This window comes from Aeromonas sp. 55A (assembly GCF_051919665.1).
GTDB lineage: Bacteria > Pseudomonadota > Gammaproteobacteria > Enterobacterales > Aeromonadaceae > Aeromonas > Aeromonas veronii.
Window position 1 is genome coordinate 2,583,632 of the sequence record NZ_JBQBEH010000008.1, and the last position, 226,254, is coordinate 2,809,885.

At 59.9% G+C, this 226,254-nt stretch carries 208 protein-coding genes and 2 pseudogenes (2 of these 210 only partly in view); 95 read left to right on the forward strand and 115 right to left on the reverse strand.

Annotation, left to right across the window (positions count from 1 at the left end; translation table 11 throughout):
* Positions 1-703, reverse strand: the 5' portion of a protein-coding gene (locus ACTG2G_RS16070; protein WP_439985622.1) for a PfkB family carbohydrate kinase. The gene continues 389 nt to the left of window position 1, outside the view; only the first 703 of its 1,092 coding nucleotides appear in the window; it begins with the start codon at positions 701-703; its stop codon lies off the left edge, out of view.
* Positions 704-907: 204 nt separating this feature from the next.
* Here ACTG2G_RS16070 and ACTG2G_RS16075 point away from each other — a divergent pair, with 204 nt between their 5' ends.
* Positions 908-1,360, forward strand: a complete 453-nt coding sequence (locus ACTG2G_RS16075; RefSeq protein ID WP_252657252.1) for an RNA methyltransferase — start codon at positions 908-910, stop codon at positions 1,358-1,360.
* 119 nt (positions 1,361-1,479) lie between these two features.
* On the opposite strand, the gene ACTG2G_RS16080 is transcribed toward ACTG2G_RS16075, so the two are convergent.
* Positions 1,480-2,223: a hypothetical protein gene (locus ACTG2G_RS16080; RefSeq protein ID WP_439985908.1), complete on the reverse strand. Its 744-nt coding sequence runs from the start codon at positions 2,221-2,223 to the stop codon at positions 1,480-1,482.
* Positions 2,224-2,412: 189 nt separating this feature from the next.
* On the opposite strand from ACTG2G_RS16080, the gene ACTG2G_RS16085 reads away from it, so the two are divergent.
* Positions 2,413-2,844 (forward strand): universal stress protein, encoded by a 432-nt coding sequence (locus ACTG2G_RS16085; protein ID WP_439985623.1) that lies wholly within the window; start codon positions 2,413-2,415, stop codon positions 2,842-2,844.
* A 77-nt stretch (positions 2,845-2,921) separates the two neighbouring features.
* Here the strand turns inward: ACTG2G_RS16085 and ACTG2G_RS16090 are convergent, their stop codons facing one another.
* From ACTG2G_RS16090 to crp, 4 genes are all read right to left on the reverse strand, one after another.
* Entirely contained in the window at positions 2,922-3,557 is a 636-nt protein-coding gene (locus ACTG2G_RS16090) for a murein L,D-transpeptidase catalytic domain family protein (protein WP_252657246.1), read from the reverse strand.
* Positions 3,558-3,731: 174 nt separating this feature from the next.
* Complete coding sequence (locus ACTG2G_RS16095) at positions 3,732-4,826, reverse strand: porin (protein WP_439985624.1); 1,095 nt, start codon at positions 4,824-4,826, stop codon at positions 3,732-3,734.
* A gap of 340 nt (positions 4,827-5,166) precedes the next feature.
* Positions 5,167-5,967, reverse strand: coding sequence for a putative RNA methyltransferase (locus ACTG2G_RS16100; protein WP_429214791.1), 801 nt, complete (start codon positions 5,965-5,967; stop codon positions 5,167-5,169).
* Positions 5,968-6,092: 125 nt separating this feature from the next.
* The gene (gene crp / locus ACTG2G_RS16105; protein WP_005335304.1) at positions 6,093-6,731 is read right to left on the reverse strand and encodes a cAMP-activated global transcriptional regulator CRP; all 639 of its coding nucleotides are present in this window, start codon (positions 6,729-6,731) and stop codon (positions 6,093-6,095) included.
* A 300-nt stretch (positions 6,732-7,031) separates the two neighbouring features.
* Here crp and ACTG2G_RS16110 point away from each other — a divergent pair, with 300 nt between their 5' ends.
* Both ACTG2G_RS16110 and ACTG2G_RS16115 read left to right on the forward strand, forming a co-directional pair.
* Entirely contained in the window at positions 7,032-7,436 is a 405-nt protein-coding gene (locus ACTG2G_RS16110; protein WP_421230648.1) for an OsmC family protein, read from the forward strand.
* A gap of 93 nt (positions 7,437-7,529) precedes the next feature.
* A complete protein-coding gene (locus tag ACTG2G_RS16115; protein ID WP_040067985.1) occupies positions 7,530-7,826 on the forward strand; it encodes an MliC family protein in 297 nt (98 codons plus the stop codon).
* 141 nt (positions 7,827-7,967) lie between these two features.
* Here ACTG2G_RS16115 and ACTG2G_RS16120 read toward each other — a convergent pair whose 3' ends face one another.
* Genes ACTG2G_RS16120 through ACTG2G_RS16130 form a run of 3 tightly spaced genes read right to left on the reverse strand, consistent with a single transcriptional unit; the run spans position 7,968 to position 9,664 of the window.
* Positions 7,968-8,501 (reverse strand): DUF4136 domain-containing protein, encoded by a 534-nt coding sequence (locus ACTG2G_RS16120; RefSeq protein WP_439985625.1) that lies wholly within the window; start codon positions 8,499-8,501, stop codon positions 7,968-7,970.
* A 16-nt stretch (positions 8,502-8,517) separates the two neighbouring features.
* On the reverse strand, positions 8,518-9,387 hold the full coding sequence (locus tag ACTG2G_RS16125; protein WP_005335299.1) for a phosphoribulokinase: 870 nt from the start codon (positions 9,385-9,387) through the stop codon (positions 8,518-8,520).
* Positions 9,388-9,439: 52 nt separating this feature from the next.
* Positions 9,440-9,664 (reverse strand): YheU family protein, encoded by a 225-nt coding sequence (locus ACTG2G_RS16130; protein WP_005335298.1) that lies wholly within the window; start codon positions 9,662-9,664, stop codon positions 9,440-9,442.
* A 97-nt stretch (positions 9,665-9,761) separates the two neighbouring features.
* Here ACTG2G_RS16130 and ACTG2G_RS16135 point away from each other — a divergent pair, with 97 nt between their 5' ends.
* Positions 9,762-10,913, forward strand: a complete 1,152-nt coding sequence (locus ACTG2G_RS16135; RefSeq protein WP_439985626.1) for a GGDEF domain-containing protein — start codon at positions 9,762-9,764, stop codon at positions 10,911-10,913.
* On the opposite strand, the gene ACTG2G_RS16140 is transcribed toward ACTG2G_RS16135, so the two are convergent.
* From ACTG2G_RS16140 to ACTG2G_RS16150, 3 genes are all read right to left on the reverse strand, one after another.
* Complete coding sequence (locus ACTG2G_RS16140; RefSeq protein ID WP_439985628.1) at positions 10,892-11,878, reverse strand: hydrolase; 987 nt, start codon at positions 11,876-11,878, stop codon at positions 10,892-10,894. The two genes, ACTG2G_RS16135 and ACTG2G_RS16140, sit on opposite strands and share 22 nt — an antisense overlap.
* Positions 11,879-11,944: 66 nt before the next feature.
* On the reverse strand, positions 11,945-12,844 hold the full coding sequence (locus tag ACTG2G_RS16145) for a chemotaxis protein (RefSeq protein ID WP_005335289.1): 900 nt from the start codon (positions 12,842-12,844) through the stop codon (positions 11,945-11,947).
* Positions 12,845-12,996: 152 nt separating this feature from the next.
* Complete coding sequence (locus tag ACTG2G_RS16150) at positions 12,997-13,656, reverse strand: hypothetical protein (protein ID WP_439985629.1); 660 nt, start codon at positions 13,654-13,656, stop codon at positions 12,997-12,999.
* A 39-nt stretch (positions 13,657-13,695) separates the two neighbouring features.
* On the opposite strand from ACTG2G_RS16150, the gene ACTG2G_RS16155 reads away from it, so the two are divergent.
* Both ACTG2G_RS16155 and slyD read left to right on the forward strand, forming a co-directional pair.
* Positions 13,696-13,899 carry a YheV family putative zinc ribbon protein gene (locus ACTG2G_RS16155; protein ID WP_421386142.1) on the forward strand — a complete coding sequence of 68 codons (204 nt, stop codon included), beginning with the start codon at positions 13,696-13,698 and terminating at the stop codon, positions 13,897-13,899.
* A 143-nt stretch (positions 13,900-14,042) separates the two neighbouring features.
* Entirely contained in the window at positions 14,043-14,645 is a 603-nt protein-coding gene (slyD, locus tag ACTG2G_RS16160; RefSeq protein WP_374870461.1) for a peptidylprolyl isomerase, read from the forward strand.
* A 101-nt stretch (positions 14,646-14,746) separates the two neighbouring features.
* Here slyD and ACTG2G_RS16165 read toward each other — a convergent pair whose 3' ends face one another.
* Together ACTG2G_RS16165 and ACTG2G_RS16170 are read right to left on the reverse strand one after the other, a co-directional pair.
* Positions 14,747-14,962 (reverse strand): SlyX family protein, encoded by a 216-nt coding sequence (locus ACTG2G_RS16165; RefSeq protein WP_005335285.1) that lies wholly within the window; start codon positions 14,960-14,962, stop codon positions 14,747-14,749.
* A 14-nt stretch (positions 14,963-14,976) separates the two neighbouring features.
* A complete protein-coding gene (locus tag ACTG2G_RS16170) occupies positions 14,977-15,945 on the reverse strand; it encodes a hypothetical protein (protein ID WP_118854657.1) in 969 nt (322 codons plus the stop codon).
* Positions 15,946-16,063: 118 nt separating this feature from the next.
* Here ACTG2G_RS16170 and fkpA point away from each other — a divergent pair, with 118 nt between their 5' ends.
* Together fkpA and ACTG2G_RS16180 are read left to right on the forward strand one after the other, a co-directional pair.
* On the forward strand, positions 16,064-16,867 hold the full coding sequence (fkpA, locus tag ACTG2G_RS16175) for an FKBP-type peptidyl-prolyl cis-trans isomerase (RefSeq protein ID WP_005335283.1): 804 nt from the start codon (positions 16,064-16,066) through the stop codon (positions 16,865-16,867).
* A 151-nt stretch (positions 16,868-17,018) separates the two neighbouring features.
* Positions 17,019-18,425, forward strand: a complete 1,407-nt coding sequence (locus ACTG2G_RS16180; protein ID WP_005348258.1) for a sigma-54-dependent transcriptional regulator — start codon at positions 17,019-17,021, stop codon at positions 18,423-18,425.
* 55 nt (positions 18,426-18,480) lie between these two features.
* Here the strand turns inward: ACTG2G_RS16180 and ACTG2G_RS16185 are convergent, their stop codons facing one another.
* From ACTG2G_RS16185 to ACTG2G_RS16195, 3 genes are all read right to left on the reverse strand, one after another.
* Positions 18,481-19,350, reverse strand: a complete 870-nt coding sequence (locus tag ACTG2G_RS16185) for a hypothetical protein (protein ID WP_439985630.1) — start codon at positions 19,348-19,350, stop codon at positions 18,481-18,483.
* A gap of 112 nt (positions 19,351-19,462) precedes the next feature.
* Positions 19,463-19,798: a hypothetical protein gene (locus ACTG2G_RS16190; protein ID WP_107684268.1), complete on the reverse strand. Its 336-nt coding sequence runs from the start codon at positions 19,796-19,798 to the stop codon at positions 19,463-19,465.
* A gap of 143 nt (positions 19,799-19,941) precedes the next feature.
* Entirely contained in the window at positions 19,942-20,286 is a 345-nt protein-coding gene (locus ACTG2G_RS16195) for a DUF2956 domain-containing protein (RefSeq protein WP_206877835.1), read from the reverse strand.
* A 268-nt stretch (positions 20,287-20,554) separates the two neighbouring features.
* Between ACTG2G_RS16195 and ushA the strand changes: the two genes are divergently transcribed.
* On the forward strand, positions 20,555-22,309 hold the full coding sequence (ushA, locus tag ACTG2G_RS16200) for a bifunctional UDP-sugar hydrolase/5'-nucleotidase UshA (RefSeq protein WP_421386145.1): 1,755 nt from the start codon (positions 20,555-20,557) through the stop codon (positions 22,307-22,309).
* A gap of 48 nt (positions 22,310-22,357) precedes the next feature.
* Here the strand turns inward: ushA and ACTG2G_RS16205 are convergent, their stop codons facing one another.
* A complete protein-coding gene (locus ACTG2G_RS16205; RefSeq protein ID WP_421386146.1) occupies positions 22,358-22,492 on the reverse strand; it encodes a hypothetical protein in 135 nt (44 codons plus the stop codon).
* A 32-nt stretch (positions 22,493-22,524) separates the two neighbouring features.
* A complete protein-coding gene (locus ACTG2G_RS16210; RefSeq protein ID WP_088868600.1) occupies positions 22,525-23,385 on the reverse strand; it encodes a Tim44 domain-containing protein in 861 nt (286 codons plus the stop codon).
* Positions 23,386-23,748: 363 nt separating this feature from the next.
* On the opposite strand from ACTG2G_RS16210, the gene dnaB reads away from it, so the two are divergent.
* From dnaB to ACTG2G_RS16225, 3 genes are all read left to right on the forward strand, one after another.
* Positions 23,749-25,143 (forward strand): replicative DNA helicase, encoded by a 1,395-nt coding sequence (dnaB, locus tag ACTG2G_RS16215; RefSeq protein ID WP_026035132.1) that lies wholly within the window; start codon positions 23,749-23,751, stop codon positions 25,141-25,143.
* 191 nt (positions 25,144-25,334) lie between these two features.
* Positions 25,335-26,408, forward strand: coding sequence for an alanine racemase (gene alr, locus ACTG2G_RS16220; RefSeq protein ID WP_042060915.1), 1,074 nt, complete (start codon positions 25,335-25,337; stop codon positions 26,406-26,408).
* On the forward strand, positions 26,408-26,827 hold the full coding sequence (locus tag ACTG2G_RS16225) for a secondary thiamine-phosphate synthase enzyme YjbQ (RefSeq protein WP_100653021.1): 420 nt from the start codon (positions 26,408-26,410) through the stop codon (positions 26,825-26,827). The genes alr and ACTG2G_RS16225 overlap by 1 nt, the downstream gene beginning before the upstream one ends.
* Positions 26,828-26,931: 104 nt before the next feature.
* Here ACTG2G_RS16225 and pepE read toward each other — a convergent pair whose 3' ends face one another.
* The 8 genes from pepE to ACTG2G_RS16265 all read right to left on the reverse strand — a co-directional run bounded on the left by pepE (position 26,932) and on the right by ACTG2G_RS16265 (position 36,895).
* Positions 26,932-27,657, reverse strand: a complete 726-nt coding sequence (gene pepE, locus ACTG2G_RS16230) for a dipeptidase PepE (protein WP_439985631.1) — start codon at positions 27,655-27,657, stop codon at positions 26,932-26,934.
* A gap of 248 nt (positions 27,658-27,905) precedes the next feature.
* Positions 27,906-29,714 carry a carbon starvation CstA family protein gene (locus ACTG2G_RS16235; RefSeq protein ID WP_033114626.1) on the reverse strand — a complete coding sequence of 603 codons (1,809 nt, stop codon included), beginning with the start codon at positions 29,712-29,714 and terminating at the stop codon, positions 27,906-27,908.
* A gap of 213 nt (positions 29,715-29,927) precedes the next feature.
* Positions 29,928-30,665, reverse strand: a complete 738-nt coding sequence (gene btsR, locus ACTG2G_RS16240) for a two-component system response regulator BtsR (RefSeq protein WP_043850340.1) — start codon at positions 30,663-30,665, stop codon at positions 29,928-29,930.
* Positions 30,659-32,353: a LytS/YhcK type 5TM receptor domain-containing protein gene (locus tag ACTG2G_RS16245; protein WP_421386150.1), complete on the reverse strand. Its 1,695-nt coding sequence runs from the start codon at positions 32,351-32,353 to the stop codon at positions 30,659-30,661. Before ACTG2G_RS16245 ends, btsR begins: the two co-directional genes overlap by 7 nt.
* A gap of 246 nt (positions 32,354-32,599) precedes the next feature.
* Positions 32,600-33,961, reverse strand: coding sequence for an endonuclease/exonuclease/phosphatase family protein (locus ACTG2G_RS16250; protein WP_439985632.1), 1,362 nt, complete (start codon positions 33,959-33,961; stop codon positions 32,600-32,602).
* Positions 33,962-34,191: 230 nt separating this feature from the next.
* A complete protein-coding gene (locus ACTG2G_RS16255) occupies positions 34,192-35,004 on the reverse strand; it encodes a heme ABC transporter ATP-binding protein (protein WP_236320799.1) in 813 nt (270 codons plus the stop codon).
* 11 nt (positions 35,005-35,015) lie between these two features.
* Positions 35,016-36,047: a FecCD family ABC transporter permease gene (locus ACTG2G_RS16260; protein WP_429204431.1), complete on the reverse strand. Its 1,032-nt coding sequence runs from the start codon at positions 36,045-36,047 to the stop codon at positions 35,016-35,018.
* On the reverse strand, positions 36,044-36,895 hold the full coding sequence (locus ACTG2G_RS16265; protein WP_429204429.1) for a heme/hemin ABC transporter substrate-binding protein: 852 nt from the start codon (positions 36,893-36,895) through the stop codon (positions 36,044-36,046). Before ACTG2G_RS16265 ends, ACTG2G_RS16260 begins: the two co-directional genes overlap by 4 nt.
* 170 nt (positions 36,896-37,065) lie before the next feature.
* Between ACTG2G_RS16265 and hutX the strand changes: the two genes are divergently transcribed.
* Positions 37,066-37,578, forward strand: coding sequence for a heme utilization cystosolic carrier protein HutX (gene hutX / locus ACTG2G_RS16270; RefSeq protein ID WP_005362516.1), 513 nt, complete (start codon positions 37,066-37,068; stop codon positions 37,576-37,578).
* Positions 37,575-38,132: a heme utilization protein HutZ gene (gene hutZ / locus ACTG2G_RS16275; protein ID WP_005335257.1), complete on the forward strand. Its 558-nt coding sequence runs from the start codon at positions 37,575-37,577 to the stop codon at positions 38,130-38,132. Before hutX ends, hutZ begins: the two co-directional genes overlap by 4 nt.
* An 87-nt stretch (positions 38,133-38,219) precedes the next feature.
* On the opposite strand, the gene ACTG2G_RS16280 is transcribed toward hutZ, so the two are convergent.
* Genes ACTG2G_RS16280 through ACTG2G_RS16290 form a run of 3 tightly spaced genes read right to left on the reverse strand, consistent with a single transcriptional unit; the run spans position 38,220 to position 40,192 of the window.
* Positions 38,220-38,603 carry a hypothetical protein gene (locus ACTG2G_RS16280; RefSeq protein ID WP_429204427.1) on the reverse strand — a complete coding sequence of 128 codons (384 nt, stop codon included), beginning with the start codon at positions 38,601-38,603 and terminating at the stop codon, positions 38,220-38,222.
* A 37-nt stretch (positions 38,604-38,640) separates the two neighbouring features.
* Complete coding sequence (locus ACTG2G_RS16285) at positions 38,641-39,195, reverse strand: cysteine hydrolase family protein (protein WP_005348211.1); 555 nt, start codon at positions 39,193-39,195, stop codon at positions 38,641-38,643.
* Positions 39,196-39,220: 25 nt separating this feature from the next.
* Positions 39,221-40,192 (reverse strand): ChaN family lipoprotein, encoded by a 972-nt coding sequence (locus ACTG2G_RS16290; RefSeq protein ID WP_429204425.1) that lies wholly within the window; start codon positions 40,190-40,192, stop codon positions 39,221-39,223.
* A gap of 193 nt (positions 40,193-40,385) precedes the next feature.
* Here ACTG2G_RS16290 and ACTG2G_RS16295 point away from each other — a divergent pair, with 193 nt between their 5' ends.
* Together ACTG2G_RS16295 and ACTG2G_RS16300 are read left to right on the forward strand one after the other, a co-directional pair.
* A complete protein-coding gene (locus ACTG2G_RS16295) occupies positions 40,386-42,491 on the forward strand; it encodes a TonB-dependent hemoglobin/transferrin/lactoferrin family receptor (protein WP_429204423.1) in 2,106 nt (701 codons plus the stop codon).
* Positions 42,492-42,780: 289 nt separating this feature from the next.
* A complete protein-coding gene (locus tag ACTG2G_RS16300; RefSeq protein WP_005362507.1) occupies positions 42,781-43,935 on the forward strand; it encodes a 3-phenylpropionate MFS transporter in 1,155 nt (384 codons plus the stop codon).
* A gap of 76 nt (positions 43,936-44,011) precedes the next feature.
* Here the strand turns inward: ACTG2G_RS16300 and ACTG2G_RS16305 are convergent, their stop codons facing one another.
* Genes ACTG2G_RS16305 through ACTG2G_RS16315 form a run of 3 tightly spaced genes read right to left on the reverse strand, consistent with a single transcriptional unit; the run spans position 44,012 to position 46,064 of the window.
* Positions 44,012-45,229, reverse strand: coding sequence for a hypothetical protein (locus tag ACTG2G_RS16305; RefSeq protein WP_439985633.1), 1,218 nt, complete (start codon positions 45,227-45,229; stop codon positions 44,012-44,014).
* Between the two features lie 6 nt (positions 45,230-45,235).
* Entirely contained in the window at positions 45,236-45,445 is a 210-nt protein-coding gene (locus ACTG2G_RS16310) for a helix-turn-helix domain-containing protein (RefSeq protein WP_201949611.1), read from the reverse strand.
* A gap of 7 nt (positions 45,446-45,452) precedes the next feature.
* Positions 45,453-46,064 (reverse strand): DUF2975 domain-containing protein, encoded by a 612-nt coding sequence (locus ACTG2G_RS16315; RefSeq protein WP_421205065.1) that lies wholly within the window; start codon positions 46,062-46,064, stop codon positions 45,453-45,455.
* A 346-nt stretch (positions 46,065-46,410) separates the two neighbouring features.
* On the opposite strand from ACTG2G_RS16315, the gene ACTG2G_RS16320 reads away from it, so the two are divergent.
* Positions 46,411-49,866: a hybrid sensor histidine kinase/response regulator gene (locus ACTG2G_RS16320; RefSeq protein ID WP_429112138.1), complete on the forward strand. Its 3,456-nt coding sequence runs from the start codon at positions 46,411-46,413 to the stop codon at positions 49,864-49,866.
* Between the two features lie 17 nt (positions 49,867-49,883).
* Here ACTG2G_RS16320 and ACTG2G_RS16325 read toward each other — a convergent pair whose 3' ends face one another.
* The gene (locus tag ACTG2G_RS16325) at positions 49,884-50,495 is read right to left on the reverse strand and encodes an arylesterase (protein WP_216952997.1); all 612 of its coding nucleotides are present in this window, start codon (positions 50,493-50,495) and stop codon (positions 49,884-49,886) included.
* A gap of 56 nt (positions 50,496-50,551) precedes the next feature.
* On the opposite strand from ACTG2G_RS16325, the gene ACTG2G_RS16330 reads away from it, so the two are divergent.
* Both ACTG2G_RS16330 and ACTG2G_RS16335 read left to right on the forward strand, forming a co-directional pair.
* Positions 50,552-51,247, forward strand: a complete 696-nt coding sequence (locus ACTG2G_RS16330) for an ABC transporter ATP-binding protein (RefSeq protein ID WP_064340783.1) — start codon at positions 50,552-50,554, stop codon at positions 51,245-51,247.
* A 36-nt stretch (positions 51,248-51,283) separates the two neighbouring features.
* On the forward strand, positions 51,284-53,731 hold the full coding sequence (locus ACTG2G_RS16335) for an ABC transporter permease (RefSeq protein ID WP_257687051.1): 2,448 nt from the start codon (positions 51,284-51,286) through the stop codon (positions 53,729-53,731).
* 127 nt (positions 53,732-53,858) lie between these two features.
* On the opposite strand, the gene ACTG2G_RS16340 is transcribed toward ACTG2G_RS16335, so the two are convergent.
* Positions 53,859-54,764, reverse strand: coding sequence for a TIGR01777 family oxidoreductase (locus ACTG2G_RS16340; protein WP_439985634.1), 906 nt, complete (start codon positions 54,762-54,764; stop codon positions 53,859-53,861).
* A gap of 252 nt (positions 54,765-55,016) precedes the next feature.
* Here ACTG2G_RS16340 and ACTG2G_RS16345 point away from each other — a divergent pair, with 252 nt between their 5' ends.
* The gene (locus ACTG2G_RS16345) at positions 55,017-56,546 is read left to right on the forward strand and encodes an EAL domain-containing protein (RefSeq protein WP_439985635.1); all 1,530 of its coding nucleotides are present in this window, start codon (positions 55,017-55,019) and stop codon (positions 56,544-56,546) included.
* Between the two features lie 73 nt (positions 56,547-56,619).
* On the opposite strand, the gene ACTG2G_RS16350 is transcribed toward ACTG2G_RS16345, so the two are convergent.
* Entirely contained in the window at positions 56,620-57,801 is a 1,182-nt protein-coding gene (locus ACTG2G_RS16350; RefSeq protein ID WP_439985636.1) for a PLP-dependent aminotransferase family protein, read from the reverse strand.
* Positions 57,802-58,149: 348 nt separating this feature from the next.
* On the opposite strand from ACTG2G_RS16350, the gene trmB reads away from it, so the two are divergent.
* The 7 genes and pseudogenes from trmB (at position 58,150) to ACTG2G_RS16385 (ending at position 63,807) form a co-directional block, all read left to right on the forward strand.
* On the forward strand, positions 58,150-58,863 hold the full coding sequence (gene trmB, locus ACTG2G_RS16355; RefSeq protein ID WP_005335228.1) for a tRNA (guanosine(46)-N7)-methyltransferase TrmB: 714 nt from the start codon (positions 58,150-58,152) through the stop codon (positions 58,861-58,863).
* A 48-nt stretch (positions 58,864-58,911) separates the two neighbouring features.
* Positions 58,912-59,244 carry a YggL family protein gene (locus tag ACTG2G_RS16360; protein WP_005348158.1) on the forward strand — a complete coding sequence of 111 codons (333 nt, stop codon included), beginning with the start codon at positions 58,912-58,914 and terminating at the stop codon, positions 59,242-59,244.
* A gap of 122 nt (positions 59,245-59,366) precedes the next feature.
* Positions 59,367-60,287, forward strand: a complete 921-nt coding sequence (glsB, locus tag ACTG2G_RS16365; RefSeq protein WP_005348151.1) for a glutaminase B — start codon at positions 59,367-59,369, stop codon at positions 60,285-60,287.
* Positions 60,288-60,316: 29 nt separating this feature from the next.
* Positions 60,317-61,612 carry a sulfurtransferase gene (locus tag ACTG2G_RS16370; RefSeq protein ID WP_421386158.1) on the forward strand — a complete coding sequence of 432 codons (1,296 nt, stop codon included), beginning with the start codon at positions 60,317-60,319 and terminating at the stop codon, positions 61,610-61,612.
* 124 nt (positions 61,613-61,736) lie between these two features.
* Positions 61,737-62,912 (forward strand): annotated as a pseudogene (locus tag ACTG2G_RS16375) (S8 family peptidase).
* A gap of 113 nt (positions 62,913-63,025) precedes the next feature.
* Positions 63,026-63,235 (forward strand): YgdI/YgdR family lipoprotein, encoded by a 210-nt coding sequence (locus ACTG2G_RS16380; protein ID WP_129503426.1) that lies wholly within the window; start codon positions 63,026-63,028, stop codon positions 63,233-63,235.
* Positions 63,236-63,405: 170 nt separating this feature from the next.
* Positions 63,406-63,807: a DUF2541 family protein gene (locus ACTG2G_RS16385; RefSeq protein ID WP_129503427.1), complete on the forward strand. Its 402-nt coding sequence runs from the start codon at positions 63,406-63,408 to the stop codon at positions 63,805-63,807.
* A gap of 83 nt (positions 63,808-63,890) precedes the next feature.
* On the opposite strand, the gene mog is transcribed toward ACTG2G_RS16385, so the two are convergent.
* Positions 63,891-64,421, reverse strand: a complete 531-nt coding sequence (mog, locus tag ACTG2G_RS16390) for a molybdopterin adenylyltransferase (RefSeq protein ID WP_005354170.1) — start codon at positions 64,419-64,421, stop codon at positions 63,891-63,893.
* 382 nt (positions 64,422-64,803) lie between these two features.
* On the opposite strand from mog, the gene ACTG2G_RS16395 reads away from it, so the two are divergent.
* The 7 genes from ACTG2G_RS16395 to proX all read left to right on the forward strand — a co-directional run bounded on the left by ACTG2G_RS16395 (position 64,804) and on the right by proX (position 71,041).
* A complete protein-coding gene (locus ACTG2G_RS16395) occupies positions 64,804-65,139 on the forward strand; it encodes a DUF3135 domain-containing protein (RefSeq protein WP_021229719.1) in 336 nt (111 codons plus the stop codon).
* A 235-nt stretch (positions 65,140-65,374) separates the two neighbouring features.
* A complete protein-coding gene (locus ACTG2G_RS16400) occupies positions 65,375-66,172 on the forward strand; it encodes a threonine/serine exporter family protein (protein ID WP_005348133.1) in 798 nt (265 codons plus the stop codon).
* The gene (locus ACTG2G_RS16405) at positions 66,169-66,636 is read left to right on the forward strand and encodes a threonine/serine exporter family protein (protein ID WP_026035076.1); all 468 of its coding nucleotides are present in this window, start codon (positions 66,169-66,171) and stop codon (positions 66,634-66,636) included. Before ACTG2G_RS16400 ends, ACTG2G_RS16405 begins: the two co-directional genes overlap by 4 nt.
* An 18-nt stretch (positions 66,637-66,654) precedes the next feature.
* Positions 66,655-67,146, forward strand: a complete 492-nt coding sequence (gene folA / locus ACTG2G_RS16410; protein ID WP_421386159.1) for a type 3 dihydrofolate reductase — start codon at positions 66,655-66,657, stop codon at positions 67,144-67,146.
* A 552-nt stretch (positions 67,147-67,698) separates the two neighbouring features.
* The gene (proV, locus tag ACTG2G_RS16415) at positions 67,699-68,895 is read left to right on the forward strand and encodes a glycine betaine/L-proline ABC transporter ATP-binding protein ProV (protein WP_216953005.1); all 1,197 of its coding nucleotides are present in this window, start codon (positions 67,699-67,701) and stop codon (positions 68,893-68,895) included.
* The gene (gene proW / locus ACTG2G_RS16420) at positions 68,892-70,046 is read left to right on the forward strand and encodes a glycine betaine/L-proline ABC transporter permease ProW (RefSeq protein WP_421386160.1); all 1,155 of its coding nucleotides are present in this window, start codon (positions 68,892-68,894) and stop codon (positions 70,044-70,046) included. The genes proV and proW overlap by 4 nt, the downstream gene beginning before the upstream one ends.
* Positions 70,043-71,041: a glycine betaine/L-proline ABC transporter substrate-binding protein ProX gene (gene proX, locus ACTG2G_RS16425; RefSeq protein WP_421323975.1), complete on the forward strand. Its 999-nt coding sequence runs from the start codon at positions 70,043-70,045 to the stop codon at positions 71,039-71,041. Before proW ends, proX begins: the two co-directional genes overlap by 4 nt.
* Before the next feature lie 93 nt (positions 71,042-71,134).
* On the opposite strand, the gene ACTG2G_RS16430 is transcribed toward proX, so the two are convergent.
* The 5 genes from ACTG2G_RS16430 to prfB all read right to left on the reverse strand — a co-directional run bounded on the left by ACTG2G_RS16430 (position 71,135) and on the right by prfB (position 78,298).
* The gene (locus ACTG2G_RS16430) at positions 71,135-71,929 is read right to left on the reverse strand and encodes a phosphoadenylyl-sulfate reductase (protein ID WP_439985637.1); all 795 of its coding nucleotides are present in this window, start codon (positions 71,927-71,929) and stop codon (positions 71,135-71,137) included.
* On the reverse strand, positions 71,919-73,643 hold the full coding sequence (gene cysI, locus ACTG2G_RS16435) for an assimilatory sulfite reductase (NADPH) hemoprotein subunit (protein WP_257687046.1): 1,725 nt from the start codon (positions 73,641-73,643) through the stop codon (positions 71,919-71,921). Before cysI ends, ACTG2G_RS16430 begins: the two co-directional genes overlap by 11 nt.
* Positions 73,643-75,436: an assimilatory sulfite reductase (NADPH) flavoprotein subunit gene (locus tag ACTG2G_RS16440; protein ID WP_421386162.1), complete on the reverse strand. Its 1,794-nt coding sequence runs from the start codon at positions 75,434-75,436 to the stop codon at positions 73,643-73,645. Before ACTG2G_RS16440 ends, cysI begins: the two co-directional genes overlap by 1 nt.
* Positions 75,437-75,647: 211 nt before the next feature.
* A complete protein-coding gene (gene lysS, locus ACTG2G_RS16445; protein WP_421205090.1) occupies positions 75,648-77,183 on the reverse strand; it encodes a lysine--tRNA ligase in 1,536 nt (511 codons plus the stop codon).
* 16 nt (positions 77,184-77,199) lie between these two features.
* Positions 77,200-78,298, reverse strand: a protein-coding gene (gene prfB, locus ACTG2G_RS16450; protein WP_100645262.1) for a peptide chain release factor 2 whose coding sequence is annotated in 2 segments (ribosomal slippage) — positions 77,200-78,222 and positions 78,224-78,298 — 1,098 coding nt in all. Because the reading frame shifts where the segments join, the coding sequence is not laid out codon by codon here.
* A 256-nt stretch (positions 78,299-78,554) separates the two neighbouring features.
* On the opposite strand from prfB, the gene ACTG2G_RS16455 reads away from it, so the two are divergent.
* Positions 78,555-80,426 (forward strand): methyl-accepting chemotaxis protein, encoded by a 1,872-nt coding sequence (locus tag ACTG2G_RS16455; RefSeq protein WP_421386213.1) that lies wholly within the window; start codon positions 78,555-78,557, stop codon positions 80,424-80,426.
* A gap of 240 nt (positions 80,427-80,666) precedes the next feature.
* Here the strand turns inward: ACTG2G_RS16455 and gltS are convergent, their stop codons facing one another.
* Positions 80,667-81,866 (reverse strand): sodium/glutamate symporter, encoded by a 1,200-nt coding sequence (gene gltS / locus ACTG2G_RS16460; RefSeq protein ID WP_005348115.1) that lies wholly within the window; start codon positions 81,864-81,866, stop codon positions 80,667-80,669.
* Positions 81,867-82,314: 448 nt separating this feature from the next.
* Here gltS and ansA point away from each other — a divergent pair, with 448 nt between their 5' ends.
* Positions 82,315-83,322 (forward strand): asparaginase, encoded by a 1,008-nt coding sequence (gene ansA, locus ACTG2G_RS16465; protein ID WP_042054747.1) that lies wholly within the window; start codon positions 82,315-82,317, stop codon positions 83,320-83,322.
* A gap of 262 nt (positions 83,323-83,584) precedes the next feature.
* On the opposite strand, the gene ACTG2G_RS16470 is transcribed toward ansA, so the two are convergent.
* Positions 83,585-83,878, reverse strand: coding sequence for a YeaC family protein (locus ACTG2G_RS16470; RefSeq protein WP_011707127.1), 294 nt, complete (start codon positions 83,876-83,878; stop codon positions 83,585-83,587).
* Between the two features lie 71 nt (positions 83,879-83,949).
* Entirely contained in the window at positions 83,950-85,383 is a 1,434-nt protein-coding gene (locus tag ACTG2G_RS16475; protein ID WP_227342059.1) for a glyceraldehyde-3-phosphate dehydrogenase, read from the reverse strand.
* A gap of 211 nt (positions 85,384-85,594) precedes the next feature.
* Here ACTG2G_RS16475 and ACTG2G_RS16480 point away from each other — a divergent pair, with 211 nt between their 5' ends.
* Both ACTG2G_RS16480 and ACTG2G_RS16485 read left to right on the forward strand, forming a co-directional pair.
* Positions 85,595-86,395, forward strand: a complete 801-nt coding sequence (locus ACTG2G_RS16480) for a DUF2989 domain-containing protein (RefSeq protein WP_005335192.1) — start codon at positions 85,595-85,597, stop codon at positions 86,393-86,395.
* Positions 86,396-86,402: 7 nt separating this feature from the next.
* Positions 86,403-86,963, forward strand: a complete 561-nt coding sequence (locus ACTG2G_RS16485; protein WP_043822183.1) for an NUDIX domain-containing protein — start codon at positions 86,403-86,405, stop codon at positions 86,961-86,963.
* Between the two features lie 107 nt (positions 86,964-87,070).
* Here the strand turns inward: ACTG2G_RS16485 and lipA are convergent, their stop codons facing one another.
* The 14 genes from lipA to leuS all read right to left on the reverse strand — a co-directional run bounded on the left by lipA (position 87,071) and on the right by leuS (position 101,631).
* Positions 87,071-88,036 carry a lipoyl synthase gene (gene lipA, locus ACTG2G_RS16490; RefSeq protein WP_005335190.1) on the reverse strand — a complete coding sequence of 322 codons (966 nt, stop codon included), beginning with the start codon at positions 88,034-88,036 and terminating at the stop codon, positions 87,071-87,073.
* Positions 88,033-88,710 carry a lipoyl(octanoyl) transferase LipB gene (lipB, locus tag ACTG2G_RS16495; protein ID WP_040066806.1) on the reverse strand — a complete coding sequence of 226 codons (678 nt, stop codon included), beginning with the start codon at positions 88,708-88,710 and terminating at the stop codon, positions 88,033-88,035. The genes lipA and lipB overlap by 4 nt, the downstream gene beginning before the upstream one ends.
* Positions 88,711-88,772: 62 nt before the next feature.
* Positions 88,773-89,036 (reverse strand): DUF493 family protein YbeD, encoded by a 264-nt coding sequence (gene ybeD / locus ACTG2G_RS16500; protein WP_005335178.1) that lies wholly within the window; start codon positions 89,034-89,036, stop codon positions 88,773-88,775.
* 292 nt (positions 89,037-89,328) lie between these two features.
* The gene (locus tag ACTG2G_RS16505; protein ID WP_368157843.1) at positions 89,329-90,525 is read right to left on the reverse strand and encodes a serine hydrolase; all 1,197 of its coding nucleotides are present in this window, start codon (positions 90,523-90,525) and stop codon (positions 89,329-89,331) included.
* 186 nt (positions 90,526-90,711) lie between these two features.
* Positions 90,712-91,692 (reverse strand): septal ring lytic transglycosylase RlpA family protein, encoded by a 981-nt coding sequence (locus ACTG2G_RS16510; RefSeq protein ID WP_335819894.1) that lies wholly within the window; start codon positions 91,690-91,692, stop codon positions 90,712-90,714.
* The gene (gene mltB / locus ACTG2G_RS16515) at positions 91,634-92,632 is read right to left on the reverse strand and encodes a lytic murein transglycosylase B (RefSeq protein WP_429077613.1); all 999 of its coding nucleotides are present in this window, start codon (positions 92,630-92,632) and stop codon (positions 91,634-91,636) included. The genes ACTG2G_RS16510 and mltB overlap by 59 nt, the downstream gene beginning before the upstream one ends.
* Positions 92,632-93,735: a rod shape-determining protein RodA gene (gene rodA / locus ACTG2G_RS16520; RefSeq protein WP_005335170.1), complete on the reverse strand. Its 1,104-nt coding sequence runs from the start codon at positions 93,733-93,735 to the stop codon at positions 92,632-92,634. The genes mltB and rodA overlap by 1 nt, the downstream gene beginning before the upstream one ends.
* Positions 93,728-95,650 (reverse strand): penicillin-binding protein 2, encoded by a 1,923-nt coding sequence (gene mrdA / locus ACTG2G_RS16525; RefSeq protein WP_103250745.1) that lies wholly within the window; start codon positions 95,648-95,650, stop codon positions 93,728-93,730. Before mrdA ends, rodA begins: the two co-directional genes overlap by 8 nt.
* A gap of 103 nt (positions 95,651-95,753) precedes the next feature.
* Complete coding sequence (gene rlmH / locus ACTG2G_RS16530; RefSeq protein ID WP_005335166.1) at positions 95,754-96,221, reverse strand: 23S rRNA (pseudouridine(1915)-N(3))-methyltransferase RlmH; 468 nt, start codon at positions 96,219-96,221, stop codon at positions 95,754-95,756.
* Positions 96,222-96,240: 19 nt separating this feature from the next.
* Positions 96,241-96,582 (reverse strand): ribosome silencing factor, encoded by a 342-nt coding sequence (gene rsfS, locus ACTG2G_RS16535; protein WP_005335165.1) that lies wholly within the window; start codon positions 96,580-96,582, stop codon positions 96,241-96,243.
* Positions 96,583-96,685: 103 nt separating this feature from the next.
* Entirely contained in the window at positions 96,686-97,336 is a 651-nt protein-coding gene (gene nadD, locus ACTG2G_RS16540; protein ID WP_439985638.1) for a nicotinate-nucleotide adenylyltransferase, read from the reverse strand.
* Complete coding sequence (gene holA / locus ACTG2G_RS16545; RefSeq protein WP_439985639.1) at positions 97,330-98,367, reverse strand: DNA polymerase III subunit delta; 1,038 nt, start codon at positions 98,365-98,367, stop codon at positions 97,330-97,332. Before holA ends, nadD begins: the two co-directional genes overlap by 7 nt.
* On the reverse strand, positions 98,367-98,849 hold the full coding sequence (locus tag ACTG2G_RS16550) for an LPS-assembly lipoprotein LptE (RefSeq protein WP_005335160.1): 483 nt from the start codon (positions 98,847-98,849) through the stop codon (positions 98,367-98,369). The genes holA and ACTG2G_RS16550 overlap by 1 nt, the downstream gene beginning before the upstream one ends.
* A 205-nt stretch (positions 98,850-99,054) precedes the next feature.
* Positions 99,055-101,631: a leucine--tRNA ligase gene (leuS, locus tag ACTG2G_RS16555; protein WP_439985640.1), complete on the reverse strand. Its 2,577-nt coding sequence runs from the start codon at positions 101,629-101,631 to the stop codon at positions 99,055-99,057.
* Positions 101,632-101,776: 145 nt separating this feature from the next.
* Between leuS and ACTG2G_RS16560 the strand changes: the two genes are divergently transcribed.
* On the forward strand, positions 101,777-102,271 hold the full coding sequence (locus ACTG2G_RS16560; RefSeq protein WP_005335155.1) for a zinc ribbon-containing protein: 495 nt from the start codon (positions 101,777-101,779) through the stop codon (positions 102,269-102,271).
* Positions 102,272-102,353: 82 nt separating this feature from the next.
* Here ACTG2G_RS16560 and ACTG2G_RS16565 read toward each other — a convergent pair whose 3' ends face one another.
* The 3 genes from ACTG2G_RS16565 to fldB all read right to left on the reverse strand — a co-directional run bounded on the left by ACTG2G_RS16565 (position 102,354) and on the right by fldB (position 105,815).
* Positions 102,354-103,694: a TldD/PmbA family protein gene (locus ACTG2G_RS16565; protein ID WP_439985641.1), complete on the reverse strand. Its 1,341-nt coding sequence runs from the start codon at positions 103,692-103,694 to the stop codon at positions 102,354-102,356.
* Positions 103,694-105,094, reverse strand: a complete 1,401-nt coding sequence (locus ACTG2G_RS16570; RefSeq protein WP_439985642.1) for a TldD/PmbA family protein — start codon at positions 105,092-105,094, stop codon at positions 103,694-103,696. The genes ACTG2G_RS16565 and ACTG2G_RS16570 overlap by 1 nt, the downstream gene beginning before the upstream one ends.
* Positions 105,095-105,296: 202 nt before the next feature.
* Complete coding sequence (gene fldB / locus ACTG2G_RS16575) at positions 105,297-105,815, reverse strand: flavodoxin FldB (RefSeq protein ID WP_005335151.1); 519 nt, start codon at positions 105,813-105,815, stop codon at positions 105,297-105,299.
* A 249-nt stretch (positions 105,816-106,064) separates the two neighbouring features.
* On the opposite strand from fldB, the gene xerD reads away from it, so the two are divergent.
* Positions 106,065-106,964 carry a site-specific tyrosine recombinase XerD gene (xerD, locus tag ACTG2G_RS16580; RefSeq protein WP_439985643.1) on the forward strand — a complete coding sequence of 300 codons (900 nt, stop codon included), beginning with the start codon at positions 106,065-106,067 and terminating at the stop codon, positions 106,962-106,964.
* 72 nt (positions 106,965-107,036) lie between these two features.
* On the opposite strand, the gene mscL is transcribed toward xerD, so the two are convergent.
* Positions 107,037-107,447, reverse strand: coding sequence for a large-conductance mechanosensitive channel protein MscL (mscL, locus tag ACTG2G_RS16585; protein WP_042054731.1), 411 nt, complete (start codon positions 107,445-107,447; stop codon positions 107,037-107,039).
* Between the two features lie 316 nt (positions 107,448-107,763).
* Here mscL and ACTG2G_RS16590 point away from each other — a divergent pair, with 316 nt between their 5' ends.
* From ACTG2G_RS16590 to nqrE, 4 genes are all read left to right on the forward strand, one after another.
* Positions 107,764-108,411, forward strand: coding sequence for a disulfide isomerase DsbC N-terminal domain-containing protein (locus tag ACTG2G_RS16590; RefSeq protein WP_005335146.1), 648 nt, complete (start codon positions 107,764-107,766; stop codon positions 108,409-108,411).
* Positions 108,377-110,107 (forward strand): single-stranded-DNA-specific exonuclease RecJ, encoded by a 1,731-nt coding sequence (gene recJ / locus ACTG2G_RS16595; protein WP_429204391.1) that lies wholly within the window; start codon positions 108,377-108,379, stop codon positions 110,105-110,107. Before ACTG2G_RS16590 ends, recJ begins: the two co-directional genes overlap by 35 nt.
* Before the next feature lie 287 nt (positions 110,108-110,394).
* Positions 110,395-110,787, forward strand: coding sequence for a hypothetical protein (locus ACTG2G_RS16600; protein WP_421386168.1), 393 nt, complete (start codon positions 110,395-110,397; stop codon positions 110,785-110,787).
* Positions 110,788-110,987: 200 nt separating this feature from the next.
* Positions 110,988-111,587, forward strand: coding sequence for an NADH:ubiquinone reductase (Na(+)-transporting) subunit E (nqrE, locus tag ACTG2G_RS16605; protein ID WP_429204389.1), 600 nt, complete (start codon positions 110,988-110,990; stop codon positions 111,585-111,587).
* A gap of 67 nt (positions 111,588-111,654) precedes the next feature.
* On the opposite strand, the gene lnt is transcribed toward nqrE, so the two are convergent.
* The 5 genes from lnt to miaB form a co-directional block, all read right to left on the reverse strand.
* Positions 111,655-113,199 carry an apolipoprotein N-acyltransferase gene (gene lnt / locus ACTG2G_RS16610; RefSeq protein WP_429204387.1) on the reverse strand — a complete coding sequence of 515 codons (1,545 nt, stop codon included), beginning with the start codon at positions 113,197-113,199 and terminating at the stop codon, positions 111,655-111,657.
* Positions 113,200-113,347: 148 nt separating this feature from the next.
* Positions 113,348-114,232 carry a CNNM family magnesium/cobalt transport protein CorC gene (gene corC, locus ACTG2G_RS16615; RefSeq protein WP_005354092.1) on the reverse strand — a complete coding sequence of 295 codons (885 nt, stop codon included), beginning with the start codon at positions 114,230-114,232 and terminating at the stop codon, positions 113,348-113,350.
* A gap of 95 nt (positions 114,233-114,327) precedes the next feature.
* Positions 114,328-114,792: an rRNA maturation RNase YbeY gene (gene ybeY / locus ACTG2G_RS16620; RefSeq protein WP_058058877.1), complete on the reverse strand. Its 465-nt coding sequence runs from the start codon at positions 114,790-114,792 to the stop codon at positions 114,328-114,330.
* Positions 114,789-115,838, reverse strand: coding sequence for a PhoH family protein (locus ACTG2G_RS16625; protein ID WP_005362369.1), 1,050 nt, complete (start codon positions 115,836-115,838; stop codon positions 114,789-114,791). Before ACTG2G_RS16625 ends, ybeY begins: the two co-directional genes overlap by 4 nt.
* Positions 115,839-115,892: 54 nt before the next feature.
* A complete protein-coding gene (miaB, locus tag ACTG2G_RS16630) occupies positions 115,893-117,326 on the reverse strand; it encodes a tRNA (N6-isopentenyl adenosine(37)-C2)-methylthiotransferase MiaB (RefSeq protein ID WP_421386169.1) in 1,434 nt (477 codons plus the stop codon).
* Between the two features lie 265 nt (positions 117,327-117,591).
* Between miaB and ACTG2G_RS16635 the strand changes: the two genes are divergently transcribed.
* The 3 genes from ACTG2G_RS16635 (at position 117,592) to ACTG2G_RS16645 (ending at position 120,199) form a co-directional block, all read left to right on the forward strand.
* On the forward strand, positions 117,592-118,755 hold the full coding sequence (locus ACTG2G_RS16635) for an FAD-dependent monooxygenase (protein WP_421386170.1): 1,164 nt from the start codon (positions 117,592-117,594) through the stop codon (positions 118,753-118,755).
* A 49-nt stretch (positions 118,756-118,804) separates the two neighbouring features.
* Complete coding sequence (locus tag ACTG2G_RS16640; RefSeq protein ID WP_421386171.1) at positions 118,805-119,371, forward strand: cysteine hydrolase family protein; 567 nt, start codon at positions 118,805-118,807, stop codon at positions 119,369-119,371.
* Between the two features lie 135 nt (positions 119,372-119,506).
* Positions 119,507-120,199: a cold shock domain-containing protein gene (locus ACTG2G_RS16645; protein WP_421386214.1), complete on the forward strand. Its 693-nt coding sequence runs from the start codon at positions 119,507-119,509 to the stop codon at positions 120,197-120,199.
* Positions 120,200-120,289: 90 nt separating this feature from the next.
* On the opposite strand, the gene ACTG2G_RS16650 is transcribed toward ACTG2G_RS16645, so the two are convergent.
* Entirely contained in the window at positions 120,290-121,198 is a 909-nt protein-coding gene (locus tag ACTG2G_RS16650) for a LysR family transcriptional regulator (RefSeq protein WP_216953030.1), read from the reverse strand.
* A 116-nt stretch (positions 121,199-121,314) separates the two neighbouring features.
* Between ACTG2G_RS16650 and ACTG2G_RS16655 the strand changes: the two genes are divergently transcribed.
* Together ACTG2G_RS16655 and ACTG2G_RS16660 are read left to right on the forward strand one after the other, a co-directional pair.
* Positions 121,315-121,560 (forward strand): hypothetical protein, encoded by a 246-nt coding sequence (locus tag ACTG2G_RS16655; protein ID WP_421386172.1) that lies wholly within the window; start codon positions 121,315-121,317, stop codon positions 121,558-121,560.
* Positions 121,561-121,580: 20 nt separating this feature from the next.
* The gene (locus ACTG2G_RS16660) at positions 121,581-122,231 is read left to right on the forward strand and encodes an HAD-IA family hydrolase (protein WP_421386173.1); all 651 of its coding nucleotides are present in this window, start codon (positions 121,581-121,583) and stop codon (positions 122,229-122,231) included.
* A gap of 112 nt (positions 122,232-122,343) precedes the next feature.
* On the opposite strand, the gene ACTG2G_RS16665 is transcribed toward ACTG2G_RS16660, so the two are convergent.
* Positions 122,344-122,946 carry a nitroreductase family protein gene (locus ACTG2G_RS16665; protein WP_216953036.1) on the reverse strand — a complete coding sequence of 201 codons (603 nt, stop codon included), beginning with the start codon at positions 122,944-122,946 and terminating at the stop codon, positions 122,344-122,346.
* Positions 122,947-123,219: 273 nt separating this feature from the next.
* Between ACTG2G_RS16665 and ACTG2G_RS16670 the strand changes: the two genes are divergently transcribed.
* Positions 123,220-124,755 carry a diguanylate cyclase domain-containing protein gene (locus ACTG2G_RS16670; protein WP_421386174.1) on the forward strand — a complete coding sequence of 512 codons (1,536 nt, stop codon included), beginning with the start codon at positions 123,220-123,222 and terminating at the stop codon, positions 124,753-124,755.
* 247 nt (positions 124,756-125,002) lie between these two features.
* On the forward strand, positions 125,003-125,425 hold the full coding sequence (locus ACTG2G_RS16675; protein WP_439985644.1) for a glycine zipper domain-containing protein: 423 nt from the start codon (positions 125,003-125,005) through the stop codon (positions 125,423-125,425).
* A gap of 96 nt (positions 125,426-125,521) precedes the next feature.
* Here the strand turns inward: ACTG2G_RS16675 and ACTG2G_RS16680 are convergent, their stop codons facing one another.
* From ACTG2G_RS16680 to ACTG2G_RS16700, 5 genes are all read right to left on the reverse strand, one after another.
* Complete coding sequence (locus tag ACTG2G_RS16680; RefSeq protein ID WP_136501335.1) at positions 125,522-126,478, reverse strand: D-2-hydroxyacid dehydrogenase; 957 nt, start codon at positions 126,476-126,478, stop codon at positions 125,522-125,524.
* Between the two features lie 145 nt (positions 126,479-126,623).
* The gene (locus ACTG2G_RS16685) at positions 126,624-127,388 is read right to left on the reverse strand and encodes a DUF3530 family protein (RefSeq protein WP_421386176.1); all 765 of its coding nucleotides are present in this window, start codon (positions 127,386-127,388) and stop codon (positions 126,624-126,626) included.
* 134 nt (positions 127,389-127,522) lie between these two features.
* On the reverse strand, positions 127,523-128,089 hold the full coding sequence (efp, locus tag ACTG2G_RS16690) for an elongation factor P (protein WP_005335100.1): 567 nt from the start codon (positions 128,087-128,089) through the stop codon (positions 127,523-127,525).
* Between the two features lie 45 nt (positions 128,090-128,134).
* Positions 128,135-129,343 (reverse strand): elongation factor P maturation arginine rhamnosyltransferase EarP, encoded by a 1,209-nt coding sequence (gene earP, locus ACTG2G_RS16695; protein ID WP_429204380.1) that lies wholly within the window; start codon positions 129,341-129,343, stop codon positions 128,135-128,137.
* A 96-nt stretch (positions 129,344-129,439) separates the two neighbouring features.
* Positions 129,440-130,483 (reverse strand): GMP reductase, encoded by a 1,044-nt coding sequence (locus ACTG2G_RS16700; protein WP_005348017.1) that lies wholly within the window; start codon positions 130,481-130,483, stop codon positions 129,440-129,442.
* 381 nt (positions 130,484-130,864) lie between these two features.
* Here ACTG2G_RS16700 and rloA3 point away from each other — a divergent pair, with 381 nt between their 5' ends.
* A complete protein-coding gene (gene rloA3, locus ACTG2G_RS16705) occupies positions 130,865-131,359 on the forward strand; it encodes a retropepsin-like aspartic peptidase RloA3 (RefSeq protein ID WP_421386178.1) in 495 nt (164 codons plus the stop codon).
* A gap of 38 nt (positions 131,360-131,397) precedes the next feature.
* Here the strand turns inward: rloA3 and ACTG2G_RS16710 are convergent, their stop codons facing one another.
* The 7 genes from ACTG2G_RS16710 to ACTG2G_RS16740 form a co-directional block, all read right to left on the reverse strand.
* Positions 131,398-132,834, reverse strand: coding sequence for an ATP-binding protein (locus tag ACTG2G_RS16710; protein ID WP_421323973.1), 1,437 nt, complete (start codon positions 132,832-132,834; stop codon positions 131,398-131,400).
* Positions 132,831-133,517, reverse strand: coding sequence for a response regulator (locus ACTG2G_RS16715; protein WP_439985909.1), 687 nt, complete (start codon positions 133,515-133,517; stop codon positions 132,831-132,833). Before ACTG2G_RS16715 ends, ACTG2G_RS16710 begins: the two co-directional genes overlap by 4 nt.
* 132 nt (positions 133,518-133,649) lie before the next feature.
* Entirely contained in the window at positions 133,650-134,282 is a 633-nt protein-coding gene (locus ACTG2G_RS16720) for a tetratricopeptide repeat protein (protein ID WP_439985645.1), read from the reverse strand.
* A 1-nt stretch (position 134,283) separates the two neighbouring features.
* Positions 134,284-135,153 carry an SDR family oxidoreductase gene (locus ACTG2G_RS16725; RefSeq protein ID WP_421311450.1) on the reverse strand — a complete coding sequence of 290 codons (870 nt, stop codon included), beginning with the start codon at positions 135,151-135,153 and terminating at the stop codon, positions 134,284-134,286.
* A gap of 42 nt (positions 135,154-135,195) precedes the next feature.
* A complete protein-coding gene (locus ACTG2G_RS16730; protein WP_005354042.1) occupies positions 135,196-135,849 on the reverse strand; it encodes a TenA family transcriptional regulator in 654 nt (217 codons plus the stop codon).
* A complete protein-coding gene (locus ACTG2G_RS16735; RefSeq protein ID WP_439985646.1) occupies positions 135,846-137,312 on the reverse strand; it encodes an AMP-dependent synthetase/ligase in 1,467 nt (488 codons plus the stop codon). Before ACTG2G_RS16735 ends, ACTG2G_RS16730 begins: the two co-directional genes overlap by 4 nt.
* The gene (locus ACTG2G_RS16740; protein ID WP_421386181.1) at positions 137,309-137,983 is read right to left on the reverse strand and encodes a thermostable hemolysin; all 675 of its coding nucleotides are present in this window, start codon (positions 137,981-137,983) and stop codon (positions 137,309-137,311) included. The genes ACTG2G_RS16735 and ACTG2G_RS16740 overlap by 4 nt, the downstream gene beginning before the upstream one ends.
* Positions 137,984-138,127: 144 nt before the next feature.
* Between ACTG2G_RS16740 and ACTG2G_RS16745 the strand changes: the two genes are divergently transcribed.
* Entirely contained in the window at positions 138,128-138,775 is a 648-nt protein-coding gene (locus tag ACTG2G_RS16745; RefSeq protein ID WP_439985647.1) for a class I SAM-dependent methyltransferase, read from the forward strand.
* A 39-nt stretch (positions 138,776-138,814) separates the two neighbouring features.
* On the opposite strand, the gene ACTG2G_RS16750 is transcribed toward ACTG2G_RS16745, so the two are convergent.
* The gene (locus ACTG2G_RS16750; protein WP_439985648.1) at positions 138,815-140,167 is read right to left on the reverse strand and encodes an NAD(P)/FAD-dependent oxidoreductase; all 1,353 of its coding nucleotides are present in this window, start codon (positions 140,165-140,167) and stop codon (positions 138,815-138,817) included.
* Between the two features lie 64 nt (positions 140,168-140,231).
* Positions 140,232-141,155, reverse strand: coding sequence for an ABC transporter six-transmembrane domain-containing protein (locus tag ACTG2G_RS16755; RefSeq protein WP_439985649.1), 924 nt, complete (start codon positions 141,153-141,155; stop codon positions 140,232-140,234).
* 201 nt (positions 141,156-141,356) lie between these two features.
* On the opposite strand from ACTG2G_RS16755, the gene ACTG2G_RS16760 reads away from it, so the two are divergent.
* The 3 genes from ACTG2G_RS16760 (at position 141,357) to ACTG2G_RS16770 (ending at position 144,027) form a co-directional block, all read left to right on the forward strand.
* Positions 141,357-141,854: a TetR family transcriptional regulator C-terminal domain-containing protein gene (locus ACTG2G_RS16760; RefSeq protein ID WP_439985650.1), complete on the forward strand. Its 498-nt coding sequence runs from the start codon at positions 141,357-141,359 to the stop codon at positions 141,852-141,854.
* A gap of 105 nt (positions 141,855-141,959) precedes the next feature.
* Positions 141,960-143,186 carry a winged helix-turn-helix domain-containing protein gene (locus tag ACTG2G_RS16765; protein ID WP_429204373.1) on the forward strand — a complete coding sequence of 409 codons (1,227 nt, stop codon included), beginning with the start codon at positions 141,960-141,962 and terminating at the stop codon, positions 143,184-143,186.
* A gap of 91 nt (positions 143,187-143,277) precedes the next feature.
* Entirely contained in the window at positions 143,278-144,027 is a 750-nt protein-coding gene (locus tag ACTG2G_RS16770; RefSeq protein WP_368214987.1) for a substrate-binding periplasmic protein, read from the forward strand.
* A gap of 88 nt (positions 144,028-144,115) precedes the next feature.
* On the opposite strand, the gene ACTG2G_RS16775 is transcribed toward ACTG2G_RS16770, so the two are convergent.
* From ACTG2G_RS16775 to mscM, 10 genes are all read right to left on the reverse strand, one after another.
* Positions 144,116-145,240 (reverse strand): M20 family metallopeptidase, encoded by a 1,125-nt coding sequence (locus ACTG2G_RS16775; protein WP_429204371.1) that lies wholly within the window; start codon positions 145,238-145,240, stop codon positions 144,116-144,118.
* Between the two features lie 25 nt (positions 145,241-145,265).
* Positions 145,266-145,733, reverse strand: a complete 468-nt coding sequence (locus ACTG2G_RS16780; protein WP_005335063.1) for a YjiG family protein — start codon at positions 145,731-145,733, stop codon at positions 145,266-145,268.
* Entirely contained in the window at positions 145,730-146,458 is a 729-nt protein-coding gene (locus ACTG2G_RS16785) for a nucleoside recognition domain-containing protein (protein ID WP_005335061.1), read from the reverse strand. The genes ACTG2G_RS16780 and ACTG2G_RS16785 overlap by 4 nt, the downstream gene beginning before the upstream one ends.
* 252 nt (positions 146,459-146,710) lie before the next feature.
* Complete coding sequence (frdD, locus tag ACTG2G_RS16790) at positions 146,711-147,067, reverse strand: fumarate reductase subunit FrdD (protein WP_005335059.1); 357 nt, start codon at positions 147,065-147,067, stop codon at positions 146,711-146,713.
* A gap of 10 nt (positions 147,068-147,077) precedes the next feature.
* Positions 147,078-147,476 (reverse strand): hypothetical protein, encoded by a 399-nt coding sequence (locus ACTG2G_RS16795; RefSeq protein WP_005335058.1) that lies wholly within the window; start codon positions 147,474-147,476, stop codon positions 147,078-147,080.
* Between the two features lie 16 nt (positions 147,477-147,492).
* Positions 147,493-148,227 carry a succinate dehydrogenase/fumarate reductase iron-sulfur subunit gene (locus tag ACTG2G_RS16800; RefSeq protein WP_005335057.1) on the reverse strand — a complete coding sequence of 245 codons (735 nt, stop codon included), beginning with the start codon at positions 148,225-148,227 and terminating at the stop codon, positions 147,493-147,495.
* The gene (frdA, locus tag ACTG2G_RS16805) at positions 148,220-150,004 is read right to left on the reverse strand and encodes a fumarate reductase (quinol) flavoprotein subunit (RefSeq protein ID WP_047437968.1); all 1,785 of its coding nucleotides are present in this window, start codon (positions 150,002-150,004) and stop codon (positions 148,220-148,222) included. The genes ACTG2G_RS16800 and frdA overlap by 8 nt, the downstream gene beginning before the upstream one ends.
* Positions 150,005-150,513: 509 nt before the next feature.
* A complete protein-coding gene (locus tag ACTG2G_RS16810; protein WP_042083552.1) occupies positions 150,514-152,391 on the reverse strand; it encodes a methyl-accepting chemotaxis protein in 1,878 nt (625 codons plus the stop codon).
* A 155-nt stretch (positions 152,392-152,546) separates the two neighbouring features.
* A complete protein-coding gene (locus tag ACTG2G_RS16815) occupies positions 152,547-153,230 on the reverse strand; it encodes a glycerophosphodiester phosphodiesterase (RefSeq protein WP_439985651.1) in 684 nt (227 codons plus the stop codon).
* Positions 153,231-153,254: 24 nt separating this feature from the next.
* The gene (gene mscM, locus ACTG2G_RS16820) at positions 153,255-156,536 is read right to left on the reverse strand and encodes a miniconductance mechanosensitive channel MscM (protein WP_139428901.1); all 3,282 of its coding nucleotides are present in this window, start codon (positions 156,534-156,536) and stop codon (positions 153,255-153,257) included.
* A gap of 155 nt (positions 156,537-156,691) precedes the next feature.
* On the opposite strand from mscM, the gene ACTG2G_RS16825 reads away from it, so the two are divergent.
* Entirely contained in the window at positions 156,692-158,029 is a 1,338-nt protein-coding gene (locus ACTG2G_RS16825; RefSeq protein ID WP_421268978.1) for an MATE family efflux transporter, read from the forward strand.
* An 88-nt stretch (positions 158,030-158,117) separates the two neighbouring features.
* Here the strand turns inward: ACTG2G_RS16825 and ACTG2G_RS16830 are convergent, their stop codons facing one another.
* Positions 158,118-158,939: a peptidoglycan DD-metalloendopeptidase family protein gene (locus ACTG2G_RS16830; RefSeq protein WP_374995454.1), complete on the reverse strand. Its 822-nt coding sequence runs from the start codon at positions 158,937-158,939 to the stop codon at positions 158,118-158,120.
* A gap of 302 nt (positions 158,940-159,241) precedes the next feature.
* On the opposite strand from ACTG2G_RS16830, the gene ACTG2G_RS16835 reads away from it, so the two are divergent.
* Positions 159,242-160,021, forward strand: coding sequence for a BPSS1780 family membrane protein (locus ACTG2G_RS16835; protein ID WP_439974882.1), 780 nt, complete (start codon positions 159,242-159,244; stop codon positions 160,019-160,021).
* A 66-nt stretch (positions 160,022-160,087) separates the two neighbouring features.
* Here the strand turns inward: ACTG2G_RS16835 and ACTG2G_RS16840 are convergent, their stop codons facing one another.
* On the reverse strand, positions 160,088-160,987 hold the full coding sequence (locus ACTG2G_RS16840) for a LysR family transcriptional regulator (RefSeq protein WP_005362277.1): 900 nt from the start codon (positions 160,985-160,987) through the stop codon (positions 160,088-160,090).
* A 126-nt stretch (positions 160,988-161,113) separates the two neighbouring features.
* On the opposite strand from ACTG2G_RS16840, the gene ACTG2G_RS16845 reads away from it, so the two are divergent.
* From ACTG2G_RS16845 to oxyR, 4 genes are all read left to right on the forward strand, one after another.
* Positions 161,114-161,974, forward strand: a complete 861-nt coding sequence (locus ACTG2G_RS16845; RefSeq protein ID WP_439985910.1) for a Vmh family MBL fold metallo-hydrolase — start codon at positions 161,114-161,116, stop codon at positions 161,972-161,974.
* Positions 161,975-162,049: 75 nt separating this feature from the next.
* The gene (locus ACTG2G_RS16850; protein ID WP_439985652.1) at positions 162,050-162,694 is read left to right on the forward strand and encodes a DsbA family protein; all 645 of its coding nucleotides are present in this window, start codon (positions 162,050-162,052) and stop codon (positions 162,692-162,694) included.
* Between the two features lie 171 nt (positions 162,695-162,865).
* Entirely contained in the window at positions 162,866-164,506 is a 1,641-nt protein-coding gene (locus ACTG2G_RS16855) for a methyl-accepting chemotaxis protein (RefSeq protein ID WP_421205182.1), read from the forward strand.
* A gap of 156 nt (positions 164,507-164,662) precedes the next feature.
* Entirely contained in the window at positions 164,663-165,562 is a 900-nt protein-coding gene (gene oxyR / locus ACTG2G_RS16860; RefSeq protein ID WP_429205212.1) for a DNA-binding transcriptional regulator OxyR, read from the forward strand.
* A 49-nt stretch (positions 165,563-165,611) separates the two neighbouring features.
* Here oxyR and ACTG2G_RS16865 read toward each other — a convergent pair whose 3' ends face one another.
* A complete protein-coding gene (locus tag ACTG2G_RS16865; protein ID WP_216953056.1) occupies positions 165,612-168,083 on the reverse strand; it encodes a penicillin-binding protein 1A in 2,472 nt (823 codons plus the stop codon).
* A gap of 299 nt (positions 168,084-168,382) precedes the next feature.
* Between ACTG2G_RS16865 and tapM the strand changes: the two genes are divergently transcribed.
* From tapM to ACTG2G_RS16955, 18 genes are all read left to right on the forward strand, one after another.
* Positions 168,383-169,444 carry a PilM family type IVa pilus assembly protein TapM gene (tapM, locus tag ACTG2G_RS16870; RefSeq protein WP_421386184.1) on the forward strand — a complete coding sequence of 354 codons (1,062 nt, stop codon included), beginning with the start codon at positions 168,383-168,385 and terminating at the stop codon, positions 169,442-169,444.
* On the forward strand, positions 169,432-170,010 hold the full coding sequence (tapN, locus tag ACTG2G_RS16875; RefSeq protein ID WP_421386185.1) for a PilN family type IV pilus biogenesis protein TapN: 579 nt from the start codon (positions 169,432-169,434) through the stop codon (positions 170,008-170,010). The genes tapM and tapN overlap by 13 nt, the downstream gene beginning before the upstream one ends.
* The gene (gene tapO, locus ACTG2G_RS16880; protein WP_216953059.1) at positions 170,007-170,606 is read left to right on the forward strand and encodes a PilO family type IV pilus biogenesis protein TapO; all 600 of its coding nucleotides are present in this window, start codon (positions 170,007-170,009) and stop codon (positions 170,604-170,606) included. Before tapN ends, tapO begins: the two co-directional genes overlap by 4 nt.
* Entirely contained in the window at positions 170,603-171,136 is a 534-nt protein-coding gene (locus ACTG2G_RS16885) for a pilus assembly protein PilP (RefSeq protein ID WP_216953060.1), read from the forward strand. Before tapO ends, ACTG2G_RS16885 begins: the two co-directional genes overlap by 4 nt.
* Before the next feature lie 16 nt (positions 171,137-171,152).
* The gene (locus tag ACTG2G_RS16890) at positions 171,153-173,366 is read left to right on the forward strand and encodes a type IV pilus secretin PilQ (protein ID WP_421386186.1); all 2,214 of its coding nucleotides are present in this window, start codon (positions 171,153-171,155) and stop codon (positions 173,364-173,366) included.
* A gap of 191 nt (positions 173,367-173,557) precedes the next feature.
* Entirely contained in the window at positions 173,558-174,076 is a 519-nt protein-coding gene (gene aroK, locus ACTG2G_RS16895; protein WP_005335014.1) for a shikimate kinase AroK, read from the forward strand.
* Positions 174,077-174,090: 14 nt separating this feature from the next.
* Entirely contained in the window at positions 174,091-175,173 is a 1,083-nt protein-coding gene (aroB, locus tag ACTG2G_RS16900; RefSeq protein ID WP_421386187.1) for a 3-dehydroquinate synthase, read from the forward strand.
* Positions 175,163-176,743, forward strand: coding sequence for an SPOR domain-containing protein (locus ACTG2G_RS16905; RefSeq protein WP_439985653.1), 1,581 nt, complete (start codon positions 175,163-175,165; stop codon positions 176,741-176,743). The genes aroB and ACTG2G_RS16905 overlap by 11 nt, the downstream gene beginning before the upstream one ends.
* Positions 176,744-176,813: 70 nt before the next feature.
* The gene (locus ACTG2G_RS16910) at positions 176,814-177,686 is read left to right on the forward strand and encodes a Dam family site-specific DNA-(adenine-N6)-methyltransferase (protein WP_064335703.1); all 873 of its coding nucleotides are present in this window, start codon (positions 176,814-176,816) and stop codon (positions 177,684-177,686) included.
* Positions 177,687-177,875: 189 nt separating this feature from the next.
* Positions 177,876-178,550 carry a ribulose-phosphate 3-epimerase gene (rpe, locus tag ACTG2G_RS16915; protein ID WP_005335006.1) on the forward strand — a complete coding sequence of 225 codons (675 nt, stop codon included), beginning with the start codon at positions 177,876-177,878 and terminating at the stop codon, positions 178,548-178,550.
* Entirely contained in the window at positions 178,537-179,205 is a 669-nt protein-coding gene (locus ACTG2G_RS16920) for a phosphoglycolate phosphatase (protein WP_206901327.1), read from the forward strand. The genes rpe and ACTG2G_RS16920 overlap by 14 nt, the downstream gene beginning before the upstream one ends.
* A 42-nt stretch (positions 179,206-179,247) precedes the next feature.
* Positions 179,248-180,252: a tryptophan--tRNA ligase gene (gene trpS / locus ACTG2G_RS16925; RefSeq protein ID WP_005334999.1), complete on the forward strand. Its 1,005-nt coding sequence runs from the start codon at positions 179,248-179,250 to the stop codon at positions 180,250-180,252.
* Between the two features lie 118 nt (positions 180,253-180,370).
* Positions 180,371-180,586 carry a hypothetical protein gene (locus ACTG2G_RS16930; protein ID WP_005334997.1) on the forward strand — a complete coding sequence of 72 codons (216 nt, stop codon included), beginning with the start codon at positions 180,371-180,373 and terminating at the stop codon, positions 180,584-180,586.
* Between the two features lie 21 nt (positions 180,587-180,607).
* Positions 180,608-181,189, forward strand: coding sequence for an aminodeoxychorismate synthase component II (locus tag ACTG2G_RS16935; protein WP_421284143.1), 582 nt, complete (start codon positions 180,608-180,610; stop codon positions 181,187-181,189).
* A gap of 276 nt (positions 181,190-181,465) precedes the next feature.
* On the forward strand, positions 181,466-182,683 hold the full coding sequence (locus ACTG2G_RS16940) for an aspartate aminotransferase family protein (RefSeq protein ID WP_005334995.1): 1,218 nt from the start codon (positions 181,466-181,468) through the stop codon (positions 182,681-182,683).
* Between the two features lie 76 nt (positions 182,684-182,759).
* Positions 182,760-183,779, forward strand: a complete 1,020-nt coding sequence (gene astA, locus ACTG2G_RS16945; protein WP_005334994.1) for an arginine N-succinyltransferase — start codon at positions 182,760-182,762, stop codon at positions 183,777-183,779.
* A gap of 72 nt (positions 183,780-183,851) precedes the next feature.
* On the forward strand, positions 183,852-185,321 hold the full coding sequence (gene astD, locus ACTG2G_RS16950; protein WP_439985654.1) for a succinylglutamate-semialdehyde dehydrogenase: 1,470 nt from the start codon (positions 183,852-183,854) through the stop codon (positions 185,319-185,321).
* A gap of 59 nt (positions 185,322-185,380) precedes the next feature.
* Positions 185,381-186,178: a DUF1338 domain-containing protein gene (locus tag ACTG2G_RS16955; RefSeq protein WP_021229798.1), complete on the forward strand. Its 798-nt coding sequence runs from the start codon at positions 185,381-185,383 to the stop codon at positions 186,176-186,178.
* A gap of 92 nt (positions 186,179-186,270) precedes the next feature.
* On the opposite strand, the gene ACTG2G_RS16960 is transcribed toward ACTG2G_RS16955, so the two are convergent.
* Entirely contained in the window at positions 186,271-187,377 is a 1,107-nt protein-coding gene (locus ACTG2G_RS16960; RefSeq protein WP_439985655.1) for an anhydro-N-acetylmuramic acid kinase, read from the reverse strand.
* Positions 187,378-187,500: 123 nt separating this feature from the next.
* Positions 187,501-188,826, reverse strand: coding sequence for a peptidoglycan DD-metalloendopeptidase family protein (locus tag ACTG2G_RS16965; RefSeq protein ID WP_439985656.1), 1,326 nt, complete (start codon positions 188,824-188,826; stop codon positions 187,501-187,503).
* Between the two features lie 109 nt (positions 188,827-188,935).
* Here ACTG2G_RS16965 and tyrS point away from each other — a divergent pair, with 109 nt between their 5' ends.
* Positions 188,936-190,135: a tyrosine--tRNA ligase gene (tyrS, locus tag ACTG2G_RS16970; protein ID WP_005347884.1), complete on the forward strand. Its 1,200-nt coding sequence runs from the start codon at positions 188,936-188,938 to the stop codon at positions 190,133-190,135.
* Between the two features lie 42 nt (positions 190,136-190,177).
* Here tyrS and ACTG2G_RS16975 read toward each other — a convergent pair whose 3' ends face one another.
* Positions 190,178-191,113, reverse strand: a complete 936-nt coding sequence (locus ACTG2G_RS16975; RefSeq protein ID WP_043818935.1) for a LysR family transcriptional regulator — start codon at positions 191,111-191,113, stop codon at positions 190,178-190,180.
* A gap of 108 nt (positions 191,114-191,221) precedes the next feature.
* Between ACTG2G_RS16975 and budA the strand changes: the two genes are divergently transcribed.
* Positions 191,222-192,016 carry an acetolactate decarboxylase gene (gene budA / locus ACTG2G_RS16980; RefSeq protein ID WP_005338506.1) on the forward strand — a complete coding sequence of 265 codons (795 nt, stop codon included), beginning with the start codon at positions 191,222-191,224 and terminating at the stop codon, positions 192,014-192,016.
* Between the two features lie 18 nt (positions 192,017-192,034).
* A pseudogene (alsS, locus tag ACTG2G_RS16985) lies at positions 192,035-193,703 on the forward strand (acetolactate synthase AlsS).
* Between the two features lie 114 nt (positions 193,704-193,817).
* On the opposite strand, the gene ACTG2G_RS16990 reads toward alsS, so the two are convergent.
* The gene (locus tag ACTG2G_RS16990) at positions 193,818-195,230 is read right to left on the reverse strand and encodes an MATE family efflux transporter (RefSeq protein ID WP_374845128.1); all 1,413 of its coding nucleotides are present in this window, start codon (positions 195,228-195,230) and stop codon (positions 193,818-193,820) included.
* A gap of 73 nt (positions 195,231-195,303) precedes the next feature.
* Positions 195,304-196,242: a LysR substrate-binding domain-containing protein gene (locus tag ACTG2G_RS16995; protein ID WP_439985911.1), complete on the reverse strand. Its 939-nt coding sequence runs from the start codon at positions 196,240-196,242 to the stop codon at positions 195,304-195,306.
* A gap of 498 nt (positions 196,243-196,740) precedes the next feature.
* Between ACTG2G_RS16995 and ACTG2G_RS17000 the strand changes: the two genes are divergently transcribed.
* Positions 196,741-198,033 carry an HAAAP family serine/threonine permease gene (locus ACTG2G_RS17000; protein ID WP_005338498.1) on the forward strand — a complete coding sequence of 431 codons (1,293 nt, stop codon included), beginning with the start codon at positions 196,741-196,743 and terminating at the stop codon, positions 198,031-198,033.
* 66 nt (positions 198,034-198,099) lie between these two features.
* Here the strand turns inward: ACTG2G_RS17000 and ACTG2G_RS17005 are convergent, their stop codons facing one another.
* Complete coding sequence (locus ACTG2G_RS17005) at positions 198,100-199,128, reverse strand: MBL fold metallo-hydrolase (RefSeq protein WP_439985657.1); 1,029 nt, start codon at positions 199,126-199,128, stop codon at positions 198,100-198,102.
* 154 nt (positions 199,129-199,282) lie between these two features.
* Between ACTG2G_RS17005 and ACTG2G_RS17010 the strand changes: the two genes are divergently transcribed.
* The 6 genes from ACTG2G_RS17010 to pdxY all read left to right on the forward strand — a co-directional run bounded on the left by ACTG2G_RS17010 (position 199,283) and on the right by pdxY (position 208,751).
* On the forward strand, positions 199,283-200,182 hold the full coding sequence (locus ACTG2G_RS17010; RefSeq protein ID WP_439985658.1) for a LysR family transcriptional regulator: 900 nt from the start codon (positions 199,283-199,285) through the stop codon (positions 200,180-200,182).
* An 88-nt stretch (positions 200,183-200,270) separates the two neighbouring features.
* A complete protein-coding gene (yjeH, locus tag ACTG2G_RS17015) occupies positions 200,271-201,551 on the forward strand; it encodes an L-methionine/branched-chain amino acid transporter (protein ID WP_439985659.1) in 1,281 nt (426 codons plus the stop codon).
* Positions 201,552-201,943: 392 nt separating this feature from the next.
* A complete protein-coding gene (gene cadC / locus ACTG2G_RS17020) occupies positions 201,944-203,497 on the forward strand; it encodes a lysine decarboxylation/transport transcriptional activator CadC (protein ID WP_439985660.1) in 1,554 nt (517 codons plus the stop codon).
* A 756-nt stretch (positions 203,498-204,253) separates the two neighbouring features.
* Complete coding sequence (gene cadB, locus ACTG2G_RS17025) at positions 204,254-205,588, forward strand: cadaverine/lysine antiporter (protein WP_439985661.1); 1,335 nt, start codon at positions 204,254-204,256, stop codon at positions 205,586-205,588.
* Positions 205,589-205,664: 76 nt separating this feature from the next.
* On the forward strand, positions 205,665-207,797 hold the full coding sequence (locus ACTG2G_RS17030) for a lysine decarboxylase CadA (RefSeq protein WP_005349824.1): 2,133 nt from the start codon (positions 205,665-205,667) through the stop codon (positions 207,795-207,797).
* A gap of 93 nt (positions 207,798-207,890) precedes the next feature.
* Positions 207,891-208,751 (forward strand): pyridoxal kinase PdxY, encoded by an 861-nt coding sequence (gene pdxY / locus ACTG2G_RS17035; protein WP_439985662.1) that lies wholly within the window; start codon positions 207,891-207,893, stop codon positions 208,749-208,751.
* A gap of 75 nt (positions 208,752-208,826) precedes the next feature.
* Here the strand turns inward: pdxY and ACTG2G_RS17040 are convergent, their stop codons facing one another.
* Both ACTG2G_RS17040 and ACTG2G_RS17045 read right to left on the reverse strand, forming a co-directional pair.
* Positions 208,827-209,270, reverse strand: a complete 444-nt coding sequence (locus tag ACTG2G_RS17040; RefSeq protein ID WP_005338483.1) for a PliI family lysozyme inhibitor of I-type lysozyme — start codon at positions 209,268-209,270, stop codon at positions 208,827-208,829.
* 58 nt (positions 209,271-209,328) lie between these two features.
* The gene (locus ACTG2G_RS17045; protein WP_439985663.1) at positions 209,329-211,362 is read right to left on the reverse strand and encodes a M13 family metallopeptidase; all 2,034 of its coding nucleotides are present in this window, start codon (positions 211,360-211,362) and stop codon (positions 209,329-209,331) included.
* A 180-nt stretch (positions 211,363-211,542) separates the two neighbouring features.
* On the opposite strand from ACTG2G_RS17045, the gene tilS reads away from it, so the two are divergent.
* A complete protein-coding gene (gene tilS / locus ACTG2G_RS17050) occupies positions 211,543-212,901 on the forward strand; it encodes a tRNA lysidine(34) synthetase TilS (protein ID WP_439985664.1) in 1,359 nt (452 codons plus the stop codon).
* An 89-nt stretch (positions 212,902-212,990) separates the two neighbouring features.
* On the opposite strand, the gene ACTG2G_RS17055 is transcribed toward tilS, so the two are convergent.
* Positions 212,991-213,893, reverse strand: coding sequence for a GGDEF domain-containing protein (locus ACTG2G_RS17055; protein WP_064337057.1), 903 nt, complete (start codon positions 213,891-213,893; stop codon positions 212,991-212,993).
* A 118-nt stretch (positions 213,894-214,011) separates the two neighbouring features.
* Between ACTG2G_RS17055 and ACTG2G_RS17060 the strand changes: the two genes are divergently transcribed.
* Complete coding sequence (locus ACTG2G_RS17060) at positions 214,012-215,964, forward strand: monovalent cation:proton antiporter family protein (RefSeq protein WP_162519638.1); 1,953 nt, start codon at positions 214,012-214,014, stop codon at positions 215,962-215,964.
* 28 nt (positions 215,965-215,992) lie between these two features.
* Here ACTG2G_RS17060 and ACTG2G_RS17065 read toward each other — a convergent pair whose 3' ends face one another.
* From ACTG2G_RS17065 to ACTG2G_RS17080, 4 genes are all read right to left on the reverse strand, one after another.
* Entirely contained in the window at positions 215,993-217,138 is a 1,146-nt protein-coding gene (locus tag ACTG2G_RS17065; protein ID WP_219296036.1) for a patatin-like phospholipase family protein, read from the reverse strand.
* Between the two features lie 112 nt (positions 217,139-217,250).
* Entirely contained in the window at positions 217,251-218,129 is an 879-nt protein-coding gene (locus tag ACTG2G_RS17070; protein WP_113738955.1) for an alpha/beta hydrolase, read from the reverse strand.
* A gap of 82 nt (positions 218,130-218,211) precedes the next feature.
* On the reverse strand, positions 218,212-218,808 hold the full coding sequence (locus ACTG2G_RS17075; protein ID WP_439985665.1) for a TetR/AcrR family transcriptional regulator: 597 nt from the start codon (positions 218,806-218,808) through the stop codon (positions 218,212-218,214).
* A gap of 113 nt (positions 218,809-218,921) precedes the next feature.
* Complete coding sequence (locus ACTG2G_RS17080) at positions 218,922-219,566, reverse strand: response regulator (protein WP_076492859.1); 645 nt, start codon at positions 219,564-219,566, stop codon at positions 218,922-218,924.
* A 171-nt stretch (positions 219,567-219,737) separates the two neighbouring features.
* Here ACTG2G_RS17080 and ACTG2G_RS17085 point away from each other — a divergent pair, with 171 nt between their 5' ends.
* Positions 219,738-220,364 carry a glutathione S-transferase gene (locus ACTG2G_RS17085; RefSeq protein WP_439985666.1) on the forward strand — a complete coding sequence of 209 codons (627 nt, stop codon included), beginning with the start codon at positions 219,738-219,740 and terminating at the stop codon, positions 220,362-220,364.
* Between the two features lie 75 nt (positions 220,365-220,439).
* Here ACTG2G_RS17085 and ACTG2G_RS17090 read toward each other — a convergent pair whose 3' ends face one another.
* The 5 genes from ACTG2G_RS17090 to ACTG2G_RS17110 form a co-directional block, all read right to left on the reverse strand.
* Positions 220,440-222,551, reverse strand: coding sequence for an alpha-amylase (locus tag ACTG2G_RS17090; RefSeq protein ID WP_439985667.1), 2,112 nt, complete (start codon positions 222,549-222,551; stop codon positions 220,440-220,442).
* A gap of 228 nt (positions 222,552-222,779) precedes the next feature.
* Positions 222,780-223,946: a hypothetical protein gene (locus ACTG2G_RS17095; RefSeq protein ID WP_005338464.1), complete on the reverse strand. Its 1,167-nt coding sequence runs from the start codon at positions 223,944-223,946 to the stop codon at positions 222,780-222,782.
* Positions 223,946-224,317 (reverse strand): GtrA family protein, encoded by a 372-nt coding sequence (locus ACTG2G_RS17100; RefSeq protein WP_005338463.1) that lies wholly within the window; start codon positions 224,315-224,317, stop codon positions 223,946-223,948. Before ACTG2G_RS17100 ends, ACTG2G_RS17095 begins: the two co-directional genes overlap by 1 nt.
* The gene (locus tag ACTG2G_RS17105; protein ID WP_115521339.1) at positions 224,314-225,333 is read right to left on the reverse strand and encodes a glycosyltransferase family 2 protein; all 1,020 of its coding nucleotides are present in this window, start codon (positions 225,331-225,333) and stop codon (positions 224,314-224,316) included. Before ACTG2G_RS17105 ends, ACTG2G_RS17100 begins: the two co-directional genes overlap by 4 nt.
* A 55-nt stretch (positions 225,334-225,388) precedes the next feature.
* Positions 225,389-225,934, reverse strand: a complete 546-nt coding sequence (locus ACTG2G_RS17110) for a hypothetical protein (RefSeq protein ID WP_041202288.1) — start codon at positions 225,932-225,934, stop codon at positions 225,389-225,391.
* 316 nt (positions 225,935-226,250) lie between these two features.
* Here ACTG2G_RS17110 and ACTG2G_RS17115 point away from each other — a divergent pair, with 316 nt between their 5' ends.
* A protein-coding gene (locus ACTG2G_RS17115) for a substrate-binding periplasmic protein (RefSeq protein WP_257687145.1) crosses the window boundary here: on the forward strand, positions 226,251-226,254 show its start. 761 nt of this gene lie beyond the right edge of the window; only the first 4 of its 765 coding nucleotides appear in the window; it begins with the start codon at positions 226,251-226,253; the stop codon falls past the right edge of the window.

Consider the following 226,254-nt stretch of genomic DNA (forward strand, 5'->3'; position numbering starts at 1 on the left):
GGATCTTGCCGAGCCAGGGGCGGATCTTCTCCACTTTGGCCACCGAAACGGTATCGACAAAGATGGCGTGCTCACCTTGCCGTTCAAACAACCAGTCGAGGGTGTGGATAGCCAGATTGGTGTCGAGCACCCAAAGCAGGGCACCGCCGAGAAAGCCTGCGAGGGGGGTCAGGCGGGCAGGGGTGAGCTGCTCTATGATGGCCATGTCGTTGATGGCGCAGCTCATTTCGCCGCTACCATCATGCAGGCTGAGATAACAGGAGGTGGCGTGACCATCGAGCACCAGAGTCTGGCGCACATCGACGCCGGCCCGCTGGCTCACCTCCAATAGATGGTGACCATACTGGTCGTTACCGACAGCAGTCAGCAGTCGGGTATCGCTGCCGAGCCGCGCCAGATTCTCGGCGATATTGCGGCCGACACCACCGGCCGAGGTGCGCACCTTGCCTGGGTTGGAGTCGCCGAGCAGAAGGTTGTCGTGGCTGGTGCCGCAAATATCCATATTGGCACCGCCGATCACCACCACGTAGGGGCCCTCTCGCAGTACATAACCTCTGCCTTGCACATATCCCTGCCGGATCAGGCTGGAGATGTGGCTGGCCAGCGCAGAGCGGCTGATGCCGAGGCGATCGGCCAGCTCCTGCTGGGCAATCATGGGATCCTGACGCAGCAGGGCGAGGATCTCTTGTTCACGCTCAGTCATAGACAAACATCCATTTACAAACGTTTGTCTATTATTGCTGGGAAACGTTTGCTGGCCATCAGCTTGTACAAAATTTGTCGGCTTGCGCACAAAAAATCGACATTCAAAGCTGGGTTGGCAAGCGGTTTAGCCGGGGAGGGGACTTTTAACGGGTCGGTGGCCCTGCAACGGCTTATAATGGCCGCCGCAAGATGAGGAGAGATGATGGAAAAGAGTGCATTCTGCTGCGTGGGGCTGGTCAATCCCAAGTCCCCGGAAAATGTCGGCTCCGTGATGCGGGCTGCGGGCTGTTACGGGGTAGACGAGGTCTACTACACCGGCAACCGCTTCGAGCTGGCGCGCCGCTTTGCCACCGATACCAAGCAGATGGTGGAGAAGATCCCGCTGCTCGGGGTGGATGATCTGATGGCGTTTGTCCCGCAGGGATGCGTGCCCGTGGTGGTCGATCTGATCGATGGCGCTACACCGCTCCCCGACTATATCCATCCGAAACGGGCTTTTTATATCTTCGGGCCGGAGGATGGCACGCTCGATCCCGCCCTCTATGGCGCGGTGAAAGATGTGGTCTATGTGCCGACTCAGGGCTGCATGAATCTGGCCGCCTCGGTCAATGTGATCCTCTATGACCGCTTGGCGAAGGGATACCGGCAACCCTGAGTTGTGGCGTGGCTACGGTGACTCAAACCACAATGGAAAGGTGTTGCTCATGGACAGGTTGCTGGCGGTGGCCGCTGTTGACGGGGCTGCGGCATCCTTCTCTTTCCCCTATGGAGGGATCAGTTTTCGCCGGCCTTGACCGCCTGCTCATCGAGAAAGTCGCGGTAGTATTCATAGAGGTGATAATGGCGATATATCTCGGCCAGCGTGCCGCGACGGATCAGATTCATCATCTCCTGATCCCACAACTGCAGTAGCCGCTCGCCCCGTTCGGTATCGGCAAAAATGGGGTAAGTCGGTATCCAGCGCAAAATGGTGCGGTACATATTGGCCGGGGTCTCATCGGCTGCATGGAGCACGCCAGCGGTCAGGTAATAGCGATAGCGCCCCTTGCCAATCAGCTGCAGGGCCATCTCATGGTTGTCGATCTCATGCCATCGCATGGTGACCGGAAGATATTTATCTAACACCCATCCTCGCCGCCAGAGGACGGTCTCGCCTTCCAGACTGCGCTCTCCCCGCCATTGCGGCTGCCACTGCTTGAGCATGAAGACGGTCAGATCATCGGCGGAGGCTGGCTGATGGGGCTGCTTGACCCCCTTGATCTCGTCCAGATAGACACTCATCGCCATATCCCCCTCTTGCCTGGCTACCATGGCGACGGCACGTTTGTAGGGCACGATATGGGGCACGATCTGATAGCCGTGGGGTTGGTAGATGGTTCGCACCAGATCGAGATAGATACCGCGGCCATCCGGTTGGCAGAAACCGGGCCAGCCATCGCAATAGACGTGAATATTGGCTGTGCGAGCGTGGGCGATCGCACACAGAGAGCAAAGCAGCAAACAACCGATGCGCAGCATGGTCAGCAATATCCTCGCAGGGGTGAGGAGAGCATTTATCACCTGATTTATACCATGCCATTGATCGCGGCGGGCGGAGAAAACATCCCGCATCTCTATTTTGCGACAGGGTCGAGGGTTATTTGCGGTCGGATCGTTATGATCGAGTAAAGATTCAATAGCACCCCAATCAGTAGAGGAGACTGCATTATGCCATCGATCAAGACTCTGCTCTGTCCAGTCGATTTTTCCCAAATGTCTCGCGCGGTACTCGACTATGCCGTTTTCATGGCACAGAGCCATCAGGCCCAGCTCAAGCTGATCCATGTCGTAGACCAACTGCACGGCTTTGACAGTTACAAAATTCTTCATATGACAGCCGTTGAGATCACTCACGAAATGGAGCGTCAGGCCAGAACCCAGCTCAAAGAGCTGGTTGCCACCCTGCCGATCCCGGCTACCTTTGATATTCGCTTTGGCCGCGCCGCCGATGAAATTGTCATTCAGGCCAAGGAGGATGAGGTTGAGCTGATCGTGATGGGCAGCCACGGTCGCTCTGGTATCAGCCATCTGCTGGTAGGCAGTGTCGCCGAGTCTGTGGTGCGTCATGCACCCTGTCCGGTACTGGTGGTGCGCCAATAACGCGCCACGTTTAGAGTGAAAAGCGTAACAAACAAGGCCAGCGATTGCTGGCCTTGCGTTTTCTGGTGTTGTGCCCGCTAGCCGTGAGCGTAGATGACACTCCCTCCCTTGATGGTATCTATGATGGCCCTGGCCTGCTCCTTGGGCAGGGCGGGGCAACCCCAGCTGCGGCCCAGCTTGTCATATTTGCGCAGATGAGTCGGGCTGGCATAGGCGGCGCCATGTACCACGATGGCACGCTTGCGGGCATTGCTGTTCTTGCCGGGGCTTAGCCCGTCCAGCCGCAGGGAGTAGCCATGCTTGCCCAGATAGGTTTCTGCGGTGCGATAGACGCCGAGGGAACTTTGGCGGGAGTTGAGCTGGTTGGAAAAGCGTTTTGCGGCCAGTTCACCTGAGTTCCGGCCATGGCTGACCCAGGTGTGATAAAGCAGCTTGTGGCGCTTCATATCGATGACAAACAGTCTGCGCTGGGTGGATGGCTTGCTGTAATCGATGATGGTGAGAATAGGTTTTCGTTTGTGGCGCACAGTTTGATAACTGTTGAGTGCCTGACGAAAGGTCTGTTTATCCAGCTTGCCGGCCAGACCCAGTTGACGATAGAGGCTCTGATCCCAGCTGGCATCTGCCGTGCTGCTCCAGATGAGCGATATCAACAGCAGTGGCAACAACTGCCACCCGCGTTGCCAGTCTATGTTACCGCGCACTTGTCTCATCCGTGAATATCTCCTTGTCACTCCCTGTCAACGGCGCGGATATTGCCATCAATCCGCTCGATAGTTATATGCAAGGTGCTGAAAAGGCGCAATAAAAAAACCGGCCGCAGAGCGGCCGGAAGTCATTCAAACAGTAGACATTGGTATCACAGGGTATAACTGACTTCCAATTACTTAGAAGTTGTACTGCAGGGCAACCGCGACTACGTCGTCGGTGTTCTTGCCCAGAGAGTTGGTGTGAGCATCCACGCCATTGTTGTCCAACAGATTGATCTTGTAGTCAACGTAGGCGTTGAAGTTGTCGGTGAAGTTGTACCAGGCACCGATAGATACGTACTCGGTGTAGGTATCATCAACACCGTGAGCTGAGTCTTTCACGTCAGTGCGCAGGTAGGCCAGAGAAGGCTTGAACTTGCCGATGGCGTACTGGGCAACAGCTTCGTAGCCATCCATCTTCTCTGCATAGCCGTTGAAGGTTTTGACATACAGGTGGTCTTCACCGTGGGAATAGGTTGCTGCCAAGTAAAGGTCACCCACTGCGTATTTGGCACCTACGCCGTATAGTTTAGCGTCGCGATCACCACCAAAAGCGGCATTGGCTGCCTGCTCATCTGTTTTACCTGCTTGGTTATAAGCAGTACCCAGACTCAGACCCATGTCGAAATCATAGTTGGCAGATACAGCAAAACCTTCTGCAGAGCCCTTCGGATTCCAAGTGCTGTGTGCACCAGAGAGGTTAGAGCGGTCAGCATTCTGCGGATCATTGTTACCGGTGAACTGGGCACCCAGAGTCAGCCCCTGATAGGTGTAGATGTACTGGGCCAGACCGTTGGTACGGCCGGTGCCGAATACTTCGGTATCTTTGCCCAGGCCGTCACCGCCCCACTCAGGCAGGACGTCGGTATAGTTGTTGACGGCCTTGGTGAACAGGCCATCCTGACGACCATAGCTGAATGCGCCGAAACGGTCGTGCTTGATGCCGGCATAGGCATAACGCAGCTCGTCGTTGTCAGAACCGGAAGTCGGCAGGTTGTACTCGGCAAAGCCGAACGCCTTCATCTCGGGAGCAATCTTGGTCTCGCCAGCAACGTGCAGACGGAAGTAGCTCTGGTCACCTTCGGAACCGTTGTCGTCAGTACCGTAGTAAGCACCTTGTGCACGGCCGCCGATCTCCAGCTTGGTATCGTTCTGGTTGTAAACGGTAGCAGCATGGGCACCGCTCGCCAGCAGCAGGCTGGAGATGGCAATAGTCAGTGCAGACTTCTTCATATGCGTTATTCCTCTGATGTAAACACTTCCGAACTTGTTGTCGGTTTTGTGAAATCGGAAATAGTCCGATAGCCACACGGTAGGCGTCCCAACCTTGACTGGGCCTGAATCCATCGTTGTTTAATTGAGGTTGCGAGGTCGTTATCAAGACTGGGTGTTACGGTTTTTGACAAGATAGAAAAAGATTAAATTCAATGAATTGTTTTCTAGTGACTTTTTTGACATCAAGGCTGTTCTGAGCAACAAAGTCGATGGCTCAGTTGTGAGCTAGATCACGCAGGGGAGAATGGGGCGGGGCGGGAAAAACGGGGCGGGAGCCTTGCAAGGCTCCCCCCAGTGATCAGATGGGCTTTTGCCACAGGGTCAGCAGCAGATCCTGTTCCAGTTCATTCGGGCCTTGTTGAGCGAAAGCGTGACGCTGCTCACCGGTTGCCCGCCAGCCAAGACGGCTGGTCTCCAGAATAAAGCTGCGCATGGCCTGATCCATGGTGAGGCTGAACTGGCAGCGCTGTTGAGCCACCGGATTGAGGCCACCGAGGGTTGGCCAGCTGAGGGGGTGTTCCATGCTCACCGGATTGAGGCTGACCCGCAATTGCCACTGATGACGGGGACCCGGCTGCAGATAGAGCAGATAGCCACCGGGGGCCAGCCAGCTGACCAGCTGTTCAGTCTTGACCTTGAGATCGTTGACCAGCAGCACCTGAGCAGAGCCCGGTTGCAACGGCGCGCGAGCGGGATCGGCAATGACAAACTGGCCGTCCGGCTGCGCTTTTTTGGCGGCAAAGATGGTGTTCTTGGCGATATCAACCCCAGCAAACTGCCAGCCGGGCAGGCGCTCTGCCAGCGCGCGGCAGTAGTAGCCTTCACCGCACCCAAGATGGATCAGCTCTTGTGGGGCCAGCGGAGCGAGCAGGCCGGCCATGGCCTCAACCAGCGGCAATTGGTGGCCGGCTTCCAGGAAATGGTGCTTGGCGCGCATCAGGGCACGGCTGTCGCTGTCTTTGGGGTTTTTCTTGCCGGGGATGAGATCCAGATAGCCTTCCGGGGCCGGATCGAAGTGATGCTTGTTGTCGCAATAGCGTCCCTGGGAGGCTTCATGAAGATGGAGCGGACTGCGGCAACGGGGACATTGAAGGTGCATAGTAACTCTCTGGGCGAATGCCGGAACAGTGAAGGGCGTTCGGGATTATAGGGGAGAGGATCAAAAAAGGCTGCCGTAGCAGCCTTTTTTATCCCAAGGCCTCAGTCAGGCCTGCGGACGGGTCATCAGCGAGTGCCAAATACCACAATGGTCTTGCCGTGAGCAGAGATGAGCTCCTGCTCTTCCAGCATCTTCAGGATGCGGCCCACGGTTTCACGGGAACAGCCGACGATCTGGCCGATCTCCTGACGGGTGATCTTGATCTGCATGCCATCCGGGTGGGTCATGGCATCTGGCTGCTTGGCCAGGTTGAGCAGGGTCTGGGCGATCCGGCCGGTCACATCCAGGAAGGCGAGATTACCCACTTTCTGGCTGGTGTGCTGCAGGCGCTTGGCCATCTGGCCAGAGAGACGCATCAGGATGTCCGGGTTGACCTGGATCAGCTGGCGGAACTTCTTGTAGGAGATCTCTGCCACTTCGCAAGAGCCTTTGGCGCGAACCCAGGCGGAGCGCTCGGGATTCTCGTTCTCCTCGAACATCCCCATCTCGCCCAGGAAGTCACCCTGGTTCAGATAGGAGAGGATCATCTCTTTGCCCTCATCGTCCTTGATCAAGACGGCCACAGTGCCCTTGACGATGTAGTAGAGGGTCTCCGCTTTTTCACCCGCATGGATCAGGGTGCTCTTCGCGGGATACTTATGAATGTGGCAGTGCGACAAGAACCATTCCAGGGTGGGATCGCTTTGCGGTTTGCCAATAACCATGAGAATTCCTCTGTAGTGTCTTTTTATGGACTTGTGCGTCCGGGCAAGCTGCCAATCTTGCCATTCCTTGTATTAGTTGCAGTAGGATAAGAGCCTTTGTCTGTGCTGACAAGGCTTTGCGCCCTTTTGCAAGAGCCCTTTGGGTAATGCCTGCTGCGCTGCTTCGGCCATTCTAGGGAAGATAGAGGTCGGAGATGTTGATTTTGATCTATTTCCATCCCAACTCCCCCTGTTCGGCAGAGATAAGCGACTGGGTTATGCTAGGGATCCATCATCACGATTAACAGGAGAGAGTGCGAGATGAAAGCCAAGGTCAGCTGGGTGGAAGGGATGAAGTTTGTGGGTGAGAGTGAATCCGGTCACAAGGTGATCCTGGATGGAGCCAACCCCGGTGAGGGGGCCAGCCCGATGGAGATGATCCTGCTGGCGGTCGGTGGCTGCAGCTCTATTGATGTGGTCTCCATCCTAGAAAAAGCGCGCCAGTCGGTGACCGCTTGTCATGTCGAGGTCAGTGGCGAACGGGTTGATAGCGTGCCCCGGGTTTTCGAGAAGATTAATCTGCACTTCGTGGTGACAGGCAAGGGATTGGCGGAGAAGCAGGTGGCCAGAGCGGTCGAGCTGTCGATGGAAAAATATTGTTCTGTTTCCCTGATGTTGGAAAAAGCGGTACAAATTACCCATAGTTATCAAATTGTTGAAGCTTGATAACGATAGTTTCGTTGGTACCCTGGCATAAGGCCGTTACGTAAGGCCACTGCACAAGGCCATGACATAAAGCCATTACATAAGGAAAGTGCAATGAAAAAATTGATCGCTCTGCTTCCCCTTTTGGGCCTGGCGGCGTGCAGCAGCCCGCAACCTACTCAGTATCAATACAGCCAATACCAGTGTGGTGAAGAGATGCTGGCCGTTACCTATGATGCCCAGGCTGACATGGTGCAGTTCCCCTATGCCGGGGTTTACCACAAGCTGGCGCGCGTTGAGTCTGAATCTGGCGCCAAATATTCCGACAGCGTCACCACTTTCTGGAATCAGGACAAACAAGCCCTCCTCACCCAGAAAGGGGTCACACTGCTGACCTGTACGCTTAAATAAGTGACCACAGATAGCTGAAGGTGTGCAGCTTTGTGCCCCGGTCTGGCCTAGGCCGGATTGGGTCAAGAGGTTGAGACCACAAAAAACGGCTTGCCGGGAGGCAAGCCGTTTTTCTATCCATCTGTTATCACTAAACAAGCACTAGTTGGTGGGGACGCGATTGAGCAGCTCGGCAGCGAGCTGCTGGCTGAGCGCCTGACGTTGGCTATCAGCAATGCTTACATCGCTGGTCAGCTGGATGATGCTGCTCCAGACTGCTTTCTGGGTTTTGCGATCGAGCAGCACTATGGCCAGCGAGCCTTTGCGCTGGTTGGCCGAGGCATAGACCCCGGGCGTCATGCCGAGGCGGGCGAAAATCTCGCCATCGCTCATATCCTTGCCGCCCGCGACGCCTATGGCGACCCACAGATCCGCCTCGTCGAGCGGCGCACTCTGCCACCCCTTGCCATTGAGCTCCCGGCTCACCGCCTGCTGCATCGGCTCCAGCCACCCTTCCGCCAGCTCACCGGCGAATTGATACTGCTCGGCCAGGGCGTAGCGCGGGGTTGCGCCATAGGTCCAGTTGCCAATCGGACGAACCAGCATGGTGCCGGACTCCAGCGTGGGGGCCGTCGGCCCGCTGCTGCAGCCGCCAAGCAGGGCGAGCAGTGCCACAGAGAGATAAGCAAGCCGCATCGTGAGCTCCTTTGAATCAGGTTATTTTGCCGGTTTCGATCAATTGCTGGATGAGCGGGCGCAGGATCAGTTCCATCGCAAAGCCCATCTTGCCACCCGGCACCACTATGGTGTTCATCCGCGACATGAATGAGCCATCGATCATCGACAGCAGGTAGGGGAAATCCACCTGCTTGATACCGCGAAACCGGATCACCAGCATACTCTCGTCCAGACTCGGGATCACCTTGGCGCTGAAGGGGTTGGAGGTATCCACCGTCGGTACTCGCTGGAAGTTGATATGGGTGCGCGAGAACTGCGGGGTGATGAAGTTGATGTAGTCATCCATGGAGCGAACGATGGAGTCGGTCACCGCCTCGCGGGAATGTCCTCGCTCCGAGGTATCGCGGATCAGCTTCTGGATCCACTCCAGGTTGACGATGGGCACTACGCCTATCAGAAAATCCACGTGGCGCGCCACATTGTGATCCTCGGTGACCACACCGCCGTGCAGCCCTTCATAAAACAGCAGATCGGTATTGCTGGGCAGATGCTGCCAGGGGGTGAAGGTACCGGGCATCTGGTTGAAGGGCACAGCCTCGTCAAAGCTGTGCAGGTAGCGGCGATACTGGCCATTGCCATCCTGCCCATAGCCCTGAAAAAAGCTCTCCAGCAGCCCGAAGTCATTGGCCTCAGGGCCAAAATAGCTGATATGACGCCCCTGTTCGCGCGCCTTGCGGATCGCTACATCCATTTCCGGTCGGGTATAGCGGTGAAAACTGTCACCTTCCACCACAGCCGCGGTATATCCCAGTTGATGGAACATGGAGCGAAAGGCGTTGGTGGAGGTGGAGGTGCCGGCACCGGACGAACCGGTAACGGCAATAATGGGGTGCTTGGCCGACATGGGATTCTCTCTTCCTTGGGAATTCCGTTATAAGGTCCGGATTGTGGTTGGGTCAAGACTGCTCGATGAAGCGGTCTTTCATCACGATATTCACCGATTCGTGCAGCTCGCTATAGACGATGACAGCTTTGCCTTGCTGTAATTGTTCTCTCACTGCATCGACTTTGACGCCAAGCGGGACATCCTGCTCTCCATATTCTGTTCCCTCCTGCAACACAAAGTGTTCGATCAGGTTGGTCAGGGTGTCGCCGTCCAGTTCTTGCCAGGGAATGATCATTTAAAGGTCTCACAGCAAAAGAGGTGATCGTCAGGCTATTGTTGTGTTGAATCCCGCGAATGCAATCACTTTTTACCTTTTCACCGGAGTCTGAGAGATGTTGTCTGAAGCGCAGCGCAGCGCGCCGTTAACCCTGACTGAGCATCTGGACAGCGCACGTCGAGAGGCGATTGCCCGAGGCATGGTGTGGTTCTGGTTGTTGAACTGGCTGGTGGTGTTGTTTCTTTCGATACGCTACGAGGTTTACAGCCAGGTCGGGCTCGCCAGTGATGACAGCTTGCCCTGGCGCTTTCAGAGTGAGCTGGCCCTGGTCATGGTGGTGCTATTGCTACTACCTGTTGTCAGCCTCTTTTGTGACCATCTGCAGGATCGCCTCTGGTTACGGATGGCTGCACTGGTGACTGTGCTATGGGGCGGACTCTGGACGCTGCACATCTATACGATTGGTCAGGTGGAGCTGCGAGGAGGGGTCAGTTATGCCAACGGGATCATGCGGCTCAACCTGCTGGCTGCGCTCATTGCATTTTATCCCGATCGCAAGGTTTTTTATGGCTATCTCTTGGGCCCGATGACGGTGGGTGTGGGGTTGGAACTCTTTTTACGCGTCGATTTTCCCCAGATCTACCTGCTTGGCGTGTTGTTTGGCGTGATTGCGCTGGAGGTCGGCCGCCGCATGCTGCACCGCTGGTTTGAATTGGCGATCATGCGGGAGCATGACAATCTGACGCTGCTGCGCCAACTTGATCAGCTCGCCAAGCAAGATCCTCTGACCGGTGTCGCCAACCGGCGGCATTTCAATATCGAGTTGGATCGCGCGTTAGCCCATAGCCAGGAGAGCGGCGCTCCGCTATCGCTCATCCTGATCGATGTGGACTATTTCAAGCGATTCAACGACCACTACGGCCATCAGGTAGGGGATATGTGCCTCAAGGAGGTGGCACAAGCGCTCAACCGTGCGGTTCGCACGCCATCTGATCTGGTGGCCCGCTATGGCGGAGAGGAGTTTGTGCTGCTGCTGCCCAATACCGACCGTCAGGCTGCGGCCAGCGTGGCGCAGCGGCTGCAAGATGGCTTGGCCAGCCTGCAGCTGGAGCATCTGGCGTCCGAGGTTGCCCCCTGGGTGACGGTGAGTCAGGGGATTGCCAGCAATGTGTCCGGTGAAGGGGCAAACCAGCTGCTGGAGCGGGCCGATCAGGCGCTCTATCGGGCCAAGGAGTCGGGACGCAATCAGTTCTGTGTTGCGGAGTGACTCTGTTCGGCAATCCAGCGACTGATCCGTTCATCCAGCCAAAACCGTGGCCGCCAGGGCGTGCCGTGCAGAAAGCCGACATGGCCGCCGCACTGGCTCAACTCATAGCGCACCGTGGGCGAGAGTTGCTCCGGCCGGGGAATGACCGCGCGTGACATAAAGGGATCGTCGGCGGCATGGATGACCAGGGTCGGGATCGGGATCTGAGCCAGCAGCGGTAGTCCCGAGCAGCTCTGGTAGTAGTGGGTGGCACTGTGAAAGCCGTGCAGCGGTGCGGTAACCAGCTCGTCAAAATCGCGCAGGGTGGCAATCTGCTCCACTTGTCGAGGTTGCCAGCGTTCACTCGCTTTCTGCTGCTGGCGGATCTTGCTGAGCAAATTGCGGCGCATGGTGCGCAGCAGATAGTTCTGATAGACCTTCGAGAAGCCCTGATTGACCCGCTCGGCACAGCTTGCCAGTTGCAGCGGGGCCGAGACCACCACCGCCGCTTTCAATGCCGCAGGACAGGCCCGCGCCAGCAGATTGACCAACATATTGCCACCCAGTGAAAAGCCGATGGCGATCAGCGGTTTGCCCGGGAAGCGCTGGCTCAGCTCGGCAATCAGCTCCTGCGCATCACCGATGGCGCCAGAGTGATAGGCCTGCAGGTGGCGATTGGGTTCGCCACTGCAACCGCGAAAGTGCATCAGCACAGCCTCTCTGCCCTCTTGCTGCAGGTGGGCGAACAATCCCTTGGCATAGTGGGAGTGAATGCTTCCCTCCAGCCCGTGAAACACCACTATCAGCGGCCGTTCATCAAGGCTGACTTCCCCGCTCCAGGCGAGGTCGACAAAGTCCCCATCCTGCAGTTCAAACCGCTCCGCCACAAAACGGGCAGGGGGGCGGCGCAGCCATTTGGGCAATATGGTCTGCAGATGAGGATAGCGTGCCCACCAGGGGGCGTGGAAGTGGCTCTCGGTCAGCATGGGGTCTGTCGGTCTGGGTCGAAGATAAGGAGGACGGGAGGCGTGTTCCTCCCGCCAGTCATTGGCTTATTTCAGCAGGCGATCGTGATGTTCGGCGCCGCGCAGCATGGCCTGGATCAGCTCATTGGCCTCGAACTTGGTCAGCGCCTCATGAGCACCCACCTGATGGGCGCGTTCCACGCTGATCTCGCTGGAGAGGGAGGTGTGCAGGATGATGTAGGCCCCCGCCAGTTTGCTGTCACTTTGCACCTCGAAGGCCAGCTCATAACCATCGAGCCCCGGCATCTCGATATCGCTCACCAGAATGTCGATCGGGGTCTTCTGGCTCGCCCGCGTCTGCATCAGGGTCAGTGCATCCTTGCCATTGGTGCAGACCTCATAGGGGATATTGATGTAGTCGAGGGCGGCCATCAGCTGACGGCGAGCGACCGAAGAGTCATCGACCAGCAGGATCCGCATCGGCTTGATCCGCTCCCGCTGCACATCGGTCAGTACCGGATAGAGGTGGCTCGGATCGTCCGGATAGACCCGGGAGAGGATCAGCTCCACATCCAGCAGCTGGATCAGCTGGTCATTGACTCGGGTCACACCGGTTACGAACACATTGTGACCGAGGGAAGCGGGGGGCGATTCGATATCGCGCCAGTTGCACTCGGTGATCTTGTCGATGCCCCGTACCAGAAAGCCCACCAGGGTACGGCGGCAGTCGGTAATGATGATGAAGCAGTGGGGCATCTCCTCCTTGCTGATGGGGCGATAGCCCACCGCCATCGCCATGTCGATCACCGGAATGGTGGAGCCGCGCATATTGGCAGCCCCCAATACGGTCGGGTGCGAGTGCGGCATTGCCGTCAGCTGGGTGTAGGGCACTATCTCCTTCACCTTGAGGGTTCCGATGGCAAAGGATTGTTTGGCTGAAAGGTGAAACAGCAACATGCCCTGGGATTGATTGGCTTTGCTCGTCATGGCAGATGTCCTGTTGGTCGAAACGTTGGCAGTCACTTCAGACCTCTAGCATAAAGGATTACGGGTGGAATGGCCCTTCCTTGTTAACGACCATCTGGCAAAAAACTGGACTCATTCAGCCAATTTCGTTGGCGTATTCCATCGGCGTCCGGTTATTGATCGCCATCCTCGCCAACGCCCCACTGCTGGCAGGCAGCTTGCAATGCGGCCTCATCGGCATAACCCAGCTTGCTGGCCACCTGCGCGGGTTTGCTGCCGCCCTTGAGCAATCTGAGCGCCTGCAGCAGTTGCCACTGTTGTTGCAATTCACTCCCTTCCACCGGCGCATCGGCTTGTTGTGCCCACTGTTGCAGAGACTCCGGTTGGCCATTGGCCAGCGCTTGCCAGCAGGCTTGCAGCTCACCGTGACCCTGCTGGCTGATGGCGCACTGTTGCAGCTCATCCAGGATCACCTGCAGTCGCTGGCCGTAGGCGCCTTGCCACTCTTTCGGACGTTGCCACCGGGCCAGCGAGTCGAGCAGGACATCGAGCAGCGGGGTGGTCTGCAGCCAGCCTGCCTGCTGCGGCTGAGCCACGCGCAAAGAGACATTCAGCTGATCGTACTCGCAACCGCTGAGGGGGCTGAAGGCCGCGAGGGCATCGGCGCAGAGCCAGAAGCTGCTGCCTGCCGGCAGCAACAGCTCATGTTGGCCCAGTCTCAGCAGCGCGGCGCCCCGGGTGATCCGCAACAGCTGCCCGACCGGAGTTCGTTTGCGGTTGCCGGCGTGCAGGCCCTGGCAGGAAAAATGGTGATACTCGATGGCGTGATGCATGTAAAAACCCTGATATGATGCTGCCTGGAGGTAACAAATATGGAAACCAGACGTAAAAAACGCTTCATTGCCGGTGCGGTCTGCCCGGCGTGCGGCAAGTTGGACAACATGATGCTGTATCTGGAGCATGGAGTCGAGAAGGTGACCTGCGTCGCCTGTGGCGATACCCAGGTACAAACGCCTGCCGAGGTCGACAAGCAAACTCGCGAGGTGGAAGAGGTGATCGGGGTGTTTCGCCCCTGATAAGGCAACGGCGGGTGGAATGTGGGCCTTCTCGCTGACGCTGTTGCCGTTTTTTTCGTCACTCCGTGGCGCTGCACGGCATATGCGCGGCCCGCTTTTTAGGGTATTCTGAGCCCGTTTTTTTCTATCCGCAGGATCCTGACATGAAAGTAGCTCCTCTGAGCGTGGTTACGCTGGAATACACAGTCACCGACGAGCACGGTGAAGTCATCGACAGCACTGTCGGCAAAGAGCCGCTGGTCTATCTGCACGGCACCCGTTACCTGGTCTCAGGCCTGGAAGCCGAGCTGGAAGGTCGCGCGGTAGGTGAAGCCTTCGAAGTGACTCTGGTACCGAGCCAGGCCTACGGCGAATATGACGAGACACTGGTACAAGAAGTACCGGGCGAGCTGTTCGACGGCATGGAAGTCTCCGAAGGGGATACTTTTGTGGCTGAAACCGACGATGGTCACCGTCCGGTGACCGTGGTTGAAGTGTCCGAAGAGTTCGTCAAAGTGGATGGCAACCATCCGCTGGCAGGCGTAACCCTGGGCTTCAAGGTCGAGATCAAGGACGTGCGTGCCGCCACTGCCGAAGAGCTGGCCCACGGCCACGTTCACGGTGCCGGTGGTTGCGGTCACGATCACGGTCATGACCACGATCACGGCGGCTGCTGTGGTGGTCATGGTCACGACCACGATGAGGATCACGGCCACGGCGGCTGCTGCGGTGGCGGCGGTTGTGGTGGCAAGGGCCATCACCACTGATCACGGCCATGCCGATGATAAAAAAACCCGCGTGAACGCGGGTTTTTTTATTGGCTGACAGCTATGCCAAGCCATGTTGCCTGACCAGAGATGGCTCCGGATCAGTAGTGCGGCGGCGGGGTCTCTTCGGCCATACTGGCAATCTGGCTGGGCTGTACGCTTTGCAGTTTGTCGATCAGCAGCTGGATCTGGTATTTGAGCCGATCGAGTTCACGGCCCTGGGTGGTTACCTCGTCGTTGAGCTGCTCTATGGTGTACTCCGCATAGGCGAGACGGGTTTCCAGGGTTTCGATGCGATCGTTAAGTTGCTGACTCATGGGCCTTCGGGTCCTTACTTGATTGTCCAGATTTCGGCCAGACCACTGGAGCTGGCACTGACAAGGTGGCTATTGTCGCGCAAAGCGACGCCGTAGACCACTGCGCTGGGCGGTTTCACCTTGGGTTGCGGCGAGACGCGCCAGCTCTGCAGCAGGGCACCATCGCTCACTTGCCACAGGGAGAGCTGACGGGAAGGGGCGCCGGTGATCAGCCACTTGCCATCGTTGGCAAAGCGGGCGCTGGTGTAGACCTCGAAGCGGTGATCATATTTCAGCTGACTCACCTCCTTGCCGGTTTTCAGATCCCAGATGCTGGCCCGGCTGCTGTCGGCGGTGAAGGCGTAGCGGCCGCTCGGCTCCAGTCTGGCCATGATCACCCGGCCACCATGGTTGAAGCGCCAGATCACCTGCCCGCTACGGGTATCCCACAGATAGGCGCTGTAGTCGTTGCCTCCGGTCAGGGCGTAGCGACCGTTAGCGGAGAGATCGACCGTATTGACCTGTTCGGTGTGCCCCAGAAACTGCAGACGACGGCCGCTTCGGGTATCGAGCCACTCCGCTTTGCCATCTTCCCGCCCGATCAGCACATAACGACCGTCGGCAGAGAGCGCGATGTCCCTCAGCCTGGATTCAGGAAGTGAGTAGTAGCCTTGTGATTGCCCATCGTTCAGCCGCCAGGTTGCAAAGGTATCGGGGGTAGCGGTGACTGCATGGCTGTTGCCTTCGGAAAAGCGGGTAATGAATACCAGGTCTTCCGCAGAGTCGGATTGCTTCCAGCGCCAGCGTTGACGGTTCTGTTCCAGATCCCAGACGATGATGCCCTGGCTGATGCTGGAGACGATGGCCTGCTTGCCATCACTGGAGAGATCTGCGGTCAGCAGGCCCGTGCTGGCGAGGGTCATTTGCTGGTTGGGTTGGGAGCTTTGCTCGCAACCGGTGAGCATTAAACAGAGGCTCACCAGATAAATGGCACTTTTTATCATTTTTGCGGTCTCACGCTTTTGTTACCTGCGATCACGGCGTTAGTATAAGGCGCTTATCACGATAAACCTCTCATTTCACGATGGAACCGAGAGCGGTATTTGGAGTTTGGAGAAACTGATGAACAAATTTCTGAAGGTGTCCCTGTTGGCGGCGGCCGTTGCCGTCGGTCTGACTGCTTGCCAAAAAGACGAGAAGCCTGCTGCGGCCAATACCGCCGAAGTGAAGGCAGAAGCCAGCAAGCCGGCAGAGGCGACCAAGGCCGAAGCCAAGAGCTTTGAAGAGCAATCTGGCTACGCAATTGGCCTCTCCATGGGTCGTTACATCGCCAATACCCTGGAGCGTCAGCAGGAACTGGGCATCAAACTGGACAACGCCGTGATCCTGAAAGGGGTGACTGACGGTCTGGGCAAAGAAGCCAAGATGACTGATGAAGAGATCCAGAAGGTACTGCAGGATTACGACGCCAAGATCAACGAGCTGACCAAGGCCAAGGCCGAGAAAGACGCCGTTGAGAATCTGAAGAAGGGCGAAGAGTTCCTGGCTGCCAACGCCAAGAAAGAGGGTGTGAAGAGCACTGAATCCGGCCTGCAGTACGTGGTCGAGAAGATGGGCACTGGCGCCAAGCCGAAATCTACCGATATCGTCAAGGTTCACTACACCGGTACCCTGACTGACGGCACCAAGTTCGACAGCTCCGTCGATCGCGGCGAGCCGGCTACCTTCCCGCTCAACCAGGTTATCCCGGGTTGGACTGAAGGTGTGCAACTGATGCCGGTTGGCTCCAAGTTCAAGTTCTTCCTGCCGTCCAAGCTGGCCTATGGCGAGCACGGTGCAGGCTCCATCCCGGCGAACGCCGTGCTGGTGTTTGACGTTGAGCTGTTGGCTATCGAGAAGCCGACTGCAGACGATGCCAAGAAGTAATCTTTTCTTGTAGTTAAAAACGGCTCCTTAAGGAGCCGTTTTTACTTGTGTATTCCCTGCAATCGCGGGATAACAGAGCTGTCTTGGCGTTGGGTTTGCGCGCGAAAATAAGGCAAAATAGATCGCAGAATCAAATACAAGGATGAGTCCAGTGGCTGAAAATAAATCGCGTGTCCTGCTGGTGGAAGATACCCGAAGTCTGGCAGTGGTCTATGAACAGTACCTGCGCCAGGAGGGGTATGAGGTGGTGCTGGCCGATTGTGGTCAGCAGGCGTTGGCGCAGTTGCTGGCAAGTCCTCCCCCCGTGGTGCTGCTGGATCTGGAGCTGCCGGATATGTCCGGTATGGATATTCTGCAGATGATCACCGAACAGCAGTTGCCTTGCTCTGTGGTAGTGATCACCGCCCATGGCTCGGTGGATGTGGCGGTGGAGGCGATGCGCCTCGGTGCCTTCGATTTTCTGACCAAGCCGTTTGACAGCAAGCGGCTCTGCGCCACCGTTCGCAATGCCTTGAAACACCAGCAGTTGAGCTCGCTGGTTGCCCACTATCGAGAAAACTTCGAGCGTAGCTCCTTCTTCGGTTTTATCGGCGCCTCCATGTCGATGCAGGCGGTCTATCGCATCATCGAGAGCGCGGCGCCCAGCAAGGCGACCGTCTTTATCACTGGTGAGAGCGGCACCGGCAAAGAGGTGTGTGCCGAGGCGATTCACCAGTGCAGTCCCCGCAGCGAACAGCCCTTTATTGCCCTCAACTGCGCCGCCATTCCCCACGATTTGATGGAGAGCGAGATCTTTGGTCATGTGAAGGGCTCCTTTACCGGCGCCCAGGGGGATCGCAAAGGGGCAGCCAGTCTGGCCGATGGCGGTACCCTGTTTCTCGACGAGATCTGCGAGATGGACCTGGATCTGCAGAGCAAGCTGCTGCGCTTCATCCAGACTGGCACAGTGCAGCGGGTCGGCAGCGGCAAGCTCGAGACGGTGGATGTGCGCTTTATCTGCGCCACCAACCGGGATCCGCTGGTGGAGGTGAAAGCGGGCCGTTTTCGCGAGGATCTCTACTATCGGCTCCACGTCATTCCGCTTACCCTGCCGCCACTGCGGGAGCGGGGTGAGGATATCCTGCTGCTGGCGCGTACCCTGTTGCAGAGCTACGCCAAGGAGGAGAACAAACGCTTCAAGGATTTCGATGTCGAGGCGGCGCGAGTGCTGCTCGACTACCCCTGGCCTGGCAACGTACGCGAGCTGCAAAACGTGGTGCGCAATATCGTGGTGCTCAATGACAAGGAGCTGGTGAGCCCGGATATTCTGCCGCCACCGCTCAATGGGGTTCGTCCCCAGTTGCCGGCTGCGATTGCGGCAGCGGTGGCATCGGCTCCGGCCGCTACCGGGGTGGCTAACGGGCCAATTCGTCCGCTCTGGCTGGTGGAAAAAGAGGTGATCGAACAGGCCATCGCCAGCTGTGACGGCAACATTCCCAAGGCGGCGGCACTGCTCGAGATCAGCCCCTCTACCATTTACCGTAAAAAGCAGGGGTGGGAGGAGTCCAATCGGGCCTGAACCATCTTGCCAGCAGAAAGGGCGGCTAGCGTGCCGCCCTTTCTATTTTGGGGGATCAGAGTTTGGCGAGGCGCTTGAGGCGGGCCAGTCGCTCCCCCTCGTTGGCGCTGAACCAGCGGTCCTGTGACAGCAGAAACCAGGCGCGGGAGAAGTATTCCGCGGCCAGCGGATCGTCCAGCACCAAGGCATTCTCCCCCAGCTCCTCGAACAGATAACCATCCTCTGGTTCGCCAGCCTCGGCCATATCGGTCTTGAGCTGGTGCAGCTCTGCCAGCGCCTGCTGGTGCTGACCCTGGGCCCGGGTCAGGCGAGCCAGACTCCAGCGAGCGATAAACGCCTTGGCCGGCTGGTTATGCTGCAGATACCAGGCCAGGCACTTCTGTTGCTGGATTTTCGCCTCATCAAAGCGGCCCAGTTCGAACAGGGTCCAGCCCTGATTGTTGTAAAGGGGGGCCAGCCAGCCACGCACCTTCTCGTCACTGCTGCGTTCCGCCAGCTCCATCGCCAGTTGATGCCAGCGGCTCTGCTCTTCCAGTGGTGCGGCGATGGCGATCATGTGAGCGGCGTCGATGGCGAGATAGGTTTCCTTCTCCTTGAGCCCCCACTGCCAGGCTTGTTCAAACAGCGGTTTGGCACTGGCTTTGTCGCCCGCCGAGTTAAAGGTGCGGCCTCGTTCCAGCAGGGCCCTGATCCGGGCTCTGGGGGTTGTATCTGTGAGGCGAGGCGCTATCTCGTCGAGCAGCTGGTGGGCTTCGGCAAACTGGCGCTGCAGTGAATGGGTGCGGGCAATTTGGGTCAGCAACTCCAGTTCGAGTTGCAGGTTGGCGGCGGCGCGCGCTTCGGGAAGAAGGGTGTGAAAACGAAGGGCACTGGCGGCGGGATCCTGATAATCCCACAGCGCCATGAAATCGGGCGGATTGTCCATTTGGCCTCCTTGCTGGTTATCCTGTCACCAAGATGCCTGCAGGCCATTGTTTGTACAAGGGCGCCCGTCACAGAGCGCCCCTTGAGTCATGTTAACGGCTGTGGCCAGTTGCTCAGTAGACCATAGCCAGGCTCATCAGCATCAGGCCGAGGGCGGCAAAGGCCCCCTCCTTGATGGCGAGCCGTGGCACCAGCGCCTTGGGCAGGGCCGGAAACAGGCTCAGGGCAAAGCCAAGCCCCGGCATCAACCAGTGGAATGCCGGATCGCGCAGGGCGGGATTGGCGGCTCCATTGATGATGATCAGCAAAATAAACAGGGTGAAGGCGGGGAGGATAAACCAGCGTACCCCGCCGGCGGCGACCGCCCGCAGCGGCGAAATGCGATAGAGCAGCATGGTCACAAGGAACAGAACAAAAGGGGCCAGCAGATAGAGCGGAGCGGGGTTCATAACATCTTTCCTGAAAACTGATCGTCAAAAAACAGGGAGTCCGGTGCAAGAGGCGCGGGATTTAACCACTCTTCGCAGGTAATCACCAGCAGCCCGGGCCCGGGCTGTGAAGAGGATCCCGGATAAAGGTTTGCTAGCGCGTCTTAGTGCGACCAGAACCAGGCTGCTGCAAATCCCAGCCAGCTCAACACTAGCAAGATCCAGGGCAGGGGATGCTGATGGCTTACTTCAACCAGCTCCAGCTGATCGTCTTGTTCTTCGGTTTGTGGCGCGCCCTGTGGCTGCCTGGCTTTGGCCTGCATTTTTTTCTGGCGGCTCGCTTCGCGGGCCCGCGCCTTCATCTGTTTCTTGTATTCGTCGATGCCTTTCTGGATCCCTTGCGCGATAAGCTGGGTCTGTTCCTTGGTCTGCCCCGGCTTCTGGTTGGCACGGGCAATTTTCATCGCCTCCTGCTGGGTCTCGGGGGAAATCTTGTCGTACTTGGCCATCAAATCATCTCCTCGGGCATGGCTGGCTGGGGAGTATGCCATAAAGGCGCGTCCGGGTGGCGTCTCCTTGGTGCGGGAGGGGAGCAAGTGAGTGACAGCTCAACAAAAAACCTGACAAATCAGCAGGAAGCCGGATGTTGGGCCGAAGATCACAATTAGCAGAATTTGTGAGTCATCGATGAAAAACGGTCATCTGTTGTTTGTTATATTGGCGCCCGACCCGCTGGACAGGGTTGATAAATAACAAAACAATCAAGGTGATATGGAAATGAATAATAACTTTATCAAAGGCGGCGTGGCACTGGCCGTGCTTGCTGCACTGACTGGCTGTAATACCTCGACCAATGACACCGTTGCACCCTGCACCGAAAATGTCTGCAAACTGACCATCCTGCACACCAACGATACTCACGGCCGTTTCTGGAACAACAAAGAAGGCGAATACGGTATGGCCGCCCAGAAGACCCTGGTCGAGCAGCTGCGTGCGGATGCCAAGGCTGCTGGCAGTGACGTACTGGTTCTTTCCGGTGGTGATGTGAATACCGGCGTGCCGGAGTCCGATCTGCAGGATGCCGAGCCTGACTTCATGGCGATGAACAACATTCGCTACGATGCCATGGCGGTGGGTAACCACGAGTTTGATAACCCGCTGGATGTGCTGGAGAAGCAGCGCAAGTGGGCCCAGTTCCCCATGCTCTCGGCCAACATCTATGACAAGGCCAGCGGCAAACACTACTTTGACCCCTACAAGGTGTTCAAGCTGGATAGCGGTCTCAAGGTCGCCGTGCTGGGTCTGACCACCGAGGATACTTCCCAGCTGGTCGATCCCAATAACGTCAAGACTCTGGAGTTCCGCGATCCGACTACGGAAGCGGCTGCATTGAGCAAGCAGATCCGTGACAAGAAAGAGGCCAATCTGGTCTTTGCCATCACCCATATGGGCCACTATGCCGATGGCCAGCACGGCAGCAATGCGCCTGGCGATGTGGAGATGGCTCGTAAGCTGCCGACCGGCACCCTGGATGCCATTATTGGTGGCCACTCCCAGAATCCAGTCTGTATGGAGCCGGGCACCACCAACAAGTACGCCAAGTTCAGTCCGGGCGATACCTGCCTGCCGGATCAGCAGAACGGTACCTGGATTATGCAGGCCCACGAGTGGGGCAAATATGTGGGGCGTGCCCAGTTTGAGTACCTGAAGGGCAAGTTGACCCTGACCAGCTATGAGCTGATCCCGGTTAACCTTATCAAGCGCAATGCCAAGAATGAACCCGTGGATGCCAAAGGTGTCGTTACTAAAGATCCGGCCCAAATGGTGCTAATTCAGGACGAGATCATCAAGGACCCAGAGCTGCTTTCTACCCTCCAGGTATTCCAAGATAAGGGAGAGGCAGAGCTCAATGTCGACATCGGTGCTACGGATGGCCTGCTTATGGGAGAGCGTAAGTACGTTCGCTATATGCAGACCAATCTGGGTCGTCTGATCACGACCGCGACTACAGAAAAGCTGAAAGCTGATTTCGGTATCGTCAACTCGGGTGGCGTACGGGCTTCGATACAGGCGGGAACTATCTCCTATCGGGATGTGCTGACCGTCCATCCGTTTGGCAACACAGTCAACAAGGCCAGCATGAAGGGGAGCGAGCTGGTTACCTATCTGGGCAAAGTTGCAACCCTGACTGGTGGTGGTTATCCCCAATTTGGCGGTATCGATATGCAGGTTAACTGTGGCGCCAAGAACGTGACCATCAACGCTATTGCAGGCAAAGCATTCGATGTCAATGGAACCTACAGTTTTGCCATCCCGAGCTTTAGCGCATCAGGTGGTGACGGTTATCCGGTGATCAACACCATCAACGCCGGTCTGGTCGATGCGGGAGTGCTCAAAGAGTATGTGGAGTCGAAACAAACTATTTTTGCTACCGAGTATCAACCGAAGGGGGAAGTGACATTTATCAACAACACTCTTAATCCATCCAATGCAAATAACTGCGGCAAAGACCCCATAGACCCAAGCAATTAATAACCACCACACAAAACCGGAACCTTGGGTTCCGGTTTAATACTATTGTCAGTCTGATTCACAGCCCGGCAGGCGATGCTTGTCGGGCTGTTTCTTTTCTACTTCAGGCGAGCCGATGGTGACTATCACACTCTCATGCATCTTCAGGGGATTAAGGAGAATATAAGAGAAGAGGCGGCCCATGGGCTGCCTCCTGCGTAGTGACAATCTAAACCTTACAGCTGCTCGATCCCGACGATATGCCAGGGGGCATTGTTCTTGGCCAGATCGCGCTCGAGGTGCCACACCTCTTTGATGTCTTCTTCGACCTGCTCCTGACGGTCCATGTAGCGGCCGCTGAAGCGCACGCTCACCTGGGCCCAGTCGCTGCCATAGTCAGCACGTACCAGCTGGGTGTCGACATACATTACTTCTGTGTGCTGGTCGCCAGTCAGTTCGGCGCGCTCGGCTTTGAGCTGTTCAAACAGCTCGGGGCTGACGTATTCGCGCACTTTTTCCAGATCGTTCTTGTTCCACGCCTCTTGCAGGGTGCGATAGTGATCGCGGGCACCGGCCAGGAAGCCGTTCATGTCAAAGCCCGGCGGCAGGCGGAACGGCACGTCGCTGTCGGCAAAGCCGGTGGCTTGCGGGGCGCTGTTGCTCTGCTCAAATTGCTGCGGGGCCGCGGATTGCGGTGGCTGATAGCCCGCATAGGCCGCCTGTTGTGGCTGTGGCGTCGCGACCTTGCCCTTGCGCAGGGTACGGATCAGGAACACGGCCCCCAGCGCCAGCAGGGCGATCAGCAGGAAGTCCATTCCTTGCAGACCTTCAAAGGCACCGCTGCCCAGCAGGTAGGCAAACAGGCCGCCAGCCAGCAGGCCGCCCAGCAGGCCACCCATCATGCCGCTCTTTTTCGGCGGAGTCTGGGCATTCAGTGTCGGATTCTTGTTGTCGACCGGTTTGGCCGCAGGCTGGGCCGGCGCAGTTTTGTAACTTTTACCAAAGGATTTGCCGCCGCCAAATTTCTTGGCTTCGGCGTGAGGTGCCCCCAGGCCAATGGCCAGGATCACGGCAAACAGGGTCAGCATCTTTTTCATTTTGACTCTTTTCACTCTCGTCTGTGGGTGGGGCATGCTCCGCTTTGGCAAGCTCAGCAAGGCGCATGGCAGGCTGCCTGTCCCTAATTGTGTCGCAGCTTGTATTCATCAATATCACCTCTGGCATGAATTATTCATGAACGAGGTTGCCGCGATGCGGCGTCAAACAAGAGGAGTAAACCGGATGAAAAGCAGAAGATTGAGTCGCAAGGAGCGCAAAATGCGAAGCAAAATCAAAATGGTCAAGGTAGAGCAGACTCTGGTTTGGCCCTTTATGATGGTATGAGCCGCCAGATAGGGCTCGCCGTAGTTGGCTTTCTTTTGTAAAATTCCCGTCCCCTTCCCGCTGCGGTTTTTATGTGTATGGCAGAGCAAGTGACGGCGAAAAAAGACGCCAAGACACAACAGCTGAAAGTTCCTCCCCACTCTTTTGAGGCCGAACAGTCCGTACTGGGCGGCCTGATGCTGGATAACGATGCCTGGGATCGGGTTGCCGAACGGGTTATCGATCAGGATTTCTACAGCCGTCCGCACCGGTTGATCTTCCAGGCCATGACCCGCCTCTCCAACGCGGGCAACCCCATCGACCTCATCACCCTGCAGGAGGAGCTGGAACGCTCCGAACAGCTGGAAGAGGCGGGTGGCTTCGCCTATCTGGTGGAGATCGCCAAGAACACCCCGAGTGCCGCCAACATCAACGCCTACGCCGAAATCGTGCGCGAGCGGGCGGTGGTGCGAGAGATGATCTCGGTCGCCAACGAGATAGTTGAAGCGGGTTACGAGCCACAGGGCCGTACCTCCGGCGATCTGCTGGATCTTGCCGAGAGCAAGGTATTCAAGATTGCCGAGCAGCGCACCAGCGCCAACGAGGGGCCCCAGCCCCTGAAGCTGATCCTCGAGCAGACCGTCGACAAGATTGAAGAGCTGTTCAAGACCCCGCACAACGGGGTGACCGGGGTATCGAGCGGTTACAACGATCTTGACAAGATGACCGCCGGTTTGCAGCGTTCGGACTTGATCATCGTGGCGGCCCGTCCCTCCATGGGCAAGACCACCTTTGCCATGAACCTTTGCGAGCATGCGGCCCTCACTGCCGACAAGCCGGTGCTTATCTTCTCGCTGGAGATGCCCTCCGAGCAGATCATCATGCGTATGCTCGCCTCGGTCGGTCGCATCGATCAGACCAAGGTGCGTACCGGTCAGCTCGACGACGAGGATTGGGCGCGCCTCTCCTCCACCATGGGATTGCTGCTCGAGAAGGGCAAGATGTATATCGATGACGCCTCCGGCCTCACCCCGACCGATGTGCGCTCCCGTGCCCGTCGGGTGGCGCGCGAGCATGGCGGCCTATCCATGATCATGGTGGACTACCTGCAGCTGATGCGGGTGCCGGCGCTCTCCGATAACCGTACCCTGGAGATCGGCGAGATCTCCCGCTCTCTCAAGGCCTTGGCGAAAGAGCTGCAGTGCCCGGTGGTGGCGCTCTCCCAGTTGAACCGAAGCTTGGAACAGCGGGCCGACAAGCGCCCGGTCAACTCGGACCTTCGTGAATCGGGCTCCATCGAGCAGGATGCGGATTTGATCATGTTTATCTATCGTGATGAGGTTTATCACGATGACAGCCCGGACAAGGGGATTGCCGAGATCATCATCGGCAAGCAGCGTAACGGCCCTATCGGAAGAGTGCGTCTCACCTTCCAGGGTCAGTTCTCCCGGTTCGACAACTATGCCGGTCCGGCGTTTGATGACGACTATTGATGTAAACCCAAGGTGATGGCGGATTAGCCATTACCACGACTGCCCTGACCGATAGCCAGTCATTGGTTGCCGCTCAGGGCCTGTTTTCCCGGTTCGACAATTATGCCGGTCCGGCCTTCGACGACGATAAGTGAGTGGCGGTCTTCTGCCCGATGAGGGGGAGACCATTTGTGCCCTCGTAAGGGAAAACCATGAAAGCGGCTACTGCCCAAATCAACACTGCGGCCTTGCGCCACAACCTCGCCGTGGTCAAGCGCCACGCCCCCGCTTGCAAGATCATTGCTGTGGTCAAGGCCAACGCCTATGGCCACGGACTGCTGCCGGTCGCCCGCACCCTGGTGGATGCGGATGCCTATGCGGTGGCCCGTATCGAAGAGGCGCTGATGCTGCGCTCCTGCGCCGTGGTCAAACCCATAGTGCTGCTGGAGGGCTTCTTCTCTGCCGATGATCTGCCGGTGCTGGCGGCCAACAACCTGCAGACGGCGGTTCACACCTGGGAGCAGCTCGAAGCGCTGGAGCAGGTCGAGCTGCCAGCGCCCGTGGTAGCCTGGCTCAAGCTCGACACCGGCATGCACCGGCTCGGGGTGCGGGCCGACGAGATGCCCGCCTTTATCGAACGACTCGGCAAGTGCAAGAACGTGGTGCAGCCGTTCAACATCATGACCCACTTCAGCCGCTCCGATGAGCTGGAGCAGCCCACTACCCGCGAGCAGATCGATCTCTTCAGCCGTCTCACGGCACCGCTGGCGGGAGAGCGTGCCATGGCCAACTCGGCGGGCATTCTGGCCTGGCCGGACTCCCACTGCGACTGGGTTCGCCCCGGCGTCATCCTCTATGGCGTGTCGCCCTTCCCCAACACGGTGGCGGCTGATTACGACCTGCAGCCGGTGATGACCTTGAAGACCCAGCTGATTGCGGTGCGGGATCACAAGGCGGGCGAGCCGGTGGGCTATGGCGCCAACTGGGTGTCGGATCGCGATACCCGACTCGGGGTGATCGCCATCGGCTACGGTGACGGTTATCCGCGCATGGCGCCCAATGGCACTTCCGTGCTGATCAACGGCCGCATCGTGCCGCTGGTGGGGCGTGTCTCCATGGATATGAGCACGGTGGATCTTGGGCCCGGCGCCACCGACAAGCCCGGCGACGAGGCGGTACTGTGGGGCGAGGGGCTGCCGGTAGAGCGGGTGGCCGACGAGATTGGCACCATCCCCTACGAACTCATCACCAAACTCACCTCCCGCGTCTTTATGGAGTACGTTTGATGTGGCAGCAGTGCCTGCTGACGTTGAAGCCCCGTTCGCGGGGCTTTCATCTGGTGACGGACGAGCTGGTGGCCAAGTTGCCGATGCTGGCGGATTACCGGATCGGCATGGCCCACCTGCTACTGCAACACACCTCCGCCTCGCTCACCCTCAACGAGAATTGCGACCCCAGCGTGCGCAGCGATATGGAGGCCCATCTGCACCGGCTGGCGCCGGAAGATGCCCCCTACTATCGCCACACCTATGAGGGGGCGGATGACATGCCCGCCCACATCAAATCCTCCCTGCTCGGGGTGAGCCTGCTGCTGCCAGTTCGCGATGGTCAGTTGGCGCTCGGCACCTGGCAGGGGATCTGGCTTGGCGAGCATCGCATCGATGGCGGTGCCCGCAAGGTGTTGGTGACCCTGCAGGGTGAGTAATCAGGCTGCAACCAGCTGAAAGATGAAGATAAAAAGAGGGATGGCGCCGAGCCATCCCTCTTTTGTTTCTACGGTGTTGTGAGTGACCCGTTTGCCGGTGGCTCTCAGCGCACCTTGAACGGCGTCAGCTCGGCCAAGGGGCTCGCGTCCATAAAGGCTTGCGGCTCCTGACCGTGTTTGAAGATCTTGAAGTCCTGCTCGCGGGCGCTCCAGTACTCCAGACGCTCGCCACTTACCTGCAGCAGGCTCGCTTCACGCAGGGCCACCACATATTCGCTCGGGTTGATGGCGCAGAACTCGGCCAGACGCTCGTCGCGGGTTTCGCCCATGTGTCCGCTGATGCTGGCATCCAGATAGTGCGGGTTGATCTGCAGCGGGAACAGGCCCAGCGCGGGCAGCACGGCGGCGTTGCAGACCGGCATGTCGTTGGTGGTGCGGATGCTCGGGGTCGCCACGTTGCAACCGGCGCTCCAGCCCACATAGGGGACGCCCCGTTCGCGCACGGCACGCTGGATCGGCACGATCAGGCCGTTTTCATGCAGCATCTGGTTGAGGCGCCAGGTGTTGCCGCCACTGATAAAGATGGCGTCGGCCTGATTGACGGCCGCGACCGGATCATCGAAGTGGTGAATGCTGATGGTCTCGATCCCGAGGCTCTCGGTAAGTTCGTTGGCGCGGGCATCCCAGTCGCTGCGGATCACCGCGTAGGGGATGAGCAGGATGCGCTTGACCTGTTTGCGGGCCAGCAGGCTTTGAACCCGAACGCGGGCCCAGCCGAGCAGACCCGGAAATTCGTTGGCTTTACCATTGCTAAGCAGAAGCAGTTCCATCAGATACGTCCTCAAAAAGTGAAAGCGGAGGAGGGAGGGCCACCGGATCCGCCGTGCGGCCGGATGGCAAGAGGAGGCATGCTACCACCATTGGCGCGGCGGTTCTGTGATCGGGGGGCCTATTCAACCGCTATGGATGGGTGATGCCATGCCAAGCGGTGGATTAATGAGCCGTGGTCAACTTGTCACCTATCGCCAATAAAAGACCCCGCCGCAGCGGGGTCATGTCGGGAAAAGCCACTCGCCCATCAGGAGGCGGTTGCCTCGACCACCTTGTAGGAGGGCTGCTGGCGCAGCTTCCACAGTTCGCTCCATTTGCGCAGGGCGGAGAGCAGGATCAGCATTCCCAGCACCAGCATGATGAGGGAGATGATGCCGTTCATCGGGTTGTAGCCCTTGGCCGCGGCGTTGAAGTAGACGTTGCTCATCATCCAGTAACCGGCGTAGTTGACGGTGACGAACAGATAGGCCAGCGGGATCAGGCAGGTCAGCATGTAGCGGCGCTTGCTGGCCAGTCGCAAGATGATGGTGGCACCGATGATCAGGCCCACCGAGGCCATCAGCTGGTTTGAGACCCCGAATAGCGCCCACACAGATCCGATATCACCGGACATCAGCAGATACCCCCACATCACACAGGCGAGCACGCTGGCCCCGATGGCGCCCGGCATCCAGTCGATGCGCTTGAGGGGCGGGTAGAACTCGCCGAAGAAGTCCTGAATGAGGTAACGGGAGACCCGGGTGCCGGAGTCGACGGCGGTTAAGATAAAGACTGCTTCGAACATCACCACGAACTGAAAGAAGTAGGAGGCGAGGTTACTGAACCAGGGCACCTTGGTGAAGATGTAGGACATGCCCACCGCCAGGGTGACGGCACCGCCGGTGCGGCCGTTCAGATCCATACCGATCTCCTGGGAGAGGAACGGCAGATCCACCACCTGCATCCCCAGTTTGGCGAAGGCCTCCGGGGTGGCGTTGATGGCGAAGTAATCCGCCGGGTGCAGGGCAGTGGCGGCGATCAGCGCCATCACGCCCACCACGCACTCGGCCAGCATGGCACCGAAGGCGACCGGCAGAATGTCATTCCACTTGTCCACCAGTTTCGGGGTGGTGCCTGAGCCGATAAAGGCGTGGAAGCCTGAGATGGCGCCACAGGCGATGGTGATAGAGATAAAGGGCCAGACCGGGCCACCCAGTACCGGGCCGCCGCCGTGGACAAACTGGGTCATGGCGGGGAACTGGATCTCCGGGTTGATGCAGATAACGCCGATCACCAGCGCGCCGAACACGCCGATCTTCATAAAGCTGGAGATGTAGCCGCGCGGGGTGAGCAGCAGCCAGACCGGCAGCGCGGTAGCGAAGAAGGCGTAGATGGGCAGCGCCAGACTGATGGTCTCAGCACGCAGGGTCAGCCAGGCACCGAAGGCGCTCTCCTGCACGTAGGGGCCAAAGAAGACGCAGGCCAGCACGGCGGCAAAGCCGACCCAGGAGGCGGCTTGCAGGTTGCCGGTCAGCTTGTGCCAAATTCCCACCACCATGGAGATGGGGATGGTCATGAATACCGCGAACACGCCCCAGGCGTTACGCTCCAGCGCGTGTACCACCACCATGGAGAGACCCGCCATGGTTATGGTGATGATGAAGAGCATCGCAAGGCCGGTACACCAGCCGGCGATAGGGCCGAGTTCGGCCTTGGCCACCTCGGAGAGGGACTTGCCCTGATGCTTCATGGAAGCGAACAGCACGACTGTGTCGTGCACCGCGCCGCCGATGACGCAGCCGATTAGCAGCCAGAGAAAGCTTGGCAGGTAGCCGTACTGGGCGGCCAGTACCGGGCCGACCAGCGGACCGGCGGCGGCGATGGCCGCAAAGTGCTGGCCGAAGTTGACCCACTTGTTGGTCGGCACATAGTTCTTGCCATCTTCCAGCTGGTGGGAGGGGGTGACCAGTTTATCGTCAGCCTGCAGCACCTTGCGCACAAAGAACACGCCGTAGAGGCGATATGCGATGGCGAGGATGCAGAGGGCCGCAATGACAAAAGTGATTGCGTGTTGCATGGGGGAGTTTCCTTTTCCTGTGGCCAATCTGGCCGGGCTCAGGCTGCACTTTACGCAGGCGACAGGGAAAGGGGAGCGCAGAAAAGGTCAGTGGCAGAGGGTCGCCCGCGAGCGGCAGAAAAGCGGCCCCGAGCGGTTTGAGGGGGGAGCCGGCGGGCGTGGCAAGCGGGTGAGTGATAACGGGCAGGGGAGCGGGGTGAGTAGCCCGCGCCATCAGGGGATCTCCAGTAGCTCCTTGAGGGGCTTGAGGTAGCGGCGACTCACCGGCACCTTGTGGCCGCCCTGAGTCACCACTTCCGCCAGCCCGCCGTCCAGCAGCAGGATTTCGCGGATCTGGCCCGGATTGAGCAGGTACTGGCGGTGACAGCGCACGAAGCCGGTCTTCTCTTCCAGGGTGCGCAGGGTCAGCTCGGTGGTGCCCTGCTGCTGGCCGCTGATCACCCGGTTACCGGTGAGATCGCTGTGGATGAACTCCACCTCGCCAAGAGGTAGCAGCAGAATCCGGTTGTGGCCGCTACAGGGGATGCTGCGCAGGGGCTGGGCGATGCGGGTTGGATCCGGCAGCGGTTGGCCAGCTAATTCACCTTTGGGCGAAAGCAACCGCTGGATGCGCTCCAGCGCCTTGTTCATCCGCTCTGCCGTGACCGGTTTGAGCAGGTAGTCGAGGGCGTTCTCCTCGAACGCGCGCAGGGCAAACTCGTCGTAGGCAGTGATGAAGACGATGTGGGGGCGCAAGTCCGGGTCCAGCATGCTCACCAGCTCCAACCCGTTGATGCGCGGCATCTGGATGTCGAGAAACAGCAGATCGGGTTTCAAGCGATGGATGGCGGGCAGCGCCTCCATGGCGTGGGCACACTCTCCCAGCAGGCGGATATTGCCCGCCTGCTCCAGCAGCAGGCGCAGCTCCTCGCGGGCGAGGGGTTCATCGTCAACGATCAGGGCGGTCAGCATGGGCTCTCCTGCAGGGGAAGGGTGATCCTCACCCGGGTTGATTGATGGGGGACACAGTCGATGGCGACCCCGTACTCGGCGCCGTAACGGGCCTTGATGCGCCGATCCACTATGTTCATGCCAAGGCCGCTTCCTTCCTGTTTCGTCTGATAGAGCCCGGCGTTGTCGCACACCTCCAGCACCACCCGCTGTGCTTCGACCCGGGCAGTCAGGGTCAGCAGGCCGGGTTCGAGCATCTGGGAGATGCCGTGCTTGACCGCGTTCTCGACGATGGGTTGCAGGGAGAAGGTGGGCAGCCGGTACTCCAACAGCGGCTCGGGAATATGGCTCTGCACGCTCAGGTGCTCGGCGAAACGGGCCTGTTCGATGTGCAGGTAGGCGTTCACATGCTCCAGCTCATCGGCTAGGGTCACCTCGTCCCCCTGCCGCTTGAGGTTCTTGCGAAAGAAGGTGGAGAGGTTGTGCACCAGGGTGCGGGCGCTTTCGGGATCGCGCCGGATCACCGCCGACAGGGTGTTGAGGGCGTTGAACAGGAAGTGCGGGTTGATCTGCGCCTGCAACAGCTTGATCTCCGACTGGGCCAGCAGTCGCTTCTGCTCGTTGTATTTGCCCGCCAGGATCTGGCCGGAGAGCAGCCGGGCAATCCCCTCTCCCAGGGTGCGGTTGATGGAGGAGAAGAACTTGCGCTTGGGCTCGTAGAGCTTGATGGTGCCCACCACTGAGCCCTCTTCCCCCCGCAGCGGAATGACCAGCGAGGAGCCGAGTTTGCAGCAGGGATGGATAGTGCAGCTGTAGGGGATGAGGTTGCCATCGGCATAGACCACCTCGTTGTGCTGGATCGCCTTGAAGGTGTGCCGGGAGTTGATGGCGGTGCCCGGCAGGTGGTGATCCTCGCCGATGCCGATAAAGGCGAGCAGCTTCTCCCGATCGGTGATGGCCACCGCGCCCACCCCGGTCTCCTCGTAGAGAATGCGCGCCATCTGCTGGCACGCCTCCTGAGTGAAGCCCTTGTCCAGCACCCGCATCGCCCGTTCGGCGATCTTGAGGGCGCGGGCGGAGAAGGCGACCGAATACTTCTCCAGCATGGCGCGGTGATCGAGGATCATCCGCATGAACATGGCGGCCCCCAGGGTATTGGCCACCAGCATGGGGGCGATGATGTTCTCGATAAGGTGGATGGCATCATCGAGGGGGCGGGCCACCAGCAGGATGATCCCCATCTGCATCAGCTCGGCGACCAGCGCCACCGAGCCCACCACCCAGGGGCTGAACAGCAGATCGAGCCGGTGGCGGGCGACGAAGTGGCGGTGCACCAGACCGCCGAGCAGTCCCTCGGCGATGGTGGAGAAGGTGCAGGCCAGCGCGGTAAAGCCTCCCAGCGAGTAGCGATGGATGCCGCCGGTGAGCCCCACCAGCAGTCCCACGGCCGGGCCGCCGACGATGCCCCCCAGCACGGCGCCAATGGCGCGGGTATTGGCGATGGAGTCTTCGATCCGCAAGCCAAAGTAGGTGCCCATGACGCAGAAGCCGGAGAAGATGAGGTAGCAGAGGATCTTGTGGGGCCAGCTCAGGGTCACCTGAGTGAGCGGCATGAACAGCGGCGTCTTGGAGAGCAGCCAGGCGATCACCAGATAGACGCAGAGCTGCTGGAACAGCGAGATCACAAGAGTGAATTGTTCAAACGCCACGGCTCGTTGCCCCGGTAATGGTTGGTCATTTAATGGACGCGGAGTATTAGCAAACCCCATACCCCCTTGCAAGGCAGGGGTATCGGAATGGTGGCGTAGCGCACGATTTGCCGAATCGTCTGCCGTAGTGGCGGGCGGTAACTGTCAGGTTACTCAGCATGGAGCTTGAAGCAGTAGCAGACGTGGCGATATTGCGGTTACAAAAAGGGGGCCAGAAGGCCCCCGAACTGGCTGTCAGTGGGTGGCTCAATCGAGTTTGAGATCGACCCATACCATGCGGTGATCCGAGCTGACCCCTTTGGCGATGCCGAGTTTCGCATCATAGACCAGGTGATAACCGGCCTCGAAGCTGGCAGGCCAGAAGACGCCGCTCTTGACCGCGTTGAGGTTGGCGGAGGGGATAACGTGATCCAGCTGCAGCACGCTGGAGTTGGTGATGCGTTCCGGGTTGGGGCGAGTGAGGTTGCGTTTGCAGTCGGTCCCCTTGCTGACACACTCCGGGCCCCCTTCGCTGACCGGGATCAGGGTGCCATTGGTGATGGCCTGATTCATCAGCGGGTTGTTAAGGAGATCCTGAATGGCGGTCAGGTCGCCGTCACCGGTGAGCGGATCGGCGTTGAGATCACCCGCGATAACAAACTTGGCGTTTTTGGCCAGCCCACCCTTGGTGCCCTTGTCATCGGTCATGTAGTTGAGACCCTTGACGTAGTCATTCCAGAAGGCGATCTCGGCGCGGTTGTGTTTGACGGTGTGGCGCGCCGCATTGGCAAAGATTGGCGGGGTCGGGTGGGAGATCAGGAAGTGGATCACCTCTTCCCCCTTCTCGGTCTTGATCCGTACCGGCACATCGGCATGGTTCTTGGAGGAGAGCGGGTACTGCTGCCAGGCTGCGTCTGAATACCAGGCATCACCACACTGGCGGCCGGCCGGGATCTTGACCTTGGGATTGTTGCAGTCATCGATGATGGGGTTCTGCTCGCCCGGCATATCCTTCCACTTGAAGTTCTGGAAGGTACGGATCTGCTTGGTGTCGATGGGGTATTTGGACATCACCGCAAAGGCATACTGGCCGTGATAGTTGCCAAAGCCCCAGGCATCGTCGGGGCCGCTGTTCACCTTGCCATCCAGATTGAGGTCATAACCGCTCATCAGGCCGGTGTTGGTGGCGAAGTTCTGCATCACCGGATAGCTGATGGCCGTCACCTCTGCGTGCTGGGCGTGAGCCAGATAGTTGTCGTTGAAGGCTTTCAGGTCGGCGGTGCTCTCGCCTTTGCCGTCGTTGTCGAACTCGTTGAGCAGGAACACATCCGGGCGGGTGCGCTGGATGATCTCCGCCACGTTGCGGATCTGCTGCACGTTCTTGGCTTTGGTTTCAGTGGCGCCGCTCAGGCTCCCTTCGGCGAGGCGGGCCAGCAGGCCATCCTGCTCGGTGCGGGTCAGCGCCAGCTCACCGGTCAGCATACCGGCGGCAGTGCGGTCAAAAGAGAGGTTGAAGGTGGCAAAACGAACCATGGGATCAGCTGCCTTTGAGTCGTTGTCGCTGTTGCAGCCAGCCAGCATCCCGAGGGAGATGGCGGCAGCCAGTAGGGTCTTGTTGATATTCTTCATTGTAATTATTCCGTAGCATCAATGAGTTATGCCTTCTGTGAGGCGGCGCCATTATAAGTAGACGGAGATGCTGCGGGGATTTTGCCTGAGCAAAGTGTGAGGATATTCACACCACATATCTGGCGATGATGAATGTTAGCAGGGCGATATGGGGTGTGAAAAACCGGTTTATACGCTGCAGTTTTCGGGATGAATGGCGTATTTCCTGCCGTTACCGCACTCTGAATTTGTCACACCACCATCGGCAGGCCGCTCTCGGGGTGGTGGATCACCTGTGCCGGATAGTCATAGAGACGGGCGATCAGCTCAGGGGTCAGCACTTCGGCAGGTGTGCCATCGGCCATCAGCTTGCCCCGCTCCAGCATCACCAGCCGGTCGGCATAGCGCGCCGCCAGATTGAGGTCGTGCAGCACCACCAGCACCGCAGTATTGCGGCTGGCGAGGGCGCGTGCCATGGTGAGCAGCTGATGCTGGTATTTCAGATCCAGCGCCGAGGTGGGCTCGTCGAGCAGCAGCAGGCGGGGTTGCTCGGCCTGCTCGGTCGGGGAGGGGGCTTGCCAGATCTGCGCCAGCACCCGGGCAAACTGCACCCGCTGCCGCTCGCCGCCAGAGAGCCCGGGATAGAGCCGCTTGGCCAGATGCTCGACCCCGGCATGGGTCATGGCCGCCGCCACAATTTCGTCACGCCGCGCCGCCGGTTCACTGTGGGGCAAGCGCCCCATGGCGACCACTTCCTCGCAGAGAAAGGGGAAGTTGAGTGAGGAGCTTTGCGGCAATACCCCGAGTCGGTGGGCCAGCTGGCTGCTGTCCCACTGCTGGCGATCTGCGCCAAACAGGGTGATGGAACCCTCATATTCCAGCTCGCCGGTCAGACACTTGAGCAGCGAGCTCTTGCCCGCCCCGTTGGGGCCTAGCAGCGCGGTGAGGGTGCCGCTCTCGAGACTAAGATCGAGCCCATCCAGGATCTGGCGCTGGCCACGGCGCAGGCTGAGTCGGCTGCAGCTTAACAGGGGAGAGGAGAGTGAGGATGAGAGTGGTTGCATAACAGTCCGTATCACAGGGCGCGGCGGCCTTTTACCAGCAGCCAGATGAAGAAGGGGGCGCCGAGCAGGGCGGTGATGATGCCCACCGGCAGCTCGGCCGGGGCCAGCAGGGTGCGAGCCAGCATGTCGGCCGCCAGCAGCAGGGCGGAGCCAAGCAGGGCCGAGAGCGGCAGCAACCTGACATGGTTGGGGCCTGCCAGCAGGCGCACCAGATGGGGCACTACCAGCCCGACGAAGCCGATCATCCCCGATACCACCACCGCCACCCCGACGCCTGCTGCGGTGAGCAGAATAAGGCGACGTTTGAGGGATTGCACATTGACCCCCAGATGACGGGCCTCTCCTTCACCCAGCAGCAGGGCGTTGAGGGGATTGGCATCGCGCATAAAGAGCCACAGCAGGGCCGCCAGGGTGAGCAGGGCCAGCGCCACATCTGCCGGTTTGCCTGCAGCCAGCGTTCCCATCTGCCACAGGCTCAGGTTGCGCAGCATCTGATCGTCCGCCAGATAGGTGAGCAGGCCGATCACTGCACCGGAGAGCGCCGTGATGGCGACCCCGGCCAGTAGCATGACGGTGACCGAGGTGCCCCCCTCACGGGTGCCGAGCAGATAGACCAAGGTGGTGGTGAGCGCGCCGCCGAGAAAGGCGAGCAGCGGTAGCAGGCCAACCCCGATGGTGGCTTGCAGCTGCTGGCCGAGGGGGGCCAGCAGCACGATGGCGAGCGCCGCGCCGAGCGCCGCACCGCCGGAGACACCTATGATGCCGGGGTCAGCCAGGGGATTGCGAAACAGCCCCTGCATCACGGCGCCACAGAGCCCGAGAATCCCCCCCACTGCAATGCAAAGCAGGGTTCGCGGCAGGCGAATTTCCTGCACGATCAGCAGCTTGTGTGACTCTATCCCGCTCTCCTGCCCGGCAAACAGCGCCCGCAGACTCTCGCCCAGGGTGAGGGTCATGGGGCCGGTTGCCAGCGAACCGAGCAGCAACAGCGCCAGTGCGGCCGTGGTAAAGGCCAGCAGCCAGGAGAGGGGTAACCGCATCATGACCCCTGCTTGATCCACTGGGCGATCTGGTTCGCCTGTTGCAGGGAGTTGAGGCTCAGGCCCCCTTGCAGGGCGTGACCGTCGATGGCGTGAATGGCGTTGCGCTTGCCTGCCGGGGTAGCCGCCAGGGCGGGCACTTCTGCCAGCACCTTGGCCGGATCGGCATACTGCTGCCAGTCACGACCGCTGACCAGCACCAGATCGGGCTGCATCTCGATGAGGGATTCGGCGGATACCGGCTTGTAGTTGCGCAACTCGGCGACCGGATTGATGCCGCCTGCCAGCGAGATCAGCGCGCTGGCGGTGGTGTCACCTCCGGCGATGCTGGTGGGTTGCCCCTTGTGCAGCAGCAGGAAGGCGACCTTGAGCGGTTTGTTCTGTTTGGCTTGCGCCGCCAGCTGAGCGGTCTGGGCCTGGATCTCTGCCTTCAGGCGATCGCCTGCGGCTTTGTCGCCCAGCAGGCTGGCGAGGGTGTCGATACGCTGGTTGAGGTTGGCGAGAGTCGGCGCGGTATCCAGCACCTCCACCTTGACCCCGGCACGGCGCAGCTGATCCAGGGTCGGGGCCGGGCCCATCTCGTCGCTGCCCACCAGTCGGGTGGGGGAGAGGCTCAGGATCCCTTCGGCGGCCAGCGCCCGGTGATAGCCCACCTTGGGCAACCCTTTTGGCAAGGGGCTGCTGACATCGGTGGCGATCAGGCTCGATTCACCGCCAAGGGCCAGAATGAGTTCTGTGGTGGCCGGGCCGATACTGACGATACGCTCTTTCTGGCCGTCGGCGGCAACGGCAGAGAAGGAAGAGAGTGAACTGCAGAGCAGGGTGATGGCGAGGGCAAGACGACGGCCCATGCTAACCTCCGAAGGGGTGAATGAAACGGGTGTGCCGCCGAGAATATCAAGGCTTTGGAAAAAATGCACTGATAATGATAGCAATTATCAATTGCATTGATTCCAGTGCTTTATTAGAGTAGCCGCCATGATAAACAGCGGGACGATCTGGTCCCGCAGAGGGAGAAAACATGAGCATTGCACAACGCATTCACGCGCTGCTGGAGCAGGATCCCGGCGCTCATCCGTCCACCCTGGCGGCCCAGCTTGCCATCAGCGAATGGGAGGTGGTTCGCCATCTGCCCGCCGAGCTGGTGACCCTGCTGCCCGCCGATCGCGCACAAGGTCTGCTGGAAGATCTGGCCGACTGGGGCCCGGTGACCACCATCGTCGAATCAGAAGGTTCCATCTTCGAGGTAAAAGCCCCCTTCCCGAAAGGCAAGGACGCACGCGGTTACTACAACCTGATGGGCCGCGACGGTGAGCTGCATGGTCACCTCAAGCTCGACAACGTGGCGGGGATTGCGCTGGTCAGCAAGCTGTTCATGGGCAAGGAGGGGCACTCCTTCCAGTTCTTCGGTCACTCCGGCCGCTGCATTTTCAAGGTCTATCTGGGTCGCGACGAGAAACGCCAGCTGCTGGCCGATCAGGTCACCCGTTTCATGGCGCTGCGCCACAACTCTCAAGAGGAAGTCAAAGCATGAGTGAACGTCAGGAGCGTCTGCAGAACCGCCTGCAACCGGAGATCCGCGAGTTTCGTGACAGCTGCCGCACCCTGCAGCTCGCCACCGTCGATGGCGAAGGCAATCCCAACGCCAGCTATGCCCCGTTTGTGCTGCAGGAAGATGGCTACTATGTGCTGATCTCCGAGATCGCCCGCCACGCCCGTAACCTGCAACAGGTGCCCCGGGTATCCCTGATGCTGATCGAGGATGAGAGCGGTGCCCGCGAGCTGTTTGCCCGCAAGCGCTTGACCTTCGATGCGGTGGCTGAAGTGGTAGCCCGTGACGACGCCCGCTGGAGCAAGGCGGTCGCTGCGCTGGAGGGACGTTTTGGCGAGATCATCAAGGGTCTCTCCAACCTCAAGGATTTCAAACTGTTCCGCCTCAAGCCGGAGCAGGGGCTGTTCGTCAAGGGCTTCGGCCAGGCGTTCGCGGTCTCCGGTGACGAGCTGGTGGATTTCGTCCATCTGGTGGAAGGGCACAAGCGCATCGACAACGGTGCCGAGCTCACCAGCCCGGCCGATGCGCCGGTCTGACGATCCCTGTCGACCACGACAGCCGTCATAACAAAACGGGCAGCCACTGGGCTGCCCGTTTTTATTGCGTTATCTCATCCGGCCTTTTCAATCCTGCCAGTTGGCCTTGTTGGGAAAGGCGCGACGATCGGCGTCGGTGGCCGTTTCGTTGCATTCTCCCCGCACCTTCCAGGAGGTCTGGCTCAGCACTATGTAGCCCTGGCGGCAATACTGCTTGGCCGCCAGGGTCTCGGTCAGCAGGTTCTCCTGCAACGCCTCCCGCTGCTCCAGCAACCGTTGACTCTGGGCCGCTGAGAGGCCGCGCGGCAAGGTTTCGTTGGGCGCGGCTTCAAAGGTGAACCGCTTGCTCCCCTCCTCGTTGATGTGGGTCAGAAACAGGGGTTCCGGCCCGTCATACTTCTGGCCGGGCAAGCTGGAGCAGGCCGACAGCAGGGGAACAATCAACAGCAGGGTGGCAGACAACAGGCGCACGACAGACTCCAGTGAGAAACGAGGCGAGGCTCGCAGATTAGCATGGCTGGAGGGCGGGTGTTACTGCCAGCAGCTCGTCGGTGGTGAGCAGGGTCACACTGCGTCCCTCCGGCAGGCTGAGGTGGCGCCACATCCAGTGATGGTGCTCGGTGATCTGGGCCGCGCTCAGGTGGGGGCGATCGGCGGTGGTGTGACCATCGCTCAACACCAGCACCTCGTACCCATGGGAGGCCGCACTGCGCACCGTGGTATCGACGCAAAAATCGGTGGCGCAGCCACAGAGAATGAGTCGATCGACCGGCTGCTCGGCCAGCAGGAAGGCAAGCTCGGTATCGAGAAAGCTGTCACAGGCTGTCTTGCGCACCCGGCTCTCCCCCTTGGCCGGTTGCAGCGCACTGTGCAACTGCCAACCCGGGGTGCCCGGTTCCAGTTCGGTACCGGGGGGCGAGTCATGCTGGATATAGATGACCCGTCCCTGTTGCTGCCTGACATGGGCCGCAGCCCGGTTGATATTGGCCAGCACCTGCTCCTGGCGGTAACGGGGCTCGTTGAACAAGCCTTGCTGCACATCGATGATCAGTAACACATCCATATTTTACCCGCCGTTTCCTTGAAGATTAGGGTTGCAGCCACTGGCTGCAGTCACGACTGCGGGATTGATGCAGCGCGCCCATATCTTGCTTCATCTCGTCACTGTTTTGCCAGCGCTTAGGCAGCGGCATGATGGTTACCTGCACATCGGCTGCGGGATCTGCAACAGAGGTCTCATCTGTACGGGGCACGACCAGCGCCACCTTGAGGGCAGGATTGCGGCTGGCGATGCGACTGGCGAGCCCAAGCCCCCCCTCGACGTGGAAATTGCCGGCGATATGCATGATCTGCTGGCCCGGGTGCTTGGCGAGATAATCCACCATGCTCTCGGCCATGGTGTCATCCCAGCTGGTCTGGGCGGCGAAGCGGCGGGCGTTGCTGTCGGCATCGCCGTGGTGCATGGAGGCCATAAATTTCAGGCGATAGGGATCATCCCCCAGTGTCAGCTGGCGGGCCAGCTGGCTGCGGCGCGACGCGGGCAGTTTGTCGAGCCACTCAGCCCCCTCCTGACCGACACAGCTCACCAGCGGTTTGGGGGCGTTGGCGGCGATCACCGGCATCTGGTGAGCTTTGGCAAACTCCACCAGCGGGCGGTAGTCGCTCGGATAGTTGGGCCAGGCGTTGCCTTCGCGGATCAAGGCCGCTTCACCAATCTGGTTCGCCAGATAGGCATCCAGCGTCTTCTGATCGGCGCGGCTGAACTGCTCCATGGAGAGGGCCAATGGCCGCCCGTGCTGCTGACCTGCGGTGTAGAGCCCGCTCAGCAGGCGCGCTTGCAACAGATGCACGGCGGGATGGCTGTGCAGCTCGCCCACCAGAATGATGTCGGCGTCGGCAATGCGCGCGATCGCCTGCTCCAGCGTCAGGTCTGCGTCTCCTTCGCTGCTTAGCCGGTAGTCATAGAGCGTCTGCAACTGTGATGACTGGGTCGGTTGGGTGGGGGTGGCACAGGCTGCCAGCAGCAGCGGCAGGGCGAGCAGGGGAAGTCGTCTAATCATGGGATCTCACGGCTGATATGCCCGGATGCCGGTGCATCTCGGGGGGCTAATAGAGAATAAGGGCAACACAGGGCGACAGTGTAAAACCAATTTGGCTCAAAACAAATGAGAATGATTTCGTTTCTTGTTGATCTTTGTCGAGAGCCGGGTAATATGCGGCCTGTTTGATAACAGTTCTCAATAAGGATTCGCTGTGACCCATCATAACGCACTCTCTCTGGTTGCCCTCGCCGTGGCGGCCGGTCTCTCCTCCCAGGTCTTTGCTGCCACCCAGAAGGCGGATGAAGTCGTGGTCGTCAGCGGCTCACGGATGGAGCAAAAACTGGAAGATGTCTCCGGCCCCATCTCGGTGATCACCGCCAAGCAGATTGAAGAGCAGGTCGTCACCAACATCGCCGACCTGTTCCGCTACGAACCCGGTGTGACCGTGCTCGGCGGTCAGGGGGATGCGCAGACCTTTATCATCCGCGGCATGGGTGAAAACCGGGTCAAGGTGGTGCGCGACGGTGTGCGCCAGAACGATGCCTACAGCAAGGGCGGGGTTGGTCAGAGCTACTTTGATACCGACATGATCAAGCAGGTGGAAGTGGCCAAGGGGCCCGCTTCTGCCGCCTACGGCTCCGATGCGCTGGGTGGCGTGATTGCCATCACCACCAAGGATGCCAGCGATTTCCTCAAGGGCAAGGACAGCTATCTGGATGTGACCAGCGGTTACGCCTCCAGCAGCCACCAGAAGATGGCGGGCTTTACCGGCGCCTTGCGCACTGGTGAAGTGGAGAACCTGCTGCGCTACACCTGGCGCGATGGCGGTGTGACCCAGAATTTCGACTCCACCAAGAACGACTTCGATATCGGTACCCACGCCCTGCTGCTCAAGAGCAAGTGGAACCTCTCCGATGAGCAGTTCCTCAAGCTGACCGTTGACTACCTGACCGATGGCGAGGAGCCGGATGCGGTTAAGCTCAACAAGGTCGGTACCGGTACTGCCCGTGTCTTTGATCAGCCCATCACCGACAAGCAGACCGACAACATCTCAGTGGTGCTGGATCACGGCATCGCGCTGAATCAAGGCTGGGCCGATCGGATGGATAGCAAGGTCTATTTCGCCCGCACCAAGCAGACGCTGGATCAGTACGCCTCATCCAAGTATCCGGTTAACCCGCGCAACCCCTATGTGACCAAAAACTCGCTGGATCACAACGTGTTCGATCAGAAGAACATCGGCGCCCAGCTGCAGTTCCACAAGGCGGTCGCCAACCACCGCCTGGCCTGGGGGGCTGAATACGAGCACACCGACAACGAACGTACCCGTTACAAGGGGCCGACGACTCCCGGTGATTTTGTCGGCTACAACGAGCTGAGTTTCCCGGCTACCACCAGCGAGCGCAGCGCCCTGTGGGCCTTTGACGAGATCAAGTTTGGCGAGCGCTGGGTACTGACCCCGGGTGCCCGTTATGACTACTACCGGATGACCCCGGACAACGATCCTGCCTACACAGGCGACAAGCTGCACAAGTTCTCCGAAGGGGAGTTGTCACCCAAGCTGGGTCTGGTGTTCAAGGCCCACGAGGCGGCCAACCTGTTCGCCCAGTACAGCCACGGTTTCAAGGCCCCCATGTATGACAGCGCCTTCTCCACCCTGAACCATCAGGCTTACGGCTATCGCATCGAGCCCAACCCGAACCTCAATCCGGAGAGCAGCGACGGCATCGATCTTGGTGTGCGTGGCAGCAGCAACGGCTTCAGCTATGAAGTAGCCAGCTTCTACAACAAGTTTGAAGACTTCATCGAGATGGTGGAAGTGGGCAAAGAGGGGCGCACCGCCGTCTATCAGTACCAGAACCTGAGCAAGGCGACCACCAAAGGGGTCGAAGCCAAGGCGGATTACTGGCTCAACGACATCGTCAATGTCTGGGGCAACCTCGCCTACATCGAAGGCAAGGATGGGGATGGCAACTACATCAACAGCCTGAGCCCGCTCAACGGCTCGATCGGTGTGCGTCTGGAACAGTCCCAATGGAACTTCAACACAGCGCTGCGCTTTGCTGACGACATGGACAAAGTCCGTAAAGACAGCAAAGGCAACGATTACGTGAAGAGCGCCGGTTGGGGTGTGGTTGATATGTACGCCCAGTTCAACCCGATGACCGACCTGCAGCTCAACGTCGGGGTCTTCAACCTGTTTGACAAGGAGTACACCAGCTACGAGCGCATCGCCGGTCGTGATGCAGGTTCCGACAACAGCCTGATGACCGAGCCGGGCCGCAACCTGAGTGCACGGGTCAAATACGTATTCTAAAGAGCAAACAACAGACGCAGATGATCAAAGGGGCTTCGGCCCCTTTTTTGTCGCCGCCATGTTGTGACGATGGCGCAGAGCAGATGTTTGACTAAAAAAGAAACCCGCCATGGGCGGGTGGAAGGATTGCAACACTAACCAGGAGGAGGTGTTACCAGGTAGACCCCACCTCTTCGGTAATAGTTCAATTTTATTGAATTTTTTTCGTTTTCTGCGCAGGGTTTCCATCGGGATCTGCGGGGGAGGATGGGTTATCATTCTGCTCCCGTCATCCGGTTGCAGAGGATCTATGCCCGCGTTTTCCTGGTTAGCGCTCTTTTTCGGCGCCTTCTATTTTGTCTACGGTGCTTACTTGCCGTTCTGGTCGCTCTGGCTGGAGGGGGTGGGCGTCAGCGCCGAGATGATTGGTCTCCTGCTGGGGGCGGGGATGGCGATCCGCTTTGCCGGCAACCTGATGGTAATGGGGCAGATCAAGGGGGCAGGGCATCTGCTGCCAGTTACCCGGTTGCTCTCCCTGCTCAGTCTGCTGGCGTTTCTCGGCTTCTACCTCAGTCATAACCTCTGGTGGCTGGTGGGCTTGACCTTGCTGGCGAACTTTATCTATCCGACCCTGATGCCGGTGGGGGAGGCGCTGGCGACCCGCATGGTGGTGCAGGCCCATCTCGATTACGGCAAGGTGCGGCTGTGCGGTTCGTTTGCCTTTATTGTCGCCTCTACCCTGGTGGGGGCGCTGGTGGGCAACTTCGGTAGTGACTGGATTTTGCACACCATGGTGGCGGGGCTGGTGCTGATGCTGCTGCTCAGCTGGCTGCCGCTCTATCCGGCGCCACAGGATAGTCAGGGGGAGCGGGCCAAGGCCTCTTTGCTGGCGACTCTGCGCAGTGCACCGGTACGTCGCTTCTTGCTGCTGACCGCTTTGCTGCAGGGGAGCCACGCCGCTTATTACGGTTTCAGCGCCATCTACTGGAAGGCGCAAGGATATAGCGGCACCATCATCGGCTATCTCTGGGCGCTCGGGGTGGTGGCCGAGATCTGCATGTTTGCCGCCGACAAGCGCTTCTTGCAACGCTTTGGCGCCCAGAGTCTCTTTATTGCCGGTGCCATCGGTTGTGTGGTGCGCTGGGTATTGCTGGGTGCCTCGACCGAGTTGTGGGTACTGGTGCTGGGGCAATTGCTCCACTCGGTGACGTTTGGCATGAGCCATCTGGGGGCGGTGCGCTTCATGACTCGCCAGCTGCCCGCCGAGCAGTTGATCCCGACCCAGGCGCTCTATGCGGCCCTTGGCCTCGGCATGACGGTGGCGGCCCTGATGGCACTTTGCGGCGTGCTGTTCGAGCCTCTCGGCGGCGGCATCTTCTTCCTGATGGTGCTGGTGGTGTTGCCGGTGTTCTTCCTGCGGCTGCGCCCCTTTGCGCCCTCTGCGCAGGAGAGTGCTCCAGCCTGATATTTGTCTATTTGAATCATCACCTAACAAAAGGGAGAGCCACGGCTCTCCCTTTTTCGTTGTCGCGGTTGCGCTGTTACTGCTGCTCGCCCAGATAGAGGCGGCTGAGGCGGCGCCAGGTATCCGAGCCGATGGTGCCGGCAAGCAGCTCATTGGATGCAGCATCAAAGCGGCCATCCGGCAGCCAGCCCAGTTGGGGCAGCAGTTGCGCCATCGTCACGTCATTGTGCTGCAGCTCCCGCTCCAGCGCTTCCCAGAAGGCGCTCCCCTTGACGTAAAAGAGCGGGTAGTAGGAGCGATCGCCCGCCAGCACCTCGCGAGCCGCCCGATAGAGGCCACTCTCGCGATGGGGCAGCTGTTTGCCCCGCTCGGCCAGCTCGTTGACTGCCGTGACCTGATGCAGCCGAAAGCGGCGCAACGCCTTGATGGCGAGGTACTCTGCGAGGCTCTCGTTGACCCAGGTGGGTTGTGGAGCAGAGTGGCGAGCGCTGAGGATATGCACCGCCTCATGGGCCGAGGTGCGCAGCAGGCGCAAGGGGGCCTGTGGCGTCGGCTTGCCAGCCTCGGTGGGGTAGTTGGCGACAAACACTTGATCTCCGGCGGCGCCGCCAAGGGAGCGGGTCGCCACATCCCGACCCAGCCACACCAGTTGCCATGGCTGAGTGGGCGGATCCACATCAAGCTGGAAGGCCAGATAGTCGATGATCTCATTCAGTTGCTGCTGCAAGGGAGGCAGATCGAGCTGGTTGGCGGTCTCGTCATGGCTCAGCACCAGCCGCGGATCTGGCTTGGTGACGGGCACAGTGTTCAGACCAAACGGCAGGATCAGCGGTGGCTGGTTGACATCCGGCAGCGGTTGGCAGCTGCCATCCGGCAGACAGACCTCCCCTCGGTGGTTCCCCATCTGCCGCACAAAGTTACCCCATTCGGTCAATAGCCACTGGTTGGGAGCGAACAGCAGCGACTGTTGGGCCGAGGCATCCGCACCCACTGTCGGAGCCGGTGTGAGCGTGATCTGCCAGCCAACCTCTTTGCAGGAGAAGGGCTGGTTGAGGGCAACCGGCTGGTTGTCTGCAAGGCAGACCAGCGCGGGGGAAACCGGCGTGGCACTGCCCGGCAACTGACGAGCGGGGAGCAGGGTAAAAGGGGGCTTGCCCTGCATGGTGAGGCGCACTTGCAGCACATTGGCGCTGGCGCCCCGCTCGATAAGATAGCGGGGGCCGCTCGCGTCATTGCCAGCGCAGGCCCACAGCGGCAGCAGCCACAGGGCAAACAGGGTGATATGACGACTCATAAGGGGTTAGTGCTCCTGCTCGTAGCCCAGCAGATCGCCGGGCTGGCAATTGAGTTCACGGCAGATGGCCTCCAGAGTGGAGAAGCGCACCGCCTTGGCGTGGCCATTCTTGAGGATCGAGAGATTGGCCTCGGTGATGTCGATGCGCTGGGCCAGCTCGCGGGCGGTCATTTTGCGCTCGGCCAGCAGGGCATCGAGGCGGATGATAATGGGCATAGGATCCTCACACCGTCAGTTGCTGTTCATCGGCCAGCAGTTTGGCCTCGCGCATGACCAGTGCCAGCGCCGAGACGATCAATCCGGCCAGCAGCAACTGAAAGTTTGAGGAGCTGATATTGATGGTGCCGTGCAGTTCAGGGCCTTGCAGAGTGAGCGCTATATCCAGCAGTGGCGTGGTGATGATCTCGGCGATGAAACTGGCACACAGCAGCAGTCCGATCATTTTGTAACGACGGATCTGGTCGAAGGTGAACAGCATGGCGCATCGATAGCCACGAAACAGCTGGAGCAGTTGCCACAGGATGAGCATGAAAACTACATCAGGCAGCAGCATGACCAAGGTCGCCAGCAGGCGGGTACCCATATTGAGGGGGTAGTCGGCAATCGAGGGGGCCGTAGTGGTCACTACTGGTGAGGGCATGTTCAGTGGGACATTACTGAGTGTGGAACCGTCATTCACTGCCAGGGCATCGACCAGCTCCTGATGCAGATAGTCGTTGCCACCCAACAGGTGTGACCAGGCTCCCATGACGGTCATAAGTGGGGTGGCCACCAGTGCAAATAGCAGAACCCACTCGATTAGGCCGCTCATTCGTTCGAGCTTGTTGTGTTTCATCGTTTATCTCCAGATGGAATGTGACAGAAAGATTAGGGCCATGAACGGTGCTGCCAGCAGGGTCAGCAGCAGGCACCATTCGATAAGGTCGCTGATGTGTCCGAGCGTATGGTGTTTCATCGTTTCACCTCTTGCTTGAAAGAGAAAAAAGATGGAGCGTGCGCGCATGAAATTATTGTTTATCAATAAACAGACGCTAGTGTTTATCGTTTTGCGATATAGAGTCAAGGCTAAACTTATTGAAAAACGATAATTTCAATCTGTCCGAAGGGGATGACTTTTGGCAGCAGCCTCTCTAGACTGGCGAGGTTGTATACAAAAACTCAACATGGACAAGGAGTTATCGATGCACCAGGGATGGCTGCTGATCGGATTGTCGCTCACCTATCTGGGGCTGCTGTTTCTGATCGCCTTCGTGGCAGACAAGCACAAACGGCACCGTCTCAAGGGGCAACCGCTGCTCTACAGCCTGTCGCTGGCAGTCTATTGCACCTCCTGGACCTTCTTCGGCACCGTGGGGCAGGCGAGTGAATCGCCCTGGTCGCCGGTGCCCATCTACCTTGGCCCCATGCTGGTCTTCCTTTTTGGCTGGCGGCTGCTGGCCCGCCTTATTCTGGTGGCCAAGCGCGAGCACATCACCTCCATCGCCGACTTTATCGCCGCCCGTTACGGCAAATCCCAGCGGCTCGCCATGGTGATCGCCCTCATCGCCATCATGGGGATCCTCCCTTATCTGGTGTTGCAGCTCAAAGCCATCGTCACCGGGCTGGATCTGCTGATGGTCAACAGCGGCGGCATCAGCCCGACCAGCAATACCAGCGAGCTGGCGCTCGGGGTCACTCTGCTGCTGGCGCTGTTCAGCATCCTGTTTGGCACCCGCCATCTCGATGCCACCGAGCACCACAGGGGGATGGTGGTGGCCATTGCTTTCGAGTCGGTGGTCAAGTTGCTGGCCTTTATCGCGGTGGGGGGCTTTGCCCTCTGGCTGATCCTGAGCAAACCGGGCGAGGCTCACGAACAGGTGACCCGCGACTTTTTTGCGCAGGTGGTGGCGGTGAGCCCCAGCAACCTGCTGGAGCTTGCCATCTATACGGTGCTGGCGATGTGCGCCGTTATCTGCCTGCCGCGCCAGTTTCATGTGACTGTGGTGGAGAACAATCAGGGGCAGGATCTGCACTGGGCGCGCTGGATCTTCCCGCTCTACCTGTTCGTGATGGGGCTCTTTATCTGGCCGCTGGCACTGGCGGGCAAACAGTGGGTGGGGGCTGACATGGCCTCCGACACCTATGTGATCAGCCTGCCGATGGCCCTCGGTTTCGATGGCATGGCGATGCTGGCGTTTCTCGGCGGCACCTCGGCGGCCACCGGCATGGTGATCGTCTGCACCATCGCACTGGCGATCATGGTGAGCAATGATCTGGTGCTGCCGGTGCTGCTGCGCCGCTTCTGGCGGCAGGGGCGTGACGAGCGGCTGGTGCGGCTGCTGTTGCAGGTGCGCCGTGGCGCCATCCTGCTGATCTTGCTGGCGGCCTGGGGGCTTTACCTCTGGCTCGGCGATCTCACCAGCTTGTCGCGCATCGGTTACCTCTCCTTTGGCGCGGTGGCCCAGTTTGCGCCGGCCCTGCTGCTCGGCCTCTACTGGCGTCACGGCAATCGCAAGGGGGTCTATCTTGGGTTGAGCCTCGGGGTGAGCCTCTGGTTCGTGACCCTGCTGGTGGAGAGCGGGCTGCTGGCCGGTTCACCGCTGGCTGAACTGTTGGCGCCGCCGGACTGGCCCGCGTTTCGCGAGCTGAGTCTCGGGGCCTGGTGCATCTTCCTGAGCCTGCTCTTCAACCTGCTCGGCTATGTGGCAGGCTCGCTTCTGTCGCGCCCTGCGGTGAGCGAGCGGCTGCAGGCGGCCAACTTTGTCGGCAAGCCGAGCCGCGATACCGCCGCCCTCTATCAGGCGCGGGTCTCGGTCAAGGAGCTGGAGATGCTGGCGGCTCGTTTTGTCGGCTCAAGCCGGGTCAAGCGCGCCTTTGGTCGCTTCGCCGGTGAGCGGGGCGGCACCCTGGCGCCCCAGATGCAGGCCTCGGCCGAGCTGATTGCCCACACCGAACGGCTGCTGGCGGGGGTGTTTGGCACCTCGTCGGCACGGCTGGTGCTTGCCTCTGCCCTGCAGGGGCGCAACATGCAGCTCGAGGAGATCGCCACCATAGTCGATGAGGCCTCCGACGTGTTTCGCTTCAACCGAGGCTTGTTGCAGGGGGCGATCGAGCATATCGGGCAGGGGATCTCGGTGGTGGATAGGGAGCTTCGGCTGGTGGCCTGGAACCGCCGCTACATCGAGCTGTTCCACTATCCGCCGGGGCTTATTCAGGCTGGGCGCCCCATTGAAGAGATCATCCGCTACAACGCCCAGCAGGGGCTTTGCGGCCCCGGTGATATCGAGGATCACGTGGCGCGGCGCGTCGCCTTTATGAAACGCGGCAGCGCCCATATCTCGGCGCGGGAGCGCCCGGACGGGCGGGTGATCGAGATGCAGGGCAACCCCATGCCCGCCGGTGGTTTCGTCATGACCTTTACCGACATCACCCCGTTTCGCGATGCGGAGCGGGTGCTGCGCGAAGCGAACGAACATCTGGAGGCACGGGTGGCCGAGCGCACCCGTGAGCTCTCCGAACTCAACCGCCAGCTGCTGCTGGTGAACCAGCAGGTGGAGCGGGCCAATCAATCCAAGAGCCGTTTTCTGGCGGCGGTCAGCCACGATCTGACCCAGCCCCTCAATGCTGCCAAGCTGTTTACCTCCTCCCTGCTGGAGATGTTGCCAGATGCTGGCGAGCAGGCCCGCATCGCCCGCCATATCGACGATGCGCTGGGGGCGACCGAGGATCTCATCACCGATCTGCTCGATATCTCGCGGCTCGAAGCGGGCAAGTTCAAGGCCAAGAAGCTCGACTTTGCCCTGCGCGATCTGCTCGACAACCTCAAGGCGGAGTTTGGCGTGCTGGCGCAGGCGGGGGGGATCCACTTCTCGGTGGTGGAGAGCAAGCATGCGGTACACAGCGATGTGCGGCTGCTGCGTCGGGTGCTGCAGAACTTCCTCACCAATGCGTTTCGCTACAACCCGGGTGGCCGGGTGCTGCTCGGTTGTCGCCGGATGGGGGAGAAGATCCGCATCGAGGTATGGGACAACGGCCCCGGCATCCCGCAGGACAAGCAGGAGGCTATTTTTGACGAGTTCTCCCGCCTCGATCACTCCCGCACCGCCAAGGAGCAGGGGCTGGGTCTGGGGCTCGCCATCGCCCGTGGCATCTCGCAGGTGCTCGGTCATCAGCTCACATTGCAGAGCTGGCCGGGCAAGGGATCGGTCTTTGCGGTGACCCTCAATCTGGCGACCCGGCCGGTCACGGCCCATCAGCTGGCGGCGCCGGTGGCGCGCGACAGCCAGCTGGAGGGGGTGGCCGTGCTCTGCATCGACAACGAGCGGGACATTCTGACCGCCATGAGCACCCTGCTTTGCCGTTGGGGCTGCGAGGTGCGCTGCGCCGTCGATCTGGCCGAAGCCGAGGCGCTGGTGACAGAAGGGTTTGTGCCGCGGCTGGTGCTCTCTGACTACCACCTCGACGACGGCAAGACCGGGTTGGAGGCGCTCGCTGCCCTGCAGCGGGTGTGTGGCGACGAGCTGGGAGGCATCATCATCAGCGCTGATCGCAAGAGCGAGTTGCAGGCGCAGATCCGCGAGCGGGGGTATGGCTACATCAGCAAACCGGTCAAACCACTCAAACTGCGGGCCCTGATGAACAGCCTGCTGCTGAGTTAAACAGGGGGAGATGTTTCTTATGGCTCCATAAGGGGCTCAATAAAACCGGCTACCTTGTCGCGGATCTTGGGCTGGGCCGCAGGGGTGGGATGAATACCATCGTTCATCATAAGTTCAGGGCGCAGCGCAATATCATCCATGAAGAAGGGCAGCAGGGGCAGATCGTTAGCCTGGGCCAACTCGGGAAAGATCTGTTCGAACTGGCGCAGATAGCGGGCACCGTAGTTGCGGGGCAGCTGGATTTGGGTCAACACCACACGGGTCTGCTGCTCCTTGGCGAGCGCGATCATGCTGGCCAGATTCTGGCGGGTAATGGTCGGCGCGAAGCCACGCAGGCCATCGTTGCCCCCCAGTTCGATCAGAAGCCAGTCTGGCTTGTGCTCCTTCAGCAGCGCAGGCAGACGGGCCAGCGCCCCTTGTGTCGTTTCACCGCTGATGCTGGCATTGAGCAGGGTGTGTTTGCCCCCCTCCTCCTGCCATTTCTGGTTGAGCAGGGCAGGCCAGCTCTGCTCAGCCTGCATTTGATAGCCGGCGCTCAGACTGTCACCCAGCACCAGTAGGGTCTGGGCCTGAGCCGACGAGAGCAGGCTGCCGAGGCCAACCAAAAAGGCAAACAGAATACGCACCATCAATTCAACTCCCGCTATGGATTGTCATCAAGGGATTGGAACAAAGGATACAGAGCATGAGTTCAACCCCCATTATTGTCGTCAAGGGCCTCGGCAAATCGGTTCGCCTCGGCCAGGAAAGCCTCACCATCCTTGAAGGGATCGATCTGCAAGTCAATAGCGGCGAGACGGTGGCCCTGGTCGGCGCCTCAGGCTCCGGCAAGTCCACCCTGCTGGGATTGCTGGCAGGACTCGATCTGCCGAGTCAGGGGGATATAGAAATCCTCGGCAAATCCCTTGGCGAGCTGGATGAAGAGGGGCGGGCCCGATTGCGCGCCGAGCAGATCGGCTTTGTGTTCCAGTCGTTCCTGCTGCTCCCGACCATGACGGCGCTGGAGAATGTGATGCTGCCCGCCGAGTTGCGCGGCGAGCGGGATTGCGAGCCAAGAGCCCGTGAACTGCTGGCGGCGGTCGGGCTTGGCGAGCGGTTGCACCATCTGCCACCACGGCTTTCCGGCGGTGAGCAGCAGCGGGTGGCCATTGCTCGCGCCTTTATGACCCGTCCCAGCCTGCTGCTGGCAGACGAGCCGACCGGCAACCTCGACAGCAAGACCGGCGAGAAGGTGATCGAGCTGCTGTTTGAACTCAATCGCAAGCACGGCACCACCCTGGTGGTGGTAACCCATGACCATCAGCTGGCCGAACGCTGCCAGCGGCAAGTGGTCATGACGGCGGGTCGGCTGGATCGCGAGGTGGCCCATGATGTGGTGTAACGGGGTGAGCTGCGGGTCAGGCGGGAGATGCAAGGGATGATGCAGTGGCGATTGGGATGGCGACTGCTGCGCCGGGAAGGTTTCAGCGGCGAGCTGCGCTGGTTTGTGCTGGCGCTAGCGCTTAGCGTGGCGTGTGTCTTGAGTGTGGCATTGGTGGCGGATCGGCTCGATGCCGGACTCAAGGCGTCGGGCCGCGACTTTATCGGAGCGGATCGGGTGTTGCGCACTGCCGCTGCGCTGCCGGATGGCTGGCTGGCCCGAGCGAAACAGGATGGCTTGGCGGTGCAGACCACCGTCAGCTTCAACAGCATGCTGTTTCACGGCGACGCGCTGCAGCTTGCCTCCATTCGGGCTGTGCCCGACGGTTTCCCTTTCTACGGCAAGCTCACTCTGGAACCTGCCCGCGCCCCGGCTCCCGGCGAGATCTGGCTCTCCGCCCGGGTGATGCAGCTGCTCAAGGCTAAAACGGGGGATGAGCTGGAGGTGGGCAATACGGTGCTCAAGGTGGCAGGCCTGCTTGGCGAGGAGCCGGATCAGGGCTTCAGCCCCTTCCTGCTGGCGCCGCGTGCGCTGATCCACAGTGCCGATATCGAGGCGACCGGCGCCCTGCTCCCCGGCAGCCGCCAGCAGTGGCGCTATCTGTTCAAGGGGCCGCGAGAGTCGCTGGCCCGTTACGAGCAATGGCTGCTGCCGCAATTGCAGGCCGGACAGAAGTGGATCAAACCGGATGACAGCGAATCCCAAGTGGGCCGCTCGTTGGCCAATGCCGAGCGTTTCTTCCGGCTCGCCTCGCTAAGCGGGGTGTTGCTGGGGGCGTTGGCGATGGGGATTGCGGTGCGCCACTTTGCCGAGCGCCAGACCAATATGGTGGCGCTGCTCAAGACGCTGGGGGCATCCCGTCGCTCGCTCTGGCAACTGATGGGAACCCTGCTGCTGTCGCTGACGCTGATCGGTGCGCTGCTGGGTCTGGTAGCGGGCACCGTCATGCAGTGGATCACCTTGCAACTGTTGGGGGACCTGCTGCCGCCGGATCTGCCACCCCCCTCCTGGCGCCCCTTTGCGCTGGGGGTGGCGGTAGCGCTCTTTATCACCATGTTGCTCGCTTTTGTGCCCTTCTTGCGTCTGCTGAAGGTGCCGCCGCTGCGGGTATTGCGCCGGGAGCTGGAGGCGGGTATTCCCCCCTGGCTGGCCCTGCCGGTCGGCCTGTTCGGGCTGTTTGCGCTGGTCTGGGGCTTTACCGCCGATGTGCGGCTGGCGCTGGGTCTGGTGGGTGGCATGGGCTTGCTGATGGGGCTGCTGGCCCTGCTGGCGGCGCTGATGTTGCGGCTGGGAGTAAAAGTGAGCGGGCCTCATGCCTTGCGGTTGGCGCTCGCCCACCTGTCGCGCGAGCGCAGCAGCGGCCTGTTTCAGCTGGCGGGCTTTGCGCTGGCGCTGATGCTGTTTGGCTTGCTCTGGGCGGCCCGGGTCGATCTGCTGGATGAGTTTTCAGCCCGTCTCCCGGTTGATGCGCCCAACCGTTTTCTGGTCAATGTGGCGGAGAACGAGCGGGAGGGGATCCTGAGCGAACTGGCGGCGGCCGGGGCCAACACCTCCGACTTCTACCCCATGGTGCGCGGCAGGCTGACCCATATCGCCGGTGAGGCGGTGGGCGAGGGGGCCAGCAGTGGCCGCGAGGGGGTCGATCGGGAGCTCAACTTCACTACCACGGCAACCCTGCCAATCGACAACAAACTGGTGGCCGGGAAATGGCTTGCCGGGCCCGGCGAGGTGTCGGTGGATAGCGAGTTGGCCAAGCGACTCGATATCAAGCTGGGGGACATGCTCGCTTTTACCATCGAGGGGCGCAGCTTCGGCGCCAAGGTCACCAGTTTGCGCAGCATAAAGTGGGACAACATGCGCCCCAACTTCTACATGATCTTCTCCGGTGATCTGCTGGCCCCTTTCTCAAGCACTTGGCTTGGCAGCTACCGGCTGCCCGAGGCGGGGCGCTCTGCCGAGGTGGAGTTGATCCGCCGTCACCCCACGGTGAGTCTTATCGATGTGGATGACCTGATTGCGCGGCTCACTCAGGTCTCGGAGCAAGTGAGTAGGGCGCTGGCGCTGATGCTGGGGCTGGTGACAGTGGCCGCGCTGCTGGTGCTGCTGACCCAGACCCAGGCCAGCATGGCTCAGCGTCGGCGCGAGCTGCTGTTGATGCGCACCCTGGGGGCCAGCAGCGACCTGCTGAAAAAGATGCTGCGCTGGGAGCTGGTGGCCAGTGGTGCGCTGGCGGGGCTCTGTGCCGCCATGGTGGTGGAGCTCTGCTCCTTTGGCCTGCAGTGGTGGTGGTTCGAGGGGCAGTGGCAGTTCCACTGGGCCATCTGGCTCGGCCTGCCAACGCTGGGGGCGCTGCTGGTGACGCTGGCGGGGCAGGGGATGCAGCGCCAGCTGCTGGCTGGCACCCTGAGCGATCGGCTGCGGGGTCTGGGCCAGGGGTTGTTGTAATCCCGCCAGCGCGAGCCGATGCACACAAGGTGCAATAGCGCAGCCACAATAAACAAGCTGCCCGGCCATTGGCCGGGCAGCTTGTTATGTGAGGTGCTGATGAGCGGACGCAGCGAGCGGGTGTGAGTTAGCGGGGCTCGCGCAGCAGATTGGCGAGGGCGCTCGGCAGCTCGGGATAGCTGAAGTGAAAACCGGCCTGTTGCAGCCGTGCTGGTATCACCTTTTGTCCGGTCAGCAGCAGATCTGCCGCCTCCCCCATCACCAGTTGCAACAGCGGCGCCGGCACGAAGAAGAGGTGCGGACGGTGCAGCGTGGTGGCAAGGGTCTGGCTGAACTCCCGGTTGCTGACCGGATGAGGGGCAGTGCCGTTGAAGATGCCGCTGCACTCTTCGTGATCCAGCAAGAACAGCATGGCGCGCACCAGGTCCTGCACATGGATCCAGCTCATCATCTGGCTGCCCGATCCCATGGGGCCGCCGAGTCCGAGTCGGTAAGGGGGGAGCATTTTGGGCAGGGCGCCGCCATCCATGCCAAGCACCAGCCCGATCCGCACGATACAGACCCGGGTTTGGCGGCTCTGGGCCTCCTGCGCCAAGGTTTCCCACTGCTGGCAGAGCTGGTGGGTAAACTCGTCGTTGGGAGAGCGGCACTGCTCATCGAGGGTTTCGGTGCCCTGTCTGCCATACCAGCCGATGGCGGAGGCGTTGATCAGCACCTTGGGCAGCGTGCTGGATAGCTTGATGAGATCTACCAGTTGCTCGGTCAGTAGCCAGCGGCTATCGCAGAGCAGCTGTTTGCGCGACTCGCTCCAGCGTCCGGCGGCAATGGGTTCACCGGCCAGATTGAGCACCGCGTCCACGTCATTGAGGTCATCGAGCCGGTCGAGGTTATCCAATACCTTGATATCGTGACCCAGCAGGGAGTAAGCGCGGCTCCCCTGCCTGCTCAATACCACGACCTCGTGATTGACCTTGAGATGGGCAACCAGCTTGCGGCCGATAAAGCCGGTTCCTCCGGTAATAAGAATCTTCATCGCTGCACGCTCCTGCTGCCGTTTGCTCTACTCTAATGGCGTCGTCCTCCTGCAACAAGTGAGACGTGCTTCGGGAGTTATCTGTTTGACGTTTGTTAACTCTATCCTCTTCTTACGACATATTGTTGAACAATAGTTTGAATTGATTGATTTTTGTTGGGTGGACATTTGTTGATCAATCGCTATTATGGCGACCCTTTTCGCCTGTCCAACGAGGCTGTCACCCATTATCCGAGCATCAAAGAGGCCGCCATGCCATTTCGTCGTTTGAAACTTCGCCAGCTTTACTCGAGGCTTCTGCTGGCGCTGCTGATGGGGGGCGGGATCCTGCTGCTGGGGGTTATTGCAGTTATCTGGCAGACCGTGACGGAGATAGAGCGTGATGCCGATTCACGGTTGCAGCATGCCCGTGTGATGTTTGATCGCACCATCGGCCATGCCCGGCAAGCGGCCATCAATGTGGAGGGGATGCTTGGTCACCCCTGTAAGGAGGCGGCACAACTGCTACGCGAGCAGGTGGCTACGATCCCCGATGTGCGGTCCGCCAATCTGGCTGTCGGCAGTCGTATCTACTGCTCCTCACTCTATGGCGACTACGATGGCCCTTTCAATCCAGACAACTTCGTGGCTGGCTGGTTGCAACTGCTGCCTGGTAATGAGGTCACACCGGATCGCCCCTTGATTGTGCTGCGTCAAGCAACGGACAAGGGGAGTGTGCTGATCGGTGTAGATGGCTACTACCTGCGCAATACTCTGGAGATCTCCAGCAAGAACTCCCCGATAGCCCTGGTAGTGGGGCAGAGGGCGCTGTTTGGTTCAGGTCAGGTCGGGGCGGCGCCCTCTCCAGCAAAAGAGGGGTATATGGTGCTATCTTCAGCCGATTTCCCCTATCAGGTCGTCACCTGGGTGACGGTGCATGACTACTTGAGCCATGCATGGCGCCACTCCAGAGAGACCTTGTTCCTCTTTCCGTTGCTGGCGCTGCTGATTGGATTCGGCACCTTCAGGCTGGTGGGGCGTAGCAGCTCGCCAGCGGAGGAGCTCAAGCGGGCGTTGATCGAGGAGGAGTTTATCCCCTATCTGCAGCCGGTGGTCTCCGGTGAGGATGAGCAGTGGCGTGGCTGTGAGGTGCTGATGCGCTGGCAGCATCCCAAGCAGGGGATGATCTCGCCGGATCGCTTTATTCCGCTGGCGGAAGATAGCGGGTTGATCGTGCCCATGACCAGCCTGTTGATGGCGCAGGTGCGCGACCACTTCTCCCCTTATGCCCGCAAGCTGCCGGCCAAGTTCCATTTTTGCTTCAATATCAGCGCCAAACACTTTCAGGATCTCGACCTGTTGGCTGACTGCAAGGCGTTTCTCGACGCGTTTAAGGACAATCCCGTTGATTTGGGGCTGGAGCTGACCGAGCGTGAACTGCTGGTAGCTGATGAGACAACCGCCCGGATGTTTGCCGAATTGCGCAAACTGGGCGTGTTGATCTCTATCGATGATTTTGGCACCGGTCACTCCAGTCTCACCTATCTGCAACAGTTTCAGGTCGATGCAATCAAGATTGACCGGAGCTTTGTGGAGATGATCGGCACGGATGCACTCTCCAGCCATATCGTTGAAAACGTGATTGATCTGGCGAAGCGACTTGAATTGATCCTGATCGCGGAGGGGGTCGAGAAGCAGTCGCAGGCGGACTACCTGCGGGCGCGCCACGTTGACTATCTGCAAGGGTATCGTTATAGCCGCCCCATCCCGATGAAGCAGTTTTGCAAGACCCTGTTTGGCTGAACGGGTGAATGGGGAGCATGAAAAACCAGCGATCACTCGCTGGTTTATTGTTGGTACGGTTTGGCTTGGGCGATCAGAGCATGCGCTGGAGGGCGCGGGCCAAGCGTTTGACCCCCTCCTCGATGGTCGCTTCATCGACGCAGGAGAAGCTCAGGCGCAGGGTGTTCTTGATCTCGGGGCGCACGTAGAAGGGGGCGCCGGGTACGAAAGCCACCTTCTCCTTGATCGCCTCGTCAAACAGCGCCATGGCACTGATGTGGGCTGGCAGGGTCAGCCAGAGGAACATACCCCCTTCCGGTCGGGTGTAGCTGACGCCGGGCGGGCAGTGACGGGCCAGCGCGGCTTCCATGGCGGCGCGCTGGCGGCCATAGACCTCCTTGATCTTCTCCAGGTGAGCGTCGAGGGAGTTGTCGGTCAGGAAGCGGTGCAGCACCTGCTGGCTGAAGGCGTTGCTGTGCAGATCGGTCGCCTGCTTGGCGATGGTCACCTTCTTGCGCAGCCACTCCGGCATCACCATCCAGCCCAGACGGAAGGCAGGCACCACGGTTTTGGAAAACGAGCCGAGCAGCACGGTATTGTTTGGCGCCAGCTTGGCAATGGGGGGCAGATGCTCGCCCTCGAAGCGCAGCTCGCCGTAGGGGTCATCTTCCACCATCAACAGCTCGTGGCGCACCAGTCGCTCGGCCACTGCCTCGCGGTTGGCACGGCTGTAGGAGACACCGCTCGGGTTCTGGAAGTTGGGCACGCAGTAGAGCAGCTTGGCATTGGATCCGCTTGCCAGCAGCGCATCCAGCGCCGCCAGATCCAGTCCCTCTTCTTCAAGGGTGATCGGCTTGAAGGTGGGCTGGTAGACAGAAAAAGCCTGAATGGCGCCAAGGTAACCCGGCTCTTCGATGATGAGATCCTGACCCTCGTCGATCAGCACCTTGCCCAGCAGATCCAGCGCCTGCTGGGAGCCGCTGGTGATGAGGATATTGTCCGGATTGACCTGCATGCCGTGGCGGGTCAGATAGCGGTCGGCAATATACTGGCGCAGCGGGGCGAAGCCCTCGGTCGCCGCATATTGCAGGGCCGCAGCCCCCTGTTCGCGCAGTACATCCTGACAGGCCTGATCGATCGCTTTGACCGGAAACAGGTGGGGATTGGGCAGGCCACCGGCGAAGGAGATGATCTCCGGATTGGCGGCAACTTTGAGGATTTCACGGATAAAGGAAGGTTCAACCTTCTCGAAGCGCTGGGCAAAAAACGGCTGCATAGACAATTCTCTCGGCATGTGGGCGGTCGCTCCATTCGACCGCCAGGTTATCCGTTTGTATCAGATTTCAGAAATGAGGCAATGATTGTCACAAAAATCGCCAAAAAAGGGCTGGAACGACTCTGCTGCGGATTATATTGGACGGTTAGTCGGTATGGTGATGCCAGTGAGGGTGCAGGGAAGTGGATGGCCGGAATATTTGTTGCGCGAAACACTTGCGCCTTGGGCCTATCTTGGGATAATTCGCTCCCTGTTTTCGCGGGTCGATGAAATGCCGAGCCGCGAGCGGTCCCGCTCGGGATCGGACACAAGATGTATTACCCGGATTGATGAAATAACGAGACCATTATGCCTGTGACCCAAGATGTATTTAACGAAGACGGCAAGTTCATGCGCAAGATCCGCAGCTTTGTCCGTCGCGAAGGCCGCCTGACCAAAGGGCAGGAGAAAGCCCTGGAAGAGCTCTGGCCGGTCATGGGCATCGATTTCGAGCCAAAGCAGCTCGATCTGGTCGCACTGTTTGGCCGTGAAGCACCTGTGGTGCTGGAGATCGGCTTTGGCATGGGCGCCTCTCTGGTGGAGATGGCGAAGAATGCCCCCGAGAAGAACTTCATTGGTATCGAAGTGCACTCCCCGGGCGTGGGTGCCTGTCTGGGTACCGCTCAGGAAGCGGGCGTCACCAATCTGAAGGTGATCTGCCACGATGCGGTCGAGGTGCTGGAGCACATGATCCCGAACGGTTCACTCTCCTGCCTGCAGCTCTTCTTCCCGGATCCCTGGCACAAGAGCCGTCACCACAAGCGCCGCATCGTACAGCCTGCGTTTGCCCAGGATATTCGCCAGAAGCTGGCCATCGGTGGCGTGTTCCACATGGCGACCGACTGGGAAAACTATGCCGAGCACATGCTGGAAGTGATGAGCGCCGCCGAGGGTTACGAGAACACCTCTGCCACCGGCAACTGGGTGCCTCGTCCGGACTGGCGTCCGCTGACCAAATTTGAACAACGTGGCCACCGTCTCGGCCACGGGGTTTGGGATCTGATTTTCAAGCGTGTCAGCTAAGCTGGCACGTCAACACACCTAGCGTATCAACTAACTTGAGGAGCTATCATGGCCAATCGTAGCCGCCGCCTGCGCAAGAAACTGCGCGTCGATGAATTCCAGGAAATGGGTTTCGACATCAGTTTCAACTTCCCGGTCGGCACTGCCGAAGAGACCATCGATGCGGTAGTCGATGCGATGATCGATGAGGTTGTTGAACCCCGTAAACTGGCTTTTGCCGGCTCCGGTCACCTGGCCTGGGAAGGGATGATCTGCACCCAGCAACTGGGCAAGTGTACCGAAGAAGACCGCGCTGCCGTCAAATCCTGGCTGGAAGGCAAGGGGATGGAAGCCGTGGTCGTTACCGAGCTGTTCGACCTCTGGTACGGTGAACCGGCCTGATACAAGGCTGCCGCATCTGGCGCCTTGTTGTGGGTAACTGAAAAATCCCGCCGCTGGCGGGATTTTTGTCAGTGGGGATGGGATTTCCACCGCTGTTTTAGTCATGGAATCGCTTATTGCTTATGGTGTTGTCATCCGAATTACTGGCCAGCATCCTTGAAGAGGTGCGCCCGTTGCTGGGACAAGGCAAGGTGGCCGACTACATTCCGGCACTGGCTCAGGTACCGGCCGATCGGCTGGGTATCGCAGTCTGTACCGTCGAGGGGGAGCTGTTCACCGCCGGTGACGCTTTTGAACCCTTCTCCATCCAGAGTATCTCCAAGGCCCTGAGCCTGACCCTGGCACTCACTCTCTATCAGGAGGAGGAGATCTGGGCCCGGGTTGGCAAGGAGCCCTCCGGCCAGCCCTTCAACTCGCTGGTTCAGCTCGAGTTCGAGCAGGGGATCCCCCGCAACCCCTTTATCAATGCCGGGGCGCTGGTGGTGAGCGATCTGCTGGAGACCCGCCTCACAGCGCCCCGTCAACGTACCCTCGAGCTGGTGCGCCGCCTTTCCGGCAATCCGGCCATCATGGCGGATCAGGTCGTCGCTCGCTCCGAATATCAGCACTCTGCCCGCAACGCCGCCATCGCCTATCTGATGAAGGCCTATGGCAACTTCGAAAACGAAGTGGACAAGGTGCTGCAAAGCTACTTCAATGCCTGTGCCATTCGCATGAGCTGCGTCGATTTGGCGCGGGCATTCATCTATCTGGCCAACCGTGGTGTGCCACTGGGCGAGAGCGTACCGCTGCTGCCCGCCCGCACCACCAAGCAGGTCAACGCCCTGCTCGCCACCTGCGGTCTCTATGATGAGGCGGGCGATTTTGCCTATCGGGTCGGCATGCCGGGCAAATCGGGTGTCGGCGGCGGTATCATCGCCCTGATCCCGGGCGAGCTCTGCGTCTGTGTCTGGTCGCCCGAGCTCAACAAAGCCGGTAACTCGCTGGCGGGCACGGCGGCGCTGGAGCTGCTGGCCGAGCGGCTGGGTCGCTCCATTTTTTAACCTTGTTCACTATGAATCGAGAAATCACCATGAAACGACATCTTCGCTTCCTGCAGGCCGCGCTGGCGACCTTACTGCTCTGGTGTGCCCTGCCCGCCGTGGCAGGGGAGTTGCCACCGCTCTCGTTGGCCGATGCCAAGGCCAAACAGGCTGTCATCCTGGATACCCGCGCCAGCTACTTCTATCAGGGGTGGCCGATGGAAGGGGAGAAGCAGGGCGGCCATGTAGCGGGCGCCGAGAACCTCTCAGCCGAGTGGAAATACAGCGATGAAGAATGGCCAAAGGCGCTCGAGATCAAGGGGCTGAAGGCCGATCGTCCGGTTGCCCTCTACGGTGCGTCCCGCGAAGTGGCCGAGGTGGCCCGTCTGCTGCGCAAGCAGGGGGTCAAGCAGCTGTTCGAGCTGCAAGGGTGGCAAGCCGCACCGCGCGAGTCGCTGGCACGCTGGCAGCAGCTGGTCTATCCGCGCTGGTTGGCGGATCTGCAAGAGGGCAAGCCGGTTGCCGCTGCGCCCAAGGGTGACTGGAAGCTGTTTGAAGTGGATTGGGGTTCACCCAAGGCCTACCTCATCAGCCACATCCCGGGGGCCGGTTATATCGATACCAACAGCCTCGAAGAGGAGCCGCTGTGGAACAAGGTCTCTGACGAAGCGCTCAAGAAGCTGCTGCTGGATAACGGCATCCGTCACGACACCACCGTCATCCTCTATGGTCGCAACACCATGGCGGCTGCCCGTGCCGCGCATCTGATGATGTATGCGGGGGTGGAAGATGTGCGCCTGCTGGACGGTGGTCTGGATGCCTGGTTTATCCAGCACCTGCGTACCGAAACCGGTCTGCCCAACAAATATGAGCCGGTGAAGGAGTTTGGCGTGGCCATTCCCGCTCACCCCGAGTACTACACCACGCTAAGTCAGGCGAAAGAGCTGCTCAAGAAGCCCGATAGCGCCCTAGTCAGCGTGCGCACCTGGGACGAGTTTGTCGGCAACACCTCAGGTTACAGCTACATCAAGCCGAAGGGCGATATCCCGGGGGCCAAGTGGGGTCATGGTGGCATCGATGCCAACAGCATGAGCGATTTCCACAACCCGGACGGCACCATGAAGCCGGCCCGCGAGATCCTCGCCATGTGGGATCAGTGGAACATCGAGCCAACTCAGCAGGCTGCGTTCTACTGTGGTACCGGCTGGCGCGCCTCCGAGGCCTTCTTCTACGCCTGGCTGATGGACTGGAAACAGATCAGCGTCTACGACGGCGGTTGGTACGAGTGGAGTTCCGATCCCAAGAACCCGACCGTGACCGGTGAGCGTCAGCCTGCCAAGTCATGATTGCGCGCTTGCGCTTGAAAGAAGAGGCCGGACAGATGTCCGGCCTTTTTGTATCCGCTCGGACCTGCGCCAGCCTGCCACTACACTTTGCTGGTGGCTATCAGGTCGATGGAAGGAGTGACTGATGAGACGGATATGGACAGGCCTGCTGGTGGCAGGCGTACTGGCACAGGGGGTAATGGCTGCCGAACGGGCTCGTTATCTGGTGCAACTCAAGCCGGGGGCGGAGGCCGCTGTGCTGGCCCAAAGCAAAGGGATGGGGGGCGAGCTGGCCCTGCAACTGCCCTAGCAGCATGCGCTGGCGCTCTGGTTGCCAGCTGCTGCAGCGACAGCGCTGGCGCGCAACCCCAACGTGCTGTGGGTGGAGCCGGATGCCAAGCGTTATGCCAGTGCCGAGACCCTGCCTTATGGCATTCCCATGGTACAGGCGCCACAACTGAGCGATGGTATGGCCGGAGAGGTGCTGGTGTGCATCATTGACTCTGGCTATAGCGGCAATCACCCGGATCTGCCCCATGGGGCGCAGGTGCAGGGTAGTGACAACGCAGGTACAGGCAGCTGGAGCAGTGACGAAAACGGTCACGGCACCCACGTGGCAGGCACCATAGCCGCCATTGGGGGGAACGACATGGGCGTGGTCGGTGTCTTGCCGAATCAGAGTGTCCCGCTGCACATCATCAAGGTGTTTGGCGCCAACGGCTGGGCCTATACCTCCAACCTGGTGGGGGCTCTCAATGCCTGCAAGCAGGGGATGAGCAGTCGTGGCTTTACTCGCATGGTCATCAACATGAGCCTAGGGGGCAATGTGCCCAGCAAGACGGAAGAGCAGGCGTTCAATCAGGCTTACAGCCAGAATGTGTTGAGTGTGGCGGCGGCGGGCAATGCGGGCAACACCAGCAAGTCCTATCCCGCCTCTTACAGCAGTGTGGTGAGCGTGGCTGCTATCGATGGCAGCAAGCAGTTGGCTTATTTCTCGCAACGCAACGATCAGGTGGAGCTGGCGGCCCCCGGTGTTGCTGTGCTGTCGACCGTGCCGAGTGGTTACGCCAGCTACAGCGGTACCTCGATGGCGACCCCTCATGTGGTCGGGGTCGCCACCCTGGCCTGGTCACAGCGGCTGGAGTGCAGCAATGATCAACTGCGCCAGACCCTGCGCAGCAGCGCCCAGGATCTGGGGGCTGTCGGACGGGACAACAGCTATGGCTATGGTCTGGTGCAGGCCAGAGCCGCGGCAGATCGGCTGGCACTTGGCTGTGGTTCCGGTACCGGTAGCAGTGGCAAACCGGGTGGTCGCAAGTAACTGATTTTTGATGGTGATCTCACTTTATTGTGCAAGTTTCCGACTGCCTGCCGGATTGGAGTAGGCTGGATATGACACCCTCGTGGTGAGGGTGAAAGGAGAAGAGTGCGCCTATGAAAAAACTGATGATGATCCTGGTGTGCGCCCTGGGGCTGGTAGCATGCAGCTCCCAATACATCATGAGCACCAAGGATGGCAAGATGATCACCACAGAGAGCAAGCCCAAGCTGGACGAGAGTACCGGTATGTATCGCTATTACGATCATGAAGGGCGTGAGGTGATGATCAATAAAGAAGATGTGACCCAGATCATGGAGCGTTGAGCGCTCATATGCAGTCAGGGCCGCAATATGCGGCCCTTCACATTTTTACCGGCAAATTCCTCCATTTTCTCCAGGCAATCGCCCCTCTTTCGCCGCAAATGCGCGTTCGGGTACAGCTTCCGTTATGGTTCGGTCCGTATTATTGCACTCCGTTTTTTATTGGAGGTGTTATGTCCCTGATGTCTATCTGGAATTCCCGTTTTTCCGCGCGCACCCTGCTGGGTGGTGTCTTGCTGGTGGTGGCGTCAGCCAGCCATGCTGGCGATGATCAGTTCACGCTGGGGCGGACTATTTTGCTGGGGGCCGGTGATCATGGTGCGACAATTCCTTTGGTGATTTGCCGTCAGACCAAATATATCAAGGTGAAGGCGGAACGTGATTTGACCCTGGATCGGGTGGTGGTGACCTATGGTGGTGATCGTACCAAAACCATTCGCTTCGATCGGGAGATGAGCAGTGATAAAGAGACCGAGTGGAAATCACTGGGTTCGCGTCGTTGTGTGAAAAAGATAGAAGTGTACGGTAATTCAGAGCGCAGCAAAGCGGGCGTAAAAGTATTCGGCCGTAAATAATCGATGCATTTTGTCTGCGCAAACAGATGAGCTAAAAATAATGGCGAGCCGTGGCTCGCCATTATTTTTTATGGTCGGCTTTGCTATTTTTTCGGCCGAAATGGCTTGATGACAGTTTCATCGCACTCAAGATACGGCCCTTCCATCAAATCGATGCAGTAGGGGATGGCGGGGAATACTGCATCCAGACACTCGCGGATCGATTTGGGCTTGCCCGGCAGATTGACGATCAGGGTATCGTCGCGCAGCCCGGCAGTCTGGCGCGACAGAATGGCGGTCGGCACAAACTTGAGGGATTCGGCCCGCATCAGCTCGCCAAAGCCCGGCATCATTCGATCACACACCGCTTCGGTCGCTTCCGGCGTGACATCCCGCTTGGCCGGGCCGGTGCCGCCTGTGGTGACGATGAGACAACACTGCTCTTCATCCGCCAGCCGGATCAGGGTCGCTTCAATCTGATCCTGTTCATCGGGGATCACCTGATAGACAGGTTCCCACTCCGAGGTCAGATAGGCGTTCAGGGTGTCGATGATGGCCTTGCCGGAGAGGTCTTCATAGATGCCCGCGCTGGCGCGATCGCTGACGGTGACGATACCGATTTTTGCCTTGCTCATGGTCTGCTCTTGAATGTCCGATAAAAGTGGCAATTAAAATAACATAATCAGTGAGATATGTTAAATCGTCGGAAGGAGCTACTGGTCATTTTATGGATGATAAAGAGTCGAATGAAGCAAAATTAATTTATCCCGACTTTTATTGGAAATAAAAAACATAAAAAAGCAGCCTAAAATGTCTAAGTGTTTTGCATGCTCTTTCTTTTTTAAGCAAATGTTTGTTTCTGCATGTTATTTCAATGGATGATTTTCATCATGGTTGCCATTTTAATAACGATTACCTGAGTGGTGTGGTGAGCTCTTTGCCGCTCGGTCGTATATAAAGTTTTATATGGCTGGTTCCTCAAGTTGTAGAGCCAGCAATAGTCGCCAAGGAGGGCATATGGAGTTGCCTGATTTTGACACCCTGAAGGAGTTGGCCGCGAGTGAGCCCTCCCGGCTGGATGCGATTCTGGAGCAGCAGATCGACCAGTTGATGGCCCGAGCGAGCCCCGATCAGCAGCGCCGTCTGCGCGGGTTGCAGTTCAAGATTGATGGTCAGCGCCGTCTGGCGAAAAACAATCTTGATAGCTGTATCCGGATTACCAACATGATGCGGGAATCTTTTTATTTGATGCGCAGCGAAATGAGCCAGTTCAGAGAAGAGGGGGACCCTCCGCCTGAAAGCGATGGCAGTGGTAAAATAATCCATCTGGCTGACTATCGACGTCGCAAATAATCTGCAATAACCCCCTTGGTTGATATTTCAGCCAAATCGGTGAGGCCATAATAAAGGGAATTGCTGGCGACCTGATTGTTATGATTTTTAATGTTAGTCGTAATGTATTTGTGATGTAATTTCTTTTCTCCTTCTTGTAATAACTAATTAGTCAGGTTGTGATAGGGGTGGATGAATAACAGTAAAAGTTAGGCTAATATGGCCGAAATTTTTATTGCTACGACTCGAAGGGATTATGAGAAGTATCACACCAAGACGGGTGTTGTCGCGGGAGCAACAGACAGAGATCACCCGCATTATCGTCAAGGTGGGTCAGATGTTGGCCCAGTTCGGGGCGGAGAGCAGGATCATCGAGCAGACCACGGTGCGGCTGGGGATGGCGCTGGGGCTGGAGAGTGTCGAGATGGCCATCTCTTCCAGTGCCATCGTGCTCACCAGCCTCTATCAGGGGGGCTGTGTTACCACTACCCGGCGGGTGCGTGAACATGGCATCAACATGCAGGTGGTGTGCGAAATCCAGCGGATCTGCATCATGGCGGAGAAAGAGCTGATCGGCGCCCGTGAAGTGCGTCAGCGCCTCGAAGCCATCGTCCCCTTTCACTATCACCCCTGGTTGGTGGTCCCCATGGTGGGGCTCTCCTGTGGTGCCTTTAGCCTGCTGTTTGGCGGTGACTGGCCCATCTTCCTGGTGACCTGCTTCTCATCTGCCGTGGCGATGCGGGTGCGCCAGCTGATGGCTCGCCATCACCACAGCCCGCTCATCAACTTTGCCGCCACTGGCTTTATCGCTACTTTGCTCTCCTCCAGCGCCACCTTCTTTAACTGGGGTGACCAGCCCTATCTCGCCATGGCGGCCAGCGTGCTGCTGCTGGTGCCGGGCTTTCCGCTGATCAATGCGGTCTCCGATATGGTGAAGGGCTACTTCAACATGGGGCTGGCCCGCTGGGGGACTGCGACCCTGCTGACCATCAGCGCCGCCATAGGTATCATTTTGGCCATGTCGGTCACCGGTATCTGGGGGTGGAAAGTATGATGGATTTGCTCTGGCTACTGGCCAAGGATGCCTTCTGGTCCTCCATTCCGGCGGTGGGGTTTGCCATGCTGTTCAACGTGCCGCCACGGATGCTGAAGTATTGCGCCATGGGCGGCGCGCTGGCCCACAGCTTGCGTACCCTGCTGATCCACTACGGCATGCCCATCGAGTGGGCGACGCTGGCGGCGGCAACTACGGTCGGCTTTGTCTGCGTCTACTGGTCGCGCCGTCTGCTGGCACCGCGTCCGGTGTTTAGCGTTGCCTCCATCATTCCGATGATCCCGGGGAGTTATGCCTTCAAGACCATGATTGCGGTGGTGGAGCTCAACATCAACGGCGTGACCATGGAGTTGATCCAGAGTGCGGTGGAGAACGGCCTCAAGGCGCTCTTTATCGTCGGTGCCCTCAGTTTCGGTTTGGCGATCCCCTCTCTGGTCGTGTACCGTAACCGCCCCATAATCTGACAGACGGTGAGAGGCCCCATGAAGATTTCCATGATTGCCGCCATGGCCCACGACAGGCTGATCGGCAAGGACAACCAGATGCCCTGGCATCTGCCTGCCGATCTGGCTCACTTCAAGCGTGTCACCCTCGGTAAACCGGTATTGATGGGGCGCAAAACCTTCGAATCCATTGGTCGACCGCTGCCCGGACGGCGCAATCTGGTGATCAGCCGCAATCCCGACTATCAGGCTGAGGGCATTGAGGTGGTGGGCTCCGTCGAGGCGGCGCTGGCTCTGTTGGCAGGCAGCTCGGTGGAGGAGTTGATGGTGATCGGTGGTGGTCATCTCTATGCCGAGATGTTGCCGAGCGCGGATTGTCTCTACCTGACCCGCATCGATCTGGCGGTGGAGGGGGATACCCGCTTTCCGGCCTTCGACGAGGGCGACTGGTCGTGCATCGAGCGCGAGTCACATCAGCCTGACGAGAAGAATCCCCACTTCTACTGTTTCGAAACCTGGCAGCGGCGTTGACGGGCGTTACCGCTCTGGCTGATAGCCCCTTGTGTTGCACAAGGGGCTTTTTTCGCACGGGCTATTTGCCAGAAGCTCCGTGCCAGCAGGCCGATTGTCCAGAGGTGGCAGGGCGATCTCATCGCGGCGTGTGAACGCACCTTCATCCTCTGCTCTGCCCCTCCTCTGCTCCTTTTCTTGTCCCCCAATCTGTCCTCATTGTGACCAATAAATAGTTAGATGTGTAATTATTTGGTCGCTGTTGATTATCTGGATGGCGCGTCACACAGTTACCGTCATTAACCTGCATTTTTTTGCGCTTTTTTTATTGTTTTTGAATGATTTTTCCCAGTGTATCTTCGTTTTATATGGAAGATTTTATGGATAAGACCAGGCTTTGTTCGGTTTTTATTGATAAAAATAACTTTTTAAAATCAATTGTTTATTTTGTGGTTTGTTTTTGGGGACTCTATTGGTTCTTTTGTTTTGGGTGTTTATTGCTTAGTGTAAAAAGCAGTTGGCTCGCGTTCGGCAGGTTAATCACCAAGATGTCGACCATGAAAAAAGGACAGTATGACAGTCAAACTCGAGGTTAAATCACTCTACAAAATCTTCGGCGATCAGCCGGAAAAAGCGTTCAAATTGCTGGCGAAAGGGCATGACCGCGCCAGCATCCTGCAAAAAACCGGGCAGACCCTGGGGGTCCAGGATGTCAATCTGGCCATCGACGAAGGGGAGATCTTCGTGGTGATGGGCCTCTCCGGCTCGGGCAAATCCACCCTGGTGCGTCTCTTCAACCGGCTGATCGAGCCGACCCGCGGCCAGGTACTGATCGATGGCGAGGACATCGCCGCCATCTCCGACGGCGAGCTGCGTCAGGTGCGGCGCAAGAAGATCAGCATGGTATTCCAGTCCTTCGCCCTGATGCCGCACCTGAGCGTGCTGGAAAACACCGCCTTCGGGCTGGAGCTGGCCGGTGTGCCGCTGGCGGAGCGCCAGCAGAGCGCCCGCCAGGCGCTCCATCAGGTGGGGTTGGGTCAGTGGATCGATGCCTTCCCCGATGCCCTCTCCGGCGGCATGAAGCAGCGGGTCGGCCTGGCCCGCGCACTCGCCAACGACCCTGACATCCTGCTGATGGACGAGGCTTTTTCGGCGCTGGATCCGCTGATCCGCACCGAGATGCAGGACGAGCTGCTCAAGCTGCAGGCCAGCCAGCAGCGCACCATCGTCTTCATCTCTCACGATCTGGACGAGGCGATGCGTATCGGCGATCGCATCGCCATCATGCAGGACGGCCAGCTGGTGCAGGTCGGCACCCCGGACGAGATCCTCAACCAGCCCGCCAATGACTATGTGCGCGCCTTCTTTCGCGGGGTGGATCTGGCCAACGTGTTCAGCGCCCGCGACGTGGCCAGCCGCAAGCAGATGCCGCTCATCAAGAAGCACACCACCGACGGGCCGGGCAACGCCCTGCGCCAGCTCAAGGAGCAGGAGCGGGAGTTCGGTTACGTGGTGGATCGCCGGCGTCGCTTCATCGGGGTCGTCTCGGTGGAGTCGCTCGGTCATGCAGTCAGGGCCAAAGGCAGCCTGGAGCAGGCGCTGCTGGCGGACATCCGGCCCATTATGGCGGACACCGCCCTCAACGAACTGATCAGCCAGGTGGCGGCCGCCCCCTGTCAGGTGCCCGTGGTCGAGGAGGATGGCACTTATCTGGGCCTCATCTCCAAGGCCAACCTGCTGAACACCCTGGACAGGAGTACCCCGGCATGAAGCAGATGAATCCCCATTTTTTACTGAGCGGGCTGCTGGCCCTGGTGCTGCTGGCGAGCCCCGCCCTGCGTGCCGATGAGGTGGCGGCCGACCCTTGGGGCGCCACGGCTTCTAGTGCCACCGAGGTGGCCGATCCCTGGAGTGATACCGCCACCGCCGCCACCGACTGGCAGAACCAGATCGAGACGGTGGATACCACAGCTGCCGTCGACTGGCTGGATCCCTTCCAGCAGGCGTTGGTGCCACTGGACAGCTGGGTCGAGGATGGCATCGGCTGGCTGGTGGACAACCTGCGTCCCGTGTTTCAGCTGATCCGTGCACCGGTGGAGCTGGCGCTGGGCGGCATGACCCATCTGCTGCAGACGGTACCTTCCACCCTGATGATCGGTCTGCTGACCCTGATCGCCTGGCAACTGGTGAACGCTCGCATGGCGCTGGGAACCCTGTTCTCACTGGTGGTGGTGGGCCTTATCGGCGCCTGGTCCGATGCCATGGTGACCCTGTCGCTGGTGCTGACCTCGCTGTTCTTCTGCGTGCTGATCGGGCTGCCGGTCGGCATCCTGCTGGCGAGGAGCGAGCGACTGTCGCGCTGGACCCGGCCGCTGCTGGATGCGATGCAGACTACCCCGGCCTTCGTCTACCTCATCCCCATCGTCATGCTGTTCGGTATCGGCAACGTGCCCGGGGTGGTGGTGACCGTCATCTTCGCGCTGCCGCCGATGATCCGGCTGACCATGCTGGGCATTCGCCAGGTGCCTGCGGATCTGGTTGAGGCGGCCCACTCGTTCGGTGCCAGCCCCTCTCAGCTGCTGTTCAAGGTACAACTGCCGCTCGCCATGCCCACCATCATGGCCGGGGTCAACCAGACCCTGATGCTGGCACTCTCCATGGTGGTGATCGCCTCCATGATTGCGGTGGGGGGCCTCGGCCAGATGGTGCTGCGCGGCATCGGCCGGCTCGACATGGGGCTTGCCTCCATCGGCGGCCTCGGCATCGTATTGCTGGCCATCGTGCTCGACCGCCTGACCCAGGCGATGGGACAGCCGGATCGCAGTCGTACCGGCCGCTGGTATCAGCGCGGCCCCGCCGCCCTGCTGCTGCGCCTGCTCGGCCGTGACAAGTCTATCGATTACAAAGGAGTAAATGCATGAGGCTCATTACCAAGACGCTGACCCTGGGTTCCCTGCTGTTGAGCTCCCAACTGCTCGGCCCGCTCGCCATGGCCAGCACCGAGCTGCCGGGGGAGGGAGTGCGCGTCCAGCCCCTGCAGAGCTCGTTGCCGGAGGAGAGTTTTCAGACCCTGTTGGTCAGCAAGCTGATGGCGCGCCTCGGCTATGACGTCCAGCTGGCCCAGGAGGTGGATTACAACGTGGCCTACGCCTCGGTGGCGCAGGGGGATGGCACCTTCCTCGCCTTCAACTGGATACCGCTGCAAAACAACAAGTATGAGCAGGCTGGCGGCGACAAGGTGTTCTTCCGTGAGGGCACCTATGTGGCCGGGGCCGCCCAGGGCTATCTCATCGACAAGCAGACCGCGACTCGCTACGGCATCACCAATCTGGGTCAGCTCAAGGATCCCAAGCTGGCGGCGCTGTTTGACGGCGATGGCGACGGCAAGGCCGACCTGGTGGGTTGCAATCCGGGCTGGGGCTGCGAAGAGGCGATCAACCGTCATCTGGCCGGGTTTGGCCTGACCCCGACCGTCACTCACAAGCAGGGCAACTACGCGGCGCTGATCGCCGATACCCGTGCCCGTTACCAGGCCGGCAAGCCGGTGCTCTACTACACCTGGACTCCCTACTGGCTCAGCAGCGAGCTGGTGCCGGGCAAGGACGTGGTGTGGCTGGAGGTGCCCGCCGACGGCCCTGATGCGGCCAAGACCCGGCTGCCGAACGGCAAGAACTACGGCTTCCCGGTCAACACCATGCACATCGTCGCCAACAAGCAGTTTGCCGAGGCCAACCCGGCAGCCGCCAGGCTGTTCTCCATCGTCAAGCTTCCGCTCAATGACATCAACGTGCAGAACGGCCTGATGAACAAGGGGCAGAACAAGCCGGCGGATGTGGAGCGTCACGCCGACGCCTGGCTCAAGGGCCACGAGGTGCTGGTGAACGACTGGCTGACCCAGGCGCGCGCCGCCAAGTAATGAGGGGTGGAATGCCACCCTTTTGCGCAAATTAAAACGCCCGGCTGTTGCCGGGCGTTTTTTTATGAAAGCCGTGCGGGTGGACAGCTTGGCTCAGATGCCTGAGCCGTCGTTCTCGCCGTTCTCCTCGTGCAAACCGCACTCGCGCTTGAGGCCGAAGAAGCGGGTCTGCTCCTCGCTCATGCCCGGCTCCCACTTGGCGGTGGTGTGGATATCGCCCACCGACAGGTAACCCTGCTCCCACAGCGGGTGGTAGGGGAGGTCGAACTCCTTGAAGTAGTAGAAGACGTCCTTATTGCTCCAGTCGATCACCGGCAGGAACTTGAAGCGGCCGCGCTGGATGCCCAGCACCGGCAGCTTGCCACGGCTGCCGGACTGCTCCCGGCGCAGGCCGGAGAACCAGGTCTGCGCCCCCAGCTCCCGCAGGGCGCGGTCCATCGGCTCCACCTTGTTGAGCTGGTTGTAGCGGGTGATCCCCTCCACCCCCTGCTCCCACAAGAGACCAAATCGAGCCTCCTGCCAGGCAGGGCTGAGCTCGGCCCGGTAGATCTTCAAGTTGAGCGCGAGGCGCTCGGTCAGCTCGTCGATAAAGCGGTAGGTCTCCGGGAACAGATAACCGGTATCGGTCAGCACTACCGGCACGTCGGCCCGCTCGCGGCTTACCAGATGGAGCATCAGCGCCGCCTGAATGCCGAAGCTGGATGAGAGCACATGCTCCCCCGGCAGATTTGCCAGGGCCCAGCGCACCCGCTCGGGGGCACTCATGGTATCCAGCTCCCGGTTGAGGGGCGCGAGTGCCTCGACTTGCTCCTCACGGCCGAGGGCCAGCAGTGCCTGCAGGTCAAGGCGGCCATCTTCAGTGACATTAAGCGGCAGATTAAGCAGCATAGAAGTCCCTCGCAGAATCGATAACGGGGGCAATTACCCCAACCCGGATCACGAAGTCACCGAAGCACTCCGCCGCAGTGCGTTCGGCAGCCCAGCGGCCGATCAGTCGATCCAGCTCGGCCAGGATCTGCGGCTCGGTGATGTTCTCCTGATAGAGGCGCGGAATGCGGGTCCCCTCCAGGTTGCCCCCCAGATGGAGGTTGTAGCGGCCGGGCGCCTTGCCCACCAGACCCACTTCTGCCAGCATGGCGCGGCCGCAGCCGTTGGGGCAACCGGTGACCCGGAAGATGATGGCGTCATCCGCCAGGCCGTGCTTGGCCAGCAGCCCTTCGATGTCGGTGACAAAGGCGGGCAGCATGCGCTCAGCCTCGGCCATCGCCAGCGGGCAGGTGGGCAGGGCTACGCAGGCCATCGACTGCTTGCGTTGCTCGCTGACGCCATCGTCCAGCAGGCCGTATTGGCGCGCCAGCCCTTCGATGCGGGCCTTCTCGCTGGCAGGCACCCCTGCGATGATCAGGTTCTGGTTGGCGGTCAGGCGAAAATCCCCCTGATGCACCTTGGCGATCTCCAGCATGCCGGTTTTGAGCGGCTTGCCCGGGAAGTCCAGCAGGCGGCCATTCTCAATAAACAGGGTGAGGTGGTGCTTGCCGTCGATCCCCTCGACCCAACCGAAGCGATCGCCACGGCTGGTGAACTCATAGGGGCGAACCGGCCCGAACTGGATGCCGGCGCGGTTCTCCACCTCGGCCTTGAAGGCTTCGACGCCGACGCGCTCGAGGGTGTACTTGGTCTTGGCGTTCTTGCGGTTGACCCGGTTGCCCCAGTCGCGCTGGGTGCTGACGACGGCGGCCGCCACCTCCAGCACGTGGGAGAGCGGAATAAAGCCAAAGTCGCTCGCCTTGCGCGGATAGGTGGTGGTGTCGCCGTGGGTCATGGCGAGGCCACCGCCCACCAGCACGTTGAAGCCCACCAGCTTGCCACCTTCGGCAATAGCCACGAAGTTGAGATCGTTGGCGTGGATATCCACGTCGTTGTGGGGCGGGATCACCACAGTGGTCTTGAATTTGCGCGGCAGGTAGTTGGACCCCAATATCGGCTCCTCATCCTGCCCCAGTTTTTCACCGTCCAGCCAGATCTCCACGTAGGCGCGGGTCTTGGGTAGCAGGTGTTCGGATATCTTCTTGGCCCACTCGTAGGCCTCCTGATGCAGTTCGGACTCCACCGGGTTGCTGGTGCAGAGCACGTTGCGGTTCACATCGCCAGCGGTGGCGATGGAATCGATGCCGGTGCTGTTGAGGGTCTGGTGCATCAGCTTGATGTCGCGCTTCAATACCCCGTGGAACTGGAAGGTTTGACGGGTAGTCAGGCGGATGCTGCCGTAGAGGCTGTGCTCTTCGGCGAACTTGTCGATGATCTGCCACTGGGCCGGGGTGATGATCCCACCCGGCAGGCGGGCACGCAGCATGACGTTGTGCAGCGGCTCCAGCTTCTGGGCGGCGCGCTCCGGGCGGATGTCGCGGTCATCCTGCTGGTACATGCCGTGAAAGCGGATCAGCTGGAAGTTGTCGCCGTTGAAGCCGCCGGTGAGCGGATCCTGCAGATCTTGCTCTATGGTGCCGCGCAGAAAGTTGCTCTCGCGCTTGAGGCGCTCGTTGTCGGCCAGCGGCCCTTCGACCGGTCCCGCTTTTGGGTGAGAAAGAGGTTGTTTGCTCATCAATAGACATCCCTTTGATAACGTTTGGCACGACGCAATTCGCTCAAATACTCTTCTGCTTCCTCACGGCTCTTGTGACCGTGTTCGGCAATTACATCCAGCAGGGCCTCCTGTACATCCTTGGCCATCTTGTTGGCGTCGCCACACACATAGAAGTGAGCGCCTGCTTCCAGCCACTGGTAGAGCTCAAGCCCTGCCTCGCGCAGACGGTCCTGCACATAGATCTTGTTGGCCTGATCCCGGCTGAAGGCCAGGGAGATCTTCGACAGCAGCCCAGATTTCACATAACGCTGCCACTCCACCTGATAGAGGAAATCCTGGGTAAAGTGGGGGTTGCCGAAGAAGAGCCAGTTCTTGCCCTCGGCACCTTGGGCTTCCCGCTCCTGCATAAAGGCGCGGAACGGGGCGATGCCGGTGCCCGGGCCCACCATGATGACGGGGGTGTCGGGGTTTTGCGGCAGGCGGAAGTTGTCGTTGTGCTCGACGAATACCCGTACCTCGCCATCCTCAATCAGCCGATCCGCCAGATAGGAGGAGGCGGCGCCAGAGCGCACTGTGCCATCTTCCTGCGGGTAGCGCACCACGCCGACGGTCAGGTGCACCTCCTCTTCGACTTCGCTCTGTGCGGAGGCGATTGAGTAGAGGCGCGGGGTGAGGGGTCGCAGCAGGCCAACCAGCTGCTCGGCCGTGAGCGCGGTCGGGAAGCGTTTCAGCACATCCACCACTTGGGCAGAGGCGACCAGTGCATTGACCTGGGCCTTGTCACCGGCCAAGTCTTTCAGCGCCGCGTTGTCCGATATATCAGCGAGTCCTGTGATAAAGCCGCCGTGCAGCCGGGTCAGTTCGAAGTGACCGGTCAGTGCGGCGTGCAAGGTGCCGTGAGTCGTGGCTTCATCGCCAGAGAGGCCGGTCAGGGCCAGCACTTCCCCCACCAGGTCGGCGTCGTTGTCGAACCAGACCCCGAGGGCATCACCCGGTTGATAGGTGAGGCCGGAGTCGGCCAGATTGATCTCGATATGGCGGATATCCTTGGTGGAATCCCGGCCGGTGATCTTCTGATTGACCGACAGGTGGGCAGGGAAGGGGTTCTCCTTGCTGTATTGGCTGTGGCCAACCGCCTGCTGCACCGCGTTGGCTACGCTGCTGCTGGCCACACCGGTAGAGAGGGTCGTGGCAATGGCGTTGAGTGCCTGTTCGCTCCAGCTCTTGGCGGCATCCTGATAATCCACATCGAGGCTGGCGAGCTCATAAATGCGCTCGGCTCCAGCGCTGGCGAGGAAGTTGTCAAAATCTTTGCCGGTTTGGCAGAAAAATTCGTAGGAGCTGTCACCCAGCCCCAGCACCGCGAACTTGAGGCCGTCCAGCTTGCCGATCTTGCCTTTTTTAAGCTGCTCGAACAGGTCGACGGCGCTCTCCGGCGGTTCACCCTCCCCGTAAGTGCTCACTACCACCAGCAGGTGGCTCTCTTTCTTGAGCTGCTTGGGTTTGTAGTCGGCCATCGATGCGAGGGTGACCGGTAGACCGCGGGCCTCGGCCTGCGCTTTGATGGCACTGGCTACACCTTTGGCGTTGCCGGTCTGGGAGCCGTAGAGAATGGTCAGGCTGCCGCTGGGCGCCGCGACTTCTGCGCCGGCGGTCGCAACGGGCTGGACGCCCGCCTGGGAGAGGCCGTAGAGATATCCGCTCACCCAGGCCAGTTGCTGGGTATTGAGGGTCGAGAGTACCTGACCCAGCTGACGTTGCTGCTCGTCAGAGAGAGGGGAGAGGTTGAATGGGGAATCCTTCAATTGCATCACACGCGTCTTCCATGGTCTGATTTTTGGCCAGATTAAAGGGCGTGTTGTCTAACAACAAAGAATAAAAATATCTTCTTTATTCCATTATTGAATTTATAAAGTGATTTGGTGGTAAAGGAGATAGAAAAACGCCCCGCAGTCGCGGGGCGTTTTTATTGGCTATCACGCTCGGGATTGACCCAAGGGATGTAGCTGACTTCTGTGGGCCTTACTTCTGCGGACGCAGGGCCGGGAACAGAATGACGTCACGGATGGTGTGGCTGTTGGTGAACAGCATGACCAGACGGTCGATACCGATACCCTGACCGGCCGTCGGCGGCAGGCCGTGTTCCAGTGCGGTGACGAAGTCTGCGTCGTAGAACATGGCTTCGTCGTCGCCAGCTTCTTTCTGATCAACCTGATCCTGGAAGCGCTTGGCCTGATCTTCTGCATCGTTCAGCTCGGAGAAGCCGTTGGCCAGCTCGCGGCCACCGATGAAGAATTCGAAGCGGTCGGTTACGTCCGGGTTCACGTCGTTGCGGCGAGCCAGCGGAGAAACGGCAGCCGGGTACTCGGTGATGAAGGTCGGTTGCAGCAGCATGTGCTCCACGGTCTCTTCGAAGATCGCGGTGATCACGTGGCCCAGCTCCCATCCCTTCATCAGCTCGATGTGCAGACGCTTGGCAACGGCCTTGGCGCTCTCCAGGGTAGCCAGATCGTCCAGAGTTACGTCCGGGTTGAACTTCAGGATGGACTCGACCATGGTGAGGCGCTGGAACGGCTGACCGAAATCGATGGTCAGGCCCTCTTCGCCCTCTTTGGCGTAACGGATCTTGGTGTTGCCCAGAATGTCTTGCGCCAGGGTGCGCAGCAGCTCTTCGGTCAGGTCCATCAGATCGATGTAGTCGGCGTAGGCCATGTAGAACTCGATCATGGTGAACTCGGGGTTGTGACGAACCGAGATACCTTCGTTACGGAAGTTGCGGTTGATCTCGTAGACACGCTCGAAACCACCGACCACCAGACGCTTCAGATAGAGCTCCGGAGCGATACGCAGGTACATGTCGATGTCCAGCGCATTGTGGTGAGTGACGAACGGACGCGCGGAGGCACCACCAGGGATGACTTGCATCATCGGGGTTTCCACTTCCATGAAGCGCTTTTCGTTGAAGAACTTGCGGATACCGGCAACCACCTGGGTGCGGATCATGAAGGTCTTGCGGGACTCTTCGTTGGCGATCAGATCCAGGTAGCGCTGGCGGCAGCGAGCTTCCTGGTCGGTCAGGCCCTTGTGCTTCTCGGGCAGCGGACGCAGTGCCTTGGTCAGCAGGCGGATATCGGAAACGTGAACGGAGAGCTCACCGGTCTGGGTCTTGAACAGGGTACCTTCGACACCCACGATGTCGCCCAGATCCCACTTCTTGAACTGCTCGTTGTAGAAACCTTCCGGCAGGTCGTCACGGGTGACGTAGACCTGGATCTTGCCGGCCATGTCCTGCAGGGTGGCGAAAGAAGCCTTGCCCATGATCCGGCGGGTCATGATGCGACCGGCAATCTTCACCCGTTTACCCAGGCTCGTCAGCTCCTCGGCGCTTTTGTCGTCGAACTCTGCGTGCAGATCGCCAGAGAGGCTGTCGCGACGGAAGTCGTTGGGGAAAGGATTACCCTGGGCGCGCAGGGCGGCCAGCTTGGAACGACGCTCGGTCATCTCGTTGTTGAGTTCGAGAGTTTGGTCGACTTCCGGAGTGATGGTTTGTTCAGACATGGTGATTCCTGCTTGTTTACAGACCTGATTTCAGGCTGGCTTCGATAAACTTGTCCAAGTCACCGTCGAGCACCGATTGGGTATTACGGGTTTCGACGCCGGTGCGCAGATCCTTGATACGGGAGTCATCCAGCACATAGGAACGGATCTGGCTGCCCCAACCGATATCAGACTTGGTCTCTTCCAGGGCTTGTTTCTCAGCGTTCTGCTTCTGAATTTCCAGCTCGTAGAGCTTGGCTTTCAGCTGCTTCATACACTGGTCTTTGTTTTTGTGCTGGGAACGGTCGTTTTGGCACTGTACCACGACACCGGTCGGAACGTGGGTAATACGTACCGCGGATTCGGTTCGGTTAACGTGCTGACCACCGGCACCGGAGGCACGGTAGACGTCGATCCGCAGATCCGCCGGGTTGATCTCGATATCGATATCGTCGTCGATCTCGGGGTAGACGAACACAGAACAGAAGGAGGTGTGACGGCGGCCACCAGAATCGAACGGAGACTTGCGAACCAGACGGTGTACGCCGGTTTCGGTACGCAGCCAGCCGAATGCATATTCGCCGGTGAACTTGATGGTGGCGGATTTGATACCAGCCACGTCGCCTTCGGAGCATTCAATCAGCTCGGGCTTGTAGCCGTGGGCATCGCCCCAGCGCAGGTACATGCGCAGCACCATGTTGGCCCAATCCTGCGCTTCGGTACCACCGGAGCCGGATTGAATATCGATATAGCAGTCGGAGCCGTCGTGCTGGCCGGAGAACATGCGGCGGAACTCGAGGTCCACCAGCTTGGCTTCCAGTTGCTCGGATTCGGCGATAGCTTCGTTGAAGGTCTCTTCGTCTTCTCCTTCCACGGCCAGGCTCACCAGCATCTCGACGTCATCCACGCCCTGGGTCAGGGTGTCGATGGTGCCGACCACGTTTTCCAGCGCGACGCGCTCTTTGCCCAGCGCCTGTGCGCGCTCGGGTTCATTCCATACGTCCGGCTGTTCCAGCTCGGCGTTGACCTCTTCTAGACGCTCTTTCTTGGCGTCATAGTCAAAGGTACCCCCTAAGAAGCTCGGTCCGCTCAGACAGCTCCTTAAGTTTATTTAATACGGGATTAACTTCGAACATCGTGAAAACTCTCAGGGTCGATGTGATTTAAAAACGGGATATTCTAGCCAATTGTGGAAGGAATAAACAGGGTTGCCTTGGCTTGTGCGGCTCATGCCGTCAATTTCTGGTGCACTTTTCTCCACCTCGGTAGAAAATATCGCCCGCCGACCCATTTTCAGGTTCAGTTTTGGCCATTCGGGTCGCTAATGACTACGTGTAGTGTTGTGCAATTCAGGGAAAAACCCGCTCCTCACCTCAATAAGAAGAACACATGATGAAAAACCTGTCACTCAAGCAGAAGATACTGTTGTCAGTGGTGATCGCCCTTTCGCTGGTGATCTCGTTGCTCTCCTGGCAGAGCTATAGCAGCCAGAAGAGTCTGTTGCTGCAAGGCAGCCAGGAGCAGTTGCAGCGGTTGGGCACCCAGCAGGCCGAGCGTGTCAGCGACTGGCTCGCCGCCCGTCGCGACGTCATTCAGGCGCTTGGCAACAAGGCCGGTGTCGACCCCCTCAATGCCTTGCAACAGGCACAAGTTTCCGGCCGTTTCCAGCTCACCTATTTCGGTGAGAGCAGCGGCAAGATGAATGACTCCGATCCCTCCATCAACCGCGATGGCTACGACCCGCGCTCCCGTGGCTGGTATCAGGAAGCAATGGGCAAGGGCGGCCTGATTGTCACCAAGCCCTATCTCGACGTGGCTTACAACATCATGGTGGTGACCCTGGCCCAGCCGGTTTCTGGCGGGGTAGTCGGTGGTGACCTCTCCATCGCCTCGCTGGTGGAGGACGTCACCAAGATGAAGCTGCCGGCCGATGGTTTTGCCATCATGATGCACAAAGACGGCACCATCATCGCCTACAAGGATGCCGCCAAGGCGATGAAACCGGCCACCGAGATCGACAACGATCTGACCAATGCGCTGATCGAGCAGAGCAAGGCCAGCAACGGTCTGGTGGCGGCCTACTTCGACAACGAAGGACGTGACAAGCTGCTGTGGGCGGTCGATATCCCCGACACCGACTGGGAACTCGTGTTGGTGCTGGACAAGGCCGCGCTGGAAGCGCCGCTCTCCTCCCTGCTGATGACCCAGCTGGGCATGGCGCTGCTGGTGCTGGTGGGCAGTATCCTCGCTATCTCCTGGCTGGTCAGCATGCTGCTGGGCCCGCTCAGCAAGGTCTCCCAGGCACTGGCACGCATTGCCGATGGTAACGGCGATCTGACCCAGCGCATCAAGATCGATGCCAACGATGAAGTGGGTCAGCTGGCGAACAGCTTCAACCGCTTCGTCGGCAGCCAGCACCAGCTGATCGGTAATATCCGCCAGCTGGCCAACGAGCTGAACGCCGATGCCGAGCGCAGTCTGGTGACCAACCAGGCCGCGGTGGACGAGCTGCAGCGTCAGCAGCAGGAGGTGACCATGGTCGCCACTGCGGTCACCGAGATGGCGAGCGCCACCATGGAGATCGCCGGCAACGCCGAGAACACCGCCGCCGCTGCCCAGCAATCTGCCCAGAGCAGTGAGCAGGGCAAGATGCTGGTCAACAAGACCCGCCAGTCCATCAATGGTCTGGCCGAAGAGGTGGGGCAGGCGACCGAGGTGATCGGCGAGCTGAGTCGCCACGCGCAGGCCATCACCAGCATCCTCTCCACCATTCAGGGGATTGCCGAGCAGACCAACCTGCTGGCGTTGAACGCGGCCATTGAAGCGGCCCGTGCCGGTGAGCAGGGTCGTGGTTTTGCGGTGGTGGCTGACGAGGTGCGGGTGCTGTCGCGCCGTACTCAGGACTCCACCCAGCAGATCCAGTCCACCATCGAGACCCTGCAACAGACCACCGCTCGTGCGGTAAGCCTGATGCAGACCAGCCAGGGGCTGGCGGACAACAGCGTGCAGGATGCGGATCAGGCGGTGCGAGCGCTGGAAGAGATCACCAGCGCCATCTCCCTCATCTCCGACATGGCGGGTCAGATCGCCACTGCCGCCGAGGAGCAGACCCAGGTGACCGGCGAGATCACCCAGAACACCACCGCCATCAAGGATGTGAGTGACGAGATCACCGCCGCCGCCATGCGCGATCTGGATCAGGCCCACAGCCTCAAAGGGCGTGCAGCTGACCTTAACCAGCAGGTGTCGACCTTTATCCTGTAAGGTGCACGTCCCGGCCTGTTCCGGCTGACATAATCAAGCCCCGTCCTCTGTCGAGCTCGGGGCTTTTTGTTGTTCGGGGGAGTGCGGGATGTGGGGATTTCGGGTTTTCTGAGTTGCTCGCGGGTCACCCTGGTACCGGATACGAGCCCCGGCTCTGCCTGCGTTAGCTGGCGAGTAGAGAACAAACAAAGAGCCCACCGAAAGGTGGGCTCTGATCATATACGTCTGACGGAAAGGGAATTACAGGAATGGCATCGCCATAAACAGCTTGATCACCATGGCGTTGATGATGTCGATAAAGAAGGCGCCCACCATGGGCACCACCAGAAACGCCAGATGGGAGGGACCGAAGCGCTGGGTAATGGCCTGCATGTTGGCGATGGCTGTCGGGGTGGCCCCCAGGCCAAAGCCGCAGTGACCTGCCGCCAGCACGGCCGCATCGTAATTTTTGCCCATCACCCGGAAGGTGACGAAGATGGCGTAGAGCGCCATCGCCACGGTCTGGGCGGCCAGCAGGATGAAGATGGGCAGCGCCAGGCTGGCCAGATCCCACAGTTTCAGGCTCATCAGTGCCATGGCGAGGAACAGCGACAGGCTGACGTTGCCCAGCAGGGAGACCTCGCGATCGCTCACTTCATGCCAGTTCAGCAGGGTCAGGACGTTGCGCAGCAGCACGCCGACAAACAGCACGCAGACGAAGATCGGCAGCTCGAAGGCGCCCCCTTTGAGCGAGGCGGAGAGCAGCTCGCCACCCTTGAGGCTGATGGCGATCAGCGCCAGCGTCTCGATGACGCTGAAAGTGGTGAGGGGGCGCTCCATATCGGGCATTTCGAAGCCCTGGGGGGCCTCATCCTGATTGTGCTCCTCACCGGGTACCTGCACTTTCTTCACCAGATAGCGAGCCACCGGGCCGCCGATCAGGCCGCCCAGCACCAGACCGAAGGTGGCACAGGCGATGGCGAGCTCAGCGGCGGATTGCACGCCGTACTTCTCGGAGAAGGTGGCACTCCAGGCCGCCCCGGTGCCGTGGCCGCCGGAGAGAGTGATGGAGCCGGCCAGCAGCCCCATATGGGGATCCAGACCGAGCAGGGTCGCCAGACCGACACCCAGACTGTTCTGCACCAGCAGCAGGCCGGTGACCACCATCAGGAAGGTAACCACCGCCTTGCCGCCGCGTTTCAGGCTGGCGAGATCGGCGGAGAGACCGATGGAGGCGAAGAAGGCCAGCATCAGCGGGGTTTGCAGGCTGGTATCAAATTGCAGCTCCATCTGCAGGGTGGAGCGCAGCAGCAGCAGTACCAGCGCGACCACCAGGCCGCCGGCTACCGGTTTGGGGATGTTGAAGGTACGCAGCAGCCCGACTCGGGTAACCAACACCCGGCCAAGCAGCAATACCAGAGTGGCAGCGACCAGCGTTGCGTAGGAATCAAGTTGTAACATTCAGTACTCCCATGTTGATTGGCTGTGTCTTTCATAGCAAAAGACTTACAGATTCAGCCGGGATGAAAACAGTGTGGCTCATGCGCCAACAAAGAAGGGGAAACATCTCCCCGCCCCAGCATAAAGATGGGGCTTGTGCGGGCCTGAAATGCTCAGGCATCCAGATGAGATTTTAGTAAAATCCGGCGGATTGTAGCAAAAAGCATCGTTTAATTCCATCTTTGTCGTATTAATGCTCGTTTTAGTGGTTTATTGTGACATTTAGCACTATGTAGGTAGAGGGCAGAAAAGCCGAAAAGGGTGCATGGAACGGCTGTCATTTGGGGCGCCAGTCTCTATAATTCGCCGGTTTCCGCTGCACGCAGAGGCGCTGGCGGGCGTTGACATTGTGGTTCACCCCGACATGGTTCATGTTCCGGCGGTGTTCACTTCATCAAGAGGAGAGGGTGTGAAGAAGTCTATCTACATTGCCTACACAGGCGGCACCATTGGGATGCAGCGTTCCGATCACGGCTACGTGCCGATGGCGGGCTTTATGGAAGACTGTCTGGCGCGGATGCCCGAGTTCCACCGCCCCGAGATGCCGGATTACCATATCCACGAATATGCCCCTCTCATCGACTCCTCCGATATGACCCCGGCGGATTGGCAGCGCATCGCCGAGGACATTCGAGACAACTACGAGAAATACGATGGCTTCGTGATCCTGCATGGCACCGACACCATGTCGTTCACCGCCTCGGCGCTCTCCTTCATGCTGGAAGATCTGCACAAGCCGGTCATCATCACCGGCTCCCAGATCCCGTTGGCCGAGTTGCGCTCCGACGGTCAGCAGAATCTGCTCAACGCCCTCTATATCGCGGCCAACTACCCGATCCACGAGGTGACGCTGTTCTTCAACAACCAGCTCTATCGCGGCAACCGCAGCAAGAAGGTGCATGCAGACGGCTTCCACGCCTTCGACTCCCCCAACTATCCGCCGCTGCTCAATGCCGGGATCGCCATCTCGCTGGAGGCGGGCGAGCTGGGCGTGCCCTCCGCGCGGCCGCTGGTGCTGCACGACATCACCCCCCAGCCCATCGGCGTGGTGACCCTCTATCCGGGGATCTCCAGCGAGGTGATCGCCAACATCCTGCAACAGCCGGTGAAGGCGCTGATCCTGCTGTCATTCGGGGTCGGCAATGCGCCGCAAAACCCGGCCATGCTGGCGCTGCTCTCCGAGGCTTCGGCCCGCGGCGTCATCATCGTCAACCTGAGCCAGTGCCTGCACGGCAAGGTCAATATGGGGGGCTATGCCACCGGCAACGCCCTGTCGCGGGCTGGGGTGATCTCGGGCTTTGACATGACCGCTGAAGCTGCACTCACCAAGCTGCACTTCCTGCTGAGCCAAGACTTGCCATCCCACCGCATTCGCGAGCTGATGCAGCAGTCCCTGCGCGGGGAGCTGACTCCCTAAGCGATGCGGCCCTCACCCTAACCCTCTCCCGGCGGTAGAGGGGATAGCTCGAGGTGCGGTTGGCCGCAAGGCTTGCCATGAAGAGCGTTGGCAGGTGGCCCGTTCACTGTTCGCAGGTGCGAGCCTGCTCCCTTCTCCCCCTGGCGGGAGAAGGGTTGGGGATGAGGGGGATGAGTCACCCGGCATCGATAGGAAAAAAGAGGGGAGCCATCATGGCTCCCCTCTCTGTTGTGGCCGCCACGAGCGGCCTGCCGGGTCAGGCTCAGTGGTTGAGGTCGACCCGCACTATCTCTTCCTCATCGCGATACTGACGCTTGAGCTCGCTCTTGCTCTTCATCACAATCTCGCCGTCACGGCCGATGTTCATATGCTCCGGGTTGTCGAGATGCATCGCCTGCCAGGCCATCACGGCTTGCAGGGAGGTGGCCTTCTGCTCGTCGGTCAGGGGCTTGCCATCGGGCCACTTGCCCAGCTCGACTGCGGTCTTGAGCCGCTCGTACACCTCTGCGGGCATCTGCCTGATTGCTTGCAAAAACTCACCCTGTTGAAACGACATCCGGCCTCTCCTTGAACTATTGAGCCATAAACTGCGGGATATGACGGGTCATGCAGGTAGACTCTATCGGTCTATGCAGGCAGATCCTGGCGGACTACGCCAGCCATCTGCTCCATCACCCGCACTACCTGACAACTGTACCCGAACTCGTTGTCATACCATACGTAGAGCACACAGTGATCCCCCTCGGCGATGGTCGCCTGGGAGTCGACGATGCCCGCATAGCGGGAACCCACCATGTCGGAGGAGACCAGTTCGGTGCTGGCGCTGAAGTCGATCTGGCGATGGAGCTCCGAGCTTAGCGCAATCTGCTGCAGATAGGCGTTGAGGCTCTCCCGATCGGTGGCCTGCTCCAGCGACAGGTTGATGATGGCCAGCGAGACATTGGGTGTGGGCACCCGGATGGCGTTGCCGGTCAGCTTGCCCTTGAGTTCCGGCAGCGCCTTGGTCACCGCCTTGGCGGCGCCGGTGCTGGTCATCACCATATTGAGGGCCGCGCTGCGACCGCGCCGCTCCCCCTTGTGATAGTTGTCGATGAGGTTCTGATCGTTGGTGTAGGAGTGGACCGTCTCCACGTGGCCGTGGCGGATGCCGTACTGCTCCTGCATCACCTTGAGCACCGGGGTGATGGCGTTGGTGGTGCAGGAGGCGGCGGAGATGATCTTGTCATCCGGGCCTATCACCTCATGGTTGACCCCGAACACCACGTTCTTCATCTCCCCCTTGCCGGGGGCGGTCAGCAGCACCTTGCCAGCACCGCGCGCTTTCAGGTGCTCGGAGAGGCCAGCCTCATCGCGCCAGACGCCGGTGTTGTCGACGATCAGCGCATCGTGAATGCCGTAAGCTGTGTAGTCGATGTCAGCCGGGCTATTGGCGTAGATCACCTGAATGAAGGTGCCGTTGGCGATGATGGCGCTGCGCTCCACATCCACCTCGATGGAGCCATTGAAGGGACCGTGTACCGAGTCGCGGCGCAGCAGGCTGGCGCGTTTTTCCAGATCCCCGTCGCGACCACCGCGTACCACGATGGCGCGCAGGCGCAGCGGATTGGCGGCGCCGGTACGCTCGATCAGCAGGCGGGCCAGCAGGCGGCCGATACGGCCAAAGCCGTAGAGCACCACGTCGGTCGGCTGCGGCATCTGGTTGCGGCCAAGGGCCGGTGCCAGTCGCGCTTGCAGATAGTCCTCGATCCCCGCCTCATCCTGATGATCCTGCCAGTAGCCGACTGCCAGCTTGCCAAGGTCTACCTCGGCAGCGGTGGGTTTGAGGGCAACGATGGCCTGAAGCAGGGGGAAGCTTTGCTGGATGGGGAGGGGAGCGCCCTGGTGGCGGCGGACGACCCGGTGGGCCTTGAGGATATCGATGGTGGAGGCGTTTTGCAGTGGGCGGCCGTAGAGGGTGATCTCGACCCCTTGTTGTCGGTAGAGGCGACCAATCAAGGGTTGCATGGCTTCGGCGAGCTCCTGGCTCTCCTGCCACGCTTGCAAGTAGTGCTCGTGGGTCATTGACCAGATCCTTTATTTCACGTTGTTGGTGTAAATAGAAAATTCGTCGAATGCAGATCAGTGTAGGGGTGTATATTTCGTTATATTATTCTGCAATCGCGGCCTTATATGGCGCGCGCATTGTAATGGATATGTAACCGGTTTGCTAGCCGGAGGTGGCCCGTAAAGGCGCCAGTTGTTACCAATCCGCGTTACCAACAAGATGTGAACCATGGCCAATTTCCCCCTGCGACAGACCTTCATCATGCTTTCAGTCGGCCTTGCCGTGGCTGGCTGCAATGACGACCGGATCCACAACATCTGTGGCAATCATCCCGAGCTCTGCCAGGATCTGGTGGACGATGGCTGGTGTCGCTACGAGCGTACCGATGTGATCCGCAGTCGCTTCTATCTCAAGGAGGAGGGGACGGATAGGCGCAAGTACGAGCTGATGCGTAACCTTGAGCGCTATCTCAAATGTGCCGAGCGTTCCACCAGCATTGAATACAAGAATGCCCGCGAGCAGAAGAGTCCACGGGTCGAGGGTATGCTGGCGGCCGGGGATCAGTTGGCTCAGCTCGATGCGGCGACCCGCAATTCGCAAGATCCCTATCTGTTGCTCTGGCACTGGACCAACAACACCAACGAGCTGGCTCGTCAGCAGTTTATGGCGCTGGAAGGCACCAAGGCGCTGGATGAACCCGAGCTGCAACTGGCGCTCGGCGGTATCTACGCCAAGAGCGACCCCGAAAAGGCCATTGCCACTCTGCAGCACGGGCTCTCCCTCTATCAGGAGGGGGATAAGGTGAACAGCCGCATATTCACCTCCCTCAGCACCCTCTATATGGGCCAGAAACAGTACGGGCTAGCCTATCTGTGGGGCAAGGTGAGCGAGTCGTTTCAGGATAGCCCTGAGGTCTCAGCCAAGCGTTTTGGCATCTACCACACCCTGAGCAAGACAGAGCAGGATGGCTACGATGTGCGGGCGGCCGAAATTGTCGAGCAGCTAAAGCATGGCAACTACCGGCCCTGATACAGTGATGACGACGCTCTCTCCGGCCAGCTGCTGGCCCAATCCGTTCGATCTCTCTTTCGTTCATGGCGAGGTACGTACCGATGGCCGCACCCTGGAGCGCCTCACGGTGCGTGCCGTGGTGCCCCGTGGCGACGAGCTGCTGCTCGTTCACTCCCGGGTCAACGGCGATCTTATGTTCCCCGGGGGCGGCATTGAAGCGGGGGAGAGCCACCATGTGGCGCTCGCTCGCGAGCTGCTGGAGGAGTGCGGTGCCGAGCTGCGGGAAGTGGGGGGCCTGCTTGGCGAGACCCGTGAATATCGCGCCGCCCGCGAGCCGGGGTTCGATGCCTACTGCATCCGCTCGCTCTACTACTTGTGCCGGATTGGCGATCAGCTGGTGGCCCCGCAGCCACAGCCCTACGAGATCCGCCTTGGCTTCGTGCCCGGCTGGTTTGCCCTCGACGAAGCGCTGCAAACCAACAAGACCCAGCTGGCGGGACCCTGTCCCCAGTGGACGGCGCGGGAGACCCGGGTGCTGGCCCAGTTGCAACGCTGGCATCAGCAGGGGATCTTCGACCACGGCTGATGAGTACATCAAGCAGCAACGGTCAGTGACACCAACAAAAAGAGCGCCAATAGGCGCTCTTTTTCATTGCGAGGGTGGCAGTTACTTGGCCACTCTGTCGTGCGAGATCATTTGACCTCTTCGCCCTTGGCTTGCAGATCAGCATGGTAGGAGGAGCGAACGAAAGGACCACAGGCGGCGTGGGTAAAGCCCAGCTCCATGGCGACATCTTTCAGCTCGTCAAACTCTGCTGGCGGCACGTAGCGCTTGACCGGCAGGTGGTGGCGGCTCGGCTGCAGATACTGACCCAGGGTCAGCATGTTGACGCCGTGGGCGCGCAGATCCTTGAGCACCTCGACGATCTCTTCGTTGGTCTCGCCAAGGCCCATCATCAGACCGGATTTGGTCGGCACGTGAGGGTGCATCTCCTTGATGCGGCGCAGCAGCTCCAGCGACCACTTGTAGTCGGCACCCGGGCGGGCGACGCGATACATGCGCGGCGCGGTTTCCAGGTTGTGGTTGAAGACGTCCGGCGGGGTTTCGCGGAACACCTCCAGCGCCTGCTCCATCCGGCCACGGAAGTCCGGGGTCAGGATCTCGATGCGGGTCTGCGGGCTGTGCTCGCGGATCTCGCGAATGCAGTCGGCGAAGTGCTGGGCACCGCCGTCGCGCAGATCGTCGCGGTCCACCGAGGTGATCACCACATACTTGAGGTTCATCTCCTTGATGGTCAGCGCCAGCTTCTTCGGCTCTTCCGGATCGAGTGCCAGCGGGCGGCCGTGGGCCACGTCGCAGAAGGGGCAGCGACGGGTGCAGATGGCGCCCATGATCATGAAGGTGGCGGTGCCGTGGTTGAAGCACTCCGCCAGGTTGGGGCAGGAGGCCTCTTCACACACCGAGTGCAGCTTGTTCTTGCGCAAGGTGCTCTTGATGTGTTCGATCTTCTGGCTGGAGGGGGGCAGCTTGATCCGCATCCAGTCCGGCTTGCGAAGGAGTTCTTCGTTGGGATCCGGCATGAATTTCACCGGGATCAGGGCCATCTTGTCGCCATCGCGCAGCTTGACGCCCGGCTCCATACGAACGGGTTTGCTCATGATTCACTCTCGGTGTTTGTTATTGTTTGATAGCCAATCAGGCGGGCCAGCTCGGCCACCAGAATGGATTGCGCCTCGGCCACGCTTTGCGGGCCGCCCAGGGCGCTGGTCTGGGTCATGGCCATGCCCGCATAGCCGCACGGATTGATGTGCAGGAAGGGGGTCATGTCCATGTTGATGTTGAGGGCCAGCCCGTGGAACGAGCACCCCTTGCGGATGCGCAGACCCAGCGAGGCCAGTTTTGCCTCCATGCCAAGGTCATTTTTCACATAGACCCCGGGGGCATCGGCCTTGGCATAGGCCTGGATATCGCTTTTGGCGAGGGTATTGATGATGGCTGTCTCCAGCGCGGTCACCAGCTCGCGCACCGAGAATTTGCAGCGGCGGACATCCACCAGTACGTAGAGCACCAGCTGGCCCGGGCCGTGATAGGTCACCTGACCGCCGCGATCGCTCTGCACCACCGGGATATTGCCCGGATTGAGCAGGTGTTCGGCCTTGCCGGCCTGGCCCTGGGTGTAGACGGGATCGTGCTCGACCACCCAGAACTCGTCCGGGGTGTCGCTGGTGCGGTTGTCGGTGAAGGCTTTCATGGCGTCCCATACCGGCTGGTAGGGGCGGCGACCCAGCTGCCTGACAATCAGGCTGGACTGGGCGGGGATCTGGGATGACATGGCGTCCTCGCGGCGTGCTGCGGCCAAAAACAGTCGCCCCGCAGAACGGGGCGAGAGAGAAATTACAGTACGTATTTCACCAGCTCGATCTTGCCAAGGGCGTGGTACATCGCTTCGATGTGCTCTTTGCTCTGGGCTGTCACGGTCACGCGGACCGAGTGGTAGTTGCCCTTGGAGCTGGGCTGGACTGTCGGGCTGTAGGTGCCGGGGGCGTGCTGCTGCAGCACTTCAACCACCATTTCCGGCAGTGCCGGGTCGGCAACGCCGAGTACCTTGAACGGGAATTTGCAGGGAAACTCCAGCAGTTCATCAAACTTGGTATTCATTTACTCACCTTTTGCGTCATCACCGGGATGACTTCATCTTGGATGGCTAGTGGCCGATGGCCCGTGGAGGCCGCCATTTCAAGTCTATATGGGCACGGCTCATAACTATATGGGCGCTGCCCGGACCGGGATCAAGGCCAGGATCGGTCAGACAAGGATGGAAGTGCTGCTTTTTACCACAAATCAGGGTGAGGCGGAACCTGCAGTTTACAGGGTTATTCACTGCCTTTATCCGTCACAGACAGCAGCGGCGCCTGTTGGCGCCGCTGTTTGGTGAGGATTGTGCGTTGGATTACTTGAACCAGCTGGTGACCAGCAGTACCAGGTAGTCCCACAGACGGCTCATCAAGCCACCTTCCTGCACCTCTTCCAGGGCGACCAGCGGCACCTGCTTGATCTCTTTATCGCCCTGCTTCAGGAACACGGTACCGACGCGCTGACCCTTGGCCAGCGGCGCTTTCAGCTCGCTGTCGAGCTGGAAGTCAGCCTTCAGGTTGTTGCCCTGGCCGCGGGTGACCAGCACGGAGACATCTTTGTCGACGCCCAGTTTCACTTCCGGTTTGTCGCCCATCCAGACCTTCTGGGTGACCAGCTCGGTGCCTGCCTTGTACGGGGTCAGGCTCTGGAAGAAGCGGAAGCCATAGGTGAGCAGTTTTTTGCTCTCGGCGGCGCGGGAGGCTTCACTGCTGGCGCCCAGTACCACGGCGATCAGGCGCATGCCTTCGTTGTTGGTGGCAGAGGAGACCAGGTTATAGCCGACCTGGCTGACGTGGCCGGTCTTGATGCCATCCACCTGCAGGGATTGATCCCACAGCAGGCGGTTGCGGTTGTGCTGGGTGATGCCGTTGAACACGAAGGATTTCTGGGAGTAGATCTTGTACTCCTCCGGCAGGTCGCGGATCAGCGCCTGACCCAGACGGGCCATGTCGTGAGCGGTACTGTAGTGACCTTCCGCATCCAGACCGTGCGGGTTCATGAAGTGGCTGTCATTCATGCCGAGCTTGGCGGCCCAGCTGTTCATCAGGCTGGCGAAGGAGTCGGTGCTGCCCGCCAGGAATTCGGCCATGGCGACGCAGGCATCGTTGCCGGACTGGATGATGATGCCCTTGTTGAGATCATCGACGGAGACCTGCTTGCCCACCTCGATAAACATCTTGGAGGAGTCAGAGTAGTTCTTGGACCAGGCGTTCTGGCTGATGGTCACCATGTCGGTGCGCTTGATGTTCCCCTTCAGCAGCTCCTGGCCGATGATGTAGGAGGTCATCATCTTGGTCAGACTGGCGGGCGGCAGACGTTCTTCGGCGTTCTGCTCGGCCAGCACCTGACCTGAGTAGTAGTCGATCAGAATATGGGCCTTGGCGGAGATCTCCGGCGCGGCGGGAACCACCATGGGCATGGCATTCGGGGTCGGTGTCGGCACCGGCGTATTGGCCTGGGCGGTTACGCTGATCAGTGAGGCCAGAAGAACTGAACGGGCAAATTTGGACATCTTGAAATTCCTGCGAGCCAGATGGGGATAAAATGCGGGCCTAACTATACCAGATGCGCCCGCAGGTTATAGCCCGAGATGGCGATCAGAACTGGTTTTTTATCCATCACTCCCTGTCATCACGCCATAAAACGACGTGATGACAGTGAGTAAGCGGTTAGTCACATCCGCGGCAAAGTGGGGCGATCAGGGCACGATAAAGGCCTGTTCCAGCCCGCCCTGACGTACTTTTTCCAGCACACTTGCCTGCTGGTCGGCGGCGACCGGGCCAATCAGCACCCGGAAAATGGCGCCATGGGCATCGATCCGGTAGGGCACGCCGTAACGCTGGGTCATCACCTTGCCCATCGCCTCGGCCCGATCCCGGGAGCCGCTGGCCAGTACCTGGATCATCTTGCCATCCCCACTGCTGGCGGGCGCTGCAGCCTTGGCTGGTGCTGGCTTGACAGGTACCGCTTTGGCGGGCTTGGCGGCGGGTGCCTTGACAGGAGCCGGATCGGCGGCGGGAGTGGCCATCGCCAGTGCGGTTGGTTCACCCAGGAAGCCATCTTGCGACAGCGTGTTGGAGGCCGCAGCCGGAGTGGTCGGAGTCATTTCGATGGGCTTCATCGGCTCCATGATCACCATCTGATCCGGAGTGTCGCTGATCAGCTCCAGTCGTACTCGGGCCTCACCGCTGTCGACCATCTCCAGCTGCTTGGCCGCTGCGTAGGAGAGGTCGATCAGGCGCGGGCTGTTGAACGGGCCGCGATCGTTGACCCGCACTATGGTCTCCAGCCCGTTGTCCAGATTGGTGACCCGCACATAACTCGGGATGGGCAGGTTGCGGTGGGCGGCACTGAACAGCTTGCTGTCCAGCACATCGCCGTTGGCGGTCTTCTGGCCGTCCAGATCCGGCGACAACCAGCTGGCGGTGCCCTCTTCGCTGTAGTGTTTGATGTCGCGCCACACCTCGTGCTTCTGCTTGCCGATCCAGTAGTCCCGGTTGCCGCTGGCACTCAGGGGCTCGGGGCGCGGAATGGCGCCGGTGGCTTGCGGGATCTCGATAACGGGTGGCTTGCTGACCGGTGCTTGCGGCTCGATGGGGGCGCTCTGTTCCGGCTGGCTGCTACAGGCGGCCAGCAACAAGCTCAGGCTGAGCGGGAGGAGTTTGTGACGAAGATGCATACGCTTCCTGAATGGCTTGGCTAAGTTGATACACCGCCATCGCATAGAGTGGGCTGCGATTGTAACGGGTGATCACATAAAAGTTATGCCGTGCGACCCAGTATTCCGGTCCATCGGCTTGGGCAAACGCCAGCAACTTGACCGGCGTCTGTGGGGCCAGCGGCGTGGCGAGCTCAATCCCTGCCGCCGCCAGTTCTGACCACTGTTGTGTTAACTCGGGCTCAGGCCTGAGTAGAGGTTCGACTGCCATCAACCCGATCTGGGCCGGTTCCACCACGGATTCGCCCCAACGCCACTGGTGGCGGGCAAAATAGTTGGCCACGCTGCCGATGGCATCGACCGGGTTGGCAAACAGATCCCGCTTGCCATCCCCGTCAAAATCGATGGCGTAGTGGCGGTAGCTGGAGGGCATGAACTGCCCCATCCCCATGGCGCCGGCATAGGAGCCCTTGAGGGTATCGAGTTGCCACCCTTCCTCTTTGGCCAGCACCACCAGCTGGGCAAACTCCTTGGCAAAGAAGTCGCTGCGCTCCGGGTAGTGAAATCCCAGGGTGTAGAGGCTATCGAGCACCGGATGACGGCCCATCTGGCGACCATAGAAGGTTTCTACCCCTATGATGGCCACGATGAGCGAGGCGGGCACCCGATAGGTCTGCTCCGCGCGGGCCAGCGTCTGGGCATGTTGCTGCCAGAACTGCTGGCCGTCACGGATGCGATCCGGGGTAACGAACAGCGGCCGGTAGCGATGCCAGGGCTTGGCTTCCCACGGCTTGCTGATGGTGTCGAGCACCTCCTGCCGTAACTGGGCGCGGGCGACGGCGGCCTGCAACTCCGCCAGCGGCACCTGTTGCTGTTCGGCGAGCAGGGCCAACCGATCCGGCGCCACGGCGGCGGTCGCCATCGTGGTGACGAGATAAATCAGCAATCCAACCCGTCTCATCAGGCGAGCAGCCTTCTATGAGTCTGAATGGACATCAGGATACCGAATCCGGCCATCAGGGTTACCATGGAGGTACCGCCATAGCTCACCAGCGGCAGGGGCACCCCCACCACCGGCAGGATGCCGCTCACCATGCCCATGTTGACGAACACATAGACGAAGAAGGTGAGGGTGATGGCGCCGCCCAGTAGTCGCTCGAAGCTGTTCTGGGCCTGCATCGAGATAAACAGACAGCGGCTGATGACGTAGAGGTAGAGCACCAGCAGCAGGGCAACCCCCACCAGACCGAACTCCTCGCTGAATACCGCGAAGATGAAGTCGGTGTGGCGCTCGGGCAGGAACTCCAGCTGGGACTGGGTCCCTTGCAGCCACCCCTTGCCAAAGACGCCGCCGGAGCCGATGGCAATCTTGGACTGGATGATGTGATAGCCGCGGCCAAGCGGGTCTTTCTCCGGGTCGAGCAGCATCAGCACCCGCTGGCGCTGGTAGTCGTGCATCAGGAAGAACCAGAGTACCGGCATAAAGGCCAGCATCAGCAGGACCGCCAAGCCGATCAGCCACCAGCTGAGCCCCGCCAGGAAGATGACGAAGAAGCCGGAGGCGGCCACCAGAATGGAGGTGCCAAGGTCAGGCTGGGCGGCGATCAGCAGGGTGGGCAGCAGCACCATGATGAGGGCGATCACCACATGGCTGAACTTGGGGGGCAGCGAGTGGCGACTGAGCCAGGCGGCCACCATGATGGGCATGGAGAGCTTCATCACCTCGGAGGGCTGGAACTTCATAAAGCCCAGATCGAGCCAGCGCTGGGCCCCCTTGCCGATGTGACCGAACACGTCCACCGCAATCAGCATCAGCACCACCACGGCGAACAGCGGCACCGACCAGCGGGCGTAGAGGGAGGGGGGCAACTGGGCCAGGCCGATCATCAGAGCAAAGGCGAGACCGCCGCGCACCAGCTGGCGCACGATGGAGTCCATATCCTGACCGGAGGCGGAGTAGAGCACCACCATGGAGAGGGTCATCACGGCCAGCAGACCGAGCAGCAGGGGCAAGTCGATATGCAGCTTGTACCAGATGCTCTGCTGGCGGGCAGAATTACTCATTGGGAGCGACCTCACTCGGTTGGGACGGCTTTTCCGGTGCCGGTGGCAGTTGCGGATCAGGGGGCAGCAGATAGGCATCCAGCATCTGGCGAGCAATGGGCGATGCAGCTCGACCACCACCACCTCCGATGGAGTTTTCCAGTACCAGAGCTACCACCGCTTTGGGTGCCTCGAAGGGGGCATAAGCAACGAACAAAGCGTTATCGCGATGCTCCGCCTTGACCGTCTTGATGTTGTAAACCTGATTTTCCTTCAAACCGACTACCTGGGCTGTGCCCGATTTGCCGCCTGAGGAGTAAGGCGCCTTGGCAAACGAGTGACGGCCACTGCCTTCACTGCCATGGTTGACTCGCCACATCCCATCCTGCGCCACTTTCCAGAAGCTGTCGTTCTTGAGCTTGAGGGCGATATTGGGGTTGATGGGGGCATCGACTACCCCCGCCTGGGAGGCTGTGCTCTTGAGCAGGTGCGGGGTGACGTCGTGACCATTCTGGGTCAGGATGCTGATCGCCTTGGCCAGTTGGAGCGGGGTGGCGCTCCAGTAGCCCTGACCGATACCGACAGAGATGGTGTCACCCTGATACCAGGGCTGGCGCCAACGGGCCATTTTCCAGTCACGGGACGGCATGACACCCTTGGTCTCTTCATAGAGATCGACCCCGGTGTACTGACCGAAGCCGAACTTGGTCATATAGCTGTGGATCTTGTCGATGCCGACCCGATAGGCGAGATCGTAGAAGTAGGTATCTGCCGAGACCTCGATGGCGCGATAGACGTCGAGCCAGCCATGACCCCAGCGGCGCCAGTCGCGAAACTTCTTGGTGGTACCGGGAATGGAGAAGCTCGGGCCGCCGAAATAGCGGTAGCCCGGGGTGATGGCCCCCTCGTTGAGACCCATGATGGACATCATGGGCTTGACGGTGGAGGCAGGGGCATAAATGCCCTGAGTGGTGCGATTCACCAGTGGCCGCGCCGGATCGTTGAGCAGCGCCGAGTAGTTGGCGCTGGAGATACCGGTCACGAACAGGTTGGGGTCGTAGCTCGGGCTCGACTCCAGGGCCAGGATGGCGCCGGTTTTCGGGTCCATCATCACGATGGCACCGCGCTGGCCAGCCAGCAGTTGCTGGGCCTTGAGCTGCATCCGGACGTCGATATTGAGGTAGATATCCTTGCCGGGAATAGGCGGCTGGAACTTGAGGGTGCGGACAATCCGGCCGCGGTTGTTCACCTCGACCTCCTGATAGCCCGCCACGCCGTGCAGCTCATCCTCGTAATACTTCTCCACCCCCTGCTTGCCGATATCCTTGGTGGCCGCATAGTTGGCGAGTTTTTCTTCCTTCTCGAGGCGCTCCACGTCACGGGTATTGATCTTGGCCACATAGCCCAAAGCGTGGGTGAGGGTGTCACCAAACGGGTAGTAGCGCTTGAGGTAGGCCTCGATGCTGGCACCCGGGTAGTTATGCTGGTTGACCGAGAAGAGGGCCACCTGATATTCGGTCAGCTTCTCGTAGAGGGGGACCGGCTTGAAGCGGCGCTGGCGCTTCACTTCGGCGAGGAACTTCTCCTTGGTGCCTTCCGGCAGACCCAGCAGGGTGATCAGCTGGTCGGCAGTTTTTTCGAGATCCTTGGTCTCTTCCGGCACGATTTCCAGACTGTAGACCGGGCGGTTTTCCGCCAGCAGCACACCGTTGGTGTCATAGATGAGGCCCCGTGGCGGCGCCACTGGTACCACGCGGATGCGGTTGGAGTTGGAGCGAGTCTGGTAGGTGTCGTAGGACTCGACCTGCAGATAATAGAGATTGCCCAGCAGCACCAGCATCAGCACGACGATACCGATGTAGGCTACCAGGGTGCGCCGGAAGAACAGATTGCCCTCGGCACTGTGATCGCGCATTTCGATGCGTTGTTTCAGCATGCCTTTACCTCAAGACCCTTGGGGGCAATAAGAGCAGGAACTGCATTGTTCACTCTCTGTGATAGGGGTGAATATGAGAGGTGAGACTCCAGAGACGCATGGCTCACTCTCTATGATACGGATGATTGGTGGTGATGCTCCAGGCCCGATAGAGGCTCTCTGCCACCAGCACCCGCACCAGCGGATGGGGCAGGGTGAGCGGTGACAGTGACCAGCTCTGTTCAGCGGCAGCCTTGCACTCGGGTGACAAGCCTTCCGGCCCGCCTACCAGCAGCGCGACATCGCGGCCATCGAGTTTCCACGCCTCCAGCTGGGTCGCCAACTGCTCCGTGGTCCAGGGCTTGCCCGGAATGTCGAGGGTGACGATGCGCGAGCGCCCCGCAGCCGCCAGCATGGCTTCCCCTTCCTTCTGCAGGATGCGGGGAATGTCGGCATTTTTGCCCCGTTTGCCTGCGCCGATCTCGACGAGTTCAAACGGCATGTCTTTGGGGAAGCGGCGACGATACTCTTCGAAGCCATGCTCTACCCAGGCGGGCATCTTGGTGCCCACCGCAATCAACTGGATCTTCATGGTCGTTACACTTGTGCTCTTATTGCGTATTCATTTGAGCGGCACCGCTCCACAGCTTTTCCAGTTGGTAGAAGTCACGGTGTTCATCCTGCATCACATGCACGATCACCGAGCCCATATCTACCAGCACCCATTCACCGCTCAATTGCCCTTCCACGCTCAGTAGATCGAGACCCGCGTGGCGGGCCTCGCTGGCCAGATGGTGGGCAATGGCGCTGACGTGACGACTGGAGTTGCCGGAACAGATGATCATGGTGTCAGTAATGCTGGATTTGCCGCGTACATCGAGGGTGATGATGTCGCGGCCTTTCATGTCATCGATCTTGTCGATGATAAAGGCATGCAATTCTTGGCCTTGCAATGAGTCTCTCCTGTATTCCGGCGCGCAGCGTTTGCGTCAGGGCGGCGGATTATATCATGGTCACTCCCGTTTCCCATCGGATGGGGCGGGATTACGACAGGGGCTAGCAGCGGTTGGCGCGGTAGAGCCCCTGTTGATCAATATAGTGCGCAACCGACTCGGGCAAGAGGTAGCGGGTGTCTTGCCCCCCATCCAGCAAGGCCCGCAGTCGGGTGGCTGACAGTTCGATGGGCTGGTTGTCCGCCAGCCAGATATGACCGGCCAGACGCAGATGCAGCGCGTTGGCATCTGTGGTGTGATGGCGCGCCAGCAGCTGCGCCACCTCGGCCGGATAATCCGGCTGCCAGCCCGGCCGCACGCTCACCACCAGATGGGCATGGTCGAGCAGCTCCTGCCAGCGGTGCCAGCTTGGCAGGCTCAGCAGGGAATCCATCCCCATCAGAAAACAGAGCGGCGTATCGGGCAGTTCACGACGCAGCTCGATCAGGGTATCGATGGTGTAAGAGGGCTTGTCCCGTCTCAGCTCCCGCTCATCTACCACAAAGTGGTGGTTCTCCGCCGCCGCCAGTTTAACCATGGCAAGGCGCTGTTCGCTGGAGCAGAACGGATTGTCACGGTGGGGCGGGATATGGTTCGGGATCAGCCGCATTTCGGCCAGCCCGAGGGCATCGCGCGCCTCGATGGCCGGGCGAAGATGACCGATATGGATGGGGTCGAAGGTGCCGCCAAGCAAACCGACAGGCGCCTTCAGCATGGCGCACTCTCCATCACCAGCGGCAGCGGGGTGCCATCACGAAAGCCGAGGGCAATGGTCTGCAGCATCAGCCACGCCTGTTCGGTATCGAAGCGGCGCTGGGCATCGTCCAGCTGGGCCATCAGCTGCCACAGTTGCTGCAACTTGGCAAACGGCAGGCGGGTCAGCGCTTGCTGAATGAGCTGCTGGCGGCTCTGCCAGATGCGCAGGCGGCTGAAGTGCTCACCCAGCGGCTGGCCGTTGCGCATCGCCAGCGACAGCTCGGTCAGCTGCTCCAGCTCGCGGCAGAGGGCCCAGGCCAGCATCCCCGGCTCGGTACCTTCGGCCCGCAGGGCGGCCAGAATGCGCTGGGCCCGGTTCACCTTGCCCTCCAGCAGGGTATCGACCAGCTGGAACGGGGTGAAGTGGGCGTGGCGGATAATGGTCTCTTGCAGATAGGTGACGCTGATGGGCTGGGGCGGCGAGAGCAGGGTCAGCTTCTCGATCTCCTGGCTGGCGGCCAGCAGGTTGCCCTCGTAGGAGTGGCACATGAAGTTGATGGCATCCGGCAGCGCCTTGAGGCCGAAACGCGCAAAGCGGGCACTCATCCAGCGCGGGAAGAACTTGGGCTCGGGGTGGTTGACCGGCACATAGGTGCCAATCTGATAGAGCTTGTCGAACCAGGCTGCCTTCATCTGGGTCTGGTTGAGGCGACCGCCACTCAGCACCAGCAGCAGGTCGGGATGAAGCTGCTTGCCAATTTCGCTGATGCGGGCAGCGAGATCCTTGTCCACCTTGGCGGGCAGCTCCAGCTCGATGATCTGGCGGGCGGAGAAGAGGCTCATGGCCTGACAGGCATCGTAGACCTGATTCCAGTCCAGCCCCTGTTCCACCACGAAGGTGTGGCGCTCATCGAAACCCTGCTTGCGGGCGATCTGACGGATGGCGTCGATGGCCTCCAGTCGCAGCAGGGGCTCGTCGCCAAAAACGAGATAGCAGGGCCGAAGCCCTGCTTTGAGGTGGTCACCAAATTGTTCCGGGTAAATCCGCATCAGAAGCTGACCTGACTCAACTGCCGGATCACCTGATTGGCCGCCTGCTCCTGCATTTCGCGGTTGAGCTGCTCCTGCTCACGGGAGGAGGCGAGCGCTGCATCCGGCTTGTTGAGGAAGCTGCGGTTGAAGTTGATGGGGAAGACCTGAGTCGGCTTGCCCGGTACCGAGATGGTGAACTGGGTACCAAAGCCCAGCACATATTCGGTGTCCGTCCCCAGCGCGTTGACCGAGGCGACTTGACTGGTGCTGCCTACGCCGCCCAGAGTGAGCACCGGAATGCCCTCCTTGTCGGCCAGGGTCACGCCGGAGGCCTTCAGGCGGGTGGTAACCATCCGGTAGAAGTCGCTCTTGTTGTCGCCCACGACCTTCATGGTCATCAGCTCGCTCGGAATGCCGTTGCCGCGCATGTGAAAGCCGCAGCCTTGCAGCAGCAGACCAGCCAGCACGATGGCCATCCAGCGGGTGAAGATGGTGCCCATAGAAAATCCTCTTTGCATTAAGGGAAAGCGGCGGGCGCAGGGCCCGCCGTTATCATCCGTTTGCTGTCACAGATTGGCAATGATCAGTTGGCAGCCAATTAGTTAGCGACAATGTTGAGCTGTCATGGGCCGGTAAGTCGTTACCCATGAGTGGCCACACAGTCAGCCAAGGTCGCCAAATGGTATGACATCAGTTGGCAACCGATCAGTTAGCGACAATATTGAGCAGCTTGCCAGGTACATAGATCACCTTGCGCACGGTCAGCCCGTCGGTGAACTTCTGCACGGAGGCATCGGCCATCGCCAGCTTCTCGACATCGGCCTGGCTGATCTCGGCCGGCACGGTCAGTTTGCCGCGCATCTTGCCGTTGATCTGCACCACCACCAGCTTCTCGGTCTCGACCATGGCCGCTTCATCGGCCACCGGCCAGGCTGCGTGATCGATGTCGTCGCCCTTGCCCAGCATCTTCCACAGCTCGAAGCCGATGTGAGGGGTGATGGGGTAGAGCATGACTACCACGGCTTCCAGCGCTTCCTGCATCAGGGCGCGGTCCTGCTCGTCGTTGCCGAGCTTGGCCAGATTGTTCATCAGCTCCATGATGGCGGCGATGGCGGTGTTGAAGGTCTGACGGCGACCCACGTCATCGCTTACCTTGGCGATGGTCTTGTGCAGTTCACGGCGTACCGCTTTCTGCTCGTTGGTGAGAGCAGCTACATCCAGTGCGGCAACGGCGCCACCGGAAACGTGTTCGAAGGTGACGCGCCACAGGCGACGCAGGAAGCGCTGGGCGCCCTCTACGCCGGAGTCGGACCACTCCAGGGTCATCTCTGCCGGAGAGGCGAACATCATGAACAGACGGACGGTATCGGCGCCGTAACGCTCGACCATCAGCTGCGGGTCGATGCCGTTGTTCTTGGACTTGGACATCTTGGTCATGCCGGAGTGCATTACCTCACGACCTTCGTTGTCGATGGCCTTGGTGATGCGACCCTTCTCGTCACGCTCTACCTTGACGTCAGTCGGGCTGACCCAGACGTTGCCGCCCTTCTCGTCTTTGTAGTAGAAAGCGTCGGCCAGCACCATGCCCTGGCAGAGCAGGCGCTTGAACGGCTCGTCGCTGTTGACCAGACCCGCGTCACGCAGCAGCTTGTGGAAGAAGCGGGCGTAGAGCAGGTGCATACAGGCGTGCTCGATACCGCCGATGTACTGATCCACCGGCAGCCAGTGGTTGGCAGCAGCCGGATCCAGCATGCCCTTGTCGTAGTCCGGAGAGCAGTAGCGCGCGTAGTACCAGGAGGACTCCATAAAGGTGTCGAAGGTATCGGTCTCGCGGAACGCTTCCTGACCGTTGTAGGTGGTCTTGGCCCACTCGGCATCAGCTTTGATCGGGCTCTGGATACCATCCATCACCACATCTTCCGGCAGCAGCACCGGCAGTTGGTCTTCCGGCGTCGGCACCACTGTGCCGTCAGCCAGGGTCAGCATCGGGATGGGGGCGCCCCAGTAACGCTGACGGGAGACACCCCAGTCACGCAGACGGTAGTTGACGGTGCGCTTGCCTTTGCCCAGCCCTTCCAGCTTGCTGGCGATGGCATCGAAGGCGCCCTGGAAGTCGAGACCGTCGAACTCGCCGGAGTTGAACAGCACGCCCTTCTCGGTGTAAGCGGCGTCGCTCACGTCGACGTCGCCATCAACCGGCTTGATCACCGCCTTGATGTCGAGGCCATATTTGGTGGCGAATTCGAAGTCACGCTGATCGTGGGCTGGAACCGCCATCACGGCGCCGGTGCCGTAGTTCATCAGCACGAAGTTGGCGACCCAGACCGGTACCTTGCGGCCATCCAGCGGGTGAATGGCATAGAGGCCGGTGGCCATGCCCTTCTTCTCCATGGTAGCCAGTTCCGCTTCGGCGACCTTGGTGTTCTTGCACTCTTCGATGAAGGCGGCCAGCTCCGGATTGTTTTCGGCGGCCTGCAGGGCCAGCGGATGGCCGGCAGCGATACCGACATAAGTCACGCCCATGAAGGTGTCCGGACGGGTGGTGTAGACCTCCAGCTGCTCAGCCTGACCCTCGATATTGAAGCTGATGTTGACCCCTTCGGAGCGGCCAATCCAGTTGCGCTGCATGGTCTTGACCATCTCTGGCCAGCCTTCCAGATTGTCGATGTCGTTGAGCAGCTCTTCGGCGTAGTCGGTGATCTTGATGAACCACTGGGGGATCTCTTTCTGCTCCACCGGGGTGTCACAGCGCCAGCAGCAGTTGTCGACTACCTGCTCGTTGGCCAGCACTGTCATGTCGTTCGGGCACCAGTTGACGGAGGAGGTCTTCTTGTAGACCAGACCCTTCTCGTAGAGCTTGGTGAAGAACCACTGCTCCCAGCGGTAGTAATCCGGTTTGCAGGTGGCGATTTCACGATCCCAGTCATAACCCAGACCCAGCATCTTCAGCTGGTTCTTCATGTATTCGATGTTTTCGTAGGTCCAGGGCGCCGGTGCGGTATTGTTTTTGATCGCGGCGTTCTCGGCCGGCAGACCGAATGCATCCCAACCTATGGGTTGCAGCACGTTCTTGCCATTGAGGCGTTGATAACGGGAGATCACATCACCTATGGTGTAGTTACGAACGTGCCCCATGTGTAGTCGACCAGACGGATAGGGGAACATGGACAGGCAGTAGAACTTCTCCTTGTCTACCTTCTCCACGGCCTTGAAGGTTTTCTTGGCATCCCAGTGCTTTTGCACTGCTGGTTCGATTGATTGGGGAACGTATTGCTCTTGCATTGGTGACATCCGGATCTGTGAAATGAATAGATAAATCAGCTGGGAAATCGCAATAGAATACCCATATCCTGCGGCGGCAACAACCGCCAGCGTCCCTTGGGCCTTAAGCCGGGCCAGATCAGGGTTTAGTAGAGGAGTTAGAGCCATGGACAAACGTCAAAAAGGGTACGAAGCCTTCATTGCCGAGCTGCAAAAACAGTGGCAAGAGACTGAAGAGTTCCAGGGGGAGCGCCTCAACCGGATGATTGCCAAGGTGCAGGCCTATCTGGAGGCTGCCAGCGACCTGACCCAAGACGAACTGGCGCTCATTGCCGAGTACGTGAAGCGGGATCTGGGCAACTATGACGAGGGGCGCCATGACGATAGTGCACAGGTGGAAGAGTCTGCCTTTATGCTGGCCCTCAAAGACACCGCCTGGTCCTGGCTGGCGGATGTGACCGACCGCGCCCAGGTGGAGTGGCGCGAGCTGGCCGACGAGCTGGAGCACAAGGGTGTTTACGAAGCGGGTGACTGGGTAGGGCTCGGGGTCATGGTGTGCGACCAGTGTGGCTGGCGCCATACCGTGCTGCACCCACAACAGCTCGACACCTGCCCCGAATGCGGCTGCGCCGAGTATCATCGCGAGCCGCTCTCGCCCTGAGTCAGGCCTCAAGGCGGACGAGATAACGAGAAAAAGGCGCCATCAGGCGCCTTTTTCTTACTTACAGGTTTCGTTGGGGCGTTTACTTGCCTGCGACGGAGAGCCCGCCAAAACGGATCTGCGGGGCGTAGAAGCCCTTGCCATCGTTGTGGTGCAGGGTGTCACCGACCGCTTCCAGCTCGCCCAGCAGGCGATAGAAGTTACCCGCTACCGTGATGCCGCGCACCGGCTGCAGGCGAACGCCATCGCGACAGAGGAAACCCGACGCGCCAAAGGAGAAGTCGCCGCTCACCGCATCGGCACCCGAATGCAGGCCATCCAGCTTGACCAGCTCCAGATAGTCGCCGCTTTGCACTTCCGCTTCGCAGTGGGGGCCCGCGCCAAACACCAGGTGGCGAGCGGTCACATCAAGGGCGCTGCGGGCACCGCGAGCGGCCGAGCCGTTGCTGGCGACGCCAAAGTGGCGGGCAGTGGCGCTGTTGTGGAGCAGGGTCTTCAGCTCCCCTTCGCCAATCAGCAGCAGATCCGAGCTGGCAGCTCCCTCGCCATCAAACGCCTTGATGTTCATGCCGCCTGGCATATAGACCCGGCTCTCCAGAGTAAGCCAGCGTGACGCCACGCTCTGGCCGACCTTGCTGCGCCAGGGGTTGATCCCCTGCTGGGCCCACTTGCCCGACAGCACGCCCTGAAAGCAGCCAAACAGGCTGGCAAAGCAGTTGGTGCTAAAGATGACGCTGTAGCGACCGCTCGGCACTGCTTCACCGGGTAGCAGGCCATCGGCGATGGCGTAGATTTGCTCGATCAGGGCCTGGCTATCCAGCTCGTCGAAGCGGCGGCCATACTGCCCCTGCGAGTGCATCGACTGGCGGCCATCCCGTTCCACCAGCGCCGAGGTGTAGCAGCCGACGCTGAACTCGCCGTGCTGGCAGAGGGTGCCCTGACTGTTGGCGAGCCAGATCTGGCTCTCACCTTCGAAGAAGCTGTTGTAGGGAGCGCCGCTCACATCGGGCATGGCCAGCATGTCAGATTCCAGGCGCAGGGCCAGAGCGATCTTCTCCTCAACCGGCGTGGTATCGGGCTGGTTGATCTCGGCGCAATCTGTGGTGATCCGGCTATTGGCCACCGAGATGCGCTGATCCGGATCCACCTTGGCAAAGCGGCTGGCATCGAGCGCATCCTGCAGCATGGTATCCAGCGCCAGCTCATCGAGGGATTCCGAGTAGGCGATGCCGACCCGACCCTCTTTTATCAGGCGAATACCGAGTTGCTGGCTGCTGGTGACCTTGTATTCACCCAGCTCGCCCTTGTCTGCCTTGAGGGAGAAGGCCTTCTCCTGATTGGCGATGATGTCTGCCTCGGCACCAAGGTCGGCCATTTTATCCAGCAGGCGGGTGAGCAGTTGGTTCATGTCGAGTTGGCTCATCAGGCGTTCCCTCCCACCAGAATGTTGTCCACTTTGAGGGCCGGCTGGCCCACCGAGGTGGGCACCGAGCCCGAGACCGAGCCGCACATGCCAGCAGCCAGCGCCAGATTGCGGCCCACCATGGAGATCTCTTTCAGCACCTGCGGGCCGGTGCCGATCAGGGTGGCTGACTTGAGCGGCTTGGTGATTTTGCCGTGCTCGATGAGGTAGGCCTCTTGCACATTGAAGTTGAATTCACCGGTGCCGGGCTGTACCGAGCCGCCCCCCATCTTCTTGGCGTAGATGCCATGCTCGACGGTGGCCAGCATATCGTCGAGGCTGTGGTTGCCCGGTTCGATATAGGTGTTGCGCATGCGCGAGGTGGGGGCGTACTTGTAGGATTCGCGCCGCCCGGAGCCGGTGCGGGCATAACCGGTCTTGAGGGCGCCCATTCTGTCCACCAGAAAACCGGTCAGCATGCCGTCCTTGATGAGCTGGGTGTGCTGGGTCGCCATCCCCTCGTCATCGACGTTGATGGAGCCCCAGGCGTTGCCTTGCAGTCCCTCGTCCACCGCATTGACCACCGGATTGGCGATAAGCTGGCCCATCTTGTCGTGGAATACCGACGCCTTCTTGGCCACCGAGGTGGTCTCCAGCAGATGGCCACACGCCTCGTGGAAGATTACGCCGCCAAAGCCGTTCTCCATGATGACCGGCAGGGTGCCGCTTGGGCAGGGCGCCGCGCCCAGTTTCACCAGCGCCTGACGGGTGGCAGTGAGGGCCAGCTCGCGCGGATCGATGCGATCGGCATGCTCCCAGCCCATCAGGGCGCCGGGGGCCTCGTAACCGACGCTCTGCTCGCTCCCTTCCATGGCGATGGTCTGGGCCATGATGCGGTTGTAGTGGCGGCGATCGGCGACTTGCACCCCTTCGCTGTTGAAGATCTCCACCTCCTGCTCCCAGCCCAGCACGTTGCCGGAGAACTGACTCACCTTGTCGCTCTCGGCGCGGGCCACCGCATCCATGGCGTGCAGGTAGGCAATCTTCTGCTCCAGCAGCTTGTCGGCCGACAGGGGCAGCGCGACCGGGTTGCGATCGCTCAGGCGGGTGAAATCGAAGGCGGTGGCGGTCACCACGGGGTCGCGGCGGTCTTTGGCCGCCAGCAGGGTGACGATGCGCAGCAGCTCGTCGCGGCTGGCCAGATTGGTGTAGCCGTAGAGCACCTTGTGGCCGTAACAGAGGCGCACACCGATGCCGAAATCGAGGCCACCGCTGATGTTCTCTATCTGGCTGGAGAGCAGGCTGAGCTGGCTGCGGCGCTTGCGCTCGACAAACAGCTCGGCAAAATCGGCACCCAGCGCCAGCGCGTGATCGAGCACGTCACGGGCGATGGCGGGGGCCAACAGGGAGAATGGGGTCATAGAATATCCTTTTCTGGTCTGTCCGTTTGCTTCCGACATCCGGCTCTGATTGTTATGGGATGTCGAGTCCATTGTTGCAGACCAGCACAAAAAAGTCGCTATAGCGTCATGCGATGATACCGATTGAGAAAATCGGTGCGATAACTGCGCCCGGCGGCCAGGGCCAGGCGCTCAGGGTCGTTTTGCCAAAACGTGGGAAAGATCAGAGCAGGGCGTGGATTTCGCTCAGGATCTGTTCGACCCACTGTTCGATGCGCGGATCGGTCTGGTCATACTGATTGGCATCGTCCAGCGCCAGCCCAACGAAGTGACGGCCATCGTCGATCAGTGCCTTGGAGGCATCGAACTCATACCCTTCGTTGGGCCAGTAGCCCACCAGCTTGACCCCTTTTGGCACCAGCTGATCGTGCAGCATGCCGAGGGCGTCCTGGAACCATTCGCCATAACCGAGCTGATCGCCGAGGCCAAACAGGGCCACGATGCGTCCCTCCAGATGGAGGTCGGCGATATCTTCCCAGCGGGACTCCCAGTCCTCCTGCAGTTCGCCAAAATCCCAGGTGGAGATGCCGAGGATCAGGATCTCGTAATCCTCCATCCGGCGCAGGGAGACATCCTTGATATTGTGAATATCCACCAGCTCGGGGCCGATGAGGGCGCGGATCTTCTCGGCAGCCATCTCGGTGTAGCAGGTGGTGGAACCGTAAAACAGACCAATCTTCATCGCTCTACTCTCTGTTGGCGCTTTCTCGCGTGCTTTGGCGCGTTCTCGCATGCTCGTGTGGGCTGCGCCATGTTGGCAACACGATGGGTAACGTAAGGGGAGGGCGCCAGTCTAGCAGATTGCCATTCGACCTTCACCGCCCGGCAAGGGGCGTGGCAAACGTGCCTTATCTTTCCAATGAAAGTGCCTTGTCTTTCCAAGGAGTTGGCGCGTTACAATGGGCCATCGATCCCCTGATTGCAGCGCACCATGAGCAAACCCGACCCCCATCCCCTGATTGAACCCTTCCTCGACGCCCTCTGGCTGGAGCGGGGATTGTCTGACAACACGGTCAGCTCCTATCGCAGCGATCTGGAGAAGTTCTCCCTCTGGCTCGACGAGCAGGGGGGCTCGCTGCTGCTGGCGGGGATGGACGAGATCCAGCACTACCTCGCCTGGCGGGTCGATCACCAGTTTGCGGCCAGCAGCACCGCCCGCTTTCTCTCGTCCCTGCGCCGTTTCTATCAGTATCTCAACCGTGAGAAGCTGCGCAGCGATGATCCGACCGTGTTGCTGGAGGGGCCCAAGCTGCCGAAAAAACTCCCCTCAGATTTAAGCGAAACGGAAGTGGAAGCTCTACTGAGTGCGCCGCTGGTGGATGACCCGCTGGAGTTGCGGGACAAGGCAATGCTGGAACTGCTCTACGCTACCGGCTTGCGGGTTTCCGAGCTGGTGGGGCTCACCGCCGAGCATGTCAGTTTACGTCAGGGTTTGGTGCGGGTGGTCGGCAAGGGCAACAAGGAGCGGCTGGTGCCGATGGGCGAGGAGGCGATGCACTGGCTGGAGCGTTACTACCGGGAGGCCCGCACCCTGCTGCTGGGGGGCACCACTTCGGATGTGGTATTTCCCTCCAAGCAGGCCCGTATGATGACCCGCCAGACCTTCTGGCACCGCATCAAGCTCTATGCCCTGCGGGCCGGGATCAACGGCGAGCTATCCCCCCATACCTTGCGCCACGCCTTCGCCACCCATCTACTCAACCACGGCGCCGACCTGCGAGTGGTACAGATGCTGCTGGGCCATGCGGATCTCTCCACTACCCAGATCTACACCCATGTGGCCAACGAGCGACTCAAGGTGCTGCACGGGGAGCACCACCCCAGAGCCTGAGTGGCTGGCCTCCCAAAAACAAAAAACCGCCAGCAGGCGGTTTTTTTATCTCTACACGACAGGAGATGGCGCTTATTTCCCTTGTTGGGATTTCAGCAGATCACGGATCTCGGTCAGCAGCTCCTGATCCTTGGTCGGGCCTGCCGGGGCGGCGGCTTCCTCTTCCTGCTTCTTCTTGAGGGTGTTGATGGCCTTCAGTCCCATGAAGATGGCGAAGGAGATGATCAGAAAGTCGATGATGGTCTGGATGAACTTGCCATAGGCGATGACCACGGCGGGTGTTGTACCTTCTGCGGCCTTCAGGGTGACCGCCAGGTCGCTGAAGTCCACGCCGCCCAGGATAAGGCCGATGGGCGGCATGATCACGTCACCGACAAAAGAGGAGACAATTTTGCCGAAGGCGGCACCAATGATGATACCGACCGCCATGTCGATGACGTTGCCGCGGGCGGCAAAGGCTTTGAACTCTTGAATCAGACTCATTATTTCCTCCGAAATTAAACAAGATAGCGCGTTGATTACCCTTGCCAAAGGGCGAACTCTTGTCAGGAAAAACAGAGGCTAAGCCGCGTTATTCCTGTCGTCCTGACTAGCTTGCGGGCGTTATGAGTCCTTGGCAATCGGGGGGAGCCATTTTTTTGGTACAAAGTGATATTAATTTTTTGGTAAGTAGCTGGTTGAATGATGAGCTGCGCTGCTGTAGTTTGCTGGGTCGATTCATTCATACCACGTGAGTAAACAAGTGAAGTATTTACTACTGGGAATGATGCTTTTGTGCACATTTGCTGCCAGAGCGGGGATGGATACCCAAGCCTTGAAACAGACCATCACGGCCCGGCTGGGGGTTCCCGTCTATCTGGTTGAACCGACCCCGATCGCGGGGTTGTATATGCTGGGCACCTCACAGGGGGTGCTCTACAGCGATGCCAAAGGGGATTATGTGGTGCAGGGGGTCATGCTGGATATGACCCGTGACATGAAGAACCTGACCATCTCGGGTATGCGCGAGCAGCGCCGACTTGGTTTGGCGCAGGTGGCTCATGCCCCCATCGTGCTCAAGGCCCGGGATGAGCGTCACCGGGTTGCGCTGTTTCTCGGCGAGCAGGACGCAAAGCGCCGTCAGCTCTCCGGCACCTTGCAACACCTGCAGGCATCCGGGGTGAGCGTGGCTCTCTATCCGGTGATTGATCACGCCGAACGGGCCGCCGACTGGTGCAGCGATCCCCTGCTGCAAAATGATCCGTTAAAAGCCTATTTGCCTCAAACGGCATGTAGTGAGACCCTTATCCAAAATATTGGCCTGAGCCAATGGTTGGGGGTCAAGGTACTGCCGGCCTGGGTCTCCTCCGACGGGGATCTGGTGCGCGGGTATCAGAGCCCCGAACAGCTGCTCAAGATACTGGATCATATTGATGTCCCTGCAAATCCGTCGTCGTCCGCGAGTTGATGATTCCCATCTGCCTGCCACCCTGCATCCCCTGCTTCGCCAAATCTTCGCCAGCCGTGGAGTAGAGGACCCCGCCCTGCTGGAGCGCAGCGCCAGCCAGCTGTTGCCGCCCCAGCGCCTCTATGGGATGGAGCGTGCGGTGCCGCTGCTGGCGGATGCCCTGACCGCCCAGAAACGGATCCTTATCGTCGGCGACTTTGACTGCGATGGCGCCACCAGTTCGGCGCTGTGTGTGCTGGCGCTGCGCGCCATGGGTGGCTGCCATATCGATTTTCTGGTGCCCAACCGCTTCGAATTTGGCTACGGCCTCACCCCCGAAATTGTCGAGCTGGCGGTGGCGCGCGGCGCCGAGTTCCTCATCACGGTGGATAACGGCATCTCCAGCATCGCCGGGGTGGCGGCAGCCAAGGCGGCGGGCATGCAGGTACTGGTTACCGATCACCATTTGCCGGGTCAGGAGCTGCCTGACGCCGATGCCATCGTCAACCCGAACCAGCGCGGTTGCGACTTCCCCTCCAAGTCGCTGGCCGGGGTGGGGGTAGCCTTCTACCTGATGGCGGCCCTCAACACCCATCTGCGTCAGCTCGGCTGGTACGAACGGCAAGGGTTGCGAGCCCCCAATGTGGCGGATTACCTCGATCTGGTGGCCCTCGGCACGGTCGCCGATGTGGTGGCGCTCGATGGCAACAACCGTATTCTGGTGCATCAGGGGTTGCAGCGGATCAGGGCCGGCCGCTGCCGCCCCGGCATTCAGGCGCTGGTGGATGTGTCGGGCCGCGATGGTCGCCGCCTCACCGCCGCCGACCTCGGTTTTGCGCTGGGGCCGCGCCTCAACGCGGTGGGACGCCTCGATGACATGTCCCTCGGGGTCGCCTGTCTGCTCTGCGATGATCTCAATCTGGCGCGCCAGCTTGCGGCCGAGATGGACAGCCTCAATCAGGAGCGCAAGGAGATCGAGCAGGGGATGCAGCAGGAGGCCCTCGCCACTCTGGAGCAGATCCGTTTTCGCGATGGCGAGGTGCCGTCGGGCATAGTGCTGCACCGGGACGAGTGGCATCAGGGGGTGGTGGGGCTGGTGGCCTCCAAGGTTAAGGAGAAGTACTACCGCCCGGTTATTGCCTTTGCCGAGAGCAGCGAGAGCGAGCTCAAGGGCTCCGGCCGCTCTATCCCCGGCGTGCACCTGCGCGATGCGCTGGAACTGCTCGATACCCGCCACCCGGGCCTGATGGGCAAGTTTGGCGGTCACGCCATGGCTGCGGGGTTGACCCTGCCCAAGGCCAACATCGAGGCGTTCGGTCGGGCCTTTGAGGCGGTCATCAGCGAGCTGGTGACGCCGGAGCTCTTGACCGGGGTGTTGCTCACCGATGGCGAGTTGTTGCCGGACGAACTCAATATCGAGCTGGCGGAGCTGATTCGCGCCTCCGGCCCCTGGGGGCAGGCCTTCCCCGAGCCACTGTTTGACGGCGAATTCGTGCTGGTGCAGCAGCGGCTGGTGGGGGAGAAGCACCTCAAGATGATGCTGACAACCGATTCTGGTCACGCGGTGGATGCCATCGCCTTTGGCGTCGATCTCAAGCGCTGGCCCGATGTCTCGGTCAAGCGGGTGCGGCTTGTCTACCGGCTTGATGTCAACGAGTGGCGCGGCAACCGCAGCGTGCAGCTGCTGGTGGAACATCTGGAAGCAGCCGGTCTTTGAGCCGGTAGCATCGCTGCTCTATCACCGCTTTATCACAGATAGCGCTGACAACGGCCACCCTCGGGTGGCCGTTTTACTGTGGGCCCGGGGGGACTCTACCGCCTTGTTATGTTGGTATTTAATTGCTGGCTTTCTTAGTAAGAAGGTTTTTAGTATCGTTTTATGTCAGTTAGTACGGTTTAAAATTCAATAAAAAGAGGCGTTGTGATACATTCATCCCCGCATCATTTTGTTGTTTGAACGGGACTGACTCTTTGCTGCCTTCTGGCCGACTATCGACCTGGGCGATGGCCCTCTCTATCGCCAGCCTGCTGTGGTTTGCCGCTTTCGCTGCGGTAGGGGTCACTGCAACACCTCATCAGGCGTCGGTCAGGCAGAAGGTCTCGATGCAGCTGCATGAGCAATCCGATCCGGGATTGGTCAACAGTGTCGGCCTTCCTCCTGCCTCCCAGTGGCGACTCGGCTTCGAGCTGGGGCGGCGGCTCGAAGGGGTCACTCATACCGAGCGCTATCAGATGGTGCTGGCCTGGTTCCAGCACGATATCCTCGGCCTGCTCTGCGGTCTGCTACTGGTTCTCCCTCTTCTCTATCTCAGGCAGCTCCCCGGCTACTTCGGTTATTTGCACCGACGGCTGCTGCTCTGTCGCCACCTGCAATATCGTTTCTGTCAAGGCGACTAGCTCACCCGGCTGGCGGACGCTCATCCACGTTTTCACACGGCTTTTAACGCTCCCGATTGACTGACGGGGCAGGCTGACACCTGCAGCCTTCGCTCTATCGTCCGGTGCTGCGTCCGCGCTTTCTGTTGTTTCGTCCATGCTGCTGGCCATCGGCCAGAGGCAGACTTTCTCTTTGCGCAAACACCTGGTGAGCACACCCTATGGACTACTACCTCAACCTGTTTATTCACTCAATCTTTGTCGAGAACCTCGCCCTGGCCTTCTTTCTGGGGATGTGTACCTTTCTGGCCGTCTCGAAGAACATCAACACCGCCTTTGGCCTTGGCATGACGATCCTGGTGGTGATGGTGATCGCCATTCCCCTCAACAACTTGATTTACCGCCATATCTTGCGGGCAGGCAGCACCTTTTTCGGGGAATTCGATCTGGGATTTCTCGATTACATCATCTACATCGGGGTGTTGGCAGCGCTGGTGCAGGTGATGGAGATGGTGCTCGACAAGTACGTTCCGGTGCTCTATCAGGCGCTCGGCATCTATCTGCCGCTGTTGACGGTGCACTGCGCCATCTTTGGTGGGGTGATGTTTATGGCGCAGCGGGATTACGATTTTGCCGAGTCGCTGGTCTACAGCGCAGGCTCGGGGCTTGGCTGGCTGCTGGCCATTGTCGCCATGGCCGGGCTGCGCCAGAAACTGAAGTACGCTGATGTACCCGAGGGGCTGCGGGGCATCGGCATCACCTTTATCGTGGCGGGGCTGATGTCCCTTGGTTTCATGTCCTTCTCCGGCATATCTCTGTGAGGGGATGACATAAAAAAACGAGGCGCCTGCGGGCGCCTCGTTTTTTATCGGGGATTGCGGATTGGCGTTACAGCTCGCGGGCCCAGGGGTGAGCCTTGGGGCGCAGCGCCAGCGCCAGACCCAGCAGCAGCACGGTCAAACCGTAGAGGGGCCAGCTGCCAAAGCGCATGTAGGGGGTCTCGCCGTGGGCGGGACGCACCTCGCTGCGCAGCACGCCCGCTTCAAACAGCGGGATCTGGCCGATGATGCTGCCGTCGATCTCGGTCACGATAGTGATACCGGTGTTGGTGTCCCGCAGCAGCGGACGAGCTAGCTCCAGCGCGCGCATCCGGGCGATCTCCATATGTTGCCAGGGGCCTATGCTGGTGCCAAACCAGGCGTCGTTGGAGACGGTCAGCAGGAAGTCGGTATCGGCATTGACGTTGCGGCGCACCTCCTCCGGGAAGATGATCTCGTAGCAGATGGCGGCGGCAAACTTGAGCCCCTTGGCGATCAGGTTGGGCTGCACTTCGTCACCCCGGCTGAAGGAGGACATCGGCAGGTTGAAGAAGGGGGCGATGGGGCGCAACAGATCTTCAAACGGCACGAACTCGCCGATGGGCAGCAGGTGGTATTTGTTGTAGCGGTTGGGGTGGTTGTAGAAGTAGGACTCCTTGCCATCCGCATCCTGCACCCCCATGCCGAGCACGGTATTGTAGAAGCGCTGTTGCTGCTCGTCGTAGTGAATGATCCCGGCCAGCAGGCCGGTATCGTTCACCTTCATCGCCTTGTCCAGATTCTCCAGATAGGGGCCCATCGCCTTCTCGATGGCCGGGATCGCCGACTCCGGCCAGATGATGATGTCGGCATCCTGATTCTCGCGGCTCAAGTCCTGATAGGTGCGCACCGTGGGGGCCAGCGCCTCCGGATCCCACTTGAGGGACTGGGCAATATTACCCTGCACCAGTGCCACCTTGACCGGCTCGCCACGGGTGACCCAGTTGAGCTGCATCAGACCGTGGGCACCGGCCACCAGCAGGGCAGGCACCGCCAGCCAGAGCGGGGAGCGGGACTTCCACACCAGCCAGATAGCGGAGGCGGACAGTAACAGGGCGAGGGTGATGCCCTGCACCCCGAGAATGGGGGCAAAGCCCTTGAGCGGGCCGTCGATCTGGCTGTAACCAAACCAGAGCCAGGGGAAGCCAGTCATCACCCAGCCGCGCAGCCAGTCAGCCACCAACCAGAGGGCCGGGAAGGCGAGCAGCCAGCGGCTCCAGTGACGGCCGCCAAAGAAGCGGGCAAAGACCCAGCAGGCGAGCGTAGGGTAGAGTGCCAGATAGGCGGAGAGCCCGGCCAGCAGGATGAAGGCGACCGGCAGCGGGATGCCGCCAAACTCGGTCATGCTGACGTGGATCCACCACAGCCCCGGCAAAAAGAGTCCCATGGCGTAGCCAAAACCGCGCCAGGCGGCCTGTTTCGGCGTGGCTTTGTCCAGCAGGGCGTAGAGGCCAAGCAGGGAGGGGATCACCAGCGGCCAGTAGCCGAAGGGGGAGAAGGCCAGCACGGCGATGGCACCAGAGGCCAATGCACTGAGGCTTAACAGAATTTTGGAAGTAACAGGGGATAATCTCACGGGCGATGGTGCTCGTCTTGGTGTGCAACTGGGGTCGAATGGCCGGTATCTTAACCTGTAAGTGGGGCAACGGCGAGCCTCGATGCCGGTGGCAGAGAGCACAACGCCCCGAGGTCGGGGCGTTGTTTCACACATCGAGTGGATCTGCCTATTGCGGCTCGGATTGCGCCGCCGCGTGGTGTTCGGGGATCTTCACCTGCAGTTGCTGCAGACGACGCCGGTCGGCATGCATCACCTTGAACAGGTAGCCATCCAGCTCGATCTCCTCGCCCTTCTTGGGCAGGTGGCTGAATGCGTGCATCACCAGACCGCCTACCGTATCCACCTCTTCATCGCTGAATTTGGTGCCGAAGAAGTCGTTGAAATCCTCGATCTCGGTCAGGGCACTGATGGAGAAGACCCGCTTGCTGAGGCGGCGGATTTCGTCCGGCTCATCCTCGATGTCGTCAAACTCGTCGTCGATCTCGCCAACGATCAGTTCCAGTATGTCTTCGATGGTCACCAGACCGGAGACGCCACCAAATTCGTCGACCACAATGGCCATGTGGTAGCGCTCTTCACGGAACTCCTTGAGCAGACGGTCAACCCGTTTGCTTTCAGGCACGATCACCGTGGGGCGCAAGATTTTCTCGAGCTGCAGCGGCTCGCTGGCGTGATGGCCGCCAAACCCGAAGGGGAGCAGATCCTTGGCGAGCAGAATGCCCTCCACATGATCCTTGTCCTCGTTGATCACCGGGAAGCGGGAGTGGCCGGACTCGATGATCACCGGCAGGATTGCATCCACCGGTTGGGACTTCTCGATGGTCACCATCTGGGAGCGGGGGATCATGATATCGCGCACGCGAAGATCGGCGATCTCCAGCACTCCCTCGATCATATCCTTGGTGTCCTGATCGATGAGGTCGCGCTCTTCGGCATCGGCTATCACGTCTACCAAATCATTGCGGTCTTTTGGCTCGCCCTGGAAGAGTTGGCTGAGTTTGTCGAGCCAGGTTTTCTTCGGCGAGCCGGTACTAGGGTGATCGTCGGTCATTTTCTCTCTTGGTTACTCGTATGAACACACTTGAAATAGTTCGGGTTATATAAGGATGGCCATCTGCTGTTTCAAGACGATGACCATCCGGTTCTTTACTCTTCGTCGTTCAGATAAGGATCGGCAAAACCTAGCTCCTGCATGATGTCGCGTTCCAGCTGCTCCATCTCTTCGGCTTCCTCATCCTCGATATGGTCATAACCTAGCAGATGCAGACTGCCGTGCACAACCATGTGGGCCCAGTGGGCCATCAGGGGCTTGCCCTGCTCCTCGGCCTCGCGCTCTACCACCTGACGGCAGATCACCAGATCGCCGAGCAGCGGCAGCTCCAGACCGGGTGGCGCCTCGAACGGGAAGGAGAGCACGTTGGTAGGCTTGTCCTTGCCGCGATAGGTGAGGTTGAGCTCGTTGCTCTCCGCCTCGTCGACGATGCGCACCGTCACTTCTGCCTCCTGCTGGAAGCCGAGAATGGTGCCGTCGAGCCAGCCTTGCAGCTGGGCTTCGGTGGGCAGGCCGTCAGTGCTGGCACTGGCCAGTTGCAGATCCAGGGTTACGCTCATTGCTCGCTCTCTTTGCTGGCGTTTGTTTGGCCGGCCACCTTCTCGGCGGCCTGTTTGGCGTCGAACGCCTCATAGGCCTGCACGATGCGGGCCACCACCGGGTGGCGAACCACGTCTTTGGACTCGAAGAAGTTGAACGACAGACCATCGACCCCTGGCAGCACTTCCAGCGCGTGGCGCAGGCCGGATTTGGCGTTGCGCGGCAGGTCTACCTGGGTGATGTCACCGGTGACCACTGCCTTGGAGTTGAAGCCGATACGGGTGAGGAACATCTTCATCTGCTCGGTGGTGGTGTTCTGGGCCTCATCGAGAATGATAAAGGCGTCATTGAGGGTTCTTCCGCGCATATAGGCGAGCGGCGCCACCTCGATGATGTTGCGCTCCATCAGCTTCTCGACCCGCTCAAAACCCAGCATCTCGAACAGGGCGTCGTAGAGGGGGCGCAGGTAAGGATCCACCTTCTGGGAGAGATCCCCAGGCAGGAAGCCCAGCTTCTCGCCCGCTTCCACCGCCGGGCGAGTCAGCAAAATGCGGCGGATCTCCTGACGCTCCAGCGCATCCACCGCCGCTGCGACCGCCAGATAGGTCTTGCCGGTACCGGCCGGGCCGATGCCGAAGCAGATATCGTGGCGCACGATATTGGCGATGTACTGGGCCTGATTTGGGCTGCGTGGCTTGATGAGACCGCGCTTGGTCTTGACCGTCACTTCCTTGCCATAGGGGATGCTCGGCGCCGGTTCGTCATCCTGCTCCAGCACCCGCGACTCCTGAATGGCCAGATGGACCATATCGGGAGTAATGTCGGTCACCTTGCCCCCCTTGAGGGGCTGGGTTTCCACATAGAGGTGCTTGAGGATGACGGCGGCGGCATCCAGCTGGGCCGGTTTGCCCACCAGCTGGAAGTGGCTGTCACGGTAGCTGATCTCGACGCCGAGGCGGCGCTCCAGCTGCTTGATGTTGTCATCGAAGGGGCCGCACAGGCTGGCAAGGCGCTGGTTGTCGGCGGGCTCCAGATGCAGATTCAGGGTCGAGATGTGTCGGCTCAAAATATCCTCGTCTCAAGGCGCTCCCCATCCGCCGGGCGAATGGGGAGGAGGGGATTAATGGGGTGTGAAGGCGGCCACGCCCAGCTCGTCCGGTACGTTATCTGGGCGACGGGCCAGGATTTCGCTCGGGGCGGTGGCGATCCGCAGGTTCATCTCGCTCTCGCCGCGGATGAACTTGCCGCGCAGGGAGTTGGGACGCACCTCGGTGATCTCCACGTCGGCAAAGCCGCCGATCAGGGTGTGCTGGCCTTCGAAGTTGACCACCCGATTGTTCTCGGTGCGGCCACACAGCTGCATCGGGTCGAGCTTGGAGGGCCCTTCCACCAGGATGCGCTGGGTGGTGCCCAGCATGGCGCGGCCAATCTGCATCGCCTGGTTGTTGATGACGTGCTGCAGGCGTGCCAGACGGGATTTCTTCACTTCCATGTCGACATCGTCGGGCATGTCGGCGGCCGGGGTGCCCGGGCGCGGGCTGAAGATGAAGCTGAAGCTCATGTCGAAACCCACATCCTCGATCAGCTTCATGGTCGCTTCAAAGTCTTCGTCCGTCTCGTTCGGGAAGCCAACGATGAAGTCGGAGCTGATGGTGATGTCGGGACGGGCGGCACGCAGGCGACGGATCTTGGATTTGTACTCCAGGATGGTGTGCGGGCGCTTCATCATGGTCAGGATGCGATCAGAGCCGCTCTGCACCGGCAGGTGCAGGAAGCTGACCACTTCCGGGGTGTCTTTGTAGACTTCGATGATGTCGTCGGTGAACTCGATCGGGTGGCTGGTGGTGTAGCGAATGCGATCGATACCGTCGATGGCGGCTACCAGACGCAGCAACTCGGCGAAGGTGCAGATGCCGCCATCAAAGGTCGGGCCGCGGTAAGCGTTGACGTTCTGGCCGAGCAGATTCACTTCGCGCACGCCCTGCTGGGCGAGCTGGGCGATTTCGTAGAGCACGTCGTCCAGCGGTCGGCTCACCTCTTCACCGCGGGTGTAGGGCACCACGCAGTAAGTACAGTATTTGGAGCAGCCTTCCATGATGGAGACGAACGCGGTGGCCCCTTCGGCGCGCGGTTCGGGCAGACTGTCGAATTTTTCGATCTCGGGGAAGGCGATATCAACCTGGGCACCACGGCCCTCTTGCACTTCCTTGATCATGGCGGGCAGGCGATGCAGGGTCTGCGGGCCGAACACGATATCCACATAGGGAGCGCGCTGGCGGATGGCATCGCCCTCCTGAGAGGCAACGCAGCCACCCACGCCGATCACCAGACCGGGCTTGTTGGCCTTGAGCTTTTTCCAGCGTCCCAGCTGGTGGAACACCTTCTCCTGCGCCTTTTCGCGGATGGAGCAGGTATTGAGCAGCAAGACATCTGCCTCTTCGGGCTCTTCGGTAAGGGTGTAGCCATTACTGGCATCCAACAGGTCGGCCATTTTGGACGAGTCATACTCGTTCATCTGGCAACCCCAGGTTTTAATGTGAAGTTTCTTGCTCATTGCTTCTCTTGACTTGTTTTGAAATCGGCATGGTCAAAGGACCGCGCATTTTACTCCGCAATCTGGATACTGCCTAGCTAATATCCAGCTGGCAATGGTGCTCACCCGATACCTGTTGCCAGCAAGCTCAATAAGCTTTCTCCTTGATTTGAGGCAGCAATTCCCTGTTTGTCTCACTGTTTATCAGCCGCCCTTGCGCTATCATGCAGCCATCCGGTTCACGTCCGGGCGCTGTCGCCGGACGCACCCTTTCAGGAATAAATGTATGGAACAGTGTGATATCGCCATCGTCGGCGCCGGCATGGTGGGCGCCGCCACCGCCTGTCTGCTGGCGGCTCAGGGTCTCTCGGTGCGGGTCATCGAGACCCAACTGCCGGAGCATTACGCGCCGGAGCAGCTGCTGGATCTGCGGGTCTCCGCCATCAGTCAGGCCTCGGTGGCGCTGCTGGAGCAGGCCGGTGCCTGGCACCATCTGCAGCAGATGCGGCTCTGCCCCTATCGCCGACTGGAGACCTGGGAGCTGGACGGTTTTGCCACGCGCTTCAATGCCGCCGATCTCGGTCTGCCCCAGCTCGGCTACATCATCGAAAACCGGTTGGTGCAGCTCGCCCTGCTCAAGCGGATGGAAGATTTCCCCACCATCCAGACCCACACCCCGGCGGCGGTGACCAGCCTGCGCCAGAGTGCGGATGAAGCTGTGCTGACTCTGGATGATGGCACCGAGCTGGCCGCACGCTGGGTGCTGGCCTGTGACGGTGCCGAATCCCACACCCGCAAGCTGGCGGGTATCGGCGTATCGCGCTTCGAGTACCGCCAGCACTGCATGCTGATCAATATCGACACCGACTTTGCGCAGGAAGATATCACCTGGCAGCAGTTCACCCCGAGCGGCCCGCGCGCCTTCCTGCCGCTGCCGGGCCAGCACGGCTCCCTGGTGTGGTATGACAACCCGGCCCGGATCCGGGCGCTGGCGGCCATGAGCAACGAAGGGCTTGCCGCCGAGGTGCGTCGCCACTTCCCAAGCCGGCTCGGCGGATTTACCGTCACCGGCAAGGGGAGCTTCCCGCTGGTGCGCCGCCACGCCAACGACTATTACGCCGGTCGGGTAGTGCTGCTTGGCGATGCTGCCCACACCATCAACCCGCTGGCGGGGCAGGGGGTCAACCTCGGCTTCAAGGATGTGGCCTGCTGGACTGATCTGCTGCAAGGAGCGGGCGCCGACTGGCATCAACTGACGTTGGCCGAGCGTTACGAGCGACGCCGTCGTCCCGACAACCTGCTGATGCAGTCGGGGATGGATCTCTTCTACGGGGTGTTCAGCAACGAGATAGGCCCCCTCAAGCTGGCCCGCAATCTGGCCCTCAATCTGGCGGACAAGGCGGGCCCGCTCAAGGAGATGGCGCTGCGCTATGCATTGGGGCTGGTTTGACAGGTAGGAACCAGGTAACACGGGCAGAATGCGCGAAGGAGCAAAGGTGATGAACAAGGCACTGCTGGTGATCGATTTTATCAACGACATCGCCCACCCCGACGGGCGCATTGCCGCCTCCGCAGCCCATGTGCTGGAGCAGGATGCCATCGCGCATGCCAATCAGGCGCTGGCCCATGCCCGCGCCAACTGCTGGCTGGTAGTGCTGATCAAGGTGGGCTTTGACGGTGGCTATCAGCTGCAGCCTAAGGGCTCCCCCATGTTTGGTCGGGCTCACCAGTTGGGGGCGCTCTCTTTGGCTGACTGCGGCACCGACTTTCATCCTGATCTGGATGTGCAGCCCGGCGATCTGGTGCTGACCAAGCCCAGGGTCAGTCCCTTCTATGGCACGGCGTTGGAGCCTGCGCTGCGGGCCAATCACATCGACCACCTCTATCTGTGCGGGGTGAGCACCAGCTGGGCCATTCAGGCGGCGGCGCGGGATGGCCACGATCGCGACTACGCCATCACCATTCTGGAGGATGCCTGCGCCGCCGCAGATGCCACCGAGCATCACACCTCGCTGCGGATGCTGGGTCGCATCGCCGAGGTCATCAAGGTATCCCAGCTCGACTGACCCTTAGGCAGCAGGCTGAGCTTGCTCACTGTTTTGACATTTATGTCTGCGGCCCTATGTTGGGCCGCAGCGCTTTTGGGCAACATGATTGTCGGGCAATATAGTGCTCACATGGATAACAACAAGGATGGACAGATGCGTTATCAGGGACGGATCGCGAGCTGGAACGAGGCGCGCGGCTTTGGCTTTATTACGCCGGAGCAAAATGGCGCCGAGCAGGCAATCAATGGATCACGCAGTGCAGGGCTGTTTGTGCATGTTACGGCGTTGCAATCAGATGGCCGGGTGCCAGAGCCGGGGGAGCGTGTCACCTATCTGATCGGCAGTGGCCAGGATGGCAAACCAAGGGCGTTACAGGTCTTTTTCCCCGATCGCCCGCTCACGTTGGCGGATGCCGTGCCCTCGGCCGAATCATCAGCAGCAAGATCGGCCGCATCATCAGCGGCGCCATCATTTCGGACGGCAAGTCAGCCGCCACGACCCACTTCTACCAGAGAGCGGAGTAACCCCTATCGACGTCGCAAGAGCAGCTGGAGTGGCAAACTGATCCCTCTGCTGGTGCTCGTCGGCCTCTTTTCCATCTATTCCCGTTTCTCGGCTGAGTCGATGGCGCCATTGCCGGTCTCCTCTTTCAATCAGGAAGAGATCAGCACCTCGGTCAGCACGCCACAGACAACGACCTTTATTCGTCAGTGTGATGGTCGGCAGCATTGCTCCCAGATGACCTCCTGCGAGGAGGCAACCTGGTTTTTACAAAACTGCCCTGGTACCAAGATGGATGGGGAAGGAGATGGCATCCCCTGTGAAGATCAGTGGTGTGTTAATTGAAATGCTTTGATTCACAAAGGCCCGATTAATTCATCTCGATTGCTGAGCGCTATCTTCTCCTGGTTCCGTCTGCGGGAGTTTTTGGCTGGGTCAGCGATCGATTGTGGCTGGGTGCGGTGCGGGATGGGGATCGAGGACCAGCTGCACGAAGCGATCGCGGATCGGGTCGGCAAAGGCGGGGTTCCACACCAGACTTATCTCCCACTCGGAACAGGGGCCAAAGAGGGGATAGAGGGTGACGTCCGGGCCCGCGATAAAGCTGACGCTGTGCGGCAGGATGGCATTACCTATGCCTGCCGCAACCAATGCCACCAGAGTCTGAATATCCTCTGCCTCTTGAACCATGCCGGTCAGCCGGTTGGCGCCGAGAAACCCGGCGATCTGCCGGGTTAGGCCGGGACAACGGTAGCCCACCATCTGCAACAGGGGTTGACTGGTCAGTGCCTGCTGGACGTCAAACGATGACGGATCTGGCTGGGTCATCCGGGTTGGCACCGCCAGTACCAGCCGGTCGGTCAGCAGCCGATGCTCCTGCAACAGCGGAGTCTCTGGCCGACGCATAAAACCAAGTTGCAACTGGCCGGAGAGCAGCTGCTCCTGCTGGATCGCGGAGGGCATATCCTGCAGATGGACCATCACGTCCGTGACCTGCTGTTTGAAGCGGGCCACCAGCGCAGGGGCCAGCGCGAAACTCGACAGGCCAAACCCAATCTTGAGCCGACCGGCCACGCCACTCGCCACTGCCAGCGCGTGACGTTCAAACTCCCTGCCGTGTTTGACCAGTGCGCTTGCCTGAGTGAGCAGCTGGGCGCCGAGCGCCGTCAGCTCGGCACCATGGCGGCCCCGCTTGAACAGGGTGCAGCCCAGCGTCTGCTCCAGCCCCTGGATCTGCTTGGTGAGGGCCGGTTGGGTAATGAAGAGGCGATTGGCCGCTTCCCGGTAGTTGGCGGTCTCGGCCAGCGTCACAAACGCCTGCAGTTGCCTCAAGTCGAATTTCATTCCAATTGGTTATCCAAAGTGGCGATTTATTGATTATAAATTATCTAATCGCCTTGTTCTAATGGCTCGGCAAGGGGGGAATCGCCCTCCTCTGAACCGGAATAAGGAGCCATATCATGTCTACCCAACGTTATCTGTTTTTGATCAAGGGCAAGCTGGTGCTGGCTCAGCCGTTGGCGGCCCCGGAGACTGGGGAGCTGCTCGCCAGCCTGTTGCAACAGGGGTTTGTGGTCGGCCCCTTGCAAGTGTGGGCTGGCAATACCGAGCAGGCGCTCGCCTGTTATGAGCGTGCCGCCCAGCAGCAGGCCTTTGCCGATGCGCTCTCTGGCTCTCTGCCCGAGCTGGCCGGGGTGCCTGTATGAGTGTCTGTATGAGTGCTGGCATGAACACGATCACCCTGTCGGTATCCGCCCTGCTGCTCGATATGGATGGCACCCTGGTCTGCTCGACAGGCGATGTGGAGCAGGTATGGCAGCTCTGGTGTCGTGAACATCTGCTCGATCCCGAGCCAGTGTTGGCGATGTGCCACGGTATACGTTCGCGCGAGGTGAGCCGGGAGCTGGCCCCGCAGCTGGATGTGGAGCGGGAAGCGGCGCGGCTCGACGAGCTGGAGATGCTGCATACCGGCGGCGACGCCATCGCAGGAGCTGGCGAGTTGCTGCGCCATTTGCCGCCAGAGCTTTGGGCCATCGTGACCTCCGCCAGTGAGCAGGTTGCCCGTCACCGCCTGAATTGTGCCGGTTTGCCGCTGCCGGCCGTGCTGGTGGGGGCCGAAGCTGTGATCAATGGCAAACCCGATCCCGAGCCCTATCTGCTGGGCGCTGTACGGCTTGGCGTGTCGCCCGCTCGTTGCTTGGTGTTCGAGGATGCCCCGGCCGGTATCGAGAGCGCCCTGCGTGCAGGTTGCACCGTGGTGCAGGTAGGGGGCGATGCGCCGCTCAATCCGGCGGTGGTGGCGGTGATCCGCGACTGGCGCGAGGTGAGAGTGGTGTCAGGGAAAGGCGAGTCCTTGCAGGTGACGCTGCCCGCCTGAGCGATGGAGATAATGGATTGTGGCTGTATATGCGCTATGAACCATCGCCATCCGCACTCTATGTTGCAATAAAAACGCCCCCGAGATGCGGGGGCGTTTTGCTATCTGGCCGTTATTTGAAAACGCGGAAACGGGTGGCATCGTCGATGAAGGTCTTGTCGCCGGCCGGTTGCTGGATGCTGCCAAAGGGCATCTGGGCACGCAGCAGCCAGCTGGCTGGCAGGTTCCACTCCTTGCGTACCGCCTCGTCGATGAGGGGGTTGTAGTGTTGCAGGGAGGCGCCGATCTTCTCCTGGGCCAGGGTGGTCCAGACCGCAAACTGGGCGATGCCGGTGGCATGTTCCGACCAGATGGGGAAGTTGTCTGCATAGAGGGCAAACTTTTGCTGCAGATCCTTGATGACGTCGGTGTCTTCGAAGAACAGCACAGTGCCGAAACCTGCGCGGAAGCTGCCATCCACCTTGGCCTCACTCTGGGCGTAGGCCTCCGGCGGCACGATCTTTTTCAGCTCGGCTTTGACGATATCCCACAGCTTATGGTGCTGGGCGCCAAACAGGATGACGGCGCGGGAGCTCTGGGAATTGAAGGAGGAGGGGCTGTGCCTGATGGCATCCTGGATCAGGGCCGTCAGTTGTTCCGGTGTATGGGACACCTGGCTGCCCAGGGCATAGATGGTACGACGTGCTTTGATCTGTTCGATAAACGGACTGCTCATAACATCTCCTTGTTCTGCTTGGCGTTGCAGCCGGTGATGGACGGTGTGTCCAGCGCCGGCCGCGTCAGGTATAGACTATAACACCCGCAATGCAGAGCGGGGTTAACCCGGGGTAACTAGCGTTTTTCCTGTCAGTTGATATTCGTTTGCGAACCTTGATGTTTTGTTAGTATTGGAAATGTCATTAAAGGGGCGTTGAAGTGATATTAATCAATGATTCACTCTCCTTTCTCTCGCACAATCCCGCTATGTTTTCCCCTGTTCGGATGTCATGTGAGCCGCTCGTATCTCAACAAGCGTTACTATGTGCTGGCCCCCCTCTCCGCACTGCTTGGCTTGTTGATCCTGATCGTGACGATCATCATGGCCATTGCCAGCTATCTGCGGGATATCGACATGACGGTATCCGGCTTCGGTCACATGGCTTCCTCCGTTGAGGCGTCCTTGATCCACGAGATGGTGAAGGTCAATGAGCGGCAACTGGCAGTGCTGGAGGGCTCCCTAGACAAGGAGAAGATAGCCCGCGGCGAGCCGGCCGACTCTCCCATCTGGGCTATTGCCCATCAGATCAAGCCCGGCAACCACTATATCTACTTTTACAACCTGAAAGCGGATCGCATCGACAGTTACCCGGAGTGGCTCGCGCCCCCAGGTTATAAGGCAGCGCTGCGCCCTTGGTATCAGGTGACCGCCATGCCGGGCGACGAGCCCGTCTGGTTTGGCCCCTACCCTGAATACAATACTCAGGAGCTGATTCTCAGCCTGATCAAACGGGTGAGGGACGAGCAGGGGCAGTTGCTGGGTCTGCTGATGGTTGACATGTCATTCGACTCGCTGCAGCAGGCGCTGCAGCGCACGGTCGGTAGTAATCAGGCGGCACTCTATCTGACCTTGCGTGACACTGATCAGCTGGTAGTGGGCAGCAATATGGATCTGCTGGCGACCAACACCATCAAGCAGCATCAGAGTCAGCAGTGGCTCGGCCTGGATGTGCTGTGGCATGGGACTTATATCAAGCGTGAGCTGGCGGATATTGGTTGGGATCTCAACATCTATCTGCCGCCAGTACTGTTTCGTGACAGCCTCTACGATGCGTTGCAGATGGTGGTTTTTCCACTGCTCTCTCTGTTTGCCATCTGGTGTTGCAGCCTGAGTCTGCTGGTGCGGATCTTCCGCCAGGAGCAGGAGCTGGTGTCGGGCTCATTGACCGGCATCGTGCGCGATCTGGAGCGTTCAGCGCCTGTCAGTGAGCCCAAGACCTGGTTCGTGCGGCGTAGCCTGAACGAGATCGATCAGGTCAGGGCCAGTTTTCTCAAGGGGCAGGATGCGCTGTTGCGGGATCCCCTGACCGGTATCATGAACCGACGAGCCTTCGAGCAGCACAAGGCGGCACTGGAGCAGAGGGGGGCGTGCTTCTGGCTGCTGCTGTTTGATGTCGATCACTTCAAGGGGATCAACGACAGCCAGGGCCATGCCTTCGGCGATCAGGTGCTGTGTCGGGTGGCCAACTGTCTTGCTGATGTGCTGGGGGTGAGTACGGTTTACCGGATAGGCGGGGATGAATTTGCCGCTCTGCTGCAACAGCCACAGGATGAGTTGGCGGAGAAACTCGGTTGTCTGCTTGAACTGGTGCGTCAGCAACAGTGGCGTGAACACCATGGGCCGATCACCCTGAGTGCCGGCGGCGCCTGCTATTCTCCTGCCGCCGGCCCTATCTTCGAGCGGGCTGATGCAGCCCTCTACCGCAGCAAGGAGGCTGGCCGGAACTGCTGGCACCTGGCTGAAGGGGTGGCAGGGGGCCTTGACTGACAGCTTTTGTCCCAGCGCGCTGACTATTCGACAGGACGCGGCTGCCAGGTTATCGGTCACTTTGTCGTGACCGTCTGGTTCAATGTTCATTTTCACGTTTTAATTCAATAGGTTGATTCTATTCTTCCTGTGTTGGCTGTGACTGTACTGCCATCGACTGTCGCATCCCTGTTTTCTGTTGGCTGGCGAACCTGATAGCTCTTTGTATAGTGCTGCTGATTATTAATCAGGTTTGACAGGAGTATCCATGGATATGAGTACGCGTGGCATCGGTGCTCTGGCTCTGTTGGGGGCGTTATTGCTGGGCAGCACTGCGGCCCACGGTTCGGAAACTCTCAACACCATTCTTGGTGGCGGGGCGGGCGGGGTGGCGGGCTCCATGATCGGCAAGGAGTTGGGGGGAGATACCGGTGCGCTGGTAGGTGCGGCCATTGGCGGCGCGGTGGGGGCGCTGGGCGGTGCCGCTATCGGCAAGAGTGTTGGTGGCGATACCGGTCAGCTGATCGGCGCCGGGGTCGGCGGGGCGAGTGGTTCGGCCATCGGTGCCAAGACCGGCGATGGCCACCAGAGTCAGGATCGCTATTACGATGATGACGACGATCATCACCATCACAAGCACCACAAGAAGTACAAAAAGCATAAGAAGCACAGATGGCACGACGACAATTGATGCGTGTGCAGTGAGTGCGGAAGATGCAAAACGGGGCCTGTTGGTCCCGTTTTGCATGGTGTGGTCACTCGATTTTGCGGTTACTCGCTTGTGCGGTTACACCAGCCGGTGCTGACGGCGACCGGCGGCAAAGGCGTTGATGTTGTCGATCAGCTGATCGGCGAGACGCTGCATAGACTCCTCGCTGGCCCAGGCCACATGGGGGGTCAGAATGAAGTGAGGGTATTGCAGCGCTTTCATCAAGGGATGGTCGGGGGGCGGGGGTTCGACGCTCGCCACATCGAAACCGGCGCCACCGAGGCGGCCGTTGGCCAGCGCTTGCAGCAGCGCCTCCTCATCCACCAGCCCGCCACGGCCGACGTTGATCAGCAGGGCGCCCGGTTTCATCAGATCCAGCTCCCGCTCGCCAATCAGGTTGCGGGTGTAGGGGGTGAGCGGGCAGTGCAGGCTGATGACGTCCGAGCTTTGCAGCAACTCGTCGAGGGGCAAGCGATCCTCGTCGTGACTGGCGCCGACCTGGCTCTGGGCGTAACGCACTGTCATCCCCATCCCTTTGGCCCGCTCGCCGAGCGCCTGACCGAGTGTCCCTTTGCCGACGATGCCAAGCTGCTTGCCGTGCAGATCCATGATGTTGTGGTCGAAAAAGCAGAACTGGCCGCTCTGTTGCCAGCGTCCCTCCAGCAGCGACTGGCGCCAGCAGAAGAGGTTGCGCGACAGGGCCAGCATCAGCGCCATGGCGTGCTCCGGCACCGAGGGGCCCGAGTAATTGCGGATATTGCACACCCCGATGTTGGCGGCGCGGCACGCTTCCAGATCCACGTTGTCGCTGCCGGTGGCGGCCAAGGCGATGAGTTTGAGCTCAGGCAGCTGGGCCAGTTCGGCGGCGCCGATCCGTACTTTGTTGATGATGGCGATGCTGGCATCTTTGAGCCGTTCAACCACATGTTCCGGGGCCGTGCAGGGATAACTCTGCCAGTGGTGGGGAAAGTCGGGGTGATGCAGGGTGATGCCCGCATCCAGGGTATCGCTGTCGAGAAATACGATTTGCTGCATGGACCTTCCTGCCATTGTTCAGGTTCGAGAGGCCATGATGCCAAAGAGGATGCAGTCAGAGCCAGCCCATCGCCGTGGTAGGGTTGGGCTTTATCCGGCAGATGTGAGCTGGCGCGCGCTTTATTGCGCCACGGTGGCGGCCGGTTTAGAGCCAGCCCAGATGGTTGAGCCAGCCCTGAATGCGGGTGGGGGTTTCCTCCAGCTCCATCAGGGCGTAGGGGCGATAGTTGAGCTTGTGGCTGCGTCGGCTCTCGGTCTGGCGTGCTTCGGCCGCCAGCAGGGGCCAGCGACCGCCATCCTCCTGATAGAGGTCCAGGGTGGGGATGGCCGCCTGAGCCACCTGTTTGGCCAGGGTCTGGTTGCTCTGCTGATTAGGGAAGAAACCATCGAGCAGCACCAGTGCATCGGGGGCAGGCAACTGTTCGCTGGCGATGAGGTTGGCAGTCCAGGCGGCGCCGGTACCTTGCGCCAGGATCAGCTTGAAGCCCCCCTCCTGCAGCTTGGCATCGGCCAGCTTGCTGATCCGCTCGGCAAACTGCTTGCGAAATGCATCGCTGTTTTTCGCTTTTTTCTCGGCGGCTGGGTCCAGTTCGGTCTGCTGGGGGGAGGGGAGCAGCAGCAGGGTATCAAAGCCCAGTCGACCGAGGGCGCGAGTCAGTTGCCAGAGCTGGCCGCTGCGCTGCCAGTCGGGCAGTAAAATGGCGAGCCCCAGATAGTTTTCACTGTCGTGTTTGGCGAACAGCACCGTCTGCTTGTCGATCTGGGTAGCATCGGGCAACCCTTTCCAGTCGCTGGCTTGCCAATGGTCGAGGGGCATAGGTTCGGCAACGGGGGGCGCAACCTCGCTCGCCTCTGCCCCATGGCCAGCCAGCAAGGTCAATAACAGCAGTGATAAGGATAATCTGGCCATAGTGTGCTCCCCCGGTTATCTGGGTTAGCGGCGGCGGCGGGATTTTCTGAAGGCGGGTGGTGTGATGGCAACTCGGAGGCAATAAAAAAGCGAGCCGGTGGCTCGCTTTTTTGTAATCAATTCAAAGCGGTCAATTAGTTGACGCGACGCTTGAATTCGCCGGTGCGGGTATCGATTTCGATCTTGTCACCGATCTCTACGAAAGCGGCAACAGCCAGCTCGTAGGTAGTGCCTTTCAGACGGGCAGGCTTGGTCACTTTACCGGAGGTGTCGCCACGGGCTGCCGGTTCGGTGTACTCAACTTCGCGCACGATAGTGGTCGGCAGTTCTACGGAGATGGCTTTCTCGTTGTAGAAAGTCACTTCACACAGATCTTCCATGCCGTCTACCAGGTAGTTCAGCACGTCACCCAGGTTGTCTTTCTCTACGTCGTACTGGTTGTACTCGGTGTCCATAAAGACATACAGGGGGTCGGAGAAGTAGGAGTAGGTGCACTCTTTACGTTCCAGCTGAACAACGTCCAGCTTGTCGTCGGCCTTGAAGACGGTCTCGGTAGCGCTGCCGTTCAGCAGGCCCTTCAGCTTCATTTTGACCACGGCGGAGTTACGGCCGGATTTGTTGAATTCAGCCTTCTGAACCACCATCGGCTCGGTGCCGATCATGACTACGTTACCAGCGCGGATTTCCTGAGCGGTTTTCATGTAAAAAATTCCTGTTCGTGAAACGGACGGATAAAAACTGCCAGATTATATACGGCTTTCCAGAAATTTCACCAACCTCGTGACGAGATCCCCATCCCGGAGCAGCTTCTGTGACCAGAGTCGCCCATGTTGCTGCCAAATCGCGCTGTATTGCGGCCATTGGGCCCAGAGTTCGCGGCAATCTTCACCACGGTTGAGAGCCAGATTGAAGCAGCGCAGCCATTGGGCGCAATCGGCAGGCAGATCAGCAAGATAGTGGTCGAGGAACTGCTCCAGCTTGATCAGATGGGCCTCCTCCTCCTGTTGGTAGATATGCCAGAGGAAAGGACGTGCTGCCCACTGGGCCCGCACGAAGGAGTCCTCCCCGCGCACCAGATTGAGATCGCAGCTCCACAGCAGTCGATCGTAACCAGCCTGATCGGTCATCGGCAGCAGCTTGATGGTGAGGTTGCCCGAGTGGAGCAGATCCCCCGCCTTGGCGGTGGTGATGGTATCTTCAAGGCTTGCGCCGCGCAGCACATCTTGCAGCGAGCGCCCCAGCGGCAACAGCAGGGTGACGGGCGTGGAGCTCTGGCACCAGCTCTCGACTAGGCTTTGCAGCGCATCGCTCTCGTAGGTAAAGAGGCTGACCCGCAGCTCGTTCTCTTGTCTGGGCGGCAAACCGAGGCTGGCCCAGTAGGCTGCCAGTCCCGCATCATCTTGCTGCCACTGCTCCCGTTCGGTGATGAGGTCATGCTCGCACAAAAGGCCGCCGGTTTTAGCGGTAAAGCCCGGGAAGAAGAAGTATTTGTTGAGGCTCTGGTTGCCAACTCGCTGTGGTGAGGCAAGGCCGTGGCAATCCTCGACCCAGCTCTCCGCCGAGAGGTACTCCAGATTGATCCAGCAGGGGGGCTTGGGTTGGCTCGCCATCAGTTCGGCCATTCGTTCAATGAAGGGGGCGGGCAGTTCGCAGGCAAAGGCCTCGATCACCACTCTGGCCGGTGTCATGTCGGTCGGCAGGGTCTCATGCCAGTGCTGGATATAGATCCCATCGACCCACTGACCATCCTGCGCTGGGTCGAGCCCGGGGCAGATGCGGGCGAAACTTGCCAGATCGTCCACCCAGAGCCGCACCTGAACCTCATTGCCATGTGCCGCAATATTCCCCTCCCGTTTTAGCTGGCGGGCGAGTCGCCAGGTGACGCCGATGTCGCCGAAGTTGTCGACGACGCAGCAGAAGATATCCCAGTCAAACGGGGGCAGGGGAGTGGTCATGGCTCGGGGTTCCAAATGCAAAAAAACCGGTGCGCAGGGTAGCACACCGGTTGACTGGCTTCTAACCGTCAGCGCGTGACGGCGGTCTGTGGCAGGTTACTCCTTGCCGTAGACGTTGTTCTCTTGCTCGCGTACCCGGATAAAGGTGGTGCGCTTGGTGAGCTCTTTCAGCTGGCTGGCTCCGACGTAGGTACAGGTGGAGCGCACGCCGCCCAGAATGTCGCGCACGGCGTTCTCGACCGGGCCGCGGTAGGGCAGCAGCACGGTTTTACCCTCGGAGGCACGGTACTCGGCGACGCCACCGGCGTGCTTGTCCATGGCGCTGGAGGAGCTCATGCCGTAGAACTTCATGAAGGGTTCGCCGTCTACATCGACGATCTCGCCACCGCACTCCTCGTGGGCTGCCAACATGCCGCCCAGCATGACGAAGTCGGCGCCGCCGCCGAAGGCTTTGGCGACGTCGCCCGGGCAGGTGCAGCCGCCGTCACCGACGATCTGGCCGCCGAGGCCGTGGGCCGCATCGGCACACTCGATGATGGCGGAGAGCTGCGGATAACCGACACCGGTCTTGACGCGAGTGGTGCAGACGGAGCCCGGGCCGATGCCGACCTTGACGATGTCGGCGCCGGAGAGGATCAGCTCTTCGACCATCTCGCCGGTCACCACGTTGCCCGCCAGAATGACGTGGTTGGGGCAGGCTTCACGAATTTTGCGCACGAACTCGACGAAGTGTTCGGAGTAGCCGTTGGCCACATCGACACAGATGAAACGCAGCGCTTCGGACATGGCGAGGATTTGGCGGGTCTTGGCAAAATCTTCAGCCGAGGTGCCGGTGGAAACCATTACATGGCCCAGCAGCGCCGGATCGGTCTCGTTGACGAAAGCTTGCCACTGCTCAAGGCTGTAGTGCTTGTGTACCGCGGTCATCATCTCGAAACCGGCCAGCGTGCGTGCCATGGCAAAGCTGCCGACGGTATCCATGTTGGCGGCGATAACGGGTACGCCTTGCCATTGGGTCTGAGTGTGTTTGAAGGTGAACTGACGGGTCAGGCTTACTTGGGAACGGCTCTTGAGAGTAGAGCGCTTGGGGCGGAACAGGACATCCTTGAAACCGAGCTTCAAGTCTTCTTCGATACGCATTACAAATTCCTTATTGAGCCTTGTTGAAAGTCACTTTTGCAGTGGCAAATTTTCGGCAGGCGCAAAAAAACCGGTGGTTTTCAGGCCCTCCGGTTTACAACAGTGTAGGCAAAAATCCCTTCAGAACAAGACTGATAATTCGCTCATTGTTGTGGTAGCCTTTGGCGTCACAACCTGAGGTTGGCCACAAGCTTCATCCAGCACCGTTCGGTGCCTTGCTCTCCTTCGATATTCCCGCCCGCTTGGGCCGCCGTTCGGCCACTCTTTGTCATCTCTCTCCCGACCCGACAGGCATTATCCAAGTAACTGAAATAAATCGGATTGACCCACAATGGGACTGTGGTAGATCTGGGCGCAGGATTGACAAGGCAGGGCAGTAAAATGGGCAAGATGATGGTGGGGATCACCCTGATGCTGGCACTGTGTGGCAGTGTGCTGGCAGAGACCCCGACCAGCTATGGCTGGATCGAGAAGGGACTTATTTTGCCCACCGGCGTGGCGGTGAAGATGAAACTCGACACCGGGGCGCTCACCTCTTCCCTCGATGCACGCTCCATCACCAGATTCAAACGGGATGGCAAGCACTGGGTGCGCTTCATGCTGGTGGTGACCGATGCCGACAGCGGCAAACTGGTCAAACAACAGTTCGAACGGCGGGTCGAGCGCAGCGTGACGGTGCGTGGTGCGGGCGGTATGGAGCAGCGGCCAACGGTGACCATGTCCATCTGTCTGGGGGACAAGGTGTATGAGGAGTGGTTCACCCTGCGGGATCGCAGCAAGATGATCTATCCGGTGCTGCTGGGCCGACGTCTGCTGGCGGGGCTGGGTCCGGTTGACTCCAGTCGAACCTTTACCGTGCAGCCAGATTGTCATTGAAAGTAAAGAGCCCGCATCGCGGGCTCTTTACTTATCGCTTATCTTGCCGGCGGCAGCGGGAGCAGCACGCTCACCTCCAGCCCCCCTTCCGGCCGGTTGTGGACATCGAGGTCGGCGCCGTGCAACTGGGCGATGCGCGAGACGATGGCCATGCCGAGCCCCACGCCATCCCCCTGCTGGGGATTGACCCGAAAGAAGCGTTCATACAGCCGGGGCAAGGCGCTGGCGGGAATGCCGGGGCCGTTGTCGCTCACATCCACCCTCACCCGGTTGCCTTCTCGCTGAACCCGCACCCTGATCTCGCCCTCCGGCTGGGTGTAGCGCAGCGCATTGTCGATGAGATTACTGAACAGCAGTTCGAGCAGGGTGGCCTGCCCCATCACCAGCTGCGGCACTTCACACTCCAGCGACAGCTGCTGATCCTTCTTGAGCGCGATGGGAGCCAGCGTCGCCAGGGTGCCTTGCAGCAGATGACCCACCTCCAGCTCGGTCAATACCAACCCCTGCTGGTTGTCGATACGGGCCTGGGTCAGCAGTTGGCGGATCAGCCGATCGCTGCGGTCGAGGGCCTGCAGCATCTTGTGCAGGGATTGCTGGCGGCTCACTTCATCTTCGGCAGCCAGGGCATTTTCACTGTGGATCCGCAGCACCGCCAGCGGGGTGCGCAGCTCGTGGGCCGCCTCGTTGGTGAACTGTTTCTCCCGCTCTATGGTCTCCGCCAGTGCCTGCATCAGGCGGTTGATCTCGTTGGTGAGAGGCGTCAGCTCCTGAGCGCTTATTTTGAGGCTGAGGGGGCTCAGGTTGGCGGGGTGACGTTCGCTGATGGCCTGGGCCAGCTGACGAAGGGGGGCCAGCCCGCGGGTGATGAGCCACCAGAGCAGGGCCAGCAGGAACGGCAGGGTGATCAGCAGCGGCAGCATGGTGAGGGTGGCCATCTTGCTGGCCAGTTCGCTGCGCTCGTCGTCCCGCTCGGCCACCACCAGCCAGGTCTGCTCCTGCTGGTTGTAGAGAGTGAAGGTGCGCCACTGGTGATTATCTTTTTCGACCGTGTCGAAGCCGATGGCCAGGGTGACCAGCGGCTGATCCGGGGCGCTGGGGGCGCGCAGCAGCAAGCCGCCCTTTTCATCGAGCAGCTGGAAGTAGAGATTGCGTTCGAACTCGTGGCCGTAGGGGGTGATCTCCCGATCCTCGCCGGTCAGGTTGAGGCTGGGATCTTTTTGCCACTCATCGGGGTTCTGCGCCTCCCACTCCTGATAGACGGTGCCATTGGCGGGCAACTGCCCCTGCTGGGCCATATAGCGGGCCAGCAGCTGGTTGGTGATGCGCGCCGACTGGGCGAGGCGGGCATCAAACAGCTCCTCCATTTCGTGGCTCGCCTCCATGTAGCCGATAAAGGCGCTGATGGTAAGACTCAGGCTCACCAGCGTCAGGATACCGGTGAGCAGAAAGCGGCGAATGGAGCGGGGACGTTTCATCGTGCGGGTGTCCGGCTTGGCTGTTCGAGCTGGGGAATGATGTATCCGACCCCGCGAATATTGCGGATAAGGTCGCTGTAGAACTTCTTGCGCAGATGGTGGATATGCACCTCTACCGCGTTGCTCTCGGCCCCTTCATCCCAGCCGTAGAGGCTCTGTTGCAGCTGATCCTTGCTCAGCACCCGGCCGCTCTGGCTGATCAGCTCCTGCAGCAGCTTGTATTCGTGGGGGGTGAGTTTGACCGCCTCCCCCTGATAGGTGACCTGCTGGGATTCTGGATAGATGAGGATGTCGCCATACTCCAGTACCGCCTGAGACTGCCCCTTGCTGCGGCGAACCAGGGCTCGCAGACGGGCGTTGAGCTCCTGCAGGGCGAAGGGTTTGACCATGTAGTCGTCGGAGCCGGCATCGAGGCCGACCACCCGATCGTCCAGCGCATCGCGGGCGGTGAGGATCAGCACCGGCAGTTGGTGTCCTTCACGCCGCAACTTGCGCAGCAGGCTGAGGCCATCGATGTCGGGCAGATTGAGATCGAGGATCAGGGCGGCGAACTCGTCGCTCTTGAGGGCTGCCAGAGCGGGCAACCCCTGTTGCAGCCAGTCCACCGTATAGCCGCTATGGCGCAGTGCATCCTGCATACCATCCCCCAGCATCACATCATCTTCCACCAGCAGGATCCGCATTCTTTTCTCCCTTGGTTTGTTGGGTGTGGCGATCTGGCTCAGCGCCAGGGCGTGCCGTGGCATAAACAACCCTGCACACCAGTATGCAAGCTGGTGGGCAGAGTTTAAATAGTTCTTTGATCCATCAGGGTTTTATAGCTTGGCCAGTCGATCGCGGATCTCCATTCTGCGCCCTTCGTCGGCCACTTCGCGGCCCGGGCGGGCCGGGGCGGCCAGCGCCTTGTCGAGATAGGTTTTGGCCTCGGCTTTGCGACCCAGATCCAGCAGGAAGTCGCCATAGAAGAAGTTGGGGTCGATGCCATCCGGATTGATGGACAGCGCCTGCTTGAGCAGCTGCTCCGCCTTTTCGTCATCGCCAAAGCCGACCGGCCACCCGGGCACCTGATAGTAGAGGGAGCCCAGACTGGTGTAGGCGGAGCCGTCCAGCGCCTTGGGATCCTGTTTGAGTGCCAGCTCCAGCTTGGCTTTGGCCTCTTTCACCAGACCCAGTGCCCCCAGCCCCCCTTTGGCCCCCGCCCAGGTGCTCTTGACGATGGCCGACCAGATCAGCAGATCGGCGCGAAAAGGCTCCTTGGCGCTGGCCGCTTCGGCCTGGGTGCTCAAGGTTTCGAGGCAGCTCTCTTTCGCCTTGCCGCTCTGTTGATACTGGCAGACGGCCCACTGTTGCTGGATGGGGACGAGGGCATCATCCGCGGCCATGACCGAGGAGGACCCCAGCAGGATGGCGATGGCACAAGAGGTCACTGATTGACGGAAAAAGTTCATATTAATGCTCCTTCTTGGTCGGGATCGGGCGGGACAAGTCTGGTTGTGGCGCACTGTTTGCGCCGGCATCAGCCGTCCCTGGCTGAAGATGACGGGCATAACGTTTGATGATCGGCAGCTGTCTGGCCAGCGCCTTGTCGACAATGCCGGGCAGCAGGGCATTGAGCCGCACGAACAGTTTTTCCGGCCAGCCGAGCCAGCTGCGGCGGGTTTCGTTGCACAGGGCGATGACCGCCTCTTCGGCCACCTCCTGCGGGCTGTCGGTCTGGGTTCCGAGCGCTGCATTCATCTCGTAGGCGGCCTCGGAGTTGAGCTTGGTGCGGGTGGCGCGGGGGGCAAAATGCAGCACCTTGATGCCACTGCCCTCCAGCTCCCGTCCCAGCGCTTCGCTAAAGCCGCGCAGGGCAAATTTGCTGGCGCAGTAGACGCTGTAACCGGGGTAGCCGATGCTGCCCAGGCTCGAGCCCATGTTCATGATGATCCCCGGCTTGCGCATGGTTGGCAGCAGGGCACGGGTGAGCTGGATGGGCGCCTCGATATTGAGCAGCAGCTGGCGCTCCACCTGCTCAAAGCTCTGATCTTCCAGCCAGGCAAACTGGTTGCAGCCAGCGTTGTTGATCAGGATGTCGATCCCATTCTCCAGCGCAGGGTGTTGCAACAGCTTGGCCCGCTCCTGCGCAGAGCCGAGGTCGGCGAGCACCACCTGATGGCGCTCGGGATGAGGCAGTGACTTGCACAGCCGCTCCAGTGCCGGGCCGCGACGTCCGTGCAGCAGCAGGTGGGCCCCCTGGGCCGCCAGTTCCTGCGCCAGCTCTTCACCTATGCCACCGCTGGCGCCGGTGAGCAGCACGAGTTTCCCTTCAAGGTTCATGGTATGGATTCCCTTTTTGCTGTCTGCTGATCCGCTGCCGACTTACGGTGTGGCGGTGAGGTTGTAGAGCATCTCGCCATAGAGGCGGTAGACCACCTTGGCCCCGTGGATGATGGCGGCCTGATCTGCCGGGCTCTCGACCTTATCCATCAAGGATTCAAAGAACTTGAGGTGCTCCTGATCCAGGGCGCCGTGGGAGCTCAGGTAACTCATCGCCTGCGGTGGCAGGCCGAGTCCCTTTTTCAGCTGGTCGGCGACGGTGAGAGCGATGGCGACGCTGGTGCCTTCCAGTACCTGCACCATGCCGAAGAAGCCCATGGGGTTGCCGCGCTGGATCTGGTCGTAGAGGAAGGCGACCATCAGCTCGATGGGCAGCCCCGGCTGGCCGTGGCGCACCGCCTCGGCATCGCCGCCACAGGCGCGGATATCGTTGAGGATCCACTCCTGATGGCCATACTCCTCGTCGATGTACTCGGCAATGGCGCCACGCACCCACTCGTACTCCTGACCCAGCTTGCCGCCGGTTGCCATCAGGAGTGGAACTGTGTGGCGCACGTGGTAGTAAGCCTGCGCCAGAAAGGCGAGATAGGTGTCACGGCTGATATCGCCACGGCGGCAGGCTTCGATAATGGGGGCGTTGAACAGATGCTCACGCTCCTGAGCTGTGGCTTGTTGCAGAGTCTGGTAGAAGCTCATGACGATTCTCCTGTAAGGCATTGGCTGATTTGCCGGGAAAAGTGTTGGTAAATCTCGTTGCGACGGGGGCGCCCGTTGGCGGTCAGCAGCCCGGGATGTTGATCCAGCGCCACCGGCAACCAGTGGTGCAGCCGGGCATAATCGGGCAGCCGCTGGTTCAGACCTGCGATCTGGCGTGGCAGATCCGCCTCTTTGCCCGGCAGGGGCTGGATCAGCGCCACGTTGGCGGGTTGACCATCGCCAAACACCACGATGCGGGCGATGGCGGGGCAGAGCTGTGCTTCGGCCTCCACCCACTCGGGGGAGAAGTTGCGGCCAAAGGCGGTGATCTGGACATTCTTCTTGCGCCCGGTGATATGGAGGTAGCCTTCTTCATCGAGGTGGCCCAGATCGCCGGTGGCGATCTGTTCGGGAGTCGGTTCGTTGCTGCCGAGATAGCCCAGCATGGCACTGCCGCTCACCATAATTTCGCCGTCGCTGGCGATGGTGACCTGGCAGTGGAGCAGGGGGCGGCCGATGCTGCCGAGCTTGTCAGCATCCGGGCTGTTGAGCGCCACCACGGAGCCACACTCCGAGAGGCCATAACCTTCATATACCGGCAGTCCGAGCTGGCGGGCATGTGTGATCAGGTCGGGGGCCACCTTGCCGCCACCGACGGCAATAAAGCGCAGGCTCTTGAGCTGCTGGGCCAGCGTCGGGGTGCTGGTGCAGAGCGCCAGCAGCAGGCGCAGCAGTTCGGGCACCAGCACCAGACTGTGGGTCGGCCAGCGCAGCAGGGCTTCCCCCAGCATGGCTGGATTGAGCGAACTGGAGCCGGTGAAACCGAGCTCCCCGAGGGATGGAATGCGGCTGCAGGCGCCGGTCAGCAGCGGCACATAGAGGCCGGTGATGTTCTCAAGCAGGGTCGCCAGCGGCAGCAGGGTCAGGTGTTTTTCTACCTTGGCTGGCGCGACTCGCTCGGCCAGCGCATGGCTTACCGCCATCATCTGGGTCAGTGACAGGCAGACGCCCTTGGGCTGGCCCGTGGTACCGGAGGTGTAGGTGATCTTGGCGGTACCCTTGGGCAGCGCCGGTCGATTAGCCGGTATGTGGCGCCAGAGTGGCAGCTCGCCGGTGATCAGCGAGAGCGGCTCGGCGGCATGCCACCCCTGATGATGTGGGCCCACCAGCGCATCGGCACCGCTGCTCTCCAGCAACCAGGCCTGCTGGGCCTGACTGAAGAAGTGGGGCACCGGGATGACAACGATACCGGCGCGGGTGCAGGCGAGATCCAGCAGTGCCCAGGGCAGGCCGTTGTCCAGTTGCAGCGCCAGACGGCTGATGTCGAGCTGTTGCAACTGGCTGGCCAGACGCTGGATCTGTTGCCACAGGGTCTGGTAATCGAGACGCTGCTGGCTGCTCAGCAGCGCAGGGGATTGCGGATCCTCGTGGGCATGTTTGGCGATGGCGTCGAACAGGCTCATTGGGCGCACCTTTTTTGATGGGGCTGGTTATCACTGCTCTTGCCGGCATCGTCAAACAGGGTAGGCATGGGAGCCAGCAGATTGAGCAGCAGGCTGCGCTGGGCCAGCACCTCGCGCCCCTGATTGATGTCGCCCACCATCACCTTGGGTTGGCAACGGTAGTACTCACCCCAGGCGTCGGCGTCGGCCCCCACCTGATGGGCCTGTGCGGGGGCCAGCTCCACCGGGTTGAGTTGCAGCCGGGCAAAGCTGTTGCGCAGCTTGGCAGTGCCGGTAAAGACCACGTAGTCGAGGGCGTTTTCACACAGCAGGCGACACAGTGCCGCGAACATCAGGCGGGCATTGCCCGGTTCGCTGCAGGCCAGATTGCCCACTTCGATAATGCGGTTGCGTACCGGATAGACCCCGAGGCGGGTATTGATGGCGGCCTCGATGGGTTGCTCCAGATACTGTTCCAGATAGAGAGGCCCCTCACTGGCATGATTGAGACCACAGGCACCGACCAGCGTCCCGTCCGCCCGATAGAGCCCCAGCAGACAGGGGAGGAAATGGGGGATGCGGGCGTTGAACTCGAGGGTGTAGGCTGCCTGGATATAGGTTTGCAGCGCCATGACCTGCTGCGGGGACTTGGCTAGCAGCAATCGGTAGGGGGCCTGGATCTCGATGGTCATGGGTGACTCCTTCTCTTGCGATGGTTTGAGAGTAAAAGGGCAAACTTAAGAAACCCTTAAGGAGCAAAAAAAGTTGTCAGCGAGCCAGCGGGCAGGCAATCTGCGCCGCTGTTATCCAACAGGAAGCCCCCAAGAGGAACCGCCATGTCATCCACCGTCAGCTGCCCCCTGTGTGCCAGCCATCGCAGTTATCCCCTGCCGGTGGCGGGCAAACGCTATCATCGCTGCCTCGCGTGCGAGCTGGTCTGGCTGGATGCGGGCGATCATCTGGATGAGGTGGCGGAGAAGGCGGTTTACGACGGCCACGACAACCGGGTGGATGATCCCCGTTATCGCACTTTTTTGATGCGGGCTTTTGGCGAGGTGCTGAGTCGGGTGCCAACTCCTGCAAGTGGCCTCGATTTTGGCTGCGGTCCCGGCCCTGCGCTGGTGGCGATGGGGCGCGAGGCGGGTTACCAGATGGCGGGGTATGACAAGTTCTACGCCGATTTTCCAGAGTTGCTGACGCGTCAGTATGACTTCATCACCAGTACCGAGGTGATAGAGCATATCGCCGAGCCGCGCACGGTGCTGGCGCAGTTGTGGGATTGCCTCAAGCCCGGTGGCCTGCTGGTGCTGCAGACCCAGCGGGTGCTCGGTGACGAGCGGTTTAAAAACTGGCGCTATCGCCACGACCCGACCCACATCGTCTTCTTTGCCGAGGCATCGTTTCAGGTGTTGGCCGCCAGCTGGCAGGCCGAGCTCAGCTTCCCCCACGCCGATGTGGCGGTATTGCAAAAAGGCACGCCCTGAGGCGTGCCTTCGTCTGTTACTCGTCGGGTTCACCCGACGCTACTCCTTGTAGCCCTTGTCCTGCCACTGGTAGTACATCAGGGCAGATTTGACGCCAATTGACTTGAACGGCTCTGGTGGCAGCCACATCGGCAGACTCTGCTCCGCGTGGTTGAACCAGGGGTGCTCCTTGCCTTGATAGAGGCTGGCCACGATGTCGCCAAACAGGAAGGAGAGGTTGATGCCGTGGCCGTTGTAGCCGAGGGCGTAGTAGATGTTCTTGTGATCCCCCATTACCCCTATCGCTTCAGTGCTGTCGCCGGTCATGCCGAGAACCCCGTCCCACACCTGCTCAAATTTGATCCCCTTGAGGGCCGGATAGAGGGTCACCAGCTCGGTCATCATCATCTCGCTGACCCGGTTAAGATCGCCTTTGTAGTTGAGGCCGTCGTTGAAGACGTACTCGGCATTGCCGCCGCCGATGACGATGCGGTTATCCGGGGTCAACACCAGATGGAACAGGATGTTGCGGGTGTCGTAGTAGGGCATCTTGCTTTGCCACTGGATGGCGGCCAGCTGCTTTTTGCTGAGCGGTTCGGTGACGGCGCTCTGAGCGTGCACCGGAAAGACCCGGCCGCTGAAGTAGCCAAGCTTGGAGGTGTAGCCGTTGGTCGCCAGCACTATGCTGTCGGCGGTCACATTGTACTTGTCGGCCACATTGAGCTCGATCTGCTTGCCCTCCTTGATCCCGAGAACCGGGCTCTGCTCATAGATGGTGACGCCCGCCTGCTCCACCGCCTTGCGCAGGGCATTGACCAGTTTCATGGCGTGAACCTGACCACCATTGGGGTCGTAGACCGCCCCCGCGTAGCGGTCGGTACCCAGTTTCTCTTCGGTGGTATCGGCGTTCCAGTACTGGAGCGGGATGCCGAGGCGATTGGCGGTTTTCACATAGTCGCGGTACTCGGCGATATCCTCCTCATCGAGGATCGCCTCCACATAGCCATCGAGCTTGAGATCGGCCTCGACGCCGGTTGAGGCGACCAACGCCTGCAGCTTGCGCATGCTGGCGACGGTGAGATCGTAGTGGCGCTTGCTCGCTTCCCCCTCCTCGTAGAGATCCATCACCTCGGAGCCCGGCAATACCATGCCGCCGTTGCGGCCCGAGGCGCCGCTGTCCACCTGTTTGGCCTCGAAGATAGCGATCTTGAGCGACGGATTGGCCTTGGCCAGATGCCATGCACTGGAGAGGCCGCTGTAGCCACCACCTATGATGGCGATATCCACCTTCATGTCTTGCGCCAGCGGGGCGCTCTCCTCTGCCGGTTTCTCCTTGAACCAGTAGCTGGTGTTGGGCTCAAAGTCGCTCATCTTGGGGCCGCAGGCCGCGAGGAAAAAACAGCTGATGCACATGGTCAAAGCTCGTTGGCAAAGGGTGGTCGGATTCATCTTCTACTCCGGTTACAGATACAAAATGTCAAATCAGTTCATCAGGTTGGGCGGTGTTGACCCGGCGGCCTATGTCTCTCAGCCGGGCCAGCTGATCGGCAAGACCGGGCCCTTCATCCAGGCTGGTGACAAAGTTCCAGAGGTAGGTCATCACAGCATAGACATGGCCTGCGGAGACCTGGGGCTGGGCCATCAGCATGGTGATGGCCAGCAGGAACAGCAGGGAGGCGCTGATGCCGACCGCCAGAAAAGCGAGTGCCTCCCGATCCGAAATCCGGATGCGGAGCCAGGCCAGCGCGCGGTAGTGGCGGGCGAGGCTGGTTGATTGGGCATGGGTGACCAGTTTGACCTCGTGTTCCAGCCGATCGTTGAGCCGCTCGTGCAGCAGCTGGTTCTTGCGCGAAAAGCCGGGCAGCAGCAGGCCGAACAGCAACAATACCCCCATGCAGGCGATGCCGACCCAGAACTCGATCACCATCAGCATCACGGCCGCCCCGACGATGGAGATCAGGCTGGTGGCCAGGATCGGGATATGTTTCTCGAAGAAGTCGACAAACTCCCGCGCCAGAGTGACCCGCGCCACTATGGTGGATTGCCCCTCCTGCTGCTGGCGCTGGGTCAGGATCACCGGCACCGCCAGTGCCGCATAGATATGGGTAAAGGTGCGGGTATCGACCGCCCGGCGCAGGGCGCCGATCAGCCAGAACAGCAGCACGATCAGGGCGTAGCTTGAAGCCTGCCACCACTGGCCCTTGACGATGGCGTCGATGGCAAAGCCGGCGAACAGGGGATAGACCACCAGCAGGATGTTTTCGAGGGCCACCAGCGAGAAAGTGCCTGCCAGCTTGAGGGGATTGGCCCGCGCAATCGCCCCCAGCGAACGACCGGCCGAGTGTGGCAACGGCGTGGCCTGATCGTCGCAACTGGCTGCCGAAGTGGTTGGTGTTGTCATGGGTTATCTCCTAAGATGTCGGAAACGCTAAGTTTGAGCGAGTGCTCAAAGTTTGTTTGAGCGAGTGCTCAAAGTCAAGCAGATCGATTGATATCGCAGGAGGTCAGATGGCACGCCCATCAGCAGAACAGCGCAAAGAGATGATCATCGAGGCCGTACTGGCCCTGTTTCGGGAGAAGGGGATGGCGGCATCGTCAACCCGTGATTGCCGAGCGCACCGGTCTGGCGCGCAGCCACGTCTACCACTACTTCAAGGATTGGAAGGAGCTCTGCCTCTGTGCCGTGGAGCGTTTCACCTATCAGGAGATAGCCGAGCAGCGGGAGTGGCTGTTGCCGCTGCCGGCCCGCGAAGCGTTGCCGCTCTTTGTACGGGACAACCTGCCGACCAGTCAGGATGCCTCCTGGGCCATCTACCTCGATGCCTGGAACGAGTCACTGCGCGACCCTGTGTTTGCCGAGAGCTACCGCAAAATCATTCTGGCCTGGCGCGAGGTGCTGGAGCAGATCCTGCAAAAGGGGATCGACAGCGGCGAGTTTGTGGCGGGCGATGCCCGGCGACTGGCGCGCCAGATCACCTCGCTCATCAACGGCTATGCCGATGACCTTATTCTGGAGCCGACCCCCGAGACGGTAGAGGCCACTTATCAAGAGATCATGCTGGTGGTCAATCAGCTGGTCTTGCCCCCGGTCCACTCATAGCGGCGCAGGTACACAAGGGGGGAGGCATGCCAGCGTGGAGCCTCCCCCGGTTTTGTTGGCCATCCGCCGGGCGCGCGATGGTCAGATACCAGGGAGCGGTTGTTGATGTCGATTACCCATTTGTCACTGCAAGATGCCCGTCATCTGCAACTGGCGGCGCAAGGGCTGCTCGCCCCCCGCCGCAGCAAGGCTGTCCCGGCCGATCTGCTGGCGACCATTCGCCGCATGGCGCTGCTGCAGATCGATACCATCTCGGTGGTGGCGCGCAGTCCCTATCTGGTGCTCTTTAGCCGGCTTGGCCAGTACGAACCGCGTTGGCTGGAGCAACTGCTGGCTGACGGCGAGATCTTCGAATATTGGGCCCACGAGGCCTGCTTTGTGCCCCGCGAGGATTATCGGCTGCTGCGCCACCGGATGCTCGACCCCGTCGCCATGGGCTGGAAGTTTTCGGCCAACTGGCTCGCTACCCATCAGCAGGAGATTGGCCAGCTTATCGAACGCATTCGCCAGCACGGCCCGGTGCGGGCGGCTGACTTTGAACGCACAACCGGCAAGGGGAATGGCTGGTGGGACTGGAAACCGGAGAAGCGCCATCTGGAGGTATTGTTTACCACCGGTCAGCTGATGGTGCGGGAGCGGCGCAACTTTCAGCGGGTCTATGACTTGGCCGAGCGGGTCATCCCCGAATGGGATGACCAGCGGGATCTGCCGAGCGTCGAGCAGGCGCAGCGGGATATGGTGCGCGCCAGCTGCCGGGCGCTGGGGCTGGTCAAAACTGGTTGGGTGGCGGACTACTATCGGCTGCGGCGCGGCAAATATGACGTCCTGCTCCATCAGCTGGCGGACGAGGGGGAGCTGCTGCCGGTACGGGTGGAGGGGTGGCAGCACGGCGCTTTTGTGCACGCCTCGCTGGCCGATGAGCTGGCAAGGGCACAGGCGGGCACCCTCAAGGCGACCCATACCACCGCCTTGTCGCCGTTCGATCCGCTGGTATGGGAGCGCAAGCGGGCCAGTGAACTGTTCAATTTTGACTATCGCATCGAGTGCTACACCCCGGCCCCCAAGCGTCAATACGGCTACTTCGTGTTGCCCTTGCTCCATCGCGGCAAGCTGGTGGGCAGGATGGATGCCAAGGCTCATCGTCAGCAGGGGATCTTCGAGATCAAGAGCCTCTATCTGGAGGCCGGGGTGAGAGTGACCCGCACGCTTGCACAGGATCTGGCGAAAGCCCTGCAAAAGCTGGCTGACTGGCACCAGACACCGCAGCTCCGTTATGGTGCCATTCCGGCCAATTTGCTGGCGTTGTGGCATGAAAGCGCCCCTGCAAAGTGAGCAAAATCCCTTCTGGGCTAAGCTGCAAGAGGGATAAACAGTTCGGGAGCGGGAGATGAGACGAGCAGGAACATGGTGGGCGGGATTGGCGATGGCCATCTTGTCCCCTGCGTTATGGGGGCAAGAGCCGCCAGTGAAGATTTGCCTGGGAGAGGGCAACGAGTGGGCCCCCTTTACCTACTGGGAGCGCAAGGACGGGGTGCCCGATACCAGCCGCCTGACCGGTTCTGCGACGACGCTGGTGCTCGATGCCCTGCAACAGAGCGGGCTCTCGCACCAGATCCGCTATCTGCCCTGGGCACGGGTGCAGCAGGAGCTGGCGGATTATCGCCAGAATGGTCTGTGCGAGCTGACCTGGGATGCCAGCTACAAGCCGGAGCGGGCCGAGTTTGCCTTCTACAGCGTTCCCCTCTACTACACCCACCTCGGTTTTTTCTATCTCAAGCGCCGCTACCCCGAACCGCCGGATCTGCAGACGGTCAATCGATCCCGGGTGTGCGGGGTGATTGGCTACAACTACACCCCCTACGGGCTTGCGCAGGAGCCACGCCGGGTCAAACAGTTGCAGCAGGCGCTCGATATGCTGGAGCGGGATCGTTGCGACTTTCTGCCAAGTGAAATCGAACCTCTGGTGGCAGGCATCAGCCTTGGCATCTACCGCAGCGAGAGCGGGTTGCTCAATCTCGCCCTGCCCAGCCGCAAGGGATTCTATCTGCTGGTGAGCAAGGGCTCCCCCCGCGCCCACCAGCTGGTGAATATCCTCAATCAGTCGCTGGTGGCGTTTCAGGAAGGGGGGCATACGGATGAGGTGATGCGCCGCTTCTTGCCGGCAATGGAGTAATAGCGAAGGGGTGCTGTCATTCTGGGGAGCAGATAAAAAGAGGGCCAGCCGGTGCAAACCGGCTGGCCCTTTTTTACGTGAGAGGCTGTCAGGCCGCCAGACGGGTCAGTACCTTCACCAGCAGCTCGATGCGCGGGGCAATGCTGGCCAGATCCAGATACTCCTCGTCACTGTGGAAACCGGCACCGATAGGGCCCAGACCATCCAGAGTGGGGATGCCGAGGGCGGCAGTGAGGTTGGCATCGGAGCCGCCCCCCACCTCCTGCCAGCTGATCGGCAGCCCCAGTTCGGTGCCACACTCTTCCACCAGCAGCATCAGTGCCTGAGTGCCTTCTGATGGCACCATGGCCGGTTTGTGGGCCTCGCGGGTCAGCTGGATGGTGACACCGTCCAGATGGGGACGCTCGGCCAGGGTCAGCAGATAATCGTCGATCTGGTGGTACTCCTGATTGTCCCAGAAACGGACATCCACCACGGCGCTGGCATGGGCCGGCACTATGTTGGCGCCATTGCCCCCCTCGACAATGCCGATGTTGAGGGTGGTGCCGCTCTCGAAGTTGGTCAGGGCGTTGATGGCCAGGATCCAGTGGCCCAGCTCGGTGATGGCGCTGCGCCCCTTCTGCGGTTCGTTGCCCGCGTGAGCCGCCTTGCCGGTGAAGTCGATGCGATAACGGGCCATCCCCTTGCGCGCCTTGACCAGCGAGCCATCGGCGCGGGCCGCTTCGGCCACCAGCACCTGTTTTGCCTGTTTGGCCACCGTTGCCAGCCAGTCGCTGGAGTGCAGGGAGCCAATCTCCTCATCCGGGTTCATGCAGACGCAGATGCTCAGGCGATCGCGCACCTCGCGGGGCAGTTCACGCAGGGCATAGACGATGTTGAGCAGGCCGGATTTCATGTCGGAGACACCGGGGCCGTAAGCGCGCTCACCATCGACGCTCATCGGGCGGGCAGCGGCGGTACCGAGGGGGAAGACGGTATCCATATGGCCGATCAGCATCACATCGATCTGCGCCGTATCAGGCTGGTTGCGGATCTCCAGTCCCACACCGGCGGCGCCACAGTCGACCCGCTTGATCTGCCATCCACCCATCGCCTCATATTTGGCGGCCATCAGGTCGGCCACTGCCGCAATGCCCGGCTGGTGCAGGGATCCGCAATCCAGATTGATCAGCGGGGCCAGTTCGGTCAGGTATTGATCCAGAGAAAAAGTCATTGCTTGCTCCACTATCAGGTTCGGGTCAGAGAAGGATGTTCATCACCAGCATGGCGCCGAAGGCGTTGAGTACCGAGATGGCGACCATGATGGGGATGTAACGCCCTTCGGTGCCGATACAGCCGAGGATGCGGCCCATGTACTGCACCTGGGAGCCCATCAGGTAGATGGCTGGCGCCAGAATGGCGATGTGGGTGCCGTTGAGGATCCCCTGATCGAACAGGGTGATGACCACACCGACTGCGCCCCCCATCGACATCCAGGCGCCGATCAACACGGCTGCCGCTTCACCGGGCAGGCCGAAGATGGCCATGACGGGGGAGAAGATGGCGCCCATGGCATCCAGCGCGCCGGTGATCTGCAGCGCCTTGATGATGACGAAGGCCATCAGTACGTTGGGTACGGTGGAGGTAGTGGCGATGACCCAGCCCTTCTTGGCCCCTTCGACGAAGATATCGGTGACGATGGGTTTCTTGATGTTGGCCTGGCTCATTTGGCTTGCTCCTGAGTGTTGAGGGTCTGCTGGGTGTTGTTATCGGTCTGCTTGCCTTCGCTCATATTGAGGTAGACCCGGAACAGGTTGGCCCCGACAAATTTGAAGGCGAACATCACGATGACAGCCAGACCGATGGAGGAGCTGACCGCCGGGCTGCCATCTGCCAGTGTCAGAGTGAACAGCACGGCGCCGGAGGAGAAGAAGTTGACGATGGTGGCACCAGCGGAGAACTGGAACATGGTGAACACGTCGGTTTCACGTTTGGTGATGAGCCCTTCATCCTTGAGCTGACGGGTCATGGCGGCACCGGCATCGGTACTCTGCAGGGAGGCGATCAGCGCCAGACCTGTGTTTCCCGGGATCCCCATCAGTGGGCGCAGCAGCGGGGTCAGCAACTTGCGGGCCGCTTCCAGCGCGCCGTAGTGCTCCAGCACATTGATCATACCGAGGGCAAACATCACGGTGGGGATCAGGGTCAGGGCAAACAAAAAGCCATCGCGAGCGCCGTTGCCCCCCTTGCCGCGCATGTCGGTCATGGCGGTCTTGATGCCGTCACCATTCTCGCTGACGCTCTGGACCATGGTACCGAACGAACCGTTCAGCGTGGTGAAATCGAATACCCCGTACCACTCGCCGGATTGCAACAGTCCGGAGAAGAAGACCACGGCGAAGGCCAGTGCCAGGTAACTGCCTATGCTCACCGAGCGTGTTTTGTCTGTCATTAGCTAGCTCCATATGAATAATTATTTAATCTGAATAATTATAATTGATATGGATGTCACTAAATTGATGGTGGTCAAAATGGTTTGCTACAAATGACGAATGTATTGGGGTTATGTGACTGTGATCGCCATATGATTGGACGATAATCTGGTTTTTATCGAATTGTTTGAGTGAATAAAAAGCAGGGGTGGGATAGCGGGGCAATAAAAAACCGGGCACGAGGCCCGGTTTGGTCAATCAGTCAGATGTGATTACTGGAGTACCAGTACCATCAGCAGGCCGACACTAATGGCAGATACCAGGAAGGCAAAGCCATAGAACACATAGTGGTGCAGCTTGGTGGTGTGGATCCCCAGATCGTGCAGACCGTGGTAGATACGGTGCATACCGTGCCAGACTGGCAGGGCGATGATCACCAGCAGGATGCAGGCACCCCACCAGGAGCTGGCGAACGCGTGCACGCGGTCATAGCTCATGGTTTCCACGTCCATGATGCCCATGGGCACCAGCAGACCGGTGATGAGGACAATGACCGGCAGCAGCATGGCAACGACCATGCCACCCGCACCAAACAGACCCCAGTAAATTGGTTCGTCAGAACGTCTCATTGTTTTCTCCTCAGGCCACGATGATCAGGACAAGCAGGGACACCACCGCCAGCGCCACATACTGGGCGAGAACGATCGGCTTCTCCGGTACCAGGTCTTCACCACGGAAGATACGCATGGCTTTCGGCGCCAGGGCGAACCAGGTTTTGGCATGGAACAGGCACGCCGCCAGAGCGACGACATGGAACAGGATGGCGATCGGGCTTTGCAGGGATTCCAGCCAGCCGTTGAACGCTTCCTGACCCTGAACCAGGCGCATCAGGCCCCACATCAGCACAACGGCGTAGATGGAGACGAAGATACTGGTGCCTTCACGGATCATGTAACCGGTGTAGAAGGCGTTCTTCAGCCACCAGTCTTTCTTCATTTCGCGGACGTAAGGTTTACGTTTGCTATCAGTGTTGTTCATGGTCTCAATCCTGCTCTCAATCTGGCTTGAACATGGCGATCATGTAGTCCTTGGCGCTTTCGACCTTGCCAAGCTGGATGGCCGCTGCCGGATCGACGCCCTTCGGGCACACTTCGGAGCAGTAGCCCACGAAGGTACAGCCCCAGACGCCTTCGTCCTGGCTGATGATGCGCATACGCTCTTTGGCGCCGGCATCACGGTTGTCGACGTTGTAACGATAGGCCAGAGCCAGTGCCGCCGGGCCGGTGAACTTCTTGTTGATGCCGTACTGCGGGCAGGCCGCGTAGCAGAGACCACAGTTGATGCACTGGGAGAACTGCTTGTACTGCGCCATCTGGGCCGGAGTCTGGATGTACTCGCCATCACACAGGCTGCGCGGCTCGCTCGGGATGATGTACGGCTTGATGCTCTCCAGCTTCTCGATGAAGTCGGACATGTCGACCACCAGATCGCGCTCGATCGGGAAATTGTTGAGCGGCTCGACGGTCATCTTGCCCGGCAGATAGTCGCGCAGGAACGCCTTGCAACCCAGCTTGGGCACACCGTTGACCATCATGCCGCAAGAGCCGCAGATCGCCATTCGGCAGGACCAGCGGAAGCTCAGGGTAGAGTCCAGGTGATCCTTGATGTACTGCAGGGCGTCCAGCAGAGACATCTCTCTCTGGTATGGCACCTGGAAGGTTTGCATCCAGGGCTCGTTATCCTGTTCCGGACGGTAGCGCAGGATCTCAATTTCAATCATCTCAGCCATTCTTCTTAGCCTCGTCTTGTTTCTCACCCTCGGAGCCGTACACGCGTTTTGCCGGCTGGGACTTAGTGATCTTCACATCGGAGTAATCGATGGAGGGCGTTTCGCCATTTTTGTAGAACGAGAGCGTGTGCTTGAGGAAGTTCACGTCATCGCGCTCTTCGTAACCATCCAGACGCTGGTGGGAACCGCGGGACTCTTTACGATTGATGGCGGAGTGCGCCATGGCTTCAGCCACGTCCAGCATGTAACCCAATTCGATGGCGTACAGCAGATCGGTGTTGAAGACAGAGGACTTGTCGTTGATCTTGACCTTCTTGTAACGGGCTTTCAGCTCGTTGATCTTGTCGATGGTGCCCTGCATCAGCTCTTCGGTACGGTAGATACCGACGCCGGCTTCCATGGACATGCCCAGCTCGTTGCGGATATCGGCCGGGTTTTCGGTACCGTCTATGTCCATCAGGGAGAGGTGCTGCTTGATGAGCGCCTCGGCCTTGGCGGCCAGCGCTTCGGTGTTGCCATGCTTCTGAGTCTTGGCAAATTCACCTGCCTGCTCACCGGCCAGCTTGCCGAATACCACGATCTCGGACAGGGAGTTGGAACCCAGACGGTTGGCACCGTGCAGACCGACGGAGGCACATTCGCCCGCGGCGTAGAGGCCGGGCAGACGGGTGGCACACTTGTTGTCAGTCTCGATACCACCCATGGTGTAGTGGGCAGTCGGACGTACCGGGATAGGCTCTTTGGCCGGGTCCACGTTGACGTAGGCTTTGGCCAGTTCGCAGATGAACGGCAGACGCTCTTTCAGGTACTTCTCGCCAAGGTGACGCAGGTCGAGGTGAACCACATCGCCCATCGGGCCCTGAATGACGCGGCCTTTCTGCTGCTCTTGCCAGAATGCCTGGGAAACGCGGTCGCGCGGACCCAGCTCCATGTATTTGCTCTTCGGCTGGCCGATCGGGGTTTCCGGGCCCAAGCCGTAGTCTTGCAGGTAGCGGTAGCCATCCTTGTTCAGCAGGACGCCACCCTCACCACGACAACCTTCGGTCATCAGGATGCCGGTGCCCGGCAGACCGGTCGGGTGATACTGGACGAACTCCATATCACGCAGCGGTACGCCGTGACGGTAGGCCAGTGCCATGCCGTCGCCGGTGACGATGCCACCGTTGGTGTTGTAGCGATAGACACGGCCAGCGCCGCCGGTTGCCACGATCACGGATTTGGCTTGGATGAAGCGGGTGATACCGTTCTGGATGTCGAAGGTCAGTACGCCCTGAACGCGGCCGTCGTCCACGATCAGATCAAGACAGAAATGCTCGTCGAAGCGCTTGATGCTCGGGTATTTGACGGAGGTCTGGAACAGGGTGTGCAGAATATGGAAACCGGACTTGTCTGCGGCGAACCAGGTACGCGGAACCTTCATGCCACCAAACGGACGCACGTTGGCTTTACCATCCGGCTTGCGGCTCCAGGGGCAACCCCAGTGCTCCAGCTGGATCATCTCTTTGGTCGCGTTGTTGACGAAGTATTCCACTACGTCCTGCTCGCACAGCCAGTCACCACCGGAGACGGTGTCGTTGAAGTGGTTTTCGAGGGAGTCGTCATCACGGACGACACCGGCGGCGCCGCCTTCGGCAGCAACCGTGTGGCTGCGCATCGGGTAAACCTTGGAAATCAGGGCGATGTCCAGGTCTGGCTGTGATTCGGCTATAGCGATAGCGGCGCGTAAGCCGGTACCGCCAGCACCGATGATGGCCACATCGGTCTTGATAATATCCACATCTGCCTCCTTAGGGATAGATTTGCTGGGCACGATTTTGCTCTATGAAAAAAATTCAGGCTTGATGCAAGTCAAACTGCTAGGTTTTATTCCCTTTTTATTGGTTATTTTTCTATAAAACACCCAAATCCCTGGATGAAAATGTCGTTATTATCGTCATTTATTGGTGTTACTGAGCAGTTGAACACCTAGCTACGAGCACTTTAACTTCTGGATTGTACGTAGTTTTCTTTCAATAAAATGCGAATCACCTCTCTTTTTAGGTACTCGCGAAAAAAATTTTAAGTTTTTTATTGTAATTTTTTAATGAGAATTATTGGCATTTATCTATTCGGATAGAAATAGGTAATCCGAAATGCTGCGGTGACTACGGCGGTGATCTGATAATCCCAGACGAATTACAAGGATTTCAAGGCGGGGTATTTGGCGGGTAATGTGAGATTACTCACTGAAAATTAAGCGCTATTTAGAAAAATAAAAGGGGCCTGTACGGCCCCTTTTGCTCATGCTCAAATGCGGAACATGCCGACCTGATTACTCAGTTCACCCGAAATGTTTTTAAGTTGTTCAGAGAGATGGCGCGAACTGTCTGCATCCACTGCCAGTTCGTCCGAGACATCTTTGACCGCCTGAATGTTGCGGCTTACCTCGTCGGTGACGGCCCGTTGCTCTTCGGCTGCGCTGGAGATCTGGGTCGCCATATCGGAGATCTGGTTGATCGAAGTGGTGATCTGCTCCAGCGCATGGGTGGCGTTGTTGGCGTCATCCACGCTGTTCTGGGCCAGTTGCTGGCCTTCATGCATGGTGCTGACCGCTCCCTGGGTATTGCGTTGCAGGGTTTCGATCATGCTGCGGATCTCGACAGTCGAGCTGTGGGTACGTTGTGACAAAACGCGCACCTCGTCGGCCACTACCGCAAAGCCACGGCCCTGTTCACCGGCCCGCGCCGCTTCGATGGCGGCGTTGAGCGCCAGCAGGTTGGTCTGCTCGGCGATGCCCTGAATGGTGGAGAGGATGGTGTTGATCTCCTGAGCGTTTTTCTCCAGTTCCTGAATGATGTTGGAGGCCTGTTCCACCTGGGTGGCCAGATCGGTGATGGAGCGCTGGTTGCGGGCGATCACCTGTTTGCCATGCTCGCAACTGCTGGAGGAGCTGCGGGCCGCTTCGGCAGTTTGCTCGGCGTTGCTGGCAACATCGACCGCAGTTGCCGACATCTCATGGACCGCAGTGGCGATCTGAGTGATCTCGTTTTGCTGGCGAGCCAGCCCCTCATTGGCCTTCTCCGCCATGCTGTGGGAGGACTTGGCCTGCTGGTTGAGTTGGCCGGAGGAGTTGGAAATGTCCTGCACCATCGCATGGAGCCGCTCAATGAAGGTATTGACGTGTTTGGCAACCGCGCCCACCTCATCTTCACGCTCGATCTTGAGGCGGCGGGTCAAATCGCCGTTGCCACGGGAGAGATCGGCAATTGCCTCGCCCAGGGTTTTCAGAGGCGCTAGCGAGCTGTTGATGGCGACATAGGAGAAGCCAGCCACGATCAATATGGTGATAAGTCCCTGAATAAGTGAGGAGGTGACCATGCGGCGTACCGACTGGTAAGCGGTTTCGTCATCCACCATCATGCCGTAATACCAATTGGTGTTGGGGATCGCGTTAAAGTCAAAGACCTCTTTCTTACCGCTGATCACCAGCTCGTTGATCGTACCGTCATGAGCGATCTGATTGATGTAAGACGCGGTCAACTCGGGGGCTAGCGTTGTGGCGGGTTTCAGACTCAGGGAGGCATCGGGGTGGGCGATGATGGTGCCGTTGCTGTCGACCAGAATGGCGTAAGTCCCCTCGGTAGTGACCGTCAGAATGTCCGAGATAAGGGCGCTGATAGAGACATCTCCGGCGATAACCCCCTGGGTGTTGCCACGCTGGAATGGCTCGGCGATGGTGACGATCAAACTGCCGTTAGAGACATCGGCGTAGGGCGCAGTGATGACCAGTTTACCGGCGGCAACTGCATCCTTGTACCAGGTGCGTTGACGGGGGTCATAATCGGCTGGCAGGCCGGAGGGGGTACTCTCGAGCATCTTGCCGTCAGCAGTACCGGCATAGACCCCCTCAAAGCCACCGGCATTCATGGCTTGGGCCAGATGGCTGATGGGTTCATCTTCTTTGGTGAATGCTTCCTTGGTGGTACTGACCATGCTGATGCGGGCATCGACCCAGTTGGAGATACCCTTGACGTTGGCCATGGAGCTTTCGTCAATGATGCTCCAGACCAGTCTCTGGGTTTCAGTGCGCAGTTGTGAGGTGTTGTACCAGACTTGCAGGCCGGTGATCACCAGGATGATGATCCCGATAGCCAAGACCAGCTTGTTTTTAATGGATAAGTTCATAGTGACATCCCTGTGAGCGTTAGTCTGAAGTGTGTGTGGAATCTAGTTATTGTTATGAGCCTCTGTTTATCGGCTGAAGTTGAACTCTTTGTATCCCGGTCAGCTATTTAAAGTTAGTGCCTAAATCAGTGGTTATCCATGCGCGTATCGCCCCCTCACTGTGTCAGAAAACGATCTGGTCGATTGGTGAAGATTCCATCGACTCCCATGCTAGAGAGCGTTTCATAATCTTCTGGATAATCAACGGTATAAACCAGAACTTTGAGCCCCCTGTGATGGGCATCTGCAACCAGAGATTGATCCACAAAATCCACGTCGCAGTTGAGTGACCAGGCCCCCAGCTCGTCGGCAAACTGCGCCAGGTTGAGTGGCTGATTGGCGGTCAGGGCACCGAGCCGGATATCGGGCCGCGAGGCGGCAAATCGGGCCAGCTCCGGGTGATGGAAGGAGGAGACCACCCACTGCCCGGGAGTAAAGCCCAGCTCGGCCTCTGCCCGTCGGGTCAGGGCTGCCACCGCATCGGCGGTATGGGCACCCTTGAGCTCGATATGCAACTCGCAGCGTCCGGCGATGATCTCCATTACCTGCCACAGGGTCGGGATCACCTCTCCCTCACCGGCATCGAGCTGCTCCAGATAGGAGCGGGATTGCTCGGTCAGCACCCCCTTGCCATTGGTGCAGCGCTCCAGCCGCCGGTCGTGGAAGACCCACAACTCGCCATCGGCCGCCTGCACATCGATCTCGATGGCTGATGCTCCCAGCTCCAGCGCTTTGGCCATCGCCTTGAGGGTGTTCTCCGGTGCCAGACCGCTGGCGCCACGATGGGCAATAATCTGCATGTTCTGCTCCTTTTACCTCGCGGATCAGCCGCGGCTCAGGTGAATGTCGATCTGTTGATGGGGCAGGGTAAGTCCCTGCTGCTGCATCTTCTCCAGCACCAGCGAGTGAACCTCGTGGGTGATGGGCATCCGGTGATCCATGTTGTTGACGTAGAGGCGGATCTCGTAGATCAGTGCCGAGTCGGTGAATTCGATCAGGAAGACCTCTGGCGTCGGCGTCTCCAATACCAGGGTCGATGCCTGGATGGACTCTTCCAGAATGCGCTGCACCAGTTTCGGATCCCGGGTCAGGCCGATCCGGATCCGCAGTTTGACCCGGGTGATGGCATCGGAGAGTGACCAGTTGATGAACTGTTCGGTGATGAAAGCCTTGTTGGGCACGATGATCTCCTTGCGATCCCAATCCACGATAGTCGTCGCCCGGGTTTTGATCTTGGTGACGGTGCCGGTGAGATCGCGGATGGTGACGGTGTCACCGAGCCGGATCGGCTTCTCAAACAGGATGATGAGGCCGGAGACAAAGTTGGCGAAGATCTCCTGCAGACCGAAACCCAGCCCCACCGAGAGGGCGGCGACCAGCCATTGGGTCTTCGACCAGTCGATGCCGAGCATGGAGAAGCCGGTGAGGGCGCCGATCAGGATCACCAGATACTTGCTGGTGGTCGTGAGGGCAAAGCCGGTACCCGGGGAGAGGCTGAGGTGTTGCAGCAGGGTCAGCTCCATCAGCCCCGGCAGGTTGCGGGCTGTCACCACGGTCAGGATAAAGACGAAGGCGGTCAGCATCAGATCCTGCAAGGTGATGGCCGAGAGCTGCTCGATGCCGCCAATCTTGCTGCTTACCTGCCACACCTCGATATTGCTGAGGAAGCTGAAGGCGGAGTTGAGATCCGACCATTGCACCACCACCAGCATGGTGAAGCCCAGCATCAGCAGGGTACGCACCAGCCCCAGCGACTGGGCACTGATGGTATCGAGATCCAGCTCAGTCTCTTCCACCACGTCCGGGGTCTCGGAGCTCAGCTCGTCATGCCCCTCTTCCCGGCCGCGCTGGGCCAGGATCTCGGCCCGCTTGCTCTTGGCGCGCTCGAAGGCGAGGCGGCGGCGCTGGATCAGCATCCAGCGTCTGGCCAGATAGTAGACCAGCAGGCAACCCAGCCCCATCAGCAGGCTAAGCTCCAGCTGGCGCAGCAGGGTGCGCGAGGTATAGAAGTAACCAAACAGGGCGCCAATCACCGCCAGCAGTGGCGCCAGCATCAGGCTGTTCCAGATGAAGTGGTGCAGCAGATGGGGCTTGGTCATGTCGGTCTGGCCCCAGGTGAGTGGCAGCCGCTCCCGGTTGAGGCGGGCAAAGAAGAGCAGCAGCCAGAGTGCACCGATCATGAAGGCCATCCGGCCGAGAGAGTCGTAGAAGGCGTGCTCCTGATAGCTGTTGGCCATCCCCTGTACGAAGAAACTCGGGATCAGCACCAGCAGCAGGGTGCGAAACTGCCCCCATACCTTTTGCACCTGTTCCCGGGGCCAACGGAAGTGGTGGATCAAAATCCCCCGCTCCAGCGTCAGGTGGCGAGCCATCACCAGTGCCAGCAGCAGAAACCAGATCTCGCCAAGGCCGCGCGCCACCGCCACCGCAAACGGGTATTGCCAGGCCCCTTCGAGCAGGCCGCGCACCATCAACACCATGGCGGGCAAGGGGAGGGCGGCAAGGAGGGAGCGCAGCAGCAAGCGGCTGGTGAGGCTGAATTTGTCCTGGGTTACCTTGCCGATCCGCGGCGCAATATGGTCACAATAGAGGTTCAGGTGACGAGCCAGCTTGAACCAGCTCCAGGCCAGCACCAGCAGACCAATACCGGCCAGCGTGAGGCTCAGCGGGCTGTTCTCGGCGATGGCGTAGGGCAGTTGCAGCCAGTTATCCGGGTTGAAGGCCAGGGTCAGCGCGGCGGGAATGCCGAGCATCACCTGTGGGGTAAAGGGGCGCACATCTGGCATCCAGAACAGGTGGCTGGCGCTTATTTCGCGGATCTCGTCGATCTTGCTGTTCTGGCGGCTGTAGAGCAGTTTGAGGCGGGTCTGCTCCTGAATGAGGGTGTCTGAGGCGTCGTTGAGCCGGGTCAGCAGTTGGCGCCGGGCCTTGAGCAGGTTGTCGAGCACCGCTTGCTGCGGCCGATCCAGCGTTACTTCCTCTTCGGCCATCAGCTTGTCGCGCAGCTGGCGGGTATCCTTGAGCCCATCCTGCTCGCTCTCGTACTGGTACTTGGCCATGCGGGCGCTGACGATGGCGGACTCCAGCTTGTCGAGGGGGAACTGGGGAGGAAGATCGGAGAGTTTGCTGCGCAGGTTCTCGCCGTAGGCATTACTGATCTGCAGCCATTCCAGCTGTTCGCGTACCGAGTTGACCAGCTCATTCAGTTCAAACAGATTCTTGTCGACGCTGCGCTGCTCGTCCTGCACCCGCTCAATCTGATCCTCCAGCGTGCCGAGCTGGATGGAGAGTGCCTGATTCTGCTGTTGCTGCTCCAGCAGCAGCGGCATGTCGGTGGTGAGTTGTTTGCGCAGCCGCTCGCTCTCCTCCAGCGCCTGCTCGGTCTTCTCCCTCCGCAGCTGGTTCTGCTGGGTCAGCAGGCTGGCTTGCCACTCATCCTCGTCAGCGATGGCCAGATTGAGCTCCTGCAGCTTCAGCTTGCCGAGATCGTTGCGCTGCTGGGCCGAGAGCTGCTCCAGCTCCAGCATCTGGATCCGGTCGGAGAGGCTCTGCTCTTTCATTCTGGTCAGCAGCAGCTGTGCCTCCTGCTGGCGATCCGATTCGCTGCTGAAGCTCAGTCGCTCCAGCTGGCTGCGGGTCAGTTGCAGCTGTTTGCGCAGATCGTCCACCCGCAGGTGATACTCCTGCCCGGTGCTCTCCAGCTGGTTGAGGCTGTCCATCACCCCCTGCCGCTCCTTGCGCAGGTTGAGCTGGCGGTTGCTGCTCAGGCCAATGGCCTGGCGCAGCGCCTCCTCCTTGAGGCTCGCCAGCGGCGGGCGAGCAGCGGGCTGATAGTTGTGCAGGCTCTCCTTGAGGCGCGCCGACTCCTTGGGGTAATCGATGAGGATCTGCTGATAGGCTTTACTCTGCTCCCGGTAACGCTCGGCCTCTCTGGCAAATTGCAGCGCCTGCTGGTAGCTCTCCCGCAGTTTCTGGTTTTCCGGGGTATCGCTCTTGGGCACGCTCTGCAACAGGGATTCGGCCTGGGCAATGGCATCGTCGGCGCGCACGGTTGGCGGCAACAAGAGAAGGGAGAGCAGCAAGAGGGTGAGCAGGCGTTGCAACATGAGGCTCGTTTCCGTTCAGAAGAGGTGGCCCTAGCCTAAAACAGGGCAGGGAGGCGGGTAAAGCAGTCTATATTAATGATTCATAACACAAATAACAGGAAGTCGTGCTGCCGTTTCGCTATGATCCCGGCCGCTTTCTCTCCACCGAGTCGAATATGTCAGCTGTTGATCTGGGCACAGCCCCGCTATCTCGCCTTTTCTGGCGTTACGTAACCCCGACCGTGGCGGCCATGCTGATCACCGGCATCTATGTCACCATCGATGGCATCTTCGTTGGCCATGTGCTGGGTCAGGATGGCATGGCCGGTCTGATGCTGGCTTATCCCATCTGCGCCGTGCTCTATGCGGTGGGGGCGCTGATCGGCATGGGGGCCTCGTCGCTGGTCTCCTTCTATCTGGGGCAGGGCAATCCGGCCAAAGCCCGCCATATCGTCGGCAATGCCCTGGTGATTGTGTTGCTGGCCTCGGCACTGCTCAGTTTTATCGGGATCCGTTATGGCGAGCCCATGCTGGCCTGGATGGGGGCGGAGGGGGATATCTTCACCGCCGGGCTCTCCTACCTGCAGGCCTACGCCTGGCTTGGCGTCTTTGCGGTGCTGTCGATGGCGTTCAGCTCGCTGCTGCGCAACGATGGCCGCCCCGGATTTGTCACCCTCATCATGGTAGTCGGGGGGCTGCTCAACGTGCTGCTCGACTATCTGCTGATGGTGGTGTTTCCGTTCGGACTGGCCGGGGTGGCGACGGCCACCATGCTCTCCCAGGCGGTGACGGGCCTCGCCTGCCTGTGGCACTTCTTCACGCCGCGCAGCCAACTGCGGATAAGCTGGGACACCTTGCGCCCTGATCTGCGGCTGATGGGCGAAACGGTGCGCCTCGGGGTCTCCAGTTTTCTGATGTACCTCTATCTCTCTGTGGTGCTGGCGCTGCACAACAAGGCGTTGCTAGCGGTGGGTACTTCGCTGCATGTGGCGGCCTACGGGGTGATCAGTTACACCGAGGCCTTCTTCTATCTGGTGTTTGAGGGGATCGCCATGGGTATCCAGCCCATCGCCAGCTTCAACGCGGGCGCCGGTCACTGGCGGCGGGTGCTGCGGATCCGCAACCTGGCACTCGGAGTGACGTTGGGGATCGCCCTGTGCGCCATGTTCCCGCTCTATCTGTGGCCGGAGGCGGCGGTCTATCTGTTTGCCGGGGACAACGCTACCTTGCTGCCGGTGGCGAGCCTCGGGATCTGGCTCTACTTCTGGGGGTTGCCGATGGAGGGCTTGCTGCTGGTGGGGGCCACCTACTTCCAGGCCATCAATCGGGCCCGCATCGCCTCCCTGCTCACCGGTGGCAAGCTGGTGCTGATCGGCGGTTTCTTGTGGGGATTCTCGACCCTGTGGGGCGTGCCCGGGGTCTGGCTGGCATTGCCAACGTGCAGCTCGCTGCTGGTGTTGGTGATGTGGCGGGCGATGCGTCGGGAGTCCGGCGCCCACGCGCTGGCCGGATAGGTAATCAGGTTCGACGTGCAGATAGCAGACAGGCAGCCATGGGCTGCCTGTTTTGTTAGAGGATGTTTTGTTAACGGGCTCTGCCGATTCAGGGCTTGAAGGCGCCGATAAAGATAGCGGGATCGACCCGGGTGTCGTTGAGGCTGACGTTCCAGTGCATATGGGGGCCGGTAGCGCGGCCGGTCGAACCGACTCGCCCGACGATGCCGCCACGCGGCAGGCTCTGGCCGAGCTTCACATCTACCTTCGACATGTGGCAGAACATGCTGATGAGCCCCTGACCGTGGTCGACAAAGACGGTATTGCCATTGAAGAAGTAGTTGCCGATCAGGATCACCTTGCCTGCGGCGGGGGACTTGATCGGGGTGCCGGCGCCCACTGCGAAGTCGAGGCCGGAGTGGGGATTGCGCTCCTCGCCATTGAAGAAACGACGCAGGCCAAACGGGCTGGAGAGGGGGCCGTTGACCGGCTTGTCGAACATCAGGTTGCTCGGCTGGTTGGGGCTGAAGGTCTGGTAAGCCCGGGTCTGCTCCGCCAGCTCGCGGTTGATACGTGTCATATCCTCGGCGAGCGGATTGACCTGACGGCTGTTCTTGAGCTTGATGTGCTGCTCGCGGTAGTGCTTGGGGGTGACGGTGAAGCCAAGCGTGCGCCCATCACCGGTAGTCAGCTGCTGGGCCCCAAGCGGGCTCTTGAGGGAGATGCCGACGATGGCGATCCACTGGCCATCTTCCTGCACGACCAGTACGGGCTTGCCCTGATAATGGGCTTGTGGCGCCGTGGATGCCTTGCCAAGGGGCACGACGGCCACGCCACCCGGCACCGGATGGTTGAGCAGGCGACTGATAAAACCCTCGGCCAGGGCTGACTGGCTGGCCAGTAACAACAACAGACAACACACAACTCTCATGACGATACCACTCGATGTTAAAGCGCCCGGGATGGCGGGATGACAACCCTCTGTCCGGTATTCGTCGATCACTAAAGGGTGAGCACGACACGTAGGCCACGACAGTAGCGGTTGGGGGAGGGAGCAGATTGTGCCTCGTTATGGTCGGGGCAGCCAGAGGCGAGGCGTGGCTGACGCCCCTTTTGTGTATATCTGCGTCAGGTTTTATGTCGTAGTCGGGCCGCTTCGCCATTGAGTCGCCCCCGCCCTGGCTCTAGAATCGGCTTCCGGCACTGATGCCACCGACACTCCGAGGAGACGATATGAACGGATTACCCCCTTTGCGCACCACACCGGCCCGGTACACGACAGGTCGTGGCTGGCTCTGGGTTCGCAGCGGGTTCGATATCTTCAACAAGGGGATGGGGATCAGCGTGGCCATGGTGCTGGTCTGGTTTATGGTGGGCATGCTGCTGGAGCAACTGCCAGCGGGTGGCCTTATCTCCCAGCTGCTCTACATGGTGTGGGGCGCGGGTTGGGTGGCGGTCGCCGCTCGGGGTTATCGGGGGGAGCCGCTGCAGTTTGCCGATCTCTTCGCCGGTTTTCGCCACAAGCTGACCCCGCTGATGCTAGGCGGTCTGCTGGTGTTGCTGCTGTTCAGCCTGGTGGGCCTCGTCTGTCTCGGTCTGCTCTCCATGTGGGGGCTGCTCCCGCTGCTGACGCAGGATCCCGAGAGCATGGTGGTCTCTGCCAGCCAGTTGCAACAACTGCTGCTGGTGTTGCTGGTGGGTATGCTGCTTATCATTCCCGTGCTGATGGGGGTCATCTTTGCTCCTGCGCTGATCTACCACCACGATATCGGCATCATTCAGGCGGTACGGCTGAGCTTCTTCGGCTGCTGGCGCAATATTTTTCCCTTCTTCTGGTGGGGGCTGCTCTCAGCCATTTTGTTGCTGTTTGGCGCTGTGCTGTTGCTGGTAGGTCTGCTGGTGGTGATCCCGGCGCTCAACTACTCCATCTATGTGGCTTATCAGGATATTTTCCTGGACGAGAGTGCGCAGCCGGAAGCGCCGCACTCAGAACCATTCGGATTTGAAGCCTGAGCAAGGGATCAGAGTGAAGAAGGGGCCCGCAGCGGCCCCTTCGTTATGTTTGGGTGTGCGGAGTGCTTACTCCTGCCAGATGGGATCCGCCGCCATGCGGGCCAGCAGAAAATCGAGGAAGCTGCGCAGCAGTGGCGACATCTGCTTGCGAGTGGCATACACCCCGTAGACGCCGAGGCGCTTGGGCTGCCAGTCGGTCAGCAGGGGCACCAGTTCCCCACGCTCCAGATAGGGTTGTGCCGAGTAGCGTGGCTGCAGGCTGATCCCTGCGCCTTCCAACGTTGCTTCCAGCAGCAGGTTGGAGATATTGGCGCTCAGGTTACCACTGACCGGCACTGACTCGGGACCGTCCGGTCCATTGAACTCCCACAGGCTCTTGCCAAAGTAGGTGTAGGTGAGGCAGTTGTGCAGCGCCAAATCCTGCACCTTGTGTGGCATCGGATGACGGGCCAGATAGGCCGGGCTGGCACAGACTACCGAGTGGCAGGTGCCGAGACGGCGCGCCACCAGATTGGGGTCGAGGTCGTTGGTGATGCGCACCGCCAGATCGATCCGCTCCTCTACCAGATTGACGGTTCTGTCGAGCAGCAGAATGTCGATGGCCGTCCCCGGGTATTGCGCCAGATAGTCGTTGGCAGCCCCGACCAGCAGCGCTTCTGACAGGGAATAGCTGCTGGTGATCCGCAGTTGTCCCTTGGGGGCGTCATCTCCCTTCACGGCGATCTGCTCCATCTCTTCGCCGAGTGCCAGCATGGCGCGGGCCCGGTTCAGCGCCTCCTCTCCTGGCCCGGTCAGGCTCAGACGACGGGTGGTGCGGTGCAGCAGGCGGGCGCCCATCCAGCTCTCCAGCTCGGCCAGATAGCGCGACACCATGGCGCGCGACATATCCAGTTTCTCTCCGGCGCCGCTCAGGCTCCCTTGTTCGACTACGCTGACAAAGACCCGCAAGGCGGTCAGTCGATCCATGTCTGGCTCTCTATATGTTCGATATGTGCAACAGTTATGCGCTTTTTATGCTGTATTTGCACCTTAAGTGATCCAATACACTGTGTCCATCAAATGAACCCCCGAATACTTAATGAGGAATAGATGATGAACAACACCCTGATCCGCAACCTGACTCTGGCGACCACCCTGCTGAGTGGCGCCGCACTGGCCGCCCCCCTGAGTGTGACCGTCTACAACCCTGGCGAGAAGGCGATCTTCCCGGTCTCCTCCTCACTGGTGACCGGTGACAAAGAGGCCATCCTGATCGATGCCCAGTTCGACGTGCAAAATGGTCAGGCGCTGGTCGACATGCTCAAGAAGAGCGGCAAGAAGCTGACCACTGTCTATATCAGTGCCGGTGACCCCGACTTCTACTTCGGTCTGGAGCCGGTCATGGCGGCGTTCCCGGATGTCAAAGTGCTGGCCGACCAGCATGTGGTTGACCATATCAACAAGACCAAGGATGCCAAGCTGAGCTATTGGAGCCCGATCCTCGGCAAGGGCGCACCGAAGAGCCTGACCGTGCCGCAAGTGATGACCGCCAGCCACCTGACGCTGGATGGCGAGAAGATTGAGATCAAAGAGATGAACACCCCGAATGCCTACCTCTGGGCCCCTTCCATCAAGACTGCTTTTGGTGGTGTACCGGTCTACCACGGGGTGCATGTCTGGATGGCGGACAGCCAGACCAAGGCGGCCCGCAGTAACTGGGTCAAGGCGCTGGACAACCTGCTGGCCCTGAAACCCGAGCGCGTGGTACCGGGCCACTTCCTGGGGACTGCTCCCAAAGGCACTGCTGCTGTGACCTTTACCCGTGACTATGTAGAGCGTTTCGAACAGGAGCTGGCCAAGGCGAAAAACTCCGGTGAGCTGATTGAGGCTCTGAAGAAGGCCTATCCGGCACTGCCGGTTGACGATGGTCTGGCCATCGGTGCCAAGGTCAATACCGGCGAGATGAAGTGGTAAGCCACTGAGCCTGCTTTCCCTGTGTTTTTTTACCGGGCCTAAGGGCCCGGTTTTTTATCCGAGATTGAAGTGAGAATGAAGATGAGCGAACAACAAACTACCCTCCATTATGTCTATGACCCGCTCTGTGGCTGGTGCTACGGTGCCGCCCCCCTGTTGCAGGCGGCAGCCACCATTGCCGGACTCAAGATCGAGCTGCATGCGGGCGGCCTCTGGATGGGTAGCCGCCGTCAGCCGATGGGCGAGGCATTGCGTGATTATGTGCGCCCCCATGATCAGCGGATCGAGGCGCTGACCGGCCAGCATTTTGGCGAGCGCTACTTTAACGAACTGCTGCTGCGCGAAGGGTGTCTGCTGGACTCCGAGCCGCCGATCCGTGCGGTTTTGGCCGTCACGGCCTTGGGGGGGGATGGGTTGGCTATGTTGCACCGGATCCAGCAATCCTACTATCGGGACGGGATCTGGATTGGTGAGCCGGCATTTCTCGCCACGCTGGCGGCAGAGCAGGGGGTCAGTGAAGACGCGTTCCAGCAAGCCTATCTGCAGGCCCCCTTGCTGCAACATCTGGCAGATAGCCAGGGCTGGATGAAACGGCTGGGTGGTCAGGGTTATCCCACCCTTGGGCTGATGCACAAGGGGCGGGTCACGCCTGTACGGGTTGCCGATTTTCTGGGGGAGCCGGATGCTCTGAGCACGCATCTGCTGGCTCTAATGACATGATGGCTGTTATTTGAACACGAGACCGCGTCAGGAAAGGTGTCCAGGGCCGATAGGCAGACAAGCACAGAAACGGTATGAAATCCTTCTGTTTTCCGGGTGCAGGCTATGCTCTATATGACCATTCCCGGTGGATGTTGCGGGAGTGAAGACTCATTTCAAGGAAGCCCTTATATGTTCAAAAACATGTCCATCGGCCAGAAACTGAGTGCCGGATTTGCCATCCTGGCCTTGTTGGTACTGGGCTTGGCCTGGTTTTCAATCAGCCAGCTGGCAAAGCTCTATGGTGATACCGAAACCATCACAGGTAATTTGCTGCCTTCTACTCGTCTGGCGAGCCAGATGCATGTCGCAGTGCTGGATGCGCGTCGTTCAGAGTTGGCCCAGGTCATCGGTGGCCTGAACAAGGATGAGCAAGAGGTAAGCGATCGCACCCTGACCTTCAATAAGGCCAAGCAGGAATTTGAGCAAGCAGCCCAAAAATATGGTGCTTTACCTTTCACTACTGGTGAAGAGAAGCAGGTTTATGAGCAGGTGGTTGCGGCGGGGGCCAAGTATTTTTCGGTGCATGACCAGCTGATAAATGCCTTTGCTGCTGGCGATCTGGATAAAGTCAGAAGTCTGCGCAAAAACGAGACTCGTGCCGCATTGGAAGAGGTTGGTGCCAAGTCTTATCGTTTGCGGGAGATCAATAACGAGATTGCCGATGAGATGGTGAAAGACATTGCGGCCATGTATAGCAATGCCAGAACCATGAGCATTATTGTCAGCCTGGTGACGCTGGGTTTTGTGGTGGTGATTGCCTGGCTGTTGACCGCCCAGATCCGCAATCCGGTGATGGCCCTGCTGGAGCAGACCCGCCGTGTCTCCTCCGGTGATCTTACCTCCCGCATCGATATGCAACAGTTCAACAATGATGAACTGGGGACTCTTGCCAAAGGGTTTGGCGAGATGCAGACCAATTTGCGTACCCTGGTCAGTGAAGTCTCGGGCTCAGTGGTGCAACTGAGTTCGGCCACCGAAGAGATGAGCTCGGTAGCAAGGCAGTCAGCGGCCAACATGAGTGCCCAGCAGCATGAACTTAATCAGCTGGCAACCGCGATGAACGAGATGCAGGCTACGGTTCAGGAGGTTTCTCGCAACACCAGCGATGCCGCCAGTGCCGCCACCTCGGCCAGCGAAACCGCAGAGATTGGGGCCAAGACTGTTAATGACTCTATTTTGCGCATCGAGCGGGTGGCGGGGGCCATCGAGAGCACTGCAGTGGTGATCCGCCAACTGGGCGATGATAGCCGCAATATCGGCATGGTGCTGGAGGTGATCCGCGGCATTGCCGAACAGACCAACCTGCTGGCATTGAACGCGGCGATTGAAGCGGCCCGGGCCGGTGAGCAGGGACGGGGTTTTGCGGTGGTGGCTGATGAGGTGCGTACTCTGGCCAAACGAACCCAGGACTCCACCTCCCAGATCAATACCATCATTGCCGAGTTGCAGCAGCGTGCCGAACAGGCGGGCAGTACCATGCAACAGAGTCAGGAGCTGATGAACACCACGGTAGCTACCGCGCGGGAAGCGGGCGAGTCTATCTCCCAGATCAGTGGCTCGGTCAGCAGCATCTCCCACATGAACATCCAGATTGCAACGGCCACCGAAGAGCAGGGCGCGGTGAGCGAGGAGCTCAACCGTAACGTGGTCAATATCAGTCATGCTTCCGAAGAGGTGGCCGCCGGTGCCACCCAGATGGCTCAGGCGTGCAACGAGTTGAACCACCTGGCTACCCAACTGCAGGATATGGTGCGCCGTTTCAGGGTGTAATCCATCGGCGAGTCAAACAGCTCGATTACCGCGAGGTGATCGGGCTTTTCTGTTTTGGAGGGGCAGCCAGAGAGGCTCACTGCAAGTGGATGACTTGTCCCGCCGGACGATATTGTGCATGCTGATGGCCCATTTTCCAGGCAGGACTCTTGCTGTATGAATCTTCGCGATCTCGAATATCTGGTGGCGCTGGATGAGGAAAAACATTTTCGCAAAGCCGCTGAACGCTGCTTTGTCAGTCAACCCACCCTGAGCGGCCAGCTGCGCAAGCTGGAGAATGAACTCGGGGTCATTTTGATCGAACGTACCTCGCGCAAGGTGCTGTTTACCCCGGCTGGCGATGCCATGGCCCATCAGGCTCGTCGGGTGCTCAAGGAGGTGCGCGAGCTCAAGAGCATGGGTCAGCACTTCTCCGAGCCGATGTCCGGGGAGATCCATATCGGTTTTATTCCGACCGTGGGCCCCTACCTGTTGCCCCGCATTATCCAGACCCTGCGTGAGCATTTTCCCCAGCTGGAGTTCTATCTCTATGAGGAGCAGACCCAAACCCTGCTCAAACGGCTGGAAGAGGGGGAGCTGGATTGCGTCATTCTGGCCGAGATGCCGGGGATGGAGGGGTTTGGTTCAATCCAGCTCTACCACGAGCCGATGTGGTTGGCTGTGCCTTGCCATCACCCCGAAGCACAGGCCAGACAGGTGCCACTCGGCAATCTCAAGGGCAAGAAATTGCTGATGCTGGCCGATGGCCACTGTTTGCGGGAGCAGGCGATGGGATTCTGTTTCGCCGGCGGGATAGGTGAGGATCAACGCTTCAAGGGGACCAGTCTCGAGACGCTGCGCAACATGGTGGCCGCCGGTAGCGGCATGACCCTGGTGCCAAAGCTGGCCGTACCCGCCGATCATGATGAGGGAGGTGTGAGCTATCGTCCTGTGGTTGACCCTGTGCCGGGTCGTACCATCTCGCTGCTCTATCGCCACTACTCGGTACGTCGCCCCTGTTTCAACGAGCTGGCAGCCTCGATTGCCACGCTGATGAGCAAGCAGTTGGCCCAATAAAAAAACCGGCAGCCAAGGCTGCCGGTTTTGCTTCTGCCGCGAGAGCAGCTTAGAAGATATCGTCGGTTGAGACAGGCCCTTCCACATCGGGGTTGTCACCACCATAGACCTGATTGCCGTCCGAACTGGGCGCGGCGTAACGGGTCGGCTCGGTCCCTTCCTTGAAGTATTCGTCGGTTCCGCCACTGGTCGCCAGCAGTCCGGTTTCGCTGTCAATCTTCACCGTCATGATCCCTTCGGGAACCGGCATCTTGTGCTCCGGCAGCTTTTTGAGGGCGACTTTCATGAAGTCGATCCAGATAGGCTGTGCAGCGCCACCACCAAACTCGGCACGGCCAAGGCCACGCTGGTGGTTGTCAAAACCGATCCAGGAAGTAGCTACGATGTCCGGGGTATAGCCGGAGAACCAGGCATCCCGCGATTCGTTGGTGGTACCGGTTTTGCCGGAGATATCGTGACGTTTCAGGTCACGGGCTGCACGCCAGCCGGTACCACGCCAGCCGTTGCCACCCCAGATGGCTGTGCTCAAGGTGTCGGTGATCAGGAACGCGCTCTGGGCACTGATGGTATGCGGGGCGATGGTTGGCGCGAGAGGGGTCTGCGTGCCATCTTGTGCTGCGCCATCAACAGTTGGCTCCGGCAGTGTGCTCTGCTCGGACGCCGTCTGCTGTTCGCAATTGTTGCAGGCAATGGCAGGATTGGCCTGATAGAGGGTGTTCTCCAGGCTGTCGGTGACTTTGTCGATGAAGTATGGGGTCACCAGGAAGCCACCGTTGGCCAGTACCGAGTAACCACGCACCACCTCGAGGGGGGTAAATTCGGCTGCGCCCAGCGCCAGCGACTCATGGGGCGAGATGAAGTCGCGGGGGAAGCCAAAGCGTGTCAGACCGTCGATATAGGTATCCAGACCGATGGCGCGCATCAGTCGAACCGACATCACGTTCTTGGACTTGGCCAAACCCAGACGCAGCGGGGTGGGGCCATCATAAACGGCCGGGGAGTTCTTGGGCTGCCACATGGGCCCTTTTGACGGATCCCACTGGTTGATTGGCGCATCGTTGATGAGCGACGCCAGGGTATAGCCGTGCTCCAGCGCGGTCGCATAGAGGAAAGGCTTGATATTTGAACCGATCTGGCGACGCGCCTGATCGACCCGGTTGAATTTGGATAGTTCGAAGCTGAAGCCGCCAACTACTGCTTCCAGCGCGCCATTTTTCGGGTTCATGGCAACCAGCGCGGCGTTGACGTCCGGGATTTGGGCCAGCAGCAACTCTTCGCCCTCTTCCCGCACCCAGATCTGGGCGCCGACTTTCAGTACATCGCGTGCCGATTTCGGGGCATAGCTTTGGCGGTCGTCGGTAATAAAGGAGCGAGCCCATTTAATGCCGTTCCAGCCCAGCTCTGCTTCCTTGCCATTTTTAAGTACCAGTGTGGCGCTACGGTCACCGAGCTTGGTAACTACGGCCGCCATCAGCGGATCATAAGTGGGTTGCTTGCCAAGGTGGGCCACGATCTGCTCGTAATCCCAAGCTGTTTCGCCTGCCTTCCACAACTGGGCCGTCGGGCCACGATAGCCGTGACGCATATCGTAGGCAAAGACGCCATCCAGCAGTGCCTGTCTGGCGGCCCGTTGGCGTTCGGCAGAGACGGTAGTGTAGACGTGTAGGCCCATGGTGTAGGCATCTTCACCAAACTGCTCTACCATCTTCTGGCGTACCATTTCACCCAGATAGGGAGCGTGCAGGGTCACTTCGGCGCCGTGAAAACGGGCCTTGATCGGCATTTTGGACGCTTCGTCAAACTGGGCCTGGGTGATCTTGCCGGTCTCCAGCATCCGACCAAGCACAACGTTGCGGCGCGCAAAGGCGCGCTCTGGGGATCGGATGGGGTTGAGCATGGAGGGGGCTTTGGGCAGACCGGCAATGATGGCGATCTCGTCCAGCCCCAGATCCTTGACCTCTTTACCAAAATAAACCTGAGCCGCAGCACCGATCCCGAAGGAGCGATAACCGAGAGGGATCTTGTTGAGGTACAGTTCGAGGATCTCGTCTTTTGAGAGATTCTGCTCGATCCGCCAAGCCAGGAAGACCTCCTTTATCTTGCGGATGATGGTTTTCTCATTGCTCAGGAAGAAGTTGCGTGCAACCTGCTGGGTAATGGTGCTGGCACCCTGACGGGCATGACCTGATACGGCCCAGACGGAGGCGGCGCGAATAATACCGATGGGGTCAATGCCGGGGTGCTCGTAGAAGCGGGCATCTTCGGTTGCCAGTACGGCATCGATCATTGGTTGGGGGATTTCATCCAAGCGCAACGGAATGCGACGGATTTCACCATATTGGGCGATCAATTCCCCATCTCGGCTGTAGACCCTCATCGGGGTTGCCAGTTTGACATCACGCAGTGCGGTGACATCGGGCAGTTGGGGTTTGATATAGAAGTAGATACCGATGAGGCTGGCAACACCCAGCACAGCACCCAGCATCATGACAATAAACAGGCGAACGAGCCATTTCAGCATGGAAGAACTACCAATCGTCTTAAATTTAGCCAACGGGCGCAGAGTATAGCCCTTTTGCCATCTGGAATTCGAGGTTTTCCTGTGGCAAGTCACCCATCGACAGGATGCGAGAGGTTAGCACTACAGTGAGCAATAACCAAGGTGCCTCCCTTTATCTCAAGAAAGCGAGGTGGGTCACTTTTCGGTATAAACTTTATGACATTGATAGTTAGAGCATTTAGGATGGATCAAGCTCTCATCTGATTAGAGTGTCCTACACTCAATTCAGGTATAAAACCCAATAACGCATGGATGTGTATATGTTTGGGCTATTTAATAAGGGATCCCTCCTCCCCTTGGTGGGCATTGATTTCGGTAGCCAGACCATCAAGGCCGTTACCCTCACTGGTCGTCCCGGCAAGCTGCATATTGAATCTGTTGCCGAGGTCGCCACCCCGAAAGGTACGCTGGTTGATTACCAGCTACAGGATATCGAGCGGGTCAGCCCATCTTTGAAAACCCTCAAGCGCCTTATCTCTGGCCACAGCGATTATGCCGCGACAGCGGTGACTGGTTCCAATGTGATCACCAAGGTCATCCAGATTGATGCTCGCCTTGGTGACAAGGAGCTGGAGAGTCAGGTGCAGCTGGAGGCCGAACAGATAATTCCCTTTCCCCTCGATGAAGTCAGCCTCGATTTTGAGGTGCTGGACACCAGCGCCAGTGAAGATCGTCAGGATGTCCTGTTGAGCGCAGCCCGTACTGAGAGCGTCAATGGCCGGGTCAGCGCTCTCGCTGAGGCTGGCATTGCCGTCAAGGTAGTGGATGTGGGAGCCCATGCCTTGGGGCGGGCCGTTGTGGCCTGTTTGCCCGAGTTGCAGGAGAGTGAGCGACCGATCGGGGTGATCGACATTGGCGCCAGTGCCATGACCTTCGCAGCCTTGGTCAAGGGAGAGGTGATCTACTCGCGCTTGCAGAATTTCGGCGGTGATCAATATAGCCAGGCGCTCTCTTCCTTTTATGGCATGACGCTGGATGAAGCTGAGCAAGCCAAGACCAAAGGCACCTTGCCTGTTGACCATGAGTTGGACGTGTTGATGCCACATATCAACTCGCTGTTGCAACAGGTGCGGCGCAATATCCAGCTATTTTGCAGCTCGTCAGGTTATCGCGATATAGCCAAACTGGTGTTGACCGGGGGAGGCAGCTTGCTGCCTGGCTTGTTGGTACAGGTAAAAGAGGAAGCCAATTGCGAGGTGTTTCATCCGGATTTGTTCGCCCTGTTTGGCAAACCGAAAGGAGAGGCCGAGCTGGTACATGGCGCTAAATATATGACGGCATTCGGGTTGGCTCTGAGGAGTTTTACACCATGTCAAATATAAACCTTCTCCCCTGGCGCGAGGCTCGTGCTCAGCGGCAAAAGAAACAGTTTGGTGCCCTGCTCGGGCTTTTCGTGTTGGTCACTATCGCACTGAGCCTCTTTGCCAACTGGCTGGTCGAGCGTCAGATTGCCGCCCAGCAGCAGCGTAATCAGCGTCTGGTTCAGGAGATGACCATCCTGGATGCACAACTGGGAGAAATACGCCTGCTTAAAGAACGTCGCAAGGAGCTGATCGATCGGATGCAACTCATCGAACATCTCCAAATGCGTCGAAATGTGCCCGTTCGTCTTTTCAACCAGTTGCCCTCTCTGGTACCCAATGGGGTTTACCTCAATACCCTCTCGTTGCAGAACAATATTATCGATGTCAACGGCAAGACAGAAGCTTATGGTCGAGTTGCCAGCATGATGCGTCGAATCGATGGTTCCGGCTGGCTGGGACAGTCGAAAATAAGCACCATTTTTGCAGCGGAGGTCGCGCCGGTATCGTTGAGTCAATTCTCGATGATGTTCCTGATTGCCAATAATACCGCTGCTGCCGGGGATATGGCCAAGGAGAGCAAATGAACCTTCAGCAACTCAACGAGCTTGATCTGAATGACATCGCGAGCTGGCCAAAATGGGCGAAAGCTGTCTTTATCCTGCTGTGCTGTGTGTTGACTGGTGGCGCTATTTATTACTACGTGATTGCCAATTCCTTAGGCAATCTGACCAAAGAGAGCGCCAGAGAGACGGAGCTGAAAGGCCAGTTTGAAAGCAAGGCGATGCTGGCAGCCAATTTGGGCGCCTACAAGGCACAAATGATCCAGCTCGAGCAACTGGTCGATACCCAGCTCAAGCAGCTGCCCAATACCCATGAGGTCGCCGGTTTGCTGGACGATATCAGTTTTATTGCCACCGATAATGGCTTGAAACTCAATCGCATCAACTGGGAACCGGAGGTCAAGCACGAGTTTTCTACCGAATTGCCCATGCGGATCGAGGTGGTAGGTAATTATCATCAGATCGGCAAGTTTACGGCAGATATGGCAGCCCTGCCTCGTATCGTCATACTCGACTCCTTTACCTTGAGTCAGAGCAAGGATGAGGGAGACCTGATTGCTATGTCGATGCTGGCCAAAACCTACAAGTACAACGGTAAAACAGTGGAGCAGAAACAATGAGACGCATCTGCTGGTTGTTACCTGCCCTCTTGCTGACGGCCTGTGGTGGTCAGGAGGAGATGGATTCCTATATTGCTGAAACCAAGGCAAGACCCCCTGTACCTATTGAACCCTTACCCCAGTTGAAGCCGTTTTCCCCCATGCACTATCAACAACGCGATCTGCGTAGCCCCTTCATGATGCCGCAACCAGAAGCAAGTGTCGGGCGCGCGAATAGTGCCCAGGTGAAGCCTGATTGCGCACAGGTTATGATGGACAGAGAAAAAGAGGTATTGGAAAACTACTCTCTCGCCAGCTTGTCAATGCACGGCTCCTTGGGAAAGGCCGGGCAGTTGTGGGCCCTGATCAGCACACCTGATGGAAAATCAATACGGGTCGGGCTCAACCAGTATATGGGGCTCGATCAGGGTAGAGTCATCAAGATTACTCCTACGGCAGTGGATTTACTGGAAACCATTCCGGACGGGAAGGGGTGCTGGGTAACAAGAGAAACCCAGTTGGCGATGGCCAATATGCAAGAAAAACAATAATCAGGGACGAACAGCAATGAGAACAACCATAGACAGTCTAACAAAAGTGGCTTTGCTGTTTTGCGCCAGTGCCTTTGGTCAGGCGTGGGCAGTGGCAACCTTGCAAGAGATAAAAGTTAATCCATTGCTGGCAGACCAGTTGCAACTGGAGCTCAGCTTCAGCGAGCCTGTGAGTGGCTTTACCGATCGTCTCTCCTATCAACCTAACCAGCTCCTGCTGCATGTCCCCGGTGCTGTGGGCGCACTCAAGGTGAACCCGCTGCCTATTCAGCGTCAGGGAGTAGACAACATCAAGGTGGAAGGGAAGGGAGCTGGCCTTGATATCAAGATTGCTCTCGATCAGCTGGCTCCCTATCAGGTGCAGCAACAGGGTAACAAATTGCTGGTTTCCCTTGGTGAAGGGACCTCATCAGCTCTGATTAATGGCGAAAGCGCCCTGATTGCACCAGCCGCAACGGCTTCCTCAGCCATGGTGGCCACTCCAGCTCCTTCGGCACTGCTCAATTCTCAGGTTGTTGCCAAGTCAATGCCTGTTGCACCGGTAACCCCTCCTGTTGCGACGCCTGCTGCCAGCAAACCACTGCTCGGCAGCTATCAAAACAGTGGCAGTGGAGCCTATTTCAACTCGGTGACCGGGGTGGATTTTCGTCGTGGCAAGGATGGTCAGGGGGAGTTTCTGGTCACACTTGACAACAGCTCGGCTGCCGTCGATGTGAGCAGCCGCGGTCAAACTGTGCTGGCCAAGTTTCATGGTACTCGCGTGCCTGATGGTTTGCTTAATCTGATCAATGTGCAGGATTTTGCGACACCGGTCTCTCAGGTTGAGGTGTCCCGGCAGGGCAACGATACCCTGTTTGAGCTGTCGGTTAATGGCCAGTTTGATTACCGTTACGATCAGGCTGATAAACTGTTCATTATCGAAGTGAAAAAACGCACGGCGGCATCTGCGTCTTCAAAGCAGTATCAGGGCAAGCCCATCTCATTGAACTTCCAGGATATCCCGGTTAGAACCGTGTTGCAGCTTATCGCTGACTTCAACAACCTCAATCTGGTTACTACCGATTCTGTGGCAGGCAATCTGACACTACGTCTGGATGGCGTGCCCTGGGAGCAGGCGCTCGACATCATTTTAAAAGTGCGCGGTCTGGATAAGCGGCTTGATAACAACATCCTGCTGGTTGCTCCGGCTGAAGAGATTGCGGCACGGGAGAAACAGCAGCTGGAGAGCCGGAATCAGGTGGCTGATTTGGCACAGTTATATACCGAATATATGCAGATCAACTATGCAAAAGCATCCGAAGTGGCTGCTCTGCTCTCTTCCGAGAGTACCAAGTTGCTATCGCCACGTGGCGCGGTGAGTGTGGATGAACGGACCAACGTGCTGGTTGTGAAGGATACGGCTGAGGTTATCAGCAGTATCAAGCGGATGCTGGATATTCTGGATATCCCGGTCAAGCAGGTGGTGATCGAAGCGCGTATGGTGACCATCGATGACGGTTTCGATGAAGCGCTCGGGGTGCGTTGGGGAGTGACCAAGAACGATGGTCATGGCAACAGCACGTCCGGTTCAATCGAGGGGAATGATGGCTCTGGTAACAACAATGGTGGCTCGACAATTACCAGACCGACAGCAGATGATCGGTTGAACGTCAACCTGCCGGTGACCAATGCTGCCGGTACCCTGGCATTCCAGGTTGCCCGTCTGGCCGATGGAACCCTACTCGACCTTGAATTGTCGGCGCTGGAAAAAGAGAGCAAGGCCGAGATTATCGCCAGTCCGCGTGTGACCACGGCGAACCAGAAACCGGCGTTGATCGAGCAGGGTACCGAGATCCCCTATGTGGAGTCCTCTTCCAGTGGCGCTACCTCGGTTACCTTCAAGAAGGCGGTATTGAGCCTGAAGGTGACCCCGCAGATCACCCCTGACAATCGGGTGATTCTCGACCTGACCGTGACCCAGGATACCAAGGGGGAAACGGTACCGACCGGTACCGGTGATGCGGTTTCCATCAACGCCCAGTCCATCACCACTCAGGTGCTGGTGAACAATGGCGAGACCCTGGTGTTGGGCGGCATTTATCAGCAGACCATCAAGAGCGATGTGACCAAGGTGCCTTTGTTGGGCGATATCCCCGGATTGGGGGCCTTGTTCCGCAAGACCACCAGCGAGAACAAAAAGCGGGAATTGTTGATTTTCGTGACGCCCAAGATAGTCACCGACGCCTTCTGAATGCTTTACATGTGAGGGTAAAACACATATAACCTTACGCCCCAATGAGGCTGGGGCGTAAGGGCTGCGGTTGCCAGTCCCGATATCTATTGAGATAATCCCCCTCCTGATCCATCGCAAGATAAGGTTCATAGGTACCCCGATCCAGTATTCATCGGGGTCGTACAGTTTGTAATTACTAACGAAAAGACATGGCTGAGAAACGCAATATTTTCCTGATAGGTCCCATGGGTGCGGGCAAGAGCACCATAGGTAGACATCTGGCAGAACAACTGCATATGGAGTTTTTCGACTCAGATCATGAGATTGAGCGCCGCAGTGGTGCTGATATCGGCTGGGTGTTCGATGTTGAAGGCGAAGAAGGTTTCCGGATTCGCGAAGAGAAGGTGATCGGCGAATTGTCAGAGCAGCAGGGTATCGTGCTGGCGACGGGTGGCGGTGCCATCAAGAGTCGCGAAACCCGCAACAAGTTGTCTGCTCGTGGCATCGTGGTCTACCTCGAAACCACTATCGAAAAGCAGCTGGCGCGCACACAGCGAGACAAACGCCGCCCTCTGCTACAGACCGAAGAACCGGCACGCGAAGTGCTGGAACGTCTGGCACAAGAGCGCAATGCCCTGTATGAAGAGGTTGCCGACTTTGTTGTGCACACCGATGACCAGAGCGCAAAAATCGTTGCCAATCAAATTGTAAAGCTGATCGGTATGTAATCTAGAGGACGTCCATGGAACGGTTGAAGGTCGAACTGGGTGAACGCAGCTATCCCATCGAGATAGCTGCCGGGTTGTTGCAGCGCCCCGAGGCGCTGGTATCGACCATCAAGGGCAAGCGGGTGATGATAGTGACCAACACGGTCGTTGCTCCGCTTTATCTTGAACGGGTAACCGCTCTGCTATCGGGTTTTCAGGTTGAACACCTGATCCTGCCTGACGGCGAGGCGTACAAGAACCTGGCGACCTTTGAGCAGATCATGTCTGCTCTGCTTGAAACCAACCATGGGCGCGATACGACACTGATCGCTCTGGGGGGCGGCGTGATCGGGGATGTGGTGGGCTTTGCGGCAGCAAGCTATCAACGTGGCATTCCTTTTATCCAGATCCCGACCACCCTGCTCTCCCAGGTTGACTCCTCTGTTGGCGGTAAAACTGCTGTCAACCACCCCCTCGGCAAGAACATGATTGGGGCTTTTTATCAGCCCAAACAAGTTGTTATCGATACCGAATGTCTGAGTACCTTGCCCGCCCGCGAATTTGCCGCAGGGATGGCCGAGGTGATCAAGTACGGCATCATTTGGGATGCTGATTTCTTCAGCTGGCTGGAGCAGAACATGGTGCGTCTGCAACAGCTGGAACCTGCCGCGCTGGCCTACGCCATCAAACGCTGCTGCGAGATCAAAGCCGATGTGGTCGGTCAGGATGAGACCGAGCACGGCGTCCGTGCGCTGCTCAATCTGGGTCACACCTTTGGTCATGCCATTGAGGCCGAGCAGGGGTATGGTAACTGGCTGCATGGTGAAGCAGTATCCGCTGGCACCATGCTGGCAGCCTGGACTGCGCAGGCCCGTGGCAATATGAGCGAAGCGGACGTTGCGCGAGTACGCGCCCTGCTGCTGGCCGCCAATTTGCCCATTCATGCGCCTGCCGAGATGGATTTCGCCGCCTTTATTCGCCATATGCGCCGTGACAAGAAGGTGCTGGAAGGCAAGCTGCGTCTGGTGTTGCCGGTTGGTATCGGCCATGCGCAGGTGGTGGGGGATGTGTCCGATGCCGAGTTGCTGGCGGTGATCGAGTCTGGTCGTGACGAATAAACTGCTAAAACTTCCTTCCCAGCGGCAGCTGGTTGACCGGCTGCTGCATCTGATTGAATTCAATCACCCTTTCATTTTTCTCTCCGGTAAACCCGGTTGTGGTCGCGGTACCCTGTGCGAATCCCTGCTCGGCGTGTTGCCGGAAAAAGTGCGGGTGGTGAGCCTGATCGGCACGCCTGCCATGAAGATGGTGGATGTGCGTCAGCTGTTATTGCCACAGGTAGTGGCGCGCCCGCTGTTCAATCCACAGGATGCGCTGGCGGAGAGCTTTTTTCGCATGCTGGAGGGGAGCAAGCCAGCCACCCTGTTGCTGTTGATAGAGCGGGCCGACCAATTACCGACCGAACTGCTGGGAGAGTTGTGGGCGATCATCCGTCATAACGATACCCTGGCGACGCCCCATCAGCTGGCCATTATTGTCTCGGGCAGTGACGTCTGGTGTCGTACCCAACGACCGCAGCTCAAAGGGCGTGCCATGCCAGCCCTTGAGCTGGAAGTGCCGCCACTGAGCCCGCCCGAGCAGCGCATCTTCTTGTATGAGAAAGCCAAAGAGCTCAAGATCCCGGCGACCCTCTTGCCCAAGCCGCAAGTGGAGGAGATCCTGAAAACGGCGAACGGACATCCGTCCACCATCATGCAGTTATTGGAGGATATCATGACCGACAGAAGGCCCAAGAAGCGTCAGGCGGAGTTGCCTGTCAAGAAGATTGCAACTGCTATCGCGCTGGTCGCTGGCGGCCTGCTGGCTTTGAGCTACCTGCTGCCTGCGCTGTTTGACAATGAAAGCAAAGCGGCGCTGCAGGATCCGGCGCAGAACACGGCATTGCCGATCCCGGTAGCGGGAGGCGATCCCCTCACTGCAGGCGGTTTGAATACAGATTCCGCTGCACAAGGCGCGCAAAACAGCGATGCAGCCAGCAATCCCAACGGGGTAGTGAAGGATTGGCAGGCGGAGGCGAAAGTGTTGCCCAAATCGGTGGAGAGCGAAACTGTGACCACCGAATCAACCAATTACGAAGGGCGTCGGGTGGTGATCTCTGACGAGGTCGTGCAAAAGCTGATGACCGAACCCAAGGTGAGCGGCGCACTGCCTACTGATGTGGTGGACGAGCTGACCGGCAAGAACCCGAGTGGCACAGCTCCCAGTGATGCAGTCGCAACCACGGCGCCGGCCAGCACTAGCAAGGTACAGAATCCGGTGACAACCGCAACGCCTGCGGCCACCACCAAAACAGCCAGCAACGAGCCGGTTGCCGCGCCTGCACCCAAGGTGGCCCTGACACCGGTCGCCACCTTGAACAAGAAGCCGCGCAACCACTACAGCGTTCAGCTGATGGGGGCGAGCAACACCAAGGCGGTGGATCAATTTGTCGCTGAGCATGGTCTGGCGGGCAAGGTATGGGTCTATCAGACCAAATTCCGTGGCAGCCCCTGGTACGTTGTGCTGCAAGGGGATTATGCCGGTCTGACCCAGGCCAAGAGTGCCATTCGCAAGCTTCCGCCAGCCTTGCTGAAAGGCCAGCCCTGGCCCAAGTCGTTTGCACAGGTACAAAAAGAGCTGAAGCAATAGCCTTGATACCGGATAAGGGGGTAGAATCGTCCCCCTTTTTGGGTCTTGCCTTCTTACACACCGGATTTCCATGAAAAAAACACGCGCTTTTTTAAAATGGGCCGGGGGAAAATACTCCCTGGTTGAAGAGATTGCCGAGCGCCTGCCGGCCGGGCGTGTGTTGCTGGAGCCCTTCGTCGGGGCCGGGTCTGTGTTTCTCAACACCGACTACGACGCGTATGTGCTCAACGACATCAATCCGGATCTGATCTGCCTGTACAACCACCTCAAGCTGACGCCGGACAGTTTCATTGCCGAGGCGCGCAAGCTGTTTGTGGCAGAGCACAACCACAAGGCGGCCTATTACCGGCTGCGTACCCAGTTCAATCAGACCGAGACCACCTTCGAGCGGGCACTCTTGTTCCTGTTTCTCAACCGTCACGGTTTCAACGGACTGTGCCGCTACAACAAGAAGGGCGGCTTCAACGTGCCGTTCGGTTCCTACAAGAAACCCTATTTCCCGGAAAAAGAGCTGTGGGCCTTTGCCGAAAAGGCACAGAAGGCGACCTTTATCTGCGAGAGCTACGCCGACGCCATCAAGCGTGCCGAAGAGGATTGGGTTATCTACTGTGATCCACCCTATGCGCCGCTCTCCACTACGGCGAGCTTCACCACCTATGCCTCCGGTGGGTTTACCCTGGATGATCAGGCGATCCTGGCTCGACTGGCCCGCCACACAGCGGCTCACAAAGGGGTGCCGGTGCTGATCAGCAACCACGATATTGAGCTGACTCGTGAGCTTTATCGCGGTGCCCGCCTCGACGAAATCCTGGTCAAGCGCACCATCAGTCGCAACGGCGGCACCCGCAACAAGGTGGCCGAATTGTTGGCGCTCTATCCGCCCGGAATCGAACCGGAGCAGGGCTACTATCCCAGCGACAGCGAACTGCTGCCACTGGCGTAACAGAACATGCGGCGCCCAAGGGCGCCGTTTTTTATGGGCGAGTCCGCGCCCGTGCCGATGTCCCAAAACCCGGGTGGCTGGGGGAGGGGAGACGATTGCCCCATTTACCCCGCATTCGAGTCGTTTTCGCCCGCCTTTTACGTTAAAATTGCGCCGCTTTTTCTCCCTGGCTGCCAATGGATGATGCTGATGAAAGACTTTCTGATTGCCCCCTCGATCCTCTCTGCCGATTTTGCCCGTCTGGGTGACGATGTAGCCAAGGTACTGGCTGCCGGTGCCGACGTGGTTCACTTCGACGTGATGGACAACCACTATGTTCCCAACCTGACCATTGGCCCCATGGTCTGTCAGGCGCTGCGTGACTACGGTATCGAGGCCCCTATCGACGTGCACCTGATGGTCAAGCCGGTGGATCGCATCATTCCCGATTTTGCCAAGGCCGGTGCTTCCCTCATCACCTTCCATCCGGAAGCGTCCGATCACGTTGATCGCTCTTTGGGCCTCATCAAGGAGATGGGCTGCCAGGCGGGTCTGGTGCTGAATCCTGCTACCTCGCTCTCCTGCCTCGAGTATGTGATGGACAAGCTGGACGTGATCCTGCTGATGTCGGTCAACCCGGGCTTCGGTGGCCAGAGCTTCATCCCCGGTACCCTCGACAAGCTGCGCCAGGTGCGTCGTCTGATCGACGAGAGCGGCCGCGATATCCGCCTCGAGATCGATGGCGGGGTGAAGGTCGATAACATTCGCGAGATCGCCGAAGCGGGCGCCGACATGTTTGTCGCCGGCTCGGCCATTTTCAGCCAGCCTGACTACAAGGCGGTGATCGATAAGATGCGTGCGGAGCTGGCTCATGTCACACGCTGAGCGCGCATTTGATTTGGTGCTGTTCGATCTGGACGGCACCCTGATTGACAGCGCCGCCCAGCTGGCGCTGGCGGTCAATCTGACTCTGGCTGATCTGGGTCTGGAACAAGCTGATGAAGCGGTTATCCGTACCTGGGTCGGCAACGGTGCCGACAAGCTGATCCAGCGGGCGCTCGCCTATCGCGAGGCCGATCCCGAGCTGTTTGCCAAGGCCAGACCGATTTTTTTCCAGCACTACAACGCCTGCCTGCTGCAAGGGCTGGCGATGTATGACGGGGTGGCCCAGAGTCTGCGTCGCTTGCAAAGCCTGGGCTACAAGCAGGCAATCGTCACCAACAAGCCGAGCGACTTCGTGGCCCCTATCCTCGATGCCCTTGGCATCAGCGATTGCTTCGCGCTCTGGCTCGGCGGCAACTGCGTACCGGTCAAGAAGCCGAGTCCGGAGCCCTTGCTGCACGCCTGCCAGGAGTTGGGGGTGAGCCCGGCTCGCACCCTGATGGTGGGCGACTCAGAAAATGACGTGCTGGCGGCCAAGGCGGCTGGCATGAAGGTGGTGGGTCTTACATACGGCTACAACTATGGCCGTCCCATCGCAGACTCCCATCCAGACTGGGTATTCGAGCAGTTTGCCCAGCTCGATGCACTTTTGGTCTAATAGCGCAGCTGGGCTGGCTGAATAACAAGGATTAACACTCTCATGACTAAACCAATCGTATTGAGCGGAGCGCAACCCTCCGGTCAACTGACCATCGGCAACTACATGGGGGCCCTGCGTCAGTGGGTCAACATGCAGGATGAGTTCGACTGCCTCTACTGCATCGTCGACCTGCACGCCATCACCACTCGTCAGGACCCGGCAGCCCTGCGCAAGGCTTGTCTGGACGCAGCCGCCCTCTATCTGGCGGTCGGTATCGATCCCAAGAAGAGCACCGTCTTCATCCAGTCTCACGTGCCGCAGCACGCCGAGCTGGGCTGGATCCTCAACTGCTACACCCAGATGGGTGAGCTGTCGCGCATGACCCAGTTCAAGGACAAGTCCGCCCGTTTCGAGAACAACGTCAACGTCGGCCTGTTCGGCTATCCGGTGCTGATGGCGGCCGACATCCTGCTCTATCAGGCCAATCAGGTGCCGGTCGGCAACGACCAGAAGCAGCATCTGGAGCTGACCCGTGACATCTGCACTCGTTTCAACAACCTCTATGGTGACGTGTTCACCATGCCGGAGCCCTTTATTCCGACCGAAGGGGCGCGGGTGATGAGCCTGCAGGATCCGACCAAGAAGATGTCCAAGTCGGATGACAACGAGGCCAACTTCATCGGCCTGCTGGAAGATCCCAAGCAGATCGTCAAGAAGATCAAGCGTGCGGTGACTGACTCCGACGAGCCGGCGGTGGTGCGTTTCGATCCGGAAAACAAACCGGGTGTCTCCAACCTGCTGACCCTGATGTCCGGGGTGACGGGTCGCTCCATCCCCGAGCTGGAGCAGCACTTCGAAGGCAAGATGTACGGTCACCTCAAGACCGAAACCGCCGAAGCTGTGGTTGCGCTGCTGGAACCGATCCAGGCCCGTTTCCACGAGTTGCGTCAGGATGAGGCCCATCTGATCGCGATTCTGGCAGAGGGCGCACAAAAGGCGCGCGAAAGAGCTGAAAAAACCCTGACCAGCGTATATGATGTAGTCGGCTTCGTTCCTCGAGCCTGACATACTGGGAAGGTGTAGTAGAAGAGAGCTGGGTATTTGCCTGGCTTTCTTTATTTTCTGCCTAGCTATTTTGTTTAATTTCTTTATTTCAACCTGGGTAATATCCCCAAGAGAAAGCATGCCTGTTCAACCAACTATTTCTGCTGAAGAGCTGAGTGACAAAGGTCACTGGCTACGTAAATTTCGCAAGGCGAAAAACCTCAATACCCTGCAGTTGATGGTCTCCAATGCCATCGACAAGCACCATAAAACCCCTGCCGTTGCTGCCGCCATCTATCTGGCCGAGTGTCAGCGTGAACGGGAAATGGAACAGGGTCGTTATCTCGATCGTTAATTCTCCGCTGTTGGTTATCTCATGCTGTTGTTGATCGATAACTACGACTCTTTTACCTGGAACCTGGTGCAATATTTCGGTGCCCTGGGACAAGAGGTTGTGGTCAAGCGCAATGATGAACTGACGCTTGATGTCATAGCGCAGCTCTCTCCCCGTTTTCTGGTGATCTCTCCCGGTCCCTGTACGCCCAATGAGGCGGGGATCTCTCTCGATGCCATCAGCCACTTTGCTGGCAAGCTGCCCATTCTCGGCGTCTGTCTCGGTCATCAGTCGCTGGCGCAGGCCTTCGGCGCCCGCGTAATACGTGCCCGTCAGGTAATGCACGGCAAAACCTCGCTCATCCGCCATCGCAATGAGGGGGTGTTCAAGGGGCTCAACAACCCGCTGAGGGTGACTCGTTACCATTCACTGGTGGTGGAGCGCGACACGCTGCCCGACTGCTTCGACATCACCGCCTGGAGCGAGCATGCCGATGGCTCGTTTGACGAGATCATGGGGCTGCGCCACAAGACGCTCCCCATCGAGGGTGTTCAGTTCCATCCGGAGAGCATTTTGAGCGATCAGGGCCATCAGTTGCTGGCCAACTTTCTGGCGCGTTCATAAAAAGTTGTGATCGCCTTCTCAAGTTCGAGAGAAGGCAAAAAAAATTTCCCTGACACTTTATTCACCCCCTCTCCTGCCCAAATTATCTCTTGCCAAGCCCCCCTGAGTCGTTATGCAATGCGGTTGCCTAAAATCTCAAGAGCAATCGAACATTGTTCCTTATAGGCCGTCTTGTTACAGACTTTTTACTTTATTTCTGTGATAATCCCGTCACGTTTACACGGATTTAACTTTTGGGCGGTGGATTATTCTGTCGCCGAATCGAAGGAGAGCTATATGTCAGAGTTGTTGGCAGTGACACGTGAAGTGTTTGATGAAGTGATGGTTCCCAACTATGCGCCCGCCAAGATCATCCCGGTGCGTGGTGAAGGGTCACGTGTCTGGGATCAGGAAGGGCGCGAGTATGTCGACTTCGCCGGTGGCATCGCCGTCAACGGTTTGGGTCACTGTCATCCCAAGCTGGTCGAGGCCCTGAAAACCCAGGGCGAGAAGCTGTGGCATCTCTCCAACGTCATGACCAACGAGCCGGCCCTGCGTCTGGCCAAGAAGCTGGTTGCCGCCACCTTCGCCGACAAGGTCTACTTCTGCAACTCCGGCGCCGAAGCGAACGAAGCCGCTCTCAAGCTGGCTCGCCGCTACGCCATCGAGAAGTTTGGCGAGCAGAAGACCCAGATCATCGCCTTCAATCAGGGCTTCCACGGTCGTACCTTCTTTACCGTCAGCGTCGGCGGTCAGGCAGCCTACTCCGATGGCTTCGGTCCCAAGCCCGGTGACATTACCCACGTACCCTACAACGATCTGGCGGCGCTGGCCGAGGTGATCTCCGACAACACCTGCGCCGTGGTGATGGAGCCGCTGCAGGGGGAGGGGGGCATCATTCGTCCTACCGACGAGTTTGCTAAAGGGGTGCGCGAGCTGTGCGACAAACACAATGCCCTGCTGGTGTATGACGAAGTGCAGTCCGGCGTCGGCCGGACCGGTGATCTCTATGCCTATATGGGTCTGGGCGTCACGCCGGACATCCTCACCAGCGCCAAGGCTCTGGGGGGCGGTTTCCCCATCGGCGCCATGCTGACCACCAACGAAATCGCTTCTTACCTGAAAGTGGGCACTCACGGTTCTACCTACGGCGGCAACCCGCTGGCCTGTGCGGTGGCCGAGGCGGTGATCGACGTGATCAATACTCCGGAGGTGCTGGCTGGCATCAAGCAGCGCGAACAGCTGTTCCGCGAGGGGCTCGAGGCAATCAACGCCAAATACCACTGCTTTAGCGAGATCCGCGGCAAGGGTCTGCTGCTGGGCGCGGCCCTGAGCGATGCCTACAAGGGGCGTTCCCGCGACTTCCTGCTGGCCTCCATCGATCAGGGGCTGATGGCACTGGTGGCGGGTACCAACGTGGTTCGTTTTGCCCCTTCACTGGTGATCCCGGAAGCGGACATCAAGGAAGGGTTGGCCCGCTTCGAGAAGGCGGTTGCCCAGGTGGTTAACGCCTGATTCCAAATTGAGGTGGGGAGCTCTCCCGGCAGGAGCCGGGCCCCCACCTGTCGTCAATGAAAGGGAGTTGTCATTTATGTTGGTTATCCGTCCCATCGAGCAAAAAGATTTTGCCGGGCTCAAGACCTGCGCCATCGAGTCCGGCACCGGCATGACCTCGTTGCCCGTCAACGATGAGCTGCTGCAGCGCAAGATTGACGCCTCTACCCAGACTTTTTCCGACAAGCCCGCCGGCAAGGGGGACTGCCTCTACTTCTTCGTGGCCGAGGATCTGGAGACCGGCGAGATGGTGGGCACCTGTGCCATCGATGCCGCGGTTGGCCTCTCCCAGCCGTTTTACAACTACCACATCGGCAAGGTGGTGCACTCTTCTCCCAAGCTCGGCATCTACAACGTCGTTGAAACCCTGACCCTCTCCAACGACTACACCGGCAACTCCGAGCTCTGCACCCTGTTTTTGCGCGAATGTGCCCGCGAGGGGCTCAACGGCCGCCTGCTCTCCAAGCACCGCTTTCTGTTTATGGCCGAGCACCCCGAGCTGTTTGACGAGACCGTCTTCGCCGAGATGCGTGGCGTCTCCGATGCCAACGGTCACAGCCCCTTCTACGAGTGGCTGCAAACCCACTTCTTCTCGATGGATTTTCCCACCGTCGACTATCTCACCGGTATCGGCAAGAAGCGTTTTATCGCCGAACTGATGCCCAAGTACCCCATCTACGTCAATTTGCTGAGCAAAGAGGCGCGGGCCGTTATCGGCCAGACCCACGAGAAGACCCGTCCCGCCATCAAGATGCTGCAGGACGAGGGCTTCGTGAACCGTGGTTACGTCGATATTTTCGATGCGGGCCCCACCGTCGAGTGCGACGTGAAGAATATTCGCAGCGTGCGCCGCAGCAAGAAGCTGCGGGTGCTGGTGGGCGAGCCCATCGGTGGTAAGACCCACCTTATCTGCAACAGCCGTTTCGAGCATTACCGCGCCTGCTACGGCAATATCCGGGTCGATCTCGACAAGCACGAAGCCATCATTCCGCCCAAGATGGCGGCGGCACTCAAGGTGCAGGATGGCGACATGGTGCGGGTGGTTGACCTCGATTGAGGCAAACAGGACAAGCAAATCGATTATCAGACAGGCAGCCGAGGTTGCCTGTCAGCGACAGGGAGTGAATGGATGAGCCAGTTAGTGCAATTTATCGACGGTCAGTGGCTTGCCGGTGAAGGCAAGCCGTTCGAGTCAACCGATCCGGCCAAGAACGAGGTGATCTGGCAGGGGGCTGCCGCCAGTGCGGCGCAGGTGGATGCCGCCGTCAAGGCCGCCCGTGCCGCCTTCTACCACTGGGCGGACATGAGCCTTGAGGATCGTCTGGCCATAGTGCGTCGTTATGCCGACCTGCTTGGCGAGCAGAAAGAGGCGCTGGCCCTGACCATCGCCCGTGAAACAGGCAAACCGCTGTGGGAGACCCGCACCGAAGTGGCCGCCATGCAGGGCAAGATTGCCATCTCCATTCGTGCCCATGACGAGCGTACCGGCACCGTTGAAAATGCCATGCCGGGCGCCAAGGCGTTTGTCCGTCACAAGCCCCACGGTGTGGTTGCGGTGTTCGGCCCTTACAACTTCCCGGGCCATCTGCCCAACGGTCATATCGTCCCTGCACTGATCGCGGGTAACGCCGTGGTGTTCAAACCCTCCGAGCTGACCCCTATGGTGGCCGAAGCTATGGTCAAGGTGTGGCAGCAGGCCGGATTGCCCAAGGGAGTGCTCAATCTGGTGCAAGGGGAGGTCGAGACTGGCAAGGCGCTGGCTGGCAACCCCGATATCGACGGCCTCTTCTTTACCGGCTCCTCCCGCACCGGTCATTTCCTCCATCAGCAGTTTGCCGGCCAGCCGGGCAAAATTCTGGCGCTGGAGATGGGCGGCAACAACCCTCTGATCGTAAAAGACGTGAGCGACATCGACGGCGCTGTGCATGCCATCGTCCAGTCGGCGTTCATCACTTCCGGTCAGCGCTGCACCTGCTCCCGCCGCCTGTTTGTCGAGCGCGGCGAGCGGGGCGATGCCCTGGTCAATCGACTGGTCGAGGTGGTCAGCCAGATCAAGGTCGGCCTCTATGACGCAGCCGAGCAGCCGTTCATGGGCTCGATGATTAGCGAGAAGGCAGCACTGGGCATGGTCGAGGCGCAAGCCAACCTGCAGCGCCTCGGTGGCGAGAGCCTGCTTACCCTCAAGCACCTGGAAGCGGGCACAGGCTTTGTCTCCCCGGGTATTATCGACGTGACCTCAGTCAGCGAGCTGCCTGACGAAGAGTACTTCGGCCCGCTGCTGCAACTCATTCGTTACGATGATTTCGATGCTGCCATCGATCAGGGCAACGCCACCCGCTACGGTCTCTCGGCCGGTCTGCTGGGGGACAAGGAGGCGGACTGGCACCACTTCTTCAAGCGGATCCGCGCCGGTATCGTCAACTGGAACAAGCCCATCACCGGCGCCTCCAGTGCCGCGCCGTTTGGTGGCATCGGCGCCTCCGGCAACCACAGGGCAAGCGCCTACTACGCTGCTGACTACTGTGCGTATCCGGTTGCCTCTGTCGAAGACAGCAAAGCCGCGATGCCGGATCAACTGTCGCCCGGCCTGCGCTTCTGATAATGACACGGGGCATCCAGCGGTGCCCCCATCTGTACCCGCAATCAAAGGAAAGAGAGATGCAAAAGGATATCGACACCCTGTTCAGCCATCTGTGGGACAACTACATCAAGGTGACCCCGAGCGCCCTCAAGGTGCACACCCTGCTGGGTGGCGGCGAGCCCATCGTCAACGATCACGTGGCGTTTCGTACCTACAACCTGCCCAAGCTGGGGCTGGAGAAGCTGGCCGCCCACTTCCTGGCGCTCGGTTACGAGCAGAAGGGCGAGTACGTTTTCAAGGCCAAGAAGCTCTACGCCAAGCACTTCGAGCATCAGGATCCGGACGCTCCCAAGGTGTTTATCAGCGAGCTGAAGGTGGAAGAACTCTCCCCAGCGGCGCAGGCCATCATCCACAAGCTGGCCGATCAGGTGCCCGATCATCTGACCGATACACCGGCATTTCTCTACACCGGTGCCCCCTGGCAGGTCTCCTATGCCGATTATCAGACCCTGCTGGCGGAGAGCGAGTACGCGGCATGGATGGCAGCATGGGGCTATCGTGCCAACCACTTCACGGTCAATATCAACAAGTTGAAGGATTTCGACACCATCCATCAGGTCAATGCGGCACTGAAGGCGGCGGGTTTTGTGCTCAACAGCGTGGGTGGCGAGGTGAAAGGGGACCCGCAGGTGATGCTGGAGCAATCCTCCACCATGGCCGACAAAGCAGAGGTGCCGTTCAGCGATGGGGTGCGTACTATCCCGAGCTGCTTCTACGAGTTTGCTCTGCGCTATCCGCAGGCCGACGGCGTACTCTATCCGGGCTTTGTCGAAGCGTCCGCCGACAAAATTTTTGAGTCCACCAATGCCATGTAACAACGGGTGTTGGCCAAAGTGCCACTGTTCATGATGTGACATGACGACAGCCCCATATCGGGGCTGTCGTCATTTGCATATCTGGGGGATATCTAGGGTGCGGGGTAGAGAGCACCCAGCACAGCCGGACGGCTGGCGCCGGTGACGGCGGGCAGGTTGCCGGGTTTGTGCTTGATAAAGCGCTCCGCCAGCCAGGCAAAGGCTGCGCCTTCCATCCAGTCGGGCGCAATGCCCAGTTCGGCAGTGCTGGCGATGCGCCAGCCGTGCAGCAGGCTGGCCAATTCGCTCAGCAGCGGGGCGTTATGGGCGCCGCCGCCGCAGACAAACAGCTCGGGACGGGTTTGCGCCTCATTCGGGGCAGGCAGCTGGCGGGCGATGCTGTGGCAGGTGAGCGCCTGCAGAGTGCGCTGCACATCCGCCGCGGCATAGGGTTGGCCAGCCAGCTCGCCATCGAGCCACGCCAGGGTGAACATCTCCCGCCCGGTGCTCTTGGGGGCGGGGGCGGTGAAATAGGGGTGAGCCAGCAGCTTCTCCAGCAGGGCCGGGATTGGCTTGCCGCTGGCCGCCCACTGGCCGCCGGCATCGTAACCGGCCCCCTTGGGGTGATGGCGGCGATACCAGCCGTCGAGCAGGGTGTTGGCCGGGCCGGTATCGAAGCCATAGACCCCGTTGGCATGGCCCGGCAGCACCGAGATATTGGCGATGCCGCCGAGGTTCAGCACCACCCGCAATGCACCGGGGCGGGCAAAGAAGGCCTGATGGAAGGCGGGCACCAGCGGGGCCCCCTGACCGCCGAGGGCCATGTCCATGGTGCGAAAGTCGGCGATGACATCGATGCCGGTCAGCGCCGCCAGCAGGGCCGCGTTGCCGATCTGCAGGGTGAAGCCAAGCTGGGGGCGGTGGCGGATGGTCTGGCCGTGGCTGCCGATGGCGCGAATATCGGCGGGCGTGAGGCCCGTCTTGGCCAGCAGGGCGTGGGTGGCGGCGGCAAATTCGCGCGCCACCAGATTGTCGGCCACCCCCATGCGATCGATCTCGTTGTCGCTAGGGGTACAGAGCTCATGCAGCTCGTGGGCGGTTGGCCAGGGGTGGCTGAGGGCCGCCTCGACCCGCAGTTGATCCCCGTCGATCACCACCAGCACGGCGTCAATACCGTCCATGCTGGTGCCTGACATCAATCCGATATAGCGTTCAGCCATTGGCTCTCCTCACTCGCTGGTCGGGATAGTCCGCTTCCCGACACCGATGCAGCATGGCGCCGAGCCATGCGCAGGCAAAATAAAAAGGGCTGGCGGGGCTGCTACCCCGCCAGCCCTGATGGCTTAGTTGCCGCGGCTATCCCGCTTGTTCTGGGCCAGCTGCAGCTCGGGGCTGTCGAGCTTGGCCAGTTGCGGCATCGCCAGCTTTTTGAAGTTGGCCAGCTCGCGTCCGCTCAGGGTCTCTGCCTGCGGCAGGGTGAGGGTGCGCGGGTTCTTGTGAATGCCGCCCACCACGAATTCGTAGTGCAGGTGCGGGCCGGTGACGCGGCCGGTGCCACCCAGAGTGCCGATGGTCTGCCCCTGCTTCACCCGCTGTCCCTTGTTGACGGTGCGTTTGGAGAGGTGCAGGTACTTGGTCACATAGTTGCCGGCATGCTTGATAAAGACGTAGTTGCCGTTGAACTGGTTGTAGCCCGCCGCCACCACGTTGCCGGAGCCCGCCGCCATGATGGGGGTGCCCACCGGCGCCACATAGTCGATGCCGTTGTGGGGGCGGATCTTGCCGGTCACCGGATGGAGGCGGCGCGGGTTGAAGTTGGAGCTGATGTATTTGAAGTTGACCGGCGCACGCAGGAAGCTCTTGCGCATGGCTTTGCCTTCCGGGGTGTAGTAGTTGCCATCTTCATTGAGCACGGCGCGGTAGGCCGTGCCCTGGTTGACGAACTCGGCGGCCAGAATATCGCCGGAGGCGACCCGCTCGTCGTCGCGGAACTTGTCTTCATAGACCACCCGGAAGCTGTCTCCCGGTTGCAAGTCCTGGGCAAAGTCGATGTCCCAGCCGAAGATGGCGGCCAAGTCCATGATCTGATCTTCGGTCATCCCCGCATCCACCGCGGCGCCCCAGAAGCTGGAGCGGATCTCCCCTTTGCTCACCTGTTCGCGGGTGTCGAGGGCGATCTTGACGTTGCGGGCGACAAAGGTCTCCTCCTTGCGGCTCACCTTGAGCGCCTGCTCCAGACTGTGGGGGTAATAGAGGCTGTGCAGCTCGCCGTTCTCGGTGAGCTTGAAGGTGAGCTCCTGCCCCGGTTGCAGCATCCGCAGGGGATCGCTGCCCTCGAGCTGGTCGATCAGGTGCAGATCCGTGGTGCTCAGGCCAATGCGCTGGAAGATCACCCCCATGTTGTCGCCACGGCGCACCTTCACCTGCTTGGTGATATAGCGCGGCTTGGGCGGGGTAACGGGCTGGGCGGCCTCGGCTGGCAGCTCGTTGTTTAGCGCGTTGTCGTTGGCCGGTTCCCGCAGGGCAATTTCGTTGCCGTTTTCATCGACTCGTGTTGCCACCGCCTGCTCGCTTGGCCAGGCAGCCAGCATCATGATCATGATGCTCAAGATCAGCACCATCTTGCGGTGCCAGTGGGGGAGTGCGTTGAAGGCGTGCCAAATAACCATGAGAAGCAGATGAAGTCGGGCAGAATGGACGGATTTTACAGCCTTTCCAATTGGCCCGCCATTCCAGTAATATGTTTGGCCCTGTGGAATCGTGATGGAGAGTCAAAAAATGTCCCAGCTCGAGGTGGCGCTAGCCGAGATCAAGCGCGGAGCGGAAGAAATTCTGGTTGAAGAAGAACTTGTCGCCAAGTTGAAGGAAGGGCGCCCGCTGCGCATCAAGTTGGGCATGGACCCGACCGCCCCCGACATTCACCTGGGTCATACCGTGATCCTCAACAAGCTGAAGACCTTCCAGGATCTGGGCCATGAAGTGATCCTGCTGATCGGTGACTTCACTGCCATGGTGGGTGACCCCTCCGGCAAGAACGCCACTCGTCCGCCGCTCTCCGAAGAGGCCATCAAGCATAATGCCCTCACCTATGCGGAGCAGGCGTTCAAGATCCTCGACCCGGCCAAGACCCGCATCGAGTACAACTCGACCTGGCTGAGCGAGCTGGGTGCGACCGGCATGATCAAGCTGGCGGCCAAGCAGACCGTGGCCCGCATGATGGAGCGCGACGACTTTAAAAAGCGCTACACCGGCGGCCAATCCATCGCGATTCACGAATTCCTCTATCCGCTGCTGCAAGGCTATGACTCGGTCGCGCTGAAGGCGGACGTTGAGCTGGGCGGTACCGACCAGAAGTTCAACCTGCTGATGGGCCGCGAGCTGCAAAAAGATGCCGGCATGGCGACCCAGTGCGTGCTGATGATGCCGCTGCTGGTGGGTCTGGATGGCGTCAAGAAGATGTCCAAGTCCGCAGGCAACTACATCGGCGTCCACGACGCTCCGGGCGAGATGTTCGGCAAGATCATGTCCATCACCGACGATCTGATGTGGAACTACTACGAGCTGCTCTCCTTCCGTCCGCTGGCCGAAATCGAAGAGTTCAAGGCAGGCATCGCTGCCGGTACTCTCAACCCGCGCGACGTGAAGATCTGGCTGGCCAAAGAGATCATCGCCCGTTATCACGACGAAGCGGCGGCTGAAGCGGCCCACGAAGATTTCACCCAGCGCTTCTCCAAGAACGCCATCCCGGACGAGATGCCGGAAATCGAGCTGGCTCTGGAAGGCGAAGGTCTGGCCATTGCCAATCTGCTGAAAGAGGCCGATCTGGTGGCCACCACCTCCGAAGCGCTGCGGATGATCAAGCAGGGCGCGGTCAAGGTGGATGGCGAGAAGCTGGAAGATGGCAAGGCACTCATCGGTGCCGGTACCGCCGTCTATCAGGTCGGCAAGCGCAAGTTTGCCCGCGTGACTGTCAAATAAGCAGCACCGTCAAATAAGCCGTCGTATCAGGCAAGCTGGCCATCAAACCGGTTCAAGCTTGTTCAACAGGGCCTCCTTCGGGAGGCCTTGTCGTATCTGGGCGGCACGGATCTGGGCGATAAAGTGCCGCAGCACGGCACTGCTTGGATGCGGCCGTGTCGCCAGACTGATGCTGGTCATCATGCCGTTGCCCTCAATGGGGTGATAACTGACCCCGAGCGGGCGCAGCGCTGCCACCGAGCTGGGCACCAGAGTCACGCCAAAGCCCGCCTGCACCATGCCGACGGTGGATATCACCTGCGGGCATTCGGGCCCCAATATCGGCTCGAACCCCGCCTCCCGACAGAGACCCACTATGCCGTCATAGAGCCCGGGCCCGATGGCGTGGGGGAACAGAATAAAACTCTCGTCCTTCAGGCTGGCCAGTGGCAAGGGGCCTGGCTTGGCTTTGGGGTGACTGGTCGGCAGGGCGATCAGCAGCGGCTCCTGCTCGATAAGGTGATGGGCAAAGCCCTCGCTACCCCGGCAGGGCAGCCGCAAGATGGCGGCGTCCAGCCGATCGTTGCGCAGCGCCTCCACCAGTGCCGGCATGGTGCCCTCCTGCGGGCTGAGGGCCACCTCGGGGTAGCGCTCCCGATAGTCGTGCAGCAGGGTCAGCACCGCGGGGTGGAGCACGGTGGAACCGGCAAAGCCGATCCTCAGCGCCCCCTGCTCGCCCCGGGCAATCCGCTTTACCTTCAGTTTTGCCGCATCGGCCAGCGCCAGGATCTGCGCCGCATCCCGATAGAGGCTCTCGCCCGCCTCGGTCAGTTCGACACTGCGGGTCAAACGGCGCAGTAGCGGGGTGCCCAGGGTCTCTTCCAGCTTGCGGATCTGCTGGCTCAGCGGCGGCTGGGCCATGTTGAGTGATTCGGCTGCGCGGGTGAAATTCTGCTTTTCAACAACGGCCATGAAGTAGCGGAGCGTACGAAGTTCCATATCGATTGAGTCTCAAAGTCATGGGATCAGCGTATTGGTGTTGAAATGTGAACCAAGTCACCATTGGATTCGAACGCTAACAGGATTCACGGTGGAGGTGAAACCCGAATGGAACATATTGCAACATCTGACAGTGCCGGGTGCAGCTGTGCCCTCGAAGTGAGCCAGCAGTTTTCCCGCTGGCGCAGGCAGCATGACGGTGGCGAGATCTACCAGAGTTCCCTGATGAGCGCCCTGCTGGCGGGGGTCTACGAAGGGGAGACCACCATGAGCGAGCTGCTGCGCCACGGCGACTTTGGCCTCGGCACCTTCAATCACCTCGATGGCGAGCTGATCGCCTTCGAGCGGCAGATCCACCAGTTGCGCTCCGATGGCTCGGCCCGTCCCGCCCGCGCCGATCAGAAGACCCCCTTTGCGGTGATGACCCATTTTCGCCCCTGTCTGGAGCGTCGCTTCGATCACCCCCTGAGCCGTGACGAGATCCACCAGTGGGTGGATCGGCTGGTGGGCTCCGACAACGTCTTCGTCGCCCTGCGCCTCGACGGCCAGTTTGAAACGGCCAAGGTCCGTACCGTGCCGCGTCAGGAGCCCCCCTATCGCCCCATGCTGGAAGCCATCGAACAGCAACCGCTGTTCCGCTTTGCCGCGGTGGCGGGAACTCTGGTGGGCTTTCGCTGCCCGCCGTTCGTGCAGGGGGTCAATGTGGCGGGTTTTCACGAGCACATGATCACCGCCGATCGCAAGGGGGGCGGCCATCTGCTCGACTACACCATGGCCCACGGCACCCTGCGGCTTTCTGTGGTGCGTCACCTCAATCTGGCCCTGCCATCTGATCCCGCTTTCCGGCAGGCCGACCTCAACCCCGCCGATCTCGATCGCGCCATTCAAGCCGCCGAAGGCTGATAGACAAGGAGCAATAACATGGAAAACAGACAGTGGAAGTGCGGTGCCGAGCTGGTGGTTCGTCATCTGGAGGCGCAAGGGGTCAAGCAGGTGTTCGGGATCCCGGGGGCCAAGATTGACCGGGTGTTCGATGCGCTGGAGGACTCTCCCATCGAGACCATAGTGGTGCGCCATGAGGCGAACGCCGCCTTTATGGCGGCCGCGGTGGGGCGCCTCACCGGCAAGGCGGGGGTGGCGCTGGTCACCTCGGGCCCCGGTTGCTCCAACCTTATTACCGGGTTGGCGACGGCCACCTCGGAAGGGGACCCCATGGTGGCGCTGGGCGGTGCGGTGCGCCGTGCCGATGGCCTCAAGCTCACTCATCAGAGCATGGATACGGTCAACCTCTGCCGTCCGGTCACCAAGTTCAGCGCCCAGGTCAACAGCGGGGCGGCGATCTCGGAAGTGATGGCCAACGCCTTTCGCGCCGCCGAGCTGGGACGGCCGGGGGCGGCGTTTGTCAGCCTGCCGATGGACATCATCAACAAGCCGGTGCAGGGCAATGTGCTGGTGCCTCGGGAAGTGCCGGAGCCGGGCTGCGCCGATGAGCAGAATATGGAGCAGGCATTGACCCTGCTGCGCAACGCCGAGAATCCGGTGGTACTGCTCGGCCTGATGGCGAGCCGGCCGGAAAATGCCGAGGCAGTGCGTGCCTTCCTCGACAAGGCGCGGCTGCCGGTGACCGGTACCTATCAGGCCGCCGGGGTGGTGGACAGCTGCCACTTCGATGACTTTGCCGGACGGGTGGGGCTCTTTAACAACCAGCCGGGGGATCAGCTGCTGGCAGGGGCCGATCTGGTGATCCATCGGCTACAGCCCCATCGAGTACGACCCCGTGCTGTGGAATGGCGATCGGGAGCGGCGCATCCTCCATATCGATGTGCTGCCTGCCGATATCGACAGCAGCTACTGCCCGACCGCCGAGCTGGTGGGGTCGATCCGCGCCAACCTGTTGCAGCTGACCCGCATCATGGGCAATCCGAAAATCCGTCCCCCCGAGGTGGCTCGGCTGCTGCAAGGGGTTCGCCAGCAGCGGTTGCGACTGGCGATGCGGGCCGACGATCTGCACGGCAATCCGCTTCACCCCTTGCGTATCGTGCGCGAGCTGCAGGATCTGGTGCGCGACGACATGACCCTCTGCGTCGACATGGGCAGCTTCCATATCTGGATTGCCCGCTACCTCTACAGCTTCCGCGCTCGTCAGTTGTTGATCTCCAATGGTCAGCAGACCATGGGGGTGGCACTGCCGTGGGCTATCGGTGCGGCGCTGGTGCGGCCGGGGGAGAAGGTGATCTCGGTATCGGGGGATGGCAGCTTTATGCAGTCGAGCATGGAGCTGGAGACGGCGGTGAGGCTCAAGAGCAATATCGTTCACATCATCTGGGTCGATAACGGTTACAACATGGTCGCGATGCAGGAGCAGCAGAAGTATTGCCGCACCTCAGGCGTCTCTTTTGGCCCCATCGACTTCAAACGCTATGCCGAATCGTTCGGGGCGGCCGGGTTTGCGGTGCGCTCGGCCGACGAGCTGCGCGCCACCCTGCGGGCCGCGCTGGCGGTGGAGGGGCCTGCTGTGGTGGCCATTCCGGTGGATTACTCCGACAACCCGGGGCTGATGGCCCAGCTCAGGCCAGAAGTATTGGCATAGTGTGGGCAGCAGTGCTGGCCTGAATCCTCGAGTAAGGGTAGGCAGACCCGCCCATATAGCAGAAACCGGCATCAGGGGATGCCGGTTTTTTATTGTTTTGCGGGATGGGTGGTCTTAACGGGCCAGCTGGACGGCGGCGCGTGCGCGGGCCGGTTGCGGGCGACGCTTGTTTTTTGGCGCGCAGGCCATCTTCAGGCGCAGCCACTCGCGCCACAGCAGCCAGCAGAGCGGCAGGGTGAGCAGCAGCACGGTCGCGGGCTGGGCCATCAGCACCCCATCACGACCCCACAGTTGTGGCAGCAGGAAGATGAGCGGCAGCAGCAACACGGTTTTGGCGATGGAGATGACCAGCGCCTGACGGGTACGCGCCATGGATTGCAGCAGCACTATGCCGAACATGATGATCCCCTCCAGCGGAATGGCGCCGAGGTTGAGGGTCAGGCTGCTGATGGCGGCGGCCAGCAGTTCGGGATCCTTGTCGCCGGTATAGAGCATGGCGACCTGTCCCGGCAGCAGCTGGATGGTGAGCCACACCAGCATGCCGTAGATAAAGGTGAACTTGAGCCCCATCTCCATCAGGTACTTAAGGTTGCGATGGCGCTTGGCCCCCGCCGCCTTGCTGATAAGCGGCTGAATGCCGAAGGCGAGCCCCTGCAGAATGACGATAAAGACCGCTTCGGTGTAACCGGCCACGGTAAAGCCCGCCAGATCCTTCACATTGCCGTACACCATCAGCTGGCTGTTGTGCAGCATCAACAGCAGCCCGAGGTTGAACTGGGCAATCAGGCTTGGCAGACCAGTAAAGAGCAGGTGCGGCATGGCGGGGAGGTTGGGCACCAGATCCCGCCAGCTGAGGCGCAGCCGCGCCCAGGGGGTAAAGAAGTAGCCAAGGCCGATCAGGCTCACCGCACCCTCTGCCATCAGGGTGGCTTGCGCGGTCCCGATCAGTCCCAGCCCCAGCCGACCCACCATGATGTAGTTGAGGATGATGTTGAGCACGGCGCCGCTGCTCACCAGCACCATGGCCAGTTTCGGGCGACCATCGTTGCGCAGCAGATAGGGGACCGCCAGATTGCTGGCCAGCAGCAGGGTACCGCCGCCAATCCAGGTGAGGTAGTCACTCGCCTGTTTCCAGGTCTCGGTGCCCTGTTCAATCCCCAGCCCCAGCAGGATATCGGTGTGGGTGTAATAGAGCAGCACCGGCGCAACTACCCCGAGACTGGCCAGCAGCCAGAGGGCGTTGACCAGCGCCTGACGGGCCAGCTTGTCGTTTTTCGCCCCTTGCTGGAAGGAGATGGCAGTGGCGGCCCCCATGCTGATCATGGCGGCCAGACCAATCAGCACCATGATGACCGGATAGACCAGGTTGATCCCGGCGAGGCCAGCGGCACCGACATAGTGGCCGACGAAGATGCCGTCGATGAGGTAGTAGGCCCCCGAGACCAGCATGGCAAGAATGGAGGGGAGGGCGTAAGCCCAGAAGCGACGGGTCATGGCCCGTTGCCGCAGTGTTAAATAGGCAGACATATCTGTTCTCTCGGGGAGTTCGATTATCGAACAGCTAGTCTAGATTAATACTTATTTGGTGATAATCAGGGTTTCACTTGATGAATTGCTGAGTATTACTCATTAATCCGGGGTTTTGGTAGTGGGCCTTGAGCATGTCGATCAGGATGCGCAGGCCGCTGCCCAGTTGATGCCGACTGGGATAGAAGAGGTAGAAGCCGGCAAAGGTGGGGCACCAGGGCTCCAGCACGGTGAGCAGTTTCCCTTCCGCGACTTTTTGGCTCACCTCCTCTTCCAGACAGTAGGCGAGCCCCAGCCCCGCCTCGGCGGCGCCCAGATAGAGGGCTGGGGTGCTGGTAGTGAGCGGCCCGGTCACTTCGATCTCCAGCATGGTGCCATCGGCGGCAAAGGCCCAGCGATAGTGATGGTGCGGGGTGAGGCGATAGCCGATGCAGGCGTGGCGGCTCAGCTCGCTCGGGTGTTCCGGCGTGCCGTGCTCCGCCAGATAGGTCGGGGAGCCCACCACCAGATAGCGCTGGGGCGGGCCGAGGGGGATGCCGATCATCTCCTTGGGCAGCAGATCGCCATAAAAGAGCGCGGCATCGTAACCATCTTCAATCAGCCGGGGCATCAGCTCCTGCTCCACTACCTCCACCTGCATCCGCGGATAACGGGCCAGATAGTCGATCAGCACAGGTGCCAGCAGACTGTCGATGGCGCCGCGGGGGGCGCAGAGTTTGAGTCGACCCACCGGTTCATCGCTGTTGCGGGCCAGCTCGCAAAGCGCCTCTTCAAGAGTATTGAGGGTGGGGAGCAGCTGCTTGAGCAGCCGCTGGCCCGCTTCGGTCGGTACCACGGCGCGGGTACTGCGGTTGAGCAGCCGCACCCCCAGACGGGCTTCCAACCCTTTCAGGCTGTGGCTGAGGGCGGAGGCGGAGACCCCGAGTTCGAGGGCTGCCTTGCTGAAACTGCGGTGACGGGCGACGGCGGCAAACACCGCCAGTTCGGCGAGATCGGTACGGGTAATGGTCATCATCAATCAACAAAAAGGCGTGAGTCACAAGGGTACGCCAAGGCCGTGCTGCACACAATCCGCGCTAAACGGGTGGCTTGTTGCAAATATGTAGCTGCTCGCAGGCCATTGATTCCAGTGAAACTAAGTTGAATTGTTAAAAAAAACTCACAATAAGGCGCTTTGAGTGTGATCTTGGTCGTCCGAAAGGCGACCAAAATCAAACTTTGGTTGATTAATTCAAAAAAACGCTGTGATTAATAAGGGCATTTAATTAAAGTCAGCCCATCAAGAGTGGCGCACGTTAATCGGTTGTTAAGTGAGACGGGCGCCGACCCTCAGGGTCAAAATCTCGCACTGTTGTTTGTTGCAATCCTGTTGTCACAAGGAGTGATGGCCAGGTTGCCGGGGGGCGAGAGGTTAATATCAAGGACGGACAGCAGGCGTTCCAGGGAGATGGAACCGGGCCAAGGCCCGACCAAACAAGAATCCCATTTTCCTAGATGACAGGAACAACGTATGTCTGACATGAATATTGCAGCTGATGGTCGTTTAGCCAGCAACACCTCCCGCGGCGTCAACAAGGCCGATGTGGTCTGGATGCTGGGTCTGTACGGTACCGCGATCGGTGCCGGTGTGCTCTTCCTGCCAATCAACGCCGGTGTAGGTGGTCTGTGGCCGCTGGTTGCCATGTTGATCCTGGCGCTGCCGCTGACTTTCTTTGCTCACCGTGGTCTGACCCGCTTCGTGCTGTCCGGCTCTACTCGTGATGGCGACATCACTGAAGTAGTAGAAGAGCACTTCGGCAAGACCGCAGGCAAATTCATCACCCTGCTCTACTTCTTTGCCATCTACCCGATCGTGCTGATGTATTCAGTCGCCATTACCAACACCGTCGAGAGCGTGATTGTTCACCAGCTGGGCATGTCTGCACCTCCCCGTGCCGTTCTGTCACTGGCCCTGATCCTCGGTCTGATGGCGGTTGTTCGTCTGGGCGGCCAGGTTATCGTCAAAGCGATGAGCGTGCTGGTATTCCCGTTCGTGCTCACCCTGATGGGTCTGGCGTTCTACCTGATCCCGCACTGGAACGGTGCCATCATCACTGAAGCTCCGGCCCTGTCCGACGCCTTCAACGGTGATTTCATCAAGACCCTGTGGCTGGCTATCCCGGTAATGGTGTTCTCCTTCAACCACTCCCCGATCATCTCCTCCTTCGCGGTGGACAACAAAGGTCGTTACGGTGAAGGTGCCGAGAAGAAGTGCAGCAACATCCTGCTGGGCGCCCACGTCATGATGGTGATGACCGTTATGTTCTTCGTATTCAGCTGCGTACTGAGCCTCTCCCCGGCTGACCTGGCTGCTGCCAAAGAACAGAACATCTCCATCCTGTCCTACCTGGCCAACCACTTCGATAACCCGGTTATCGGTACTGTGGCTCCGCTGATCGCCATGGTTGCCATCAGCAAATCCTTCCTGGGTCACTACCTGGGTGCGCAAGAGGGCATGAACGGCCTGATGGCCAAGGCGCTGCGCGAGAAGGGCAAGAACGTTGACACCAAGCAACTGAACAAAGTCACTGCCGTGTTCATGATCCTGACTACCTGGGCCATCGCCACCATCAACCCGAGCATCCTCGGCATGATTGAAGACCTGGGCGGCCCGATCATCGCAATGCTGCTGTTCCTGATGCCGATGTACGCCATCACCAAGGTTCCGGCCATGCGCAAATACGCTGGCAACATCAGCAACGGTTTCGTGACCATCATCGGCCTGATCGCCATGTCCGGTATCATCTACAAGCTGATTGCCTGATAACGTCGGTTACCAAGTTGAATGAAGAAGCCGCCTCGCAAGAGGCGGCTTTTTTATGGCCGGGATTCAGGATTGGGCATTGTCGATATTTTCCGACTGCCAGAGGGCATAGCCCTTGCCGGAGGCCGTGGTGGGCAGATCAATCTGCATCAGGTCGTTGCCGATGACGAAGGGGCCCGTGTAGCGGGCGCGCAGATCCTGCGCCAGATCTTTGACCCTGATCTTGCCGTTGAGGCCGATATGGCTGAACACGGTCAGCGCCGGTTTGGCTTCGTTCATTACCCGGGCCGCCTGCTCGGGGGAGGCGAGGTGACCGGCGATCGCCTTGTAGCCGGGGTTGGTCTTCATCTGCTCGGCAGAGGTCATGGAGACGCAGTGCACCAGCAGATCGGCCCCTTTGGCCTGCTTCACCACTTCGGGGCTGTAGCGGGTATCGCCGGAGAGCACCACGCTGTGGCCGTGATAGTCGATGCGATAGCCGAATGACGGCTTGATGTTGACTCCGTGGTCGTTGTCAAAGGCGGTTACCTTGACCCCGTCATGGTTGTAGACCACCCCGGCGGTGACCTCGTGGCTGTTGATCTCCACCCCGTCCAGCGGCGTTCCCTCATCCTTGACCCGGGTGGCGATGTCGGTGGCGTAGGCCTGCTGCAAGCCACGGGCGAGAGCTGTGGTGCCTTTGGGGCCGTAGAGTTCCATCGGCGCGTGGCGCTGGCCATAGGCTGGTTGCAGCCAGCCGGTCAGCCAGAGATCCGCCAGCCCGTTGGTGTGGTCGGAGTGAAAGTGGGTGAGGAAGAAGGCGTTGACCCGGCCGATGGGGATATGCAGCTGCCACAGGCGAGTGGCGGAGTTGCGGCCAAAATCGAACACCAGCTTCTGGTTGCCCGCTTCGACCAGGGTGCTGTAGCCGCCCCGGCTGATCTGGGGCACCGGAGTGCCGGTGCCGAGCAGGCTGACCCGAAAGATATCGGGCCGGGCCTGAGTTGCTGAGGCAGGGGCCTGATCGTGGTTGCTGATAAAGCTGCTCTCGGCGGCCTGACTGACACCGGTAGCCAGCAGACCGACCAGCAGGGCGGCCAGATAGGTGCTTTTCATGGGAATTTATCCTGTGGGGGAGGGATAGCATCACTGTATTGGCAACTAAAAGTTGAATAAATTGGCTAAAATCCATTTCTTACTAAACTTTTGGTTGTGAATAGAGCCCTCGTCGCGGGCCAAACGGCCTTGAAACGGGCAAAAAGGAGGGGTTGTGGACCGATTGACCAGCATGCGTATCTTCACCCGGGTGGTGGATCTCGGCTCCTACAGCGCGGTGGCGAGCGAAGAGGGGATCAGCGCCCAGATGGTGGGCAAGCATGTGCTGGGGCTTGAGCAGTGGCTGGGGGGCAAGCTGTTTCACAAGACCACCCGCCAGCAGACTCTCACCGAGCTGGGCCAGCTGTTTTTGGCTCGCTGCCAGCGGGTGCTGGAGGAGCTGGCACTGACCGAGTCGCTCACCCAGAATCTGCTGGCCGAGCCGGCCGGACGGCTGCGCATCGCCGCTCCCCTCAGTTTTGGCCACCACCGGCTGGTGCCGCTGCTGCCCGCTTTTCTCGACCGCTACCCCAGGCTGGATCTGGATCTGCAGCTCACCCCGCGCTGGGTCGATCTGGTGGAGGAGGGGGTCGACGCCGCCATCCGTACCCTGCGCCCGCAGGATGAGACACTCATTGCCCGTCCGCTGCTGTCCCAGCACTACCGCCTCTGCGCTGCCCCCGACTACCTCAATCGCCACGGCGTGCCCCGTCATCCGGCCGATCTAGTTCGCCACCAGTGTCTGCACGGCAACTGGGGGGAGCACGAGCGCTGGCAATTTGTTGGCGAGGATGGCCAGCGCGAGGAGGTGCGGGTCGCCTCGCGCCTGCGCATCAACCACTGGCCGGCGCTGCTGACGGCGGCGCTCTCGGGGGCTGGCATCACCTTGCAGCCAGCCGAACAGGTGCGTGACCATATCGCTGCGGGGCGTCTGCTGCCGCTGCTTGGCCGCTATCAGAGCCCGGCCAATATCCTTTACTTCATCTATCCGGCGGCGCGGCGGCAGGTGCTCAAAATCACCCTGCTGGGGGATTTTCTGGCCGAATCCCTGCAAGCTGAGTCCGAGCCCAAATAAAGGGCTGCATATTCTCGCTGCCGTGCTTAACAAAGGGGCGGGGCAGGCCTAACATGGCGGGATGTTTTTTTAGTCAGGACAAAAGGATATGTCTGGGTTGAAAAAGGATCTCGGGCTCTGGCAGGGGATGGGGCTGCTCGCCACCTCGCTGCTCGGCACCGGGATCTTCGTGGTACCGGCGACTGCCGCCTCGCTGGCGGGTGGGGCCTCGCTCTGGGCCTGGTTGCTGCTGATAGCGCTGGTGCTGCCCATCGCCTTTACCTTCGCTCGCCTCGGCCGTCGCTATCCCCATGCGGGCGGTGCGCCGCACCTGATTGGCCTCGCTTTTGGCAACGGCGCCGAGCGCTTCTCCGCCTTCCTCTTTCTGGCGGTGCTGCCGGTGGGGCTGCCTGCCGCCCTGATGATTGCCGCCGGCTTCTGGCATGCCCTGTTCGAGATGGGGGAGTGGACCCTCTGGGCCATCCAGCTGCTCACCCTGCTCGGGGTATTCCTGCTGGGGCTGCGCGGTGCGCGCTCCTCCGGCAACCTGCAACTGTTGATCGCGCTCGCCATTTTGGGGCTCACCCTGCTTATCTGGTTCAAGGGGGAGGTGAGCTGGCGCGATGCGGCCCGGCCGCTGCCGAGCGCGGACGAGTGGCCCGCCATGGCTACGGCGCTGGCGGTGATGTTCTGGTGTTTTGTCGGGCTGGAAGCCTTCGCCCATATGGGGGAGGAGTTCAAACGGCCGGAGCGGGACTACCCCATCGCCCTGCTCGGCGGGGTGCTGCTGGCGGGGCTTATCTACTGGGTGCATTCGCTGGTGGTGCTCAAATATGGCCTCTACGGCGATGAGGCGAAAAACGCCACCGCCATCCCCTCCCTGCTGGCGCTGCTGTTCGGCCCCACCGCCAAGTGGTTGGTGGCGGTGCTCGGCTACCTCTCCTGCTTTGCCAGCATCAATATCTACATTCAGGGCTTTGCCCGGCTGATCTGGAGCATGGCGCGGGAAGGCAAGTTGCCCCCCTCGCTGGCCGTGCTCACCGCGCGCGGCGCGCCGCTGCGGGCGCTCACTCTGGTGCTCGCCATCTGTCTGCTCTGCATCACCCTCATCATCTGGCTGCGACTGCCGCTCGATGAGCTGATCCGCTACGCCAACGGTAACTTCGTGCTGGTCTACCTGCTCTGTATGGCGGCGGGTTGGCGTTTGCTTGGCGGGGTGGGCAAGGGGCTGGCGGGGGTGAGTGTGCTGCTCTGTGCTCTGGTGCTGGTGGCGCTCGCCTCCCAGGTGTTCTATGCGGTGGTGCTGAGTCTTGGCTACGGCGGCTTCTCGTTGTGGCGGCGTCATCTGCGCCGCAGTCGTCAGCAGGATGCGCTCCCGCTGGCGAAGTAATGTCTCCCCGATGGTCGAAGAAATGAGAAAGCCCTGATGTTCAGGGCTTTTTGATTACGGCATATGGGATGTTCATATGAATACTAGTTGGCACGCTATTTGCCGAAAAGTGCGGTGTCGGATCAACTCAACGGCGATTTATAGCCAAAAAAAGTGGGATCCAGCTCCCGTTTTGCTTAAAGTGATCCCTTCCGATCCCGGTGGTCGGAATGCCCGCAAGGATGCCCTTCAGACGTAAACAGGATGGCCTGGCCAGACTGACTCTCAGAGATGTGATTGCTTCGGTTCTCTTTTTATCTGTCACCTGTGGTGATAGCGCCTTGTTCCGTTCAGTCAGCCCGGGTTTTGCGTCTCTCTCATCGTGCATTGTCACCATCTGCAGCGAGTGAATCATGAGCGAATCGGTTTTTGAGATCCACGACTGGACCCTGAGCGTTGACGACAACATGTTGTGTCGACCCGACCGCGAGGTCTACCTCGAACCCAGACTGGTCAATCTGTTGCGGTTTCTGGCCCACAATGCCGGCACCGTGTTTGGCCGCGATGCCCTGATCAACGAGGTGTGGGATGGCGCCGAGGTGACCGATCAGGTGGTGACCCAGTCCATCTTCGAACTGCGCAAGATCCTCAAAGATGGTCGCACCGATGCGACCGACTATATCGTCACCGTGCCCAAGCGCGGCTACAAGCTGGTGGCACCGGTAAGGCCGCTGCAGGTGGTTTCTGTGGTGATGGCGGATGAGCAGCCCGCTCCTGTGGTCAATACCGCTCTCTCCGACAACCCGACTCTCTCCGATCTGAGCCCGCCCGCGTCTGATCAGGATGATGATGCACAGCCCAATGTTGCCCCTTTTCCCGCCGGGCCCCTGACCCGCGCCATCTCCACCCATGCCAAGGATGCCCGCAGCCGCTGGAAGATGGTGAGTTTCGATATCTTCGTGGCCATCGTGCTGATCGCCATTGTCAGCATGCTCAGCTACCAGCACACCAGCCCCCAGGTGCATGCCATGCTGGATCCCAATCTGCTGGTGTTCCGCTTCCACTCCGGCATGGATGACAACAACGAGAACGTGCGCCTCGCCGATGGCATTACCCGCGCCCTGATGGGGGAGGTGGCGGTGGCGACGCCGCTGCGGGTGCAGTACGGCGCCACCACTCTGATGGGGGGCATCATGCCCGGCAAGGAGCTGAGTGTGCGGGTCACCCGCCAGCCCCGTGGCACCTATCTCGATCTGGAGTATCGCAATATCAATACCAACCGGGTGCTGTTCAGCCATCAGTACCAGCTCAGTCGCCACAGTGTGCACGGCGTGTTGCAGGCGAGCAGCCAGGATCTGCTGCGCGCCCTCGACCAACCCGATGCCGAGCCGGGGATGGGCTGGCCCACCGATGATGCCTCCCTGATGGCGATGATGGAGGCGCAGTACTACATCAACAGCCGGGATCCGGTCGCCCTCAAGCGTGGGATTGATCTGCTGGAGCAGGCGCTGATTGCCCATCCGGATCAGCCGCTGCTGCTGGCGGAGCGCTATCTGGCTGGCGAGGCGCTGGCCACCTTGGCGGGCAAATCCGAGAGCGAGCGGTTGCAGGGGATTGGCACCCATCTCGCCAGCGTGGTGCAAAACAGCGGCGCTCTCCCTGCTCGGGTGTGGGAGGCGTTGACCCTGCAGGCGATCCTCAACGGCCAGCAACAGCAGGCCAACTATCTGTTGGAGAAGGCGGCGAGTCGCGGCCGCTCGGTGCTCTATTACATACTGCAGGGCAAGCTGGCGGAGCTGGATGGTCGCCCCGAGGCGGCGGGGGATGCCTACAGTCAGGCCTTCCTGATGGAGGCGACCGAGCAGACCTATCTGCTCTGCCAGCAACTCGGTTTCTACAGCAATATGGAGAGCCTCACGCCGGCTCTGTTCAATGCGCTGGGCCAGAGCAAGGTGAAGCTCTTCTAACTCCGCAGTGTTGGTTTTCCCCCGGTCGGCGCGATTGCCGACCCCATCCACAGGCTGCCTTCGGGCGGCCTGTGCGGTTTCTGCTCGTTTCAATCCTGCTTCTTTGCCACCGGGGATAGTCGCTCTGGTGCGGCCCGATTTATCCCCCGCAGTTCCCCACTATCTACATCTGCCTTTGTCTTGCCCACGGCATTCGCGGCACTCGCGTTTGTTCGGCTTCACGCCGCGCACGCAGCTTGTGACATCTGCTCATGGCTGGCGGCGGGATAAGCTGTCTGTCACGACCCATTTCTCATTGCTGACCGGTTATCGCCGTTGCGCTTTACCTCTGAGCCTGGATTGTGATGAGCCGAGCGAAGGGGAAAGCAGGAGGTGAGCGGCCACTCAGGGTGATGGTCAGTTGGGCGTTCGGATGGTTACAAGGGGAGGGGGCGCAATGGGCGCTGCTTTATCCCGGGTTTATCTGGCCAAAAATATCAAGACGGCGAGATAAGGGGGTTATCAAGGGGCAAAAACGGGGCGAAAGGATATCAAGGTTTTATCAAGATGGCTGTGTGGGCGGATGTCAATTAACTGTTTTTAAATGGTTTTTATCGAAATCGACGAGGCGGCGAAAAAAGTTGGCTCATATTTTTATCCGTTAGCTGGTCTTTATGTTTTCCGGGGATGAGAGGCCTAGTCTGTGCCCATTCTTTGGCGGGGCGTTCCGCCAAATGTGTATGTGACGACCCGACCTTTTATAGAACCGGAGATCTTATGTCCCTAGATACGAGCAAGAAGATTGGCCTTATCGCCTGTACAGGTGTGGTGGCCGGCAACATGATGGGGAGTGGCATCGCGCTGCTGCCTTCGGCACTGGCCACCATCGGCTCCATCTCTGTCTTTAGCTGGGCAATCTGTCTGGTAGGCGCCATGGGCCTCGCCTTTGTCTTCGCCCGCCTTGCTACCAAGAACCCGCAAGAGGGTGGCCCCATTGCTTACGCTGGCGAGATCTCTCCGGTGTTCGGTTTCCAGACCGGTGTGCTTTATTACCACGCCAACTGGATCGGTAACTTGGCCATCGCCATTACCGGTGTCTCCTACCTCTCGGTCTTCTTCCCCATTCTCAATAGCCCAATTCCGGCCGCCGCTGCCACCATCGCTGCCGTCTGGATCTTCACCTTCGTCAACCTGCTTGGCGGTAGCTGGGTTAGCCGACTCTGTACCCTGGGTCTGGTGCTGATCCTGCTGCCGGTTGTCGGTACTGCGGTGATGGGTTGGGGTCATTTTGATGCCACCGTCTACAGCCAGAACTGGAACACCACCAGCGGCAGCGACCTGCATGCGGTCATCAGCGCCGTGCTGATCTGCCTCTGGTCCTTCGTCGGTGTTGAATCTGCCGCCGTCTCTTCCGGCATGGTGAAGAACCCCAAGCGTACCGTACCGCTCGCTACCATGCTGGGTACCGGTATCGCCGGTATTATCTACATCCTCTCTACCCAGGTGATCAGCGGCATGTTCCCGGCCGGTGAAGTGGCTGCCTCCGGCGCCCCGTTTGCCATGGCCTCTTCCGCCATCTTCGGTAGCTGGTCTGCACCGTTCGTCTCTGCCTTCACCGCTCTGGCCTGCTTCACCTCGCTCGGTTCCTGGATGATGCTGGTGGGCGAGGCGGGCAAGCGTGCCGCCAACGACGGCAACTTCCCGAAAATCTATGGCGAAGTGGACAAGAACGGTGTGGCCAAGAAGGGTCTGATCCTGGGCTCCCTCAAGATGACTGCCCTGATGGTTGGCCTGACCGCCTTCACCTCCCAGTCCGCCCACGCTGCCGATCTCTTCAACGTGCTGACCACAGATGCAGTGCTGCTGACCATGCTGCCCTACTTCTACTCCAGCATTAACCTGATCCGCTTCGAGGGCATGACCTCCCGCAGCATCGGCGCGATGATCTTCTCCGGTGTGGCCTGTGTCTTCTGTCTGGTGGCCCTGATGGGTGCCAAGGGTTCCAACCTCACCGCTACCTTCGTGGTGTCGCTCATCATCTTGATGTTCTACGCCAAGAAACAGGGTCTGCGTCAGCACGACGCCCTGCTCAAAGAGCAGACCAGCCACTAATTCCGTTTTCCTTTTCCGAGCGCTCTTCACTCACCATCCCTGATGGAGAGCGCCCCATCACGTGTGGAGCATTACGATGAACATCATTGCCATCCTCAACCACCTCGGCGTTTTCTTTAAAGAAGAACCCATTCGCCAGCTGCAAGCTTCCCTCGAGCGCAAGGGTTTCGAGGTTGTTTATCCGGTCGACGTCGCCGACCTGCTGAAACTGATTGAGAAGAACCCGCGCGTTTGCGGCGCCATCTTCGACTGGGACAAATACTCCCTGGGTCTGTGCAAGGAGATCCACGATCGCAACGAGAAGCTGCCGATCTTCGCCTTCGCCAACGACCAGTCCACTCTGGACATTCACCTGACCGACCTGCGTCTGAACGTCCACTTCTTCGAGTACCGTCTCGGCATGGCCGACGACATCGCCCTCAAGATGGGTCAGGCCACCCAGGAGTATCAGGACGCCATCCTGCCGCCGTTCACCAAGGCACTGTTCAAGTACGTGGAGGAGGGTAAATACACCTTCTGTACTCCGGGGCACATGGGCGGTACCGCCTTCCAGATGAGCCCGGCCGGCAGCATCTTCTATGACTTCTACGGCCCGAACGCGTTCAAGGCTGACGTCTCCATCTCCATGCCGGAGCTGGGCTCCCTGCTGGATCACTCAGGTCCGCACAAGGAAGCCGAAGAGTACATCGCCCGTACCTTCAACGCCGATCGCTCCTATATCGTTACCAACGGCACCTCCACTGCCAACAAGATCGTCGGCATGTACTCCGCGCCGGCCGGCAGCACAGTGCTGGTTGACCGTAACTGCCACAAGTCGCTCACTCACCTGATGATGATGAACGACGTGACGCCGATCTACTTCCGACCGACCCGCAACGCCTACGGCATTCTGGGCGGTATCCCGCAGAGCGAATTCAGCCGCGACACCATCGCTGCCAAGGTTGCCGCGACACCGGGTGCCCAGGCTCCCCGTTACGCCGTTGTTACCAACTCCACCTATGATGGCCTGCTCTACAACACCGGCTTCATCAAGGAGAGTCTGGATACCCCTTACATCCACTTCGACAGTGCCTGGGTGCCCTACACCAACTTCAGCCCGATCTATGAAGGCAAGTGCGGCATGAGCGGTGAAGCCATGCCGGGCAAGGTGTTCTACGAAACCCAGTCCACCCACAAGCTGCTGGCGGCCTTCTCCCAGGCCTCGATGATCCACATCAAGGGTGACGTGGAGGAAGAGACCTTCAACGAAGCCTTCATGATGCACACCTCCACTTCGCCGCAGTACGGCATCGTGGCCTCTACCGAGATCTCTGCTGCCATGATGCGTGGCAACACCGGCAAGCGTCTGATCAAGGACTCCATCGATCGCGCCATCTCCTTCCGCAAAGAGATCAAGCGTCTGCGTGATCAGAGCGAAGGCTGGTTCTTCGACGTATGGCAGCCGGACAACATCGACACCGTCGAGTGCTGGAAGCTGGATCCGAAAGATGACTGGCACGGCTTCAAGGACATCGATGACAACCACATGTACCTGGATCCGATCAAGGTCACCCTGCTGACTCCGGGTATGGGTCGTGACGGCCAGCTGCTGGAGAAGGGCATTCCTGCCTCTCTGGTCTCCAAGTTCCTGGACGAGCGCGGCATCGTGGTCGAGAAGACCGGCCCCTACAACATGCTGTTCCTCTTCTCCATCGGTATCGATCAGTCCAAGGCGATGCAGCTGCTGCGCGCCCTGACCGAGTTCAAGCGTGGCTACGACCTGAACCTGACCATCAAGAGCATCCTGCCGAGCCTCTATCGTGAAGACCCGAGCTTCTACGAAGGGATGCGCATCCAGGAGCTGGCCCAGCGCATTCACGAGCTGACCAGCAAGTACCGTCTGCCGGAGCTGATGTTCAAGGCGTTCGACGTGCTGCCGGAGATGAAGATGACCCCGCACGCCGCCTGGCAGCAAGAGCTGGCCGGCAACGTGGTGGAAGTGCCGCTGCGCGACATGGTTGACCGCATCAGCGCCAACATGATCCTGCCGTACCCGCCGGGAGTACCGCTGGTGCTGCCGGGCGAGATGGTGACCCAGGATTCCCTGCCGGTGCTCGAGTTCCTCGAGATGCTGTGCGAGATCGGGGCGCACTACCCGGGCTTCGAGACCGATATCCACGGCCTCTATCGTCAGGCCGATGGCAGCTACACCGTCAAGGTGCTGCGTTAATCGACAGTGACAACAGTCGAAAGTGACAACAACGGGCCGCAAGGCCCGTTTTTCCCTCCGGAATTCCTGTTCTTATTGCGTGAGTCGCCAACCATGAAGCGAGTGCTCTCCATTCAATCCCACGTAGTCTTTGGCTGTGCCGGCAACAGCGCCGCCGTTTTTCCCATGCGTCGCCTCGGGATCGAGGTGTGGCCGATGAACACGGTGCAGTTCTCCAACCACACCCAATACCGCGAAGGCTGGCAGGGGATGGTGATGCCCGGCGGCCATATCCGTCAGCTGGTAAACGGCCTGGCGGAGATCGGCGTGCTGGCCGAGTGCGATGCGATCTTGAGCGGCTACCTCGGCTCGGCCGAACAGGGGGAGGAGATCCTGGCGGCGGTGGCCCGGCTCAAGGCGCTCAATCCGGCCGCCCTCTATTTTTGTGACCCCGTGATGGGTCATCCCGACAAGGGGTGCATAGTGGCACCCGGCGTCGCCGATTTTCTGAAAAACCGGGCACTGGCCTGCGCCGATATGTTGGCCCCCAATCTGCTGGAGCTGGAACAGCTCACCGGCCGCGATATCCGCAATGTGCCGGAGGCCATTGAGGCGTGCCAGCAGTTGCGCGCGCAAGGGGTCAAGCTGGTGATGGTCAAGCATCTGGGCAAGGCCGGTTTTGCCATGGACCGCTTCGAGATGCTGCTGGTGTGCGAGGAGGGGACCTTTCATCTTTCCCGCCCGCTCTACCCTTTTGCCCGCCATCCCATCGGGGTGGGGGATCTGCTGAGCGCCACCCTGCTGGCCAATCTGCTGGCCGGTTGTACCCCGGTAGCGGCGTTCGAACTTACCAACGCCAGCGTGGATGCGGTACTGGCCCGGACCTGGCTGGCGGGGGCCTACGAGCTGCAACTGGTTGCTGCCCAGCACGAGATGGCGCTGCCGCAGGTCTCCATCCGGGCGACCCGCCTCTGAGCTGTTTGTACCAACAGCAGAAACAACAAAGCCCTGATCATCAGGGCTTTTATATTTCAGATTCGGGGAGAGGGCTTAGTCCTGCGGGCTTTTGAGCGCCTTGACCACATCCTCTTTGGGCTCCAGCTCCTTGACCTGATTGAAGATCTCCAGCTCACCCTGCGGGCTGACGGTGTAGGCATCGGCATCCTGATAGCTGCCGCTGCCAGCGCTCTCGATGATGACCACCAGCTCGGGCTGTTTGTCGCCATTCAAATCGACCAGTTTCAGCTCCCGGATAAAGCCGTTACGGGCCATCACCTTGCCATCCTGAAACTCATCCAGTGGAAATTGGGCGTTCTGGCCCGAATAGAGCCGCACGTCATAGCTGCCGATGGAGGCGGGCTCACCGGCCCCCTGCGCCACCCGGATCACCTGCCCGGAGGGGAGGGTCAGTTGCTTGCTAAATCCCTCTTCGGCTTGTGCTTGTGCCGCCAGCGGCAGGGTCAGCAGCCCTGCCATCATCAATGCTCTGTTCATCTTGCAACCTCTTGCTGTCTGTTGAGTGCGGGCTCCCGGGGAGCCCGCCGTGATGCTGTTACCAGATCTTCACCCGCTTCTGGGGCGGCAGATAGAGCTTGTCCCCCGGCTGGATGTTGAATGCCTCGTAGAAGGCGGGAATGTTCGGCACCACGCCGTTGACCCGGTACTCGGGGGGCGAGTGGGGGTCGGAGCGCAGCAGCATCTGCATCAGCTCGGGGCGATACATCCCCTTCCACACCTGCGCCCAGCCGAGGAAGAAGCGCTGTTCGCCGGTGAAGCCATCCAGCACCGGCGCCTCCTTGCCATCCAGCGACAGCTCGTAGGCCTTGTGGGCGATGGTGAGGCCGCCCAGATCGCCGATGTTCTCCCCCAGGGTAAACTGGCCGTTGACGAACTGGCCGTTGATGGGCTCGAAGCGGTTGTACTGGGCCACCAGACGGCTGGTGCGGAAGCGGAACTCCTTGAGATCTTGCGGTGTCCACCAGTCGCGCATCATGCCGTCGCCGTCGGATTTGGCCCCCTGATCATCAAAACCGTGGCCCATCTCGTGACCAATGACCCCGCCGATGGCGCCGTAGTTGACCGCATCATCCGCCGTCATGTCGAAGAAGGGGGGCTGCAAGATGGCCGCCGGGAAGACGATCTCGTTGTTGCTCGGGTTGTAGTAGGCGTTCACCGTTTGCGGCGACATGTGCCATTCGTCCCGGTCGACCGGCTTGCCGAGGCGCGCCAGACTGTCTGCGTATTCAAAGGCTTGCGAGCGTTGCAGGTTGCCCACCAGATCATCCGGTTTGATGGCGATGGCGCTGTAATCCTTCCACTTGTCGGGGTAGCCGATCTTGGGGCGGAACTTGGCCAGCTTCTCGAGTGCCTGTGCCTTGGTCTCGGGCGACATCCAGTCGAGTTCCTTGATGCTTTGGCCGTAGGCGGTGCGCAGGTTCTCCACCAGCTGTTCCATCCGCTCCTTGGCTGCTGGCGGGAAGTAGCGGGCCACATAGAGCTGGCCGACCGCTTCACCCAGATGATCGTTCAGCACCCCGAGCGCCCGCTCCCAGCTGGCGCGCTGCTTGGGCGTGCCGCTCAATGTGGTGCCGTAGAAGGCGAAGTTGGCGCGGTCGGTCTCGCTGTCGAGATAGGGGGCGTAGTCGGTCAGCAGTTGCCACTTGAGGTAGGCCTGCCAGTCGGCGATGGGGGTCTGGGCCATCACCTGATCCAGCGCGCTCAGATAGGTCGGCTGACCGATGATGAGCTCCGGCTGGCCAGCAATGCCCGCGGCGTTCAGATAGGCCTGCCAGTCGAGATGGGGGGCGAGCCGTGCCAGTTCGCTGGCGGGGCGCTTGTTGTAGTTCTTCTCCCGATCCCGCAGGGCGACGTTGTCCCACTGGATGGTGGCGAGCCGGGTTTCGAGGGCCAGAATCCGCTTGGCCTTGCCACTCGGGTCAGATTCCCCGAGGCGGCTCAGCATGGCGGCGATATGCTGCTGGTACTTCTGGCGCAGGGCCTGACTCTCGGGATCCTGCTTGAGGTAGTAGTCCCGATCCGGCAGCCCCAGTCCACCTTGATAGAGGTAGACCGCATAGCGGTCGGGGGACTTGGCATCGGCGTCGATCCAGATGCCGAACGGCGCGCCGCCGCCCATGCGGCCCGACTGGGCAAAGGCACGGGCCAGTGCGGCCTGATCACCGATCCGGTCGATGTCGGCCAGCGCCGGTACCAGCGGGGTGAGCCCCTTGGCGTCACGGCTTGCCTGATCCAGATAGCTGGCGTAGAGATCGCGGATCTGCTGGGTCGGCGTGCCGGTGGCGGCCTCCTGCTTGGCCAGCCCCTCGACCAGCACCCGTACATCGGCGAGAGATTTGTCCCGCAGCATGTAGAAGGCGCCATCGGCGGGTCGATCGTCGGGGATCTTGGCGGTGGCGAGCCACTTGCCGTTGACGTAGCGGAAGAAGTCATCGCCGGGTTTGACCTGGGTGTCCATATTGGCCAGCGCCAGCCCGGAGTGTTTGGGGGAGTCTTGCGGTGCCTGACTGCAGCCAGCCAGCAGTGCCAGTCCAATCAGGCCGGCCAGTAAGCTTTTCTTATTGTTCATCTTGTTTGATTCCAATTCGGGTTGTTTGCTTCCCTGCCCATCTTCCTTGCTCCAACCGGTTGTGCGACCGCCTTGCAGCCAGCCCGGTGGAGAGGGCGGGCGAGCCTCACTCTAGCAGCAGGGTTGCAGCTTGATAAGCCCGACTCTGCTAAGATCGGCCGGTCCGTTTTGGGGAAGCCTATGATTTCTCATCTTTATTCTCGCTTTTGTCTGACTATGCCAGCGCCGGAAGGTTCCACCGGTCTGCTGGTGGCCTTCAGTGGCGGCCTCGACTCCACCCTGCTGCTGGTACTGGCGGCGCAGTATGCCCGCGAGCACAGCCTGCCACTTCGCGCCCTGCACGTGCACCACGGCCTCAGCCCCCATGCCGATGAGTGGGTCGCTCATTGTGAAGCCGTGTGTCAGCAATTGGCGGTGGAGCTGCTGGTCGAGCGAGTGACTCTGGCCCGCGGCAATGGCGAGAGTCTGGAGGCGCAGGCTCGCACCGCCCGTTACCAGCGGTTGACCGCCCGGATGCGGGAGGGGGAGTGGCTGCTCACCGCTCACCATCAGGACGATCAGCTGGAGACCCTGCTGCTGGCCCTCAAGCGCGGCGCCGGTCTGCGCGGGCTGGCGGGGATCCTGCCAAGCCAGCCCTTTGCCGGCGGCCTGCTGCTGCGCCCGCTGCTCGATATGAGTCGTGCCGAGCTGGCCGAGGCGGCGGCGAGCCTCCCCTTTGGCTGGGTGGAAGATGAGAGCAATCAGGACGTGAGCTATGACCGCAACTTTTTGCGCCAGACGCTTATCCCCCAGCTCAAGGCGCGCTGGCCCGCCATGGCCCAGACCGCGGCGCGCAGCATGGCCCTGTGCGCCGAGCAGGAGGCGCTGCTGGATGAGTTGGCCGAGAGTGACTGGCAGCTGGCGGGCGAGGGGGAGGCGCTCCATATCGGCCCGCTGCACGCCCTCTCTCCCACCCGGCGCAACAACCTGCTGCGCTACTGGATCCGCCGTCAGGGGGGCGAGATGCCATCCCGCGAGCAGCTTGCCCGGTTGTGGCAGGAGGTCGCGTTGGCGCGCGGCGATGCCAATCCCCAGCTCAACTGGGGGCGCCAGAGCTGCCGCCGTTTTCAGGAGCGGCTCTATCTGGTGAGCCCTGACTTGCAACCTTGTCATCAGGTGTTGCCGATGATTGTGGGCGAGCCGCTGACCCTGCCGGATGGTTTGGGTGAGCTGGTGGTGCGCATGGCGGAGCACGGCGAGGATCGGCTGCGTTCCCCCCGAGCGGACGAGCCGCTCTCGGTGCGTTTTCAGGTAGCGCCCGGGATCCCCCTCAAACCGGTGGGGCGAAGCGGTAGTCGGCGGATGAAGAAGCTGCTGCAAGAGTATGGTGTTCCCTCGTGGCAACGGGGACGCATTCCCATCCTCTACTATGGCGAGCAGGTGGCGGCGGTGGTGGGGCTCTTTGTCTGCGACGGTTTTATGGCACAGAGTGCCGGGCTGGTTTGCCACTGGCAGGGAAACGGTGCCGCCCCCATCCTGCCCGAGCAGGATCTTGCATGAGGTGATCTCGGTGTGAGGGAGGATTAGCCCCAAAAAAAGAAGCTCCGGTCACATGGCGCGCATGTGCCGGAGCAAAGAAGAGTTCGGGATTATTCGTTAGGGCTGGCCTTGCCGGCTTTTTTGCGGGCGTAGAGGTGACTGTCGGCCGCCTCGTAGAGGCTCGGCACATCGACCCCGGATTGCCAGCTGGCGGCGCCAAGGCTGCATCCGACCGAGAAGGTGCTGAGCTCCTTGTTGGTCATCAGCATGTGCTGCAGTCGCAGCCAGACCGGGCGCCACGCCTCGGGTTCGGCCGGTTGCAGCAGCAGGGCAAATTCATCTCCCCCGAGCCGGAAGGCTTGATCCGTACTGCGGATGCACCCCTTGAGCAGCTGGGCGAAGCGGCTCAGCACCAGATCCCCCACCGGATGGCCCCAGGTATCATTGATCTGCTTGAAGCGATCGAGATCCAGCAGCACCAGCACCAGACCGTGGGGCTCTCGGCTGTGCTGCTCGATGGCGCGACCGATGGCTTCGTCAAAGTAGGAGCGGTTGCCAAGGCCGGTCAGGTGATCGAGCCGGACCAGCTGATCCAGTTTTTCCAGCCGCAGATAGAGGGGCAGCAGCAGGCAGAGCAGCTGATGGTATTGCATCAGTACCCGTTGCTGGCTGCCGCTCAGCGGATGTTCCAGCTCGTAGTGAAGCTGGCCGAGCAGCTGGCCATGCTGACCGCGCAGCTCGAACGGATAGTTGTGCAGGTTGAGGGTGGCCAGCGGCGGGTGCTGGATCAGCACATGGGGCTGGCCACAATCGAGGTAGAGACTGTGGATCCTGACAATTCTTGCCGCACGATCGGCAAAAGTTGTCAGCAGACCGCCGAGATCGCTCTGCCCCAACAACTGCTCGAGCAACTGGTTGCGTTCAACGCTGGGCAACGGCGTGAGCCGCTCCATCTGGCGAACCCACTGCTCGATGCCATGGCTAAAGCCATTAAGTGACGACGTATTTTCCATGGTCTTCCACCTGTAACACCTGACTACTGTCTCCTCCCTGCAATTGGCATGCCCAATATATCTTTCCTGCCCGCCAGATCGGCTGACTAAGCTTAAGTCGATAAAAGGAGAGGAAAATTTGTACACCGACCTGTTGATCCTGCTGTTCGCCGCCGTTCTGCTGGTGGCAACTTTCCGGCGCCTCGGCTTGCCGGTGATCCTTGCCTACCTGATTGCCGGCGTCTTGCTCGGCCCCCACGGGCTGGCGGTGATCACCGGTCAGTCGATCATGCAGACCATTGCCGAGCTGGGGATCGTCTTTCTGATGTTCTCGCTGGGGCTGGAGTTCTCCCTGCCGAAATTGCTGGCGATGCGCCGGTTGGTGCTGGGGGTGGGGATGTTGCAGGTGCTGCTCACGTCACTGCTCTTCTTCGCCATCGGCTGGTGGTGGGGGCTGGGTCTGGCCCAGTCGCTGGTGGTGGCGGGAACGTTGGCACTCTCCTCCACGGCTGTGGTGATCAAGCAGCTCGGCGAGCAGAAGCAGCTCCATACCCGCCGCGCCCAGCTGGGGGTGAGCGTGCTGCTGTTTCAGGATCTGGCGGTGGTGCCCCTGCTGGTGATGATCCCCATCCTCGCCCAGCCGGAAGTACAAGGGAGCGCCCTGGCCGCCGAGATCGCCTGGGCCACCCTCAAGGGGCTGTTTGCCCTCTTCACTCTGCTGGCGGTGGGCAAGTGGTTGCTGCCGCTGCTGTTTCACGAGGTGGCGCGAGCCCGCTCCGACGAGCTTTTTGTGCTGAGTGCCCTGCTGGTGGCGCTGCTGGCTGCCTACATGACCCATTCACTGGGACTGTCGATGGCGTTGGGAGCGTTTCTGGCGGGGATGATGCTGGGGGAGTCCCACTACCGTCATCAGCTGGAGGTGGACATCAAGCCCTTTCGCGATGTGCTGATGGGTCTCTTCTTTATCACCATCGGTATGGCCATGGAGTGGGAGCTGGTGGCGCGGGCTTGGTGGCAGGTGCTGATCTGCGTGGTGCTGCTGGTGCTGTGCAAATCCCTGCTGGTACTGCTGGCCGGGCGGCTGATGGGGGAGCGCAAGCGCGACAGCATGGCCGCCGGTATCATGCTCAGTCAGGTGGGGGAGTTCGGCTTCGTGCTGCTGGCACTGGCGCTGCACCACGGCTTGCTGGATCAGCAACTGGTCTCCCTGCTGATCGGCATCGGCATCATCTCCATCGCCATGACTCCCTGGCTGGTGACCCAGGCCCATTCGCTGGCTCGCAGCCTTACCGATCCTGCGTTGCTGACCCGCTCCGAGGTGGCACAGTCGGGCCTGAGCAAAAACCAGCACGTCATCATCGCCGGCTTTGGCCGGGCGGGGCAGACCTGTGCCCGCTTTCTCAAGCTCGAGGAGATCCCCTTTCTGGCCCTCGATCTTGACCCGGAGCGGGTGAGCGAGGCCAAGCTGGCGGGGGAGCAGGTGGCCTTCGGCGATGCCAGCCGCCGCGATATTCTGCTGGCCGCCGGGCTGCTGCGGGCGCGGCTGGTGATCATCACCTTCGATGATCGCAAGCGGGTGGAGGCGATGCTGGCACTGATCCGCGAATTGGCGGGGGATCTCAAGGTGCTGGTGCGTACCCGGGATGACAGTTTTCTGGAGCAGTACAAGCAGGCGGGGGCGTTTGAGGTGATCCCCGAATCCCAGGAGGGGGCCCTGATGCTGGTCTCCCACCTGCTGCTCAATTGCGATATCCCCATCGGTCGGGTGATCCGCCGGATGGAGCTGGAGCGCAGCAGTCAATATCGCTTTCTGCACGGCTTCTACTGGGGGGATCAAAGCGCCAGCAATCTGGAAGCGGATCAGCTGCTCGAACGCCTCCATCCGCTGTTGCTGCACGATCAGGCGTGGGCGGTAGGCCGTGAAGTGCGCGAGCTGCCGCTCGATGAGGTGCGGATCAAGGAGGTGCAGCGCGGGGATCAGAGTCTGGAACCCAGACCCGAGCTGGTGCTGGCGGCTGGCGATCGACTGATCCTGTTTGGCACCGTGGTGGCGATGGAGCAGGCGGAGCAGCGTTTGCTGGAGGGGCGCTGAGCCCCCTCGCACTCATCGGCCGCGTCCTTTACTCCCGCTCTTTTGGTAGCCCTTCGATATCGAGGAAGGCGACGACCCGCTCCCGCTCCCTCAGGGTGTCCTGATAGCCCAGCTTGATCAGCTGCTGGCAATAACCCGGATAGAACATCAAAAAGCTGGCCAGACTGCTGGTCTCATCCCCCTTCACGCCCAGCACCCGCAACAGGCGGCGCAACTTTAGCGGCAGTTTGCGCAGGTAGGCCAGTGCGATGGTGTCGAGATCCTGACTCGGTTTCAGCACACAGGTCTCCACCCGCTTCAGATTGAGGCGATTGCGCTCCCGCTCAGGGATAAGATCCAGAGTCTGGTTGATGCGCCACAGCCGCTCCAGATCGGAGTTGAGGGTGTCGGTAAAGACCGTATCGAGCAGATGGCTGGCGATATTGGAGCTGGTGAGATGGCCGTGGTGATGGGTCGGCGCCGAGTGTGCCGGCGGATCCAGGGTGATCAGCAGGATCCGCTCCGCACCCAGATGGATGGCGGGGCTGAGCGGGCTCAGCTGGTGGATGGAACCGTCGCCGTAGAACTTCTCGCCGATCCGGGTGGCTGGAAAGACGAAGGGGAGAGCCGAGGAGGCGAGCAGATGCTCAGATGTAAGCACGGTGCGCACCCCGCGCCGTCTGGCCCGCTCCCAAGGATGGTGGTCGGCCCGCCCCTGAAAGAAGGTGGTGGAGAGACCGTCGTCGTAATCCGACGCCGTGATGGCCAGCGCCTCCAGACTGCCGTAGAGGATGTTGTCATCGATGCGGTGATAGTCGATGAGCTGATCCAGCAGGCGGTGCAGCGGCGCGTTGTCAAAGAGGTGAAAGGCGTGGTTGGTGTGGGGATTGATCAGCCCTGCCGACCCCTCGTACATCAGCCGCCACAGCAGTCGGCCGGGGTGAAAATCGAAGATGTGGTGAGTCTCGAAACGGCGCCAGACCCACTCCAGCTTGCGCACCCCCAGATGGAAGCAGGAGGCGTAGCAGGCGAGCGCGGTGACATTGATAGCCCCCGCCGAGGTGCCACACAGGATGGGAAAAGGGATGCCGAGATTGCGCGGGTAGAGCTCCGCAATCGCTTTGAGGGCTCCGACCTGATAGGCGGCGCGAGCACCGCCACCGGTGAGCAACAATGCTGTATTGGGTCTGGCCATATGCTGGCGCCTTATCGTGTTCTGACAAGAATGTTCCCACTGACAAATTAACTATAAGGCGCTGTATCAAATATAAAAACGGGCGCTTGCCCGTTTTTTTCATGGCCCCATGTCAAAGGGCGCGGTGAGGATTTTCCGGTCGCGCCAGCTGATCGAAGGCGGCGAATACCGGGGCGCTGGCGAGGATGCGACCGTGGCCCAGTCCCCGGGTGCTCACCAGCCGGGTATGACCATCCTGACTGGCCCGCAAGGAATCGCCGTGCGGGGCAAATCTGTCCTCCTCGTCGTGCACGATCATCGCCGCGCCGCTGCGACTGGCGAGCCGCCCCAGCGGATCGACCGTGCTCAAGGGGTGCTGGTACTCTTGCTCAATCTCCTTGACCACCGCATCGAACAACCGGATGGAGTAGCCGGAGCGTGCCACCATGCCGTAGAGCTGGGGCACATAGTCGAGCACCGGTGAAATCAACAGCAGCGGCAGGGTATCGATACCCGGCTGACGGCTGGAGAGAGTGACGGCGCCTCCCATGCTGTGGGCGATGACCCCGTGCAGCGGGCCTGCTTCGCTGGCCAGCTTGGTCGCCAGCTCGTCGAAGGCGCGTACGAAGCGGGGCAGGTGGCCAGTGTTGCCTGCGCTCTGGCCGTGGGCCGGATGATCGTAGGCAATGGCGGTGAAACCCTGCGCGGCGATATGGCTCATCAGCGGATAGAACTGGCTGGCGCTGCCGGACCAGCCGTGCATCAGCAGCCACAGCGGCCCCTGACCGAGCCGATAGCTCATCAATACCCCTTCGCTGGTATGGACGGCCTGCTTCACCAGACCGGCTGGTTCGTGGCCACCGCGCTGGTTGCGCTGGGGGGTGAGCAGCAACTTGCTGGCGGTGCGCTTGGCATGGGTGGGGGCGAGTCTGTGGTGCAACCGGGTGCCTATCCCCAGCAGCCATTTGCTCGGGCTGAAGCGGCGGGTGTTGAAGTAGATCTTGCTGCTCATGGTCATCCTGTGGTTTTTATGTGCGAACGGTCGTGCTTTTTTGTTGGTTTTTAAAAATTAGTGTTGAACGGATGCCAAAACATCAGCGCCAGCTGGCGAGCAGAGCATCCACCTCGGGCCAGAAGTGGTGGGCCGGATCCTGACACAGTTCGAGATCGTTGAACACCTGATCCGCCAGATAGAGGCCATAGAGGCGATAAACGGCGCGCCAGGGATCCATCTCCTGTCGCCACTCGCCTGCGGCCTGACCCTGCACCACCTGACGGGCCAGATAGTCGAGCCAGAAGCGCACCAGTTGCCGGGCGGCTTGCTGCACCTGGCTTATTTGCTCATGGCCATCCTGCACCGAGGTCCAAGCGTCGAGGAACATGCAGCGTCCGGCAAAGCAGTGGTTCCAAGCCTGCCAGGCACGCAGCAGGGCGATCAGCTTGTCGTGCTGGCTCTGGTACTCCTGCTGGCGTACTGGCTGGATCACCCGCAGCCGGAACACCTCGGCGGCGTACTCCAGCACGGCGATCTGCAGATTGTCGCGGGATTGAAAGTGGGCAAACAGGCCGCTTTTCGACATCTCGCAGGCGCTGGCCAGCGAGCCGATGGTCAGGCTCTCCAGCCCTTGCTGGCTCGCTTGCTCAAAGGCTGTCTGCAAAATGTTTTCACGGGTCAGGCGACCTTTGCTCATCACTCTCTCCTCGTTGGCGCTGGCAGCATAAAGTACGATCGTGCTAATTGTCGAGCAACAGATAGCCAGCATGGCTGGCTATGTCGTCTCGCGCGTGTCACTGCGTGCGGGTTTCAGCTCTCCTTGATATCGAGCTGTTGCAGGGCGATAACCGCCTGAGTGCGGTTTTTGACACCCAATTTTCTGAAGATGGCGGTGATATGGGCCTTGATGGTGGCCTCGGAGACATTGAGCTCCCAGGCGATCTGTTTGTTGAGGCTGCCATCGCGCAGCATGATCAGCACCTTGTATTGCTGGGGGGTGAGGCTGGCCAGCTTGCTGGCGAAATCGGGGCCGTCTTCCGATTCAGGATGGAGCGAGATGCCTTCCGGCACCCAGTTATCCCCCCCGATCACCGTATTGAGGGCATTGACCAGCTCCTTCATCGGCACTGATTTGGGGATGAAGCCGAGCGCTCCGAGCCGCAACACCTGCTGGATGATGGCCGCATCTTCCGAGGCGGAGACCACCACGATGGGCAGGTCGGGATACTGGCCGCGCAGGTGGGCCAGCCCCTCGAAGCCATTGGCCCCCGGCATCTTGAGATCGAGCAGCAACAGGTCAACTTCGGGGTGCTCGCCGAGCAGGTTGGTCAGGCTGTCGATGGAGTCCGCTTCCAGCAATTGAGCGTCGTTGATGGCCATGTGCACCGCTTGGTAAAGGGCGCCCCGAAACAGGGGGTGGTCATCTGCGATGACGATGGTAAATTGGCTGTCCATATTTCGGTTAATGGCTCACATTGTTGCTAACTGATTGTTTTGAAAAATCAAACTAGCATCGCTCACCAAGAGGGTCAAACCCGCCGGTGCGCAAATGTGAAGCGACCATCGGATGTTTTGCCATCAAGGGCAGACAGGCCGGTCGCAGGCAACTCATGCAGGAGGCAACAGATGGGATCCTTGGTATTGGCGGTGGGCACCGGCTCCACCTGGGCGATACGGGCGGCACTGGTGCTCGCCATGAGCGGGCTGACGTGGCAGGAGCAGGTGTTCGATCTGGAGGATGCCAAGTCGCTGGCGCGGCTCAAGCGGCTGGCACCGGCCGGTCTGGTGCCCTGGCTCGAACACGATGGCGTGCGGGTTCACGACTCGCTGGCCATCGCCGAATATGTTCACGAGCTCTGTCCCGACCGTCAGCTCTATCCTGTTTCGCTGGCCGAGCGGGCACAGGCTCGCAGCCTCTGCGCCGAGTTGCATGCAGGATTTCGGCAGATCCGTTCTCTGCTCCCCTTCTTTCTTGGGGCACCAACCCGTATCGATCCCCCGGTGGAGGCGGTCGGTGAGCTGGCCCGTTTGCAGGAGATCTGGTCGCAGACGCGGGGCCCCTTCTACTTTGGCGAGGCGGGCATTGTCGACGCCTTCTATGCGGTGATGGCCTATCGGCTGGCCAGCTATGGCATCCAGTTGCCCGGTCAGGCGGGAGCCTATCAGCAGGCGCTGCTCTCTTGGCCCCTGTGGCAGGAGACTCTGCTCAAGGCGCGGTTGCAGTGGCCGGTGGCGGCGCGCCAGTCACAGTGAGCCTTGGCAGATAGATAAACGAGAGAGGGGAGCCAGTGGCTCCCCTCTCTGTTGCTGGTGAATGTGGCTCAAGAGTTACTTCTGCTGACCGGCAAAGACCACCACCACCTTGTCATCCCCCTTCTCCCGCACGAAGGCGTAGGGGGCATCCGAGAGTTTCTGGTGACTGCCTGCCGCAATGGCCGGATGGGCGGCGCGGAACTGGCCCAGTTGCTGCCAGTGCTTGACCAACTCAGCCTTGTCTCCGCTGGCCAGCTCCTGCCAGTTCATGTCCGAGCGCAACGCCTGATCGAACACCCCGCCATCCTTGGCAAGCCCGCGGCCGGACTCGTCGCCGTAGTAGAGCTGGATGCCGCCCGGCAGCAGCATAAAGCTGCTGGCGACCCGGCGCTGTAGCGGCACATCCTGATAGTCGCCAAAGAACAGCTTGGTGTCGTGGGAGCTGATGTAGCTCAACACGTTGAACTCGGGATCCTGATTGATGCGGCTGGCGTAGCTGGCATAGGTGGGCTCGGCGCTGGCCATGCACTGAGCCTGTGACAGTGCGAACTCGCGCTGATAGTCGAAGTTGATCAGGGAATCGAAACCGTTCTGATACCAGAAATCCTTGGCGACCCCGTGATCCCATACCTCGCCCACCATGTAGAAGGGCAGATCGTCGAGGGCCTTGCCCGGGTTCGCAGTCTTCCACTCCTTGAGCGCAGCGGTGCCCGCCTGCTTGAGCTTGGCCCACACTTCGGGCTCCAGATGCTTGACGGTGTCGGCGCGGAAGCCGTCGATGCCAAAGCGGCGCACCCAGTCGGTGTGCCAGGCGATGAGATAGTCACTCACGGTAGTGTCGGGCAGCGCCTTGGCGAGGGTGTCTTTTTTCGCGGCCAGCAATGGCGGCAGCCCTACCGGTTTGGCCGATTCGGTCAGAAAGTCCGGCAGCCCCGCCACCGAGCCGGTGACATCGTCGGTGCCGGGCTGCGGGTAGCCGGGCAGACCGGCGCGCACCCAGTCACCACTCCACCACTTGTTCCACGCGGGTGATTGATAGTCGATGAACTGGTTGTAGCCATGCCAGTTGAGACCGCCGCTCGGGCGCCACTGGTTCCAGACGGTCGGCAGTTTGCTGCTGTTCTGAGTTAGCTCGGTGAGCCCCAGATCTTGCAAGTCGGCGAGGGTAGCGTAACCGGCGTGGTTCATCACCACGTCGAGGATGATCCGCATGCCGCGCTTGTGGGCCTCGTCCACCAGGGTTTTCAGGCTCTCTTCATTGCCGTAGTTGGGGTCAATCTTGGTGAAGTCGAGCGCCCAGTAGCCGTGGTAGGCGTAGAAGGGGAAGTTGCCCTGCTCGCCACCGCCGATAAAGCCGTGCACCTGCTCCACCATGGGGGTGATCCAGATGGCGTTCATGCCGAGGCTCTTGATGTAGTCGAGCTTCTCGGTCAGCCCCTTGAAGTCACCGCCGTGCCAGGTGGCTACCTCATCCTGACCATCCTTCTGGCGGCCGAAGCTGTGGTCGTTGGCGGGGTCGCCGTTGTGGAAGCGATCGGTCAGCAGGAAATAGACGCTCGCCTGATCCCAGCTGAACGGTGCTGGCTTGGCCGCCTTGACCGGTTCGAGCAGCAGCAGGCCACCGCTCTCTTTGCTCGGGGTCAGGGTCAGCTTGCCCTGTTTGACCACCGCCTCCTGTTTCGAGTAGGCATCCCTCAGTCGGGTACCCTCGGGCCAGACCCCTTTGAGCGACACAGTGACCGGGCCGCCATCCCAGCTGATGCAGGGCTCTTCTGGTGGCTGGCGCTTGAACTCGCTCTTCTTGGTCGCCCGCAGCACCTTGAGGCTGGGGGTATCCGGGTTGAAGGTGAACTGATACTCCCCGGCCAGCATCACCCGAAGGGTAAAGCTCTGATCCTTGCTGCATTTGTCCATGGGCTGGGCGGTGCCGAAGGGGAGCGGCTTGCTCTCGCTCGGGCCAAAGCTGGTACCGCAACTGTTGTCTGCGTCGCTGATGCGGATCTGGTGGCTCCCCTTAGCGAGCGTGTGGGTCAGCTCCACCATGCCCTTATCCAGCGCGATCGGGGTCGCGACCGGTTGACCATCCACATAGAGGTGAACCTCGGGGGCGGCCATCGCCTGTGGGGTGAACAGAGGGGCGGCCAGCAGGGCGAGCCAGAGAGGGGATAAGTGATGAGCACGACGCATAAGCCATTCCTTGAGCAGGGCAGTTCGGACAAGGGACCATTCTAGGAGCAGCAAAGCGCGCCTTGGATCGGCAAAATGCCGATTTGTGACTTCAGTTCAAATGGTTACGTTTTCAAGCCGAGGAAAGTGTGACGGAGAGGAGATGGGACGCTCTGTCGATAAAAATAGCGGCCATAAAAAATGCCGGTCAGGTGACCGGCATTTGGTGTGTCAGGCATCGTCGTCACATCAGACGGTGAAGAACTTGAAGTTGACGAAGGCCACCGCGATGAAGGAGGCAACCATGCCGCTGATGCAGAGCACAGCAGGGCGGATGGCTGGCCAGCGATGGGTCAGCAGAATGATGGCCAGCAGGGTCGGGTAGAGCCCGAACATGTAGCGTGGCATGGCGTTGAGGCCGGTCATCAGCGGGATGGTGCAGCAGATGAACATCAGGGTCGCTTCCGCCCAGCGTTTCTGGCTGAACAGGTAACCGTTCAGGCACCAGCCGAAGATCACCATGATGGAGAGGTAAGCCTTGCGGCCGCCCAGCTCGAAACCGCTCAGCCACCAGTCCAGCGGGCTGTCCATGTAGCGACCCCAGGCCACCTGAATGTGCTTGAAGGCGAAGGCATCGCCGGTCAGGTGATAGAGGTAGACCATGTAGGCAAACAGGCCAAACGGGATCATCCAGAGGGTGAAGACCACCTTGAAGGCTCGCTCGGTAAAGCGGAAAAATTCCCGCCAGCCGTAGGCCTGCAGCGCCAGGATCAGCACCGGGAAGACCATCATCACCCCCAGGTTGCGGGTGGCGGAGATACAGACCCCCAGCACGGCCACCATCAGCCACTGCTCCCGATAGGCGAACAGGAACATCCCCAGCATCAGCGCCATAAAGGTCGACTCGGTATAACCGGAGACGAAGTAGGCGGAGAAGGGGGAGAAGGCGAGCAGCCAGACGCCGAAGCGGGCGGTATCGTCACCCAGCTTGAGCTGCCGCAACACCAGCAGCATCAGCGGCAGGCTGGCGAAGAAGGAGATATTGGTAACAATGATGAGGCCGATCAGGCTCTCGACATTGAACAGGTTGGAGATGGCACCGGAGACCATCGGATAGAGCGGCATAAAGGCCCAGTTGGCCGCATTGCCCTTGCTCAGCCAACGCGGGTAGAGATCGTAGCCGTTCTCGATGATGCGCTGGAACCAGACGCAGTCGAACTGACAATATGCCTGCAGCGGGCCGATGTCGGGGGAACCATAGAGCTGGACACCGAAGTAGCCCATGCCATACAGCGCCACCCGGCTCAGCATGAAGGCAGCGATGATCATCAGCCAGTCACGGCCGCTGATGCGCAGTGACGGGCGATAGGGGAGTGCAGCCCCGGTTAGCGGGGCAGTATTGGTCATATCATTCATCAGGCAAAAACCCAGACGCGAGAGAGAACGTAAGTGAGGACGGTAACGGTCAGGGTGGCGATGACCACCGGCAGCAGACCGGAGAGCCCCGCAAACAGCAGGCCGCTCAGGATCAGGTTACGCACCGCCAGCGAGAAGAGGGCGACCAGCAGAAACTTGCTGGCGGCTCCCTGCTTCTGGAAGGTGATGTAGCGGTGACCAAAGAAGGAGAACCAGAACGCGATGGCAAAAGCCAGCGTGGTAACCAGGTGCTCCGAGATGGTGGGCCAGGTATGAAACAGTGCGATGGAGGTGCCAAGGTCGACGAGGGTAGCCCCCCCGCCGACAAAACCGAAACGTACCAGCCGCCAGAATTCCTCGCGGGAGATCATTGAGGCGCTTGCTCCTGCTGCTCTTGCGGGTTGCTGTCAGCGCTCTGCGGTTTGGCCGCATCCTGCTTGGCATACTGGCCATAGACCCCTTCAATGAGGTAGACCGGGCGCTGTTTCACTTCCACGAACATGCGGCCGATGTACTCGCCGATGATGCCGAGCGACAGCAGCTGGATACCGCCGAGGAACAGCACTACAGACATCAGGGAGGCGTAACCGGGCACGTCGATGCCGAAGAAGACCACTTGGGTCACGATCTTGAGGATGTAGAGGAAGGCGACGAAGGAGACGCCGACACCCACATAGCTCCAGACCCGCAGCGGCCAGCTGGAGAAGCTGAGCAGACCGTCGAGGGCGAAGTTCCACAGTTTCCAGTAGTTGAATTTGGTTTCACCGGCGTGACGGGCCGGGCGCTCGTAGGGGACGCCAACGGCACGGAAACCGGCCCAGGCAAACAGCCCCTTCATAAAGCGGTTGCGCTCGGGCAGCAGCTTGATCGCCTCGACCACGCGACGGTCGATCAGGCGGAAGTCACCGGCGTTCTCCGGCAGCTTGGTGCTGGTGGAGAGGGCGTTGAAGAAGCGGTAGAAGCCACCGGCAGTCACGCGCTTCATCGGGGTATCGGCGCTGCGATCGACGCGGATGCCGTAGACGGTGTCATAGTCACCGGTCTGCCACAGTTTTACGAACTCCAGGATCAGGGCGGGCGGGTCTTGCAGATCCACGTCCATCGGTACGATGGCATCCCCTTTGGCTTGATGCAGACCGGCGGTCAGGGCCGCTTCTTTACCGAAGTTGCGTGCCAGGTTGACCAGGGTTACGCGCGGATCGCGGGCGATGGCCTGCTCGACCACTTCACGGGTGCGGTCACGGCTGCCATCGTTGACGAATACAATTTCAAGCTGGTCTTTCAGCGGGGCCAGTTCGTTGTCTATCGCGTTGATGAAGGCATCGATGCTCTCTTCCTCGTTGTAAACGGGAACGACCAGAGAGAGTCGAAAATCTGGATGCGACATAAGAACGTCCTTATTTGGGATAGTTGTTTTTATAAAATGGTATTCGGGGCAAGGATCACTGGGCTACGGTCAAACGTACCGACTGCACATTGATGGGAGTAGGTGCCGAGAGCGCCAGAAAATTGGGGCGCTTGGGATCTGCCGTGAGCGAGTCACCGGGCAGACTGAGGCGGATTTCGTTGATGCCCGCTTTGGCCAGTTTCACAGTGGTGGTGAAGTCGTGACCCAGCGCTACTTTCAACAGGGCGCCGGCTTCCGGGCTATTGATGCGGGCTTGTACGGTAAGCTGATCCGGATTGGCCGCCTGCTTGGGCAGCACAAAGTAGAGACCGCCCTGACCGCTGAGCAGGGTACCTTCGTCGCTCGGCTTCTTGGCCCAGCCTTCGCTGGATAGAAAGCGGCTCGGCTTGGTCAGATTGAGCTCGTTACCCGGCTGATAGGTCATGCTGGAGTTGTGTTCCCAGAAGCGGGTCTTGCCTTCCAGATAATAGAGTTTGTAGGCCAGGCTCACATTGGGGTGAGCAGCCAGATAGAGGGTGTAAAGATAAAAACCGCTTAACGCCAGAATGGCAGTCAAAAAACCGAACTTTTTGTACGTCATATCACTCTCTATGCCTGACAGAATGGGTAGGCCGATGTCGCGCATATGCTAATCCAATTGCAAAAAAAGCATAGTGGATCACAAAAAAAAATTTGGTCACATATTAACCCCTTTTTACCCCTGTTCCAAACGTTGCTGTATCCCGGTTAAACAGGTCTGGCAGGGCGCAGGTTGTCAATGGTGCTCCGGCAGGTCATTTGGCAAATAGCAGTACTTCGCTGCGTCATTTTCTAGCGGATGCGATAGTCATCTGGCCTCTATCGCCATTTTGCAGGGGGCGATTTATGATGACTCACCTATTCGTCAAGGATGACATATGA

Coding starts and splice junctions, on each gene's coding strand:
- ACTG2G_RS16075 (WP_252657252.1), top strand. CDS start 908: ATGGAAAAGAGTGCATTCTGCTGCGTGGGGCTGGTCAATCCCAAGTCC.
- ACTG2G_RS16080 (WP_439985908.1), bottom strand. CDS start 2,223: ATGCTGCGCATCGGTTGTTTGCTGCTTTGCTCTCTGTGTGCGATCGCC.
- ACTG2G_RS16085 (WP_439985623.1), top strand. CDS start 2,413: ATGCCATCGATCAAGACTCTGCTCTGTCCAGTCGATTTTTCCCAAATG.
- ACTG2G_RS16090 (WP_252657246.1), bottom strand. CDS start 3,557: ATGAGACAAGTGCGCGGTAACATAGACTGGCAACGCGGGTGGCAGTTG.
- ACTG2G_RS16095 (WP_439985624.1), bottom strand. CDS start 4,826: ATGAAGAAGTCTGCACTGACTATTGCCATCTCCAGCCTGCTGCTGGCG.
- ACTG2G_RS16100 (WP_429214791.1), bottom strand. CDS start 5,967: ATGCACCTTCAATGTCCCCGTTGCCGCAGTCCGCTCCATCTTCATGAA.
- crp (WP_005335304.1), bottom strand. CDS start 6,731: ATGGTTATTGGCAAACCGCAAAGCGATCCCACCCTGGAATGGTTCTTG.
- ACTG2G_RS16110 (WP_421230648.1), top strand. CDS start 7,032: ATGAAAGCCAAGGTCAGCTGGGTGGAAGGGATGAAGTTTGTGGGTGAG.
- ACTG2G_RS16115 (WP_040067985.1), top strand. CDS start 7,530: ATGAAAAAATTGATCGCTCTGCTTCCCCTTTTGGGCCTGGCGGCGTGC.
- ACTG2G_RS16120 (WP_439985625.1), bottom strand. CDS start 8,501: ATGCGGCTTGCTTATCTCTCTGTGGCACTGCTCGCCCTGCTTGGCGGC.
- ACTG2G_RS16125 (WP_005335299.1), bottom strand. CDS start 9,387: ATGTCGGCCAAGCACCCCATTATTGCCGTTACCGGTTCGTCCGGTGCC.
- ACTG2G_RS16130 (WP_005335298.1), bottom strand. CDS start 9,664: ATGATCATTCCCTGGCAAGAACTGGACGGCGACACCCTGACCAACCTG.
- ACTG2G_RS16135 (WP_439985626.1), top strand. CDS start 9,762: ATGTTGTCTGAAGCGCAGCGCAGCGCGCCGTTAACCCTGACTGAGCAT.
- ACTG2G_RS16140 (WP_439985628.1), bottom strand. CDS start 11,878: ATGCTGACCGAGAGCCACTTCCACGCCCCCTGGTGGGCACGCTATCCT.
- ACTG2G_RS16145 (WP_005335289.1), bottom strand. CDS start 12,844: ATGACGAGCAAAGCCAATCAATCCCAGGGCATGTTGCTGTTTCACCTT.
- ACTG2G_RS16150 (WP_439985629.1), bottom strand. CDS start 13,656: ATGCATCACGCCATCGAGTATCACCATTTTTCCTGCCAGGGCCTGCAC.
- ACTG2G_RS16155 (WP_421386142.1), top strand. CDS start 13,696: ATGGAAACCAGACGTAAAAAACGCTTCATTGCCGGTGCGGTCTGCCCG.
- slyD (WP_374870461.1), top strand. CDS start 14,043: ATGAAAGTAGCTCCTCTGAGCGTGGTTACGCTGGAATACACAGTCACC.
- ACTG2G_RS16165 (WP_005335285.1), bottom strand. CDS start 14,962: ATGAGTCAGCAACTTAACGATCGCATCGAAACCCTGGAAACCCGTCTC.
- ACTG2G_RS16170 (WP_118854657.1), bottom strand. CDS start 15,945: ATGATAAAAAGTGCCATTTATCTGGTGAGCCTCTGTTTAATGCTCACC.
- fkpA (WP_005335283.1), top strand. CDS start 16,064: ATGAACAAATTTCTGAAGGTGTCCCTGTTGGCGGCGGCCGTTGCCGTC.
- ACTG2G_RS16185 (WP_439985630.1), bottom strand. CDS start 19,350: ATGGACAATCCGCCCGATTTCATGGCGCTGTGGGATTATCAGGATCCC.
- ACTG2G_RS16190 (WP_107684268.1), bottom strand. CDS start 19,798: ATGAACCCCGCTCCGCTCTATCTGCTGGCCCCTTTTGTTCTGTTCCTT.
- ACTG2G_RS16195 (WP_206877835.1), bottom strand. CDS start 20,286: ATGGCCAAGTACGACAAGATTTCCCCCGAGACCCAGCAGGAGGCGATG.
- ushA (WP_421386145.1), top strand. CDS start 20,555: ATGAATAATAACTTTATCAAAGGCGGCGTGGCACTGGCCGTGCTTGCT.
- ACTG2G_RS16205 (WP_421386146.1), bottom strand. CDS start 22,492: ATGGGCCGCCTCTTCTCTTATATTCTCCTTAATCCCCTGAAGATGCAT.
- ACTG2G_RS16210 (WP_088868600.1), bottom strand. CDS start 23,385: ATGAAAAAGATGCTGACCCTGTTTGCCGTGATCCTGGCCATTGGCCTG.
- dnaB (WP_026035132.1), top strand. CDS start 23,749: ATGGCAGAGCAAGTGACGGCGAAAAAAGACGCCAAGACACAACAGCTG.
- alr (WP_042060915.1), top strand. CDS start 25,335: ATGAAAGCGGCTACTGCCCAAATCAACACTGCGGCCTTGCGCCACAAC.
- ACTG2G_RS16225 (WP_100653021.1), top strand. CDS start 26,408: ATGTGGCAGCAGTGCCTGCTGACGTTGAAGCCCCGTTCGCGGGGCTTT.
- pepE (WP_439985631.1), bottom strand. CDS start 27,657: ATGGAACTGCTTCTGCTTAGCAATGGTAAAGCCAACGAATTTCCGGGT.
- ACTG2G_RS16235 (WP_033114626.1), bottom strand. CDS start 29,714: ATGCAACACGCAATCACTTTTGTCATTGCGGCCCTCTGCATCCTCGCC.
- btsR (WP_043850340.1), bottom strand. CDS start 30,665: ATGCTGACCGCCCTGATCGTTGACGATGAACCCCTCGCCCGCGAGGAG.
- ACTG2G_RS16250 (WP_439985632.1), bottom strand. CDS start 33,961: ATGAAGAATATCAACAAGACCCTACTGGCTGCCGCCATCTCCCTCGGG.
- ACTG2G_RS16255 (WP_236320799.1), bottom strand. CDS start 35,004: ATGCAACCACTCTCATCCTCACTCTCCTCTCCCCTGTTAAGCTGCAGC.
- ACTG2G_RS16260 (WP_429204431.1), bottom strand. CDS start 36,047: ATGATGCGGTTACCCCTCTCCTGGCTGCTGGCCTTTACCACGGCCGCA.
- ACTG2G_RS16265 (WP_429204429.1), bottom strand. CDS start 36,895: ATGGGCCGTCGTCTTGCCCTCGCCATCACCCTGCTCTGCAGTTCACTC.
- hutX (WP_005362516.1), top strand. CDS start 37,066: ATGAGCATTGCACAACGCATTCACGCGCTGCTGGAGCAGGATCCCGGC.
- hutZ (WP_005335257.1), top strand. CDS start 37,575: ATGAGTGAACGTCAGGAGCGTCTGCAGAACCGCCTGCAACCGGAGATC.
- ACTG2G_RS16285 (WP_005348211.1), bottom strand. CDS start 39,195: ATGGATGTGTTACTGATCATCGATGTGCAGCAAGGCTTGTTCAACGAG.
- ACTG2G_RS16290 (WP_429204425.1), bottom strand. CDS start 40,192: ATGATTAGACGACTTCCCCTGCTCGCCCTGCCGCTGCTGCTGGCAGCC.
- ACTG2G_RS16300 (WP_005362507.1), top strand. CDS start 42,781: ATGCCCGCGTTTTCCTGGTTAGCGCTCTTTTTCGGCGCCTTCTATTTT.
- ACTG2G_RS16305 (WP_439985633.1), bottom strand. CDS start 45,229: ATGAGTCGTCATATCACCCTGTTTGCCCTGTGGCTGCTGCCGCTGTGG.
- ACTG2G_RS16310 (WP_201949611.1), bottom strand. CDS start 45,445: ATGCCCATTATCATCCGCCTCGATGCCCTGCTGGCCGAGCGCAAAATG.
- ACTG2G_RS16315 (WP_421205065.1), bottom strand. CDS start 46,064: ATGAAACACAACAAGCTCGAACGAATGAGCGGCCTAATCGAGTGGGTT.
- ACTG2G_RS16320 (WP_429112138.1), top strand. CDS start 46,411: ATGCACCAGGGATGGCTGCTGATCGGATTGTCGCTCACCTATCTGGGG.
- ACTG2G_RS16325 (WP_216952997.1), bottom strand. CDS start 50,495: ATGGTGCGTATTCTGTTTGCCTTTTTGGTTGGCCTCGGCAGCCTGCTC.
- ACTG2G_RS16330 (WP_064340783.1), top strand. CDS start 50,552: ATGAGTTCAACCCCCATTATTGTCGTCAAGGGCCTCGGCAAATCGGTT.
- ACTG2G_RS16335 (WP_257687051.1), top strand. CDS start 51,284: ATGATGCAGTGGCGATTGGGATGGCGACTGCTGCGCCGGGAAGGTTTC.
- ACTG2G_RS16340 (WP_439985634.1), bottom strand. CDS start 54,764: ATGAAGATTCTTATTACCGGAGGAACCGGCTTTATCGGCCGCAAGCTG.
- ACTG2G_RS16345 (WP_439985635.1), top strand. CDS start 55,017: ATGCCATTTCGTCGTTTGAAACTTCGCCAGCTTTACTCGAGGCTTCTG.
- ACTG2G_RS16350 (WP_439985636.1), bottom strand. CDS start 57,801: ATGCAGCCGTTTTTTGCCCAGCGCTTCGAGAAGGTTGAACCTTCCTTT.
- trmB (WP_005335228.1), top strand. CDS start 58,150: ATGCCTGTGACCCAAGATGTATTTAACGAAGACGGCAAGTTCATGCGC.
- ACTG2G_RS16360 (WP_005348158.1), top strand. CDS start 58,912: ATGGCCAATCGTAGCCGCCGCCTGCGCAAGAAACTGCGCGTCGATGAA.
- glsB (WP_005348151.1), top strand. CDS start 59,367: ATGGTGTTGTCATCCGAATTACTGGCCAGCATCCTTGAAGAGGTGCGC.
- ACTG2G_RS16370 (WP_421386158.1), top strand. CDS start 60,317: ATGAAACGACATCTTCGCTTCCTGCAGGCCGCGCTGGCGACCTTACTG.
- ACTG2G_RS16380 (WP_129503426.1), top strand. CDS start 63,026: ATGAAAAAACTGATGATGATCCTGGTGTGCGCCCTGGGGCTGGTAGCA.
- ACTG2G_RS16385 (WP_129503427.1), top strand. CDS start 63,406: ATGTCCCTGATGTCTATCTGGAATTCCCGTTTTTCCGCGCGCACCCTG.
- mog (WP_005354170.1), bottom strand. CDS start 64,421: ATGAGCAAGGCAAAAATCGGTATCGTCACCGTCAGCGATCGCGCCAGC.
- ACTG2G_RS16395 (WP_021229719.1), top strand. CDS start 64,804: ATGGAGTTGCCTGATTTTGACACCCTGAAGGAGTTGGCCGCGAGTGAG.
- ACTG2G_RS16400 (WP_005348133.1), top strand. CDS start 65,375: ATGAGAAGTATCACACCAAGACGGGTGTTGTCGCGGGAGCAACAGACA.
- ACTG2G_RS16405 (WP_026035076.1), top strand. CDS start 66,169: ATGATGGATTTGCTCTGGCTACTGGCCAAGGATGCCTTCTGGTCCTCC.
- folA (WP_421386159.1), top strand. CDS start 66,655: ATGAAGATTTCCATGATTGCCGCCATGGCCCACGACAGGCTGATCGGC.
- proV (WP_216953005.1), top strand. CDS start 67,699: ATGACAGTCAAACTCGAGGTTAAATCACTCTACAAAATCTTCGGCGAT.
- proW (WP_421386160.1), top strand. CDS start 68,892: ATGAAGCAGATGAATCCCCATTTTTTACTGAGCGGGCTGCTGGCCCTG.
- proX (WP_421323975.1), top strand. CDS start 70,043: ATGAGGCTCATTACCAAGACGCTGACCCTGGGTTCCCTGCTGTTGAGC.
- ACTG2G_RS16430 (WP_439985637.1), bottom strand. CDS start 71,929: ATGCTGCTTAATCTGCCGCTTAATGTCACTGAAGATGGCCGCCTTGAC.
- cysI (WP_257687046.1), bottom strand. CDS start 73,643: ATGAGCAAACAACCTCTTTCTCACCCAAAAGCGGGACCGGTCGAAGGG.
- ACTG2G_RS16440 (WP_421386162.1), bottom strand. CDS start 75,436: ATGCAATTGAAGGATTCCCCATTCAACCTCTCCCCTCTCTCTGACGAG.
- lysS (WP_421205090.1), bottom strand. CDS start 77,183: ATGTCTGAACAAACCATCACTCCGGAAGTCGACCAAACTCTCGAACTC.
- ACTG2G_RS16455 (WP_421386213.1), top strand. CDS start 78,555: ATGAAAAACCTGTCACTCAAGCAGAAGATACTGTTGTCAGTGGTGATC.
- gltS (WP_005348115.1), bottom strand. CDS start 81,866: ATGTTACAACTTGATTCCTACGCAACGCTGGTCGCTGCCACTCTGGTA.
- ACTG2G_RS16470 (WP_011707127.1), bottom strand. CDS start 83,878: ATGTCGTTTCAACAGGGTGAGTTTTTGCAAGCAATCAGGCAGATGCCC.
- ACTG2G_RS16475 (WP_227342059.1), bottom strand. CDS start 85,383: ATGACCCACGAGCACTACTTGCAAGCGTGGCAGGAGAGCCAGGAGCTC.
- ACTG2G_RS16480 (WP_005335192.1), top strand. CDS start 85,595: ATGGCCAATTTCCCCCTGCGACAGACCTTCATCATGCTTTCAGTCGGC.
- ACTG2G_RS16485 (WP_043822183.1), top strand. CDS start 86,403: ATGACGACGCTCTCTCCGGCCAGCTGCTGGCCCAATCCGTTCGATCTC.
- lipA (WP_005335190.1), bottom strand. CDS start 88,036: ATGAGCAAACCCGTTCGTATGGAGCCGGGCGTCAAGCTGCGCGATGGC.
- lipB (WP_040066806.1), bottom strand. CDS start 88,710: ATGTCATCCCAGATCCCCGCCCAGTCCAGCCTGATTGTCAGGCAGCTG.
- ybeD (WP_005335178.1), bottom strand. CDS start 89,036: ATGAATACCAAGTTTGATGAACTGCTGGAGTTTCCCTGCAAATTCCCG.
- ACTG2G_RS16505 (WP_368157843.1), bottom strand. CDS start 90,525: ATGTCCAAATTTGCCCGTTCAGTTCTTCTGGCCTCACTGATCAGCGTA.
- ACTG2G_RS16510 (WP_335819894.1), bottom strand. CDS start 91,692: ATGCATCTTCGTCACAAACTCCTCCCGCTCAGCCTGAGCTTGTTGCTG.
- mltB (WP_429077613.1), bottom strand. CDS start 92,632: ATGAGACGGGTTGGATTGCTGATTTATCTCGTCACCACGATGGCGACC.
- rodA (WP_005335170.1), bottom strand. CDS start 93,735: ATGAGTAATTCTGCCCGCCAGCAGAGCATCTGGTACAAGCTGCATATC.
- mrdA (WP_103250745.1), bottom strand. CDS start 95,650: ATGCTGAAACAACGCATCGAAATGCGCGATCACAGTGCCGAGGGCAAT.
- rlmH (WP_005335166.1), bottom strand. CDS start 96,221: ATGAAGATCCAGTTGATTGCGGTGGGCACCAAGATGCCCGCCTGGGTA.
- nadD (WP_439985638.1), bottom strand. CDS start 97,336: ATGCTGAAGGCGCCTGTCGGTTTGCTTGGCGGCACCTTCGACCCCATC.
- holA (WP_439985639.1), bottom strand. CDS start 98,367: ATGCGGATTTACCCGGAACAATTTGGTGACCACCTCAAAGCAGGGCTT.
- ACTG2G_RS16550 (WP_005335160.1), bottom strand. CDS start 98,849: ATGGGCACCATCTTCACCCGCTGGATGGCCATCGTGCTGGCTGGTCTG.
- leuS (WP_439985640.1), bottom strand. CDS start 101,631: ATGCAAGAGCAATACGTTCCCCAATCAATCGAACCAGCAGTGCAAAAG.
- ACTG2G_RS16560 (WP_005335155.1), top strand. CDS start 101,777: ATGGACAAACGTCAAAAAGGGTACGAAGCCTTCATTGCCGAGCTGCAA.
- ACTG2G_RS16565 (WP_439985641.1), bottom strand. CDS start 103,694: ATGAGCCAACTCGACATGAACCAACTGCTCACCCGCCTGCTGGATAAA.
- ACTG2G_RS16570 (WP_439985642.1), bottom strand. CDS start 105,094: ATGACCCCATTCTCCCTGTTGGCCCCCGCCATCGCCCGTGACGTGCTC.
- fldB (WP_005335151.1), bottom strand. CDS start 105,815: ATGAAGATTGGTCTGTTTTACGGTTCCACCACCTGCTACACCGAGATG.
- xerD (WP_439985643.1), top strand. CDS start 106,065: ATGAGCAAACCCGACCCCCATCCCCTGATTGAACCCTTCCTCGACGCC.
- mscL (WP_042054731.1), bottom strand. CDS start 107,447: ATGAGTCTGATTCAAGAGTTCAAAGCCTTTGCCGCCCGCGGCAACGTC.
- ACTG2G_RS16590 (WP_005335146.1), top strand. CDS start 107,764: ATGGATACCCAAGCCTTGAAACAGACCATCACGGCCCGGCTGGGGGTT.
- recJ (WP_429204391.1), top strand. CDS start 108,377: ATGTCCCTGCAAATCCGTCGTCGTCCGCGAGTTGATGATTCCCATCTG.
- ACTG2G_RS16600 (WP_421386168.1), top strand. CDS start 110,395: ATGGCCCTCTCTATCGCCAGCCTGCTGTGGTTTGCCGCTTTCGCTGCG.
- nqrE (WP_429204389.1), top strand. CDS start 110,988: ATGGACTACTACCTCAACCTGTTTATTCACTCAATCTTTGTCGAGAAC.
- corC (WP_005354092.1), bottom strand. CDS start 114,232: ATGACCGACGATCACCCTAGTACCGGCTCGCCGAAGAAAACCTGGCTC.
- ybeY (WP_058058877.1), bottom strand. CDS start 114,792: ATGAGCGTAACCCTGGATCTGCAACTGGCCAGTGCCAGCACTGACGGC.
- miaB (WP_421386169.1), bottom strand. CDS start 117,326: ATGAGCAAGAAACTTCACATTAAAACCTGGGGTTGCCAGATGAACGAG.
- ACTG2G_RS16635 (WP_421386170.1), top strand. CDS start 117,592: ATGGAACAGTGTGATATCGCCATCGTCGGCGCCGGCATGGTGGGCGCC.
- ACTG2G_RS16640 (WP_421386171.1), top strand. CDS start 118,805: ATGAACAAGGCACTGCTGGTGATCGATTTTATCAACGACATCGCCCAC.
- ACTG2G_RS16645 (WP_421386214.1), top strand. CDS start 119,507: ATGCGTTATCAGGGACGGATCGCGAGCTGGAACGAGGCGCGCGGCTTT.
- ACTG2G_RS16650 (WP_216953030.1), bottom strand. CDS start 121,198: ATGAAATTCGACTTGAGGCAACTGCAGGCGTTTGTGACGCTGGCCGAG.
- ACTG2G_RS16655 (WP_421386172.1), top strand. CDS start 121,315: ATGTCTACCCAACGTTATCTGTTTTTGATCAAGGGCAAGCTGGTGCTG.
- ACTG2G_RS16660 (WP_421386173.1), top strand. CDS start 121,581: ATGAACACGATCACCCTGTCGGTATCCGCCCTGCTGCTCGATATGGAT.
- ACTG2G_RS16665 (WP_216953036.1), bottom strand. CDS start 122,946: ATGAGCAGTCCGTTTATCGAACAGATCAAAGCACGTCGTACCATCTAT.
- ACTG2G_RS16675 (WP_439985644.1), top strand. CDS start 125,003: ATGGATATGAGTACGCGTGGCATCGGTGCTCTGGCTCTGTTGGGGGCG.
- ACTG2G_RS16680 (WP_136501335.1), bottom strand. CDS start 126,478: ATGCAGCAAATCGTATTTCTCGACAGCGATACCCTGGATGCGGGCATC.
- ACTG2G_RS16685 (WP_421386176.1), bottom strand. CDS start 127,388: ATGGCCAGATTATCCTTATCACTGCTGTTATTGACCTTGCTGGCTGGC.
- efp (WP_005335100.1), bottom strand. CDS start 128,089: ATGAAAACCGCTCAGGAAATCCGCGCTGGTAACGTAGTCATGATCGGC.
- earP (WP_429204380.1), bottom strand. CDS start 129,343: ATGACCACTCCCCTGCCCCCGTTTGACTGGGATATCTTCTGCTGCGTC.
- ACTG2G_RS16700 (WP_005348017.1), bottom strand. CDS start 130,483: ATGCGTATCGAAGAAGACTTGAAGCTCGGTTTCAAGGATGTCCTGTTC.
- rloA3 (WP_421386178.1), top strand. CDS start 130,865: ATGGGCAAGATGATGGTGGGGATCACCCTGATGCTGGCACTGTGTGGC.
- ACTG2G_RS16710 (WP_421323973.1), bottom strand. CDS start 132,834: ATGAAACGTCCCCGCTCCATTCGCCGCTTTCTGCTCACCGGTATCCTG.
- ACTG2G_RS16715 (WP_439985909.1), bottom strand. CDS start 133,517: ATGCGGATCCTGCTGGTGGAAGATGATGTGATGCTGGGGGATGGTATG.
- ACTG2G_RS16720 (WP_439985645.1), bottom strand. CDS start 134,282: ATGAACTTTTTCCGTCAATCAGTGACCTCTTGTGCCATCGCCATCCTG.
- ACTG2G_RS16725 (WP_421311450.1), bottom strand. CDS start 135,153: ATGAACCTTGAAGGGAAACTCGTGCTGCTCACCGGCGCCAGCGGTGGC.
- ACTG2G_RS16730 (WP_005354042.1), bottom strand. CDS start 135,849: ATGAGCTTCTACCAGACTCTGCAACAAGCCACAGCTCAGGAGCGTGAG.
- ACTG2G_RS16735 (WP_439985646.1), bottom strand. CDS start 137,312: ATGAGCCTGTTCGACGCCATCGCCAAACATGCCCACGAGGATCCGCAA.
- ACTG2G_RS16740 (WP_421386181.1), bottom strand. CDS start 137,983: ATGACCATCGAGATCCAGGCCCCCTACCGATTGCTGCTAGCCAAGTCC.
- ACTG2G_RS16745 (WP_439985647.1), top strand. CDS start 138,128: ATGTCATCCACCGTCAGCTGCCCCCTGTGTGCCAGCCATCGCAGTTAT.
- ACTG2G_RS16750 (WP_439985648.1), bottom strand. CDS start 140,167: ATGTGCATCAGCTGTTTTTTCCTCGCGGCCTGCGGCCCCAAGATGAGC.
- ACTG2G_RS16755 (WP_439985649.1), bottom strand. CDS start 141,155: ATGACAACACCAACCACTTCGGCAGCCAGTTGCGACGATCAGGCCACG.
- ACTG2G_RS16765 (WP_429204373.1), top strand. CDS start 141,960: ATGTCGATTACCCATTTGTCACTGCAAGATGCCCGTCATCTGCAACTG.
- ACTG2G_RS16770 (WP_368214987.1), top strand. CDS start 143,278: ATGGCCATCTTGTCCCCTGCGTTATGGGGGCAAGAGCCGCCAGTGAAG.
- ACTG2G_RS16775 (WP_429204371.1), bottom strand. CDS start 145,240: ATGACTTTTTCTCTGGATCAATACCTGACCGAACTGGCCCCGCTGATC.
- ACTG2G_RS16780 (WP_005335063.1), bottom strand. CDS start 145,733: ATGAGCCAGGCCAACATCAAGAAACCCATCGTCACCGATATCTTCGTC.
- ACTG2G_RS16785 (WP_005335061.1), bottom strand. CDS start 146,458: ATGACAGACAAAACACGCTCGGTGAGCATAGGCAGTTACCTGGCACTG.
- frdD (WP_005335059.1), bottom strand. CDS start 147,067: ATGAGACGTTCTGACGAACCAATTTACTGGGGTCTGTTTGGTGCGGGT.
- ACTG2G_RS16795 (WP_005335058.1), bottom strand. CDS start 147,476: ATGAACAACACTGATAGCAAACGTAAACCTTACGTCCGCGAAATGAAG.
- ACTG2G_RS16800 (WP_005335057.1), bottom strand. CDS start 148,227: ATGGCTGAGATGATTGAAATTGAGATCCTGCGCTACCGTCCGGAACAG.
- ACTG2G_RS16810 (WP_042083552.1), bottom strand. CDS start 152,391: ATGAACTTATCCATTAAAAACAAGCTGGTCTTGGCTATCGGGATCATC.
- ACTG2G_RS16815 (WP_439985651.1), bottom strand. CDS start 153,230: ATGCAGATTATTGCCCATCGTGGCGCCAGCGGTCTGGCACCGGAGAAC.
- mscM (WP_139428901.1), bottom strand. CDS start 156,536: ATGTTGCAACGCCTGCTCACCCTCTTGCTGCTCTCCCTTCTCTTGTTG.
- ACTG2G_RS16825 (WP_421268978.1), top strand. CDS start 156,692: ATGTCAGCTGTTGATCTGGGCACAGCCCCGCTATCTCGCCTTTTCTGG.
- ACTG2G_RS16830 (WP_374995454.1), bottom strand. CDS start 158,939: ATGAGAGTTGTGTGTTGTCTGTTGTTGTTACTGGCCAGCCAGTCAGCC.
- ACTG2G_RS16835 (WP_439974882.1), top strand. CDS start 159,242: ATGAACGGATTACCCCCTTTGCGCACCACACCGGCCCGGTACACGACA.
- ACTG2G_RS16840 (WP_005362277.1), bottom strand. CDS start 160,987: ATGGATCGACTGACCGCCTTGCGGGTCTTTGTCAGCGTAGTCGAACAA.
- ACTG2G_RS16845 (WP_439985910.1), top strand. CDS start 161,114: ATGAACAACACCCTGATCCGCAACCTGACTCTGGCGACCACCCTGCTG.
- ACTG2G_RS16850 (WP_439985652.1), top strand. CDS start 162,050: ATGAAGATGAGCGAACAACAAACTACCCTCCATTATGTCTATGACCCG.
- ACTG2G_RS16855 (WP_421205182.1), top strand. CDS start 162,866: ATGTTCAAAAACATGTCCATCGGCCAGAAACTGAGTGCCGGATTTGCC.
- oxyR (WP_429205212.1), top strand. CDS start 164,663: ATGAATCTTCGCGATCTCGAATATCTGGTGGCGCTGGATGAGGAAAAA.
- ACTG2G_RS16865 (WP_216953056.1), bottom strand. CDS start 168,083: ATGCTGAAATGGCTCGTTCGCCTGTTTATTGTCATGATGCTGGGTGCT.
- tapM (WP_421386184.1), top strand. CDS start 168,383: ATGTTTGGGCTATTTAATAAGGGATCCCTCCTCCCCTTGGTGGGCATT.
- tapN (WP_421386185.1), top strand. CDS start 169,432: ATGTCAAATATAAACCTTCTCCCCTGGCGCGAGGCTCGTGCTCAGCGG.
- tapO (WP_216953059.1), top strand. CDS start 170,007: ATGAACCTTCAGCAACTCAACGAGCTTGATCTGAATGACATCGCGAGC.
- ACTG2G_RS16885 (WP_216953060.1), top strand. CDS start 170,603: ATGAGACGCATCTGCTGGTTGTTACCTGCCCTCTTGCTGACGGCCTGT.
- ACTG2G_RS16890 (WP_421386186.1), top strand. CDS start 171,153: ATGAGAACAACCATAGACAGTCTAACAAAAGTGGCTTTGCTGTTTTGC.
- aroK (WP_005335014.1), top strand. CDS start 173,558: ATGGCTGAGAAACGCAATATTTTCCTGATAGGTCCCATGGGTGCGGGC.
- aroB (WP_421386187.1), top strand. CDS start 174,091: ATGGAACGGTTGAAGGTCGAACTGGGTGAACGCAGCTATCCCATCGAG.
- ACTG2G_RS16910 (WP_064335703.1), top strand. CDS start 176,814: ATGAAAAAAACACGCGCTTTTTTAAAATGGGCCGGGGGAAAATACTCC.
- rpe (WP_005335006.1), top strand. CDS start 177,876: ATGAAAGACTTTCTGATTGCCCCCTCGATCCTCTCTGCCGATTTTGCC.
- ACTG2G_RS16920 (WP_206901327.1), top strand. CDS start 178,537: ATGTCACACGCTGAGCGCGCATTTGATTTGGTGCTGTTCGATCTGGAC.
- trpS (WP_005334999.1), top strand. CDS start 179,248: ATGACTAAACCAATCGTATTGAGCGGAGCGCAACCCTCCGGTCAACTG.
- ACTG2G_RS16930 (WP_005334997.1), top strand. CDS start 180,371: ATGCCTGTTCAACCAACTATTTCTGCTGAAGAGCTGAGTGACAAAGGT.
- ACTG2G_RS16935 (WP_421284143.1), top strand. CDS start 180,608: ATGCTGTTGTTGATCGATAACTACGACTCTTTTACCTGGAACCTGGTG.
- ACTG2G_RS16940 (WP_005334995.1), top strand. CDS start 181,466: ATGTCAGAGTTGTTGGCAGTGACACGTGAAGTGTTTGATGAAGTGATG.
- astA (WP_005334994.1), top strand. CDS start 182,760: ATGTTGGTTATCCGTCCCATCGAGCAAAAAGATTTTGCCGGGCTCAAG.
- astD (WP_439985654.1), top strand. CDS start 183,852: ATGAGCCAGTTAGTGCAATTTATCGACGGTCAGTGGCTTGCCGGTGAA.
- ACTG2G_RS16955 (WP_021229798.1), top strand. CDS start 185,381: ATGCAAAAGGATATCGACACCCTGTTCAGCCATCTGTGGGACAACTAC.
- ACTG2G_RS16960 (WP_439985655.1), bottom strand. CDS start 187,377: ATGGCTGAACGCTATATCGGATTGATGTCAGGCACCAGCATGGACGGT.
- ACTG2G_RS16965 (WP_439985656.1), bottom strand. CDS start 188,826: ATGGTTATTTGGCACGCCTTCAACGCACTCCCCCACTGGCACCGCAAG.
- tyrS (WP_005347884.1), top strand. CDS start 188,936: ATGTCCCAGCTCGAGGTGGCGCTAGCCGAGATCAAGCGCGGAGCGGAA.
- ACTG2G_RS16975 (WP_043818935.1), bottom strand. CDS start 191,113: ATGGAACTTCGTACGCTCCGCTACTTCATGGCCGTTGTTGAAAAGCAG.
- budA (WP_005338506.1), top strand. CDS start 191,222: ATGGAACATATTGCAACATCTGACAGTGCCGGGTGCAGCTGTGCCCTC.
- ACTG2G_RS16990 (WP_374845128.1), bottom strand. CDS start 195,230: ATGTCTGCCTATTTAACACTGCGGCAACGGGCCATGACCCGTCGCTTC.
- ACTG2G_RS16995 (WP_439985911.1), bottom strand. CDS start 196,242: ATGACCATTACCCGTACCGATCTCGCCGAACTGGCGGTGTTTGCCGCC.
- ACTG2G_RS17000 (WP_005338498.1), top strand. CDS start 196,741: ATGTCTGACATGAATATTGCAGCTGATGGTCGTTTAGCCAGCAACACC.
- ACTG2G_RS17005 (WP_439985657.1), bottom strand. CDS start 199,128: ATGAAAAGCACCTATCTGGCCGCCCTGCTGGTCGGTCTGCTGGCTACC.
- yjeH (WP_439985659.1), top strand. CDS start 200,271: ATGTCTGGGTTGAAAAAGGATCTCGGGCTCTGGCAGGGGATGGGGCTG.
- cadC (WP_439985660.1), top strand. CDS start 201,944: ATGAGCGAATCGGTTTTTGAGATCCACGACTGGACCCTGAGCGTTGAC.
- cadB (WP_439985661.1), top strand. CDS start 204,254: ATGTCCCTAGATACGAGCAAGAAGATTGGCCTTATCGCCTGTACAGGT.
- ACTG2G_RS17030 (WP_005349824.1), top strand. CDS start 205,665: ATGAACATCATTGCCATCCTCAACCACCTCGGCGTTTTCTTTAAAGAA.
- pdxY (WP_439985662.1), top strand. CDS start 207,891: ATGAAGCGAGTGCTCTCCATTCAATCCCACGTAGTCTTTGGCTGTGCC.
- ACTG2G_RS17040 (WP_005338483.1), bottom strand. CDS start 209,270: ATGAACAGAGCATTGATGATGGCAGGGCTGCTGACCCTGCCGCTGGCG.
- ACTG2G_RS17045 (WP_439985663.1), bottom strand. CDS start 211,362: ATGAACAATAAGAAAAGCTTACTGGCCGGCCTGATTGGACTGGCACTG.
- tilS (WP_439985664.1), top strand. CDS start 211,543: ATGATTTCTCATCTTTATTCTCGCTTTTGTCTGACTATGCCAGCGCCG.
- ACTG2G_RS17055 (WP_064337057.1), bottom strand. CDS start 213,893: ATGGAAAATACGTCGTCACTTAATGGCTTTAGCCATGGCATCGAGCAG.
- ACTG2G_RS17065 (WP_219296036.1), bottom strand. CDS start 217,138: ATGGCCAGACCCAATACAGCATTGTTGCTCACCGGTGGCGGTGCTCGC.
- ACTG2G_RS17070 (WP_113738955.1), bottom strand. CDS start 218,129: ATGAGCAGCAAGATCTACTTCAACACCCGCCGCTTCAGCCCGAGCAAA.
- ACTG2G_RS17075 (WP_439985665.1), bottom strand. CDS start 218,808: ATGAGCAAAGGTCGCCTGACCCGTGAAAACATTTTGCAGACAGCCTTT.
- ACTG2G_RS17080 (WP_076492859.1), bottom strand. CDS start 219,566: ATGGACAGCCAATTTACCATCGTCATCGCAGATGACCACCCCCTGTTT.
- ACTG2G_RS17085 (WP_439985666.1), top strand. CDS start 219,738: ATGGGATCCTTGGTATTGGCGGTGGGCACCGGCTCCACCTGGGCGATA.
- ACTG2G_RS17090 (WP_439985667.1), bottom strand. CDS start 222,551: ATGCGTCGTGCTCATCACTTATCCCCTCTCTGGCTCGCCCTGCTGGCC.
- ACTG2G_RS17095 (WP_005338464.1), bottom strand. CDS start 223,946: ATGAATGATATGACCAATACTGCCCCGCTAACCGGGGCTGCACTCCCC.
- ACTG2G_RS17100 (WP_005338463.1), bottom strand. CDS start 224,317: ATGATCTCCCGCGAGGAATTCTGGCGGCTGGTACGTTTCGGTTTTGTC.
- ACTG2G_RS17105 (WP_115521339.1), bottom strand. CDS start 225,333: ATGTCGCATCCAGATTTTCGACTCTCTCTGGTCGTTCCCGTTTACAAC.
- ACTG2G_RS17110 (WP_041202288.1), bottom strand. CDS start 225,934: ATGACGTACAAAAAGTTCGGTTTTTTGACTGCCATTCTGGCGTTAAGC.